We start from the raw sequence: 217255 nt of genomic DNA on the forward strand, positions 1-217255 counted from the left end.
GCCCGATTGGCGACGGTGACCGCGCTCAACGCCTCGAGGACCTGTTGCAGCGCCTGTTGCGGTGGCAGCTCCGCGGCGTCGGCCGGTAACCGGACGGATTCGGCCATCGCCTGGCCGACCCGCAGTGATTCCTCCTGGAACAGCGCGTACTTGCTCGGATAGTGCCGATACAGTGCGGCCGAACTGATCCCCAGGCCGCCGGCAATATCCTCCATGCTCACGCCGTGGTAGCCGAGGGACCCGAAGGCATTGGCCGCCGCGGCGGCGATCTGCGCCCGCCGGTTCTTCGGCCGCCGCCGCACCGGGCGCGCGGGCAGATCACCCGTGTTCTTGCGGGCGTCGGCGCCGTCTCCGGCCAGGTCGGCGCGGCCGCGCACGCGCACCGCGGGCGTGGACGGCCGGGCCCGGCTGTTGTCGACGCTCATCCCGTAATCCTATCGTCGGCCGACCGGCATCCATGTCCCGCACCCCCCGGTCAGGGAGGTATTCCGCCCTGGTCGGGCCGCGCGCACCGCCGGTGGGCGAGTTCGCGACGGGCGGTGACCTGTCGCGAACTCGGTGGTCGTTGCTGCTCGGCTGGGGTTACGGCACGATCACCGCCCGCCCACGCAGGGTTCCGGCGGCGAGCCGGCGGTAGGCCTCCGGCGCATCGTCCAGGGAAAACCGTTCGACGGCGATATCGAGGACACCGTCGTGCGCGAGATCGATGAGCTCGATCAGTTCGGCGCGGGCGCCCCAGTACGGCGCGGTGGCGGTCGCCTCGTACGGGCTGACGCCGAAACCGATCCGCGCGCCCGATTTACCGTCACCGATACCGACGATGGTCACATCGGAATGCACTCCGGCCACCGCCATCGCCGTATCGGTGGTGGGCTGGAAGCCGACGAAATCGAGGACCAGGCTCGCGCCGGCCGCGCCGGTGATCTTGCGGACATTGCCGGCGGCGTTCGCGTCGGAGAGTACGGCCTCATGGGCGCCCACCGACCGCGCGAAATCGAGCTTCTCGTCGTTGACGTCCAGCGCTATCACCCGCGTGGAAGTCAGGTGCCGCAACAGTTGGATGGCGACATGGCCGAGGCCGCCGCTGCCGATCACCACGGTCCACGAGCCCGGGCGCAACTTACCCAGCGAGCGTTTGATGGCGTGGTACGGGGTGAGACCCGCGTCGGTGAGCGGCACGGTGGCCACCGGGTCGAGATCGCCGATCGGCACCAGGTGGCGCGCCGAATCGACGATCAGATATTCGGCGATGGCCCCCGGTGCGCCGAGTCCGGGCGGGAGAATGCGCAGCTCGGCCGCGCGGGAACAGTAGTTCTCCATGCCCTGCGCGCAGAACCAGCAGTTACCGCAGCCCCACGGGCCGTAGACCACGACATTCGTTCCGATATCGATCCCCCGGACCCCCGCGCCGACGGCCGCGACCTCTCCGGCGCCCTCGTGCCCGAGGGTCAGCGGGAGCTCGATACCGAAGTTCTCCGGCGGATTGTTCATGACGAAATCGTCGGAGTGGCATACACCGGCCGCGGTCACCCGGAGCAGTACTTCGCCGGGGCCGGGTTCGGGGGTGGGAATTTCGCGGACCTCCGGTTCCGCACCGACGGCCACATGCTGCAGAGCCTTCATAGCGTGCCTGTCCTCTCCCTGAGCCGAACGACTGTGTGCGTACAGGTGGAGCGGGCCTTGCTTCTGGATCAGCTCGGTTCAGGCTAGTTCGCACACCAACCCGCCCGGTGGATTTTGGGGTCAGCGGCCGCCGGGCGGGCGGATATCGCGGTACCAGTCGAGTAGGGCGGGGTCGTCGACGGCGCTGCGTTCCACTACCCGGGCCGGGTCGGCGCCCTGGAACAGGCGTTTGATCGGTACCTCGAGCTTCTTGCCGGTGCGGGTGTGCGGGACGGCGGGAGCGGCCAGGATCTCGTCGGGGACGTGGCGCGGCGAGACCTCGGTGCGGATCACCTCCTTGATCCGGTCGCGCAGGTCGTCGGTGAGTTCGGCGCCGGGGGCGAGGACGACGAACAGCGGCATCCAGTAGCCGCCGTCGGGCTGTTCGGCGCCGATGACCAGGGCCTCGCTGATCTCGGGTAGCCGTTCGACGGCCTGGTAGATATCGGCGCTGCCCATCCGGATGCCGTGGCGGTTGAGGGTGGAATCGGAGCGGCCGTGCACCACCACGCTGCCGTGGCCGGTGCGGGTGATCCAGTCGCCGTGCCGCCATACGCCGGGGTAGGTGTCGAAGTAGGCGTCGTGGTAGCGCGCGCCGTCGGGGTCGCGCCAGAAGCGGACAGGCATGGACGGCATCGGCGCTGTGACCACCAGTTCGCCGACCTCATCCCGCACCGGCTGCCCGGCCTCGTCGAAGGCGTCCAAGGCGACCCCCAGATACGGCGCCGACAGTTCGCCCGGCCATACCGGGACAGTGCGCACCCCACCCGCGAACGCCGACACCACATCGGTGCCGCCACTGATGGACGCCACGGGAACCCCACCGGTGTTCTCGTGCAACCACAGCGAGGAGGCGGGCGGAAGCGAGGATCCGGTGATGCCGATGAGCCGCAGCGCGGAGAGGTCGTGATCGGTCGCGGGGACCGAACCCGCCTTGATACAGCCCAGGACGTAGCCCGGGCTGGTGCCGAGCACCGTGGTGCGGGTGCGGGCCGCGATCTCCCACAGAGTATCGGGCCGCGGATGGGCGGGACTGCCGTCGTAGCAGACGATGGTGGCGCCGGTGAGCAGGCCGGCGATCTGGAAGTTCCACATCATCCAGCTCGGGCTGGTGTACCAGAGGAAAGTATCGTCGAGTCCGATATCGGATTGCAGGGAAACGGCTTTGAGGTGCTCCAGGACCACGCCGCCGTGACCGTGCACGATTCCTTTGGGTAGCCCGGTGGTGCCCGAGGAGAAGACGATCCACAGGGGATGCGCGAAATCGACCGTTTCGGTTTCCGGGAGGGTGTGCCCGGCCGGGTCCGCGGCCACCGGCCACGGTGTGCTGTCGGGGATCTCGTTCCCCAGCCGGGAGACCACGACGGTGGCACGCAGGGTGTTCAGCCCGGCGCGCAGCGCGGCGATATCGGCGCTCTTGTCGTGTGCTTTTCCGCCGTATCGGTAACCGTCGGCAGTCACCAGAACCGTGGGCTCCAGCTGGCCGAGCCGATCCAGGGCGGCTTTGGCCGAATAGTCCTGACCACAGGCGCTCCATACCGCGCCGACCGCCGCGGTGCCCAGGAAGGCGATCACGGTCTCGGTGATATTCGGCAGATAACCGATCACCCGGTCGCCGGGCCGGACACCCAGTCCACGTAGCGTCCGCGCGAACGCGGCCACGCCGGCGAGCAGTTCGGCCCAGGAGGTTTCGGTGACATCCTCGGTACCCTCTGTGACCTGCACTATCGCCGGACGGTCGGTACGGGCCTGCGCGATCACTCGGTCGACATAGTTCAGGGTGGTCCCGGGAAACCATTGTGCCCCCGGCATATCGGGCCGGGCCAATACCTCACCTGCGACGGGCCCGAGGTCGAAGTAATCCCAGAGCGCCGCCCAGAAATCGGCGATATTGTCCACCGACCAACGCCACAGGGCGTGATAATCCGGTAACTCGGTGCCCGTCCGTGTTTCGACGAAGCGCGCGAAATCCGTGACCCGGGCGTCGGCGATATCACGTGCGCTGGGGACCCACTGTGGTTCCACCGCAGAAACCTCCTGTGTTCATCGGTAATCCTTGCCCAGCCGGGCGCCGCAGGTCGAGTATCGGTGACAGATGTCGATCGTCGCCGGCTTCCGTACCGGGACGGACCGGGACAGTCCGGTGAAAAACCCCGGGCCCGGCCCGATGATTCATCGGGCCGGGGCGCCGGAGGTCCTGTGCGTGGCGGGGCATAGTTGGCTGGTCAGCCGAGATTTCCGGCAGGCCGGTGGACGGCTCGCTGCAGTATCTGCTCGGCGTGGCGGAGTAGCGGAGAATCCACCATTCGGCCCTCGTAGGTGAAGACACCGCGGTGGTTCGGAGCGGCGGCGAGTACGCCCTCGGCCCAGGCGATCTCTTCGGCCGAGGGGGCGTAGGCCGCGCGGATCACCGGGATCTGGGAGGGATGGATGGCGACCTTGATATCGAAACCCACGGCCACCGCGTCTTCGGCTTCGGCGCGCAACCCATCGAGGTCACGGATGTTCAGGTACACCATGTCCAGGGCGAGCCGCCGGTATGCCTTCGCGGCGAGCAGGCCGGTGCTGCGCAGATGCAATGCCACATCCCGGTAGCTGCCGTCCGGGCGCCGGGTGCCGGTACCGCCCAGGGCGGCGACGAGATCCTCGACCCCGCACATCACGCCCAGGATGTTGGGTGCGGCGGCTATCGACTCGATCGCCAGCGCTCCCGCCGGGGATTCGATGAGCGCGAAAACCTCGTACCCGGTGAGACCGGATACCTGTTCGGCGGATTCGGTTTTCGGCAGCATGATCAGCCGGTACTCGGTGCTGCGCAGGGCCTGCAGGTCCAGGTCGTGGTCGGCGGTGCCGGCGGGGTTGACCCGGACCACGGTGGTGGCGGGGTCGAGCGGGGTTTCGGTGAGTGCCGTGCGGGCGGCGGGTTTATCGGCCGGTGCGACACCGTCCTCGAGGTCGAGGATCACCACGTCCGCGGTGTCGGCGGCCTTGCGGTAGCGCTCGGGCCGATCGGCCGGGCAGAACAGCCAGGCCGGTCCGGTCGGTTGCCACTGGTTATCTGGAACTGTCACCGGCTTTTCCTCCTGTATGCCCGGGCGCTACCCGGATACGCCTGCACGTCCCGCACAGTCCGGTGTGGCGCGGAGTTCACGCCTGCTCCGCCGGACGCATTCGGATCATGGCGTGCCGGGTCGCGATACCCACGACGGCGCCGTGCTGGTTGCGCGCCACATGCCGGAACGTAACCACACCCTGGCCCGGCCGGCTCTTCGATTCGCGTTTCTTCAGGACCACGGTTTCGACATAGATGGTGTCGCCGTGGAACAGTGGCGCCGGGAATTTCACATCCTCGAACCCGAGGTTGGCGACCGTGGTGCCCTGGGTGAGGTGCGCTACCGCCAGCCCGACCATGGTGCCCAGGGTGAACAGCGAGTTCACCAGCCGCTCGTGGAACGGTTCCTGGGCGTCGCTGTAGGCCTTGTCGATATGCAAGCCCTGATTGTTCATGGTGAGCGTGCTGAACAGCACGTTGTCGGTTTCGGTCATGGTGCGGCCGGGCCGGTGCTCGTAGAGCACACCGGTTTCCAATTCCTCGAACCACAGACCGGACTGTACGACCCTTTTCAGGCCGGTGGTGTCGTGCTCGACATTCTTGGTGATCTTGTCCTCGCCGCTCACAGCCCGAGCTCCCGTCCGATCAGCATCAGTTGTACTTCCGTGGTGCCCTCGCCGATTTCCAGGATCTTGCTGTCGCGGTAGTGGCGGGCCACCGGGTATTCGTTCATGAACCCGTAGCCGCCGAAGATCTGGGTGGCGTCCCGGGCGTTGTCCATCGCGGCTTCGCTGCCCACCAGTTTGGCGATGGAGGCCTGCTTCTTGAAAGGTTTTCCGGCCAGCATGAGCGCCGCCGCGTCGTAGTAGGCGGTACGGGCGGTATGCGCGCGGGCCTCCATCCGGGCGATTTTGAAGGCGATGGCCTGATTGCTGCCGATCGTCCGGCCGAACGCCTCGCGCTCACCGGCATAGCGCACGCATTCGTCCACACATCCCTGCGCCGCGCCCACCGAGAGCGCGGCGATGGCGATCCGGCCCTCGTCCAGGATGCGCAGGAAGTTGGCGTAGCCGCGGCCGCGTTCGCCGAGCAGGTTCTCCTTGGGCACCCGGACATCGGTGAACGTCAGCGGATGGGTGTCCGAGGCATTCCAGCCGACCTTGTTGTAGGCGGGTTCGGCGGTGAAACCGGGGGTATCGGCGGGCACCAGGAGGGTGGAGATCTCTTTCTTGCCGCCGGTCTGCCCGGTTACGGCGGTCACGGTCACCAGGGCGGTGATATCGGTACCGGAGTTGGTGATGAACTGTTTGTTGCCGTTGATGATCCAGCTGTCACCGTCCTCGACGGCGGTGGTGCGGGTACCGCCGGCATCGCTTCCCGCGCCCGGTTCGGTGAGCCCGAAAGCACCCAGCTTCTCGCCACTGGCGAGCCGGGGCAGCCACTCCTGCTTCTGCTTCTCGTCACCGAACCGGTAGACCGGCATGGCGCCCAGCGAAACCCCGGCCTCCAGGGTGATGGCGACGCTCTGGTCGATCTTGCCGAGTTCTTCGAGAGCCAGGCACAGCGCGAAATAGTCGCCACCCATCCCGCCGTACTCCTCGGGGAACGGCAGGCCGAACAGGCCCATCTTCGCCATCCCCGCAATGACCTCGTACGGGAAACTGTGCTCGGCATCGTGTTTCGCCGCCACGGGCGCGACGACCTGGTTCGCGAAATCCCGGACGGTCAGCGCGAGGTCGCGGTAGTGGTCGGGCAGGGTGCCGGTGGACAGGAAATCGCTCACCTTTGCCTCTTCTCGTTCTCGGAGTGGTACAGGGTCGCCGTGTCATCCGGCGTCCGCCCTGTGGTCGTCGATCCGGTGGGAATCATTTGGGATCGGCACCGATGTTTTCGGCGGAACGCGCGGGCCTGGTTGTCCCGGCGCTCGATGCGGGCCCGGCGACTCCCGTGGAGGGCACGGGGCCCGAGCCGCCGGGCCCCGCGGATCCGATTGCAGCAGCCCCGGCCGCCGACCCCCCTGACAGGGCGTCGTCGGTTGCCGGGGCCGAGCCCGCGGATTCGCCGGTGGCGGCGGTCTCGGCGTGGACCCGGGCGAGAACCTCGTCGAGCCGTACCGAAGCGCCGGCCGTCACCAGGAGCTCGACGGTTCCGGCGAGCGGCGCGGTGAGCGAATGTTCCATTTTCATCGCCTCGACCACCAGGATCGGATCGCCGGCCGCCACTGCCGCACCGGTCTCCGCGGCGACGGCGAGCACGGTTCCGGGCATCGGGCTGCGGATCTCGGCATCGTGCACCGCGGCGGCATCGGCCCGGACCGATTCCTCGGGCAGCTCCCGCACCGCCGCGACGCCGCCCGGACCGGTCACCCAGAGGGTGCCGTCCGACTCCGCAACCCGGTAACCGCGTCGCAGGCCGTCGAGGGTGAGGGTGACGGTGCGCACGGAATCGTCCGAACCCTGCCCGGCTGCCCGCCCCAGTTCCGCCGTCACCGATATCGGTTCGGCGTCCTCGACGCGCAGGTCGGCGGAGTCGGGGGTGCCGGTGAGGTAGACGTGCACCGTCCGGTCGCCACCCGCCAGCCGGACCCGGATCGGTGCGGCCGCGCCGACCCGCCATCCGGTGGGGAAGGACCACGGGTCGGCCGGTCCCTGCGGCCACTGCCGCAGCCAGCGATACACGGCGGCGGCCGCGAAAATATCGTCGGGCACCGGGGCCGGCGTGAAATCACCGGCGCGCCGGTCCAGCAGCGCGGTATCCAGGCGACCCGCCACCACATCGGGGTCGGCCAGCAGGAAACGCAGGAAATCGGTGTTGGTGCGCACTCCGAGCACCGCGGTGTCGGCGAGTGCCCGGTCCAGCGCGGCCAGGGCGGCGGCGCGGTCGGGGCCGTGCGCGATGACCTTCGCGAGCATCGGGTCGTAGTCGCTGCCCACCACCGTGCCCACCGCGAGCCCGGAGTCCACCCGCACACCTGGACCGGCCGGCTCCTGGAGATCGAGAACGGTGCCCCCCGTCGGCAGGAAACCGCGACCCGGATCCTCGGCATACACCCGCGCCTCGACGGCGTGACCCTGCAGCCGGATATCGTCCTGCTGCAGCCGGATCCGCTGCCCGGCGGCGATCCGAACCTGGCATTCCACCAGATCGAAACCGGTGACCATTTCGGTGACCGGATGTTCCACCTGCAGGCGGGTATTCATCTCCATGAAGAAGAACTCGTCCGGGCGGTCGGCGGAAACGATGAATTCCACCGTGCCCGCGCCCACATAGTCCACGCTGCGCGCGGTGGCGCAGGCGGCGGCACCGATCCGGGCACGCGTCTCGGCGTCCAGCAACGGTGAAGGTGCTTCCTCGATCACCTTCTGATGCCGGCGCTGCAGACTGCATTCCCGTTCACCCAGATGCAGCACGGTGCCGTGGGTATCGGCCAGGATCTGCACCTCGATATGCCGCGGGCGGGTGACGAACCGCTCCAGGAACAGGGTGTCGTCGCCGAATGCGGAAGCTGCCTCCCGGCGGGCGCTGACCAGGGCGGCGGGCAGGTCGCCGGGGTCGTCGACGCGCCGCATACCCTTACCGCCGCCGCCCGCGGACGGTTTGACCAGCACCGGATAGCCGATATCGGTCGCGGCGGCGATGAGTTGGTCATCCGTCAGACCTGGTTCGGCGATCCCCGGGACCACCGGCACACCCGAGGCGGATACTGTGGTCTTGGCGGTGATCTTGTCGCCCATGATTTCGATCGCCTTGGCGGGCGGCCCGAGGAAAACGATTCCGGCGGCATCCAGTGCGGCCGCGAAAGTGGCGTTCTCGGAAAGGAATCCGTATCCCGGGTGCACGGCCTTGGCGCCGGTGCGGCGGGCGGCGTCCACGACGCGGTCGATGTTCAGATAGCTGTCGCGGGCGGCGGCGGGTCCCAGCCGGACCGCGATATCCGCGGCCTGAACATGCGCGGCCTGCGCGTCGGCATCGCTGTATACGGCCACCGACCGCAGGCCCATGGCACGCAGGGTGCGGATGACGCGGACGGCGATCTCACCACGATTGGCGACCAATACGGTGTCGAACGGCAGGGGATGGTTGGTGTTCAGCATCGTCATCACATCCTGAAGACGCCGTAGGAGACCGGTTCCAGCGGCGCCTGGGCGCACACCGAGAGAGCCAGTCCGAGCACGGTCCGGGTATCGGCCGGGTCGATGACCCCGTCGTCCCAGAGCCGGGCGGTCGAATAGTAAGGATTGCCCTGCGCCTCGTACTGGCGCCGGATCGGTTCCTTGAACGCCTCCTGATCGGCTTCGCTCCAGGGTTGACCGTTGCCGTCGAGTTGATCGCCGCGCACGGTGGCCAGCACCGAGGCCGCCTGCTCACCGCCCATCACCGAGATCCGGGCGTTCGGCCACATCCACAGGAACCGCGGCGAGTAGGCCCGCCCGCACATCGAATAGTTCCCGGCGCCGTACGAGCCGCCGATCACCACGGTCAGCTTCGGTACGCGCGCACACGCCACCGCGGTGACCATCTTCGCGCCGTGTTTGGCGATACCGGAGGCCTCGTAATCGCGCCCGACCATGAACCCGGTGATGTTCTGCAGGAACAGCAGCGGAATCTTGCGCTTATCGCAGAGTTCGATGAAATGCGCGCCCTTCATGGCGGATTCGCCGAACAGCACACCGTTGTTGGCGACGATACCCACCGGATGTCCGTGGATATGCGCGAAACCGGTGACCAGAGTGGTGCCGTATTCGGCCTTGAACTCATGGAATCCGGTGTCGCCGCCGGGATCGGCGTCGACGAGGCGGTGGATCACCTCACGCACGTCGTACGGGGTGCGCAGATCCACCGGGACCACGTCGTAGAGGTCATCGCCGGGGACGGCGGGTTCGCGGGCGTCGCGTACCTCCCACGCCGGTTCGGGCCGGGGGCCGAGCGTGCCGACGATCCGGCGCACAGTGCGTAGCGCATCCCGGTCGTCGTCGGCCAGATGGTCGGTGACCCCGGAGGTGCGTGAATGCAGGGCGCCGCCGCCGAGTTCCTCGGCCGTCACCACCTCGCCCGTCGCGGCCTTCACCAGCGGCGGGCCGCCGAGGAAGATCGTGCCCTGATCCCGCACGATCACCGCTTCGTCGCTCATCGCCGGCACATAGGCCCCGCCCGCGGTGCACGACCCCATCACCGCCGCGATCTGCGCGATCCCGTGCGCGCTCATAGTGGCCTGGTTGTAGAAGATCCGGCCGAAATGCTCGCGGTCCGGGAACACCTCGTCCTGTTCGGGCAGGTAGGCGCCACCCGAATCGACCAGGTACACGCACGGCAGGTTGTTGTGCAGCGCGACCTCCTGGGCGCGCAGATGCTTCTTCACCGTCACCGGGTAGTAGGTGCCGCCCTTGACCGTGGCGTCGTTGGCGACGATCACGCATTCGCGGCCCGCCACCCGTCCGATACCGGTGATGATCCCCGCACCCGGCGATTCGTCGCCATACATGCCGTTGGCCGCCAGCGGGGAGAGTTCCAGAAACGGGCTGCCCGGGTCCAGCAGTTGATCCACCCGGTCGCGCGGCAGGAGTTTGCCGCGGTCGATATGGCGCTGCCGGGCCTTCTCCGGACCACCGCGGGCGGTCTCGGCGAGGCGGCGGTGCAACTCGTCTACCAGGGCCTGATTGGCGGCCCGGTTATCGGTTGCCGGCCGGGCGGCGGTCGCGGGGCTCGCGGTGCGGGTCATCACATGATCCTGCCCATCTGAGTTAATCGCTGATAACTGGAATTCAGGTTAATCTTGACTAACCGAGTTGTCCAGAGAATGCCGAAGGAGTACGGGTGACCAGCGCCGATTCTGCCACCCCGACCAGTCGGGAGCTGCGCAAACAGCAGCGCCGCGACCAATTACTGGCCGCCGGCGCCCGGCTGATCGCCGAACGCGGCTACCTCGGTATGCGCCTCGACGATCTCGGCGCGGCGGTCGGCATAAGCGGCCCCGCGGTCTACCGGCATTTCCCCAACAAGGAGGCCTTACTGGTCGAACTCCTGGTCGGCATCAGCCGCCGCCTCCTCGACGGCGGCACCGCGGTCGCCGTCGACGCGTCGGGCCCCGCGGAAGCGCTGGCCGGTCTGGTGGACTTCCACCTCGATTTCGCCCTCGGCGACCCCGAACTCATCAGCATCCAGGACCGCGACCTCGACAACGTCCCGCCCCCCGCCCGCCATGAGGTCCGCCGCACCCAGCGTCGCTACGTGGAGATCTGGGTACGAGTGCTCTGCGACCTGACCCCCGAACTCGACGAGGGCACCGCTCGCATCCAGGCCCACGCCGTCTTCGGCCTGCTCAACTCCACCCCGCACAGCGCCGGCCCCGCCCGCGGACGCACCCGGACGGTGCTGCGCTCGATGGCGTTGACGGCGCTGACCGGTCGTTTCACCGAGTGACTCCGGTGGGACTACGCGGCCACCGCCTGAGCGTCCCCTTCGAATTCGTTCTCGACAGGGCCGGCGCGGTCACCGTACCGGTGCCCTTCGGCGTCTGGACCCCAGCGAACCCAGCCCACGCAGCGGCCTCCTCCGCCGTCGGCAACCCTTTGAACGGCGTGCTTGCGCTGTCCGGGCCCGGCGAACCAGCTACGCGGCGATACGGCGCGGTCCGAAAGCGGCGTCGAGACGTCGCACGCGCTGCGCCAGCGTCGGGCTGTACAGGGCGAAGTAGAGCCGCAGGAAACCGGGGATCAAGTGTGCGTTGCGGATTTCGTGGTCCATCATCGAGTCCACGACCGGACGCCCCATCACCTCGGCCACTCTGTGGTCGACGCGATAGATGATCCGCCGGAGCCGCAGCGCAGACATGAGCAGGTAACCGAACACGTAGCACGCGAGTAACACCGGCAGCACCACTGCGCTCGAAGTCCCGCTATAGGCGGCAAGAAAGACCAGCGGATAGCCGATGGCAATGAAGCAGAGCACGTAGATGACAGCAGCCTTGACCGCCCCGGTCCGAAAGAGATTCCCGAGCACGATCACGATCGCGAGTGCGCCGTCCTGCTCGGCGGCAGGAAGGCGGCCGAATCCGGCGCCGACTTTGATTGCCGGCTTCCACGTCCAGGCAGGTACTCGCAGTCCCGAGGTGCTCCACGTCGGCACATTCCCAGCCACGATACGTGGCGCCCGCACACCGAAAGCTGCGGCAAGTTCTGCAGCTCGGGTGCTGATTCGATACCCTGCCCGTGCTGCGCTCGATGGCCCTCGCCGTATCGACCGGCTCACTCCCGGATTGAGCGACGCGGGTGCCGTCGGCCGGTAGACCCTGACCAGGGTGTTGACTTCTCGACGTTCTGAATTGTCCCGCGCCGGTGCATCGTCGGCGTTCGCATGGCCGATGCCGATGTCGGGTGGCCGAGGCTTGGGGGCTTCCTATTCTTCGAGGTATGGTCTCAGCTCCATATAGACTCGGTCCAAGTCATGAAGCCCTCCCGTGCAGCCGTTGTCGATCCAGTCCTGCATGCTCGACCGGAAGCTGAGATCGTCTCCGCCTGGACCGAATAGCTTGCCTACCCTCAGGGCCGCAACTTCCAGATCCCACCCGGAATACTGGATGCAGACACTGCTATCGGGCAACCGACCTACTCGGGTGTGGATGACACCTTCACCCTTGACGGTTAATTCCCTGATCCTTTCGAACCGATAGCCATCTGCAAATAGGATTGCCCAGTCCAGATCGTTTGCGGTTCCGACGGCCGACGCCATCGCGAATCGTCGGCCCGCGACGGGCAGTTCGACTACTGCCAATATACGATCCGGCCCTGTCCATTCTTCGGGGCGCACATTGATCGTGAACACCGCGATCCTCCTGAGTCGACATATCGGTCTTTGCTGGCCTTCTGTTCACCTCAGCGCGTGATCATGGCAGCATCGACCGACAAGTGCGTGACAGCCTTGCTCGCCCGTTCATCGCCGTGCGGCCAGGACTACCTCCAGACGGAAAGGACCTCGTCCGGGCCCCAAATCAGATCCGCCCCCGCGTCGCGGGCATCCGCGGCAATCCCTGACCGGCTGACCACGACCAACCCCGATACGCCCGGCTCGTACCCTGGCACCTCACCGGCGGACTTTCGCAGCGTCACGAGATCACGCCGATCGAAGGATGTACCGAGCCATTTCACCGAGCCGACGAACTCGATCCGATTCGCGACCGGTCCGCGATCGGCGCCTACCAGGTCCACCTCGGGGTCGAAACGTCGATTCCACCAGCCGCCAACAGTCTCCACGGACTGCCACGGCAAGCGGCCGCTGAGCGCGGCAAGTCCCAGCGATTCGCGGATCAGCGGTTCGACAGCCCGCCCCCGCCAGGTGGTCCATCGCCGTTCGATCAGCCGGAACGCGCCTGCGGACCGCCCCCGGCGCGAAAGGTCCTGCGCGGCACGCAATACCGCAAGGTACAGCCGAAGATTGCTGTCGGTGACCCGGTACAAGGCCGGTTTGCCGGGTCGGATCGACAATGGCTCATCGATAGCGAGCACTCGTTTGTCGACGGTCAGTCGCCGTAAAATCGGCGACAGGCTCCCGGAGGCAATCGGGCCGGCGCTGCCACCGGCCGCTGCCGCGATATTGGCGTGGGTTCGGTCACCGCCGCCGACCGACTCCAGCACGCGGCGTGTTTGGTCCGGCGCCGGAAACTCGGCCAGCAGTGCCGACTCCGGCACGCTGAACAGCGGCGCCGCTGGATCTGCACATTCCTCCTCGAGGAACTCCAGCGGGCTACGGCCGCGCGGCCAACTCCGCAGAATTCCCGGCAGTCCGCCGGTGATCAGGTGCGCATCGAGCGCGTCCGCCGCGCCGAGTCCGGTGGCGTCCGCGATCTCCACCGGGTTGAGGGGCCCGAGAACGAAGTTGTCCGCTCTGCCGTAGAACGGGCGATCGTAGGCGGTGAGGCGTTCCATCATGTGCAGGTCGCTGCCCAAGAGCAGCAACAGCACCGGATGTCGCGACAACATCCGGTCCCAAGCGGTTTGCAGGACCCCGTCGAAACTCTGGTCCTGCTCGGTCAGCCAGGGAACCTCGTCGATCACCACCACCGACGGACCATTCGGTAGAGCTCCCGCAATGGCCCGGAATCCGTCCGCCCATGAACCGATCTGTTCGGGCACCAGTTCTGGGTCGGTAATCAGCGAGGATTCGCGCAGTTCGCGCAACAAGCCCGCCAGGGATTCCGCAGGTGCGGCGCCTTTGGTTGCGGTGAAGTAGAGATACGGCACCGCGGACTGGTCGCAGAACTCCTGTACCAGCCTCGACTTGCCCACCTGCCGTCGCCCGCGGATCGCCACTGCGATCCCGGACGCAGACTCGGTGACGCGGCGCAGCCGACTGCCGAGCATATCCAGTTCACGTTGTCGTCCGACGAAACCAGCCACCCGGCCTCCAATGTGTAGAGGTAATCTATGTAGAAGTTATCTACATAGAAGAGTACTACCCATTCGGGCCGCGTAGCGTGCGAGAAGTGAGTTCTTTCGAGCACGCCTCGGTCGGTGGCCGCCCCAGAGCTGGAATATCCGGTGTCGACGCGGCGACGACCGCTGAGATCGACACCCTTTTCCGGCAACTCGAATCGGCGTTGGAGGCGAAGGACGCGGCGGCGTTCGATGGGGTGTTCACCGAAGACGTCGTCTTCATCACGCCGGCGGGCGCGATTTTCCGGGGATGGGATGAGCTACACGGCTACCATCGCGCTCGTCTCGGTGACAGCCCCGACGCGCGGGCCCGTTTCGAACTGCTCGCGCTGCGCCTCCTGACACCTGAGCACGCAATTGTCAACGTCGAGCAAACCCTGCACACCGCAGAGTTCTCGCTCGCCAACCGAGGCACCTGGGTCCTGCTCCGGCGCGACCGGACCTGGTGGGTCTGCTCGGTGCACAACACCAATATCGCGGGATCGATCCAGAGCTGAGCGAACGACCGGATAATCAGGCGTCGGCGCCTCCGTCTGACAGCGGTTGTGGTTCCTCGTTGTCAGAGCCGGACGGTTGTCGTGGTGTCACGGACCGCGTCGGCTCGGTCGATATCGGCCAGGTCGAAACCCTTGGTTTCCCGCGCCACCAACACCGCAACTGCGGTAACCGCGGCGGCCCCTGCCAGGTAGATGGCGATCGGGACCGGGGAGCCGAAAGTGTCCAGGAGTTTGACCGCGATCACCGGAGCCAGCGAACCCGCGACGATCGAGGTGACCTGGTAGCCGAGGGATACGCCGGAATAGCGCATCCGGGTCGGGAACATTTCCGCCATGATCGCCGGCTGGGGTGCGTACATGAAGCCGTGCGCGACGAGGCCGAGGATAATTGCCGCGGTGATGATCCAGCCGTTGCCGGTGTCCATCATCGGGAAGGCGATGAAACCCCACAGGCCCGCCGCGATCGTGCCCGCCAGGTAGACCGGACGCCGGCCGATCCGGTCGGTGAGTGCGCCGATCAGCGGGATCACCGCGAAATGCACGGCGTGGGCAGCCAGCAGCCACCACAGGATGTCGTCGGTCGCCATATCGTGCTGGACCTTCAGATAGGTGATGGTGAAGGTGACGACCAGGTAGTACATGATGTTTTCGCCGAAGCGCAGGCCCATCGCGGTGAGCACGCCGCGCGGATACCGTTTCAGGACCTCGACCGCACTGAAGGACGAGGTCCTCACCTGTTCGGCTTCCTTCCGCGCCGCGGTGAAAATCGGTGCATCGGTGACCTTGGTGCGGATGTAGTAGCCGATCAGGACCACCACCGCGGACAACCAGAACGCTATCCGCCAGCCCCAGGACAGGAAATCGTCCTCGGACAGGACGGTGGTGAGTACCAGCAGGACTACCGTCGCCAGCAGATTGCCGCCGGGTACACCGGACTGCGGCCAGCTCGCCCAGAAACCGCGGCTCTTGTCCGGGCTGTGCTCGGCCACCAGCAGGACGGCGCCACCCCATTCCCCGCCGACCGCGAAACCCTGGAGGAAGCGCAGGACGACCAGGAGGGCGGGCGCCAGGTAGCCGATCTGGCCGTAGGTGGGCAGGCAGCCCATCAAGAAGGTGGCCGCACCCACCAGGATCAGGCTGAATTGCAGTAGTCGCTTCCGGCCGTACTTGTCGCCGAAGTGCCCGAAGACGATGCCGCCGAGCGGCCGGGCCGCGAACCCGACCGCATAAGTAAGGAACGCTTTCAGGATCGCGTCGAGTTCGCTGTCGGATTCCGGGAAGAAGACCTTGCTGAACACCAATGTCGCGGCGGTGCCGTAGAGGAAGAACTCGTACCACTCGACCACGGTCCCGGCCATGGATGCGGCGACCACCCGCCGCAACCCACCCCGTTCCGGTGGTGAGTTCCCGTCGGCCTGTTCCGCACCGTCCGCCACGCTCATCGCCCACTCCTCACGCTGCAGCCCCGACCCACAGGGCTATTCGGAGTATCGCCGGTACGAGGCTGCCGTATCGGCAATTCGGCGCGGTTGGTTCGGTCGCTGTCCGGTCAGTGAGAACGGTTGTCCGCCGCGGCCACCGGCCTGGGTGCGCCGGCCGGCGGTTCGGTGTCCGTCTTATCGTGGCCCCCGGCCGCGGCTGTGCCGGTAGCGCGGTGCGCGTTTACCGCCGCGCGATGATCGGCGCGGGTTCGGACCGGCCGATCCGGGTTCCTGGTCTGCGCCGACTACCGAGCCAGTTGGAGGACCAGAGTCGCGACGACCGGAAGCAGGTACAGCAGCGGGAACACCGAGGTCTTGTACGAGCGTGCGCGCAGCGCCGTCGCGGTGGCGCCGAGGAAGTAGAGGATCAGGCCGACGGCGGCGGCGACGCCGAGCGCCGGGAGCGCGAAGCCGATGAGCAATCCCAGCGCTCCGGCGGTTTTGGCCAGCGCCAGCCAGTTCCACCACGACCGCGGCACACCGTACTGCTCGAGCGGTTCGACGACGAATTGCTGTTTCGAGAACAGCGAGTAGCCCGAGAACCCGACCCATAGGGCGGTCAGCGTTCCGACGAGGTAATAAGCGACGTCCATCTCACACCATCTCTCTGCGGCCGGTGTATCCCGGCGGGTACCTGGTCGACGACGCGGGCAACCCGGGTGTGACATCGCGGTGCCGGCAGCGGCACGCCGCGCCGCGAGACATGCCTCGACAGTGGACGCGGCATCTTAGGCTGGTCCGCATGGCCTCGCTTTCCGATCCCAAGGTGCGTGAATTCCTCAGCTACGGAACCCGTACCGCCAAGGTGGCGTTCACCGCCGGTGACGGGCGTCCAGTGGTGACCCCGGTCTGGTTCCTGCTCGACGGGGACGAAATCGTGTTCAACACCGGCAAGAACACCGCGAAGGGAAAGGCGTTGCAGCGTGACCCGCGGGTCGCGCTGGTGGTGGACCTCGAGGAGCCGCCCTACGCGGCGGTGCAGATCCAGGGCACGGTCACCCTGTCCGAGGACCCGGCCGAATTGTTGCGGACGGCGACAGCGATCGGTGGCCGTTATATGGGTACGGCCCGCGCCGACGAGTTCGGCCGCCGCAACGGTGTGCCCGGTGAACTCCTGGTGCGGGTACAGCCGGTAAAGGTCATCGCCTTCTTCGACGCCGTCGGCTGAGCCGGGCGTCGTCCACCCGAGGCTGTCGCCGGTGATCACGGCGCAGCCCCTGATTGCGACGGTGTACCCGCACGTGCGTCGCGCGGATGCGGCGAACCGTTTCGGCGTTACTCCGGCCATCACACGGACTTCCGGTGCACGGCCGGTGGCAACGGATCCGGCATTGCCGCCGAACCGACCCGAGGCGAGCGCGGCCGGGATTTCGCTGCTGTCCGCCGAGGTGAGCCCCAATGTTCGGGTCGGTGCTCGACCGGTACCGGACCGCGGTGCCCACGGGCAGACCGTCCTACGGGCGACCGAATCCGGCGCCGAACCGGACGCTGCGTCGAACGAGTCCGGGGCGGGCCGCCTCGGAGGCTCGGCGTGCGTGGGCGGGGCTGAGGGGGCAGAGGGCGCCGGACCTATGCTCGTCCCATGACCGTGCACTTCATCGGGGCGGGGCCCGGCGCCGCAGATCTGCTGACCGTGCGTGCGGTGGAGCTGCTGCGGCGGTGCCCGGTATGCCTGTACCCGGGGACCTACCTGGACCCCGAGGTGATCGCGCACTGTGCGCCCGGGACCGCGCTGATCGATACCCAGCGGCTGGACCTCGACGAGATCATCGGGCATCTGGTGCGGGCGACCGCGGCCGGGCTGGATGTGGCTCGGTTGTGCTCCGGTGATACCTCCCTTTACTCCGCGCTCACCGAGCAGACGCGCCGGCTCGACGCCGCGGGGGTGCCGTGGGATATCACCCCGGGAGTTCCCGCGTATGCGGCCGCGGCCGCATTGCTGGGCACGGAGCTGACGGTTCCCGAGGTCGTGCAGTCGGTGGTGCTGACCCGGATGCAGGCCCGTTCGACGGCGATGCCGGATTCCGAGGCGCTGTCCGGTTTCGCCCGGACCGGTGCCACGCTGGCCCTGCATCTGGCTGTCACCCGGACCCGGGAGCTGGCGGCGGAGCTGGCCGAGGACTACGGGCCCGGCTGTCCGGTCGCGGTGGTGTACCGGGCCAGTCAGCCGGAGCAGACCGTGCTGCGCGGCACCCTTGCCGATATCGCCGATCAGGTCGAGGCGGCCGGGCTGCGGCAGGCGGCGGTGATCCTGGTGGGCCGGGCACTGAACCCGGGTGCGGCCTGTGCGCAATCCCACCTTTACGACCCGGCACGTGACCGTGCCCACCTCACCGGATAGTCCCGGATGAGTCCGCGGCGAGTGCCCACTGCGGGGCCTGCCCGAGCACGCCGGCGCCCCTCGCGCGGCCCCGGCCTGCACCTGCGTAACGCGGTTGGTGTGGCGCCGGTACGACGGTAGATTGGATCGGTGGTCAGGAGTCGGCGCGCGGGTGCGGGTACACGGTGTCCCACGGCACCGGAGGTGCTCAGTGGTACCGGGCGTCCGATGTAACGTCCTCGGCCCGATAAACGGATACTTCCGATGGACATTTCTGCCTGATCGAACAAGAAGTGGACCTGGAACAGCGGACATCGCGCAACGGGCGGTGCGCGTCGCGACCAGGTGGTGACGGGAAGCGCACGCGTGCGTTCCGGAAGCGAGGTTACGGTTGGACCGGCTGGACAACGGCGGGAACGGTACGAACAGTGGTTCGGCAACCGCCGACGGGGATCTGTTCCCCCTGTCGCCTGCACAGCTGGGTATCTGGTACGCGCAGCATGTCGACCCACAGGTGCCGGTCAATATCGCCCAGTACGTCGAGCTGCACGGTGAGCTCGACGTCGACACCCTGACCCGGGCCAGTTTGGACGCCTCCCACGAACTGGGGTCGGGCCTGCTTCGTATCGTCGAACGCGACGGGGAACCGCTGCAGTTCGTCGACCACAGCCTCGAGGACGAGGTCCGCTACGTGGACCTGCGTACCGCCGCCGATCCGGTCGCCGCCGCCCGGGAGTGGATGCGCGACGAGTACGGCCGCCCGCTGGATCTGACCACCGACCGCCTCATCCGTGCCGCCGCCCTGCAGCTGGGCGAAAACCACTGGTACTGGTATGTGCGCGCGCACCACATCGTGATTGACGGCTACGGCGCCATGAACATGATGAACCGGATGGCCGAGCTGTACACGGCCTACCGGGCGGGTGTGGAGCCCGCGCCGTCCAAGGCCGCGCAGCTGCGCACCCTGTACGACCAGGAGATCGCCTACCGCGAGAGCAACCGCTTCCGCACCGATAAGGAGTACTGGGCCGAACGGGTCGCGGGACTCGAGGCGGGCACCAGCCTGGCCGGGCGTTCGGCCGCCCCGGCCGCCCGCAACGGTGTGGTCCAGGGGCCGCTCACCGATGACCAGAACGCCGCGCTCGACGAGGCGGTGCGCCGCTACGAATCCTCACCCGCCCAGGAACTGATCGCCGCGTTCGCGGCCTACCTGGCGCAATGGAACGGCGCCGAGGATGTCATCCTCAGCTTGCCGGTGACTGCGCGCACCACCGCTCTCATGCGCCGCTCCGGCGGCGTCTCGTCCAATATCGTCCCGCTGCGGCTGCATATCGGCGCCGAGACCACGATCGCCGATCTGCGCCGCCAGGTGCAGCTCGAGGTGTCCGGGGCGTTGCGGCATCAGCGCTACCGGCACGAGGACATCCGCCGCGACTCCGCCGGCGGTGGCGTGGTGACCACGGAATTCTTCGGGCCGTGGGTCAATATCATGCTGTTCCAGGACGAACTGCGCCTCGGTGACAGCGTCGGCAGCCTGCATGTGCTGTCCACCGGCAGTATCGAGGATCTGGGCGTCAACTTCTATCAGTCGATCGGCGGCACCCGCAGCCATATCGACTTCGAAACCAACCCCAACCTCTACACCGAGGAAGAGGCCGGCCGCCACCACACCCGGTTCCTCGAATTCTTCGAGCGGTTCCTGGCGGCCGAGGCCGACGAGCCGGTGTGGCAGCTCGCGATCACCACCGCCGCCGAACGCACCGCAACCGTCGAGACCTGGAACGATGCGGCGCACGAGGTCCCGGACACCACGCTGCCCGCGCTGCTGGACGCGCAGATCGCGCGTACCCCGGACAACCTCGCGGTCGAATTCGAGGGGACAGGTCTGACCTACGCCGAGTTCGGCGCGCGGGTCAACCGGCTGGCCCGGTACCTCATCGCCGACGGTGTGGGCCCGGAATCGCTGGTCGCGCTCGGGATGCGCCGATCGGTCGAACTGGCCGTGGCGATGCACGCCGTGCTGCGCGCGGGCGGCGCCTATGTCCCGATCGACCCGGACCATCCGGCGGAGCGCACCGCCTACATCCTGGAGAGCGCGGCGCCGGTCTGCGTGCTGACGGTCACCGCGGACCAGGCGGAACTGCCCGAATCGGTGCGGTCGCTGGCCGTCGACACCCTGGATACCGCCGGATTCTCCGACGCACCGCTCACCGATGCCGACCGGCTCGCCCCGCTGCGCCCGGACAACACCGCATACGTCATCTACACCTCGGGTTCGACCGGCCGCCCCAAGGGTGTCGCCGTGAGCCATCACGCCATCGTCAACCAGCAGCTATGGATGCTGGACACCTACGGTTTCACCGCCGACGATGTCTACCTGCAGAAGACCGCCACCACTTTCGACGTCTCGCTGTGGGGTTATTTCCTGCCGTTGATGTCGGGCGCCACCCTGATCGTCGCGACCCCGGACGGCCACCGCGACCCGGCCTATGTCGCCGAAACCATTGCCCGGCACGGGGTGACCGTCACCGATTTCGTCCCGTCCATGCTGACGGTGTTCGCCTCCTACGCCGACCCCGAGCAGATCGCTTCGCTGCGCGCGGTATTCGTGATCGGTGAGGCGTTGCCGCCGGAAACGGTCGCGGCGATGAAGGCGATCTCCGGCGCCGGCCTGCACAACCTGTACGGCCCCACCGAGGCCGCGGTGTCGGTGACCTACTGGGAGGCCACTACCGCAGATACCGTCTCGGTGCCGATCGGTGTGCCCGAGTGGAATGTCGGGGTCCAGGTACTCGACGCGCGCTTGCGGCCGGCGGCCGTCGGCGCACCGGGTGAGCTGTATCTGTCGGGCCGGCAGCTGGCCCGCGGCTATCTGGGCCGTCCGGACCTGAGCGCCGACCGTTTCGTCGCCGACCCGCTGGGTGCGCCGGGGGACCGGATGTACCGCACCGGCGACTTGGTGCGCTGGCGCGCTGACGGGGTCCTCGAATACCTCGGCCGGACCGACTTCCAGGTGAAATTCCGCGGTCAGCGCATCGAACTCGGCGAGATCGAAACCGATCTGCTCGCCCATCCGGCGGTGAGTCAGGCCGTGGTGCTGGTGGTCGATACCGCCACCGGTCAGCAACTGGCCGCCTATGTCGTACCCGCACCCGGGCATACCGTCGAACCGGTCGAACTCACCCGGTTCCTCGGCGAGAAGCTGCCGTCCTATATGGTCCCGGCCGCGATCCTGGTGCTGGACGCGCTCCCGCTCAACACCAGCGGGAAGCTGGATCGCAAGGCGCTACCCGAACCGGTGTTCAGCGCCGATGTGGCCGGTTTCCGCGCCCCGCGCACCCAGACCGAACATGTCGTGGCCGGGATCTTCGCCGATATCCTGGGCCAGCAGGTGGTCGGTGCCGACGACAGCTTCTTCGATCTCGGCGGTAACTCGCTGGTCGCGACCCAGGTCGTCGCGCGGATCAGCGCCGCGTTCGGGATTCGTATCGGGGTGCGGGCGCTGTTCGAAACCCCCACCGTGGCCGGTCTGGCGGCGCGTGTCGAAATCGCCACCTCGGGCGAGTCGCGCGAATCCCGGCCGCCGCTGGTGGCCCGGGCGCTGCCCGATCGGGTGCCGCTGTCGCCGGCGCAGCAGCGGATGTGGTTCATCAACCAGTTCGACCCCGCCGCGCCCACCTACAACCTGCCGTTCGTGATCCGGCTGCGCGGCCACGCCGATGTCGCGGCGCTCACCGCCGCCCTCGACGATGTGATCGAACGGCAGCAGTCGCTGCGGACCATTTTCCCGGAATCCGGGGACGGCGGTTATCAGCTGGTGCTGCCGATGGACGACGTCGATCTGGGGATCCGGGTCGAGCGGATCGACGCCGACCGGCTGCCGGACGCGCTGGCCGAATTCGCCGCCACCGGTTTCGATGTCACCCGGGAACTACCCATCCGGGTGCGGGTCTACGAGGTGGCCGGCGGCCGGTCCAACGGCACGCCCGAACATGCGGTCGCCATTGTGGTGCACCATATTTCGGCCGACGGTTTCTCCTTCGGCCCGCTGTCCCGCGATGTCGCCGCGGCCTACGTAGCGCGCGCGACGGGCGCGGAGCCGTCCTGGGCGCCGCTGCCGGTGCAGTACCGGGATTACAGCGTCTGGCAGCGGGAACTGCTGGGGCGCGAGGACGATCCGGAATCCATGGCGGCCCGGCAGATCGGCTTCTGGCGGGAAACGCTGGCCGGGTTGCCCGACCAGCTGGATCTGCCGATCGATCGGCCGCGCCCGGCGGTGCAGGGTTTCCGTGGTGCGCAACACCATTTCGCCATCGATGCCGAACTGCACGAACGTCTGTCGGATCTGGCCCGGGGCAACGGGTCGACGTTGTTCATGGTGCTGCACGCCGCGCTGGCGGTGCTGCTGTCGCGGCTGTCCGGAACCGGTGATATCGCCGTCGGCACGCCGGTGGCCGGCCGCGGGGAACAGGCGCTCGACGATCTGATCGGTATGTTCGTCAACACCCTGGTGTTGCGTTCGGACGTGGACGGCACCCGTCCGTTCACCGAATTCCTCGACAGCACCCGGGAAGCCGACCTCGCCGCCTTCGCGCACGCCGATGTCCCGTTCGAGCGGCTGGTCGAGGTGCTGAACCCGGCCCGCTCGCAGGCCCGGCAGCCGCTGGTGCAGGTGATGCTGTCGTTCCAGGAGATATCGCACGCCGATCTGGAGATCCCCGGGCTGTCGATCAGCGCCGCGGAGATCGAACTCGCGATCGCCAAATTCGATCTCGTCTGGACCGTTACCGAAAAACGTGGCAGCCGCGGTGAACCGGCGGGTATGGACCTGGTCCTCTCCTACGCCACCGACCTGTTCGACGAGTCCACGGTCCGGTCGTTCGTCACCCGCTGGCAGCGGTTGCTCGACGTGATCGTCGACGATCCGCACACCCGGGTCGGCGCCATCGAACTGCTGCACCCCGACGAGCGCGCCGAACTCACCGCCTGCGCCGGTGGACCGGCCGAACATCCGGATACGCTGGCGGGTCTGCTCGCCGCGGCGGCGGTCACCAATCCCGACGGTATCGCGGTGGTCGCCGACGACGAGTCCTATACCTACGCCGAGCTGGACTCCGCGTCGAACCAGCTGGCGCGGGTGCTCATCGAACGCGGGGCCGGGCCGGAGGTCTCGGTCGCGCTGGCGCTGGGTCGTTCGTGGCGGTACCAGCTGGCGTTGTGGGCGATCGTCAAATCCGGTGCGGTGCTGGTCCCGGTGGATCCGGCCTATCCGGCCGACCGCATCATCCATATGGTCACCGATTCGGGTGCCGCGTTCGGACTCACCGAGGACTACGAACTACCGGAACTGCCGGAATTGTCCGGCGGCTGGATCAGCCTCGACGATCCCGAACTCGCCGCGGAGGTCATGGCGAGTTCGGCGGATGCGATCACCGACGCCGATCGGCGGGCGCCGTTGCGCACCGCGAACACGGCGTACATGATCTACACCTCCGGTTCGACCGGTCTGCCGAAGGGTGTCGCGGTCACCCACGCCGGTGTGCGCAACTTCGCCGCCGAGCAGGTGCAGCGATTCGGACTCGATACGTCCACCCGCGCACTGGCCTTCGCCTCGCCGTCGTTCGACGCCTCGGTGCTGGAACTGCTGCTGGCCGTCGGTGCGGCCGGCACCATGGTCATCGTGCCGCAGATGATGTTCGGCGGCGCGGAACTGGCCGATCTCATCGAGACGACCGGGGTGACGCACGCCTTCCTCACCCCCTCGGTGCTGGCGTCCCTGGATCTCGACGCGATGGACGATGTGCGCGTCGTCATCACCGGCGGTGAAGCGATTCCGGCGGACCTCGCGGGCCGCTGGGCGGCCACCACGGGGCGCCGGCTGTTCAACGCCTACGGCCCGACCGAGGCCACCATCGCCACCAATATCAGCGGCCCGCTGCGCGCCGGCGAACCGGTCACCATCGGCGGCCCGGTACGGGGTATGCGGGCGCTGGTGCTGGACCGCGGGCTGGACCCGGTGCCGGAGGGGGTTATCGGCGAACTGTATCTCGGCGGTATCCAGCTGGCCCGCGGCTACCACGCCCGGCCCGCGCTGACCGCCGGCCGGTTCGTCGCGGACCCGTTCGGTATCGCCGGGGACCGGTTGTACCGGACCGGTGACGTCGTGCGCTGGCGGCGTGACGGTTCCGGGGCGCTGACCGTCGAATATGTGGGCCGCAACGACTTCCAGGTGAAGGTCCGCGGGTTCCGCATCGAACTCGGCGAGATCGATGCCGCGCTGACTTCCCACCGCGCCGTCGACTTCGCCGTGACCATCGGCCACGAGAACGTCTCCGGCGCGATGACACTGGTGTCGTATGTCGTTGCCGCACCGGGTGATTCGATCGACGTGCCCGCGGTGACGGCGCATATCCAGGATCGGCTGCCCGCGTACATGGTGCCGTCCTCGATCATGGTGCTCGACGAGATCCCGCTGACCCCGGCCGGGAAGCTGGATCGCAAGGCGCTGCCGGTCCCGCAGTTCCAGACCCAGGCGTTCCGCGCGCCCGTCACGCCGATCGAGGAGATCGTCGCGGATGTTTTCGCCGAGGTCCTCGGCGTCGACCGGGTCGGTCTCGACGACGATTTCTTCGAACTCGGCGGCAACTCGCTGATCGCGACCCAGGTCGCGGCGCGGCTCGGCGCCGCCCTGGATACCCGGGTGCCGGTGCGCACCCTGTTCGAGGCGTCCACGGTGATGGCGCTCGCGGCGCGGATCGAATCCCATGTCGGTGAAGGTGCGCGGCAGGCGCTGGTCGCCCGCAGCCGTGACGGCGATATCCCGCTGTCGCTGGCCCAGCAGCGGATGTGGTTCCTCAACCGCTACGACACCGAATCGGCGGTCAACAACATCCCGGTCGCCATCCGGATGTCCGGTGAACTCGATGTGGCGGCGTTGCAGGTCGCGATCATCGATGTGATCGACCGGCACGAATCCCTGCGCACCGTGTTCCCGGAAACCGGTCAGACGCCTGTCCAGGTGATTCTGGATGCGGCGCAGGTCGTTCCGGACCTGACGCCGTTCCGGATCCGTGAGGACAAACTGATCGATCACCTGATCGATCTGGCGACGATGGCGTTCGACGTCACCGGCGAAGTGCCGCTGCATGCGCGGCTTTTCGAAATCAGCGATACCGAGTACGTGCTCGGTATGGTGGTGCACCATATCTCCGCCGACGGCTGGTCGATGGGACCGCTGGCGCGGGATGTGATGGTCGCCTACGCGGCCCGCATCAGCTGGGAATCGCCGGCCTGGGTGAATCTTCCGGTGCAGTACGCGGATTACGCGCTCTGGCAGCGCGAAGTACTGGGTTCCGAAGACGATCCGCAATCGCTGATCTCCGATCAGATCCGGTACTGGAAACAGGAACTGGCCGGACTGCCGGACGAACTGGCCCTGCCCGCCGACCGTCCGCGGCCCGCGGTGTCGTCGTATGCGGGCGGTACCCATTCCTTCGTGATCGAGCCGGAGATGCGGCGCCGGATCGCCGACCTCGGCCGCCGGCACAACGCCTCACCGTTCATGGTGGTGCACAGTGTGCTGGCCGCGCTGCTGGCCCGGCTGACCGGCGAATCCGATATCGCCGTCGGTACTCCCGTCGCCGGCCGTGGTGAGGCCGCGCTGGAGAACCTGGTCGGCATGTTCGTCAACACGCTGGTCCTGCGGACTCAGGTCCAGGGCGGGATGAGTTTCGCCGAACTGCTCGCCACGGTCCGCAATACGGACCTGCAGGCGTTCGCGCACGCCGATGTGCCGTTCGAACGGCTCGTAGAGGTCCTCAACCCCACCCGCTCCCAGGCCCGGCACCCGTTCTTCCAGGTGGCGTTGTCGTTCGAGAACCTGCCGGACCGCACCTTCGAACTGCCGGAGCTGCGGGTCGCCCCGGTCGATTTCGAGATCGGGCTGGAGAAGTTCGACCTCTCGCTCAATTTCCGCGGTATGGGCGAGGATACGAATTCCCCGATGCAGGGCGAACTGTCGTTCTCCCGCGACCTGTTCGATCCCGCGACGGCCGCATCGTTCGCCGATCGGTTCATGCGGTTGCTGGACGCGGTCGTGACGACCCCGGGTGTCCCGGTGGGAGATCTGGAGATCCTGGCGCCGGTCGAACGTATGGAGGTGCTGGCCGACTGGAACTCGACCGAGCATGCGCTGCCCGAGCAGTTGCTGCTCGACGGGTTCGAGCGGATGGCGGCGGCGCACCCGGACCGCGTGGCGGTGTCGTTCGAGGGGACAAGTCTGTCCTACGGCGAGTTCTCCGATCGGGTGAACCGGCTGGCGCGGCATTTGATCGCGCAGGGTGTGGGTCCGGAGTCGTTGGTCGGGTTGCTGGTTTCCCGGTCGGTGGATCTTGTGGTCGGCATGTATGCGGTCGTGGCGGCCGGTGGCGCGTATGTGCCGCTGGACCCCGCACACCCGGCCGAGCGGATCGGTTACATCCTCGACACCGCGGAACCGGTGTGCCTGCTTTCCACCACGGCCGACGCGCGGGCGGTGACAGCGGGCTCCGATAGTGGTGTGGCCGACGGTGGCACGCCGGTGGAGATCGCAGGTGTTCCGGTGCTGGCGTTGGACACTCTCGATACCAGTGGTTTCGATGCCGCACCGGTGACGGATGCCGAGCGGCTCGCGCCGGTGCGGCCGTCGAACACTGCCTACGTCATCTTCACCTCCGGTTCCACGGGTCGCCCGAAGGGCGTCGCGGTGCCGCATTCGGCGATCGCGAACCAGGTCGCGTGGATGCTGGCGCAGTATCCGATGAGCGCATCGGATGTGTATCTGCAGAAGACCGCGACTACCTTCGATGTGTCGCTGTGGGGTTACTTCCTCCCGCTGGCCGCGGGTGCTCACCTGGTGGTGGCTACTCCCGATGGTCATCGCGACCCTGAGTATTTGGCGCGGGTGATTGCCGAGCAGCAGGTCACGGTCACGGATTTCGTTCCGTCGATGCTGACCGTGTTCGCCGCGCATACGGCCGCCGGGTCGATTCCGAGTCTCGAGCATGTGTTCGTGATCGGTGAAGCCCTGCCGCCGGAAACCGTGACCGCGATGCACGCGATCTCCGATGCTGCGGTGCATAACCTTTACGGTCCGACCGAGGCCGCGGTGTCGATCACCTATTGGCAGGCCACCGGCGAGGAAACCGCGAGCGTGCCGATCGGTGTGCCGCAGTGGAACAGCCGTGTGTATGTGTTGGATTCGCGGTTGCGTCCGGTGCCCGAGGGTGTCACGGGTGAGTTGTATCTTGCTGGTGATCAGTTGGCTCGCGGGTATGTGACGCGTCCGGATCTGAGTTCCGATCGTTTTGTGGCGAGCCCGTTCGATCCGGGTGCGCGGATGTATCGCACCGGTGATCTCGTGCGGTGGCAGCGCGTCGACGGTGAACCGGTGCTGGAGTATCTGGGTCGTACGGATTTCCAGGTGAAGTTCCGTGGTCAGCGGATCGAGCTGGGGGAGATCGAGTCGGCGGTTCTGGCGCAGCCGCAGATCAGCCAGGCGGTCGTCACGGTCGCCGCCTCGCAGCTGGGCGAGCAGCTGGTCGCCTACGTGGTGCCGGCGCCGGGAGAACGAATCGTCTCCGGGGTCCTGCTGGATACGCTCCGTGAGGTCCTGCCGACCTATATGGTCCCAGCGGCCGTCGTCGAACTCGACGCCTTCCCGTTGAACACTTCCGGCAAGCTGGATCGTAAGGCGTTGCCGGAACCCGAGTTCGAGACGCGTGAGTTCCGTGCGCCGTCGACTCCGATCGAGGAGATCGTCGCCGGCGTGTTCGCCGATGTCCTCGGAGTGCAGCGGGTCGGTGCCGATGACGATTTCTTCGCCCTCGGCGGTAACTCGCTGATCGCGACCCAGGTTGCCGCCCGGGTAGGGCAGGCGCTGGATGCGCAGGTGCCGGTGCGGGTGCTGTTCGAAGCCTCCACGGTGGCCGCGGTGGCCGCGCGGATTCAGGAGCAGGCCGGTACGGGGACCCGTAAGGCGCTCGTGGCGGGGCCGCGGCCGGAGCGGGTGCCGCTGTCGTCGGCGCAGCAGCGGATGTGGTTCCTCAACCGCTTCGACCGGGCCTCGGCCGCGTACAACCTGCCGTTCGCCATCCGTCTCTCGGGTGCGCTCGATGTGGACGCCCTGCGGGAAGCGCTCGCCGATCTCGTACTGCGGCACGAGGTGCTGCGGACCGTGTATCCGGAGACCGAAACCGGTCCGGTGCAGGTGGTGCTGCCGGTGGGGCAGGCGATACCGCAGCTCGAGGTGCGGTCGGTCGCCGATTCGGCGATCGTCACGGCCGTGGCCGAGCTGGCGTCGGCCGGTTTCGATGTGACGGCCGAGGTGCCGCTGCGGGTGGCGCTGTTCGATATCGACGGTGCTGCGGACGAATTCGTCCTGGCCATGGTGGTGCACCATATCGCCGGTGACGGCTCCTCGGTGGGGCCGTTGACCCGCGATGTGATGATCGCCTATTCCGCGCGGACCGCGGGGGAGACGCCGGGCTGGGCCCCGCTTCCGGTGCAGTACGCCGATTACGCGCTCTGGCAGCGTGAACTGCTCGGCGACGAGAACGACCCGGAATCGGTTGCGGCCGAACAGCTCGGATACTGGCAGTCGGCGCTGGCCGGGATCCCGGACCAGCTGGACCTGCCGGCGGATCGTCCGCGCCCGGCGGTGCAGTCCTATCAGGGCGGCCGGGTCGAGGTAGCGATCGACGCCGAAACCCACGCCGGTCTGCAGCAGTTGGCGCAGCAGCGCGGCGCGACCCTGTTCATGGTGGTGCATACGGCCTTCGCGGTGCTGCTGTCGCGGTTGTCGGGTACGGATGACATCACGATCGGTACCCCGGTGGCGGGTCGCGGTGAGCGGGCACTCGACGATCTGATCGGTATGTTCGTGAACACCCTGGTGTTCCGGACCCAGGTGGAACGCGGGGAGGCGTTCACCGATCTGCTGTCCCGTCAGCGGGAAGTCGACCTGCAGGCGTTCGCGCACGCGGATGTGCCGTTCGAGCGTCTGGTGGAGGTGCTCAACCCGGCGCGGTCGCAGGCGCGGCACCCGCTGTTCCAGGTGGGATTCACCTTCCAGAACATGGGGCAGTCGCGGCTGGAGCTGCCGGGTCTGGTGGTTTCCGGTGTCGAGGTGGATACCGAGGTTTCGCAGTTCGATCTGCATGTGCTGGTCGGCGACAGCTACGACGCCGCAGGCGAGCCCGCGGGTGTGACCGGTATCCTGACCTACGCTACCGATCTGTTCGATCACGCCACCGCACAGGGCTTTGTCGACCGGTTCACCCGCCTGCTGGCCGAGGTCCTCGCGAATCCCGCGACCCCGGTCGGGGAGCTGGAGATTCTGGCACCGGCCGAGCGGACACGGGTGCTGGCGGACTGGAACGCGACCGAGCACACGGTGCCGGAAACACTGGCGCTCGACGGGTTCACCCGGGCGGTCGCCGAGTTCCCGGAGCGCGTGGCGGTGACCGCCGATGGTGTCGAGGTCACGTACGCGGAGCTGGACGCACGGGTCAACCGGTTGGCGCGGCGGTTGATCGCGCAGGGGGTGGGCCCGGAATCGCTGGTCGGGCTGCTGGTGTCGCGGTCGCTGGATTTCGTGGTCGGTATGTATGCCGTCCTCGCCGCGGGCGGCGCGTATGTGCCGCTGGATCCGACCCATCCGGGTGAGCGGATCCGGCACATTCTGGACACCGCGGATCCAGAGTGCGTGCTGACGACCGTCGCGGATCTCGACGCGGTCGGGGCGGAAGCGGTTGCGGGTGCACCGGCGCTGACTCTGGACGCACTCGATATCAGTGGTTACGACGCCTCGACTGTCACCGATGCCGACCGGTTGGCGCCGCTGCGGGCCGAAAATGTGGCATACGTGATCTTCACGTCCGGTTCGACCGGCCGGCCGAAGGGTGTGGCGGTATCGCATGCGGCGATCGCCAACCAGATCGCCTGGATCGTCGGCGAATACGGAATTTCCCGTGACGATGTGGTGCTGTTCAAGACCCCCGCGACCTTCGACGTCTCGCTGTGGGAGTTGCTCGCGCCGTTGACTGTCGGTGCCCGGATGCTGGTCGCCGAACCCGACGGCCACCGCGACCCGGTCTATCTCGCCTCCGTGATCGCCGAACAGCGCGTCACGGCGACCTCGTTCGTCCCGTCGATGCTGTCGGTGTTCGCCGAGAGCGCCGCCGCCGATCCGGGTGCGCTGGCCTCGCTGCGGATGCTGTTCGTGGCCGGTGAGGCCTTCACCGGTGATGTGGTCGCGGCCGTGCGCCGGGTGACCGATGTGGCGCTGTACAACCTGTACGGCCCCACGGAGTTCGCGGTGCACGCCACGCACGCCGCGGTGGCCGATCGTGTTTCCGGTGCGGTTCCCATCGGTGGCCCGGTGTGGAACGCGCAGGTGTACGTGCTGGATTCGCGGTTGCGGCCGGTTCCGGCGGGTGTCGCGGGTGAGTTGTATCTGGCGGGCGCGCAGGTGGCCCGCGGCTACGCCGGGCGTCCGGATCTGAGTGCGGACCGGTTCGTCGCCGATCCGTTCGGTACCGGACAGCGCATGTACCGCACCGGCGATGTCGTGCGGTGGACCGGCACCGGCGAGCTCGTCTACGTGGGACGTTCCGATTTCCAGGTGAAGGTGCGCGGTCAGCGCATCGAGCTCGGCGAGATCGAGGCGGCCCTCACCGAACATGCCGCGGTGGCGCGCGCGGTCGTCGTGGCGAAGTCCGATCCGACTATCGGTGACCGGCTCGTGGGCTATGTGGTGCCTGCCCGGGACACGATCCTGGACACCGATGAGCTGCGCACGCAGTTGTCCGACCGGCTCCCTGCCTATATGGTTCCGGCCGCTTTCGTGGCGCTCGACGAGTTCCCGTTGAACGCCTCCGGGAAGCTGGATCGCAAGGCGCTGCCGGAGCCGGTATTCGAGGCCCGGGAGTTCCGCGCGCCGTCGACTCCGATCGAGGAGATCGTGGCCGGGGTCTATGCCGAGGTGCTCGAGATCGACCGGGTCGGCGCGGACGACGATTTCTTCGAACTGGGTGGTAACTCGCTGATCGCGACCCAGGTCGCGGCCCGGCTGGGGGCGGCGCTGGACACCACGGTGCCGGTGCGGGCGCTGTTCGAGGCCTCCACTGTCGCCGGTTTGGCGGTGCGGGTCGAACAGCACGCCGGAACCGGCGGGCGGGCGGCGTTGGCTCCGCAGCCGCGGCCGACGCGGGTCACCGAATCGGGTGAGGTCCAGGACGCGGTGCCGTTGTCGCCGGCGCAACAGCGGATGTGGTTCCTGAACCGCTTCGACGAAAATTCGGCGGCGTATCACATTCCGCTGGCGATCCGGTTGTCCGGTGAACTCGATGTGGACGCCCTGCGGGCGGCCGTCGCGGATCTGGTGGCGCGGCACGAGGTACTGCGCACGGTGTATCCGGAGACCGAATCCGGTCCGGTGCAGGTTGTCCTACCGGTGGGGCAGGCCGTTCCCGAGCTCGCCGTGCGGTCGGTGGCCGCTGGCGATGTCGTTGCGGCCGTGGCGGAACTGGCGTCGGCCGGTTTCGATGTGACCGCCGAGGTGCCGTTGCGGGTGGCGCTGTTCCGGGTCGGGACGGCAGACGCCCCGGAAACGATCGCGACCGACGGGGCCGGCGGCGATACCGCAGGCTCGCCCGGTGAGTTCGTGCTGGCCCTGGTGATGCACCATATTTCCGGTGACGGCTCCTCTGTGGTGCCGATGACGCGCGATCTGATGACCGCGTATGCCGCCCGGATCGCGGGTGAGGCGCCGGGCTGGGCGCCGTTGCGTCTGCAGTACGCCGATTTCAGTATCTGGCAGCGGGAGTTGCTGGGCGCGGAAACCGATCCGGAATCGCTGGCGGCGAAGCAGATCGGGTACTGGGAGTCGGCATTGGCCGGGATCCCGGATCAGCTCGACCTGCCGGCCGATCGTCCGCGTCCGGCGGTGCAGTCCTATAACGGTGGCCGGGTCGCGGTCGAGATCGATGCCGAGATCCATGCCGGTTTGCAGCGGTTGGCGCAGCGCCAGGGCGCGACGCTGTTCATGGTGGCGCATACCGCGTTCGCCGTGCTGCTGTCGCGTCTGTCGGGCACGGACGACATCACGATCGGTACGCCGATCGCGGGTCGTGGTGAGCAGGCGCTGGATGATCTGATCGGTATGTTCGTGAACACCTTGGTGTTCCGGACCCGGTTGGCTCAGGGTGAGGCGTTCACCGATTTGCTGGCGCGGCAGCGTGAGGTGGATCTGCAGGCGTTTGCGCATGCGGATGTGCCGTTCGAGCGTTTGGTGGAGGTGCTGAATCCGGTTCGTTCGACGGCTCGGCATCCGTTGTTCCAGGTCGGTTTCTCGTTCCAGAACCTGGCGCAGTCGAGTCTGGAACTGCCCGGTCTGACGGTGTCGGGTGTCGATATCGATACGGGGATCTCCCAGTTCGACCTGCATCTGATCATCGGTGACGACTACGAAACGTCGGGCGCGCCCGCCGGTATCACCGGCGCGCTCACCTACGCCACCGCGTTGTTCGATCGTGCTACCGCGCAGGGCTTCGTGGACCGGTTCGTGCGCTTGCTGCGTGAACTCGTGGCGGAGCCGTCGGTGGCCGTGGGCGATCTCGATCTGCTGGCTCCCGCAGAGCGGGCTGCGCTGACGGAGCGTAATTCGACTGCCCGGGAACTGGATTCGTCGCAGACGCTGGTGTCACTGCTCGACGATTCCGTCGCGGCGGGTGCGGATTCCGCGGCGTTGGTGGCTGCCGATGGAACCCGGATCGCCTATGCCGAGTTGGGGGCGCGGGTCAACGGTTTGGCTCGGTACCTGATCGGTCAGGGTGTGGGTCCTGAGGTTCGGGTCGCGTTGGCGTTGCGGCGGTCGGTGGATCTCGTGGTCGCGATGTATGCGGTGACGGTGGCCGGTGGCGCCTATGTGCCGGTCGATCCCGATCAGCCTGCTGAGCGCAGTGACTACATTCTGGAGACCGCGGCACCGGTATGTGTGCTGACGAATGCCGAGAGCGGATTCGAGACCGGCAGTGCGCCGGTTGTGGCGCTCGACGATCTGGATCTTGGCGGATTCGATACCGCCGCGGTGCCGGATATCGAGCGAGTATCGCCGTTGCGGGCGTGGAACACGGCGTACGTGATCTTCACGTCGGGTTCGACGGGCCGCCCGAAGGGTGTGGCGGTGCCGCACTCGGCGATCGCGAACCAGCTGCGGTATATCCGCGCCGAATTCGCGATGGACGCCTCGGACGCGATTCTGCTGAAGACCGCGGCCACGTTCGACCTGTCGGTGTGGGAGTTCTGGACCGCGGCGGTGTGTGGTGGCCGGATGGTCATCGCCTCCGCGGACGGCCATCGCGATCCGTCCTACCTCAACGAATTGATGGCCCGCGAAGGTGTGACCACCTTGACGGTGGTTCCGTCGATGCTGGATGCCCTGCTGGTCGGTGACGGGGGTATGTCTCCGTCGTTGCGCCGGGTGCTGGCCATCGGTGAGGCGTTGCCGGCGGCGACCGCGCAGCGGATGCTTGCCGACAATCCGGGTACCGGATTGTTCAACCTCTACGGTCCGACCGAGGCCGCGGTGTCGATCACGACGCATCGGGTGACGGTTGCCGATGAGATTTCCGTGCCGATCGGTGCGCCGCAGTGGAATTCGCGGGTGTACGTACTCGATGGACGGTTGCGTCCGGTTCCGGATGGTGTGTCGGGTGAGTTGTATCTGGCCGGTGTGCAGTTGGCGCACGGGTATTTCGGTCGCGCGGATCTGAGTGCGGATCGGTTCGTGGCCGATCCGTTCACTCCGGGTGAGCGGATGTATCGCACGGGTGACCTGGTCGCCTGGAATCGTGACGGTGGGCTGGAGTATCGGGGTCGTACCGATTTCCAGGTCAAGATTCGTGGTTTCCGTATCGAGCTGGGCGAGATCGAAGCCGCGCTCCTTGCTCTGCCGGAGGTCGCGCAGGCGGCTGTGGTCGCGAAGTCGGACCCGAAGACCGGCGACCGTCTCGTCGGCTACGTTGTTCCGGCAGCCGCCGCTGCCCAGGTGGATGCGGCTCGTATCCAGTCCGAACTGGCGCAGCAGTTGCCTTCGTACATGGTGCCCACGGCGTTCGTGGAGCTCGACGCGCTGCCGTTGAATGTCAACGGCAAGCTGGACCGTAAAGCCCTGCCGGAACCTGAGTTCGAGACGCGGGAGTTCCGGGCGCCGTCCACGCCGATCGAGGAGATCGTGGCGAATACCTTCGCCACGGTACTGGGCGCCGATCGCGTCGGTGCCGATGACGATTTCTTCGCGCTCGGCGGTAACTCGCTGGTCGCGACGCAGGTTGCGGCGCGGTTGAGCAAGGCGCTGGATACGACTGTCCCGGTGCGGGCGTTGTTCGAAGCGCCGACCGTTGCTGGTTTGGCGGTGCGTGTCGAGCAGCATGCCGGTTCGGGTGGCCGGGCGGCGTTGGTGCCGCAGCCGCGGCCGACGCGGGTAACGGAGTCGGGCGAGGTCCAGGACGCGGTGCCGTTGTCGCTGGCGCAGCAGCGCATGTGGTTCCTGAACCGCTTCGACAGTGATACGGCGGCCTACAACATTCCGCTCGCGATCCGGTTGTCCGGTGAACTCGATATCGAGGCCATGCGGGCGGCGGTCGCGGATCTGGTGGCGCGGCACGAGGCGCTGCGCACGGTGTATCCGGATACCGAATCCGGTCCGGTGCAGGTGGTCCTGCCGGTGGGCCGGGCGGTGCCGCAGCTCGAGGTGCGGTCGGTGGCCGCCGGTGATGTCGTTGCGGCCGTTGCGGAATTGGCGTCCACCGGTTTCGACGTGACCGGCGAGGTCCCGCTGCGGGTAGCGCTGTTCCAGGTGGGTGACCCGAACGCGGCCGACGCCGAAACGCCGGCCGGTGAATTCGTGCTGGCGATGGTGGTGCACCACATCTCCGGCGACGGTTCCTCTGTCGCCCCGCTGGCCCGGGACGTGATGACCGCCTATGCCGCAAGGATCGCGGGTGAGGCGCCGGGCTGGGCGCCGTTGCCGGTGCAGTACGCCGATTTCAGTATCTGGCAGCGCAACCTGCTGGGCGACGAATCCGATCCGGAATCGCTGGCGGCGAAGCAGATCGGGTACTGGGAATCGATGCTGGCCGGGATCCCGGATCAGCTCGATCTCCCGGCCGATCGTCCGCGTCCGGCGGTGCAGTCCTACAGCGGTGGCCAGGTCACGGTCGAGATCGATGCCGAGATCCACGCCGGTTTGCTGCGGGTGGCGCAGCAGCAGAATGCCACCTTGTTCATGGTGGCGCATACCGCGTTCGCGGTGCTGCTGTCGCGCCTGTCCGGCGTCGACGACATCACCATCGGTACGCCGATCGCAGGCCGTGGTGAGCAAGCGCTCGAGGACCTGATCGGTATGTTCGTGAACACCTTGGTGTTCCGGACCCGGTTGGCTCAGGGTGAGGCGTTCACCGATTTGCTGGCGCGGCAGCGTGAGGTGGATCTGCAGGCGTTTGCGCATGCGGATGTGCCGTTCGAGCGTTTGGTGGAGGTGCTGAATCCGGTTCGTTCGACGGCTCGGCATCCGCTGTTCCAGGTCGGTTTCTCGTTCCAGAACCTGGCGCAGTCGAGCCTCGAGTTGCCCGGCCTGACGGTTTCCGGTGTCGATATCGACACCGAGATCTCCCAGTTCGACCTGCATCTGATCATCGGCGACGACTACGACAGCACCGGTGCGCCGAGCGGAGTCAGCGGCCATCTCACCTACGCCACCGATCTTTTCGATCGTGCTACCGCGCAGGGCTTCGTGGAGCGATTCGTACGGCTGCTGGGCGAGATCATCGCGGCGCCGCAGTCCGCGGTCGGGGAGCTGGACATTCTGGCTCCCGCGGAGCGCTCGGCGCTGGCGAAACGCAATACGACTGCCCGGGAACAGGACTCCGACGACACCCTGGTATCGCTGCTGGATGCCACGGCGGCCGCCCATCGCGGTGCGGTGGCGCTGGTGGCAGCCGACGGATCGCAGGTGACGTATGCCGAGTTGGGGGCGCGGGTCAACGGTTTGGCCCGGTACCTGATCGGTCAGGGTGTGGGTCCCGAGGTTCGGGTCGGCTTGGCGTTGCGGCGGTCGGTGGATCTCGTGGTCGCGATGTATGCGGTGACGGTGGCCGGTGGCGCCTATGTGCCGATCGATCCCGATCAGCCTGCTGAGCGCAGTGACTACATTCTGGAGACCGCGGCACCGGTATGTGTGCTGACCGACGCCGAAAGCGGATTCGGTACGGGTGTCGCGGGCGCGCCGGTGGTGGACCTGGGCGCCCTCGATCTCTCCGGCTATGCGGATACTCCGGTCACCGATGCGGATCGGGTGTCGCCGTTGCGGTCGTCGAACACGGCGTACGTGATCTTCACCTCCGGTTCGACAGGCCGGCCCAAGGGTGTGGCGGTGCCGCACTCGGCGATCGTGAACCAGTTGCGGTACATCTGGGCCGAATTCGGTTTGGAAGCAACAGATTCTATTCTGCTGAAGACGGCGGCCACGTTCGACTTGTCGGTGTGGGAGTTCTGGACCGCGGCGGTGTGTGGTGGCCGGATGGTCATCGCCTCCCCGGATGGCCATCGCGATCCGTCCTACCTCAACGAATTGATGGCCCGCGAAGGTGTGACCACCTTGACGGTGGTTCCGTCGATGCTGGACGCCCTGCTCGCCGGCGACGAGGGGATATCCCCGTCGTTGCGTCGGGTGCTGGCCATCGGTGAGGCGTTGCCGGCCGCGACCGCGCAGCGGATGCTCGCCGACTATCCGGATCTCGGGTTGTTCAACCTGTACGGTCCGACCGAGGCCGCGGTGTCGATCACGACGCATCGGGTGACCGAGGCCGACCGGGTCGCCATGCCGATCGGCGCGCCGCAGTGGAATTCCCGCGTATATGTGCTGGACGGCCGACTGCAGCCCGTCCCGGATGGTGTATCCGGTGAGCTGTATCTGGCCGGTGTGCAGTTGGCGCACGGATATTTCGGTCGCGTGGATCTGAGCGCGGAGCGATTCGTGGCCGATCCGTTCACTGTGGGCGAGCGGATGTACCGGACCGGCGACCTTGTTGCCTGGAGTAATTCGGGTGAGCTGGAGTATCGGGGCCGCACCGATTTCCAGGTCAAGATTCGTGGTTTCCGTATCGAGCTGGGCGAGATCGAAGCGGCGTTGCTGGCGTTGCCGGAGGTCGCGCAGGCGGCTGTTGTCGCGAAGTCGGACCCGAAGACCGGCGATCGACTGGTCGGTTACCTGGTCCCGTCCGCCGCCGACCTGGATTTCGCACGTATCCAGGACACGCTGGCGCAGCGGCTGCCGTCGTACATGGTGCCGTCGGCGTTCGTGGAGCTCGACGCGCTGCCGTTGAATGTCAACGGCAAGCTGGATCGTAAAGCCTTGCCGGAACCCGAGTTCGAGACGCGGAGGTTCCGTGCGCCGTCCACGCCGATCGAGGAGATCGTGGCGAATATCTTCGCCGAGGTCCTCGGAATCGATCAGGTCGGCGCGGACGACGATTTCTTCGCGCTCGGCGGTAACTCGCTGGTCGGGACCCAGGTTGCGGCGCGGTTGAGCAAGGCGCTGGATACGACTGTCCCGGTGCGGGCATTGTTCGAGGCGTCCACGGTGGCCGGTTTGGCTGTCCGGGTCGAGCAGCATGCCGGTTCGGGTGGCCGGGCGCCGTTGGTGCCGCAGCCGCGGCCGACGCGGGTTACCGACTCGGGTGAGGTTCAGCATGTTGCGCCGTTGTCGCTGGCGCAGCAGCGGATGTGGTTCCTCAACCGTTTCGACGGTGCGTCTGCCGCCTACAACATTCCGATGGCGATCCGGTTGTCCGGCGCACTCGATGTGGACGCCCTGCGCGTAGCCGTCGCGGATCTGGTGGCGCGCCATGAGGTGCTGCGCACCCTGTACCCGGATTCCGCGTCCGGTCCCGTGCAGCTGGTGCTACCGGCGGCCCAGGCGGTCCCGGAGCTCGCGGTGCGGTCGGTCGCCGCCGCGGATATCGGTGCGGCCGTGGCGGAACTGGCTTCTACCGGTTTCGACGTGACCACCGAAGTGCCGCTGCGGGTGGCCCTGTTCCGGTTGGACGATTCGGCCGCCGCGACCGATCCGCAGGACCCCGCGGCCGGTGTCTCCGGCGAATTCGTGCTCGCGCTGGTGGCACACCACATCGCCGCCGACGGCTCGTCGGTCGGTCCGCTGGCCCGCGATGTGATGACCGCCTACGCCGCACGGGCCGCGCAGGAATCCCCGGCGTGGGCCCCGCTGCCGGTGCAGTACGCCGATTTCAGTATCTGGCAGCGCAACCTGCTCGGCGACGAGAACGATCCGGACTCGCTGGCGGCCGAGCAGCTCGGGTACTGGGAGTCGGCGCTGGCCGGGATCCCGGACCAGCTGGATCTGCCGATGGACCGGCCGCGTCCGGCGGTGCAATCGTTCACCGGTGGCCGGGTGGATATCGGTATCGATGCCGAGGTCCATGCCGGATTGCAGCGGGTGGCGCAGCAACAGGGCGCGACCCTGTTCATGGTGGCGCATACGGCATTCGCGCTGCTCCTGTCGCGGCTCTCGGGCACCGACGACATCACCATCGGCACCCCGGTGGCCGGACGCGGTGAGCAGGCGCTCGACGATCTGATCGGTATGTTCGTGAACACCCTGGTGTTCCGGACCCAGGTCGATCGCGGCGAAGCGTTCACCGATCTGCTCGCGCGGCAGCGGCAGCTGGATATCGCCGCATTCGCGAATGCGGACGTGCCGTTCGAACGACTCGTCGAGGTACTGAACCCGGCCCGGTCGACCGCCCGGCACCCGCTGTTCCAGGTGGGATTCACCTTCCAGAATCTGGACCGGTCGAGCCTGGAGTTGCCGGGGCTGACGGTTTCCGGTGTCGATATCGATACCGAGGTCTCCCAGTTCGACCTGAACCTCATCCTGAGCGATTCCTACGACACCGCGGGCGAAGCCGGCGGGGTGGTCGGATACCTGACCTTCGCCACGGATCTGTTCGACCGCGCCACGGTGCAGGGGTTCGCCGACCGGTTCACCCGGTTGCTGAGCCAGATCGTGGCGGATCCCTCGGTTCCCGTGGGCGACCTGGAAATTCTCGCTCCGGTCGAGCGCACCCAGGTGCTGGCGGAGTGGAATGCGACCGAGCATGCGCTGCCGGAGCGGTTGCTGCTGGACGGGTTCGAGCGGATGGCGGCGGCGCATCCGGATCGGGTCGCGGTGTCGTTCGAGGGGACGAGTCTGTCCTACGGCGAGTTCTCCGCTCGGGTGAACCGTTTGGCGCGGTACCTGATCGCGCAAGGTGTGGGTCCGGAATCGCTGGTCGGGCTGCTGGCCTCGCGGTCGCTGGACCTGGTGGTCGGTATGTACGCGGTGGTGGCGGCCGGTGGCGCGTATGTGCCGCTGGATCCGTCGCATCCGGCGGAGCGGATCGGTTACATCCTCGATACCGCGGCACCGGTGTGCCTGTTGTCCACGACGGCCGATGCGCAAGCTGTCGGCATCGGTCCGGCAGACGGCACGGGCACTGCCGGTCGTGACGGTGCCGCAGGCGGTGACCGTGTTGCCGGTGACAGTGTGGGTGTACTCGCGGGTGTGCCGGTGCTGGCGCTGGACACTCTCGATACCGGTGGTTTCGATGCCGCGCCGGTGATCGATGCTGACCGGTCCGCTCCGGTTCGGGCGTCGAATACGGCCTACGTCATCTTCACCTCCGGTTCGACGGGGCGTCCGAAGGGTGTGGCGGTGCCGCATTCGGCGATCGCTAACCAGGTCGGGTGGATGCTGGCGCAGTATCCGCTGGACGCGTCGGATGTGTATTTGCAGAAGACCGCGACGACCTTCGACGTGTCGCTGTGGGGTTACTTCTTGCCGTTGGCTGCGGGTGCTCATTTGGTGGTGGCGACCCCGGACGGTCATCGTGACCCGGAGTATCTGGCCCGGGTGATCGCCGAGCGGCAGGTTACGGTTACCGACTTCGTGCCGTCGATGCTGACGGTGTTCGCCGCGCATACGGCTGCGGGTTCGATTCCGAGTCTCGGGCATGTGTTCGTGATCGGTGAAGCCCTGCCGCCGGAAACGGTGACCGCGATGCATGCGATCTCGGATGCTGCGGTGCACAATCTTTATGGTCCGACCGAGGCTGCTGTTTCGATCACCTATTGGCAGGCCACGGGTGAGGAAACCGCGAGTGTGCCGATCGGTGTGCCGCAGTGGAACAGCCGTGTGTATGTGCTGGATTCGCGGTTGCGGCCGGTACCTGAGGGCGTCACGGGCGAGTTGTACCTTGCTGGTGATCAGCTGGCACGTGGGTATGTGACTCGCCCGGATCTGAGTTCTGACCGGTTTGTCGCGAGCCCGTTCGACGCCGGTCGGCGGATGTATCGCACGGGTGACTTGGTGCGCTGGCAGCGCGCCGATGGTGAACCGGTCCTCGAGTACCTGGGCCGTACGGACTTCCAGGTGAAGTTCCGTGGTCAGCGCATCGAGCTGGGGGAAATCGAGTCGGCGTTCCTGGCGCAGCCGCAGGTCAGCCAGGCCGCGGTGACAGTTGTAGCTTCGCAGCTCGGTGAGCAGCTGGTCTCCTACCTCGTCCCCGCCCCGGGACAGCAGATCGTGCAGACCGCTCTGCGGGACGCCGTGCGTGAGGTCCTGCCCACCTACATGGTCCCGGCGGCTGTCGTCGTCCTCGATGCGTTCCCGCTGAACACTTCCGGCAAGCTCGACCGTAAAGCGTTGCCGGAACCTGAGTTCGAGACGCGTGAGTTCCGCGCCCCGTCGACTCCGATCGAGGAGATCGTGGCCGGCGTGTTCGCCGATGTCCTCGGCGTCGACCGTATCGGCGCGGACGACGATTTCTTCGCGTTGGGTGGTAACTCGCTGGTCGCGACCCAGGTTGCCGCCCGGGTGGGCCAGGCACTGGATGCGCAGGTCCCGGTACGGATGCTGTTCGAGGCGTCGACGGTGTCGGCGCTGGCGGCCGCGGCGGAGACCGCCACCGGTCGCACCGGTCTGCCTGTACTCGCCCCGCGGTCCCGCCCGGACCGGGTGCCGTTGTCGCTGGCGCAGCAGCGCATGTGGTTCCTCAACCGGTTCGACAGCGCCTCGGCCACCTACAACATCCCGTTCGCCGTCCGGCTCGCCGGTGACCTCGATGTGGACGCCCTGCAGGCCGCGCTCGCCGATCTGGTGGACCGGCACGAGGTGCTGCGGACCGTCTACCCCGAGGTGGACGGCGTCGGGCATCAGCAGGTGCTGCGCGCCGACGAGGTGGCGCTGGACCTCGTCGCCGAACCCGTCACCGAAGCGGAACTGCCGGCGCGGATCCTGGCATTGGCCGGTGCGGTCTTCGATGTCACGGCCGCACCGCCGTTCCAGACGACCCTGCTGCGGCTCGATGAGCACAACCATGTGTTCGTCCTCGTCGCGCATCACATCAGCGCCGATGGTTTCTCGCCGCGGCCGCTGCTGCGTGACCTCGTCGTCGCCTACAGCGATCGCAGCCGTGGGGTACCGCCCGATTGGGCGCCGCTGCCGGTCCAGTACGCCGATTACGCGCTCTGGCAGCGCGAGGTGCTGGGGTCGGAGGACGATCCGGGTTCGGTGGCCGCCCAGCAGGTCGAGTACTGGGTCGAGAATCTCCGGGATCTGCCCGATCAGCTGGAACTCCCGGCTGATCGGCCGCGTCCGGAGATCGCCTCGAACTCCGGTGCCGTTCACGATTTCGCCGTGGATCCGGCCCTGCGCACCGAGCTGGAGAATCTGGCCCGTTCGCAGGGGACCACCCTGTTCATGCTGGTGCATGCCGTGCTGGCCGCGTGGTCGAGCCGGATGTCGGCCAGTGGCGATATCGCCATCGGCACCCCGATCGCCGGCCGCGGCGAACAGGCGCTCGACGACCTGGTCGGCATGTTCGTCAACACCCTGGTGTTGCGTACCGAGGTGTCTGCGGCGATGCCGTTCACCGAACTGCTGGCCGACGTCCGCCGTACCGATCTGGCCGCCTTCTCGCATGCCGATATCCCGTTCGAGCGGCTGGTCGACATCCTGAATCCGCGTCGCTCGCAGGCGCATCACCCGCTGTTCCAGGTGGCGCTTGCCTTCGAGGCGGCGTCGGCGGCGGATATGCGCAGCGTCTCCCTGCCGGGGCTCGATCTCGAGGTCGTCGATTTCGATCCCGGTCTGGCGAAGTTCGATCTGCAGCTGAGCGTCGGTACCGACGGTGCCGCGGACGGCAGCCTGCTCATGCAGTGGTCGTATGCCACCGATCTGTTCGATCCGGAGACCGTGACCGGATTCGCCGAGCGGCTGGTGCGGATCCTGCGTGCCGTCGTGGCGAACCCCGATATTGCGATCGGCGATATCGATCTGCTCACCGAATCCGAGCGCACCGATGTCGTGCAGGAATGGACGGGTATCCGGCCCGACGCCGCGCCGGGCGTGTTCAGTGTCGAGGGCCGCGCCGTCGATCAGCCCGCCACAGCCACGCTGGCGAGCCTGTTCGAGGTCGCCGCCGGTGAGCATCCGCAGCGGACGGCGGTGAAGTTCGGTGACGACCGGCTCAGCTACGCCGAACTGGACCGCCGGGCCAACGTGCTGGCCCGCCGCCTGATCGACGAGGGCGCCGGACCGGAGAACCTGGTCGCGGTGGTGTTGCCGCGTTCACTGGATCTGGTCGTCGCACTGCTCGCGGTGATCAAATCGGGTGCCGGTTATGTCCCGGTGGACCCGGATTCCCCGGCGGAACGGCTCGCCTACATCCTGGACGATGCCCGCCCGGCGACCGTGGTGCTGGATTCCACCCTGCGAGTGGACCTTCCGGCCGGCGTATCGCGGGTGGCGGTGGACGGTTACGCGGTGGAAGCCGGCGATATCGAAGACGCCGACGACGGCCCGATCACCGATGCGGACCGCCGCGCGCCGCTGCGGCCGGACAACACCGCCTACGTCATCTACACCTCCGGTTCCACCGGCCGCCCCAAGGGCGTCGCGGTCCCGCACCGCAACGTGGTGCGGCTGTTCGCCAATACCGAGCGCGAATTCGGTTTCGGGCCCGAGGACGTGTGGACGCTGTTCCACTCCTACGCCTTCGACTTCTCGGTCTGGGAACTGTGGGGCCCGCTGCTGTTCGGCGGCACCCTCGTGGTCGTCGACTACTACGTCTCCCGGTCGCCGCAGCAGTTCCTGGAACTGCTGCGCACCGAACGCGTCACCGTGCTGAACCAGACGCCGTCGGCGTTCTATCAGCTGGCCGAAGCGGATCGCACCGCCGCCGACGACCGTCCGCTGGCGCTGCGCTACGTGGTGTTCGGCGGCGAGGCGCTGGAACTGCGCCGCCTCGCCGACTGGGTCGAACGGCACGGGGACGGAACGTCCGGGCGCACCCAGGTGGTCGACGGGCGGGAAACCGCGTCGCCGCTGCTGGTGAACATGTACGGCATCACCGAGACCACGGTGCACGTGTCCTACCGCGCCCTCGACGCCGCCACCATCGCCGGCGCGGCCGGCAGCGTGGTGGGCCGCGCGCTGGGCGGGCTGAAGATCTATGTGCTCGACGAACGCCTGCGGCCGGCGCCGGTGGGCGTATCGGGTGAGCTGTACGTCTCCGGTGTGCAGCTGGCCCGCGGCTACCTCGCCCGCCCCGGGCTGACCGCGGCCCGTTTCGTGGCCGACCCGCTGGGTGCACCCGGAGACCGCCTGTACCGCTCCGGTGACCTCGCCCGCTGGAACCGCTTCGGCGAACTCGAATATCTCGGGCGCGCCGACGATCAGGTGAAGGTGCGCGGTTTCCGGATCGAGCTCGGTGAGATCGAGGCCGCCGTCCTGGCGCAGCCCGGGGTGGCGCAGGCCGCGGTGATCGTCCGCGAGGACAAACCGGGCGATCACCGGATCGTCGGCTATGTGGTGGCCGATACCGGTACCGAGGTCGATACCGAAGCCGTCCGCACGGGCGCGGCGGAACGACTGCCGAGCTATATGGTTCCGTCCGCACTGGTTGTGCTGGAACGGATTCCGCTGACCATCAACGGCAAGCTGGATCGCCGGGCGCTGCCCGCGCCGGTGTTCGAATCGGCGGCCTCGCGCGCGGTGTCGTCCCCGATCGAGGAGATCGTGGCCGGTGTCTTCGCCGAACTGCTGGGCACCGAGGGCATCGGCGCCGATGACGATTTCTTCGCCCTCGGCGGTAACTCGCTGATCGCGACCCAGGTCGCCGCCCGGATCGGCGCCGCGCTCGACACCGAGGTGCCGGTGCGGATGCTGTTCGAGGATTCGACCGTGGCCGCCCTGGCGGCGCGGGTGGAGCAGCAGGCCGGCGCCGGCGGGCGTCCGGTGCTCGCCGCCCGTCCGCGGCCCGAGCGCCCGCCGCTGTCGCAGGCGCAGCAGCGGATGTGGTTCCTCAACCGCTTCCAGCCGGATTCGGCGGTCGACAATATTCCGATCGTCTTCCGGATGCGCGGCACGCTGCATGTGCCGGCCATGATCGAGGCGGTCGGCGATGTGATCGCCCGGCACGAATCCCTGCGTACCGTGTACCCGTCGCAGGATGGGGTCGGCTATCAGCGGGTGCTGCCGCCGGCCGAGGCGATTCCGGAGGTGGAGGTCCGCGAGTTCGCCGCCGCCGGCGCGGCCACGGACGGCCTCGGCGCCGAACTGCTTGCGACGATCACCGAATTCGTCGTCCAGGGTTACGATCTGACCGTTCAGCCGCCGGTGCGGATGCGGATCTACCGCCTGGGCGCCGACGATCATGTGCTGGTCGGGGTCGTGCACCATATCGCGGCCGACGGGTTCTCCCTGCATCCGCTCAGCCGCGACCTGCTGTCGGCGTACGCGGCGCGGACCGCCGGCCGGGTACCCGAATGGGCGCCGATGGCGGTCCAGTACATCGACTACGCGATCTGGCAGCGCGAACTGCTCGGCTCCGAGGAAGATCCCGGCTCGCTGGTATCCCGGCAGCTCGACTTCTGGAAAACCGAGCTGGCCGGGCTGCCCGACGAGCTCCGGTTGTCCACGCGTACCCGTCCCGCCGTGGCCAGCGAACAGGCCGCGACCCACCGGTTCACGGTCCCCGGCGAACTGGTCGACGCGCTCAACGCTCTCGCCAAGGCGCAGGGCACGACCCTGTTCATGGTGGTGCACAGCAGTTTCGCGACCCTGCTCGCCCGGCTCAGCGGAACCAGCGATATCGCCGTCGGTATCCCGATCGCCGGGCGCGGTGAACGGTTGCTCGACGATCTGGTCGGCATGTTCGTCAACACCCTGGTGTTGCGCACCCAGGTCGATCTGGACGCCTCCTTCACCGATCTGCTCGCGCATGTGCGCGATCGGGACCTGCATGCGTTCGCGCACGCCGATGTGCCGTTCGAGCGGCTGGTCGAGGTGCTGAACCCGGTGCGGTCGCAGTCGCGGCAGCCGTTGTTCCAGGTGATGCTGGCCTTCCAGAACCTCGGCTACTCCGAACTGGAACTGCCGGGCCTGACGGTGACCGGGCTGGACGTGGAAACGCCGAGCACGCAATACGATCTGGTGCTCACCCTGGGTGAGGCGGCCGACGACGGTTCGGGTATGGCGGCAGAGCTCATGTACGCGACGGATCTTTTCGACGAAGCGTTCGTCTCCGGGTTCAGCCGGCGATTCCTGCGATTGCTGCGGGCTGTCGGTGCCGCTCCCACGGTTGCCGTGGGCGATATCGAAATCATGGATCCGGCCGAACGGTCGATGATGCTGCAGCGGTGGAACGCCACCGAGTTCCCGGTGGAGACCGCGCTCACCGCGACGCCGGGCAACAGCATCATGACGCTGGTATCGCTGTTCGAGGCGCAGGTCGCCCGGGCCCCCGAGGCCGTGGCGCTCACCTTCGACGGCACAAACCTGACCTACCGCGAGTTCGCGGGCCGGGTGCACCGGCTGGCGCGGTGGCTGCGCGAGGCCGGGGTGGGCACGGAAACCTATGTGGCCCTGGGGATGCGCCGGTCGATCGATCTCCTCGCCGGCATCTACGCGGTAGTGGCCGCGGGCGGCGTGTATGTGCCGCTGGATCCGGACCAGCCACTCGAACGTCTCGAGTACATCATCGATACGGCGCAACCGGTCTGCGTGCTGACTTCCGGTGAAGACCTGGACGCGGCGATTGCCGGCCAGGTGCGGATCGATCGGCTGGACCTGTCCGGTTTCGCGGACACCCCGGTCACCGATGCCGATCGGCTGCGGCCGCTGCGGCCGGACAACACCGCGTACGCGATCTTCACCTCGGGCTCCACCGGCCGTCCGAAGGGTGTGGTGGTATCGCACCGGTCGGTGGTGAACCACCTGGTGACGACCCATGCCCGGCACGGTGTCAGCCCCGACCATGTGCTGCTGCTGCGTACGCTGCCCACCTTCGACGCCTCCGTGATGGAGATCTTCGTCGCGCTGCAGGTCGGCGCCCGCCTGGTCATCGCGCGTCCGGAGGGCCATCGCGACGCCGCATACCTCACCCGGTTGATGGCCGACGAGGGCGTGACGATGGCACAGTTCGTGCCGTCGCTGCTGTCGGTGTTCCTGTCCGAATCCGAGCCCGAATCCTGGGCCGGCGTGCGCGATATCGTCGTCGGCGGTGAACTGCTCTCCGCCGACCTCGCCCGCCGGGTCCGCGAGATCACCGGTGCCCGCCTGCACAACCAGTACGGCCCGACCGAGACCACGGTCGATGTCACCCACTACGAGGTGACCGATACCGAAATCGGTGCGGTTCCGATCGGTGTCCCGGGATTCAACGTCCAGGCCTATGTGCTGGACGAGCGGGTGCGGCCGGTGCCGGAAGGTGTTCCCGGTGAGCTGTACATCGGTGGCGTACAGGTGGCGCGCGGCTATCTGGCCCGCCCGGACCTGACCACTGCCCGTTTCATCGCGAACCCGTTCCGCGCCGGTGAGCGGATGTATCGCACGGGCGATATCGTCCGCTGGTCCACCGACGGAGATCTGGAGTACCTGGGTCGCAGTGACTTCCAGGTGAAGCTGCACGGCCTGCGGATCGAGCCCGGCGAAATCGAACATGCGCTGACCGAGCTGGATTCGGTTGCCCAGGCCGTGGTCGTGATGCGCAGCCATGCGCGCACCGGCGATCATCTGGTGGCGTATGTCGTACCGGTCACCGGCCGGGCGATCGACAGCGACGAACTGCGGGCGCACCTGCGTGACCGGTTGCCGTCGTACATGGTGCCGTCGGCGTTCATGGTGCTGGACGCGTTCCCGCTCAATGCCTCGGGCAAGCTGGATCAGAAAGCGTTGCCGGAACCCACTTTCGAGGCCCGCGTCTTCCGCGCGCCGTCCACCCCGATCGAGGAGATCGTGGCGAATACGTTCGCCGAGGTCCTCGGGGTCGAGCGGGTCGGCGCGGACGACGACTTCTTCGAGCTGGGCGGTAACTCGCTGGTCGCGACCCAGGTCGCGGCGCGTATCGGTACCGCGCTGAACGTGACTGTGCCGGTGCGCGCCCTGTTCGAGGCGCCCACGGTCGCGGCATTGGCGGTCCGGGCCGAACAGGCCGGGGAGTCGGCGCGTCCGGCGCTGGCCGCGGGCCCGCGCCCGGATCGGCTCCCGCTGTCCTACGCGCAGCAGCGAATGTGGTTCCTGAACCAGTACGACACCTCGTCGGTGGCCTACAACCTGCCGCTGGCGATCCGCCTCACCGGTGACCTCGATGTGACGGCGCTGCGTGCGGCGGTGGCCGATGTGGTGTGGCGGCACGAATCGCTGCGTACCCATTACCCGCAGATCGACGGCACGCCGGCGCAGGTGATCGTGCCCGCCGAGCAGGTGGCGCCGGATCTCACCCCGGTCGTGACCACCGCGGCCGAGGCGGTGGCGGCGATCACCGGGTTCGTGGCCACCGGTTTCGATGTGGCCGCGGCGATTCCGCTGCGGATCCGGTTGTTCACGACCGCGCCGGGCGAGCATGTGCTGGTCGTGGTGGTGCACCATATCGCCGCGGACGGTTTCTCGATGGCGCCGCTGGCGCGCGATGTGATGACCGCGTATGCGGCGCGCGTCCAGGACGAGGTGCCGGGCTGGGAAACGCTGCCGGTCCAATACGCCGACTACGCGCTGTGGCAGCGGCAGGTGCTGGGCGCCGAGGACGATGCGGCCTCGCCGATGGCGCGCCAGATCGCATTCTGGCAGCGCACTCTCGCCGATCTGCCCGATGAGCTGGCATTGCCGGCCGACCGGCCGCGCCCGGCGGTGGCCTCGCTGCGCGGTGCGACCGTGCGCGCCGAACTGCCGGCCGAGCTGATCCGGACGCTGGACGAGCTGGCCCGCGCCCGCGGCGCCTCGATGTTCATGGTGCTGCACGCGGCGCTGGCCGCCCTGCTGGCCCGCCTCTCCGGTAGCGACGACATCGCGATCGGTACGCCGATCGCGGGTCGTGGTGAGCAGGCGCTCGACGATCTCGTCGGTATGTTCGTCAACACCCTGGTACTGCGCACCGCGGTCGAATCGGGGGAGACCTTCGCCGACCTGCTGGAGCGGGCCAAGCACGCCGACCTCGACGCGTTCGGCCACGCGGATGTGCCGTTCGAACGCCTGGTGGATCTGCTGGCGCCGGAGCGGTCGCAGGCCCGCAACCCGCTGTTCCAGGTGGCGCTGTCGCTGCAGAACAATGAGCAGCCGGTACTGGATCTGGCCGGGCTCGAGGTCTCCGGGATGGACCTCGCCGACGATGTCGCCCGCTTCGATCTGCAGTTCACGCTGGGCGAGAATCCCTCGGGTGGAATGGTTCTGGACCTGAACTACGCCACCGAACTGTTCGACGAAGCCACCGTCCGCACGATGATCACGCGGTTCCGGCGGTTGCTGTCCACGGTCGCCGCCGATCCGGAGGTGGTGCTGGGCGCGATCGAGATCCTGGACGACACCGAACGGGCCGCCGCCCTGAGCCACACGGGTGGTCCGGCGGTGCCGGCAGGCACGTTGCCGGAGTTGCTGGCCGCTGCCGTGGCGGTCGACCCGGCCGCGCCGGCGGTGGTGTTCGACGGTGCTCAGTTCTCCTATGGGGAGTTCGACGAGCGGTCGAATCGCTTGGCGCACGTGCTGATCGAGCGTTGTCTGGGCGCCGACGACGTGGTGGCCGTGGCAATACCGCGGTCGGCGGATTCGGTGCTCGCCGAATGGGCCGTGACCAAATCCGGTGCGGCCTTCCTGCCGATCGACCCGACATATCCGGAAGACCGGATCACCCATATGCTCACCGATTCCGGTGCGCCCGCGGGTATCACGGTCTCTTCGGTACGCGCCGATCTGCCGGATTCGGTGGACTGGCTGGTACTAGACGAGCTCGCGCTCGATGGCTACCCGGCCGAGCCGATCACCGATGCCGATCGGGTCTGGCCGTTGACTCCGGAAAGCGCTGCGTACGTCATCTACACCTCGGGTTCGACCGGCCTGCCCAAGGGCGTTGTCGTCAGCCATGCGGGTCTGGCGAACTTCAGTGCCGAGCAGGTGGAGCGGTACCGGTTGACTCCGGCGTCGCGGGCGTTGGCGTTCGCGTCGCCGTCGTTCGACGCGTCGATCCTGGAACTGCTGCTGGCCGTCGGCTCGGCCGGTGCGCTGGTTGTCGTGCCGACCGGTACCTACGGTGGTGCGGAGCTGGGCGAGCTGATCTCCCGTGAGGGTGTGACGGTCGGCCTCATCACGCCGTCGGTGCTGGCTTCGCTGGACCCCGCGGATCTCGCGGGTATGGAAGTGATCATTGCCGGTGGTGAGGCTGTTTCGGCGGATCTGGTGGCCAAGTGGTCCATCACCGAGGGCGGGGTGGAACGCCGGTTCCACAATGCCTACGGTCCGACCGAAGCGACCATTGCGACCAATATCAGTGGCCGGTTGCTTCCGGGTGACCCGGTCACCATCGGTGGTCCGGTGCGCGGTATGCGTGCGCTGGTACTGGACAACCGGTTGAATCCGGTGCCGGAAGGTGTCGCGGGTGAGCTATATGTCGGTGGTATCCAGCTGGCGCGTGGTTATCACGCCCGGCCGGGTCTCACCGCGGGCCGCTTCGTCGCCGACCCCCACGGCACGCCGGGTGCGCGTTTGTATCGCACCGGTGACGTGGTGCGCTGGCGGCGTGATGCCGCAGGCGACCCTGCGGTGGAGTACGTGGGCCGTAACGACTTCCAGGTGAAGGTCCGTGGTTTCCGTATCGAGCTCGGCGAGATCGACGCCGCGCTGACGGCGCACGACACCGTGGACTTCGCGGTCACGACCGGCCACGAGAACGCCGCGGGCGTGGTCTCGCTCGTCTCGTATGTGGTTGCCGCAGCCGGTCGTTCGGTCGATACCGACGAGGTCCGTGAATATGCCGGGCAGCGATTGCCGGGTTACATGGTGCCGTCGTCGATCATGGTCCTGGACGCCATCCCGCTGACCCCGGCGGGCAAACTGGATCGCCGGGCCTTGCCGGAACCTGTTGTCGAGGTGCGCGAGTTCCGGGCGCCGTCGACGCCGACCGAGAACGTGGTGGCCGGTGTGCTCGCCGAGGTCCTCGGCGTGGAGCGGGTCGGCGTGGCCGACGACTTCTTCGCGCTCGGCGGTAACTCGCTGCTCGCGACCCAGGCCGTGGCGCGGCTGGGTGCCGCGCTGAACACCCAGGTGCCGGTGCGGACCCTGTTCGAGGCCTCCGCCGTCGGTGCGCTGGCGGCGCGTCTCGAAGAGCAGACCGGTTCGGGTGGCCGTCCGCCGCTGGTACCGCAACCGCGTCCCACCCGGGCGCTGCCGTCCGGTGAGATCGTGACACGGATTCCGCTGTCGCTGGCGCAGCAGCGGATGTGGTTCCTGAACTGGTTCGACGGTGGTGCGGCCGCCTACAACATCCCGATGGTGATCCGGTTGTCCGGGCAGCTGGACGTGGCGGCCCTGCGGCAGGCGGTCACCGATCTGGTCGCGCGGCACGAGGTGCTGCGGACGGTGTACCCGGAAACCGAAGCCGGGCCGGTGCAGGTCGTGCTGCCGGCCACGGGGGCGGTACCGGAGCTGGATATCCGCACGGTGTCCGCGGACGAGGTCGAAACCGTGGTGGCCGAGCTGGCCGGGATGTCGTTCGATGTCGCCGAACAGGTACCGGTTTCGGTGACCCTGTTGCAGATCGACGGCGCGGTGGACGAATACGTACTCGCCGCGGTGGTGCATCACATCTCGGGCGACGGTTCCTCGATGACGCCGCTGACGCGGGACCTGATGACTGCGTACTCGGCGCGGGCGGCCGGCCGGGCGCCGGAGTGGGCGCCGCTGCCGGTCCAGTACGCCGATTTCGCGATCTGGCAGCGGAATCTGCTGGGCGACGGCACGGATCCGTCGTCGCTGGCGCACGAGCAGCTGGCCTACTGGCGGTCCGCGCTGGCGGATCTGCCCGAGCAGCTGGATCTGCCGACCGACCGGCCGCGGCCCGCGGCCCAGTCGTACGACGGCGGCCGGGTCGAGGTGCGGATCGATGCGCAACTGCACCGCGCGCTGGCCGATTTCGCCCGCGAGCAGGGCGCGACCCTGTTCATGGTGGCGCATACCGCGTTCGCGGTGTTGCTCGCCCGGTTGTCGGGTACCGGCGATATCGCGATCGGTACACCGGTCGCCGGCCGCGGTGAGGCCGCCCTCGACGACGTGATCGGCATGTTCGTGAACACCCTCGTGTTCCGGACCGAGGTCGACGGCGGGGAATCGTTCACCGACCTGCTGGTACGCCAGCGCGAGGCCGATATCGCCGCCCTCGCGCACGCCGATGTGCCTTTCGAACAACTGGTGGAAGCGCTGAATCCGGTGCGGTCCACGGCGCGGCACCCGCTGTTCCAGGTGGGCTTCACCTTCCAGAACCTGGCGCAGACCAGCCTGGAACTGGAAGGCCTGTCGGTATCCGGTGTCGAGGCCGGCGCCGAGGCGGCGCTGTACGACCTGAGCATGATTCTCAGCGACACCTACGACGCGACAGGCGCACCGGTCGGTGTCACCGGCTACCTGACCTACGCCACCGCGTTGTTCGACCACGCGACGGTGGCTGGGTTCGTAGACCGGTTCCTGCGGGTGCTCGAAGGGATCGCCGCCGATCCCACGGCTCTGGTCGGTGAGATCGAACTGCTCGATGCGGCCGAACGCCAATTGGTGCTGCACCGGTGGAACGCGACCGAGCAGGCGATCGCACCCGGCTTGCTGCTGGACGGGTTCGACCGGGTTGTATCGGAGAGCCCGGACCGGACCGCCCTGACCTACGAGGGCACCGGTCTGTCCTACGGCGAGTTCGCCGGCCGGGTGCACCGGCTGGCGCGGTGGCTGCGCGAGGCCGGGGTCGGCACGGAAACCTATGTGGCCCTGGGAATGCGCCGGTCGTTCGACCTGCTCACCGCCGCCTACGCCGTGGTGGCGGCCGGCGGTGCGTATGTGCCGCTGGATCCGGATCAGCCCGTGGACCGGCTCGAATACATCGTCGATACCGCGCGTCCGGTCTGTGTGCTGACTTCGGGTGAAGACCTCGAGCCGGCGATCGCCGGGCAGGTGCGGATCGACCGGCTGGACCTGGCCGGTTTCGCGGATACGCCGCTCACCGACGCCGACCGGCTGCGACCGCTGCGCCCGGACAACACCGCGTACGCGATCTTCACCTCGGGCTCCACCGGCCGTCCCAAGGGCGTCCCGGTCTCGCACCGGGCCGTGCTCAACTACCTCGCGACCACCCGCGAACGGCACGGAATCGGCGCCGGCGATGTGCTGCTGCAGCGCACCCTGGCGACCTTCGACCCGTCCGTGGTGGAGTTCTTCCTACCGCTGCAACTGGGCGCCCGCCTGGTCATCGCACATTCGGAAGGGCATCGCGACGCCGCGTACCTCACCCGCCTGATGGCCGGTGAGGGCGTGACAATGGCGCAGTTCGTACCGTCGCTGCTGTCGGTGTTCCTGTCCGAATCCGATCCCGCGGACTGGGCCGGTCTGCGCAGTATCGTCGTCGGCGGTGAACTGCTGTCCGGTGAACTCGCGCAGCAACTGCGCGAACGTACCGGCGCCCGCCTGTTCAACCAGTACGGGCCGACCGAGACCACCATCGACGTCACCGCCCACGAGGTGACGGGCACCGAAACCGGCGCCGTGCCGATCGGTATCCCCGGTCTCAACACCCAGACCTATGTGCTCGACGACCGGTTGCGGCCGGTGCCCGCGGGTGTCCGGGGTGAGCTCTACCTCAGCGGTGCGCAGCTGGCGCACGGCTATCTGGCCCGCCCCGACCTGACCACCACGCGGTTCGTCGCGAACCCGTTCCGTGCCGGTGAGCGGATGTATCGCACGGGCGATGTGGTCTGCTGGACCCCCGACGGCGAGCTGGAGTACCTGGGCCGCAGCGACTTCCAGGTGAAGCTGCACGGCCAGCGGATCGAACCCGGCGAGATCGAGGCCGCGCTCACCGAACACGATTCGGTGGCCCGCGCGCTGGTCATCCTGCGTCATTCGGGCACCGGTGATCAGTTGGTCGCCTACGTGATCCCGGCCGCCGGTGCGACCACCGGCACCGAGGTCCTGCGGACCCATCTGCACGACCGCCTGCCGTCGTTCATGGTGCCGGCGGCGTTCGTGGAACTGGACGCGTTCCCGCTGAACGCCTCGGGCAAACTGGACCGTAAAGCGTTGCCGGAACCGGTGTTCGAGGTCCGCGAATTCCGGGCCGCCGCGACCCCCATCGAGGAGATCGTGGCGGATACCTTCGCCGAGGTCCTCGGGGTCGAGCGGATCGGTGCGGACGACGATTTCTTCGCCCTCGGCGGCGACAGCATCGTCTCCATTCAGCTGGTGTCGCGCGCCAAGGCTCGCGGTGTGGTGTTCACGCCGCGGCAGGTGTTCGAACAGCGCACGGTGGCCGGACTGGCGTCGGTCGCCGAGTTCGCCGCATCCGCCGATCGCGAAGTGCGGACCCTGGCCGAATTGCCCGGCGGTGGCGTCGGCCGGATGCCGCTCACCCCGGTGGTGCGGACCATGGTCGACCGCTTCGGCTCGTTCGGGCGTTTCCACCAGCTGACGCCGCTGAGCCTGCCGGTCGGCGTCCCCCGCGACACCCTTGCCGCGGTGATCGGCCCGGTGCTCGACCGGCACGATATGTTGCGGTCACGCCTGGCGCTCGTGGACGGCGAATGGGTTCTGGAGACCGCCGAGCCCGGTTCGGTCGATGTGGATTCGCTCATCGACCACACCGTGTTCGATGCCGCCGCCACCGATGAACAGATCGCCGCGATCGCCTCCGCCGCCGCCGATGCCGCGCTGGACCGGATGGATCCGGCGAACGGCGTGGTCGTGCGGTTCGCCTGGCTGGAACCGGATACCGCCGATCGGGCGGGATACCTGGTGGTCATCGCCCACCACCTGGTGGTCGACGGTGTGTCGTGGCGCATCCTGCTGCCCGATTTCGTGCTGTCCGCCGGTGCACACAGCGCCGGGCAGGCACCGGAACTGCCGAAGCCGACCACCTCGATGCGGACCTGGGCGCATGCGCTGGAACAGCATGCGCACAGCGCCGAGCGGGAGGCCGAACTCGAGTACTGGCGGACCGTCGCCGGTACCGCCGATCCGCTGCTGACCGAGCGTGCGCTGGACCCGGCGGTCGATACCGCCGCACTGGTCGAAACACATGCGGTGCGCGTGTCTCCCGAGGTCACCCAGGCGCTGCTCACCACCGTGCCGGCACTGTTCCACGGTGGCGTGAACGACGGCCTGCTCACCGCGCTGGTCCTGGCCGCCACCACGTGGCGCGCCCGGCGGGTGCCGGGGGCGGCGATCGACGATCCGCTGTTGATCCGGCTGGAGGGTCACGGTCGTGAGGAAGAGGTCGTGCCGGGTGCCGATCTGTCCCACACTGTCGGCTGGTTCACCTCGGTGTTCCCGGTGCGGTTCGCACCCGCCGGTATCGATATCGAGGACGCCCTGGCCGGCGGACCGTCGCTGGGTGCGGCGCTCAAGGCAGTGAAGGAACAGCTGCTGGCGGTGCCGGACAAGGGCATCGGCTACGGGCTGCTGCGTCACCTGAACCCGCGGACCGCGGGTGAGCTGCCGGCCGAACTGCCGGGCCAGGTGAGCTTCAACTACCTGGGCCGCTCCGCGGGCGCGAGCGAGATCTCCCCGGAGATGCGTGAGTTCGGCTGGTTGCCCGCCGATCTGGCGGTCGACGCGGCCTTCGACGCGGATATGCCCGCTCTGGCGCTGCTGGATATCAACGCCATCGTCGTCGGCGACGAGTTCACCGCGAATATCGGCTACCCGACGACCTTGCTCGGGGCCGACGAGGTCCGCGAATTCGGTGAATTGTGGGCGCAGGCGCTGGAAGCCGTCGCCCGGCACGCGAATTCCGCGGGCGCCGGCGGGCACACCCCCTCCGATTTCGGCATGGTCGCTCTGGCGCAGTCCGATATCGACGGGATCGAACGGCGGTTCCCGATGCCGGTCGCCGATGTGTGGCCGCTGTCGTCGATGCAGGCCGGCATGCTCTTCCACGCCCAGCTCGCCGCCGCATCGGTGGACGTGTACACGGGCCAGGTCGTGCTGACCCTGACCGGCCGGGTGGACGCCGACCGGTTGCGGGCCTCGGCCCAGGCACTGGTCGACCGGTACGAGAACCTGCGGACCGCCTTCGTCACCAACCACGAGGGCAACCCGGTCCAGGTGGTCCTGAAGGATCTGCCGGTCGACTGGACCGAATACGACCGCAGTGCCACCGGCACCGCCGCCGACCTCATCGAGGCGGACCGGATGCGGCGCTTCGATCTCACCGCGCCGCCGCTGCTGCGTTTCACACTGATCAAGACCGGAGCCGACACCTGGCAGTTCGTGGTGTCCAACCACCACATTCTGCTCGACGGCTGGTCGATGCCGCTGCTCATGCGGGATCTGCTGACGCTGTACGCGCTGCATGCCGAAACCACCGGTCTGCCGGCGGTCCGGTCCTACCGGACCTTCCTGGAGTGGGTCGGCCGGCAGGACCGGCAGGTATCGCTGGACGCCTGGCGGTCCGCACTGGCGGAGGTCGGCGAACCGACGCTGCTCGCCCGCTCCGGAACGGGCGGCTCCGCACACGAGATCACCGCGCTCGCGGGTGAATACGTGTTCGAGCTGGATACCGACGCCACCGCCCGGATCACCGCGCTGGCCGCCGAACTCGGCGTCACCGCGAATACGGTGCTGCAGGTGGCGTGGGCGGTACTGCTCGGCCAGCTGACCGGCCGCGACGATGTGCTGTTCGGTGCCACCGTCTCCGGCCGGCCGCCGGAGCTGCCCGGCGTGGAATCGATGGTCGGGTTGTTCATCAACACCATCCCGGTGCGGGTGCGATTCGCGCCCGGTGAATCCGCGCGGACGCTGCTGGCCCGGGTGCAGGCCGAACAGGCCGATCTGCTGGACCACCACCACGTGGGTCTCGCCGATATCCATGCGGCGGCCGGGATGCCGGCACTGTTCGACACCCTGCTGGTGTTCGAGTCGTATCCGGTGGACGCCGAGGGGATTCAGGCACAGGCAGCCGATATCGACGGTATGGCGGTGACCGGTCTCGACGGTGTCGACGCCACGCACTATCCGCTCACCCTGGTCGCGTCGCTGGGCAGCACGCTGCGGGTGCGGGCCGGCTACCGGCAGGACCTGTTCGGTGAGGCCGAGGTCCGGCGGATCGCGGACCGGCTCGTGCGGGTGCTGGGCGGATTCGTCGCGGATCCGGGCGCCGCTGTCGGTGATATCGAACTGCTCGACGCCGCGGAGCGCGAGACGGTACTGCGCCGCTGGAACGCGACCGAGCATCCGCTCGCGCCGGCCTTGCTGCTCGACGGGTTCGCCCGGGCGGTGGCCGAGCATCCGGACCGGGTGGCGGTGACCTTCGAAGGCGCCGAGCTGACCTATGCGGAACTGTCCGCGCGGGTGAACCGGACGGCCCGGGCCCTGGTGGCCGCGGGCGTGGGTCCGGAATCGCTGGTCGGCCTGGTCATGCGGCGGTCGCTGGATCTGGTGGTCGGTATGTACGCGGTCGTCACCGCGGGCGGCGCCTATGTGCCGCTGGATCCGGACCATCCGGCCGAGCGGATCGGGTACGTGCTCGATACCGCGCAGCCGGTATGTGTGCTGACCACGACCGCCGATGCCGGCGCTGTTCCCGAGGGGACAGCTGCGCCGGTGCTGGAGCTCGACGTTCTGGATATCAGCGGATACGACGCGGCACCGCTGACCGATGCGGACCGGCTCGGGACGGTGCGACCCGGTAATACCGCGTACGTCATCTTCACGTCCGGTTCGACGGGCCGGCCGAAGGGCGTGGCGGTATCGCATGCGGCGATCGTCAACCAGGTGGCCTGGATGCTGGCGCAGTACCCGATGGGCGCCCGCGATGTATACCTGCAGAAGACCGCGACCACATTCGACGTATCCCTGTGGGGCTACTTCCTGCCGCCGGCCGCCGGTGCCCGGCTCGTGGTCGCCACCCCCGACGGTCACCGGGACCCGGCGTATCTGGCGCGGGTGATCGCCGAGCAGAACGTGACGGTGACCGATTTCGTCCCGTCGATGCTGACGGTGTTCGCCGCCTACACCCCGGCGGGCTCGATCCCCGGTCTCGAACACGTCTTCGTGATCGGTGAGGCGCTGCCCCCGGAGACGGTCACCGCGATGCACGCAGTCTCGGATGCGGCGCTGCACAACCTGTACGGCCCGACCGAGGCCGCGGTGTCGATCACCTACTGGCAGGCCACCGGCGCCGAAACCGGCAGTGTCCCGATCGGTGTGCCGCAGTGGAACTCGCGGGTGTATGTGCTCGACGGCCGGCTGCGGCCGGTTCCCGAAGGCGTCGTGGGCGAGCTGTATCTCGCGGGCGACCAGCTCGCGCGTGGCTATGTCACACGACCCGATCTCACGTCGGATCGGTTCGTGGCCAGCCCGTTCGACGCCGCTGCGCGGATGTACCGCACCGGCGACCTGGTGCGCTGGCAGCGGGTCGACGGCCGGCCGGTGCTCGAGTACCTCGGCCGCACCGACTTCCAGGTGAAGTTCCGTGGCCAGCGGATCGAACTCGGTGAGATCGAATCCGCTTTCCTGGCGCAGCCGCAGGTGAGCCAGGCCGTGGTCACGGTGGTGGCCTCGCAACTGGGTGAGCAGCTGGTCGCCTATGTGGTGCCCGCGCCGGGTGCGCAGATCGAAACCGCGGAACTGCTCGATGCGGTGCGCGAGACCCTGCCCACCTACATGGTGCCGGCGACCGTCGTGCAGCTGGACGCGTTCCCGTTGAACACATCGGGCAAGCTGGACCGTAAAGCGTTGCCGGAGCCCGAGTTCGAGGCCCGGGAGTTCCGGGCACCGTCGACCCCGATCGAGGAGATCGTGGCCGAGGTCTACGCCGATGTGCTCGGCGCGGAGCGGATCGGCGCCGACGACGATTTCTTCGCCCTCGGCGGCAACTCGCTGATCGCGACCCAGGTCGCCGCCCGCCTCGGCCGCGCGCTGGATGTCGACGTCCCGGTGCGCATCCTGTTCGAGGCGCCCACGGTGGCCGCTCTGGCCGCACGCGCGGAACTGCAGTCCGAGGCCGGTGGGCGGATCGCCCTGGCCCCGCAGCCGCGGCCCACGCAAACCCTGCCCTCGGGCGAGCTCGTGGAGCGGGTGCCGCTGTCGCTGGCGCAGCAGCGGATGTGGTTCCTGAATCGGTTCGATCCGGATTCGTTCGTGGACAACATCCCGATCGCGGTCCGGCTGTCCGGTGATCTCGACACCGCCGCCCTGCAAGCTGCCGTTGCCGACGTGCTGGTGCGGCACGAATCGCTGCGGACCTTCTACCCGGAGGTCGGCGGGACCCCGTACCAGCAGGTGCTGCCCGCGGCCGAGGTGGTGCCCGAGCTGGCGCCGATCGAGGTCACGGCGGGCGATCTGTCCGCCCGGCTCGCCGAACTGGTGCTGGCCGGATTCGATGTCACCACGAGCGTGCCGTTCCGGGCCCGGCTGTTCCGGCTGAATGCGTCCGAGCATGTGCTCGGCTTCGTCGTCCATCACATCTCCGGTGACGGTTTCTCGATGGCGCCGCTGCTGCGCGATGTGGTGACCGCCTATATGGCGCGCACCGCGGGTGAGAACCCCGGCTGGGCACCGCTGGAAGTCCAGTACGCCGATTTCGCGCTCTGGCAGCGAGAGGTACTGGGTGCCGAGGACGATCCCGAATCGGTGATCGCCCAGCAGGTTGGGTACTGGTCGCGCGAGCTGGCCGGGCTACCGGACCAGCTGGACCTACCGGCCGACCGGCCGCGGCCCGCGATCGCCTCGGGCCGGGGCGCCGCCCATACCTTCGAGATCGACGCCGAAACCCACACCGGGCTCACCGAACTGGCACGGACCGAGGGCGCGACCCTGTTCATGGCCGTGCACGCGGCGTTCGCCGTACTGCTGTCGCGACTGTCCGGGGAAACCGATATCGCGATCGGCACTCCGATCGCGGGCCGCGGTGAACGTGCGCTCGACGATCTGATCGGTATGTTCGTCAACACCCTGGTGCTGCGGACACCGGTCGATACCGGCACCGGATTCACCGAACTCCTGGATGCGGTGCGCGGTAGCGATATCGCCGCGTTCGGGCACGCCGATCTGCCGTTCGAGCGTCTGGTGGAAATCCTCAACCCGGTGCGGTCGCAGGCGCGGCATCCGCTGTTCCAGGTGATGCTGTCGCTGCAGAACACCCCGCCGCTGCATACCGAACTGCCCGGCCTCGGCGTCAGCGCGGTCGATATGCCGCTGGAGACCGCGAAATTCGATCTGCAGCTGGATCTGAGCGAACGGCCCGGCGCCGCCGGGATCGACGCGACCTTCACCTACGCGACCGACCTGTTCGATCGCGAAACGGTCGCGCAGTTCGCCCAGCGGTTCGTCCGGTTGCTGAAAGCCGTGGTCAAGACCCCGGAGCGCCCGCTGGGCGATCTCCCGCTGCTGGACGCGCTGGAGGCGTCGACGGTACTGCGCGGTGGGTACGGCCGGGAGGCCGCCGTCGATCCGGCCGCGACGCTGGCCGGCCTGTTCGCCGACCAGGTCGCGCATATGCCGGAAGCGCCCGCGGTGGCATTCGAGGGGACGGGTCTGTCCTATGCCGAGTTCGCCGCACGGGTGAACCGCCTCGCCCGGCACCTGATCGCGCTGGGTGTCGGACCGGATGTGCCGGTGGCGCTCGGGATGCGGCGCTCGCTGGATCTGGTCGTGGCGATGTACGCGGTCGTCACCGCCGGCGGTGCGTATGTGCCGCTGGATCCGGAGCAGCCGGCCGAGCGTACGGATTACATCCTCGCCACAGCGGAACCGCTCTGCGTATTGACCAGTGCGGCCGACGGGTTCACCACAGCGGACCGGCCGGTCGTGGTGGTCGACGAGATCGACCTCGCGGGCTACACCGATACGGCCGTCACCGACGCCGAGCGGATCGCGCCGTTGCGGTCGTCGAATACCGCGTATGTGATCTTCACGTCGGGTTCGACGGGCCGGCCGAAGGGTGTGGCGGTGTCGCATGCGGCGATCGTGAATCGCCTGGTGTGGATGCAGTCCGAGTACGGTTTGCAGTCGTCGGATGTGGTGTTGCAGAAGACGCCGTCGACGTTCGATGTGTCGGTGTGGGAGTTCTTCTGGCCGTTGCAGATCGGTGCCCGGCTGGTGGTCGCGAAGCCGGATGGTCATCGCGACCCCGTATATCTGGCCGCGGTGATCGATGCCGAGCAGGTCACGGTGGCGCACTTCGTGCCGTCGATGCTGACGGTGTTCGTCGCTGCGTTGCCAGGTGAGACCGGTGCGCGGACGTGTGCGTCGCTGCGGCTGGTGTTCTCGTCCGGTGAAGCGTTGCCCGCGAAGCCCGCGCAGCGGTTGCGGGAGCTGACCGGTACCGCGGTGCACAACCTGTACGGCCCGACCGAGGCCGCGGTCGACGTGACCTATCACGAAGTCTCCGACGCGGATACGACGACAGTGCCGATCGGTGCCCCGGTGTTCAACACTCGGGTGTACGTGCTGGACGGCCGGTTGCGGCCGGTGCCGGTGGGTGTCGCGGGTGAGCTCTATCTGTCGGGCGTCCAGCTGGCGCGCGGTTATGTGGCGCGGCCGGACCTGTCGGCGGACCGGTTCGTCGCCGACCCGTTCGAGGTCGCCGAGCGGATGTACCGCACCGGCGACGTGGTGCGCTGGAACTCCAGGGGTGAACTCGAATACCTGGGTCGTTCCGATTTCCAGGTGAAGTTGCGTGGTCTGCGGATCGAACTCGGCGAGATCGAGTCCGCGCTGACCCAGGCCGACGAGGTCGCACAGGCCGTGGTGGTGCTGCGCGGCGATGCCCGGACCGGGGATCAGCTCGTCGGTTACGTGGTGCCGGCCGCCGGCGCCGTGGTCGACACCGATGCGCTGCGTACCGGGCTTTCCGGTCGCCTGCCGTCCTATATGGTCCCCGCCGCATTCGTCGTGCTCGACGCCTTCCCGCTGAACGCCAGCGGCAAGCTCGACCGCCGGGCCCTGCCCGAACCGGTCTTCGCGGCGCGCGCGTTCCGGGCACCGTCCACTCCGATCGAGGAGATCGTGGCGAATACGTTCGCCGAGGTCCTCGGGGTGGAACGTGTCGGCGCGGACGACGATTTCTTCGATCTGGGCGGTAACTCCCTGATCGGTATGCAGGTCGCGGCCCGAATCGGCGCCGCGCTCGGCACCCAGGTGCCGGTGCGGGCACTGTTCGAGGCGCCGGCCGTGGCCGCGCTCGCCGTCCGGGTGGAACAGTCCGGCGCCCGGACCCGGCCGCCGCTGGTGGCCGGGCCGCGCCCGGAACAGGTACCGCTGTCCTATGCCCAGCAGCGGATGTGGTTCCTGAACCAGTACGACACCTCCTCGGCGGCCTACAACCTGCCGATGGCGATCCGCCTCACCGGCGACCTCGACGTGGCGGCATTGCGCGCCGCCATGGGCGATGTGGTGGCCCGGCACGAATCACTGCGGACCCGTTATCCGGAATTGGCCGGCCGGCCGGTGCAGCTGATCCTGCCCGCCGACCAGATGACGGCCGACCTGGATCCGGTACAGGTCCCGGCGGAGGACGTGACCGCGAAGGTCGTCGAGTTCGCGTCGGCCGGTTTCGATGTGGCCGCGGCCGTACCCGTGCGGGTCCGGCTCTTCGCCCTCGCGCCCGGGGAATTCGTGCTGGTCGTGGTGCTGCACCACATTGCCGGTGACGGTTTCTCGCTGGCGCCGCTGGCACGCGATGTGATGACCGCATACGCGGCGCGGGCGCAGGGCGAACTCCCGAACTGGGATCCGCTGCCTGTGCAGTACGCCGACTACACCCTGTGGCAGCGCGAGGTTCTGGGCGCCGAGGACGATCCCGAGACCGCGATGGCACAGCAGATCGCGTTCTGGCAGCAGACTCTTGCGGACCTGCCCGATGAACTCGTCCTGCCCACCGACCGGCCGCGGCCCGCGGTGGCGTCCATGCGCGGCGCGACGGTACGCGGCGAACTGGGTACCGAGCTGGTGCGGAACCTGAACTCCGTGGCCCGCGCCCGCGGTGCGTCGATGTTCATGGTGCTGCACGCCGGTTTGGCGGCATTGCTGGCGCGGCTGTCCGGTAGTGAGGACATTGCGATCGGTACGCCGATCGCGGGTCGTGGTGAGCAGGCGCTCGACGATCTGGTCGGTATGTTCGTCAACACCTTGGTGCTGCGGACCGAGGTCGGTTCGGGTGATTCCTTCGCCGATCTGGTGGACCGGGCCCGCCGGGCGGATCTGGACGCCTTCGGCCACGCCGATGTGCCGTTCGAACGTCTGGTGGATCTGCTGGCGCCGGAGCGGTCGCAGGCCCGCAACCCGCTGTTCCAGGTGGCGCTGTCGTTCCAGAACCAGGAGCAGGCGGTCCTGGATCTGGCCGGGCTGACCGTCGCCGGCGTGGAACTCGCCGACGATGTGGCGCGCTTCGACCTCCAGTTCACCCTGGCCGAAAACGGTTCGGGCGGTATGGAACTGGTGTTGAACTACGCCACCGAACTGTTCGACGAAACCACCGCGCACACCATGATCACGCGGTTCCGGCAGGTACTGGCGGCGGTCGCCGCCGATCCGGATGCGGTACTGGGTGATCTCCAGCTCCTCGACGCGGGCGAACGCCGCGAACTGCTGTCCCGCACGGGCGGCCCGGCGGTACCGGCGCGGACATTGCCGGAGCTGCTGGCCGCTGCCGTGGCTGTCGACCCGGCGGCTCCGGCCGTGGTCTTCGAGGGTGCTCGCTACTCCTACGGGGAGTTCGGCGAGCGGTCGAACCGCTTGGCGCGGGTGCTCATCGGCCGTGGTGCGGGTGCCGAAGACGTCGTGGCAGTAGCAGTGCCGCGGTCGGCGGATTCGGTGCTCGCCGAATGGGCCGTGACCAAATCCGGTGCGGCCTTCCTGCCGATCGACCCGACGTATCCGGAAGACCGGATCACCCATATGCTCACCGATTCCGGTGCGCCCGTGGGCATCACGGTGTCGTCGGTACGCGCCGATCTGCCGGATTCGGTGGACTGGCTGGTCCTCGACGAGCTGGATCTGGATCGGTATTCCGCAGAGCCGGTGACCGACACCGACAGGGTACGGCCGCTGACCACGGAGAACACCGCGTATGTCATCTACACCTCGGGTTCTACGGGTGTGCCCAAGGGTGTTGTCGTCAGCCATGCGGGTCTGGCGAATTTCAGTGCCGAGCAGGTGGAGCGGTACCGGTTGACTCCGGCGTCGCGGGCGTTGGCGTTCGCGTCGCCGTCGTTCGATGCGTCGATTCTGGAGTTGCTGCTGGCCGTGGGTTCGGCGGGTGCGCTGGTTGTGGTGCCGACCGGTACCTACGGTGGCGCGGAGCTGGGCGAGCTGATCTCCCGCGAGGGGGTAACGGTCGGCCTCATCACGCCGTCGGTCCTGGCTTCGCTGGATCCCGCGGACCTCGCGGGCATGGAAGTGATCATCTCCGGTGGTGAAGCCATTTCGGCAGACCTCGTCGCCAAATGGTCGACCGCGCCGGCGGGTGGGGCCGAACGCCGGCTCCACAACGCCTACGGTCCGACCGAGGCCACCGTTGCCACGAATATCAGCGGTGTGCTGCACGCGGGTGACCGTGTGACGATCGGTGGTCCGGTGCGCGGTATGCGGGCGCTGGTCCTCGACGACCGGTTGAATCCGGTGCCCGAGGGTGTCGCCGGTGAGCTTTATGTCGGTGGTGTCCAGCTGGCGCGTGGTTATCATGCGCGGGCGGGCCTGACGGCGCACCGATTCGTCGCCGACCCCCACGGCGAGCCCGGATCCCGCCTGTACCGCACCGGCGACCTGGTGCGCTGGCGCCGCGACGCCGCGGGTGATCCCGCGGTGGAGTACGTGGGCCGTAACGACTTCCAGGTGAAGGTACGCGGTTTCCGTATCGAACTCGGCGAGATCGACGCCGCGCTCACCGCGCACGACACCGTGGACTTCGCGGTCACCACCGGCCACAAGAACACCGCGGGTGCGGTATCTCTCGTGTCGTATGTGGTCCCGGCGCCCGGCGCCACCGTCGATATCGCCGCCGTGACCGGTTACGTCGCCGAGAGCCTGCCCGACTACATGGTGCCGGCATCGATCATGGTCATCGACCGGATCCCGCTCACTCCGGCCGGAAAGCTGGACCGCAAGGCGCTGCCCGAACCGGTGTTCCAGGCACGTACCGCCTTCCGCGGCCCGCGCACACCGGTCGAGCAGATCATCGCCGAGGTCTTCGCCGAGGTGCTCGGCGTGGACCGGGTGGGTGTGGACGATTCGTTCTTCGCCCTCGGCGGCGACAGCATCGTGTCCATCCAGCTGGTGTCGCGCGCCAAGGCCCGTGGCGTGGTGTTCACACCGCGGCATGTCTTCGAACAGCGGACGGTGGCCGGGCTGGCCTCGGTCGCCGAATCCGCGGACGCCGACAGTGTGCTGCAGACGCTGGTCGAAATGCCGGGCGGCGGTATCGGGTCCATGCCGTTGACGCCGATCGTGCGGTTCATGGCCGAACGACCCGGTTCCTTCGGCCGGTTCCACCAGCTCATCACCCTGGACCTCCCGGTCGGCGCCGACCGGGAAACCATCGCCGCCGTGGTGGGCCCGGTCATCGACCGGCACGACATGCTGCGGTCGCGGCTGTACACCGCCGGCGGCGACTGGATCGTGGAAACCGCCGCCCCGGGCGGTGTCGACGTGGACGCGCTCATCGACCACACCGTGTTCGACGGCGCCGCCACCGGTGCCGAACTGTCCGAGATCGCCGCGGCGGCCGTCGATGCGGCATTGGACCGGCTCGATCCCGAGAACGGGATCGTGGTCCGGTTCGTCTGGCTGGAACCCGATACCGCCGACCGGCACGGTCACCTGGTGGTCATCGCGCACCACCTCGCGATCGACGGTGTGTCCTGGCGTGTGCTGGTACCGGATTTCGTGCTGTCCGCCGTCGCCCGCAGCGCGGGCCAGACCCCGGAACTGCCCGCACCGGTGACCTCCATGCGGACCTGGGCGCATGCCCTCGAACGCAATGCGCACAGCGCGGAACGGCTCGCGGAACTCGAGTACTGGCGGACCGTTACCGGTACCGCCGATCCCTTGCTCACCGAGCGTCCGATGGATCCGGCGGTCGATACCGCCGGCGTCGTGGACGTGCACGCGGTGCGGGTATCGCCCGAGGTCACCCAGGCGCTGCTCACCACCGTGCCGGCGCTGTTCCACGGTGGGGTGAACGACGGCCTGCTCACCGCACTCGTCCTGGCGACCGCCGCCTGGCGGGCCCGCCGGGTACCGGGAGCGCCGCTGGACGATCCGCTGCTGATCCGGCTCGAGGGACACGGCCGCGAGGAAGAGATCGTGCCCGGTGCCGATCTGTCCCGCACGGTCGGCTGGTTCACCGCGCTCTTCCCGGTCCGGTTCGAACCGGCCGGGATCGATATCGAGGACGCGCTCAGCGGTGGGACGGGAATGGGCGCCGCGCTCAAACTCGTCAAGGAACAGCTGCTCGCTGTTCCGGACAAGGGTGTCGGCTACGGCCTGCTGCGGTACATGAATTCCGAGACCGCCGCGGACTTCCCGCGGACCATGCCGGGCCAGGTGAACTTCAACTACCTGGGCCGCGTCGGGGCCGGTGAGATCCCCGAGGAGATGCACGGTTTCGGCTGGCTCCCGACGGCCGATCTGGCCGTGGACGTCGGCTACGACCCGGATATGCCGGCCATGGCGCTGCTGGATATCAACGCCATCGTGGTCGGCGATGCCCTGACCGCGCGGATCGGCTACCCGACCACCCAGCTTTCGGCCGATGAAGCCGCCGAATTCGGTGCACTGTGGGTGCAGGCACTGGAAGCGGTGGCCCGCCATGCCGATTCCGCGACCGCGGGTGGCTACACGCCGTCCGACTTCCCGCTCGTCGAGCTGACGCAGCGCGATATCGAGGGCATCGAGCAGCGGTATCCGCTGCCCGTCGCCGATATGTGGCCGCTGACCTCGCTGCAGGCCGGCATGCTGTTCCACGCGCAGATCGCCGCCACCTCGGTGGACGTGTACACCGCGCAGGCGGTGCTCACGCTGACCGGCCGGCTGGACGCCGACCGGCTGCGGTCGGCCGCGCAGGCCCTGGTGGACCGCTACGAGAACCTGCGCACGGTCTTCGTGACCGACCGCGCGGGCAACTCGGTGCAGGTCGTCCTGGACGAGGTGCCGGTCGACTGGAGCGAGCACGACCGCAGCGCCACCGGTACCGCGGACGATCTCGTCGAAGCCGACCGGTTGCGGCGCTTCGACCTCACCGAACCGGGGCTGATCAGGTTCACCCTGATCAAGACCGGGCCGGACGCCTGGCAGTTCGTGGTGTCGAACCATCACGTCGTGCTCGACGGCTGGTCCATGCCGCTGCTCATGCGGGATCTGCTGGCGCTGTACGCGGTACGCGCCGACCGTTCCGCATTGCCGGCGGCCCGCTCCTACCGCCACTTCCTGGACTGGGTCGGCCGGCAGGACCACGACGCCTCGCTGGCGACCTGGCGCGAGGCCCTGGCGGGGGTGAACGAACCGACGCTGCTCACCCGCCCGGATTCCGCGGGCGGCGCGTCCACCCACGAAATCGAGACGCTGTCCGGGGAATACGCCTTCGAACTGGACACCGCCGCCACCGCCCGGATCGTCGCGCTGGCCGCCGAACTCGGTGTCACCGCGAACACCGTGCTGCAGGTAGCGTGGGCGATCCTGCTCGGCCGGATCACCAGCCGCGACGACGTGGTGTTCGGCGCCACCGTCTCCGGGCGCCCGCCGCAGCTGTCCGGCGTGGAGACCATGGTCGGCTTGTTCATCAACACCATCCCGGTGCGGGTGCGTTTCGATCAGTCCGAACCCGCGCGGGCACTGCTCGCCCGGACCCAGGGCGAGCAGGCCGATCTGCTGGACCACCACTACGTGGGCCTGGCCGATATCCAGGCCGCGGCCGGGCAGGCGAACCTGTTCGACACCCTGCTGGTGTTCGAGTCGTATCCGGTGGATGCCGAAGGTATCCAGGAGCAGGCCACCGATATCGACGGGATGGCGGTGACCGGGCTGACCGCGGTCGATGCCACCCACTACCCGCTGAGCCTGATCGCCACGCTGGGCAGCACACTGCGCATCCGCGCCGGTTACCTGCGGGAACTGTTCGACGAGCCCGGTGTGCGCCGGATCGCCGACCAGCTGGTGCGGGTACTCACCGCCCTCACCGCCGCACCGGATCGGCCGCTCGGCGAGATCGATCTGCTCGACGACGCGGAACGGGAACTGGTGCTGCGCGGGTGGAACGACACCGCCCATCCGGTGGATTCCGCCGCGACCCTGGTGTCGATGTTCGACGCGCAGCTCGCCCGGACCCCGGACGCGCCCGCGCTGACCTTCGCCGAGGAGACGCTGTCCTACGCCGAGTTCGCCGCCCGGGTGAACCTGCTGGCACGCTGGCTGATCGACCGCGGGGTGGGCCCGGAATCCTTCGTGGCTCTGGGGATGCGGCGTTCGATCGACCTGGTGGTCGGTATGTACGCCGTCACCGTCGCCGGTGGTGCCTATGTACCGCTGGACCCGGATCATCCGGCCGAACGCACGGAATACATCCTGGCCACCGCGGACCCGGTGTGTGTGCTGACCTCCGCGGACGATCTGCCGATCGATACCGCTCAGGTGCGGATCGACAAGCTGGATCTGTCCGGCTACAGCGATACTCCGATCACCGACGCGGACCGGGTCGCGCCGCTGCGTGCGAGCAATACCGCGTACGTGATCTTCACGTCGGGTTCGACCGGCCGCCCGAAGGGTGTGGCGGTCTCGCATGCGGCGATCGTGAACCGTCTGGTGTGGATGCAGTCCGAATACGGTCTGCAGCCTTCGGATGTGGTGTTGCAGAAGACGCCGTCGACATTCGACGTGTCGGTGTGGGAGTTCTTCTGGGCCTTGCAGATCGGCGCCCGGCTGGTGGTCGCCAAGCCGGACGGTCATCGCGACCCCGCCTACCTGGCCGAGGTGATCGACGCCGAGCAGGTCACAGTCGCCCACTTCGTACCGTCCTTGCTGACCGTGTTCGTGGCTGCGCTGCCCGGTGAAGCGGGCGCGCGGACGTGTGCGTCGCTGCGGCTCGTGTTCTCCTCCGGCGAGGCGCTCCCGGCGAGGCCCGCGCAGCGGTTGCGGGAGCTGACCGGTACCGCGGTGCACAACCTGTACGGCCCGACCGAGGCCGCGGTCGACGTCACCTTCCACGAGGTGACCGACGCCGATACCGCTGTCGTGCCGATCGGTGCCCCGGTGTTCAACACCCAGGTGTACGTGCTGGACGGCCGGTTGCGGCCGGTGCCGGTCGGCGTCGCCGGTGAGCTGTACCTGGCCGGTACCCAGCTGGCGCACGGTTATGTGGCACGCCCGGACCTGAGCGCGGACCGTTTCGTGGCGAATCCGTTCGCTGCCGGTGAGCGGATGTACCGCACCGGCGACGTGGTGCGCTGGAACTCCACCGGTGAGCTCGAATACCTGGGCCGCTCCGATTTCCAGGTGAAACTGCGTGGCCTGCGGATCGAACTCGGCGAGATCGAAACCGCCCTGACCGATATCGACGAGGTCGCACAGGCCGTGGTGGTGCTGCGCAGCGATACCCGGGCCGGGGATCAGCTCGTCGGTTACCTGGTGCCCGCGGCTGGTGCCCCGCTGGATATCGAGGATGTGCGCGAGGATCTGTCCGCGCGCCTGCCGTCGTACATGGTGCCCGCCGCGTTCGTGGTACTCGACGAGCTGCCGCTGAACGCCAGCGGCAAACTCGACCGGCGGGCCCTGCCGGCGCCGGTGTTCGAGGCCCGCGTCTTCCGGGCGCCCTCGACCCCCATCGAGGAGATCGTGGCGAATACGTTCGCCGAGGTCCTCGGCGTGGAACGGGTCGGCGCGGACGACGACTTCTTCGAGCTGGGCGGTAACTCGCTGAGCGCGACCCGGGTGGCGGCCCGGTTGTCGGCGGCGCTGGACACCGATCTCGCTGTGCGGGAACTGTTCGAGGCCTCCACGGTGGCCGCCCTGGCGGCACGCGCCGAAACGCATTCGGGTGCGGGCGGCCGGGTCCCGCTGGTACCGCAGCCGCGGCCGACGCAGACCCTGCCGTCGGGTGAGGTCGTGGAACGGGTGCCGCTCTCGCTGGCGCAGCAGCGGATGTGGTTCCTGAACCGGTTCGATCCCGAATCGGCCGCCGACAACCTGCCGATCGCGGTGCGGTTGTCGGGCCTGCTGGACCGGCAGGCCCTGCAGATCGCCATCGCCGATGTGCTGGCGCGGCACGAATCGCTGCGCACGTACTACCCCGAGGTGGACGGGACCCCGTACCAGCAGGTGGTGCCCACCTCGGCGGTGATCCCGGACCTGACCACGGTGGACGTTTCGGAAACCGACCTGTTCGCGCGGGTCGCCGAATTCGTCGGCACCGGTTTCGATGTCACCGCCGCGGTCCCGTTCCGGGTCCGGCTGTTCGAGGTCGACCCGACCGAGCATGTGCTGGTGGTCGTCGTCCACCACATCTCCTCCGACGGTTTCTCCATGGGACCGCTGGCCCGCGATGTGGTCACCGCCTACAGCGCCCGGATCGAAGGTGGCGAGCCGGGCTGGCGCCCGCTCGAGGTGCAGTACGCCGATTACGCGCTGTGGCAGCGGCAGGTACTGGGGTCGGAGGACGATCCGGAGTCGGTGATCGCCGCGCAGATCGGGTACTGGGCAGGCGAACTGGCCGGTATCCCGGAGCAGCTGGATCTGCCGGCCGACCGGTCGCGGCCCGCCGTGGCCTCCGGCCGGGGCGCGAGCCTGGACTTCGAGATCGACGATGCGGTGCACGCCGAACTGGCCGAACTCGCGCGCAGCCGCGGGGTGACCTTCTTCATGGTCGTGCACGCCGCGTTCGCGGTACTGCTGTCGCGGTTGTCGGGCGAATCCGACATCGTCGTCGGTACCCCGGTCGCCGGGCGTGGTGAACGTGCGCTCGACGAGGTCATCGGCATGTTCGTCAACACCCTCGCCCTGCGGACGCCGATCGATTCCGGCGCCGGCTTCGCCGAACTGCTCGAGCAGGTCCGCGGTAACGATGTGGCCGCGTTCGGGCATGCGGATCTGCCGTTCGAGCGGCTGGTCGAGGTGCTGAACCCGGTCCGGTCGCAGGCGCGTCATCCGCTGTTCCAGGTGATGCTCTCGCTGCAGAACAACAATCCGCAGGTCAGCGGCGAACTGCCGGGGCTGGCGATCAGCGGTATCGCTTCGCCCATCGAGACAGCCAAGTTCGATCTGCATCTGGAACTCGCCGAACGGATCGGCCCCGCCGAGTCCGGCGCGAACACCGCCCGCGGTGTCACCGCCAAGCTCATCTACGCGACGGATCTGTTCGACGAGGCCACGGTGGCCGGGTTCGCCGACCGGTTCACCCGGTTGCTGTCCGCGGTGGTCGCCGATCCGGCGGCACCGGTCGGGGATCTCGAGATCCTGGCCCCGGCGGAGCGGACGCGGGTGCTGTCCGACTGGAACGCCACCGAACACCCGGTGCCCGCGGCGCTGCTGCTCGACGGATTCCACCGGGCGGTCGCCGAGTACCCGGACCGGGTCGCGGTGACCTCCGATGGTGCCGAGGTCACGTACGCGGAGCTGGACGCGCGGGCCAACCGGTTGGCCCGGCATCTGATCGCGCAGGGCGTGGGCCCGGAATCGCTGGTCGGGCTGCTGGTCTCGCGGTCGCTGGATCTGGTGGTGGGCATGTACGCGGTCGCCGCGGCCGGTGGTGCCTATGTGCCCCTGGACCCGGCGCATCCGGCCGAACGGATCCGGCACATCCTGGATACCGCGGCACCGGTATGCGTCCTGTCGACCACCGCCGATGCCGAGACGCTCGACGCGGACGTGCCGGTATTCACCCTGGACACGGTGGATATCAGTGGATACGCCGATACCCCGGTCACCGATGCCGATCGGGTAGCGCCGCTGCGTACGAGCAATACCGCGTACGTGATCTTCACCTCCGGTTCGACCGGCCGGCCCAAGGGTGTGGCGGTATCGCACGGATCGGTCGCCAACCAGATCGCCTGGATCGTGGGCGAATACGGTATCGACCGCGATGATGTGGTGCTGTTCAAGACCCCCGCGACCTTCGACGTCTCGGTATGGGAATTGTTCGCACCGTTGACCGTCGGTGGCCGGATGGTGGTCGCCGAACCCGACGGCCACCGTGATCCGCAGTACCTGGCGTCGGTAATCGCCGAACAGGGTGTGACGGCGACGTCGTTTGTCCCGTCGATGCTGTCGGTGTTCGCCGAGAGCGCCGCCGCTGTCCCGGGTGCGCTGGCCTCGCTGCGGATGCTGTTCGTGGCCGGTGAAGCGTTCACCGGTGATGTGGTCGCGGCGGTGCGCCGGGTCAGTGATGTGGCGCTGTACAACCTCTACGGTCCGACCGAGTTCACCGTGCACGCCACGCACGCCGCGGTCGCCGACGAGGTTTCCGGTGCCGTCCCGATCGGTGGTCCGGTGTGGAACGCGCAGGTGTACGTGCTGGATTCGCGGTTGCGGCCGGTTCCGGTGGGCGTGACCGGCGAGCTCTACCTGGCCGGTGCGCAGCTGGCCCGCGGTTATGTGGGCCGGCCGGATCTGAGTGCGGACCGGTTCGTGGCTGATCCGTTCGGTGCCGGTGAACGGATGTACCGCACCGGTGACGTGGTGCGCTGGACCGACGCCGGTGAACTCGTCTACATGGGCCGCTCGGACTTCCAGGTGAAGGTGCGCGGCCAGCGCATCGAACTCGGCGAGATCGAGGCAGTGCTGACCGATCAGGCCGCGGTGGCGCGGTCGGTGGTCGTGGCGAAGTCCGACCCGAATACCGGCGACCGGCTGGTCGGGTACGTGGTGCCCGTCAAGGACGGCGTGGTCGATACCGACGAGCTGCGCGCCCAGCTGACCGAGCGGCTTCCGGCCTACATGGTTCCGGCCGCGTTCGTGGTGCTCGACGAGCTCCCGCTGAACGCGTCCGGGAAGCTGGATCGCAAGGCGCTGCCGGAGCCGGTGTTCGAGGCCCGGGAATTCCGGTCGGCCTCGACTCCGATCGAGGAGATCGTGGCCGGAATCTTCGCCGACGTGCTCGGGATCGACCGGGTCGGCGCGGACGACGATTTCTTCGAATTGGGCGGTAACTCGCTGATGGCGACTCAGGTCGCGGCCCGGCTCGGTGCGGCGCTCGACACCACGGTGCCGGTGCGCGCGCTGTTCGAGGCCTCCACCGTGTCCGCACTGGCGGTGCGCGTCGAACAGCACGCCGGAACCGGTGGCCGGAAGGCCCTCGAAGCCGGTCCGCGCCCCGAGTGGCTGCCGTTGTCGCTGGCCCAGCACCGGATGTGGCTGATCAACCAGTTCGATCCGAGTTCGGCCGCCTACAACATCCCGCTGGCCATCCGGCTCACCGGCGCACTCGACGTCGCGGCGATGCAGGCCGCGGTGACCGATGTGCTGGAGCGGCACGAATCGCTGCGCACCCGGTACCCGGCCGGCCCCGACGGACTGCCGTACCAGGAGATCCTGCCGGCCGCGCAGGTGCTGCCCGGCGGGCTGAGCGTCGAATCGGCCGACGATCCGGTGGCCCGGATCGGTGCGCTGATGTTGACCGGTTTCGATGCCACGCAGGAAGTTCCGGTGCGGGCGCTACTGCTCGAAACCGGCCCCGGCGACCATGTGCTGGCCTTCGTCGCGCACCACATCACGGCCGACGGCGCGTCCATGGCGCCGCTGGCCCGGGATCTGGTGACGGCCTACCTGGCCCGCGTCGACGGGGACGCACCCGGCTGGTCGCCACTACCGGTGCAGTACGCGGACTTCGCGCTCTGGCAGCGCAGCGTGCTGGGTGACGACTCCGACGGCGGTTCCGTCGCCGCCGAGCAGCTGGCCTACTGGCAGAAACAACTCGACGGGGTCACCCCCGATGTCGAGCTGCCGCTGGACCGGCCGCGGCCGCTGGTGCCGTCGCTGCGCGGCGGGATCACCAGCTTCGGTGTGGACGCCGAAGTGCACCGGCTGCTGGACGAGTCCGCGCGGGCTCGGGGCGTGACGCTGTTCATGGTGCTGCACGCCGCGGTGGCGGTGCTGCTGTCGCGGTTGACCGGCGCAGGTGATGTCGTCGTCGGCACCCCGGTCGCGGGCCGCGGTGAGCGGGCCCTCGACGATCTCGTCGGCATGTTCGTCAATACGCTGGCGCTGCGCACCAGGATCGATCCGGCCATGACGTTCGCCGAACTGCTCGACCATGCGCGCGAAACCGATCTGTCGGCGTTCGCCAACGCCGATATCCCGTTCGAACGAGTGGTGGAGGCGGTGCTGCCAGACCGGGCGACCGCGCAGAACCCGCTGTTCGATGTGGCGCTGTCGTTCCAGAACAACGAACGCGCCGTCGTCGATCTGCCCGGACTGACCGTCCAGGCCCTGGACGAGGGCGCGCTGGCCGCGAAGTTCGACCTGCAGATCGGCGTCGACCCGCAGCGCGCCGCCGACGGCGGCTACGGCGAACTCTGGTCGGTGTTCAACTACGCGGCCGACCTGTTCGACGAATCGACCGTGCAATCCTTCGGCCGCCGGTTCGAACGCATCCTCGCCGCGGTGGCCGCCGATCCGCAGATCCGCGTCGGCGAGATCGATATCCTCGACGCCGCCGAACGGGAGCGGATGGCGGCACCCGCACCGCAGGCGGCCCATACCGCCTCGTCGGGTACCGCGCTGCCGCAGACGCTGCGCGCGTCGGTCGAGGAGGATCCGGACGGCCCCGCCCTGGTGTGGGGTGAGGAAGAGATCACCTACCAGGAACTGGACGCGCGTTCTTCGCGGCTCGCCCGGGTACTGATCGCACGCGGTCACGGGCCGGGAACCGGTGTGGTGGTCCGGCTCGATCGTGGGGTCGAGGCAGCGGTCGCCACCTGGGCGGTGCTCAAGGCCGGGGCCGCGCTGGTGGCCGCCGATGCGGTGGACACCGCCACGGCCGCGGGTCTATCGGTCGGGGCCGGGATCGTGGCCGGCTCCGCACCGGACCTGCCTGCGGTGGACTGGCTGATACCGGACGCTGCGGAGCTCGCCGCCGAGATCAGTGCGCAGTCGCCGCGTCCGGTCACCTACGCCGACCGGGTCCAGCCGTTGCGCGGCAGCGATATGGCGTATGTGGCAGCGGACGGCGTCCGGGTCTCCTACGACGATCTGGCCGCCGTGGTGGCCCGCGTGCACGCCGATACCGAGCTGACCTACGAATCGCGCACCTTCCGGCACGGCAAGGCCGACAGCCTGGCCACCGTGGTCGAGATCGTGGCAGCCGGTGCGGCCGGTGCGTCGGTGGTGCTGATCGCGGAGGTGAGTACCGAGGCACTCGCCGACGAATGGGTCACCCACCTGTGGACCGACCGTGCGAGCCTCGGCGCACTCGATCCGGAGGCCCTGGAAGACCTGTCCGCGCTCGTCCTGGACGAGGGTGGACAGCCGGACGGGCAGTGGTCGGAGATCGAGTACGTACTGGACCTGTCGGCGCTACCGGACTGACGGGTCCTGCCCGGCGCTCCGGCGCATCGTGCCCCCTGCGTCGCGCATCGGGCGTGACCTGCGCTGTGTGTCGGGCGTGGTCGGGATCGTGCGTGGGGCGTGGTCTGCGCTGTGTGTCGGGCGTGGTCGGGATCGTGCGTGGGGCGTGGTCTGCGCTGTGTGTCGGGCGTGGTCGGGATCGTGCGTGGGGCGTGGTCTGCGCTGTGTGTCGGGCGTGGTCGGGATCGTGCGCGGGGTGTGGTCTGGTCGGGTGCGCGGGGTGTGGTCCCGTCGGGTGCGCCGGTCGCGATCCCGTTCGGGGCGCCGGTGGTGATCCCTTTGGGGCGCCGGTGGTAATTCGCTCTGTGTGCCGGGTGTGATCCAGACCGCGCGCCCGGCGTCATCCGCGCCGTACGCGGTGTGATCCGCGCCGTACGCCCGGTGCGCTCGCAGGGTGGCTGTGGCCTGCGACGGTAACGGCGGGGCCACGGCGGACCATGTAATGATGGAAGACTGCGAGTGCCGCGGCGGTCGGTCATGCCCTCATGGCGGTACCGCCGCCGCGTCGGGCGGCGGATCCGCGGCCTCTGGGCGCACGGCGTGCAGCATGGAAACGGCAGGTGAGGTAGGTAGATGGGTTCTGTTGTCGGTGACCAGAGCAGCCATCTCCAGGAAGTGATGCGAGGATGACCCGAACGGCACGCACTAGGCCCACCCGCGCCCGGCGCCCCCGTTTCACCAGCCTGCCCCAGCTCATGGCCACGGCCGTGGAAACCAACCCCACCGGGATCGCCGTCCGCTATGCCGATGCCACCACCACTCTCGGTCAGCTCACCTACGCGGAGCTGGACGAACGCTCCAACCGGCTGGCCCGGCTGCTCATCGCGCGCGGGGTAGGCCCCGAGGATCTGGTCGCGATCGGTATCCCGCGTTCGATCGATTCGGTGGTCGCGGTGTGGGCGGTGGCGAAGACCGGCGCCGGTTACGTGCCGGTGGACGTCAACCACCCCACGGACCGCATCACCCATATGGTGACCGATTCCGGCGTCGTGTTCGGGCTGTCGGTGGCGGAATCGGTGGCCGGGCTACCGCAGCAGGTGGAGTGGCTGGCGGTCGACGGCCCGGATACCGCCGCCGCGCTCGCGCAGTACCCGGCCGAACCGGTGTCCTTCGACGAACGTTTGCGCCAGCTGCGCGCCGAGCATCCGGCCTATGTCATCTACACCTCCGGGTCGACCGGTCTCCCGAAGGGCGTCGTGGTCACCCAGGCGGGACTGGCCGGGTTCTGTGCCGAAGAGTGTGAACGGTTCCTGGTGGACTCCACCGCCGGGTTGACCCACTTCGCCTCGCCGTCCTTCGATATCTCGGTCAACGAAATGTTGATCGCCCTCGGCGCCGCGGCCACCCTGGTGGTGGTCGCGCCCACCGTGTACGGCGGCGACGAACTGGCCGCGCTGGTGCGGCGCGAACCGGTGACGCATCTCATGCTCACCCCGTCCGCGCTGTCGTCGATCGATCCGGCCGGCCTGGACGATGTGCGCGTGGTGATCGTCGGCGGCGAGGCGTGCCCGCCGGAACTGGTCCGGCGGTGGGCCGGGACGCTGGTGGACGGCCGGCCGCGCAAATTCTTCAACGGGTACGGACCTACCGAGACCACCATCCTGGTCAATATCAGCGAACCTCTGAAACCGGGTGAACCGGTCGATATCGGCGCGCCCGTCCGCAATGCCACCGAATACGTACTCGACGACCAGCTACGACCGCTGCCCACCGGGGTCACGGGCGAACTGTATGTCGCCGGTATCCAGCTGGCGCGCGGCTATCACAACCGCCCGGGTCTCACCGCCGAGCGTTTCGTCGCCAACCCGTTCGACGAGGGCGGTACCCGGCTCTACCGCACCGGCGACCTGGTGCGCTGGCGGGCAGACGGCGCGATGGATTATCTGGGCCGCAACGATTTCCAGGTGAAGATCCGCGGTTTCCGCATCGAACTGGGCGAAATCGATGCGGTGCTGGCCGGGCACGAATCGGTGAACTTCGCCGTCACCATCGGGCACGAGCCGCCGAGCGGCGCCACGGTATTGGTCGCGTATGTGCATCCGGCCGACGGGGCCGTGGTCGATACCGGCGAGTTGATCGCCCTGGCCGAGAGCCGTCTGCCCGCGTACATGGTTCCGGCGAGTATCACCGTGCTGGACAAGATCCCGCTGACTCCCATCGGGAAGCTGGATCGCCGGGCACTGCCCGAACCGCATCTGGGCACCACCGAGTACCGCGAACCGGAGACCTGGCTGGAGAAGCAGGTCGCCGCCGTGTTCACCGAACTGCTGCATCCCGCCGACCCGGTCGGTGCCGATGACAACTTCTTCGACCTGGGCGGTAATTCGCTGATCGCGACCCAGGTGGTGGCCCGGCTGAGTGCCGTGGTGGATGCGCGTATCCCGGCCCGGATCATCTTCGAAGCCTCGACCGTGGCCCGCTTTGCCGAACGGCTCGCCGAACTGAGCGGGGAGGGGAGCGAGCGCCGGGCGCTCACCGCCGGGCCGCGTCCGGAGCGGGTGCCGCTGTCGATGGCACAGCAGCGGATGTGGTTCCTGAACCGGTTCGACGAGCAATCCGCGGCCTACAGCATTCCGATCGCGGTACGGCTGTCGGGTGAGCTGAATGTGGCGGCCCTGCGCGCGGCGATCGGCGATCTGGTCGATCGGCACGAGGTGTTGCGGACCTACTACCCGGAGACCGAATCCGGTCCGGTGCAGGTGGTGCTCCCACCCGGCGGGCAGGTCGTCGATGTGGAATCCCGGGTCGTGGCGCCGGATGCCGTCGAGCCCGCGCTGATCGAACTCCTGTCGCTGCCGTTCGATGTCACCGCCGAGGTGCCGTTGCGGGGTGTGCTGTTCGAAATCGACGGTGCGACAGACGAATACGTACTCGCGGTGGTGGTGCACCATATCTCCGGCGACGGCGCCTCGACCGGGCCGCTGACCCGGGATCTGATGACCGCTTATGCCGCCCGTGCCGCGGGCGAGGCGCCGGGCTGGCAGCCGCTGGCCGTGCAGTACGCCGATTTCAGTATCTGGCAGCGGGAACTCCTCGGTGACGAGAACGATCCGGAATCCCTGGCGCACAAGCAGATCGAATACTGGCGGGAATCGCTGGCCGGGCTGCCGGATCAGCTGGAACTGCCGGCGGACCGGCCGCGCCCGGCGGTGCAGTCGTTCGCGGGCGGCCGGATCGAGGTGCAGGTCGGCGCCGAGACCCATGCGGCACTGCTGGATATCGCGCGCGGTGCCAACGCTACCGCCTTCATGGTGATCCATTCCGCGTTCGCCGTACTGCTGTCGCGGCTGTCCGGCACCGACGATATCGCCGTCGGCACGCCGCTGGCGGGCCGCGGCGAGGAAGCGCTCGAGGATCTGATCGGCATGTTCGTGAACACCGTGGTGTTCCGGACACAGCTGGACCAGGGGGAGGCCTTCACCGATCTGCTCGCGCGCCAGCGCGAGATCGATGTCGCCGCGCTGGCCCACGCCGACGTCCCGTTCGAGCGCCTGGTGGAGGTGCTGAACCCGGTCCGTTCGCAGGCGCGGCATCCGCTGTTCCAGGTGGGCCTGTCGTTCCAGAACCTGGCGCAGACCAGTCTGGAGCTGCCCGGGCTGGCGGTTTCGGGGGTGGAGTTCGACTCCGAACTGTCCCAGTTCGACCTGCATCTGATCATCGGCGACCGGTACGACGAGTCGGGTGCGCCGGTGGGGCTGGGCGGTGTCCTGACCTACGCGACGGCGCTGTTCGACCATGCGACCGCGCAGGGATTCGTGGACCGGTTCGTGCGGTTGCTGGATGCGATCGTCGCGGCGCCGCGGACCGCGGTCGGCGAGCTGGACCTGCTGGCCCCCGCCGAGCGTGCCGCCCTGGTGCAGCGCAATACGACTGCCCGGGAACTGGTTCCGTCCGACACCCTGGTCTCGCTCCTGAACACTACGGTCGCGGCGACTCCGGACGCGGTGGCGTTGGTAGCCACCGATGGTTCGCGGATGTCGTATGCCGAACTGGGCGCGTGGGTCAACCGGCTGGCGCGGTATCTGATCGCGCAAGGCGTGGGCCCGCAGGATCGGGTGGTGCTGGGCCTGCGCCGCTCGGTGGATCTGGTCGCCGCGATGTATGCGGTGACGGTGGCCGGTGGCACCTACGTGCCGATCGATCCGGACCAGGCGACCGAACGCACGAACTACATCCTCGAGACCGCGGCACCGGTATGCGTGCTGACGAATGCCGAGAGCGGTTTGGGTGCAGGTGTCGTGGGTGCGCCGGTGGTGGATCTGGGAACCCTCGATCTCTCCGGTCATTCGGACGCTCCGGTCACCGATGTGCACCGGGTGGCGCCGTTGCGCGCGTCGAATACGGCCTATGTGATCTTCACCTCCGGCTCCACCGGCCGGCCCAAGGGCGTGCCGGTACCGCATGCGGCGATCGTGAACCAGTTGCGGTACATCACTGCCGAATTCGGCCTGGACGCATCGGACTCGATCCTGCTCAAGACCGCGTCGACGTTCGATGTGTCGGTGTGGGAGTTCTGGGCCGCTGCCGTGTGTGGCGGCCGGATGGTGATCGCCTCGCCGGACGGTCATCAGGACCCGTCCTACCTCAACAGCCTGATGGCTCGTGAGAACGTGACGACATTGGCGGTGGTGCCGTCGATGCTGGATGCGCTGCTGACCGCCGACGTGGATATGTCTGCGTCGTTGCGGCGGGTGCTGGCCATCGGCGAAGCGCTGCCGGCCCCGACCGCCCAGCGGATGCTCGCCGACTACCCGGACGTCGGGCTCTTCAACCTGTACGGTCCGACCGAGGCCGCGGTATCGATCACCACGCACCGGGTGACCGAGGCCGATGATATTTCCGTGCCGATCGGTGCGCCGCAGTGGAATTCCCGCGTATACGTGCTGGACGGCCGATTGCAGCCGGTCCCGGACCGGGTATCGGGCGAGTTGTATTTGAGCGGTATCCAGCTGGCGAGCGGGTATTTCGGCCGCCCGGATCTGAGTGCGGAGCGGTTCGTGGCCGATCCGTTCACTCCGGGTGAGCGGATGTATCGCACGGGTGACCTGGTCGCCTGGAATCGTGACGGTGGTTTGGAGTATCGGGGTCGTACCGATTTCCAGGTCAAGATTCGTGGTTTCCGGATCGAGCTGGGTGAGATCGAAGCCGCGTTGCTGGCATTGCCGGAAATCGCGCATGCGGCCGTTGTCGCGAAGTCGGATCCGCGGACCGGTGATCGGCTCGTCGGCTATCTCGTCCCCGCCGCGGGTGCACCAGGCGTCGCCGGTCCGGATGCCGTGGGTGAGGACGGTGTCGACTCGGCGCGCGCACAGGACGGATCCGGGACGGCCCTTGACTTCGTCCGTATCCAAACGGAGCTGGCGCAGCGGTTGCCGTCGTATATGGTGCCGTCGGCATTCGTGGAGCTCGACGCGCTGCCGTTGAATGTGAACGGCAAGCTGGACCGTAAGGCGTTGCCGGAGCCGGAGTTCGAGGCGCGGGAGTTCCGGGCGCCGTCGACTCCGATCGAGGAGATCGTGGCGAATGTCTTCGCCGAGGTTCTGGGTGCCGATCGCGTCGGTGCCGATGACGATTTCTTCGCTCTCGGTGGTAATTCGCTGGTCGCGACGCAGGTTGCGGCGCGGTTGAGCAAGGCGCTGGATACGACTGTTCCGGTGCGGGCATTGTTCGAGGCCTCCACGGTGGCCGGTTTGGCTGTCCGTGTCGAGCAGCACGCGGGTTCGGGTGGCCGGGCGGCCTTGGTGCCGCAACAACGTCCGGCCCGGGTCACCGAGTCGGGCGAGGTCCAGGAAGCTGCTCCGTTGTCGCTGGCGCAGCAGCGGATGTGGTTCCTCAACCGTTTCGATCAGCAGTCGGTGGCCTACAACATTCCGCTCGCGATCCGGTTGTCCGGTGAACTCGACGTAGACGCCCTGCGGGTGGCGGTCGCGGATCTGGTGGCGCGCCACGAGGTGCTGCGCACGGTGTATCCGGAGACCGAATCCGGTCCGGTGCAGGTCGTCCTGCCGGTGGGCCGGGCGGTACCGCAGCTCGAGGTGCGGACCGTGGCGGCCGGCGAAATCGTGGCCGCCGTCTCCGAACTGGCATCCTCTGGTTTCGATGTGACCACCGAGGTACCGCTGCGGGTAACGCTTTTCGAGGTGAACTCGGACGCCGATGCCACGGAAGCGGCCGAATTCGTGCTCGCAATGGTGGTGCACCATATCGCCGCCGACGGTTCATCGGTCGGCCCGCTGACCCGCGACCTGATGGCCGCGTATGTGGCCCGCACGGCGGGCGAGACCCCCGGATGGGCACCGCTACCGGTGCAGTACGCCGATTTCAGTATCTGGCAGCGCAACCTGCTGGGCGACGAATCCGATCCGGGATCGCTGGCGGCGAAGCAACTCGGGTACTGGGAGTCGGAGCTGGCCGGGATCCCGGAGCAACTCGACCTGCCGGCCGACCGCCCGCGACCCGCCGTGCAGTCCTATGTGGGCGGTCGGGTCGAGGTGCGGATCGACGCCGACACACACGCCGGGCTGCTGGCCATCGGCCAGCAGCAGAATGCCACCTTGTTCATGGTGGTGCATTCCGCGCTGGCGGTGCTGCTGTCGCGGCTGTCGGGCACCGACGACATCACCGTCGGCACCCCGGTGGCCGGTCGCGGCGAACAGGTTCTGGACGATCTGATCGGTATGTTCGTGAACACCCTGGTGTTCCGGACACGGCTCGACCGCGGCGAAGCATTCACCGATCTGCTCGCGCGGCAGCGCGAAATCGATATCGCCGCCTTCGCGCACGCCGATGTGCCGTTCGAACGCCTGGTCGAGGTGCTCAACCCCGTCCGCTCGCAGGCACGGCATCCGCTGTTCCAGGTCGGGCTGACCTTCCAGAACATGGCGCGGTCCGCCCTCGAACTGCCCGGTCTGACGGTCGCCGGGGTCGATATCGATATCGAGATCTCCCAGTTCGACCTGAATCTGATGGTCGGCGACAGCTACGACACCGCCGGAACCCCGGCGGGTATGGACGGTTACCTGACTTACGCCACGGATCTGTTCGACCGGGCGACAGCGCAGGAGTTCGTGGAGCGGTTCACCCGGCTGCTGGGGGAGATCGTCGCGAATGCGTCGGCGCCGGTGGGGGATCTGGAGATCCTGGCGCCGGTCGAGCGCGGCCGGGTGCTGGCGGAGTGGAATGCGACCGAGCATGCGCTTCCGGAGCGGTTGCTGCTGGACGGGTTCGAGCGGGCGGTTGCCGCGAATCCGGATCGGATGGCGGTGTCGTTCGAGGGGACGAGTCTGTCCTACGGCGAGTTCTCCGCTCGGGTGAATCGTCTGGCGCGGTATCTGGTCGAGCAGGGTGTGGGTCCGGAGTCACTGGTCGGGCTGCTTGCCTCGCGGTCGGTGGACTTGGTCGTGGGCATGTATGCGGTGGTTGCTGCTGGTGGTGCGTATGTGCCGTTGGATCCGTCGCATCCGGCGGAGCGGATCGGTTACATCCTCGATACCGCGAACCCGGTGTGTCTGTTGTCCACCACTGCCGATGCACAGGCTGTCGGCGTCGAGCCGGCAGACTGGGGTACCGATGGCGCGGGCCGTGGCGGTTCAGTTGCCGGTGACAGTGTGGGTGTGCTGGCGGGTGTTCCGGTGCTGGCGTTGGACACTCTCGATACCAGTGGTTTCGGTGCCGCATCGGTGACGGATGTGGATCGGCTTGCGCCGGTGCGGTCGTCGAACACTGCGTATGTGATATTCACGTCGGGTTCGACGGGGCGGCCGAAGGGTGTGGCGGTGCCGCATTCGGCGATCGCGAACCAGGTCGCGTGGATGCTGGCGGAATACCCGATGGATACGGGTGACGTTTATCTGCAGAAGACCGCGACGACGTTCGATGTGTCGCTGTGGGGTTATTTCTTGCCGTTGGCTGCGGGTGCTCACTTGGTGGTGGCTACTCCGGATGGTCATCGTGATCCGGAGTATTTGGCGCGGGTGATTGCTGAGCAGCAGGTGACGGTGACGGACTTCGTGCCGTCGATGTTGACGGTGTTCGCGGCGCATACGGCCGCTGGGGCGATTCCGAGTCTCGAGCATGTGTTCGTGATCGGTGAGGCGTTGCCGCCGGAAACCGTGACCGCGATGCACGCTGTCTCGGATGCGGCGGTGCATAACCTTTATGGTCCGACCGAGGCCGCGGTGTCGATCACTTACTGGCAGGCCACCGGTCAGGAAACCGTGAGCGTGCCTATCGGTGTGCCGCAGTGGAACAGCCGTGTGTATGTGTTGGATTCGCGGTTGCGTCCGGTGCCCGAGGGCGTGACGGGTGAGTTGTATCTGGCCGGCGATCAGCTCGCGCGCGGATACGTGACCCGTCCGGATCTGAGCTCCGACCGTTTCGTGGCGAGTCCATTCGACTTGGGTGCGCGGATGTATCGCACCGGCGACCTGGTGCGCTGGCAGCGCGTCGACGGTGAACCGGTGCTGGAGTATCTGGGTCGTACGGATTTCCAGGTGAAGTTCCGTGGTCAGCGGATCGAGCTGGGTGAGATCGAGTCGGCGTTCTTGGCGCAGCCACAGGTCAGCCAGGCCGCGGTGACGGTTTCCGCTTCTCAGTTGGGGGAGCAGCTGGTTGCGTATGTTGTGCCGGGGCCGGGGCAGGAGATCGTGCAGACGATCCTGCTCGATGCTGTGCGTGAGGTGTTGCCGACCTATATGGTTCCGGCTGCGGTGGTCGTGCTCGATGCGTTCCCGTTGAATACTTCCGGCAAGCTGGATCGTAAGGCGTTGCCGGAGCCGACGTTCGAGACGCGTGAGTTCCGTGCGCCGTCGACTCCGATCGAGGAGATCGTGGCGGGTGTGTTCGCCGACGTCCTCGGCGTGCGCAGGGTCGGCGCGGATGACGACTTCTTCGCCCTCGGCGGTAACTCGCTGATCGCGACCCAGGTCGCCGCCCGGGTAGGGCAGGCACTGGACGCGCAGGTCCCGGTCCGGCTGCTGTTCGAGGCCTCGACGGTGACCTCGCTGGCTGCCCGAATCGAGGAACAGGCCGGGGCCGGCGGACGCACCGCATTGGTCCCGCAGCAGCGGTCGAGCACGACGTTGCCGTCGGGTGAGGTCGTGGCGTCGGCGCCGTTGTCGTCGGCGCAGCAGCGGATGTGGTTCCTCAACCGCTTCGATCAGCAGTCGGTGGCGTACAACCTGCCGATGGCGATCCGGTTGACCGGTGAGCTGGATGTGGCCGCCCTTCGGGCGGCTGTCGGTGATCTGGTCCGCCGGCACGAGGTGCTGCGCACGGTGTACCCCGAGACCGAATCCGGCCCGGTGCAGGTGGTGCTGCCGGCCGGTGACGCCGGGCCGGGCCTGCAGGTGCGGTCGGTGCCGGCCGCCGAGGTCATCGCCGCGGTATCGGAGCTGGCCTCGACCGGTTTCGATGTGACGGCCGAGGTGCCGCTGCGGGTGGCGCTGTTCCGGGTGGACGGACCGGCCGATCCGGCCGGCGTCGAGACGGGCGCCGTGCACGGAGAATTCGTCCTGGCGATGGTGGTGCACCATATCGCCAGTGACGGTTCCTCGGTGGGGCCGCTGACCCGGGACCTGATGATCGCCTACGCGGCGCGCGCCGCCGGGGAGGCGCCCGGCTGGGCGCCGTTGCCGGTGCAGTACGCCGACTACAGCATCTGGCAGCGGACGCTGCTCGGCGACGAATCCGACCCGGAATCGCTGGCGGCGAAGCAGCTCGGATACTGGGAGTCGGCGCTGGCCGGGATCCCGGATCAGCTCGATCTGCCGATGGACCGGCCGCGGCCGGCAGCGCAGTCGTTCGCCGGTGGCCGGGTGGAGATACGCCTGGATTCCGAGCTCCATGCCGGTCTGCTGCGGGTGGCGCAGGAGCAGGGCGCCACCTTGTTCATGGTGGTGCATTCGGCGCTCGCGGTGCTGCTCTCGCGGCTGTCCGGCGCCGACGACATCACCATCGGTACGCCGATCGCGGGTCGCGGTGAACAAGCCCTGGACGATCTGATCGGTATGTTCGTGAACACGCTGGTGTTCCGTACCCAGCTCGATCGCGGCGAAGCGTTCACCGAACTGCTGGCACGGCAGCGCGAGATCGATATCGCCGCCTACGCGCATGCGGATGTGCCGTTCGAGCGTCTGGTGGAGGTGCTGAACCCGGTTCGCTCGACCGCGCGGCATCCGCTGTTCCAGGTGGGGCTCACCTTCCAGAACATGGGGCCGGCCGGTCTGGCCCTGCCGGGCCTGACGGTATCGGCCGTGGACTTCGATACCGAGATGTCGCAGTTCGACCTGAATCTCATCGTCGGCGATTCCTATGACGAAACCGGCGAACCCCTGGGGCTGGACGGCTACCTGAACTACGCCACCGCACTGTTCGATCACGTCACGGTCGAGGGATTCGCCGACCGGCTGACCCGGCTGCTGCGCGGTATCGTCGCGAACCCGGCCGTGCCGGTCGGTGACCTCGAGATCCTCGCCACGGCCGAACGCGCGCGGGTGCTCGAGCAATGGAACGCCACCGGATACCCCTTCACCCCGCGGCTGCTGATGGAAGGCTTCGAGCGCGCGGCCGCCGCTTTCCCGGATCGGGTCGCGGTGACATACGAGGGGACGAGCCTGACCTACAGCGAGTTCTCCGGCCGGGTGAACCGCTTGGCGCGGTTGCTCATTGCGCAGGGCGTCGGTGCGGAATCGCTGGTCGGGTTGCTGGTATCGCGGTCGCTGGACCTGGTGGTCGGTATGTACGCCGTGGTGGCCGCCGGCGGCGCCTACGTGCCGCTGGATCCCGCGCACCCGGCCGAACGGATCGGCTACATCCTCGATACCGCGCAACCGGTCTGCTTGCTGTCGACCACTGCCGATGCGCGAGCCGTCCGCGGCGACGCGGGCACGGCCGGCGGCGCCGGTACGGACGAGATCGCCGGTGTACCGGTGCTCGCCTTGGACACTCTCGATACCAGCGGTTTCGCCGCCGCACCGGTCACCGATGCGGACCGGCATGCGCCGATGCGTCCGTCGAACACCGCGTATGTGCTCTTCACCTCGGGTTCGACGGGCCGCCCGAAGGGTGTGGCGGTACCGCATTCGGCGATCGCCAACCAGGTCGCCTGGATGCTGTCGCAGTACCCGATGGGTTCCGCGGACGTGTATCTGCAGAAGACCGCGACCACTTTCGATGTCTCGCTGTGGGGGTACTTCCTCCCGTTGGCCGCGGGCGCGCATCTGGTGGTGGCGACCCCGGACGGGCACCGCGACCCCGAGTATCTGGCGCAGGTCATCGCCGAGCAACAGGTCACGATCACCGATTTCGTGCCGTCGATGCTGGCGGTGTTCGCCGCGCATACCGCGCCGGGGTCGATCCCGAGCCTGCGGCATCTTTTCGCGGTCGGGGAGGCGTTGCCGCCGGAAACCGTCACCGCGATGCACGCCGTCTCCGACGCCACCGTGCACAACCTCTACGGCCCGACCGAGGCCGCGGTCTCGATCACCTACTGGCAGGCCACCGGCGACGAGACCGGCAGTGTGCCGATCGGTGTGCCGGAGTGGAACTCGCGGGTGTACGTGCTGGATTCGCGGTTGCGGCCGGTGCCCGAGGGGGTCACCGGCGAGCTGTATCTGGCCGGTGACCAGCTCGCCCGTGGATACGTGACCCGCCCGGACCTGAGTTCGGATCGGTTCGTGGCGAGCCCGTTCGACATCGGCCGGCGGATGTACCGCACGGGCGACCTGGTGCGGTGGCAGCGGATCGACGGTCAGCCCGCCCTGGAGTACTTGGGCCGCACCGATTTCCAGGTGAAGTTCCGCGGTCAGCGCATCGAACTCGGCGAGATCGAATCTGCGTTCCTCGCACAGCCCCAGGTCAGCCAGGTGGTGGTGACCGTCGCCGCCTCCCAGCTCGGTGAGCAGCTGGCGGCGTATGTCGTCCCCGCACCCGGGCAGCAGGTCGAATCGGCTGCCCTGCTGGAGGCGGTACGCGAGGTCCTGCCGGCCTACATGGTTCCCGCGGCTGTCGTCGCACTCGACGCGTTCCCGCTCAATACCTCCGGCAAGCTGGATCGCAAGGCGCTGCCGGAACCGGCGTTCGAGACCCGGGAATTCCGTGCCCCGTCGACTCCGATCGAGGAGATCGTCGCCGGCGTCTTCGCCGATGTACTGCATGTGGAACGCGTGGGCGCGGATGACGATTTCTTCGCCCTCGGCGGTAACTCGCTGATCGCGACCCAGGTGGCCGCACGTCTCGGCGCGGCGCTGGATACCACGGTCGCGGTCCGTCTGCTGTTCGAAACGTCCACCGTCACGGCCTTGGCCGCCCGGATCCAGGAACAGACCGGATCCGGTGGCCGCCCGGCGCTCGTGCCGCAGCCGCGTCCGAGCCGGGAACTGCTGTCGGGCGATATCGTGGCAGCCGCCCCGTTGTCCCTGGCGCAGCAGCGGATGTGGTTCCTCAACCGCTTCGACGGGGCGTCGGCCGCGTACAACATTCCGCTGGCGATCCGCTTGTCCGGCGAGCTCGATGTGCCCGCTCTGCGGGCGGCGGTCGCGGATCTCGTAGCGCGGCACGAGGTGCTGCGGACGGTGTACCCGGAAACCGGATCCGGCCCGGTGCAGGTGGTGCTGCCGGTGGGGCAGGCCGCCCCGGGGCTCGAGGTGCGGTCGGTGGCCGCCGATGAGGTCGTTGCGGCCGTTTCGGAATTGGCGGCGACCGGTTTCGATGTGACGGCCGAGGTGCCGTTGCGGGTGGCGCTGCTACAGGTGGCCGGCGCGACCGGTACTTCCGACGAGTTCGTCCTGGTGCTGGTGGTGCACCATATCGCGACCGACGGTTCCTCGATCGCACCGCTGACCCGCGATGTGATGACCGCCTACGCGGCGCGGTCCGCGGGTGAGGCGCCGGGCTGGCAGTCGCTGCCGGTGCAGTACGCCGATTTCAGTATCTGGCAACGGGATCTACTGGGCGACGAGAACGATCCGGACTCGTTGGCGGCGAAGCAGCTGGGGTACTGGGAGTCGGCGCTGGCCGGGATCCCGGAGCAGCTGGACCTGCCGATGGACCGGCCGCGTCCGGCGGTGCAGTCGTTCACCGGTGGACGCGTGCCGGTTCATATCGATGCCGAGATCCATACCGGTCTGCAGCAGTTGGCGCAGCAGCAGGGCGCGACCCTGTTCATGGTGGCGCATACCGCGTTCGCGGTACTGCTGTCGCGACTGTCCGGTGTCGACGACATCACCATCGGCACACCCGTCGCAGGACGTGGTGACCAGGCGCTCGACGATCTGATCGGTATGTTCGTCAACACCTTGGTGTTCCGGACCCGCTTCGACCGCGAGGAAACCTTCACCGATCTGCTGGCACGGCAGCGGCAGGTCGATATCGCGGCATTCGCCAACGCGGACGTGCCGTTCGAACGCCTGGTGGAGGTGCTGAATCCGGCGCGTTCGCAGGCGCGGCATCCACTGTTCCAGGTCGGATTCACCTTCCAGAACCTCGGCCGCACCAGCCTGGAACTTCCCGGGCTGACGGTCTCCGGCGTCGATATCGATACCGAGATCTCCCAGTTCGACCTGAACCTCATCCTCGGCGACGCCTATAACGAAACCGGTGCACCCCAAGGTGTTTCGGGTTACATCACCTATGCGGCGGCCCTGTTCGACCGCGCCACAGTGCAAGGTTTCGTCGACCGGTTCATCCGGTTGCTGGGTGAGATCGTCGCGGATGCCACGGTGCCGGTGGGGGATCTCGAAATCCTCGCCCCCGCCGAGCGCGGCCGGGTCCTGACAGAGTGGAACGCGACCGAGCATGCGCTGCCGGAGCGGTTGCTGCTGGACGGGTTCGAGCGGGCGGTTGCCGCGCACCCGGATCGACCGGCGGTGTCGTTCGAGGGTGCCGGACTGACCTACGCCGAGTTCTCCGCTCGCGTGAACCGTTTGGCCCGGTACCTGATCGCGCAAGGTGTGGGTCCGGAGTCACTGGTCGGGCTGCTTGCCTCGCGGTCGGTGGACTTGGTCGTGGGCATGTATGCGGTGGTCGCTGCTGGTGGTGCGTATGTGCCGTTGGATCCGTCGCATCCGGCGGAGCGGATCGGTTACATCCTCGAGACGGCGGCACCGGTGTGCCTGCTGTCCACGACAGCCGACGCGCAAGCTGTCGGCGCCGGCCCGGCAGCCGGTGCGGGCAGCTCCGGTGTCAGTGGTGACAGCGCTGTCGCCGGTGACAATGTGGGTGCGCTTGCGGGTGTTCCGGTGCTGGCGTTGGACACTCTCGATACCAGTGGTTTCGATGCCGCACCGGTGACGGATGTGGACCGGCTTGCGCCAGTGCGGTCGTCGAACACTGCGTATGTCATCTTCACCTCCGGTTCGACGGGCCGCCCGAAGGGTGTGGCGGTGCCGCATTCGGCGATCGCGAATCAGGTCGCGTGGATGCTGGCGGAATACCCGATGGATACGGGTGACGTTTATCTGCAGAAGACCGCGACGACGTTCGATGTGTCGCTGTGGGGTTATTTCTTGCCGTTGGCTGCGGGTGCTCACTTGGTGGTGGCTACTCCGGATGGTCATCGTGATCCGGAGTATTTGGCGCGGGTGATTGCCGAGCAGCAGGTGACGGTGACGGACTTCGTGCCGTCGATGTTGACGGTCTTCGCCGCGCATACAGCGGCGGGTTCGATTCCGAGTCTCGAGCATGTGTTCGTGATCGGTGAAGCCCTGCCGCCGGAAACCGTCACTGCGATGCACGCCGTCTCGGATGCGGCGGTGCACAACCTTTACGGTCCGACCGAGGCTGCAGTGTCGATCACTTACTGGCAGGCCACCGGTCAGGAAACCGCGAGTGTGCCGATCGGTGTGCCGCAATGGAATTCGCGCGTGTATGTGCTGGATTCGCGGTTGCGGCCGGTGCCCGAGGGTGTCACGGGTGAGTTGTATCTTGCTGGTGATCAGTTGGCTCGCGGGTATGTGACGCGTCCGGATCTGAGTTCCGATCGTTTCGTGGCGAGCCCGTTCGGTCCAGGTGCGCGGATGTATCGCACGGGTGATCTCGTGCGGTGGCAGCGCGTCGATGGTGAACCGGTGCTGGAGTATCTGGGTCGTACGGATTTCCAGGTGAAGTTCCGTGGTCAGCGGATCGAGCTGGGCGAGATCGAATCGGCGTTCCTTGCCCAGCCGCAGATCAGCCAGGCCGCAGTCGTCGTCGCGGCCTCGCAGCTCGGAGAGCAACTCGTTGCCTACCTCGTCCCCACCCCGGGACAGCAGATCGCGCAGACCGCTCTGCTCGACGCTGTGCGTGAGGTCCTGCCGACCTATATGGTCCCAGCGGCCGTCGTCGAGTTGGAAGAGTTCCCGCTGAACACTTCCGGCAAGCTGGACCGTAAGGCATTGCCGGAGCCGACGTTCGAGACGCGTGAGTTCCGTGCGCCGTCGACTCCGATCGAGGAGATCGTGGCGGGTGTGTTCGCCGATGTCCTCGGCGTCGACCGTATCGGTGCGGATGACGATTTCTTCGCCCTCGGCGGTAACTCGCTGATCGCGACCCAGGTCGCCGCCCGGGTCGGCCAGGCACTGGATACGCAGGTTCCGGTCCGGATGCTGTTCGAGGCTTCCACGGTGTCCGCGTTGGCGGCCGCGGCAGAGACTGCCGGCGACCGTGCCGACCGGCCCGTACTCGCCCCGCAGCCGCGGCCCGACCGGGTGCCGTTGTCGCTGGCGCAGCAGCGCATGTGGTTCCTCAACCAGTTCGACCCCGACTCGGCGGCCTACAACATTCCCGTCGCGGTCCGCCTGACCGGCACCCTCGACGTGGCGGCGTTGCGTACGGCCGTCACCGATGTGGTTTCGCGGCACGAAACCCTGCGCACCGTCTACCCGTCCCATGACGGCCGGCCCTACCAGTTGGTGCTGCCGGTCGCCCAGGCCGTACCCGACCTCACGCCGGTCCCGGTGGCGGCCGAGGATCTGCGTACCCGGATCACCGAGGTGATTGCGGGCGGTTTCGAGGTGACCACCGAAATCCCGTTGCGGGCGGCGCTGTTCCATCCGGCCGCCGATGAATACGTGCTGGTTTTCGTGGTGCACCACATCAGCTCCGACGGCTGGTCGATGGGTCCGCTGACCCGCGATGTGATGACCGCCTACGCCGCCCGGTCGGCCGGTGCGGTACCCGAATGGGCGCCGTTGCCGGTCCAGTACGCGGACTACAGCATCTGGCAGCGCGAGGTTCTCGGCTCGGAGGACGATCCGGAGAGCCTGGTCAGCGAGCAGGCGCGGTACTGGCGCCGGGCGCTGGCCGGTTTGCCGGACGAACTGAATCTGCCCGGTGACCGCCCGCGGCCCAGCGTGCAATCGTTCGCCGGTGGCACCGTGCCCTTCCGGATCGATTCCCGGCTGCATCAGGGTGTGACCAGGCTGGCCGCCGAACACAACAGCACGGTGTTCATGGTCGTGCACGCGGCGCTGGCGTTGTTGCTGGCCCGGTTGTCCGGCACCGACGATGTGGCCGTCGGCACCCCGATCGCGGGTCGCGGTGAGGCCGAACTCGACGATGTGGTCGGCATGTTCGTCAACACCCTGGTGCTGCGGTCGCATGTGCGGGGTGAGCTGAGTTTCTCCGAATTCCTCACGGCGACGAAGGATGCCGATCTCCAGGCGTTCGCACACGCCGATGTGCCGTTCGAACGCCTGGTGGAACTCGTGGAGGTCGAGCGGTCTACGGCCCGGCACCCGCTGTTCCAGGTCGCGCTGTCGTTCGACAATCTGCCGGCCGCCGGATTCGAACTGCCCGGGTTGCGGATCGCCGGTGTCGAATTCGATGCCGACACCGCGAAATTCGATCTTTCGCTGCGTGTTGTGGAAACCGAAGCGGGGATGGCGGCGGAATTCACCTACGCCCGCGACCTCTTCGACGAAGAGACCGTCGGAGTTTTTGCCCGCCGCTTCGTGCATCTGCTGGACGCACTCGTCCGGACGCCCGACGCACCGATCGGCGATCTGCCGGTGATCGACGATTCCGAATACCGCCTGCTCACCCATATCCATGGCGACGAGGTGATGGCGACCGGGCTGCTGCCGGAGATCCTGCACCACGGTGTCCGGATGAATCCCGACGGTGTGGCGGTCCGGTACCGCGGCCGGTCGGTGACCTACCGGGAGTTGGACGCGGAATCCTCGCGCCTGGCCCGTGTGCTGATCGATCGCGGTGTCGGACCGGAAAGTATTGTGGCCCTGGCATTCCCGCGCTCGTACGAGATCGTGCTGGCGTTCTGGGCGGTGACCAAGGCCGGTGGCGCGCACCTGCCGGTGGATCCGAACTACCCGGCGGACCGGATGCGGCACATGCTCTCCGATTCCGGTGCCGTACTGGGCTTGACCAGCAGTGAGTTCGTCGACCGCCTGCCCGGTGATACGCCCTGGCTGCGGTTCGACGATCCGGCCGTGCAGGCGGAGATCGCGGCGAAACCGGACCACCGGGTCACCGATGCCGAGCGACTCGCGCCGCTGATGATGTGGCATCCGGCCTATGTCATCTACACCTCCGGCTCCACCGGCCTGCCGAAGGGCGTCGTGGTGACGCATGCGGGTATCGGCGGTCTCGCCGATGTGGCCGCCGATCTGTACCGGCTCGATTCGCGGCACCGGTTCCTGCACATCTGCTCACCGAGTTTCGACCCGTCGGTCCTGGAATGGGTGTGCACGGGTTATGTCGGCGCCACCCTGGTGGTGGTGCCCGGTGAGATCATCGGCGGACCCGACCTGGCCGAACTGCTGCGGTCGGAGGAAGTGACCCATATGGTCATCACTCCGGCGGTGCTCGGCACCATGGACCCGGCGAATCTGGATGCGCTGCAGGTGGTATCCGTCGGCGGTGATGTGACCACACCGGAACTGCTGGCCAAATGGGAGCCGGGGCACCGGTACTTCAACGGCTACGGTCCTACCGAGACCACGATCATCTCCTCGTACGCGCGGCTGTTCCCGGGCGAACACGTCACCATCGGTGACCCGGTGCACGGGATCTCGGCCCTGGTCCTGGACTCGCGGCTGAACCCGGTACCGCCGGGTGTGGCGGGTGAGCTGTATCTGTCCGGTGGTGCGCTGGCCCGCGGCTACCACAACCGGGCCGGCCTGACCGCCGACCGTTTCGTGGCCAACCCGTTCAGTTTCGAGGGGACGCGGATGTATCGCACCGGCGATGTCGTCCGGTGGTACGCGGCGCCCGGTGAGCGGGCCGGTAACGAGGCCCTGCCCACGGTGCGCTGGGAACTGGACTACGTCGGCCGGTCCGACTTCCAGGTGAAGATCCGCGGTTTCCGCGTCGAACTGGGTGAGATCGATACCGCCCTGGCCGCGCACCCGGATATCGACTACGCGGTGACCCTCGGCCGGGAAACCGCCGCGGGCGCGACGATTCTGGTGTCGTATGTGCTCCCGGTCCGCGGCCACAGCGTGGATACCGGTGCGGTGACCGAATTCGTCTCCGCCGGACTGCCCGCACATATGGTGCCGTCGGCGATCGTGGTCCTCGACGAGATACCGCTCACGCCCGTGGGCAAACTGGACCGTAAGGCACTCCCGGAACCGGTGCTGGAGGCACAGACCTACCGGGCCCCGGTGGGCGAGGCCGAAACCGTGATCGCCGAGGTGTTCGCCGATGTGCTCGGTGTCGAGCGGATCGGTGTCGACGATTCGTTCTTCGCCCTCGGTGGCGACAGTATTCTCTCGATCCAGCTGGTCTCCCGGGCCAAGGCCCGCGGTGTGGCGTTCAGCCCGCGCGATGTGTTCGAGCGGCGGACCGTGGCCGGGCTCGCCGAGATCGCCACGGTCGGTGCCGCGGCCGAACAGCGGCTGGCGGAACTGCCCGGCGGTGGGGTCGGCACCATGCCGGTGCTGCCGGTCATGTCCCAGATCCTGCACGACGGTGCGCCGTATCAGCGGTTCACTCAGCCGATGATGCTGCGCCTACCGGTCGATATCGATCGCGAGACCCTGGTCGCGACTCTGTCCGCGGTATTCGATCACCACGATGCGCTGCGTTCCCGGCTGGTGCGGCCGGCGGCGGGTGCGCCCGAGTTCGAGGTCCTGGCCCCCGGCGCGATCGCTGTCGACGAGCTGGTGCACCGGGTCGAGGTCGACGACGAGATCGGCGAAACCGAACTCGCCCGCCTCGCCTCCGCCGAATTCGATGCCGCGCTGGGCCGACTGGATCCGGACCGGGCCGTGATGGCGCAGTTCGTCTGGTTCGCCTTCCGCGGTGACCGACGCGATGTACTGCTGTTCGTGGCGCACCATTTCGTGATCGACGGTGTGTCGTGGCGGATGGTCATACCGGACCTGGCACTGGCCTGGTCGCAGCTCGCGGCCGGGCAGGCGGTGACCCTGCCGCCGGTCGGTACCTCGCTGCGCCGCTGGGCGCACGGGCTGGCCGAGGCCGCCGGCGATCCGGCACGCCGCGCCGAATTGCCGTATTGGCAGAAGACCGCCGCCACCCCGGACCCGCTGCTCGGCACCCGGGCGTTCGATCCGGCGATCGATACCAACGCGACCGTCGAACGGTTCGAGGTATCGCTACCCACCGAGGTCACCGAGGCGGTGCTGACCACCGCCGGCGCCCGCTACCACGGCGGCCCCAACGATGCTCTGCTGGCGGCGCTCGCGCTGGCCGTGGCACGCCTGCGCGGCGACGATCCGTCGGCGGCGGTACTGGTGAAACTGGAAGGCCACGGCCGCGAAGAGACCGTGGTGCCGGGCGCCGATCTGTCCCGCACCGTCGGCTGGTTCACGGCGGTGCATCCGGTGCGGCTGGAGTTGCCGGGTATCGATCCGGACGAAGCTTTCGCGGGCGGCGCGGCCATGGGCGCGCTGGTGAAATCGGTGAAGGAACAGCTGCTCGCGGTGCCGGAGAAGGGACTCGGCTACGGCCTGCTGCGCTACCTGAATCCCGAAACCGGTGACGCTTTGCCCGAACGGGTGCCGGGACAGATCAGCTTCAACTACCTGGGCCGTGTTTCCGCCGGTGAGATCCCCGCCGAAATGGCCGAACTCGGCTGGCTGCCGACGGCCGATCTGGGCCCGGTGGATGCGGACGCTGATCGCGATATGCCCGCCAACGCGGTGCTCGATATCAACGCCATCGTCAATTCCGGCGCCGACGGCCCGGTATTGAGCGCGTCCTTCGCCTACCCGAGCGGACTGCTCACCGAGGCGCGGGCGCGGGAATTCGCCGACCTGTGGGTGGCCGCGCTCACCGCGCTCGCCGACCATGTCCGCGGGCCGGACGCGGGTGGTTTCACGCCGTCCGATATGTCGCTGGTGCGGGTGGCGCAAGGCGATATCGAACGGTGGGAGGGCAACTACCCGGCGCTGTCGGAAGTGTGGCCGCTGTCGCCGCTGCAGGCCGGGCTGCTGTTCCACGCCCAGTTCGTGCGGGACGGGCACGATGTCTACACCATGCAGGCGTCGGTCGCCCTGGCCGGCATCGTGGACCCGGCGCGCCTGCGCCGCGCCGCCGAGGCGATGATCGGCCGGTTCCCGAATCTGCGGACCGCGTTCGTCGCCGATTCCGACGGCCAATGGGTGCAGCTCGTGCTGGACTCCGTGCCGGTGCCGTGGCGCGATATCGACCTGCGTGAGCTACCGGAACCGGAACGTGCCGAAGCGCTGGATCGGTTGCTGGCCGCGGACCAGGCCGATCACTTCGATATGTCGGCCCCGCCGCTGATCCGGTTCCATCTCGTCCGGCTGGCCGAGGACGAATGGCAGCTGGCGATCACCACCCACCACATCCTGCTCGACGGCTGGTCCATGCCGCTGCTCATGCGGGAACTGCTGGTGCTGTATGCGGTGCGCGGCGATACCGCCGCGCTGCCCCGGGTGATCTCCTACCGGAACTTCCTGTCCTGGCTGGCCGGCCGCGACCGCGAAGAGTCCGCCCAGGCGTGGCGCGAAGCGCTGGACGGATTCACTGAGCCCGCGCTGCTGGCTCCGGAGCCGGTGGCCGGCGAAACCTACGAGATGGGCACCTTCGTCGCCGAGATCGACCCGGACCGCACCCGGCAACTCGCGGCGCGCACCGCCGAGCTCGGGGTCACGATGAACACCCTGCTGCAGGCGGCCTGGGGTGTGCTGCTGGGCTGGATCACCGGCCGAGACGATGTGGTGTTCGGCGCCACGGTGTCCGGCCGCCCGGCCGAACTTCCCGGCGTCGAATCCATGGTCGGCCTGTTCATCAACACCCTGCCGGTGCGGGTACAGGTCGATCACCGGGCGGCCACCGACGATCTGCTCACCGGACTGCAGCGTGAACAAGCCGCCCTGCTGGAACATCACTACCTCGGCTTGACCGATATCCAGCGGGCCGCCGGTGCCCAGGTGCAGTTCGACAGCCTGTTCGTGTTCGAGTCCTTTCCCACCGATGCCGCTGCCGTCGCCGCCACCGGCGATATCGACGGTATGACCATCGCCGGTGTGCGCACGCGCGACAACAGCCACTATCCACTGACCCTGGTGGTGACGGCCGACGGCACCGTCCGGATCATGCTGAAATACCTGACCAGCCGGTTCGACGCCGCCGCTGTCGAAACGCTCGCCGCGCGACTGCTGCGGGTGATCGACCATCTGGTCGACGCACCGGAACAGCCGGTGGGCGATGCGCAGTTCCTCAGCTCCGCCGAACGCACGGAACTGGGGTCGCGGTCGGGTGGTCCGGCGGTACCGGCACAGACCTTGCCGGAGTTGCTGGCCGCCGCCGTGGCCGTCGACCCGTCGGCGCCGGCAGTGGTGTTCGACGGCCGCCGGTACACCTATGGAGAGTTCGACGAGCAGTCGAACCGCCTGGCGCGGGCGCTGATGGTGCTGGGCCTGGGCGCCGAGGACGTGGTGGCCGTGGCGGTGCCGCGGTCGGCGGATTCGGTGCTCGCCGAATGGGCCGTGACCAAATCCGGTGCGGCCTTCCTGCCGATCGACCCGACATATCCAGCGGACCGGATCGCGCATATGCTCACCGATTCCGGTGCGCCCGTGGGTATCACGGTGTCCTCGGCGCGGGCCGATCTGCCGGATACGGTGGAATGGCTGGTACTCGACGAATTCGAGATCTACGGGTACTCCGCCACCCCGATCACCGATGCGGAACGAGTGCGGCCGGTGACTCCGGCCAACGCCGCCTACGTCATCTACACCTCCGGTTCTACGGGTGTGCCCAAGGGCGTGGTGGTGTCGCACGCCGGTCTGGCCAATTTCAGTGCCGAGCAGGTGGAGCGGTACCGGTTGACTCCGGCGTCGCGGGCGTTGGCGTTCGCGTCGCCGTCGTTCGATGCGTCGATTCTGGAGTTGCTGCTGGCCGTGGGTTCGGCGGGTGCGCTGGTTGTGGTGCCGACCGGTACCTACGGTGGCGCGGAGCTGGGTGAGCTGATCTCCCGTGAGGGGGTGACGGTCGGTTTGATCACGCCGTCGGTGCTGGCTTCGCTGGATCCCGCGGATCTCGCGGGTATGCAGGTCATCATTGCCGGTGGTGAGGCTGTTTCGGCGGATCTGGTGGCCAAGTGGTCCAGCACCGAGGGTGGGGTGGAACGCCGGTTCCACAATGCCTACGGTCCGACCGAAGCGACCATTGCGACCAATATCAGTGGCCGGTTGCTTCCGGGGGATCCGGTCACCATCGGTGGTCCGGTGCGGGGTATGCGTGCCCTGGTGCTCGACGACCGGTTGAATCCGGTGCCCGAAGGTGTGGCCGGGGAGTTGTATGTCGGTGGTATCCAGCTGGCGCGCGGCTACCACGCGCGGGCGGGTTTGACCGCCGAGCGTTTCGTCGCGGACCCGTACGGTGAGCCCGGATCCCGCCTGTATCGCACCGGTGACGTGGTGCGGTGGCGTCGCGACGCTGCCGGTGATCCTGCGGTGGAGTACGTGGGCCGTAACGACTTCCAGGTGAAGGTCCGCGGTTTCCGTATCGAGCTCGGCGAGATCGACGCCGCGCTCACCTCGTTCGAACCGGTCGACTTCGCGGTCACACTCGGCCACGAGAACGCCGCGGGCGTGGTCTCGTTGGTGTCGTATGTGGTGGCTGTACCGGGTCATTCGATCGACGTGGCCGAATTGCGCGACTACGCCGGGCAGCGGTTGCCGTCGCATATGGTGCCGTCGTCGATCATGGTGCTCGACGAGATCCCGCTGACACCGGCCGGCAAACTGGACCGCCGCGCCCTGCCCGAACCGGTATTCGCCGGCGAGGCAGATTTCCGCGCTCCCCGCAGTCCGCTGGAGCATACGGTCGCGGCGGTCTTCGCCGAGGTCCTCGGCATGGAACGAGTCGGTGTCGACGATTCGTTCTTCGCACTCGGCGGTAACTCGCTGCTCGCGACCAAGGTCGCGGCCCGGCTCGGCGGCGAGACCGGTATCGATATCAGCGTGCAGTGGTTGTTCACCGATGCGACCGTCGGCGGTCTCGCCGCCCGGCTCGCCGAACCCGCCGAAGCCGAAGCGCTGGCCGAAGCGGCCCTGCAGGTGGTCCTGCCCATCCGGGAAACCGGTTCCGCGACCCCGATTCTCGCCATCCACGCCAGGGACGGACTGGCCTGGAGCTTCACCGGGCTCGCCCGGCTGTTGCCGGCGGATCAGCCGATCTACGGTCTCCAGTCGCCGGCATACTCCGATGCCGGCTACGACCCGGCCTCGCTGACCGAGATCGCGGACCGCTACCTGGCCGAGATCCGGCGCATCCAGCCCAGCGGCCCCTACCGTCTCCTGGGCTGGTCGCTCGGCGGCGTCCTGGCCCACGCCGTCGCCACCGCATTGCAGGCGGCCGGTGAACACGTCGAAATGCTGGCGATGCTGGACAGCCATCCCGGCGTCGACCCGGGTGTATTCGAGACGATCCTGCGCGCCGCGCTGCTGGAACAGGGCATCCGCACCGAGGACACCGACCGCAGCGTCGGCGAACTCGGCGACGCGGAACTGGCCCGCCTGCACGAACTGATCCCCCCGGAGCTGCTGCGGCTCCCGGTGGACCGGCTCCGCACGGTGTACCGGACCGCGGCCCGCTCCGCGGAACTGATCGCCGGCCACGATCCCGGCGTCTACCGCGGCGTCGTCGACTTCTTCCGCGCCGACGTACCCACCCCCGGTGCGCAGCAGCAAGGCCCCCGTGCCGACGACTGGCGGCCGTACGTTTCGGGCGAGATCGCCGAATACGCGGTCCCGGCGACACACGAGGAGATGACAACCGCCGAAGCTCTCGGCGTCATCGCCCCACACCTGCTGGGCCGGCTCGGTATCACGCCCGGAGAGGACCGAACCACGTGATAGCACCCACGTGCCGAGCGTGAGCCCGAGTTACCGGGCAGGCGGCCGACTGTGCCGCCTGCCCGGACCGGTCCTGTTCGCCCATACGCTCGGATCCGAGCAGGGCTACGAACAGACCCACCGGGTCTGCGCGGGCGATACCGCGATCCTGCACGGTCCGTTCGATATCACCCTGGCCCCGGTGGACCTACTTCCCTGAGTGCACTGCAGGTCATCCGGGACAATTCAGCGCGAGGCGCGGGTCAGACGGATAGATGCGGTCAGGGCGCGATGGTCCGCGCCGGGAACATCGAGGGTTTCGACCGCGACCGCACGACCTCCGGCGATGAGTATGTGGTCGATGCCCACCAGTGGCGGCCATCGCTTGTCGGTGGGATAGGTGACCAGATGACCGGCCCCTGCCTGGACGACGGCGTCGTCGAAACGTCCGGACAGCATGGCCCGGAACTGGGCGTGATCGTATGTCGCGTTGAAATCGCCGCCGACGATCGCTGGGCGACCTGCGGGAGCATTCTCCAGAATCGCCTGCAGGCGGGACAATTCGTCCGCCCATACATCGATGTCGTACACCGGGGGAACCGGGTGGAAGGCGAATACCGAAACCGGCCCCGCGTCCGGGATCGTGGCGGTCGCCGAGAGCTGGTTCAGCACATATCCGTCGTACTCGACGGTGTCCGACAGCGGGTACCGGCTCCAGATCCCGGTCCCGGCCGCGGTCCGGGCGGGCGAGAGATACCGATAGGGCAGCAAACGGTCGAGACCCGCCCCGCCGAGCGCGCCGATCGCCGCCGGGGTGAGTTCGTTGACGGTGAGCAACTCGATATCGCGCTCCCGCACCTGGTCGACCAATGCTTGCGGGTCCGCTCCGTCGAACAGGAGATTGGCCTGCATCACCCGGACCAGCCGCCCGTCCTCGTCGGCGGCACGACCGTAATACAACGGAACCTGGGTCCATGCGGCCACCACTACGACGACGAGCGCGACCCCTGCACCACTCCAGCGCCGCAACCCCAGAAAAGCCATCACCCCGACAACCGCCAAGCACATGAGGTACGGCGCAAGCGATGCCGCCAGAACAGGTATGCGCGCCGATAACCGGCTGAAATGCAGTATCACCCCGGCGGCTCCGGCAGCGGTCGCGAGCCATGGGATCGAGTCCACGCACACCCGGACGAATTTCGACAGCACGCTCGACAGACAACCACAGTCCTGCGCCCGATATCTGTGCCGCTGGTGGCGGACTCCGGCTCCGGAGCCGGTCCAGCGGCAACGCGTCCATCCAGCGTGTGCCGGTCGTCGATGTTCGCGCGACCGGTTTCGCCCGGCTGGGGATCCGTCGGTACCGGGTCGGCGGTCATCTGATTCCACGCTCTGCGCACAATGATCGACTGACGCGACCGATATCGCACGGCCGGGTGACCTGTTGTTTCGGCGTGCCGCCCGGTGAATACGCAGATCAGGCCGATCATGGCCGCATGGCATCTCGACGGATCAGCGGTTCGGCGCATCTGTGGCGTAACGCGGGGACCGTGCTGTGTGGTCTGCTGTTCTACTACTTCGTTCCGGTGGGGTTCGATTTCCCCGGCTACTGGCCCACGCGGGTGGTGACCCTGGTCGCGTTCGTCGTCGGTGTGGCCGGGCTGGCGTGGCTTGCCTACCACCGGATCGGGCAGTTCCTGGCGGCGAGCCGCGATACCGCCCATCGGGTCGACGGCCTGCTGTATCTGGTCTGTCTTGTGGTGTTGTTCTTCGCGCTCTTCTACTACGTGCTCGAAATGCGTGATCCCGGTCAGTTCACCGATCTGCGCACCCGCAGCGATGCGCTCTACTACACCGTCGCGACCCTGGGGACCGTAGGTTTCGGCGATATCCACGCCGCGGGCCAGGCGGCGCGGATCGCCACCACGGTGCAGATGGCGTTCGACCTGGTGGTGGTCGGCACGCTGATCACGGTGACGAGTACCGGTATCACCCGGCGTTTGGACGCCGCGAATGTCAGTGGGCCCCGGTAGCCTGGTCGCGTGCCCGAACTACCGGAAGTGGAGGCGCTGGCGCAGTTCCTGCGGGAACACGCGGTCGGTGCGGTGGTGGGGCGGATCGATGTGGCGGCGTACAGCGCCATCAAAACCTTCGATCCGCCGGTGACGGCGCTGTCCGGGCGCGATGTCACGGGAGCCGGGCGGTGGGGGAAGTTCCTCGGCATGGAGTGCGGTGGGTTGTGGTTGATCACCCACCTGTCCCGGGCGGGATGGCTGCGCTGGACCGATAATCCGAGCGCGAGCCCGCCGAAACCCGGTCGCGGGCCGTTGGCATTGCGGGTGCATTTCTTCACCCCGGAGGGGGCCACCCCTGCTTTCGACCTCACCGAGGCCGGAACCAGGAAACGGCTGGCGGTCTATATCGTGCACGATCCGGCGGAGGTACCCGGTATCGCCCGGCTCGGGCCCGATGCGCTCGCCGTCACCGAACCGGAGTTCGCCGCGATCCTCGGGGCGGTCTCGGGCCGGATCAAGAATGTGCTGGTCGACCAGACCGTGCTCGCCGGGATCGGCAACGCCTACTCCGACGAAATACTGCACACCGCGCGAATCTCCCCGTTCGCCACCGCGAAGACGATGCCGGCCGCCAAGATGTCCGCGCTCTACGACGCCCTGCGTACCGTGCTCACGGATGCGGTCGCCCGGTCGGTGGGGCAGGACGCCGCGCGGCTGAAGGGGGAGAAGCGTTCGGGTATGCGGGTGCACGGCCGCACCGGTATGCCCTGCCCGGTATGCGGGGATACGGTCCGTGAGGTCGCGTTCACGGATCGGTCGTTCCAGTACTGTCCGACCTGCCAGACCGGTGGGAAGATTCTCGCCGATCGCCGGATGTCGCGGCTGCTGAAGTAGCACCGATCCGCGACCTGTACGAACACAGCCGGTGTCGGCCCTCGACGACGTGGCCGACACCGTACATCGAAACCCGCTCGCCCGGATTCCCGGGCCGGATCCGCTCCCTCGCCGGGGTCTGTCCTACGAGCCGGCGTCGCCGGTGGTTTTCGCGGCGCCATCGGTTTCGGCGGTGCCGGGCCCGGCTTCGTCGGTCGGGTTCTCGGCGCCGTCGGTTCCGGTGGTGCGCCGCCCGGTTTCGCCGGTGGGGTTCTCGGCGCCGTCGGTTCCGGTGGTGCGTGGCTCCGTTTCGCGGGTGGGGTTGTCGGCGCTGTCGGTTCCGGTGGTGCGTGGCTCCGTTTCGCGGGTGGGGTTGTCGGCGCTGTCGGTGTCGGCGACCCCGGGCCCGGCGTCGGTGGGCGGCTCGACGCTGCCGGCCAGCTTCTCGACAACTGTGGCCGCAACTTCGGTGGGGGCTCCCGCAGCGTTCTCGGAGGTGATCTTCCCCAGCAGCGTGCCGTCGTCGCCTTCCTCGCTCGCCGGAGCCGGGGCACTTTCGGTGGCACCGCCGGCCGGCGCGGTGGTATCGCCGGAAGGTACTGCGGCGAGGCCGGCGCCCGGAACTGCCGGGGCAGCTGCGCCCGCCGGTACCAGTTGGGGTGCACGGACTCCGGCCCAGAGCTCGCGCTGGGCGCTGTCGGGATCGTTTTCCACCCGGCCCGGGTCGTCGATGATCAGCGTGCTGCGTTCCGTTTCGGTGTAGCGCGGCCACACCGGCAGCGGCTCGCCCGTGCGGGCGAAGTTCAACCAGTTGTCCTGGACCTGGCGGGTCACCGCGAGCAGGCCGCGCCGGCTGCCGCCGATGGTCAGGGCCCGGCTCCACGGTTCGTAGACGGCACCGAAGGTGGGCAGCAGATCGGTCGCGTGCGTCGCGCCCAGTTTGTACAGCTGCAGCAGCCGGGGCGCGAAATCGTAGCGGTAGGCGTAGGTGGGGCTGTGCCGGCTGTGTCCCTCCATCACCTCCAGCGAGGGCCGCCAGAAGAAATAGTCGCCGCCCGCGCGGATGGCCGCCGCTTCACCGGGGAAACCGGGATAGGTGTAGAACACCTGCGGATAGCGCTCCGGACCGGCAACCGAGAGGGCACGTTTCAGCCGCTCGGGCCGGGTGGGCAGCGAATCGGTGAACCGGTTGAACAGGGCACCTTCTTTACGGCAGGTGCCGATGATCAGCGGAACCCGGTGGGTGAGTCCCTCGGCGAACGCATCGATGGGGGTGCGCGGCAGCAGATCCCCGTCGGCTACCGGCGCCGCCGGGAAGAAACCCGGGCATTCGGCCATCGCCGCGTTGGATGCCCGGTTGAAGGCGCGCCGGATATCGTGCGGATCCATTTCGCGCAGCAGCCGGTTCGCGTCCGCCGGGGCGACCTCGAGTTCGGCCAGGACCCGGTGGGCGAATTCACTCGCCTCGGCCGTCGTCAAACCCCAGTCCGCGGGTGCGCTCTGGGCGATACCGCGGTGGAACAGCCCGGCAGCCGACGGGGTGGCCATCAGGCTCAGCACGGCGTGCGCGCCCGCCGATTCACCGAAGATCGTCACATTGCCGGGGTCGCCCCCGAATTCGGCGATATTGGTCTGCCCCCAGCGCAGCGCGGCGATCTGGTCGCGCAGGCCGAGGTTCGATTCGTAAGGGCTGCCGGGGGTGGAGAATTCGGAGAAATCGGCGTACCCGAATGCGCCGAGCCGGTAGTTGATCGATACCACGACCACATCGCCGTCGGCTGCCAGCTGTACCCCGCCGTAGAGGCGCAGCGCGGAGGTGCCGAACAGGTTGCCGCCGCCGTGGATGAACACCATCACCGGCCGCGGCCGCACAGCGGCAGAAACGGGAGCCACGACATTGAGTGTCAGTGAATCCTCGCTCATCTCCTGCAACTTGCGCGGCCCGATCCGGACACCGAAGCTGGGCTGGATCCCCGCCGCCCGGAAGTAGGTGGCTTCGCGGATATCGGTCCACGGCTGTACCGGTTGCGGAGCGCGGAACCGCAGGTCGCCGACGGGTGGCGCGGCGTAGGGCAGCGATCGCCAGTACCGGACGCGGCGGCCCCGCCCACCTCGGACGATGCCGTCGGCGGTGGTGACCTGTTCGGTGACGTGCCCGTCGGATACCGGCGAATGCCCTCCGCCGATACGCTCCGCTGCCGGCTCCGGGACTGACTCGCTCATGTGGCCGATGGTAACGACGACCGGTCGGTCTCCAACAGTCGTAGCCAGAATTCGCTCACCGCGGGGAACGCCGGCACCGCGTGCCACAGCGCCTCGAGTGGAACCCGCCCGGCGACCGCGATCGTCGCGGCATGCAACTGTTCCCCGATATCGGGACCCACGAAGGTGGCGCCGAGCAGAGTATCGGTGGTGTTGTCGACAACCAGCGCGGCGTGGCCGCTGTAGTCGTCGCGGGTCAGCGCCGAACCAGCGACCTCGATATCCAGTTCCACCGTGCGGATATCGTGACCCGCCCGGCGGGCGGCATCGCCAGTGAGGCCGACGGCCGCGACTTCGGGATCGGTGAAAACGACCTGGGGGACAGCGTGTTTATCCGCGCTGGCGCGGTAGCGGGGATCCGTCAGCGGCCGGCCCTCCGCCCGGGCCGCGATCACATCGCCGCACACCCGCGCCTGGTACTTGCCCATATGGGTGAGCGCGGCACGGTGGTTGATATCGCCGACGGCATACAGCCATTCACCGGATACTCCGGTGACGGTCAGCTGATCGTCCACCTCGACATAGCCCGGCTCCAGCCCGACCGTGTCCAGCCCGAGGTCGTCGCTGTTCGGGGTGCGCCCGGTGGCCACCACGATCTCGTCGGCGAGCACGGTGGACTCACCGTCGCGCCCCTCGGCGTGCACCGTGACCGGCCCGCCGTGGATCCTGCCTTCCCCGTGGTCCGCCGCCGCCGGGCGCCGGACCCGCTGCGGGCTGGTTCCGAACCGGATATCCACGCCGCGGGCCGTGAGCGCCTCGGCGACGCGTTCCCCGGCGAACTGTTCGACACCGGTGAGCAGCCGGTTTCCGCGAACCAGGACGGTGACCTCGGCGCCGAGCGCCGACAACCAGGTCGTCGCCTCACAGGCCACCACGCCGCCGCCGATCACCACGACCCGCTTCGGGATCTCGCGCAGGTTGGTCACATCGCGTGAGGTCCAGGGCAGGGCCTCACGCAGGCCGGGGATATCGGGTATCGCGGCCCGGCTGCCGGTGGCGAGCACCACGGCCTGGCGGGCGTGGAGTTCGTGTTCGCCGATCCGGATCCTGCGAGCGCCGGCGAGCCGGCCGGCGCCGCGGATCACGTCGATACCCTGCTGCGCGGCCCAGTCGAGCTGGCCCGAATCGTCGTGGTCGCCGTCGCGGGCGTGGACGAATTCGTCGCGTCGGCGCAGTACCGCACCGACATCGGGCCCGTCGGCCTCGACCCCGGGCAGGCCGCGCGCGGAACTGAGCACATGCCCCGGCCGCAGCAGCGCCTTACTGGGGATACAGGCCCAGTACGAGCATTCGCCGCCGACCCGTTCGCGTTCCACGATGGCCGCGGTGCGGTCGCTGCCCGCGATCGCGTAGGCGGCGGCATTCTCACCGGCCGGTCCACCGCCCACGACGATGACATCGTATTCCTTTGCCGCGGAACCTATTCCGGTCATCGCGGCCGCCTACTGCAGGTATCCCTCGACCTGTCCCGGCGGTCGTGGCTGGGCCTCGTCGGGGGATTCGTCGCGATCGATACGGGCCCGCCGCTGCCGGAGCAGATCCCAGCACTGATCGAGCATGACCTCCACCTCGGCCAGCCGGCGCCGCTCCACATCGGGATCGAGCTCCCCGCGCGAGGCCCGCGACCGCAGGTCGTGCTCGTGGTCGACCAGTTCCTTGATCCGCCCGAGTATGTCCTGTTCGGTCATGCCGACCATGCTACGACCCGCAGGCCGATTACCAGCTCATTCAGCGGGCCGCAGCAGATAGATATCCATGATCCAGCCCTTGTGCGCCCGCAGCTGCGCGCGCCGGCGCACGATTTCCGCGCCGATCTCGCCGACCCGGCCGTGGAACAGCGTTTCGTCCGGCATTCCGAGGTAGGCGCCCCACCAGATGTCGGTGTCGCCGGGTACGGAGGTGAACGCACAGTCGGCGTCGAGCATGACCACCGTCGACCCGCTGCCCAGCCCCTCGTCGCGCAACCGGCGCCCGGTGGTGATGTGCACCGGTTCCCCGATCCGGTGCAGGACGATCCGATGCCGGGCCGCGAGGGCGTGCACGCTGGTCACGCCAGGAATCACGGTGTAGTCGAAGGCCAGAGTGCCGCGCGTGAGCACCCGCTCCACCATGCGCAGGGTGCTGTCGTAGAGCGCCGGATCGCCCCACACCAGGATGGCCCCCACACCCTCGGTTCCCGCGAACGCCTCCTCCAGCAGCAGTGAACGGCGTTCGTGCCAGTCGAGCACTGTCGCGTTGTAGTCGGCCGGTGTGCGGTCGCGAGGTGGGTCGGGGATCTCGACGATCCGATGGGGACGGGCGGCGTGCTCGTCGAGGATCGCGGTGCGCACATCCACGAGCTGCTGCTTCTCCGCGCCCTTGCCCATGACGAAGAAGACATCGACCTCCCGCAGCGCCTTGACGGCTTGCATCGTCACCTGGTCGGGGTCACCGGCGCCGATACCGATCACATACAGCTTCCGCATGGGGGTCAGCTTGGCAGGCCCGAGGCGGCGGCGGTCGTGGGGGAGGTCGGCAGTCGCCCCAGGCGCGGGGACCGATCGTGTGGCGGCCGGTTCGACGAATGGTGTCGTCTACGTGCGCAGCCCGGGTGGTGCACCGGCCATCCGGATCTGCGGCGGGTGCGCTGACCTGGGAGCACCGACCGGGCGGGCACTGTGGGCCGTTGCGCGGGCGCGCGCCTGCGGGGAGTTAAGCTCGGCCCGTGGCGAGCGCAACGAACAGTACGGCGGGCGAGGGCGGCGATCCCGGTGCGAGCGCGGCGAGCGCGGCGAGCACCCGAGACGCTGAACGCGTTCCGGACACCCAGTACGAGGACTTGCTACGCCGGGTACTGGATACCGGTACCGCCAAGGCGGATCGCACCGGCACCGGTACCCGCAGCGTGTTCGGGCATCAGCTCCGGTACGACCTCTCCACCGGCTTCCCGCTGATCACCACTAAAAAAGTCCACCTCAAATCGATCGTGTACGAGCTGTTGTGGTTCCTGCGCGGCGATTCGAATGTGCAGTGGCTGCAGGAGCACGGGGTCAGCATCTGGGACGAATGGGCCGGCGCCGACGGCGAGCTGGGGCCGGTCTACGGCGTGCAGTGGCGGTCCTGGCCCGCGCCCGACGGCCGCCATATCGACCAGATCGCGCAGGTACTGCACACCCTGCGGACCGACCCGGATTCGCGGCGCATGCTCGTCTCGGCCTGGAATGTGGCCGAACTCGACCGGATGGCATTGGCACCCTGTCATGCCCTGTTCCAGTTCTACGTCGCCGACGGCCGGTTGTCCTGCCAGCTGTACCAGCGCAGCGCCGACCTGTTCCTCGGGGTGCCGTTCAATATCGCCGGCTACGCCCTGCTCACGGTGATGGTGGCCCAGCAGAGCGGCCTCGAACCCGGCGATTTCATCTGGACCGGCGGTGACTGCCATATCTACGACAATCACCGCGACCAGGTCGCCGAACAGCTGACCCGCAGCCCCTACCCCTTCCCTGAGCTCGACCTCACCCCGGCCGCATCGCTGTTCGACTACCGGTACGAGGACGTTCGGATACTGGACTACCGGCATCACCCCGCGATCAAGGCCCCGGTGGCGGTATGACCGCACCGGAACGCATCATCGGCCTGATCTGGGCGCAGACGCCCGACGGAGTGATCGGTGTGGACAACACCATTCCGTGGCGGGTGCCCGAAGATATGGCGCTCTTCCGGCAGACGACCACCGGTCACCCGGTGGTGATGGGCCGGCGGACCTGGGAATCGCTACCGGAGCGTTTCCGCCCGCTGCCCGGCCGCCGCAATATCGTGGTGACCCGGCAGGCGGATTGGTCGGCCGCGGGTGCCGATACCGCCGGTTCCGTTCCGGCCGCACTCGACCTGGCCGCCCCCGCGACCACCTGGGTGATGGGCGGCGGCGAGGTCTATCGTGCGGCGTTGCCGTATGCGACCGAACTCCTGATCACCGAGGTGGACACCCAGGTGCACGGGGACGCCTTCGCTCCCGAACTCGGGCCCGAATGGCATTCCGACGATCCGCAGGATTGGCGGGAATCGTCCGGCGGCCTCCACTACCGCACCCGCCGCTTCACCCGCTGATCGGCGGAACTGCCCCAGCGTGCTGCCGGGTGGCACGGGCGAATGCCAGGAGCACGTTGCACGGGGGCAAGCCGGTGTACCGGGCACGTTGCGGGCCGGGCCCGGAAGTGTGCCGCCCGGCGGCAAAAGGAGCACAGCTCGGAGAAACGCGGGAATGCCGCGTCCCGGTCGGGCATACTCGGCGATACGACCCCGTGATCATCAGCCCGGTCGCGGGTACGCGGAGGCGAAAGGCGGTTCATGGACAAGAAATCGCTGACAGCGGTGGCCCGGCAGCAGCTCAAGATGGCGGCGACCACCACCAGTGGCCGCAGTTCGCGGACGATCTACGGCGGGCATGCCAATTCGTTGCGGCAGACGGTCGTCGGTTTGTGCGCCGGACAGAGTCTGGCCGAACACGACAACCAGGGCGAGGCCACCCTGCTGGTGCTCTCCGGCACCCTCACCCTGAACAGTGGCGACAACGAGTGGAAAGGGTCGTCCGGCGATCTGCTGGTGGTGCCCAAGGCGCGGCACAGTGTGCTTGCGATCGACGATGTGGCCTTCCTGCTGACTGTGGCCAAGTAGCCACCGGGAATGTGCGGGGCCGGGTCGGCTCGCCGGTAATGTGATCGCCTATGGGGCAGCCGCAGCCGATACTCGAACCACTCACCCCGGCCGCGCATTTCCTCGTCGCCACCATCGAACCCGGTGGTGAGGCGGCGGCGCGGGATCTGCTGGCCGAACTGCCGGGTCTGCGGCGGGCGATCGGCTTCCGGCTCCCGGGCGCCGGGCTGGGGTGCATCACCGGTATCGGATCGGCGGCATGGGACCGGCTCTTCGGCGGCCCCCGCCCGGCCGAACTGCACGAATTCCCCGGATACGACGGCCCGCTGCACCACGCCCCCGCGACTCCGGGCGATCTGCTGTTCCATATCCGCGCCCAAGCGCACGACGCCTGTTTCGAATTGGCGATGGCCATCGGCGACCGGTTGGCCGGGGTGGGCACGGTCGTCGACGAAACCGTCGGCTTCCGGTATTTCGAACAGCGCGATCTGCTGGGGTTCGTCGACGGCACCGAGAACCCTGAGGGTGCGTTCCCGGATTCACCGGCCGGTGCGGCCGCCTTGATCGGCACCGGCGATCCGGACTTCACCGGCGGCAGCTATGTGATCGTGCAGAAGTATCTGCATGATCTGCCGGCCTGGCGGGCCCTGCCGGTCCAGGAGCAGGAGCGGGTCATCGGCCGGACCAAACTCGAGGATTTCGAACTGGACGAGGCGGATAAACCCGCGGATTCGCATATCGCGGTGAACCAGGTGATCGAGCCCGACGGTACCGAGCGGGAGATCCTGCGCGCGAATATGCCCTTCGGCAGTATCCGCGACGGCGAATTCGGCACGTATTTCGTCGGCTATTCGGCCACCCCCCGGACCACCGAGATCATGCTGGAGCGGATGTTCCTCGGCACCGACGAGGCCACCCACGACCGGATCCTGGATTTCTCCACCGCCGTCACCGGCACCCTGTTCTTCGTTCCGCCGCAGGATTTCTTCGACGATCTGCCCGCGCCGCCGGCGGCGGATACCGCGGCGGAGCCGATCGAGGAAACGGCGGACCGGCCGGGTCCGGCGCCGAGCGCGGACGGTTCACTCGGTATCGGCACATTGAAAAGGAGCAGCACCGTATGAACAACCTGCATCGTGAGCTCGCGCCGATCACGGACGCGGCCTGGGCCGTTATCGAAGAGGAGTCCACGCGGACCTTCAAACGGCATAACGCCGGTCGCCGGGTGGTGGACCTGTCCGGTCCGCACGGCACCGACTACTCCGCGCGCGGCCTCGGCCACACCACGCCGATCGCCGCCCCGAAGGACGGGGTCGTGGCTCGGCAGCGGGTGGTCGCTCCGCTGGTGGAGTTGCGGGTGCCGTTCACGCTGTCGCGGGAGGAACTCGACAATGTCGAGCGTGGTGCCCAGGACACCGACCTGGACCCGGTCAAGGACGCCGCCCGCAAGATCGCCTTCGCCGAGGACCGGTCCGTTTTCGAGGGTTACGCCGCCGCCGGGATCACCGGTATCCGGGCCGCCTCGTCGAACCGGGCGATCGCACTACCCGACGACGTGTTCGGGGTACCGGAGGTGATCGCCCTGGCGGTGAGCCAGTTGCGGCTGGCCGGTGTCGACGGACCGTATTCGGTGCTGCTCAGCGCCGATCTGTACACCAAGGTCAGCGAAACCTCCAACCACGGCCATCCGCTGCGCACCCACCTCGAACGCCTCGTACCCGACGGCGAGATCATCTGGGCGCCCGCGATCGACGGAGCCTTCGTGCTCACCACCCGTGGCGGAGATTTCGACCTCACCCTCGGCCAGGACCTGTCCATCGGCTATCTCGGCCACGATGCCGAAACCGTCCAGCTGTATTTCCAGCAGAGCATGACCTTCCAGGTCTATTCCGCCGAGGCCGCTGTCGCCCTGCACTGAGTGGGTCCGGTGAGCGGGTGCCGTGGCACCGGCTCCGGTACCGTGTGGCCGGCAACACGTGTTCTCGGGTGAGTGGAGTCGGTATGCACAGGGTGCACGCGGGTGTGGTGCCCACCGGGCGGGTGCTGGGTTACGGTCTGGCCGGGACGGCGGTCGTGGCGGCCGTGACCGTGCCGACGGTGCTGCTGTTCGGGGCGGGTCGCGTCTTCACCGGACTCGTACTGGGGGCGCTGCTCGCCGTGGCGGCCCTTTTCGCCCTGTTCAAACGGGATACCGTCGTGTTGACCGACGACGCCATCCACCGGCGTACCCCGTGGTCGGCGACCAGTATCGAATGGGACCGGGTGGTCGCCGGGCGGTTCGTTCTGGACGAACGGTCGCGGTGGTCGCTGGCGCTGGATCTGACCGGGGGTGAGGAATTGCACAGTGAATTGATTCTGCTGTCCATTCCGCCGGTGTCCGGCCCGGTATCCGGCGCCTATGACCTGCGGAAACGAGAGCAAATCAACGAGATTCGGAATATCTTGCGGCACAAGAAGATTCCCGTGACCGTCCTGCCCGATATCGCCGGTGCCCTGGAAAAACACTGGCAGATCGCACCGCCGGTCCGCTGAACCCGGGACACGCCCGGGCCACCGGCGCGAATACGCCACCGCATGCGCGAGGTGCCCGAATTGCTGCGATCATGTACTGGGCCGCCGTGAGATAGAGGAGAGGGCTGGTGCGCGTAGTCCGGACAATCGTGGGGGTTCTGACGTTGGTCGCGGCGCTGTGCGCCGGACTGCCGGTCGTCGCCCACGCGGATTCGGCCTGGCACCCCGGACTCCTGCTCTCGGCCGAACCGCTCGGCCGAGAATGGGGCGGACTCGACGACGTCCATCGCATCGGTTACGTCACCACCGGCCCCGGCGGTCGACTCGTCGCCGCGGAAGCCGTGGTGCGGCTCCCGGACGGCCCCGTCCCGGAGGGCGGCCGACGGGTCATCGCCTGGGATCACGGCACCTCCGGTATAGGCAAGCAGTGCGGGCTGACCGGTTCCCCCGAACTGGAGCAGGAGACGGGCCCGGTGGTGCGCCGGTTCAACGACGAGGGGTACGCGGTGGTCGCGCCCGACTACATCGGTTTGAGCCCGGGCTCCTCGGGCCCGCACCCGTACCTGCAGACCGCCACAGCCGCCACGGCCACCATCGATGCGGTCCGCGCCACCCGCAGTGCCTTCGGCGAACTCTCCTCCGACTGGGGGGTCGCGGGATACTCCCAGGGCGGTCACGCCGCGCTCGGCACCGGCCGGTACGCCTCGGAATATGCGCCCGAACTCGATTTCCACGGCACCGTCGCCCTGGCACCGGTCAGCAATATGGAGACCGTGTTCCTCCGCTCCCGGCCGGACCAGCCCGAGATGCCGGGTTTCCCGGGACGCGCCGTCACCATGGTGCTGTCCGGTATGGCCGGTGCGGGGGTGGACATCGACGACTACCTGACCCCGGCCGGGCGGGATTTCGTCGGTGAACTCGGTACCGCGTGCAACTCCGGTACCGCCGAAATGCTGGCCGATGCGGAAATCGGCGATATGTTGCAGCGGCCGCTCAACGATCCCGAATTCGCGCCGGTGATGCGCGACTATATGAGCGTGCCGGTCAGCGGCTACCGGGACCCGATCCTGATCGTCCACGGCGCCTACGACACCGTCGTCCCGCTACCGTTCACCCTCGCCCTCACCGGCCAGTTCCTGATGAACGGAACCCAGCACCAGCTCCGTATCCTCGAGGCCGGTCACGACGTACCCCAGCGGGGCGGGGTGGACTACGCGGTCGACTTCTTCGCCCGCGAGCTGCCGCCGGACTGAGCCGGTCCGTCGTCACGATGCGCCGGCCGGTCCCTGGCTCGGCGGGAGCCCGGTTCAGGGAGTGCGGAGGGCACGTCACCTCGTCCATGAGGTGACCGGTGGTCTCGAGCCGCAGCGGGCATCCGCGGGGCCGGCGCAGAAGGTGGCTAGCCTGAGCTGATGCGCCGGCTGAGCGTTATCGACGGTATTTTCCAGCGAACCCATCAGGGTATGGGCACACCTATCGCGCTCCAGGGGCTGTGGCGGACGGCGGACCCGGTGGATCGCGCCCGGCTCGACCGGTTGCACGACGCCCTGCGCGTGGGCCCGCTCGGCCGCCGGGTCGTGCGGTCCGGAGTCCCCGGTGCCCGGGACCGCTGGCAGACCAGTATTCGCGCCCACCCGCTCGATATGGCGCCGGCACCACTTCGTGCGGAAGAGATCTTGCCCTGGGCAGACGGACGGGGTGCGGATCTGGACCCACGGCACGGCCCCGGCTGGCGCCTGTCGGCAGCGCCGCTCACCGACGGTGGCACGGTCGTCGCCCTCACCTGTTCACACGTTCTCGCCGACGCCCGGGGACTGGTAATCGCCGTCGAGCAGGCGCTCGGTGCACCGGCCGGCAACGGCCCGGACTTCGAATCCGGGCGGGGCTTCGAATCCGGGCGGGGCTTCGAATCCGGGCGGGACTTCGAATCCGGGCGGGTCCTCGCGCCCGGCCCGGACCTCCTACGCGGGTCCGACCTCGACAACCGCCCCGGCGGCAGTGCGCAGCCGGGGGGCGATCCGGAGTCGGACTGGGTCGACGCCGCCGAAACCTGCGCTACGGTCTTCGCCGGTACCGTCCGTGCCGCGCGAACCGTACTCCGGCGGGCGCGGTCCGCGGGGTGTTTCCGACTCTGGTGTCGGTGGCATGAAATACCAGCGATGCGGTTGCGTAAGACGCCGGCAGCGATGCCCGCCGCAAGCCGGTCAGGCAGGAAAATCGGACCCGGAGAGTTGCGCACCGCTGCTGATCCGGCGGGATACGCGCAGTCGGGGTCGCCCGTCGACTCGGCCGGCGGCTCGCCCGGACCCGGGGTGGGGGGTTCTGCTGTGGTCAGCCGCGACGCGGGCGAGACAGGCAACCCCGCCACGGGCCGGGAACCGCCAGGCGACGGTCACGGAGCCGGAGCTGGGGTGCGCGAACCCCGAGATGGTGGTCACGGGACCGGAGCCGGGGTGCGCGGAACCCGAGACGGTGGACACGGAATTCGAGGCGGCGGTCGCGCGCCCGACTCCGATTCCGGTGACCCGGCCGGAACCACCGTCCCGCACGCCGACCTGCCCGTGCCGGCGCTGGTGCTGCGGTGTCCCGGCCGGGAATGGGACAGGATAGCCGCGGCGGGCGGCGGTACGCCGAACAGTTTGTTCATCTGGTTCGTGGCGAACACGCTGTGGGCCACGGGCTTTCCCGATCGGGGGATCGCGGCCAGCCTGCCGGTGGACACCCGCGACGAACCCCGGATCGATAACGATCTCGCGATGACCGAGATCGTCGTCGCCCCCGGTGATGATCCCGGCGAGATCCGCGCGAAGAGTCGCGCCGCCTACGAACGGCGGATTTCGAGCCCCGGCGGACTGCCGGAGGAGTTCCTGCATCTCGTTCCGGATCGGGTGGCGTATCTGCTGTCCCGGGGTGCCGGGGAACGCGACATCCTGTGTTCGAATATCGGCCCGATACCGGCGCCGCTGCACACCCTCGGCCCGCACGACTGCACCGGTGTCGCCGCCCGCGCCATCCATCCGGGGCTCACCTACGCGCGCCGCCCACGGACCCGGTTGTCCGGCTATCTGTGCCGGTTCCGCGGTGACTATCTGCTGACTCTGGCGAGTCTCGATCCCGAGCGGGTATCCGATACCGACCGGCTCCACCGGCTCGCCGTGGATACCGCGCGGCGTATCGGCCTGCCCATGGTGCCGTGGTGATGGACGAACATGGGCCCCCACACGGCCGACGGCGTAAGAGGCGTCCGCGGCCGCGAGCCGAGGTCAGCGGTTATCGCGGTACCAGCGGATGAGACCGTCCGTCGAGGAATCGCCCTGCGGCGCAGGGTCTTCGGCCGAGGTGAGCAGCGGCGCCAGCTCGAGCGCCTGCTGTTTACCGAGTTCCACACCCCACTGGTCGAAACTGTCGATACCCCAGATCACTCCCGCCACGAACACCTGATGTTCGTAGAGCGCGATCAGTTGCCCGAGTACTGCGGGCGTCAACTGCGGCGCCAGGATCGTCGTACTCGGGCGATTCCCGGGCATCACCTTGTGCGGCACCAGTTCCGGGGGTGTGCCTTCCGCAGCGATCTCCTCGGCGGTTTTCCCGAACGCGAGAACCTTGGTCTGCGCGAACAGGTTGCTCATCAGAATGTCGTGCATACTGCCGGTGCCGTCGCGGGTGGGCAGATCGTCGGTCGGCCGAGCGAAGCCGATGAAATCGGCGGGAATGAGCCGGGTCCCCTGATGCAGCAGCTGATAGAACGCGTGCTGGCCGTTGGTACCCGGTTCGCCCCAGAAGATCTCACCGGTGGACGTGGTCACCGGGGTGCCGTCGGCGCGCACCGATTTACCGTTCGACTCCATGGTGAGCTGCTGCAGATAGGCCGGGAAACGGGCCAGATCGTTCGAATACGGGAGTACCGCACGGGATTGGGCGCCGAAGAAATTCGAGTACCACACGCCCAGCAGCGCCAGCAGCATCGGCGCGTTGGTTTCCGGCGGCGCAGTCGCGAAATGGCGGTCCATGGTGTGCATACCGGCCAGGAACTCGGCGAACCGATCCGGGCCCACCGTGACCATCACCGACAACCCGATGGCCGAATCCACCGAATACCGGCCGCCCACCCAATCCCAGAAGCCGAACATATTGGCCGTATCGATCCCGAATTCGGCCACCCGCTCGGCATTCGTGGAAACCGCCACGAAGTGTTTCGCCACCGCGTCCGCACCCAGTGCGCCGGTCAACCAGCGGCGGGCAGCCGTCGCGTTGGTCAGGGTCTCCAAGGTGGAGAAGGTTTTCGAGGCGACGATGAACAGGGTGGTGGCCGGGTCCAGGCCGGCCAGCTTCGCCACCAGATCGGCCGGATCGACATTGGATACGAAACGGGCGTCGATCCCGGCGTCCACATAGTGCCGCAGCGCCTGATGCACCATCACCGGACCGAGATCCGAACCGCCGATACCGATATTGACCACGGTGTGGATCCGCTGCCCGGTGGCGCCGCGCCACTGCCCGGAACGGACGTCGTCGGCGAAAGCGCGCATCCGGTCGAGCACCTCGTGCACCGCGGCACCAGCGTCCTCGCCATCGATGGTCACCGAAGTGCCCGGCGGTAGCCGCAATGCCGTATGCCCGACCGCGCGATCCTCGGAGGTGTTGATATGGCGACCCTGCAGCATCCGGTCCCGCTGCGCTGCCACCCCGGCCTCATCCGCCAAATCGGCCAGCAGGCGCAATGTTTCCCGGGTGATCCGGTGCTTGCTGTAATCGATCAGCAGATCACCGGCGGTCACTCTCAGATCACGGCCACGCGCCGGATCGTCGGCGAACATGTCCCTGAGCCGGAGGGCGGCGATCGCCTCGTGATGATCCTGCAATTTCCGCCATGCCGCCGATGCGGTGATGTCGACGCTCACACCAGCCGAGCGTACAAGCTCTGTCTATGGCGCGCCTTCGGCGCGCGGGGTTTGGCCCCCTTTGGTCCATGCGTTCAGCCCTCGATGCTCGCGCCTGCGGCGCATCGCATCGAGGGCTGAACGCATGGACGGGCCAAACCCTGGAGGGGCCTCGCTGGACTCGGCGCCATGAACATTGGCTTCGCGAGCCGCCATGAACATTGGCTTCGCGAGCCGCCATGAACATTGTCCTCGCGAGCCGCCATGAACATTGTCCTCGCGAGCCGCCATGAACATTGTCCTCGCGAGCCGCCATGAACATTGTCCTCGCGAGCCGCCACTAATACTGTCTTCGCGAGCCGGGGATATTGTGGGGTTCGCGGCCTAGGCTGAGGTTCATGGCTTCAGAAACCGATGTACTCGATTCTGTACCGAAGCAGCTGTGGATCGGCGGCCCCGTCGATGCCACCGGTGGCGGCACGTTCGGCGTGCACAACCCGGCGAACGGGGAAGTGGTTGCCGAGGTCGCGGACGCCACCCCCGAGGACGCCGTGCGGGCGCTGGATGCCGCTGTGGCGGCTCAGGCGGACTGGGCGGCGACTCCGGCGCGGGAGCGAGGCGAAATCCTGCGGGCGGTGTTCGAGCGGATCACCGCGCGGGCGGAGGACTTCGCGTTGCTGATGACTCTGGAGATGGGCAAGGCCCTCCCCGAGAGTCGTAACGAGGTGCGTTACGGCGCCGAGTTCTTCCGCTGGTTCAGTGAGGAGGCGGCGCGGATCAGCGGCCGCTATCTGCATGCCCCGTCGGGGACCGGCCGGATCCTCGTGCACAAACAGCCGGTGGGACCGTGCCTGGCCATCACACCGTGGAATTTCCCGCTCGCGATGGGGACGCGCAAGATCGGCCCGGCCCTCGCCGCGGGCTGCACCATGATCGTGAAACCGGCGTCGGCCACCCCGCTCACCATGCTGTTGCTGGCGAAACTCTGCGCCGAGGCGGGACTGCCCGAGGGCGTGCTGTCGGTGATCACCACCCGCCGCTCGGGTGCCGTGACCCAGCCGCTGCTCGACGACCCCCGGCTGCGCAAACTCACCTTCACCGGCTCCACCGAGGTCGGCCGCTCGCTGGTCGAGAAATCCGCGCACGGTCTGCTGCGCACCTCGATGGAGCTCGGCGGGAACGCGCCGTTCGTGGTGTTCGACGATGCCGATATCGACGCCGCTGTCCAGGGCGCCATGCTGGCGAAACTGCGCAACGGTGGGGAAGCGTGTACGGCGGCGAACCGGTTCCACGTGCAGCGCGGGGTGCTGGCCGAGTTCACCGACAAATTCGCGGCAGCCATGAACGAGCAGGTCAAGATGGGCCCCGGTACCGACCCGGACACCACACTGGGCCCGCTCATCAATTCCGAACAGCTCACCACGGTGTCCGAGCTGGTCGACGACGCGGTATCCGCCGGTGCGACCGTGCGTCTGGGCGGTAAGGCCCCCGGCGGTCCGGGCTGGTTCTACCCGGCGACCATCCTGACCGATATCCCCGATGGCGCGCGGATCCTGCGCGAGGAGGTGTTCGGCCCGGTCGCCCCGATCGTCGCCTTCGATACCGAAGAGGAGGGGCTGGCCGCCGCCAACGACACCGAATTCGGGTTGGTCAGCTACATCTACACGCGGGATCTCGACCGGGCGCTACGGGTCGCGGAAGGTCTGGAGAGCGGCATGGTGGGAGTGAACCGCGGTGTCATCTCGGATCCCGCCGCGCCGTTCGGTGGTGTGAAGGCCTCCGGATTCGGCCGGGAGGGCGGCACCGAGGGGATCGAGGAGTATTTGTCCACGAAGTACATCGCGATGACCTGAGCCGCGATATACGACCGCCCCGGGGCGTCGACACCCGGGGCGGTTCGCGGCAGTGCGGCGGTCTGCGGGCCGCCGCGTGTGGTTTCCGGTGGGCTACCGGCCGAGCCGGCCGCGACCGAGCCGCAGCAGCAGCATCGCCAGCGTATGACCCTCCTGGCCCAGCTCGCTGAAGCGTTCCAGCACCTTCATCTCCCGGCTGTGCACCAGCCGGGTGCCGCCGGAGGCCATCCGGGTGCGGCCGATAACGCGGGAGATCTCGGTCCGGCGTTTGATCGCCGCCAGGATCTCCGCGTCGAGCTGGTCGATTTCCTTACGAAGCTTCTCGATCTCGGCTTCGGTCCGAGGGAGCTCCGATTCCGTGCCGGTCGTCGAATCCGACCCGGTCGCCGTGGCGGGTGTGCTCATCATTCATCTCCTCGTGTCAGAACCTGGATCGCCGTCGCACCGCTTCGCGTTACCGGTCCAGAGTTCCTTCACCGTGAAACAGACCCGATGGGTCTGGTAGTCCCGTTACCCCCTACCTGCCCCTCCCGGCCTCAGGTGCCCGGGCTGTGGTCCCGCTGTGCACCCAGCCGGAGCGGTTGTTTCACAAAAGGGCAAACCATGCTGCCAGTTTGCCACGCCCCGGAAGGTCTGCAAAGTGACGGATACCCCTGCCTGCGTAAGCCCGGGCGCCGCGGAGTTCAGCGAGACCTTGCCTGCGTAAGCCCCGGCGCCGCCGAGTTCAGCGAGACCCTGCCTGCGTAAGCCCGGGCGGCGCGGAGTTCAGCGAGACCCTGCCTGCGTAAGCCTGAGCGCCGCCGAGTTCAGCGAGGCCCTGGGCGGGTTTTGGCCCGTCCATGCGTTCAGCTCGCGAGACAATGCGCCGAAGGCGCGAGTATCGCGAGCTGAACGCATGGACCAATGGGGCCAAAACCCAGCGCGCGCCAGCGCGCAAATAAACACAGCGGTAGCGTGAACAACCGATGGACACTACGGCTGCAACTCGTTCGGATTCGCATTCCCGCCCTCAGCGCTCGGCCGCCGGTCGCTCGGGTTCCGGCGCGGGCGAGCACGGTCCGGACGCGCCGACGCTACCCGGGTTGGAAACGGCGGGCGTCCCGCCGCGTCCGCAGCTGCCCGGCACCCCGGCGAGCGGTGGGCCGCAGGGCGGGCTGGCGGCGCTGCAGCGCCGGGTACAGGCCGAGCAGGCCCAGCAGCGTACCGAGTCGGCGCAGCGGCGCTCCGCGGAGCTGCTGGAAGGGCTCAATCCGCAGCAGCGTGCGGCCGTGCTGCACAGCGGCGGGCCGCTGTTGATCGTGGCCGGGGCGGGGTCGGGTAAGACCGCCGTGCTCACCCGGCGGATCGCGTACCTGCTGGCCGAGCGTGGGGTCACTCCCGGCCAGGTGCTGGCCATCACGTTCACCAACAAGGCCGCGGCGGAGATGCGGGAGCGGGTCATCGAGCTGGTCGGTCCGCGGGCCGCCAGTATGTGGGTGTCGACCTTCCACTCCAGTTGTGTGCGAATTCTGCGCACCCAGTCGGCGCTGCTGCCGGGGATGAATTCGAATTTCTCGATCTACGACGCCGACGATTCGCGCCGGCTGCTCACCATGATCGGCCGGGATCTCGAGCTGGATCCCAAGAAGTTCGCGGCGCGCATGCTGGCTACCGCCATCTCGAACCTGAAGAACGAGCTGATCGGCCCGGAGCAGGCGAGTTCGGATGCCGAATTCGAGGATGCCGAACTGCCGCGGATCGTCGCCCGTGTCTACACCGAGTACCAGCGGCGGCTGCGGGCCGCGAACGCGCTCGATTTCGATGATCTCATCGGCGAGACCGTCGGCCTGCTGCAGAAACATCCGGAGGTCGCCGAGTACTACCGCCGGCGTTTCCGGCATGTGCTGGTCGACGAATACCAGGACACCAACCACGCACAATATGTGCTGGTCCGGGAACTGGTCGGGCACGGCGCGGCCGATCCGGCGGCGGCGACCGAAGCCGCCGATACCGAGGCCGGGGCGGCGGCCGCCGTCGATACCGAGTCTCCGTCTGCGCCGTCTGTGCCGCCCAGCGAACTCTGCGTGGTCGGTGATGCCGACCAGTCCATCTACGCGTTCCGCGGCGCCACCATCCGCAATATCGAGGAATTCGAACGTGATTTCCCCGATGCCGAGACCATCCTGCTGGAGCAGAACTACCGCTCCACCCAGAACATCCTGACCGCCGCCAACGCCGTCATCGCCCGCAACACCAACCGGCGCGATAAGCGATTGTGGACCGATGCCGGTGAAGGCGAGCTGATCACCGGGTACGTCGCCGACAACGAGCACGACGAGGCCGCGTTCGTCGCCCGGGAGATCGACCGCCTGGTGGACGCGGGCGAGGCCGGCTACTCCGATATCGCCGTGTTCTACCGGACCAACAACAACTCCCGTGCGCTGGAGGAGATCTTCATCCGGATGGGGCTGCCGTACAAGGTGGTCGGCGGGGTGCGGTTCTATGAGCGTAAGGAAGTGCGCGATATCGTCGCCTACCTGCGGGTGCTCGAGAATCCCGACGATGCGGTGAGTCTGCGCCGGATTCTCAACACCCCGCGCCGCGGGATCGGTGACCGCGCCGAGGCCTGTGTCGCCGTCCACGCCGAACAGCGCGGTATCGGTTTCGCGGAGGCCCTGCGTGATGCCGCCGCCGGCGAAGTGGCTCTGCTGAATACCCGGGCGCGTAACGCGATCGCCGGTTTCGTCGCACTGCTCGAGCAGATCCGGGCCGCGGGGGAAATGGACGAGCTCGATTTCCCGGATGTCGGGGCGGTGGTCGAGGCCGTTCTGGACCGCACCGGCTACCGGGCGGAACTGGAATCCTCGGACGATCCGCAGGACGGTGCACGTCTGGACAACCTCAACGAACTGGTCAGCGTGGCCCGCGAATTCAGTTCCGAGGCCCGTAATGCCGTGGAAGCCGCTCGCGCCGAGGGTTTCGTACCGGAAGCGGGGGAGGGTGAGCCCGAACCGGGTTCGCTGGCCGCGTTCTTGGAACGGGTCTCCCTGGTGGCCGATGCCGACCAGATTCCCGACGAAGGGTCGGGCATGGTGACCATGATGACCCTGCACACCGCGAAGGGCCTGGAGTTCCCGGTGGTCTTCGTCACCGGGTGGGAGGACGGGCAGTTCCCGCATCTGCGGGCGCTCGGCGACCCGGCCGAATTGGCCGAGGAGCGGCGGCTGGCCTACGTCGGTATCACTCGCGCACGCCGCCGCCTGTATCTGACTCGCGCCGTGGTCCGTTCGGCCTGGGGGCAGCCGGTGTTCAATCCGGAGTCGCGGTTCCTGCAGGAGGTTCCGGACCATCTCATCGACTGGCAGCGGCTCGAGCCGAAACGTTCGTCGGCGCCCACGCAGTACGGCCGGCGCCGGGATGCGGAATCCGCCGGCGACGATTGGACCGGTGGCTGGCCCCGCGGCCGGGAAACGCGCCCCGGTCCGCGCGAGGGCCGGTCGGCGCGGGTCGCCCGCAACAATGTCGGGCTGGTGCTGGCGGTCGGTGATCGGGTCAGCGACGACAAGTACGGGCTGGGCCGGGTGGTCGCGGCCGACGGGGTCGGCGATATGGCCAGTGTGACGATCGATTTCGGCAGCAACGGCAAGATCCGGCTGATCCCGAAGTTCAGTCAAACCCTGACCAAGCTCTAGCCGATCCCCGGGTGCGGCGTTAGGTTTCGGTCATGAAGTCTGTTGCGCAGCATCTGATGTGGTTCCTGCCGATGCTCTGGCTCGGCATGGTGCTGGCGATCTCGTTCCTGGAGACGCCGCTGAAGTTCCGCGCGCCCGGGGTGACCACGGCGCTCGGGCTGGGGATCGGCCGGATCGTTTTCCGGGCGCTGAACACGGTGGAATCGGTGCTGGCGGTACTGCTGTTGGCCGCCGCGGTGGTGCTCGGACCGCCGGGCGCGGTCTGGCTGTGGCTGGGTCTCGCCGTCGGGATCCTGCTGGTCCAGATAGCGGTGGTACGACCACCGCTGTCGCGACGGTCCGACCGGGTGCTCGCGGGAGAGGAACTGCCGCGCTCGACAGCGCACTACTGGTACATCGGCCTGGAAGTGGCCAAGGTGGTCGTCCTGATCGGGCTGGCGATCGTCGCGGCGCCCTGACCGTGGTGCCGGCGAGATCCCCGGACACGGTACTCGAGACATCCCCGGGTGGATCGCCGCGGGGAACGCCGCTCAGTCGCTGTTGTCGGTGAGGCTGATACCACGGGTGGCGAGCCAGGGAATCGGGTCGATCTTATCGCTGCCGTTGAGCCACACCTCGAAATGGACGTGCGGGCCGGTGGAGAAACCACGATTACCCATCGTGGCGATCTGGTCGCCCGCGAGCACGTACTCGCCCACCGACACCGTGGTGGTATCGACATGGCCGTAGACGGTGATGGTTCCATCGGCGTGCAGGACCCGGACCCACATGCCGAAGCCCGCTGCCGGCCCGGCGTCGATGATCTCGCCGTCGGCCACCGCATAGATGGGAGTCCCGATCGGTGCGGCGATATCCACGCCCAGATGCTGCACACCCCAACGGGCACCGAAACCGGAAGTGAAGGATCCCGCGGCCGCGAAATGTGCGAACAGCGGCCGATATTTGGCCTCCTCGGCCGCGGCCAGATCCTTCGCGAACTCCGCGCCGTTGGCCAGCATCTCGCCGAAGCGGCTCGTGTCGACCGAGGCCCCTTCGGTGAGCATCTGTGGTGAATGCGGATCGACGGCAGCCGGTCCTTCGGTGGCCATCGATTGGGCGGCGATTTCGTGCACCGAGCCCGCGGCCTCGTAATCGGTGGCCTGTTCCGCTTTCTGCTGCTCGCCGGGCGCGGCGGTGGCGCACTGCCCGGCCGCGACAACGGCGCCGGCCGCGACCGCGACCACCGCGGCCCGGCCCTTGAGCGCGGACGGCGGGGCGGCGACCCGATGGGCGCCGCGGGAGCGGGCCGGTCGTGATTCGTCGTCGGTCTCGGGCTTCCCCGGACCCTTCGCCAACGCCTCGGCTATCGAGCCGGGACGGTCGTACGGCGCGGGGTCGCCGGGGGCGGGCTCGTCGGCCCAGGTCTGCGCCTCGGTCCAGCTCTGGTGGCTGTTCCAGTTCGGATCGCTGTGCCAGGCGGGTTTATCGCTGTGGTTCCAGCCGTCCTCCCCGTGCCAGTCGCGACCCGACCAGGCGGTCGTCTGCGGCTCCGGCGGCGGTCCGGCCTGCGGCGCCGACCAGGCGGCCCGGTGTTCCCGACGGGTGGGCTCCGGCCCGGACCACGCCGTGTTCTGCGGCTCGGACCACGCCGTGTTCTGCGGATCGGACCACGCAGCGGCCTGCGGATCGGCCCATGTCGCCGATTGCGGCTCGGACCACCCGGTGGTCTGCGGATCGGACGGAACCCGGCCGTTGTAGGCGTCGCTGGATTCGGCCCAGCTCTGGTTGGCCGACCAGAAATCGTCGGCGGCGCTGCGCTGGGAATCGCCGCGCTGGGAGTCCGCGGCAGCGGAGGCTGCGGCGGTGTTCAGCGGACGCCTGCGTGCCCGGCTGTCGCCGGGGGCGCCGAAAGCATTGAACGGCTGGGGGGCTTCGGCGGCCGGTGCACTGTTGCTGCGGGACCGGTGCCGGTGGCCGTTGTGGGCATCCAGGGTGCCGTGGTGGTTCATCAGCGGATCCGCATCCGATCGGCCATCCGAAGGGTTGTCCAGGGAATACGTCCGGCCGAAGCGGAACGCGGTGGGAAGGCTGTCACCGAACGGCTCTGCGACTGCGGAGCGGTGTGCTGCGTCAAGCTGCCGTCCTCTCTTAACCTGCTCACGGGAGCAACATCACGGAGATCTCTACTCGCGCGACAACCGGATGCGCAAGCAACCACGCCTGGCCGACGCTCGTGATCGGGCTGTGACATCGATCGGTTCGACGGTAACGAAACGATTGCGACGCGGCAAGCGGTAGGACGAATCCAAACGTTACTGTGACATTGATCACGTTTCGGCGTTGTGATAGCTCACCATCGGAAACGTTGTGCAGTGATACCGGAACCCTTATCGCGGGGCGTGGCCCGTTGTGTGCCCACGCCGTCCGGGGTTCCACGGAAAAGCTACTCACCGGTAGCCATGGCCTGCGGGTTTGTCCGCCCCGCAGCCGCACCCGTGACCTGTGCCACTTAGGATGAACGTGCCCGATCGGCCGTCCTTATGAGTGGTTAGAGTCCGAACGACCCGCTACCGACGTCGGGCCGCCAACAAAGACGTTGTCATAGCAACGCAGACGAGACGGTGAATACATGGATCTCTTCGAATATCAGGCGAAGGAGCTCTTCGTAAAGCACGGGGTGCCTTCGTCGGAAGGCCGCGTGACCGACACTGCCGAGGACGCCCGCGCGATCGCCGCGGAAATCGGCAAACCGGTGATGATCAAATCCCAGGTGAAGGTCGGCGGCCGCGGTAAGGCCGGTGGCGTGAAGTACGCGGCCACCCCCGAGGACGCGCTGACCCACGCGAACAACATCCTCGGCCTGGACATCAAGGGGCATATCACCAAGAAGATCCTGGTGGCCGAGGCGAAGGATATCGCCGAGGAGTACTACATCTCCTTCCTGCTCGATCGCACCAACCGCACCTACCTGGCCATGTGCTCGGTCGAGGGCGGTATGGAGATCGAAGAGGTCGCCGCAACCAAGCCCGACCGGCTGGCCAAGGTGCCGGTCGACGCGGTCAAGGGTGTCGATCTCGCGTTCGCCCGCTCCATCGCCGAGCAGGGCCACCTGCCCGCCGAGGTGCTGGACGCCGCGGCGGTGACCATTCAGAAGCTGTGGGAGGTCTTCGTCGCCGAAGACGCGACCCTGGTGGAGGTCAACCCGCTGGTGCGCACCCCGCAGGACGAGATCCTGGCGCTCGACGGCAAGGTCACCCTGGACGAGAACGCCGAATTCCGGCACGCCGATCACGCGGAGTTCGCCGACAAGGACGCAACCGATCCGCTGGAGCTCAAGGCCAAGGAGAACGACCTCAACTACGTCAAGCTCGACGGTGCGGTCGGCATCATCGGCAACGGCGCCGGCCTGGTCATGTCCACTCTGGACGTCGTCGCCTATGCGGGTGAGAAGCACAGCGGTGTGAAGCCGGCCAACTTCCTGGATATCGGTGGCGGCGCCTCCGCCGAGGTCATGGCCAACGGCCTGGACGTCATCCTGAACGATTCCCAGGTGAAGAGCGTTTTCGTGAACGTCTTCGGTGGTATCACGGCGTGTGACGCGGTCGCCAACGGCATCGTGAAGGCGCTGGAGATCCTGGGTGACGAGGCGAATAAACCGCTGGTGGTCCGCCTGGACGGTAACCGGGTGGAGGAGGGTCGCAAGATCCTCGCCGAAGCCGCGCACCCGCTGGTGACGCTGGCCCAGACCATGGACGAAGGCGCCGACAAGGCCGCCGAACTCGCGGCCCGCTGAGTCGACCTACCAGGGCACGCCCAGTAAAGGACAAACAGAACTATGTCAATCTTCCTCAACAAGGACTCGAAGGTCATCGTCCAGGGCATCACCGGCGGCGAGGGCACCAAGCACACCGCCCTGATGCTGAAGGCGGGTACCCAGGTCGTCGGCGGTGTGAACGCGCGTAAGGCGGGCACCACCGTCGCGCACACCGACAAGGACGGCAACGCGGTCGAGCTGCCCGTGTTCGCCACCGTGGCCGAGGCCATGGAGAAGACCGGCGCCGATGTGTCCATCGCCTTCGTGCCGCCGAAGTTCTCCAAGGACGCCATCATCGAGGCCATCGACGCGGAGATCCCGCTGCTCGTGGTCATCACCGAGGGCATCCCGGTGCAGGACACCGCCTACGCGTGGGCCTACAACGTCGAGAAGGGCGCCAAGACCCGGATCATCGGCCCGAACTGCCCCGGCATCATCACCCCCGGTGAAGCTCTGGTCGGCATCACCCCGGCCAACATCACCGGCAAGGGCCCGATCGGGCTGGTTTCCAAGTCCGGCACCCTGACCTACCAGATGATGTACGAGCTGCGCGATTTCGGTTTCTCCACCTCCATCGGTATCGGTGGCGACCCGGTCATCGGCACCACCCACATCGACGCCATCGAGGCGTTCGAGAAGGATCCGGAGACCAAGCTGATCGTCATGATCGGCGAGATCGGCGGCGACGCCGAGGAGCGGGCCGCGGCCTACATCCAGGCCAACGTCACCAAACCGGTCGTCGGCTACGTCGCCGGGTTCACCGCGCCCGAGGGCAAGACCATGGGTCACGCGGGCGCCATCGTGTCCGGTTCGTCGGGTACCGCCCAGGCGAAGAAGGATGCGCTGGAAGCCGCGGGTGTGAAGGTCGGCAAGACGCCGTCCGAAACCGCCGCCCTGGCGCGCGAGATCCTGGAGAAGGCTGCGGTCAGCGCCTGATCTGCTCGTCCAGTGAAACTCACGGAGGCCGTCCGCGTTCCGCGGGCGGCCTTCCGTGATCATCGGTGCTTCCTGCGCTGTGTCATGGCGCCGCCTCCGGCAGCGCGGGGTTCGGGGCCCTACGGGTCTCGTTCTTCACTCCGCCGCTCCTCCGCTTCGCTCCCCCGCTCTGTCGCTCCAGAACGAGACGGGCCCCGAACCATGGAGGCTGGGTAGTCGCATGCGGGGAAACGGGGCGGGCAGGGCAGGACTGCTGACATCTCAGCCGGGGGGCACCGCTGGGGTCTGGATCGCCGGTTGTCCACAGCTGAATCCTTCGGTGATGACCGATCTGCGTGTGTGCAGTAGCGTCAGAGGGAATTCAGCTGTCAAATATGTATGACTCGACCTAGGAGACGACGACATGTCATACCCGACCGGGGGCTCCGGGTACAACGCACCCGTTCCGCCCTCCGTACCGCCCAATCCCGGCCAGCCGCAGGCGGCCGGTGGTGCGAATGCCGCTGAGGCCGGCGGGAAAGGCCTGCCGTTCTTCCTGACCATCGGTGCCGCTGCCGTGGGCGTGCTCGCCTTCCTGCTGGGCTTCCTCGCCTATGTAGGCGCGGATACCGATATGGACCTGCCCTCGTCGGCCGATACCAGCCTGAATCTCTGGGAGTACCAGGAAGCCTCGATCGGCGGCCTGCTGCTGATCGCGGGTCTGCTCGCGGGTCTGTCGCTGCTGCCGAAGCAGAACTGGGTCGGGGTTTCCGCGGCCGTCGCGACCGGTACCTTCCTCACCATCCTGTTCCAGCTGTTCACGCTGCCCGAGGGTGCCAAGGCCGAGATCGGGCTGTATCTGATCCTGGTCCTCGCGCTGGTGCAGGCCGGCCTGGCGATCGCCGTGGTGCTGTTCGATGCGGGCATCCTGTCCGCGCCGGCCGCCCGCCCGTCCGCGCCGTCCGGTTTCCCGGCCGGTCAGCAGCAGCAGGGCTACGGCCAGCAGCAGTACCAGGGCCAGCAGGGCTACGGCCAGCAGCCGGGCTACGGCCAGCAGCAGCAGTACAGCAGCGGCCAGCAGCAGCAGCCGGGCTACGGCCAGCCGGGCCAGCAGCAGGGTTACGGTCAGCAGCAGTACGGTCAGCAGCAGTCGCCGTACGCCGGTGGTCAGCAGCAGTCGCCGTACGGGCAGCCGCAGCAGCCGCAGGCGGGTTACGGTCAGCCGCAGCAGCCGGGGCAGCCGGCCCAGCCGTTCGGCGGTGAACAGGGCTCCGACCCGGCCGGTGACGCCACCCGCGCGTTCCGCCAGTCCGACGACCAGAAGTGATCCTCGGCGGTCCCCGGCGCGGCGCGCCTGAAGCGCCCGCGCCGGGGCAGCTGCCACTCTGAAATCCATGAGTGCCCCGCGTACCTCGTCGAACCGACCGTTCCGGGGCGGGCGCCGGGTCTCGGCGTCTCCGGCCGGTGAACCGGGTTCGCTCGCCTTACCACCCGACCGCGCCCGGGTGTTGCTCTACGTCGCATTCCGGCCCGCGGCCTTCGCCCTGGCCGTCATCGTGGTCGCGGTACTCGCGACACTGCTCACCGCCGGCAGCGATCTCACCGGTCTCAGCGGTGCCGTCGCCGCGGGCTGGCTCGCGGTACATCAGGTGCCGTTGACCATCGGCACCACCACCCTGGGCCTGCTCCCCGTGCTGGCCACCGCGCTGGTGATGTGGGCCGCCGCCCGGGAAGCCGTGGCGGCCACCGGTTCCGATCCCACGCGTGCCGAAATCGGCTGGCTGCTCGGGGCCGCGGCCGGTGGGCCCCTGCTCATCACCGCCGTCTGCCTGGCCGTCACCGAAGACGCCTCTGGATCCATCGCGCTGCAACGCCCGAACCCACTGGCCGCCTTCGCCTGGGTGCTGGTCCTACATCTGCTCGCCGCGGGTTGCGGCATCGTATTCCGGTGCCGGGACCGGATTTTCGACCGTGTGCCCTACGACGCGATCGCCGCCGCCTACGTGGCCGGACGCGCAGCCCTGCGACTGCTGGCCTCCTCTGCCGCCATGATCGTCGCCGGGCTCGTACTGCACTGGTCGCAGGTCGGCGATACCTACGGTGGCGCCGAGAACTTCGTGGACGTGCTCGGCCTGACATTGCTCTCGCTGATGTACTTCCCCAACGCGGTGATCGCCGGAGTGGGCGTACTCGTCGGCCCGGGTGTCCAGTTCGGCGATGCCTCCGTCGGCGTGTTCACGGTGGTCGGCGGCCCGGTACCGGCGGTCCCCGTGCTCGCGGCCGTGCCGACCGGCCCGGCGGCACTCTGGTGGGCCGTGCTGCTGCTCGTGCCGGCGGCGATCGGTGTGTACGCCGGGGTGGAATCGGCCCGGGTGAGCTACGACCGGCCGGCCGCACCGTGGGCGTTGCTCGCCGCGGCCGGGATGGGAAGCGCCGCGCTCACCGCCCTGGCCGCGCTGGCCGGAGGTGAACTGGGGAATTTCGGCCGGCTGGGTGTCGAGCTGCCGATTTTCGCGCTCGCGGTATTCGCCTGGCTCGCCATTCCCGGGTACGCCGGTTTGCTCTACGCGCGCACCTTCCTGGTCTCGTTCCCGACCCCCCTGCTGCGCCACCCCGACGCATTGTTCGACCCATCGGACGCGGACGCCGACGACTACGACGACTATTTCCCCGGCCATCCGGAGCAGACCGCCGCCTTACCGGCCGGAAAATTGCCCGAACTGCCCGCGGATACCGCGTCCTCCGCCGACCGCTACGCGGACCTGCTGGAACAACCGCGCGACGAGCCGGTCGGCCCGCAACCGCCGCTGGATGTCGAGGTCGTGGACGGGGAGCCGGCCGAGCCCGGATCGCGGCCGCTGTCGGAATCCGGGGAGTCCGAGACCGAAATCGTCGACGCCGAGGTGGTCGAACCCGACCCGTCCGGCGACGAGACCGGCGACCGCCGCTAGCCGGTCGCCGGCCCGGGCACCGGTCAGCCCACCGCCGCCGGATCGGCCGCGAACCACGTCTACTAGGCTCTATCCGTGCCCGCGGGTCCGGTATCGCCACCGGATGGCGCCCGCCCACCGCCCCTTCGAACTCCAGGAGTAGAGCCCTGACCGCCCCGGAACCCACCGATTCCCTCCCGGCCGGCCTGGTCGTACTCGCCTCGGGAACCGGCTCGCTACTGCGCGCGCTGATCGAGGCGGCCGCAGATACCGCGTATCCGGCGCGGATCCGGGCCGTGGGCGTGGACCGGGAATGCGCCGCCGCCGAGCATGCCGCGGCCGCCGGTATTCCCGTGGTGCGGATCCCGGTCGGCGATTACCCCGACCGGGCCGCCTGGGACCGCGCGCTCACCGATTCGGTCGCCGGATACACGCCCGACCTGGTGGTGTGCGCCGGTTTCATGAAGCTGCTCGGCCCCACCTTCCTGGACCGGTTCGGTGGCCGCATCATCAACACCCACCCGGCGCTGCTGCCCGCGTTCCCCGGCGCGCACGGCGTGCGCGACGCGCTCGCCTACGGGGTCCGGGTGACCGGTAGCACGGTGCATCTGGTGGACGCCGGGGTGGACACCGGACCGATCCTGGCGCAGGAAGCGGTGCCGGTGCATCCCGATGACGACGAGCCCACCCTGCACGAGCGCATAAAAATCGTGGAGCGACGGTTGCTGGTGGATATTGTCGCCGCCGTCGCCACCCGCGGAATTGTCTCCGATGGACGAAAGGCAGTGATCCCAGATGAGCGAGTTCTCCGGTGAGTGAACGCAAAACCATCCGCCGGGCGCTGGTGAGCGTCTACGACAAGACCGGGCTCGTGGAGCTGGCGACCGCGCTGCACGCGGCGGGAGTCGAGCTGGTGTCCACCGGTTCGACCGCCGCCCGGATCGCCGACGCCGGTGTGCCGGTGACGAAGGTCGAGGAGTTGACCGGTTTCCCGGAAACTCTGGACGGCCGGGTAAAAACCCTGCACCCGCGCGTACATGCGGGCATCCTCGCCGATACCCGTAAACCCGAGCATCTCGCGCAGCTCACCGAACTCGGTGTCGAGGCGTTCCAGCTGGTGGTCGTGAACCTGTACCCGTTCAGCGAGACGGTGGCAAGCGGCGCCACCCCCGACGAATGCGTCGAGCAGATCGATATCGGTGGCCCGTCGATGGTGCGTGCCGCGGCGAAGAATCATCCGTCGGTCGCGGTGGTCGTCGACAGCGGTGACTACGACCAGGTGCGCAAGGCGGTGGCCGAGGGCGGGTTCACCCTCGCCGAACGTACCGCGCTGGCGGCCAAGGCCTTCCAGCACACCGCGAGCTACGACATGGCCGTGGCGACCTGGATGGCAGAGGCGCTGACCAGGGATAACTCCGGTGATACGGAGTTCCCGGCGTGGATCGGCGGGAGCTGGCAGCGTTCGGCGGTGCTGCGGTACGGCGAGAACCCGCATCAGGCGGCCGCCCTGTACACCGGCGGTACCGGCGATCACGGTCTGGCGCAGGCACAGCAGTTGCACGGCAAGGAGATGTCGTACAACAACTATGTCGACGCCGACGCCGCCTGGCGCGCCGCGTACGACCACACCGAGCCCGCGGTCGCGATCATCAAACACGCCAATCCCTGCGGTATCGCCGTGGGGGCCGATATCGCCGAGGCGCATCGCAAGGCCCATGCCTGTGATCCGGTCAGCGCCTACGGTGGTGTGATCGCGGCGAACCGCGAAGTCACCGTAGAGATGGCGCAGCAGGTCGCGGAGATCTTCACCGAGGTGATCGTGGCGCCGTCCTACGCCGACGGCGCGGTGGAAGTGTTGCAGCGCAAGAAGAACGTGCGCATCCTGATCTCCGAACCGCCGCGACGTGCGGGTGCGGAACTGCGCCCCATCAGCGGGGGCGCCTTGCTCCAGCAGCGCGATGTACTCGACGCGGCCGGCGACGACCCCGCCGGCTGGACGTTGGCAGCCGGCGATCCGGCGGACGCGGAAACCCTCGCCGACCTGGCATTCGCGTGGCGCGCCTGCCGGGCAGTGAAATCGAACGCAATCCTGCTCGCCCACGACGGCGCCTCGGTCGGCGTGGGAATGGGACAAGTCAACCGGGTCGACGCGGTCGGCCTCGCAGTCCAGCGGGCCGGTGACCGGGCCAAGGGCTCGGTGGCCGCCTCGGATGCGTACTTCCCCTTCCCGGACGGACCGGAGACGCTGATCCAGGCCGGTGTGCGGGCAATCGTGCAACCCGGTGGTTCGGTCCGCGACCAGGAGACCGTGGACGTAGCCCGAGCGGCCGGGGTCACGATGTATTTCACCGGCGCCCGCCACTTCGCCCACTGAGCTGTGTTTATTGGCGCCGCCTTCGGCGGCGCGGGTTTCGGCCCCTTTGGTCCCTGCTGTCAGCACTCGATGCTCGCGGCTGCGCCGCATTGCATCGAGTGCTGACAGCAGGGACGGGCCGAAACCTTTCAGGGCCTCGCTGGACTCGGCGGTGTTGCTGGTTGCGTTCGAGGCGTGGGTTGAAACCTTTCTGGGGCCTCGCTGGACTCGGCGGTGTTGCTGGTTACGGTCGAGGTCGGTGGGGAGACCTCGTGCTGTGCCGCAGGATTCCGCTTTCTGGTAGCAGCACCATTCGTCGCGGTCCGTGGAGTTCTGGTCATCAACGGGTGTGGTGGCCGGGATGGGCGGACAGCAGGGCGCCGGCTCAGGCCGCGCTGAGTACCCGGCGTTCGCCGAGCGGCGCGTCCAACTGGATCTCCAGCGTGCCGAAGACCGCCATCATCACGCACATCTTGTCGGTGGCGTCGGCGCGGGTGCCGTTGCGGAGTTCCACGGTGACGGTGGTTTCGGTTTCGGTGACCGAGGCGTCCACGCCGTAGCACTCAGGGACCCCGGATTCGAAATGTACGGCAATCCGGTCCTCGGCGACGCGGGTCCAAGAAGTGAAGGGAATGGGGTGAGCGCCGACGATGGACGGGTCGGCGGTGAACATCTGCCCGGGGTCGGCGGTGGGGTCCTCGGTCGGTGTGCTGGGCGGGTTCTCCGAGGTGGAGGTCGCCGATGGTTCGGGGGACAGGCCCGGCTCCGCACCGGTCTCGTCGCTACCTCCGCAAGCCGTGACCGACAGCGCGGTGCAGATGGTGAGAATCGCCAGGAACCCGCGCGCTGAGATCATGCGGACGACTCTAGTGGCCGGGGCCTGGTATCGCGGTCCGGTGGCCGGGGCGCCCTGATAGACGAATGCCCGGTACCGATGTGCGGTACCGGGCATCCGGCGTAGGTCTGCGATCAGCGGTTGGTGAAGGGCAGCAGGGCCATTTCGCGGGCGTTCTTCACCGCCACCGCGACCTGCCGCTGCTGCTGCGGGGTCAGTCCGGTGACCCGGCGGCTGCGGATCTTGCCGCGATCGGAGATGAACGTGCGCAGCAGGTTGACGTCCTTGTAGTCGACGGTTTCGATCCCCGCGGCGATGAGTGGATTCTTCTTCGGCCGGCGGGCCTGCTCGGCGCGTGCCTTCTTCGACGGGCCTCGTTTGATTGCCATATGACCGGCTCCTAACTCACGAGATCAGTGGGTTTACCAGCTCGATTTGTGCACACCGGGTAGTTCGCCCCGATGGGCCATCTCGCGTACGCGCACCCGCGAGAGGCCGAACTTCCGGAGGTAACCGCGCGGTCGACCGTCGGCGGTGTCCCGATTGCGCAATCGTACCGGACTGGCGTTACGTGGCAGGCGGCGCAGGGCGGCCTGTGCGGCCAGGCGTTCGTCGTCCGGGGTGCTGGGTTTGCGGATGAGTTCTTTGAGCTCGGCCCGGCGTTCGGCGTACCGCGCGACGACCTCGCGGCGCTGGGCGTTGCGGGCGATCTTGGATTTCTTGGCCATTACCGTTCCTCGCGGAAGTCGACGTGTTTGCGGATCACCGGGTCGTATTTCTTCAGGATCATCCGGTCGGGGTCGTTACGGCGGTTCTTGCGGGTGACATAGGTGTATCCGGTGCCGGCGGTGGAACGCAGTTTGACCAGTGGCCGGAGTTCGGTCGATTTCGATGCCATCGGGTGTCTCCTCAGATCCGTTCGCCACGGGCGCGCAGGCGTGCCACCACGGCCTCGATACCGTCGCGGTCGATGGTCTTGATCCCCTTCGCTGAGACGTTCAGGGTTATCCGGCGGCCTTCGCTGGGCAGATAGTAGGTCTTGCGCTGGATGTTGGGGTCCCAGCGGCGGTTGGTGCGCTTGTGGGAATGCGAGACGGATTTGCCGAACCCGGGTTTGCGGCCGGTGACCTGGCAGTGGGCCGACATAACGGCTCCCTTCGACGGAGAACGATGACGACCGCCGTCGGAGCGATGATGACAATCGTTTTCGACAACGGCGAATCGACACTGTAGCGTGTGTCCGGTCCTAAATGAAAATCATTGCCGAAAGGGTCGTGGTGTCCATCTCCGCACAAGCATCCGCAGGCCACCGCGATCGCCGCACTCCGGTCGTGGTGGTCGCCGGTCTGCACGGTGACCCGGCCGCAACCGCCGGTCTCGTCGCCGGTGCCCTCGGCGCGGCCGACGGCACCGTGGTCGTCCGGCACGATCTCACCGAACTCCGCCAAGGGGTGGTCCGTCGTACCGTGCACGCCGCCGGGAAAACCTCCGAATCGGTGCACGAACTCGCCCACGGCTGTGTGTCGTGCACGCTGAAGGCGGATCTGCTGCCGCTGCTGTGCACCTTGGCCGCGCGCGACTCGGTGGACCGCATCGTGCTCGACCTGGATCCCGCCTTCGAGGCCGAGGCGGTCTGCGCCGGGATCGCCGAGATACCGGTCGCGGGAATCGTCGGCCGGGTGGACGGGCCGGCGGCCCGCGATGTGTATGTGGCCGCGGTGGTGACCGCGATCGATGTGCGCACCTGGCCGGCCGCCGCGACGGGTGACGCGACGCTCGAGGAGCTCGGCTGGGCCTGGGCCGAGGACGACCGTACCGTCGCCCAACTCGCCGTGGGGCAGGTCGATTTCGCCGATGCGCTCGTGGTGGCGGGCGGTGCGGATGTGGACCCGGTGGAACACGCCCGATTGAGCGCCGTACTTTCGCGCCTGGCCCCCTCGGCGCCGGTGCTCTGGCCCGAATCGGCTGCCGCGATCACGCCCGCCGCGATGGACGCGCTGCTGAGCCTTGTTCCGCCGGAATCGCGCCGCGGCCGGAGCTTCGACGCGCACGCCCCGCTGCTGCGCGGCCGGCCACCACTGGGGCCGGAACACGGGGTGGAGTTGGTGGAGTTCGCCGCGCGGCGGCCCTTCCACCCGGAACGGCTGCACGGTGCCCTGGACATGCTCTTCGACGGTGTAGTGACCGCCCGCGGCCGGATCTGGCTGGCCACACAACCGGATGAAGTGGTGTGGCTGGAATCTGCCGGTGGCGGTCTCCGGATCGGTGGGGCGGGGCAGTGGCTGGCGGCTATGCCGGCCGGCGAGCGCGCCACCGTCGATCCGGAACGACTGGCCATGGCCGGGATGCGCTGGGATGAGCGATTCGGCGACCGCGATATCTCGCTGGTGATCCTGGTGCACGACGCCGACCCGAACGAGATCCGGGAGGCGCTGCACTGGGCGCTGGTGGACGATGCCGAACTTTTGCAGGTCGAACGGGCCCCGCAACTGGTTGCCCAGTGGCCGGACCCGTTCGGTGAATGGCATACCGACCCCTGTGCGCCGGACGAGCCCAGCCCCACCGCCGCCGGTGAGGGGCGGGGAACCGAGACGGGCGAACGTGCCCGGAAGGAGAAATGATGAAACCGGGAATCCACCCCGACTACCGGCCGGTCGTCTTCGAGGACGCGAGTACCGGCACACAGTTCCTCACCCGGTCCACGGCCGGCGCGGACCGGTCGATCACCTGGTCGGACGGCAACACCTATCCGCTGCTGGTCGTCGATGTGACCGCGGATTCGCATCCCTTCTGGACCGGGGCGAACCGCCTGCTGGATACCCAGGGCCGGGTGGAGAAATTCGAGCGCAAGTACGGCAAGCGCGGCGCGCGGGCCCGGAAGGAGAGCTGAGATGGCGGTTCCGAAGCGGCGGATGTCGCGGTCGAATACGCGTAGCCGGCGGGCGAATTGGAAGGCGACGGCACCGGACCTGGTTCCGGTGACCGTGGGTGGCGTCGTCCATCGGGTCCCGCGCCGGTTGGTTGCGGCGGTGCGGCGGGGAGTGATCGATCCGGGCGAGCTGAAACGCCGCTGATCTGTCATGCCCCCTAGATATGAATCCGCCTCCGCAACAGGTCTATCCGGCGCTTTCCGGCGGCGAAAAGTGCGGTCCGGGCAATCGTCCGGCTAGCGGTTGAATATGCTCTACCAGCTAATTTCGCTTGCTGGCCGATAGCCGACCGAGGGACTGCTGGATACCGCGATTACGGACCCCGACACCGCGAACAGCGGAAAAACTTGCCGGAGGTGCTGATTCCGGGACCCGTTCCCGTTATCCTCATGCGTGAGGGCGGGTCTCCCAGAAATGGGAGACCCGCTCATCGCCACTTCAGGGGGTCTTCCGCACAGTTTCCGGCAATTCTTTTCGTGCCGGTTCACATTCCGTCGTCAGGGCATGTGCCAGCTCGTCCACCTGCCGGATCAGCGCCAGCGTCAACGCGGCGGGCAGCAGGAGCAGCGATACGGGCCACGGCAGCTGTATCCGATCGGGCTCGCCCGTCCCGTCCACGAGATCGGCGATGGTGGCTTCCATTTCGCTGATTTCGACCCGCAGCTCCGTTACCTCCGCGCGGAGCGCGCGCACCTGTGCCCACAACTCCCGCAGCAGTGTGTCCTGCTCCCCGGCCACGAGTTCTGTCTCCACCGTCGATCAGCGAGCGGGCTCGGGCAGCGGCCGTGCGCGTTGCGCGAGCGCGGCTGCCGCGGACGGCCGCAGTTCGCGACCGGGGCCGTCGGGTCCGGTGCCGTCGCCCGGGTTGCCCCCCGCGTGCCCGTCATCCGGCGTGGTGGCCGAGTTCTCGGGGTTCTTCCGGGCCGGGGCGGGTTGTTCGTCGCGGCGCTCCGGCGCCACCAGAACCGCGGTGATCGGTACGGCCAGCGACAGCAGCCCGATGACCAGCATCGGGAAGGCGTAACCGAACAACTCCATGCCCTGGGCCGGCTGCGCCTCGGGGTCCGGCCGGAATTCCAGGCTCGCGATACCGGTGAAGTAGAACACCGCCACCCCGGCCGCGAACATCACGATCGACCCCACCCGGGCGGCCGGGAAACGGAAACGCTGGAAGAGCCAGACACACAGCGATGAGGCGAGTACCGCGATCACCACCGCGATCACGTACAGCCAGACGGTGATCGACACCGAACCCTGGATAGCGGTCGAGGACAACTGCAACCACAGCATGATCCCGAAGCCGACGCCGATGGCCCCGGCCGCGCTCCCCATCCGCTTCACATCGAATTCGCGACCCGCCAGCAGCAATCCGGTGAATACCGCGGCGATGGCGAAAACCAGGGAAAGCGTGAGCTCGGAGATGTCGTAGCGCAGGACCGTACCGGGAACGGAAACACCCAGCAGGGACACCGTGCTGGCCAGCCATACCCCGACCCCGCCGATCGAGACGGCGGCGGCGGCGATCCAGATCGGCCGGAACCGCACCGAACGGCGGCCGTTGATCGCGCACGCCAATCCGACGAACATGCCGACGGCGGAGACCAGTGCGGTCAGCAGAGTGAGCCAGTAGCCCATGGTGAACAGCTCGACGGTCGCGACCGTCTCCGCGGCCAGCAGGTCAACCATGCCGGGCGACTCCCTCGTACTCCTGTGCCTTCAACCGGTTGATCGCGTACTCGGTGACGGCCGCCAGCGCTTGGCGGACCTCTTTGGCATCGCGGGCATCGATATCGACGATCGGCACCCCCTCGCGGACCGACAGCGCCTCCCGCAGTTCGGCCATGGCGAACCGCGGCGCGTTCGGGAAACGGTTCACCGCGATGAGGAACGGCAGGTTGCGCGCCTCGAAGAAATCGACCGCGGCGAAACTGTCCTCCAGCCGGCGGGTATCGATCAGGACCACCGCGCCGATCGCGCCGCGGATCAGGTCGTCCCACATGAACCAGAATCGGCGCTGGCCCGGCGTACCGAACAGGTACAGCGTCAGGTTGCCGGGCAGGATGATCCGCCCGAAATCCATGGCGACGGTGGTGGTCTGTTTATCCGGGGTATCGTCCAGATTGTCGACGCCGTCGGAGAAGCTGGTGACCATCGCCTCGGTGCGCAGCGGCACGATCTCCGATACTGCGCCGACGAATGTGGTCTTCCCCGCGCCGAAGCCGCCCGCGACCACGATCTTGGTCGACGCGACGCGGGTATCGGATCCCGCCGCGGCACCACCCTCGGTCTTGCTATAGGGCTCGGAGTCCACGCAATGTCCTCTCCATCAGCGACCGGCGCTCGTCGTAGCTCGCCTGCTCGGTCAAAGTCGAATGCACTCGCAGGTTGCCGTCCACGACGAGATCACCGATGACGACGCGGACCATACCGAGCGGGCGATCGAGATGGGCGGCGATTTCGGCGACCGACAGCTGGTGGGTACCGAGCCGAAGGATTTCGGCCCGGATATCACCGGACGGCCAATCGAATTGTGCATGATAGGAGATGGTTTCGATAACCGCCTCCATCGGCAGATCGACCGCCGGTTGGGTGCGGCCCGAGGTCAGGGCATACGGCCGGACCCGTCCGGCCCGCCGCGGGGTACTCGGGGCCGGTTCCGGGCGGAACCGGTAGGCACCGGTGTTGAACTGCGCGGATGCGGGATCGCTCTGCTGGGCTCCCGGCCCGAAATTATGGGCACCGGGCCCGTACTCGGGCCCGCCGGTATTGAAGTTGGGCGTCGGTTGGCCGAATTGGGACATGGTGCTCAGACGGTTGATCGGGCGGTCGCGCTGACCACCGAGCCGACGCGGTCCACAAGGAGTGCCATTTCGTAGCCGATCCGGCCGATATCGTGCTGTTTGTTGGCCAGCACGGCGATATGGGACCCGTTGCCGACACTCATCACCAGCAGGTAGCCGCGCTGCATCTCGACGATCGACTGCATCACCTTGCCGCCGTCGAACAACTGGGCGGCACCGGTGGACAGGCTGGCCAGACCGGCGGTGACCGCGGCCAGCTGTTCGGCCCGGTCGGCCGGCAGATGCGGGCTGACCGCCTGCAGCAGCCCGTCCGCGGAGACCAGGACGGCGTGGGAGACACCCGGGACGTCCCGGGTGAATCTGGCGACCAGCCAGTTCAGGTTCTCATCGGTGTCCGTGCTGCCGTTCGAGGTGGTCATGCAAGCCCTCCGTCATTGTGCTGTGCGTCGACCCGCCCACTGCGGACGCCGCTCAGATGTCTGGTCAGATTGCTCCGGATCTCCTCCGGATTCCGCGGGGCCTCGTCTTCGACGGGGGCGAGCCCGCCGGGCACGAGCTGCGCGCCCGGCCGGCGGATCGGGAGCCCGTTGGCGGTGGTGGAATCCGAACTGGGGCGGGCCGCATCCTCGGCGGCCAGCCAGCCGGCATCGGCCGGCGACGTCCAGTCCTGGCGCGGCTCGTCCTGTGTGGACGCCGGCTCCACCAGCCACTCCGACACCATGCGCTGGTAGATCGGGGTGGGCGTGGCGGCGCCGACGGGCTGTAGCCGGGTGGATGTGGCCGGGCCGGCGGATGCTTCGTCGAGGCGTTGTCCGGCGCGGCCGAACGGATCCTCGCGTTCCATACCCGGGCGGCGGATCGGCAACCCCGAGCGGGAGGTTATCGATACCGGAGCGTCCCGCGCCGGTTCCGGACCGGTGTACGCGGAGTCGACCGGAGCCGGGAACGATTGGGTCTGATGGGTTTCCGACCACAACCCGGTCGGTGTCTCGTCGGGTTCTGGCTCCTCGACAGGGTCGAACGCCGAGAACGTATCCCGCGTGCCGTTCGCGCCGGGCCGGCCGTTACCCGCACCTGTCATCGGCGGGAAATCCGTGGCCGGCCGCCGCTGGGGCAGGCCGGAGGCGGTCGTGCCGAGCCCCGAGGCGCTGTTTGCGGCCCCCGAGGCGGTGGGCACCGGAGTCAGCGGCGGCGCCGGGTCCGGCCGCGACGGCCAGGACTCGCTCTGCGGCAGGCTGGGTACCGGCATCAGCTGTCGCGGCTGGGGCTGCGCCGGCAGCGCGGGGGAAGAGTGCAGCTGCGGCGGTTGCGGTGGCAGCTGGGGTGGGGAGCCGAGGGAGAAATCCGGGGTGAGGGTGGTGGAGTTGTCCGGGCCGGTGTCGGGCGAGACCAGCAGGCCCGGTAGATGCAGGCTGGCGGTGATCCCCGGCTGCTGGGCCATGGTCGAGGTACGGCGCAGGCCGACCGTGATCTGATGGCGTTTGGCCAGCCGGCCGACGACGAACAGGCCCATCCGGCGCGCGGTTTCGACATTGATCTCACCGCCGGAGGCCAGCCGGGCGTTGGCCGCGTGCAGGTCCTCGGTGGCCATTCCCAGACCGCGGTCGGTGATCTCGATCAGGTATCCGCCGTCCACCGCGCGCGAAACCGTCACGGCCACCGGAGTGTTGGGTGGTGAGTAGCGCAGCGCGTTATCGATGACCTCCGCGAGCAGATGTTCGATATCGACAGCCGGCTCACCGGCCACGACCCCGTCGGGGACATGACCGATCTCGACCCGCTGATAGTCCTCGACCTGAGATACCGCACTCCACAGCATATCCGAGAGCGGGACGGGCTCGAGCTGACCGCGGCGCAACGCGGTGCCGGCCAGCACGAGCAGGTTGTCGCCGTTACGTCGCATCCGGGTGGCGAGATGGTCGAGCCGGAACAGGTTCTGCAGCCTTCCGGGATTCTCCTCGTCGTGTTCCAGTTCCTCGATGATCCCGAGCTGCTGTTCGACCAGCGATTGGCTGCGCCGGGACAGGGTTTCGAACATATTGCCGATCTGGACCCGGAGACGGGCCTGGTCGGCGGCGAGGTTGAGCGCCTGCTGGTGCATTTCGTCGACCGCGCGGGCCAGCTGGCCGATCTCCTCGGTGCCCTGGACACCGACCGGTTCGATGTCCGGGGTCTCGGCGCCGCCGCGCACCTGCTCGAGTTCCTCGGGCAGCCGGACATGGGCCACCTCCAGGGCGTCACGACGCAACCGGCGCACCGGTATGACCAGGGTCCGGGCCACGGCCAGCGCCAGGGTCAGGCCGCCGAGCAGCGCCCCGATCAGCAACGCGGTTTCGCGTAGCGCGATGTTCTGGGCGGAGATGGTGGCGTGGTGCAGCGCGCCGGTGATGGTCGCGGACAGCTGTTCTGTCGTGGCGTCATAGCCCTGCAGACTGGCGTCCAGGGAATCGCGCGCGGCCGGATCGTTCAGTGCGCCCTGGGTGCCCTGGCTGAAGATGGCCAGCCGGGTCTGGACCGCGTCCAGCAGCGGCCGGATACCGCCGGCCGTATCCGGCAGGAACTGGCCGTACTGCTGGATCATGGTCAGCTCCGCGCCACCGGAGGTGAGGACGCGGGCGCGCAGCGCCGGGTTGTCCACGGCGCTGGGCGAACTGATCACCAGGCGCTGGGCGGTGAGCGAGCGCCGCGCCGCCTGGACGGCGCTCAGCTGCAGGAAGTAGCGCTGGACGGAGAGGTTGTCGACGGTGGGCGATTGCGCCAGCGCGTTACCGACCCGTACCGAGATCTCGTCGGCCTGGTCGCCGAGCATGGCGGGCGAGCCGTTGCCGATACCGCTGCGCATGGTGGAGCCGAGGGTGAGTGCCGAGGACAGTTCGCGGGAGACCGCCGGTGAGATGGCGTTGCTGTCCATCGCGCGTTCGAGGACCTGGTGGGCCGAATCGAACCGGGAGAGCGCCGCCGTGGTCCGGGACTCGGTATCGGAACCCCGCGCGGTGGCCGTCACCGCCAGGTTTTCGGCCGCGGCGTTGTAATCGACGATCGGCTGGATGACGCGGGACTGTTCGGTCGCGGCTTCGAGCTGCTCCAGGGTGCGCAGCTCGTTGTTGATCCGTAGCACCGCGAACAGGGTGGCCAGGACGACCGGCAACACCAGGACGATACCGACCTTGCGGGTGACCGACCAGTTGGACAGGCTGAATTGCCACGGTCGCGGGGTTTCCATCCGCCTCTGTCGCCTCCGCATCACGATCGACCTCATTTGGTGCGTGGCCGTTTCAGTTATGGTTGAATGTCACACCGAACCGACCAGAGGTCTAGTTTTTCCCGCTCGGAACATACCGTGCATGTTAGCCCTGGGCAATCGGGACGTTCAGCCGGTTATACCGCGAATAAAGCGGATGACGAACGGGTTTCGTGACATATCACAGATCGGTAATGACCGGCCCGGCAATCGGATGTATTCCCAGGTCGGCGCCGCGGCGCGCGAGCCGGCCGGGCCCTCTCAGTAGCCTCTCAGTCGCTGCGGTCAAACTGGTGCAATGCGCATTCTGGTGGTCGACGACGATCGTGCGGTGCGGGAATCGCTGCGCCGTTCACTGACCTTCAACGGCTACACGGTCGATCTGGCGGTAGACGGTATCGACGCCTTGGAGAAGGCGACCGCCGATCGGCCCGACGCCCTGGTGCTCGACGTCATGATGCCCAGACTGGACGGCCTGGAAGTCTGCCGCCGGTTACGCAGTACCGGCGACGACCTGCCGATACTGGTACTCACCGCCCGCGATTCGGTATCCGAACGGGTCGCCGGCCTGGACGCCGGCGCCGACGACTATCTGCCCAAACCGTTCGCGCTCGAAGAACTGCTCGCCCGGCTGCGGGCGCTGCTGCGCCGCCGCACGCCCGATCCCGGGGAGATCTCGGAAACCATGCGGTTCGCCGATCTCTCCCTGGACCCGGTCACCCGGGAGGTCGCGCGCGCAGACCGGTCCATTTCGCTCACCCGTACCGAATTCTCACTGCTGGAAATGCTGATGGCCAATCCGCGCCGGGTACTGACCCGCGGCCGGATCCTCGAGGAGGTATGGGGTTACGACTTCCCGACCTCCGGTAACGCGCTGGAGGTCTATATCGGCTATCTGCGCCGGAAAACCGAGGCAGACGGGGAACCCCGGCTCATCCACACCGTGCGCGGCGTCGGCTACGTGCTGCGCGAAACGCCTCCGTAAGCCCGCGATATGGCACGTACCCCCCGCTCGGCGGCCAAGAAACATACGGTGGCGACGCTCGGCCGGCCCTGGCCGGACGAGCCCCCGCCCATGCGCCCGCCGACCCCGCTGACCCGCACCGTCTCACTGCGGTGGCGGGTCACGCTGCTGGCGGCATCGCTGGTGGCGATCTTCGTGGCGATCACCTCCATCGCGGCCTACGCCATGGTCGCCCGGGCGCTCTACGGTCAGGTCGACGCTCAGCTGCACGCCCGTGCCGCCACCATGATCAGCGGCGATATCGACGATATGGCGTTCCAGTCGCTCGGCCTCGCCACCTTGTTCTCCAACGATATCGGTGTCGCGCTGATCTATCCGGTGCCACCGTCGGAGGTGGAGAAACCGGCGAGCATCCCCGTGTACATGCCGCCGCAGCCCACCACACCGCCCATCGGCACCGAAGAGGTCGCGGTGGCACAGGGCAAACGGGAATCGTCGCTGCGCACCTACAACAGCCAGCGGGTGCTGGCCGAGCGGATGGACTCCGGGGTCACCCTGGTCATCTCGCAGCGGCTCGAACCCACCCGCGAGGTACTGGACCGGCTGGCCTGGCTGCTGTTCGCCGTCGGCGCCTGCGGGGTCGTGCTCGCGGCCGGTGCCGGCACCACCGTCGGCCGCACCGGGTTGCGCCCGATCGCGCGCCTCACCGCCGCGACCGAGCGAATCGCGCGCACCGACGACCTGACCCCCATCCCGGTCACCGGCGACGACGAACTCGCCCGGCTGACCGAGAGTTTCAACACCATGCTGCGGGCGCTCGCCGAATCCCGGGACCGGCAGCGCCGGTTGGTCGCCGACGCCGGTCACGAACTGCGGACCCCGCTGACCTCGTTGCGCACCAATACGGAATTGCTGATCGCCTCGAGTCGCCCCGATGCCCCGGCGATACCCGAGGAAGATATGGCCGAACTGCGTTCGGATGTGGTGGCGCAGATCGAGGAACTGTCGAACCTGGTGGGCGATCTGGTGGACCTGGCCCGCGAGGACGCACCGGAAACGGTGTACGAGCGGGTCGATCTCGGCGAGGTCACCGAACGCGCCCTGGAACGGGTCCGCCGCCGCGGTGCCGTGGCCTTCGACGCCGAACTGCGGCCCTGGTTCGTCTACGGCCACGAAGCCGCCCTGGAACGGGCGATTCTCAATGTGCTCGACAATGCGGCGAAATGGAGCCCACCCGGTGAACTGGTCCGGGTGCGGATGGCCGAAACAGGACGCGGCCTGCTGGAACTATCGGTCGCCGACGCCGGCCCGGGGATACCCCCCGCCGAACGCGAACTGGTCTTCGAGCGCTTCTACCGGACAACGGCGTCCCGGTCCATGCCCGGTTCGGGACTGGGCCTGGCCATTGTGAAACAGGTCGTCACCAAACACGGCGGCACGATCGCCATCGACACCTCCGATCGCGGCGGTGCGATGATCCGGATCGTATTACCCGGTCAGAGCCAGTGACCTGTCTGTCTCCGACCGACCGGATCTCTGCCCCACTCTGGGGCACGCCCCGAAACCCACGCAACCAACCTGGGGCACTCCCCGAACCCCAACGCAACCAACCTGCGACACGCCCCGAACCCCAACGCAACCAACGGCGCAGCCGAGTCTTACGAGGCCCTGAAAGGTTTTGGCCCGTCCCTGCTGTCAGTGCTCGATGCGATGCGGCGCAGCCGCGAGTGTCGAGTGCTGACAGCAGGGACCAAGGTGGGCCAAAACCCGCGCCGACGAAGTCGGCGCAAAAAAATACAGCACTCTCAGATCGTTCTCAGTCGTGTTCGGCACCCTGGACAGGGAATATGAGCAGAATAGAGAGACTATGACCGAGGATTTCACCAATCGGCCGGACCGGCCGGAAGAAGGACCGGTGCCGCCCTCGCATTCGCATCCCCAGCCGGGTGCGGCTCATGACCCCGGCGTCCCCGCGCCGCCGGGGCAGGCCGGCGGCGACCGGTATCCGGGCGGGCAGCCGTTTCCGGGTCCACAGCCCGGCGATACGGCCGCATACCCGGCGATGGGCCACCCGTACGGGGGCCCGCCGCCGCCCGGGGGGCCGCCGCCCGGCGATATCGGGCAGTTCTATGCCGGCCCGCCGCCCGCGCCGCGGAAGAGTTCGCTGCGTACCGGGCTGGTGGCCGGGGGGATCGCGCTGGCACTGGTCAGCGGTGGCGTCGGCGGTGTGGTCGGCGCCCTGGTCACCGATTCCGGTAGCCGGCCGGTAGCGACCAATGCGCTCGATGCGCCGGTGCCCAAGGTCAAGGATGCCGCGAACGCGCCGGCGGGTTCGGTGCAGGCGGTCGCGCAGGAGGTCACTCCGTCCGTAGTGATGATCGAGGTGGCGAGCAACCGCGGGCAGGGTGAGGGCTCCGGGGTCGTGCTGTCCTCGGACGGGCTGATCCTGACCAACAACCACGTCGCGGCCGGCGGTGGCGCCGGGGGCGATATGCGGGTGACCTTCGCCGACGGCAGTACCGCCCCGGCGACCCTGGTCGGTGCCGATCCGGTCTCGGATCTGGCGGTGATCCAGGCGCGCGGGAAAACGGATCTGAAACCGGTCGAGCTGGGTAGTTCGGCCGGTCTGCAGGTCGGGCAGCCGGTGGTGGCCATCGGCTCGCCGCTCGGCCTGGCCGGCACCGTCACCACCGGGATCGTTTCGGCGCTCAACCGCCCGGTCTCCACTACCGGTGAAGGTGGCGGCGACCCCACCGTGCCGAATCCGGTGATCGACGCCATCCAGACCGATGCCGCGATCAACCCCGGTAACTCCGGCGGCGCGCTGGTCGACAGCCAGGGGCGGCTGATCGGTATCAACACCGCGATCGCCAGCCTGGGTTCGTCGGGTGCGGCCGGTCAGCAGAGCGGTTCGATCGGCCTCGGGTTCGCGATTCCGGTGGATCAGGCGCGTCGGGTCGCCGATGAGCTGATCAAGACCGGCCACGCCACGTACGCTCAGATCGGGATGACCGTGCAACGCGACGAATCCATTCACGGAGCGCGGGTTCTCGAGGTCACCCCGAACGGCCCGGCGGCGCAGGCCCGGATTCCGGCGGGCTCGATCGTGACCAGGTTCGACGACCGCACGATCGATTCCGGGGACGCCCTGGTGGCCGCGGTGCGATCGAAACAGCCCGGGGACAAAGTGCAAGTGACGTACACGGATCGGCAGGGCGGTGGTTCGGAGACGGTCGAGGTGACCCTCGCCGCCGCCGCGGTGGAAGGAGCACGGTGATGCAGTTGGTGACCGGGGGCGGCCACGCCGCGACCGATATCGGCGCTACGGTGAGCGGTATGGAAATCGATGCTCCTGTGGCGGGGCGCGCACTGGTGGTGGTCGTCGACGATCGAACGGCGCACGGCGGCGAGGATTCGCTGGGGCCGTTGGTCACCGAACTGCTGACCGAGGCGGGGTTCCTGGTCGATGCGTCCGTTTCGGTGGAGGCCGACGAGGTGGCGATCCGGAACGCCTTGAACACCGCGGTGATCGGCGGTGTGGATATCGTGATCTCGGTCGGTGGTACCGGGATGTCGCCGCGTGATGTCACGCCCGAGGCGACGGCCGAGGTTCTCGACCGGGACCTGCCCGGGATCAGCGAGGCGCTGCGCGCATCCGGCCGGGTGGCGGGGTCGCTGGACGCCGGTCTATCCCGCGGCCTGGCCGGTATTTCGGGTAGCACCCTGGTGGTGAACCTGCCGGGTACACGGGCCGCCGTCCGCGACGGTATGGCCACCCTGGGCCCGTTGGCGAGTCGCGTCATCGGCGAGCTGTCCGGTCTGCTGGAGTGAGCCGGGGCGTGCGGTATGAGTGAGGGTGCGAACCCCGAGGTCCCCCGCCGGGTGCGACGCCGGGCGGGGGATCTCGCACGTGTGGACCGGGTTTTCGGTGAGGTGCTGCCGAGTACCACGCGCGATGAACGGGACGACGGTTCGTCAACGGACCGCGACGGCGACGACTGGTTGCGTTCGCAGGTTCCGCCGCATCACGGGGACGCGGGCTGAGTCGCAAAAGGCTTGGTGCTTAACGCTTTCCGTTCGAATACGGCATGAGTTCGCTATCTCGAGGGGGTAACGGGGTGGGTTTTCGGGCCAATTGTCCAGAACTGGGCTCGAGAGGATTTTGACGACGCGTGTCCGGGTGGCGCGCGTCTTTTCTTTCTTCCATACGCCGGTGGGTCGATCTGTTTACGGATTTTTATCGTTTCGGCGTGGTGGGGCGGCATTTCTGCTACAGGTAGTGACCTGCACGTGCACGCGCCGCTATACGTATATGTGAAATAGATCACATCAACGTATAGCGAAAAGAAGCTTTGTCCAATCTGTTATCGACCGCTTAATCTCGGTGCGTCGACCGCCGCAAAGGCGGTCCGGCGGGCTTGCAATACGGGGTCAGCCGGTCGCTTTCGTGTGCATTGTCTGTTTTTGGGCGTTGCACCGAAATAACAACGGGTCACCTGTAGGTAACAAACGAGCGAAACACTGGTCGGAGCCGGAGAGCGGTGTGTCCGAGCTCGAAGGCCTGCTGTTTGTCCGAATGATGAGGGGAAATATGAGCGAGAACCGCACCGACGGGGTACGTAGTGGCGCCAGGATCGCGGGTATCGGTGCCGCGGCCGCTGTCGCCGTAGGCCTTCTGTCGGTGGGCGCTGCCAACGCCGATACCTTCGTGCCGCTACCGGACGGCCAGAAAGCCGGCCCGGGTGTCACCATCTCCCGCACCGGTGAGCATGCCGTTATTTCGCCCTCCATGGCCGCCAACGGCGCGGGCCGGGTCGTGTGGGTGTCCGGTAACGCGATCGCCGACGTCACGGTGACCCCTGAGGGTGAACCGGGTCCGAACAACGGGCCGACCGGTGAAGACGGCACCAACAATTCGTCCACCCACGGGGCTTCGCAGCTCAACACCGGTTATATCGTCGGCTGCCAGGTCAGCATCGGCGACGAGGCGATCGGCCTGGGCGGATCTCTCGGTTTGAGCCTCGACGGCGGAAACGTCGGCGGTTCGGTCGGATTGGAGGTGGGTCCGGGCGAGGTGAAGTTCGTCCAGATCGACTACAAGGACATCACCAAGCCCGGCAAGTACTCCGTCGAGTACCAGGACGCCGAAATCGAGATCCAGGGTTGCGCGGGTTACGCGCAGGCGCGGTCGTACACGGTGGTCGAGATCATCGGCGACCACTACTCGAAGACGACCCTGTACGGCCAGCCGTTCAGCATCGGCTGAACCGCCCGGTCCGTCCCGTCGTATCGAAACGAACCTCGTCTCGCGTCGATTCGCGAGCTTTCCCCTCGAAGGGTCCAACCATGATCAACCGAAAGAATATGGCGCGCTTGGCCGGTGTCGGTGCCGCCGCCACTCTCGCCATGGGTCTGTTCTCGACCGGAGCGGCCAATGCCGATACGTTCATTCCGCTGCCCGGCGGTGAACTCGTCAAAACGCTGTCCGACGGCACGGTGGTGACCGTGCGCATGGTCGGTGAATCGGCCACCATCAGCCCGTCGATGGGTGCTACCCCGGTGCATCGCAACGCCTGGGTCTCCGGTAGCGCGCAGGTCGAGATCGCCGGCGGCGAAGACGTAGGCGGCAAGATCTACCCCGGTTATGTCGTCGGCTGCCAGGTCAACATCGCCGGCGGCGGTGCCGAGGGCGGCGCCAGTGCCGATGTGGATACGGAAGGAAATGTCAGCCCGAGCGCCGAAACCGGCGCGAACCTGACCGTCGGCCCCGGCCAGGCGAAATCGTTCTACGTCCTCGATATCGAGAAGCCGGACGACTACGGCAGCGAGGATCACGCCACCAACAACAGCTTCGGCGGCAACACGGGTTCGGTGACCTGGTCCGACCAGACCATCGGCCTCAACGGCTGCGGCGGCTACGCGCAGGCGCGGTCGTTCATCAGCGTCGAGGTGGAAACCGAGAACGTGATCAGCTACGTGACCCTGTGGGGTCAGCCGTTCAGCCTCGGCTGACAACCGATCGAACGGTAGTACCGGCACGGAAACAGGCCCGCCGCAGCAGCGGCGGGCCTGTCTCGTGCCCGGCAGGCCGGCTATCCGCTGCCGGGCGGTTTCCCCAGCGCCCGTCACCTTCTGGTTACCTGCGAATCATCCGGATGCCACACCGAATCGGTGGCGCGGTAGCCGAGTGTTCACCGGCTGTGTGGTTTCGGGTTCATCTAGTGGCTACAGCCGTAACCCAAGCTCTATGGAGCCTGTTCTCGGGCCGCCCCGGCGTCGATCGCTGCGAAGCCGGGTGTCGCTGTAAAACCTTGATGAGGGGAAATATGAGCAAGAACCGCACCACCGGTCTGCGCCACGGCGCGCGCGCCCTGGGCGTGGGCGCTGTCGCCGCTGTGGCCATGGGTCTGTTCTCCACCGGTGCCGCCCACGCGGACACCTTCGTTCCGCTGCCGGACGGTGAGAAACTGGGCCCCGGTGTCAAGATCAACCGCACTCACGAGAGCGCGCTCGTCTCGCCGTCGATGGCCGCCAACGGTGCGGGCCGGACCGTGTGGGTCTCGGGCAACGCCACCGCCGACGTCTCGGTCACGCCCGAAGGCGAAGCCGGCCCGAACAATGGCCCGACCAATGAGGACGGCACCAACAACTCCTCCACCCACGGAGCTTCGCAGCTCAACACCGGCTACATCGTCGGCTGCCAGGTGAGCATCGGTGAAGACGCGATCGGTCTGGGCGGATCCCTCGGTCTCACCCTGGACGGCGGCAGCCTCGGCGGCTCGACCAGCGTGGAGCTGGGCCCGGGTGAGGTCAAGTTCGTCCAGATCGACTACAAGGACATCGAGAAGCCCGGCGTCTACTCCGTCGAATACCAGGATGTGGAGATGGAGATCCAGGGCTGCGCCGGCTATGCGCAGGCCCGCGCCTACACCGTGGTCGAGATCATCGGTGACCACTACTCCAAGACCACCCTCTACGGGCAGCCGTTCAGCATCGGCTGACGCGCTGACACCGGTCGAATTCACCCCACCAACTCTCGCTGTAGCGAATTCAACCCCAGAGGGGCAGATACACATGTTCACCCGTAAGAATCTGGCGCGCCTCGCCGGTGTCGGCGCGGCCGCCTCGGTCGCGCTGGGCCTGTTCTCCACCGGCGCCGCCAACGCCGACACCTTCATTCCGCTGCCCGGCGGCGAAATCGTCAAAACCCTCTCCGACGGCACCGTGGTGACGGTCCGCATGGTCGGCGAATCCGCCAACATCAGCCCGTCCATGGGTTCCACCCCGGTGCACCGCAACGCCTGGGTGTCCGGTAGCGCCCAGGTCGAGATCTCCGGCGGCGGTGAGGACGTGGGCGGCAAGATCTACCCCGGCTACGTCGTGGGCTGCCAGGTCAACATCGACGGCGGTGGAGCCGAAGGCGGCGCCGACGCCGAAGTCGATTCCGAAGGCAATGTCACCCCCTCGGGCGAGGTCGGCGGCAACCTGACGCTGGGCCCCGGCCAGGCTGATTCCTTCTACGTGCTCGATATCGAGAAGCCGGACGACTACGGCAACGAGGACCACTCGACCAACAATGGCTTCGATGGCAACAGCGGTTCGGTCACCTGGTCCGATACCACCATCGGCCTGAACGGCTGCGGCGGCTACGCGCAGGCTCGGTCCTTCGTCAAGGTCAAGGTCGAGACCGATAACGTCATGTCCGTCGTGACGCTGTGGGGCCAGCCGTTCAGCCTCGGCTGATAGGCCATGCCTCGTATCCCGGCCAGGGCAGCCCGCACCGGCCGGATCGGCTTCCTGGAGGGCCCCTCGCGCAACTGCGCGGCGGGCCCTTTTCGGGTGTCAATGCCTTTTCGGGGGTCAATGGAAGATCACCGTGAGCGCGCTGTTCAGCGAGGCCGCGGCGACGGCGGCCGCGCGCCGCGAATCGAGGGCCACCAGCACCACCGGCTCGGCGCGGCCCGCGCCCGGTTCGGCAGCGGGCTGCGGAACCAGCACCACCGCGGCATCCTCGGCCAGTATCGCGGCCAGCGCCGGGTCCGTGGTGTCGGCGGCGACGACGTCCACTCGGTCACCGGCGCGCAGGATTTCGGTGATGGCGGAATCGGCGAGCCGTATGGGCACAATCCGGGCATCTCGGGAACCGGTCGCCACCTCGGCCAGGCGCGGACCGACGATCCGGACATCGGTCAGTACCTCGCCGGGACGGAGGGCTGCGGTGAGGACCCCACCTGTCAACGCGGCCGGATCGGTCTCGGCGCCACCGGGCGCTACGCCGGGCGGCAGCCGTGCGAGCCGGAGGTCCGCGGGCGCCAGCACATGGCCGGGAGCGAGATCACGGGCGGCCACCACCACGGAGACACGGGCGCGTTCGGGATCCTCGCGGAGGAAGAGTATTGCGGCCGCTACGACGCACAGACCGGCGAGGATTCGCCGTAACAGCACCACATCCGCCCACGGCGGCCGGTTGTCGAACGCGTCCCGCCAGGTTTCCCCGGATCCGAGGCGACCGCGGGTGCGGGTTGCGGAGGGTGGGCGTAGACGGCTCATAGACCGAGCCTATGGGCGGAAAACCCGCCTCGGCCCGGCCGTGGATTGATTGTGGACAACTTGCGGGCTGTGGATGGATCAGCGCGCGGGCACCGCCCCCGGTGCCGGGTATTCGCTCAGCTGGCGGCGGCGGCCGGTGCCGAGGAAGTGCCGGAGGAACTCGAGGAACCAGAGGAACTCGAGGAACCGGAGGAACCGGAGGAACCGGAGGAGCCGGAGCCGGAATCCGAGGAGCCGGACGAGCTGTCCGATTTCGCCGGATCGCTGGCCGACGATGCCCCGCTGCGACTATCGGTCCGGTAGAAGCCACTGCCCTTGAAGACGATGCCCACCGAATTGAACAGCTTGCGCAGCACCCCGGAGCACTCCGAGCACACCGTGAGCGCGTCATCGGTGAACGACTGGACGATATCGAAGCGGTTGTCGCACTGGGTGCACGCGTATGAATAGGTTGGCACTGGGTCCTCCGCGGTATTCGAGAATTAGCACTCTACAGGCCACAGTGCCAACAGTGCCAATCGCGGATTGATTCCCGCAGGTACGAGGGTGTGCTGAGGGTCTCGGGGGCAATGTGATCTGTCTGGGCCGAGGGCTCGGTGAGCGTGATCTGCACCCCGTGTGTCAGCGGTGTCGCGTCGGATAGCGCGGATGCGTGGATCTAGGCCGGGTCGACCCTGGTCTCGGGGTAGCCGTCTGGTCTCGGGGGGACCATCCGCAAAGGGCGGGGCTGTAATTTTTGAGCCGCTCCGCGGCTCGAGGGTGGGGCCCTTATAGGCCCGGTTCTTCACTCCTGCGCTCCTCCGCTTCGCTCCTCCGCTCCGTCGCTCCAGAACCGGGCGGGCCCCACCCAGGGAGGTTCAGGCGGGGCCTCCTCCGTGGAGGTGGGGCCGTGTGGCGCCGCTGACCTGCTTCTCGGCCGGGCTCGGGTCATGGTCAGCTCTCGGCGCTGCTCCTGATCCTGGGGCGCCGGTGCCGTTCTGTTGGGGGATCGGCCCAGGGAGGGGATCACAGGTGAGGGTTCAGGGGGATCGGCCCAGGGAGAGGATCACAGGTGAGGATCCAGGGGGGTCGGTCCGGCGGTCGGGGTGAGGGCCCAGGGGATGCGGATATCGTGGGGTTCTTCCGGTAGGTGCTCGACTACTTCGTCGTCGCGGACGACCACCATCAGGCGTGCGGTCGGAGTGGCCAGGCCGAGCGTCCGGTCGTAGTATCCGGCGCCCTGGCCGAGTCGTACGCCGCGCCGGTCCACTGCCAGGGCGGGAACCAGGATCAGCTCGGCAGTGGCGACTGCTTCCGGTGACAGCACGGGCCCGTCCGGTTCGAGCAGGCCGTAGCGTGCGGGGCGCAGGGCGTCAGCGCCGGTGTATTCGCCCCAGTACAGCGGACCGGTTTCGCGGGTCACCGGCAGCAGTACCCGGTTCCCGGCCGCCCGCAGTGCCTCGGCGATCGCCACCGATCCGGGTTCCCCACGGACGGGCACATAGGCGCATACCCACCCGGCCGTTTCCAGCCGGCCCGCCGCCGCCGCGAGCGCGGTGGCCTCCGCGGCGCGTACGGAGTCGGGAACCTGCAGGCGCCGGGCACGGATCGTCGCCCGCCAGGCCTGTTTGTCGATCTCCTCGGGCATCCGCACGGCGACAACCCTATGCGCGCAACCGCGCCTGGCGCCGCGCCGCCTGATGCGCCCGGTTCCGAGCCGGCTCATTACGCCCGGTAGCGGCACCGGTTCACCAGAATTCGGCGCCGCCGGCCAGGTCCGGTCTCGCGTGGGCCTCCCCACCCGAGACCGAACGCCCGGCCTTACGCCCGCTGCCGCGCGGACGCACGGGCCGAGCAGCCGAAACCGGGGTGCCGGAGGCGCGCCGATATAGACAGCCGTTTGAACGGAGAGCACCGTGGATAGGGTGTGTATATGACAGCAGAGGCCGCAGTGCAGGGGAACGGGGAAGCGCACCCGTCGAAACCGGAATTCCGGACGGCCGTCGTACCTGCGGCCGGGCTGGGAACCCGATTCCTCCCCGCCACCAAAACCGTTCCCAAGGAACTGCTGCCGGTGGTCGATACCCCGGGCATCGAACTCGTCGCCAGCGAGGCGGCCGGGTCCGGCGCCGAGCGGCTGGTTATCGTGACCTCGCCCGGTAAGGACGGGGTCACCGCGCATTTCGTGGAGGATCTGGTGCTGGAGCACACCCTCGCCGAGCGCGGGAAGTTCCAGCTGCTGGAGAAGGTGCGCAAGGCGCCGGGGCTGCTCGATGTCACCTCCGTCGTGCAGGAGGAACCGCTGGGGCTCGGACATGCGGTGGCCCAGGCCGAAGCGGTGCTGGACCCGGACGAGGAGACCATCGCGGTGCTGTTGCCCGACGATCTGGTCCTGCCGTGCGGGGTGCTGGATGTGATGAACCGGGTCCGGCGTAAACGTGGCGGGTCCGTGCTGTGCGCTATCGACGTCCCCAAGGACCAGGTGAGCGCGTACGGTGTTTTCGATGTGGCGCCGGTGCCCGATGCCGTCAACCCTGACGTGATGCGTGTCAAGGGCATGGTCGAGAAACCGAGCCTGGACGAGGCGCCGTCGACCTACACCGCCGCCGGCCGCTATCTGCTCGACCGCGCGATCTTCGACGCCTTGCGCCGGATCGGCCCGGGCGCCGGTGGGGAACTGCAACTCACCGACGCGATTTCGCTGCTGATCGACGAAGGACATCCGGTGCATGTGGTTGTCCACCGTGGGTCGCGCCACGACCTGGGTAACCCGGGCGGCTATCTTCGTGCTGCGGTGGATTTCGCGCTGGAGCGTGACGAATACGGTCCGGCGCTACGCGAGTGGCTCCAGCACCGGCTGAGTCCGGACTGGGACCCGCAACTCACCGTGGACGAATGAGATCGCCTGCGCCGGCGAGGACATCGGGAAGGGCTGGATGCGCTCTGTCGAGGATCAGCAGATCAAAGTGACGGCCGCGGCCGTCGCGCCGCGACCGGTGCGGGTCGCGATATCCGAGGCCCAGGGGCTGCTGTGCGCCGAGGATGTGGTGACCGAGCGGCCGCTGCCGGGTTTCGACCAGGCCGCGATCGACGGCTACGCCGTGCGCAGTGTGGACGTGGCCTCCGCGGGCGCCGATATCCGCGACGAGGACGGTGAACTGGTCGATCTGACCCTGCCGGTGGTCGGTGAGGTACTCGCCGGTTCGCGCCAGCCCATCCGGCTGCAGCCGCGGCAGACTGTCCGGGTGGCGACCGGGGCGCCGCTGCCCACCCTCGCGGACGCCGTACTGCCGCTGGATTTCACCGACGGCGGCCGGGGACGGCTCAAGGTGTACGAACCGGTGCGGTCCGGCGATTACGTGCGCCGCGCCGGTGACGATGTGCAACCCGGCGATGTGGCTGTCCAGGCCGGCACGATCATCGGGCCCGCCCAGGTGGGGCTGCTGGCCGCGGTGGGGCAGGACAAGGTGCTGGTACATCCGCGGCCGCGGCTCTCGGTGATCTCCATCGGGGAGGAACTGGTCGATATCGACCGGATGCCCGGGCCCGGGCAGGTCTACGACGTGAACTCCTATGCGCTGGCCGCCGCCGCGCGCGATGCGGGCGCGGATGTGAACCGGGTCGGTATCGTCGACGCCGACCCGCGCCGGCTGCGCGATGTGGTCGAGGGTCAGCTGGTGCGTGCCGAGGTCGTGGTGATCGCGGGTGCGGTCGGCGGCTGGGCTTCCGACCAGGTATGTGAGGCGCTGGAAGGTCTCGGCGAACTGGAGATCGCGCGGGTCGCGATGCACCCGGGGTCCGTTCAGGGTTTCGGCCGCCTCGGCCGCGACGAGGTGCCGACCTTTCTGCTGCCGTCGAATCCGGTGGGTGCGCTGGTGGTTTTCGAGGTCATGGTGCGGCCGCTGATCCGGATCGCGCTGGGCCGGCGGCAGCCGATGCGCCGGATCGTGCGTGCCCGCACGATCACCCCGATCCAGTCGATGGCCGGCCGCAAAGGCTATCTGCGGGCTCAGCTGATGCGCGACGAGGCCACCGGTGAGTACCTGGTGCAGCCACTGGGCAACAGCGCGGGCGGCTCGTCGCATCTGCTGGCCGCCATGTCGGAGGCCAACAGCCTGATCGTGGTCGAGCCCGACGACACCGAAATCCGCACCGGTGACAAGGTTCGAGTCGCGTTCCTGGCGCAGCGCGGCTAGAAGTGGAGTCCATGAACGTATTCCGGGCTACGCAGCACCCAGGGTGGCCCGCACATCTGGGCCCGGTGCGGGTGGGGGCCGGTGCGGTCACCTTGCGGCCGGTGCGGTTACGGGATGCCGCGGCGTGGAGCCGGATCCGGTTACGGGATCACGATCATCTGGAACCGTGGGAGCCGACGGGGCGCGGCGCCTGGGAAGCGCGCAATCATGCGTCGAACTGGCCGCCGCTGTGGTCGAGCCTGAAGGCCGAGGCGCGGCGGGGGGCGATGATCCCGCTGGTGATCGAGGTGGACGGTGCGTTCGGCGGCCAGCTCACGGTCGGGAATATCGTGCGCGGCGCACTGCGTTCGGCGTGGATCGGGTACTGGGTCACCCGGGACCTCGGTGGGCGGGGCGTGGCGACCGCGGCCCTGGCACTGGGGCTCGATCACTGTTTCGGCCCGGTCGGGTTGCATCGGGTCGAGGCCACGGTGCGTCCGGAGAATCTGGCCAGTCAGGCCGTGCTGCGCAATGTCGGCTTCCGTGAAGAAGGTTTGCTGCGTAGGTATCTCGATGTGGACGGGGCCTGGCGCGATCATCTGCTGGTCGCCATGACGGCGGAAGAACTGTCCGGCAGGGTGGTCGACCGGCTGGCCCGGGAAGGGCGGTTGACGCTGCGCTGAACCGGCTCCGGGAACCGGCCTGTTCGGTCTCGTGCTGGTGGAAATGTGACTCATGTGGCGTATGTGCACGGCGCGCCTGCCGTGTTGTACCCCTACTCGGAATTAACCTACGGACGTCGGTGGTGCGCCTCGCGCCATCGGCGGGAAGCTCGTACCACGATCTGCGAGACGTGCCCGCGGGGAAGAACTCCGGCGTCGGGACGCACCGGTCATGGCGTGGGCTGCGACGTTGACCATGCGGACGGAGGTGCTGACGACGATGGCGAACTCGATCCTGTGGATCGGCCTGGTCGTAGTGTGGGTCTTCGTCCTGTTCCCTATCCTGGCCGACCGGCATCCGAGAATCCGCCGGACAACGGACACCGCGCTGGCTACGCGGGTACTGCATCGTGGAGATTCCAAAAGGCGCAAGAGAAGTGGGTATGTCCGCAAAAAGCGGTCCGGCCGGTCCTATCGAAAGCGGCACCACGGCAACGATGCGGAGGATCGCATGACCACAACAGCCGAGGAGACCGTCACCGAGGCTGACGAAAAACTACCGCACACCGACCCCGGCGACGAGCCGGCCGATATCGTCGACGATGCCGGCACCCCGGCGGAATCCGAGCATCACCCGGATACCGAAGACGACCGGGAAACGGAGCCCGCCGGCGATACCGCCGCGGAAACCGAACCGCTCGGCGGAGACGTGATGGATACCGCGCCCGCCCGGATTCCGCCGGTCCGCGCCGACAACCGGCGTGCGCCCGCGCCCGAAGAACTCGAGGACGACGGAGATTTCGTGCCCACCCGGCGCGGACGCGGCGGCTACGATCCCGAAGCCGACGCCATCGCGCGCGCCGCGCGCTACACCTTCCGGCAGCGTGCCGTGGTCGCCCTCATTCTCGGTACGGTGCTCTGCGGCGGTCTCGCCGTGGCCATCGGCCCGCTCTTCTGGTGGGGATGCGGCGGTGCGCTGCTGTCGTTGGTCACGTACCTCGGATACCTGCGCAAGCAGGTGCGGATAGAACAGGAGATCCGGCGCCGGCGCAGTGCCCGGCTGGCCGACCGCGCTCGGGACCTCGCCGGTGAGCCCGACGAGACCGAGGAGCTTGCCGCTCCGGCCGCCCGGCCCGGTATGGACCGCGATACCGCCCGCGCCCTGCGCCGGCGCTCCCATCTGCTCGAACCGGATGACGAAGACCCCGCCTTCGAGCATCTGGACGCCTACGACGCCACCATCGCCCGGACGGTGCGTCACCGTGCCAGCGGCGGCGATATCCGGCGCGCCGCGGGGGCGTGAACGGTATCGGGCAACGCCGCCCGGGCTACCGTCGTCGCCGAATAATCGCAGGTCAGCACCTCGATTCGGTGTAATGTAACCCGGTTTGCTAGAGTGGCACAGCGCGGTTCACCGAGCCGCACGGGGCTATAGCGCAGTTGGTAGCGCGTCTCGTTCGCATCGAGAAGGTCGGGAGTTCGATTCTCCCTAGCTCCACAACTAGAAAACCCCCTCTGAGCAGGTAAAAGGCCGGAGGGGGTTTCCCGTTTCAGTGGGCATACACCAGGCCGCTGGGCACAGGTTGGGCGCACTTTCTCGCGCGGCGGGGCCGGCCTGGGTCACCTCGCCACCGGGCCGGGCCCCGATGCAGTGCCGCCCGTGGCGCGAGTCGGCCCGGCCTAGCCTCGCCGGCGGGCCTCGGTTTCGTCGAGCGCGGCGAGGTGGGCACGAACGACCTGTTCGCCCTCGGTCGGGGTCCCGCCCACCGACTCGGTGGCCACGACTGCTTCGGCTTCGGCCTCTTCGGAGGAGAATTTCCCTTCCGCAGTGAAGGCGTACCCCGCGAACTGCGCTCGTAGCCACCGATAGAACTGCTGATCGGTGGCCGGACCGTATTTCTTTTCGAAATACTCGCGCAGGACAGTGAATATGTCCGACTGTGCGCCGGTCAGTATCCGGCGCAGCAGATGCGTCAGTTCGTGCACACCTGTGGTGAAGAACGGACGTTCGGGGTCACCCCGTTTGTCGCCACGTGCGGCCGCGGCCCCCATCTGCGCAGGAGCGGTGACCCACAATTCGTTGAATTCGATGCCCTTCGACGATGTCTGGGCGGATGAGTCCACGGATTGCTGCGCAATAGCGATCTCCGCGACCTCCAGTGTCCGGAAGGCGCTCGTCATATGCCGTATGGAGTCGATGATCTGCTGTACGGTCTCCAGCCCGGCCCCGGGGTTGTCGGCGCCCACCAGCCGGGCTCCGTACTCGGCCCCGAACGTCGCGACCAGCGCCAGTTTCGCCTGTTGCTCCGCCGGGCTCGTCGGGTGGTACTCGGCGATCAGCTGTTGTCGCTGGTGATACTCCGTGGCGGACTGTTCGGCCGCGCTCGTCAACAGCTCGTAGAGGACCTTCTCACCCTGCGTCATGGTCGCAGGGTTGTGCTCCCCGGCCGCGAAGGCACCGGTGATCGCTGACAACGGGTCGAACTCCCCGTCGCGATCGATGCCGTAGGTTCGGAACTGGCTGTCCCGCCATTCGGACATTTCCCGCACGGACGATGCTTGAACATGTTCAGCGAGGGCAAGTTGCGCCGTGTCCTGCGCGCGGAGACCGCCCGCGTTGTTCAGTACATCGCCGAACTCACGCAACAGGAGACCGTATATCGGCCGATCGGCGGGGCCGGCGGTACGCCCGGCCGCCACCATCGACGACCAGGCGCTGCGGAGCACATCGGGGGAGGTGGTGATCGAATCGCTCAGCATGATCGAGCGCGTGTACGGGTAGTTCGCGGTGTCGCCGGCAACGTTGTCGACCTTTGCGAAAATACGCCCGCCGGCTACCGGCCCGATGCCTACCCGGTGCAATTGCACATGCGGGTATTTCGTGAGCAGCTCGTCGATCGCCAACGCGTACTCGCGAGCCGACTCCACCGGTAGACCCGGGAGATCGAACCCGACGACCTCCACGAAATGCCGCCGGTGCAGCTCCGCCGCGACTGCGGCCCCGGTTGCACATTCGGCGAACGACACCGCGTGGGTAGCGGCGGAATCGAGCGCCACCACGAATTCACGCGCAGCGCGGATGATGTCCCGGTTCGCTTCCCGCCGCTGCTGTGGAAAATCCGGGTCCAGGTAGGGCAGCCGCTGCTCCGCGGCGGCGGTGTGCCAATTGCGCTGGAGCCACGCGTTGTGTACTCGGCTGCTCGCGTACTCGAGAAAGTCGTCACCGAAGACATCCACCTCGGCACGCACCCCGTCCAGCACCAGCGGCAATGCGAACTCAGCGTGCAAGATATCCACGGGCCGCGCCCCGCCGGCATCGTCGATCGGGGCACCGGTTTCCTCGGCATCCGCCCGTTCACGCAGCAGGTTCGCCAGGCCGACGATCCGCGCACGCGGTACCTGCGCGATATCACCCAGCACGGGTTCGGCTCCCGTCGCCGATCCGGGGTCCACCGTCCCGCCTGTGTCGTCGGCAATGGCATCGGATTCCGTGCTGCGGGCACCGGGGCCGGCCGCCGGCGGCCCGGCATCGCGGGGGGAGCTCTGCGTTTGCTCGAGGTCGATGGCGACGGGGTCGCTGCCGTTTCGGCCTTCGCGCGCTGGGCCGAGCCCGTCCGGCTGCGGTATCCAAGCGGCGGCCAGGACCAGACCGTCGCGGACCCGCCAGCGGCCGCCGACCGGTTCTGCCGGAAGTCCGAACTCCTGGGCCGTTTCGGCGTCGAGCTGGGCGCGGAAGGTGTGACTGTCGAGGTCGACGGTGACGTGCAGCCGGGAGTCGGTGGGGCCGCTTGTGGCCTGGCCGGTATCGGGATGAGTGAGCAGGGTCTGGTGGACGCCGAACACCGCATCTTTGATCGCGCGCAGTACCCGCAGCAGGTGGACATCCGCCCGCACCATCTCGCTGCCACCTGTTTCCCGGGCCCAGGCGAATTCGTCGGGGGTGACGAATCCGGGCGGGTGTGCGGTGGTCAGGGGGGCGTTCTGTGCGAGACCGAGGCCGACGGCGCGGAATTGCTCGGTGTGGGCGGCAATTGCCGCGGCGTACGTGGCGGGCTGCGGCCCCTGGGCGGGATCATGGGTGATGTCGCCGACCGCATTCGGTGGCCAGGGTAGCGGTTGCGGGTACGGCGGGCGGTGGGTCTGTTCGAAACCCGGAGTTTCCTCTGGCTGGAGCCCGAGACGGTGTAGAGCCATTCGCGCGCACAAGAATTCGGGATCGGGGGAGAACCCGTGCAAGGCCCGCGCACCCAACACCTCGTATACGGCGACGCCCGGAGGCAGGAGTGGCGAGGCCATCGACTCGCCGAACAGGAACCAGGTGGATTTTGTGGTATCGAGCAGGATCACGCCCGTCTCGTAATCCACTTCGGGGGCCGGCGTGTCCGGGGCCGGCGCAGTATGCGGGTTGTTGTCGATGATCTCGACGACCAGCCCGCGTTCGCCATGCGAACCGCCGCCCACCCGGGCGACCACACGGACTTCGCCGGTGCTGGCGACCAGCGCGCTGCGCACCTGTGCTTCGACCGCGGCGGCCGCTCGTGCGGCGCCTTCGGCACTGCGCCATTCGTACCGGGTGGTCAGCCACTGGCTGAACTGTTCGCGTGCCCGCGCGGCCGTGGCGATCTGGTCGGTCGCGGTCTGCGGAATGCCGCCGACTCCGCGCGGCCCCAGTGAGATGTCGAAATCGTGGCCGGGTTGGCCGCCGCGCCGCCGGCCCGGATGCGCCGCTGTGACACCTTCGCCGGGACCCGGTTCGAAGAGACGGTCCACCCAGGTGAAGTCGTCGGGACCGACACGCAGGGTCCAGAACGGGCTGTGCACGATCTCGGTGTCGGCCGGCGCGTATCCGATGAGGCTGATGAGGTTTTCCGGATCGAATTGCAGCAGGGTTACCGCGAAACCGGGCGCGGCGCGCTGCTCGGCGCGGACGAGATCGTCCCAGAGACGCCGCGCGTAATCCAGAAGCTGGCGTTCGGCGGAATCCAGTTCCGCGGAGGGGCGTGCGGAAAGCTCTGCCACGACCCGGCGCAGTATCAGCTCGTTCGCCATACTGGAGTGCTCGCGGGCAACGACGGGCACCCTGCCGTTGCGCTGCACTGCTTCCGGTGCGTCCTGGACGACTGCACGCTGCTGCTCCGGTGACAGCCGCTGCCACCAGTTGTCGATCCGGCGCCGTTTCGCCATTTCGCGATCGGGAGCGGGGGCCGGCCCGAAAATCGACTCGGCGCTCGCCCGCGCTCCCGCGGCGCGATAGGCTGCCTGTGCCGAGCGTTGTTCGGCTTCGGTCGGTCCGGTGAACGGTTCCGGCGCGGTGGGTCTGAGGGTGCGGCCGGTGGCGAAGGTGGCATCGAGGAAGTGGGATACCGCCGTGACGAATTCGGTGACGTTCCGGTTCTCTGTGGCCACGGCGAGCCGGCGTATCTCGTAGAGAAGATCTTCGGTCGGTTCGGTGCCGCGGGCGACCTCTCGCGTCGGTGGCCGCACCGTTTCGTTCGTCGCACGTGTCACCGGATCCGTGGCGGGTGTGCGGTCCTCCGCTGCGGAGATGCGCTGCGCGTCCGGGGAAGCCTGCACCACCCCCAGCAGGTCGGGCAGGTCACTGTCCATCCGCATCAACCGGCCGTTCAGTTCTACGATCCGCAGGGCCTGTCCGCGGTTTTCGCGCGCTTCGTGAAGCTCCCAGGCAAGCGTGATGCGTTCCCGTAACCAATCCCGCAGTTCTGGTGTGCCCATCTCATCGGCGATGCGACGATGCGCTGGTCCGTCGAGTATCCGGACGATCTGCTGGATCGGGTTGATCGCGTTCAACACCGTCGCCGCGGTGATTCTTTCGGGAGGCAGGCCCAGTTGTGCGGCCACTTCTACGGCCTCGGGCAGCCATGCCGAAGCGATGGGCTCGACCGCTGCCGCGTCATGCGGAGCACTGGTGGCGAGGTCGGGGTTCTCCGGTTCATCGGACCCCGGCCTTGCACCGATGCTGTCTGACCGCGGAGATCCTGTGAACTGGTCGGGCAATGACGCGGTGCGTGCGTCGCCGGGCGTGCCGGTCTTCGTTCGGCTCCAGGGTGACTGTGCCGGCGGATCCGGTGATCGTCCCCGGTTCGTCGTCCGCGGCTGGTCCGCGGGATCTCGGCTGGGTCGAGCCCCGATGGGGCTGTCGCCTTGCCCGCCGCGATCCGACGGCTCGGCACGTGCGGTCTCGTCTACCGAGTCTGCGGCGGTCGGCATCACGCCCGGGCTCTCCGCATTCACCGTCTGCCGATTGATTCGGGACCACGGGGAGTGTGAGGGCCGCGCGCCGATGGCGGTTTCGGTGGGCTCGTTCGGGGCTTTCCCCGCTGGGCCTGCTGATTCCGGTGCGCGGGGCGGCGGTGTGGTTTCGCGTTGTGTCCGTTGGAGTGCGGGGACGGCACCGATCACGTTCGCGATGAATGGCACCCGGGCGACCGCCGCCGGTGAATACCGATCCAGGACGACTTCGCGCACCGTCCGTGCGTACCCTTCGGTTTCCGGGTGGTTGCGTTGCTGCAGATAGTGTCCGAAGTCGTAGGTGCCGGCGAGCAACTCAGATGTATTGGACACGAAGTGCCACAGCGTGTCGTCTGCCGGCGCGGATATACCGGTGCGGCGGCGCAGGTGAGTGCGTAGGGCGCGGTCGAGGATATCGGGCGCGGCATCGGGCGGTGCGGCCAGTGCCGCCACGACTACGGAGGTGAACCATCGGGCGACGTGATCTTCCGGCGCCGACGATGTGCCCCGGAACCCGTCGCGCAGTTGTGTGGCGTGACGAAGTTGATAGGGCTCGATCCAATGGTTCAGGAAGCGGTCGTATACCGGCCGGCACGCGATCGCCGGTAGGAGGCTGTCACCGGCGAACCGCGCCCGGAAGTAGGCACGCAGTTCCCGGGCCAGGGCTCGGCAGCCCGGGTAATTCGCCCCGTACACCCCATTGCGTGGGATCGGTTCGAAATGCTCGAACTCCGCCGGTGTCAGGAATTGCCGGGTCAGGTCTCGGTCCACTTGGAGTATCGGTCGCGCTGCGAGCAACGCGAGGTACGTGTACTGCGCCAGCTCGTCCAGCGAGAGCTCGCGCTGGACCTGGCCGATGGCGCTGGAACGTCGCGCGATATCGGGGCCACTCGGTTGTTCCGGCGTACCTTCCTGCATCGTCCGGTACTTGTAGAGGCGCAGCATTTCGTCCGGTGTCAGCGGTCGGCTCTGTTCGACGAACAGCCGTCCCGCACTGGCATTGGGGAGGCCTACTATTATTTCCGCCTCCAGCGCCGCAGCCGAAAAGGCGGCGAGCATGCTCAGGCGGGGGCTGCGTTCCCGGAGCCAGCTCAACTGCCAATCGAAGTAGTCGGCACTGTCGATCCAGTCGCTTCCGTGCTGTTCGCCCTCGGCGATACGCAGCAGGTCGTCGATGTAGGCGAAGCTCGGGCCGAAGCCGCGCAATTCCGCGGCGAGTTCGCGGATTTGCGGTACATAGGGGGTCTCAGCTGCCGATTCACCGGCCGGGCGCGCTCGCTGTGCCTCGACGTCGGAAACCGGTTTATCCGCCGGTTTGCTGCCGATCTGGTCGCCGTCACGCACCACTGAAGTCGTGGCTTCGGTGGCGAGATCGATGAGTTCGGTCACTGTCGGCATGGAGTGGACGCGGCCGTACCAGTTGATCTGGGCGCCGCCGAGAACGGTAAGGACATACCAAGCAGCCGTGTATGTCCGGTCCCTGTCGGGAACAGCGGTGTTCACCTCGTCCACGAGGCCGACGACGTCGGTGAGAAGGCGGACCGTGTCGAGTAGGACGATCCACGGCCGGAGATGAAGGGGGACGTTGTCCATATGGTCGGTGCCGCCCGGCTTGCGCTGCCAGATGATCGCGGCGTCGTAATCGGAGGGGCCGTAGACCATGAGACCCGGGTCGACGATCTTGATGGCGCCGCGGGGGGTTCGGACGAGATTGCCAGTGGTCAGATCCCCGTGCAGAAGCTGGAACCGCTGAGACCTGATATGCGGGACAAATGCTTCCAATCCCGCCGTCAGCTGCTCGGGGAAACTCGAGCTGTCGAACATTGCACGATACAGAGGGATTGTGCGGAGATGTTGATAGCGCTGCTCGTAATAGTCCCTCAGCATCTGGAAGAAGCCCACCGAGTCCTCGGGGTAGTCATCGGGAAGCGGCAGTAACTCCTGTGGCACCGGAACCCGGCGGAGTAGGCGATGAATGGCAACAAGTGCCTCGCCCACGCTCCGGTCGGCAAGAGTGTGCACGGGCTCACCGTGGATGCGGCGCTGGATCTCGAATACCGCACGGCCCTGTTCATCCAGCTCGACGTACAGTACCTGCTGGAACGGAGATTCGATTCCCTCCGGTATCGCCCGGGCAATCGCCTGCAGTGTGCGGTGCTCCAGCGGCCAGAGCGCGAAGTCCACCGCCACATCATTGTGTGCCCGGTAGTTCAGCACCGCGAAGTCGCCGAGGAGATGGACCTCCTTGTATTTGCCCGAGACCCTCTGGCCGTATCGGTGCCCGGCCTCCCGCAGCGCTGCGGCCTCCTCTCGCGACATCCGCACACCTGTGGTACCGCCCAGATCACGGTATGCGTCGACCGGATGAAGGTCCCGCAGAACCGGGTTCCCAGCGAAGAGTTCCTCGGCGGACGGGACATAGAACGTTTCTTCCGGTTCGTCGTTGTCCGCGGAATCCGCTGGTGGGTGTGCTGCCGGCGCGTGGGATAGCCGCCTCTGCTGCTTGGTGGCGGCCTCGACTGTCTCCGGGGATAGTTCGACACCCATTGCCAGCACCGCATCCGGAAACTCGTGGACCATCGCCGACCGCTCGGCCGGGGTCAGCTGGACATTCCACCAGGACCCGAGGTCGACCTCCGGTGGGCGTGCGTCCGGCACGGTGAGCCATTCGGGCCTGGCGTTCGGGGCGAGTTTCTGCAGTGCGGAGGCCCGAAGGCGCTGGGCGGAAGGAGGCTCGGACTGTGGCCTCGCACCGATGCTGCCGTCGGGGGAGGTGCCGGGACGTGCGAATAGCGCCCATACCGACCGGTTGTCGTTGTCGATTTCGACTGTGACTTCGGTGAAGCCGCGGCGGTGTGCCATCTTTCCGGTCCAGGTGCCGAACGCGGCGTCTTGCGACGAATGCCCCTGTAGCAGAAGACTATTGAAGGTATCCAGGTTTCCGTGCAGGACCTCGTTCGGTTCCCACTGGCCTGCTATTAGGCGGACATGGTGACCGATCTCTGCCCACATACCATCGAACATCTGCTGGCCGGACGGTGTGCGCTCGGAGCGCAATACTGTCAATCGCAGGGTCCCGTCGGCCTCGACAGTGGCGCGCAGACCTTGTAACGGCACAACCGGATCCGTGGAGTCGGACACCGGTGGTGTGGAATACCGCGCCAGCGGTGCCTTGGCCAAGGTCTGCCGAATCCGCAGCTGGGTTGCGGTGAACCAAGGCTGCGCTCCCAGCGCGGTCAATTGCGGTTGCAAAGCCAGGAACTTGCCGAGAAACTCCTCGGCTTCCGCCTGCACCATGCTGCCGCCGAGAAATATGACCCGACCGTTCTTGCTGAAACGGAAACGCCTGGCCAGCGGGCCGAGTACCGCTCGAATCCCATCCGGCGCGACCAGGGCGGCGTTTCGGGCAGGAGCGGGTACCTTCCGGCCCCTGTCGGCGGCGTCGAGCTGCTGTGCAAGCACGCGCACCGCCCGCCGAAGCAGCTGCTTGGTCGCACCCACGCTGCACGGCTGGTCGAGTGACGCGGCGATCTGCGGAACCGTCATACGCTGCAGAAACCGGAGTTTCAGTACCTGCCGGTGACGTGGGTTGTCCACCTGCTCCATCGTCGCGGTGAGTGCGTGGATGGCAGCGCGGTCGCCGGTGCTCTCGGCCGCGCGGGCGTGTTGAAATGCCGCAGTCACCTTCAACAATGCCAGCGGGTCTGCCGTGGGCCGCCGAGTACGCGCGGGTCTGTGCTCTGGTTCGGCGTCGGGCGCGGTCTCGATAATCGGTGCGCCCGCTATCGCCAGTGCACCGCGGGTTTCCAGAGTGTGTACGGCGTCCACTCCGATTCCCATGGTTCTGGCGGTGGCCCGGACCGACAGGCCGTTGCGATGCCGCAATACGAGGCAACGCTGCTGATCGGGCAGGCTCCGATCGAGCCGTCGTTCCAGTTCGGCCAGGCCGAGTCCGGCCAGTTGCTGTCCGAGCGGTCCGGACCGCACCTCGTCGGGTAGTGCGGCCCGTATACCTTGGCGGCAGCGGGCGAGCCGCAGGCATTCGTGAATTCTCGCCCCGCCGATGGCCGCGACGATATGCTCATCGGTCGGTGGCCCGGAGGGGAGAATCTGTCCGGCCGTCACCACGATGTCGTCGGCGACCTCGTCGACGAGCCGGTCCTTCTCCGCGGCGGAGAGTGTCAGCTTCCCGTGACCGATATGTTTGTCGACGGCAGTTGTGACCTGCCGTCGGATGCTGTCACCGAAGCGAGTACGCACAGCGCCGGTCGCCGGTGAGGCCGCCTCCGGGCTCATGGATGTGGAAAAGTTGTTCTGTCGCGCCTTGTTGCCCGACCATTGCGCGCGGTCCGGACGATCGTCGAAATCGCCTGCACCGGTGCGTGTGGGTCTGGAGCCGATTCGACCAGTACTCTCATTCCTGGCCACGGTCGGATTTCCCGCACTATTCGCTGCCGTATCAGTGGAAGGAAGATCTACCACCAAGCCGGGGGTGATTTCGGGTGGACTCAGGGTGGTGACGAAATGGTGGATCTCCCATTGCGGGCTACCGACGACGGGACCGTTGATCTCGACATCAGCTGCCCGTCCGGCAACAATCTCGCGATACAGCACCGCGCTGTTGTCGGAGGCGGGATACGTGCCCGCAACCGGCGCACCCATGGCGCCGCCGATCTCCGATAGGAGCCACTGTTTCGCCGCCTCGTCGGCATCGTCGTAGGTCTCTCGGAGGCACTGGTAGCCGTTGCCGAAGCTCACTCGCTCGACCGCGACCCCAGGCGCCCCAGGCAATGGTTCGCTGCGCACCACACCGGAATTCAGCCCCTGGATGACGAGCATCGGAAGCGAGTTCGGCTGGTGTGGTTTGCTCCCGATTGCGTCCTCCGGCCCGCTCGACAAGTCGATTCCTCGGGCCTGCACCTCCGCCACTGCGGCCTCTTTTCCGCTGGTGCGCAGTTTGAGCCCGATACGAATCAGGTACGTAGAAACAGTCCCCGGTGAGATCCCTCGTGCCGCAGCGATCTGCTTGTTCGTCTTCCCCTGTTCGACAAGGCTGAGAATCCCGATCTCGGCTTCGGATAACGAATCGCCGAATGGAAACTCCCGGGCGGCCTCGGTGAGCGAGAGACTCTCGGTACGCAGCGCTTTTCCCACCATGCCCGCACGATCGCGAATTCCCAGCTTGGCGCCCATCTGGTCGAGCCGGCCCTTCACCTGCTGGGGGGAAAGTTCGATAAGTACTGCAATCTCTTTGTTGCTCAGTCCTTCCGCGACCAGGCCGAGTAGCTCCTGCTCCGCCGCAGACAATTCGACGATCGGGCTGCCATCGATTGCGGGAACGAAGCCGGCATGAATTGCCCGTGCCACCATAGCGGCGCGATCACTGATGCCCAGTTTGCCGCCGATGCGAGCGAGATGGGACTTCACCGTGAGCGGTGACAGGTAGAGCTGCGTTGCAATGGCCTTGTTCGACATGCCGTCGGCAACCATCGCGACGACAGAAACTTCTCGCGGGGTCAACATGAGGTTGGACGGTTGCTGAAACGACACCGCGATATGGTCGTCCGACAGCAGGCCCTGTGCTCGAGCTGCCGCCACTATTCCGGCCCGGCCGTGCCTTCCGAGCTTGTCGCCGATCCGTTTGAGATAAAACTTGATTCGGCTCGCCGAACGGTGCAGACGGCTTGCAATGGCGTCGTTGGACAAGCCGGCGGCAACCATGTGGACCAGCCGGAGCTCGTGCTCGGTCAGGCCGTGACTCGCTGCTTCCGGGGCGAGTTGGCCGTGTTCATCGATTGCCGGCACAGCGTCGATCGGGAGATGCGCCTGTGCGGACTCGACGAACGCCGCCACGGCGCTGCGCTCGACCGGCGTGAGGTCTTGTCTCGGCGAGGTCACTACGTCGGTGATGAGCCGGCGCTGCATGGAGGTCAATCCGGACCATGCCCGTATGGCGTGCTGCGCAACATCGAGGATCCACGTCCCGGCGTCCTCCTCCGCGGCGACCGGCCAGCGGCGGGCCTCCGCGATTCGAAAAACCACCTCGTTGATGTACTGCGCCACGGGCCGCAGTCGAGTGACCTCACTGCCGGCCAGTGATCTCGTGTCCGGCCCCAGCAACTCGAACACACGCCGTACTACCCGCTCGCCGTGTTGTTCACGCAGTTCCGAGAATGCTGCGGCAACACCGAGCTGGGCGCGATCCAGCATTGTCGAACCCTGTGAGCGTCGCTCGGCGGAATCTCCGCGGCCGGAAGGGGAGGTATCGGCCTGTGCCGGACTCTTGCCCGGCCATGGTGTGCCGTCCGGTCGATGCTGGGAGGCCGGCGCGTCGTGGCCGTTCGCGTCGCCCGTGGGCTTGGCGCCGATACTGCGGGACCGACTGGATTGTTGCCGCCACGGGGTGGGCGTCGGCGTCGCGGTGTCGTCGCGTTCGCCGGGCATCCGGTCCGGTCGCGCGCCGATCGCATCGGTGGGCCCCTCGATCAGGACGGCGGTGAGATTGTCGTTGGTCTGCTTCGCGGCGATTGCGCCTTGGATGTATGCCTGGGCGGCCCCGAGTAGCGTGCCGGACCCGGTGAAATCCGCGGCGACCTTTTCGGCGATCGATTCGGCGGTGCTGCGGGGATTCGACGGGCTACCGGCGAGATGTTTGATCGGTCCGTCGGTGAACAGGCCCACGATTCCGGGGCCGGTGGGTTCGAATACCTGCGGCTGCGGTGGCTGCCACTCCCGCTGCCAGCCCTTACCGAGACCGGTCAGTGGTTTGTCGGCCTCGGGCCGGCCCATGGCTTCGCGTTCGGTGATGCCGAACATCTCCATGTACTGCCCAACGTAGGTGTCGGGTTCGGTGAGTTCCCGGGACTCGCCGTCGTCCAGACTGATCCACACCGCCCGGGCATCGCCGCGCGAGTCGGTGATGACCTGAGTGGGGGTCACCAGTGCCGCCACGATGGTCGCTTTGGGGGAGTCCACATCACTGGTTTCGGCGAATTCTCTGGTGGCGATCAGATCCAGCACCGCCTGCTGAGCCGCCTCGACCGCTTCGGTGACCACTGTGACCGGATCCCATCCGGCGCCGGCTTCGGCCGCCATCGCTCGTCGCGCCAGCACTTCGGCCGCTGCCTCCGACCCCACCTGTGCGGCGAGTTCACCGCCTTTCGAGTGGGAGACACCATCGGTCACGATCGCGAGGGTCATCCGCTCACCCGAGACGGTCGCGGTCGCGATGGCGAAGGCATCCTGATTACGCTGGTGACGCTGATCTGGCGACTTGCCGCCGATATCGGTGACGCCGGCGGCATGTCCCAGATCCAGCTCCTGGTGGGCGCCACCATCGGTGCTTCGGAGCGTCGCGGCCGGACCGGCGGGGGGCAACTCCTCTTCGTGCACCTCGGCCGGTGCGACCTCGCCGGCCGGCCCGCGAGAATCGGTGGGGATCAGAAGCCGGTCGAGTTCACCGATAAGGGCCAGAGCGGTTCGGTGGCGTTGTTCGACGGCTGCGGCCCGCTGTTCCAGCTCGGTCGATCGGTCTGCGCTACCGGTCGCCTCCTGCATCAGCCAGGTTTGCAGGGGGGAGAGGTCGAGGCGGTCGTGGGGGATGGCATCGATCAGCGATCGGTATTGCTGGGAGCGTTCCTTCGGTGACGTGTGTTCCAGTACGGTGATCAGTGCATCGAGCCAATCGACCTGCTGCACCAGCGACTCGTACCGCCGGGCCGACCGTTCGAATTCGTGTTCATCGGTGTCGTCGACCTCGTCCACATATTGGCCCACGTTCCGCATGTGCTCGAACAATGCGGCGTACACCAGGTGCACCTGACCGATGGCCGGGCCGCCGAGACCGGCGAGAAATCGGACAGCTTCGGCGTGGCGGTCGGTGTCGCGGGCCGCGGCCTCCACCATGGCCACAATCGAACTGACGGTGGAAAGCGCTGACTGCCAACGGGCTTCGGCGTCGACATCGGCCCGGGAGCTCGCCATCGCGGCGGCAGCCTCCTCCATTTCCTCTACCGCGTGCGCGAATTCGGTCAACCGACGGGTCCGCTCGGTCGCGGGCGAATTCTCCTGCTCGGCCGCCTGTAGTTCCGTGAGGCGGGTACGGATACGGGCGACCGGAACCGCGGCGGCCGATGGTTCATTCTTCGGTGACGACGGATCGGCTGCGTTCGCCCAGGGCCGACTGCCGATGCTGTCCGGCGGCGCGCCGGGGCGACCTTCTTCGGTGGTGGTTTCATCGGTGGGCACGGACGGATCGATTGCGGTAAGTGGCCGGTGTATTTCGAACCAGGAGGATTTACCCGAGTTATCGTCGAATGTGGTTATCCCGGCGTCGTCGGCGGCAATCGCCATCATGGGCAAGCCGCGGCCCCGCTCAGCGAATTCGTCCGGCATATCGCCGATCTCGGGTGTATATGCGCTTTCGTCGAGGACTTCGAAGCGAAGTTTGCGTTCTGTCGCGGTGTCGGTCTGGGTGATGACCACTTCGACCTTGCCATCGGTATCGGCGAGGGAGTTCGCGATCAGTTCCGACATGAGGATGACCGCGATGTCGACGCCGTCGGAGTCCAGCCAGCTGAACGATTCGTTCAGCAGTTCCTCGAGGCGGTGACGTTCCGCTGAGACAACGCGGGTGCGCGCCCTTTCACCTTCCCTACCGGAGGGGCCCTGTGCGGTATCGCCGGCCCGGACGGTGTATTGGAGACGGGAATTCGGCGGCGAAGGATCGGCGTTCGACGGCCTGCTGCCGATGCTGTCCGGCAGGGCGCTGGACCCGGTGGTGACGGATTCGCGTATTCGGTCGCGGCTGTGCGTGATTGCGAAATCGGTGCCGGGAGGTGTTCGGTGATACTCGACCGTATGCTCGATCGTGTTCTTGCTGTCGGTGAAGGTGAGGTGGCGGACCGCGACCGTACTCTCGGCGATGATGAGCTGGGTGCCACGTCCGCCTTCGCGGTCCAATGCCTGTTCGCCATCGGTCCAGCGGGGTAGTTTGACGGCGGTGCCGGGGGCGACGTCGTTCGTGACCGTCAGGAACACTTTGCAGTCGGGTCCGGTGCCCGTTACATCGACGTCGAGCCGTCCGTCCGGATCGAGTCCGTACTCATCAGCATAGCGGCGCAGATGTTTCCGGGCGTTGGTTTCCAGTTCGCTGATGGCAAGCTTCACACTGTCGACGATGTCGCCGAGCTCCGGATACTCTGCGCGTAGCCGGGTCTCGACCGCTGTTCTGGTGTCGCCTACCCGGTAGGTGGTCGGTGCGATATCGGGTGCAGTTGCCTCCTCTGGAGTTGGCACGACGATTGTCGGATCGAGGCCTGCTGTGGTCTCGTCCGCATCCCCGTACATCTCCAGCAGGCGCTCGATGTCGAGTTCTTCCGACGAACGCTCGACGAAAGGTTTCGCGGCCCGCTCCACCGGACCCGGAGTGTCTCCCAGCCGCCACTCGACCCGCACATAGCTGTGATCCCCCGTGATATCGACGAGGTCGACGTGCACCGCACCGGCATCGACGTCGACCCGCAGAGATATCTGCCCGTGCCCCCACCGAAGTGACGCACCGACGGCCTCGGCGATTTCCCGCACGTACGCCGGATCCGACCAACCGTCCAGCAACTGGCCGATCTGTCGTTCCACCAGATCGGCCTGCGCCTCGTTACCGGCGGTGAGGTCGTCGAATCGCAGGCCCGGATCGTTCGTGAGCGCCGAGGCGGAGAAATGTTCCTCGGCGGCATCCAGATCGGTGGGGCCGATTCCCAGCTCTCGGCCCAGGAGCCGGAAAGTGCGTCGGCTCGGTGTGCGTTCTCCGCGTTCGATCTGGCCGATGTACTTCTCGGTCAGGCCCGTATCGTCTGCCACATCGGACCGTTGCAGGCGATAGTGATACCTCAGTGCCCTGAACCACAGTCCCTGTTCCCCGGAAGCGTAGGCGGACCGGTCGAGATCGAATCTCGCCTCCGGGTAGAAGCGTCCGGCAGCTCGGCCTGTCACATCGGTCTCGATACTCAGTGCGTCGCACAGCGAAAGGAAGACAACTACTCCGGGGGCTCGTTCACCTGCTTCGATCGAGCGAAGGTGGATGGTGCTGATACCCGCGGCCTCCGCTACCTCCTCGGGTGACATGCCGAGGTCGTAACGGACTGCTCGGAGCCAACGGCCGCGCTCCTCGGGCGCGTACGCAGTCGGGTCAAGGCCGATGCGCACCCCGGGGTAGAACCGGCCGGCGGCCGCATCGATGGCTTCGCGTCCGAGGTCCAACGCCTTACACACGGACAGGAAAACAGCGGCCCCCGGCACGGTCCCGCCCCTACCGATCGAACTCAGATACTCGGCGCTGGTCCCGCTGGCCTCCGCCAACTCCCCCCACGACATGTCCCGGTCGTGAAGCATCGCCGAGAGCCAACGTCCCGGCGTGTCGACGGGGTATGCGGCCGGTGTCAAATCGAAGTCGGCGGCCGGGTACAGATTGCGTGCAGCGTCCATGAGTTCGGTTCTCGGCACACCCAGCGCCCGGCCGATCTTCACGAAGAGTCCGGGTCGCGGCCGCGTGCTTCCCTGTTCGATCCGACTCATGGTGCTGCGATTGACACCCACAGCTCTGGCCAGGTCGGCCGCGGTCATAGCCCTGCCGTCACGCCGGCCTTTGTCGTCACGTCGCGCGGTGATCCACTCGCCCCGCGCACGGTTCAACGCATTCGCGCTGTTCGGCGACGACGAATCGGCTGCGCTGTGCGCCGGCCTACTGCCGATACTGTCCGGCGCGCCACCGGTTCGGTTTTCCGCAGGTCCCGGGATCGAGCCCCCTTCGTCGGCCAGGTCGTCGAACGGCCCGATCTGCGCCGCTGCGGCGAGATCTGCCAAACTTTCGCGAAGCCGGTCGACGACCTGGACAAAGAGTTGCTCCACATCCGCCAGTGACAGGCCGATGCGCTCAGCTACCTCGGACAGGGGCCGTTCCCGCATAAAATGCAGGACGACAAGTTGCCGTGCTCGCACGGGATCGGGAAGATCCTCCAACGCCTGCTGCACTCTGTCCCCGAATACGACACTGTCGAAAGGCACTTGCGCGGTGTCGTCGCCAAGTCGAGAACCGCGGGACTCCGACTCCCGGACGGCATCCGGCTCGTCCAGCGACGAAGGGACACCGGCCACCCGCCGCACCCAGGAGACCTCGCTCTCGGCGATCTCCAACCTTTCGGCCACCGCACTGTCCGGAATGTGTTCCTCGTTGCGAGCCCACGACTGAGTCAACCGAGCCAACTCTGCACGGACCGCCAAAACCAGATTGCGGTCGCGTGGGTTCAAATTGGCGAATCGGATCTCGCGAGTGGCGTGCCAGGCCTCCATGGCGATGAAAGCCCAGGCGTACGGGACGAACGCTCCCCACGGCGCGTGGTTTTTGATCGCTCTCATCAGTCCTAGGGAACAGATCTGAAAAATATCGTCATAGTCTGGTCTGGATCGGTAACCGCCCCGGCCCAGCACAGCCTGCACTATCCACAGGTATCGGCCGACGATCTCATCGATTTGTTCCTCGTCCACGGGCGTGTCGACGAGACGCCAGAACAGCTCGGCCTCCTCCGGCTCGGCCGTCTCCGGGACGTGCTCAAATCGTTTCCGCACGGCCGCGTGCAGCACTTCCGAAGACCACCCGTTGGCTTCGGCTAGCAACCGCAGTGTGCGCATCCTGGGAACATTCGCCCCGGATTCGATGTACTGCACTGCCCTGTGATTCAACCGGCCTGCGTACTGCGGCGTGGTCTTGCCCAGATAGCGACGGTCCGCGATCAGCCATTCGGTGATCGAGTCGGATTCGTCGAGCTGGGGAGCGAATGCAGCGGCCGGGTCGTACCACGCCACACCGCGGCCGCCATAGAAGACCATCAGCAGTCGACGGGCGATTGCGGGCGAGACATTGTGCATGTCGAGGAGGTCTCGCAGGTATCGCGGCCGCGGTATCCGGTCGCCGCTCTGATAGCGCATTATTCGCTGCGTATAGCGGCCACCGGCGAATTCGCTCTGGTTCATGCCCGATTCGCGGCGGTACTCGGTCAGCCATCCGCCGATGTCGGGACGCGGCACCCGGTCGGACACCGCACCGGCCGGCGCGACGCCGAGCCACGCGGCGGGCAGCAGCCGGCGATGCGCTTCCTCGTAGCAGTAGCCGCGCATAATGCGCTGCGCGGCAGCCATGCGCTCGCCCACTGCCGGAAGGCTCAAGCCGAGCTCGTCGCTCACCACCTGCCAAGTCCGGCCGGCGTGGACCCGGTCCAACACTTGCCACAGGTACGGGTGCTCCACTCGCAGGCGGTCGAAATTGTTCGCGAAGCGTGGATCGTGCTCCTGCAGCCACACAGACAGACCCCGATCTTCGTCGGGAATGTCGGCGATGAGCCGGTCGCCGCCCTCGCGTAGCACCGCCGTCTCGACCGCTGCGGCTGCCGTAAGCATTCGGTCGGCGACCACTTTCCGGGACGTCTGCTGCTGCTCCGCTATCGTGGTGTGGCCAAGGCCCTCTCCGTAACACGCGGTGAACACCCGCTGCTGATCGGCGGGCAACGGGTCGACGAATCGGTCCAACGGCCCATAATGGGCCTCGAGCCACTCCATTCGCAGCAACACTTCTTGCGGACGAGCATTCGAATAGAGTTCGACCGCACGAGCGCGGAGATTGCGCGTCCAGTTGAAGACCCGCGTCTTGCTGACGCCCAACGGCGCCACCATGTCGGCAGGTCCGAGCCGTTCGTGTGCCGCGAGCTGGAACACCTGGTGCCAGTGCTGCGCATAACGCCGCGCCAGCAACCGATCGATGCGGTCGAACACCTCCGGGTTTCGCCGCCTCATCTGGTCGAACCGTTCCACACTGGTGGTGGTCGGCGGCGGGGCGGCGGCATCGTCCGCACTCGGTACCCGATCGGCGGCGGGCGCTCCAGTCAGCCAATCTGGCCGCCCACCTGAGTGGATTCGGCCGAAATGCGCGCCGCGCAGCTCGTTGAGCGCGATCTCCACGTAATTGCGAGCGCCGCTGCGGCTCATACCGAGCACTGTCCCGGTTTCGTTCAGCGTCCGGTCGAGCAAGAACCAGTGGAAGTAGGCGATCCACGCCTTTTCCTGTGACGCCGCCAGACCCTTCAGGTCGTTGGAAGTGGCGCTATTGCGCTGAGCCGTCCATTCGGCGAAGCCGTCGTTGTCGAGCGGCACCGGCGACCACGCGGGCCGTAGTTCCTCGATTATCCAACTCTCCACGGCCGTCGCCGCTTCGCGCAGGCGCCCTCGAATGCGAGCCTGACCGCCGCCTTGTGCGGCCGCGGCCGCGTCGATCGACTCCCCGTGCAAGAACACCTGCTCGACCACCCGCCACAGCATCGGCTTCTCGCGGCTGAGCCTGTGCAAATGATCGTCGAACGACGGGTACCGCAATTGCAGCCATGCCAGCAGCTCTACATCCGTCGCAGGACGCGTGTCCGACGCCATCGCCGCGAGGAAGGCGCTGGCCTCCTGCAGCAGATCGTCGACTTCGCCGGGTGTTCGACTCGTCTGACCGGCGATCTGGTCGTAGGTCGCCCGATCGTCGACCAGCATTCCGACGCAGTGCGCCGCCGCGGGGTGGAACCGGGTGAACAGAGCGCGGGCCTGCTGGTAGGCCTGTGCACGTGGGGGTTCCGCGGAATACCAGCGATCGAGGTCGAGCAGGGTCGCTGCCGCGGAGCTGGGCGTGAACCACCCGTCCGACTGCACTGTGACGTCGAACTCAGCTGTGTCGGCCGATTGCGGTGGCCCGTCGCCGGTGTGCGGCGGGGTGGCCGCCCGGTTCTTCCACGGTGAGGTGCTGGGCGGGGCGTTGTTCGCTGTCGGAGTGTTCGGCTGCGCCGGGTTGCCGGATGCCGCCGCGGCGCTCCCCGGCGTCGTATTCGCGGTCGGGCGTGCAGACGCGGAGGTTGGTCCAGGGTTGTCCGTGATGTGGTCAGGACCGTCGTGGGGTCGACTGCCGACCAGCCTGAATTCGTCACGGCGCGTATCGTTCGATACCTCCTCGGCGGCGTCCGGTCGAATCGGTGTCACCGCGCCGAAGCCCGGCTGCCCCACGAACGCCGATTCGATATCGGCCACCTGGTCCGAGGAGGCGTGGGGTCGTTGTTCCGGTGGCAGCGTCTCGGTGTCGGGGGCTTGTGCGCGCGAGCGGGGGGCGAGGTTGCCGTCTCGATCGAACTCGATGGTCTCGAACCGACGCTCGCCCGCAGGCATCCGGTTGATGAATACTTCCTGCTCGCGGCGCCAATCATCGAATCCGACGGCCTTGTTCAGCAAGGTGCGGCGGTTGCGCAGATCCCGTGGTCCGTAGTCGTTGTCGGTGTTGCTGTCGCGCGATGCGGCCAGGTCGACGACGACCAGGTTCGGCTCGGCGACCGAGGTGCTGTCGTTGACCAGCAGCACCATATGGTCGTCGGCTTCGGCGCTGGTGCCGTTGGCTCGGGTGTTTTTCCACTTGTAGACCAGGACCGTGATCCCACCGGGCCGGGACTTCAGCGATTCGGTCACCTCGTCCAGCGATCCGGTCTCCTCCAGCCCGGCGCCGAATATCTTGCGCACCGCTTCGCGGCCGTAACCCTCGAGGCGGGTCGGGGGCAGCTGGAAGCGGCCGGCATTGCCGGGACACAGAACTCGCATCCCCGTCACGGCATTGTTGACACAACTGTTGGGACTGCGCCGATGGAACTGCACGACCGAATCGAGCAGGGCTGAGAGGGCCAAATATTGTGACGCGGCGGCAACGATGTCGTCGGCTGTCCCGTGGTCGACGTCGCTGTTCTGCGTGTCGGACTTCGGAGCGGCGGCCTCCTGACGGTCGTGACCCACCGGCCCGGAATCGGCCGCAGCCGAAACAGTATCGTGGTGTGCATCGGATTCTGCGGTGGTCACGGCGGGCAGGTGATCGCCTACCGCTTCGCCGAGAATGTCGCGGGCGATGGACGGGGTGATTCCGGCGGGGGGATATCCCAGAGCTGCCGCGAGTGCGTCCCGCGCCTCGGTGAGCTCGGGATCGAGTGTGCGCATACCTTCGGCGCCGTCGATATCGGCGATCGGTATACCGAGTTGTTCGGCGAGCCGGCCCCGTAACCGGCCCAAATGGATCAATGCGTCTTCGTCGTCGAACGTTGCCCGGTTCCGCGCCGCCGCGGGGGCGGTCTCGTCGACATGTTGCCCTAATGCCTCGGCTGCTGCCGGCGTGATACCGGCCCGGCGCAGCAGCTCGCGAATCGGGTCGTCGGCACCGTCGCGTTCGAGTGCGGTGATCTGGTGTGCGACGGCCGGGGCTGGGATCCCCAGCAACCCGGCCAAGCGTGCGGTCCGCTCCGCCGCTCCATCCGGTCGTACGAAGTCGACCTCGTCATCACGGCGATACTGCCCGGTGTCGGCCTCAGCGAGGGTGACGGTGGGCATGGCGGTCGAGAAGGCGTGGTGCCGGATGAAATCCGCGGTGGAGTGCTGCAGCGCGCGTTGCTGCAGTTCGGGCACCAGCTCGCGGACGGATTCACGTGCCGCGACCAGCGCGTCATGGGTCTGGAGGGTGGGGGCGGCGGTGTGCGTGGATACAGCCTGCTCATAGTGGATCACCGCCTCACGCACCCCGCTCAGGTGCATGGCATTGCGAATCAGCGCGTCCTGGGGCGACATCACCACCTGCGCGCTGCCGAGCTGACCGTTACGTGCCGTCCGGTTCATGGCCTGCTCATGGATGTAGGACTGCTCCGGCGCCTCGGTCATCCAGACATGCATCCCACCCTGGGTCTTCACCTCATCCGACACCGAGATGTCGACGCCGCGCTGGCCCTGCCGGTTGATCACCAGGATCTTGCCCTGCTCACCGGCCTCGTCGAAAACCTTCTGCAACTGGGCTTCCCAGTCCGCACCCCAGCCGACGATCCGCTTGGCGTCGACCGCTTCGATCGCCTCGCGCGGCACGCCCGCGCGCACCAGCGCCTCCACCTGCCGCTCGACCAGGTCATTGCGGTGACACAGGATCTCCTGGAACCGCCCCGCACCCCCATCCCGCATCTCGTTCGCATATTCGGCGATCGTGCGCAGCTTGGCATGGGTGTTATCGGCCACATCGTGCTGGCCTTCCACCAGCCGATGCGTCTGTGACCGCCCGATCTCGTGCGCCGGCTCCAGGCCGTAGATCTTCTGCAGCACCGGGTTCAGGTCGGTGAGCGTGCCGGACGCACCGGTCACTTCGTCGAAGAAAGATCCTTCTCCGACACGGTAGATCTCGACCGAATCGATGCGTTTGGCGGACTCGGCATCCGCGCGCACCACGATCCGATGCTCCTCGGCCTCCTCCCCCCGGGCCTCGGCCGCGCGAATCTCCTTCGCCTCGACGGCCTGCGCGAGGCTCGCCTTACCCGGTTCCGCACTCCACCGGGATTCGCTCGAGGTTTTCGGGTTCCGTTGCAGCCCGTGCTCGGCCTGATCGATGATGACGATCTTGCCCGCGTCCATTTCGTAGTGGACACCTTTACGGACGAGAAATTCGGCGTTGGCCGCGGTTTCCAGCCGGGCGGCGCCCATTCCCTCCAGCCAGTTCTGGCCGTCCGGCAGCGCCTCGACCTTTTCCCGGCCCGCGGGGGTGAGCTCGGGTTGACCGTCGTACCAGTACATGAACTCCGGTGTGCCGTCGGCCTGCACGCCGATTTCCTCGGCGATTCGCCGTAAACCGAAATCTTCGTGCGACAGCGCCCCGGCCGTCAGCGCTTCGGTGAGGAATTCGTCCGCGCCGAACACCTCACGGGCCGTTTCCTCCGGCGCCGCCTGCTCGGGACCTTCGGACCGGAGGAACTGCCGTTCGCCGCGGTCGACGATGCCGTCCATTTCGTCGATCAGCACATGCCGGGGCGGCTTGACGCCGGCGTTGCACAAATGCCCGACCGTTTCGCCGGTCGCGACCACAATCGCCGGGCGGCCCTCCCTGATCGGTCCGAAGCCGTTCTCCTGATCGGCTCGAAACACGTCGATCCCGAAGTCGGACATCACCTTCTTATTCGTGAAGTCGGTCAGCAACTTCTCGTACGTGACGACTTCGCGATTGGCCAGCCCATCGGTCGTTGTCACGAGCAGAACCGAGCCCTCGTGCACCGCACGTTGTATTGCGGTGGCCATGAATACGAGCGATTTGCCCTCGCCCGGTTTCATTTCCACCGGACGCGATTTCATCGTGTAGACGGCTTCCGCCTGCTCGACCCGCAGCACCATGCCGCCCGGCACCGCGTCACTGATCGTGCCGCGCCGAATGAGTTCCACTGTCGCCAGCATCGACTGGTGCTCATCGCCGGCGTGTAGTCCGGCGCTCAGCACGTCGTCCGGAAGGTTGGACAGGCGTTGACTTTCCGGTACATGCTCGGCCGATGCCTGGTGGAAGTCGATCAGCAGGTCGACCGCCCGGTCGCGGTCGCTGCGCGGCAGGCCGGCGGCTTCTGCGAGACTGTCGTGATCAGCGGTCGGCACACTCTGCTTGTCGTGAACCGATGGGGAACGGTCCTCCACGGCCGGCGTTTCTGTGCCGTCCGCCTCGGTCCGGCCCGCGCTCTCAGGTCTTTCCTGGCCGGATTGCTCGGTGGTCGTATCCCGCTGCGCGGTCGCATTCTCCTCGCCACCCGACGATGCGCGTTCGGCGCGGGCGTCCGGCGATCCCGCGTCGCCCTCGGTGCCCGGACGGGGCCGTGCCGACGGCTCGTTGCCGGCACCGTCTGCGACAGCGGTGTGTTCTCCGGCCCCAGCACCGGCCTTTATGGGAACTTCGCCGACCGGCCGGGCGTCCGTCGGAATCTTCGGCGGCGGCGAGATTTCGCCCGCCGCCACGACCGACCGCGGCGCGGGCTCTCTCCCCGCACTGGCCGACTTGTCCGCCTGCGCCCGATCGACCGAAGCGGGTGCCTCCGAACGCGGCCGAGCCGCGGCGGCGTCGGACGAGACGGCACCGGCAGCGGCCTGCGACCCCGACGCTCGACCGCCGGCTCCCTCGGGCGTTCTGGTGCCGGCACCCTCGGGGGCTCGGCCGCCGGCGCCGTTGGCCGGAGCCGATGCCTGCTGTCCGCTCCGCGATTGTGGCTGCGCGGCCGCTGCCGTCCCCGCGACCTCGGCGGGAGGCCCGCCACGCTCACGTGCGGGATTCGCGGTCTCCGCAGCTGGTTCCCATGTCTGCCGCGCGGTCTCCCACGCCCGTTTCGATTCCGCCGATATCTCGATCGGTGGCCGATGCGCCGCGGTATTCGCCTCGTGCCCTGCCGAGATCGCATCGGGCGGCGTGAACGGCGCGCCCCCGTCGATCGCCGGTGGGCGGGCGCTTTGGGCATATATGCCCCCGGCGAAAGCGCCGTTGAGCAGAGGCCCCACAACCTCCGTGTAGTGCTGCGGCCAACCAGCAACCGAAAACGCCGCACCCATGCCCCCGATCGCCCCCGCCGAACCTTGCACCAATCCCATGGCCACCCGACTGGTCGCGACCTGGGGGAACACCATCGGAGCGAACCGGCCGGCGAGCATGCCGCCGGCCGCTCCGCCCGCGCCGGCCGCGGCGGCGACCTCGATCGACTTCAGATCGATGCCCGTGGGGTTGGAACCGTCCTCCCCGATGATCTCGGCCGCTCGGTCCCCGGTGGCGACCTGTAGCGCCTGCACACCCACTTCGACGCCCACGGGCAGCGCGATCGCCGTGCCCATCCACTTGGCGAACTGCCTCGGCCCCATACCGCTCAGCTGGGCGGCCGCCTTGGCTCCACCTGCCTGAATGGCCCGCTGGAGGTTCGCGCGCATCACGGCGACCTCGGCGCGCCCGCTGACCAGTGTGGACTCGACCGCCGGCGCGGCCGCAACCTGACCGGCCGGCCCCGCCGCCGCGGCGGCGGCCAGCAAACCGTAGACCTTCCATGCCAGGTGGATGCCGAACGTGAACATCACGCACAGCCACTTCTCCGCGTCGTTGGCCGCCGCCTGCGCCTGATCGGCCAGGGCGTTCACATCGTTGCCGAGCTGAGCCGCACCCTTTCGATACGAACCCAGCGTTTCACGCAGCTTCTCTGCCGTCTCGCCCAGCGAATCCTCGTGCGTCAAAAGGCTATCGATATCGGCCGAATGGCCCTCCAGTTCCAGACTGCGGGCACGCAGCTCGTCCGCCATCCGGCGCATCCCGGAGATATCGGCGCCGGGAAGCTCCCCGCCGAACACCACCATCTCGATCGGAGTACGCAGGAACCCGGGCAGAAGTTCGAAGGCGTTGCGCAGTTGTACGACCGGGCTGAACAGCGAACCGTCCATCGCCTCGACCTATAGCCGGGATGCCGCGGCGACCAGCACCGCATGCAGCAGTCGTGCTTGGATACCGGCCTTTTCGCCGTGCTGAACCACCTCGGCGAACGCGACGCCGAGCGCCTCGGCCACATCGAAGTCGCTCGGTTCCGTGGCATTTGCGGATAATTCGGCGCGCCACTCCCGGTAACCGCGCACCAATTCGGACAGCGCAGCGCGCGGGCGTGGCTGGTTGTTCAGGTATTCCGAGATCAGGACGCGTTGCGCACGCCGGTGTGCGACACCACTACCGGCCGCATCGAAAGCCCGGCCGAATGCCCGCAAAGTGGCCGCGTAGATACCCGGCGGTACCGTCTCGCCCGCTCCCTCGATATCGGCATCGGGATCGGGATCGGCATCCTGCGGGTGTGCGGGTGCCTGTGCCGGTTGGGCAGGTTCCTGCGGCTGTTGTGCGGCGTGCCGGTCGAGCGTTATCGAACGGGCGCCGCCCTCGATGTCCGGCGGCGCACCGGCCCACCGCACCGTGCCGAGCTCGTCCGCGAGCTCGGCGACCGCGACGATCTCCAGCACGATCATCGGATAGTCGGTGAGGACCCGGTCCACCGCGGTCACGAACTCCTGTACGGGCGCGAGCTGAAGACCGGGGGCATCGAAACCTGTCACCTCCACGCCGTGCCGCTCGGCCAGCGCGCCTGCCAGCAGTTCGATTGCCGGATCGGATGGCGACCGCTCGCGGCCGCCGCGCCGATCACGTGCGCGGTCATTGTCACCGGCCGGTGTGTTCGGTCGTGGTGGGGGGCCTTGCTGCGGCGACGGCCCGGTGTTCGCCGGCCTTCCAGCGTTTCCGGGGGAGCCCGGCATCCCGGGTTGGCCAGGCGTGCGGGGCGGCGTCTCGGTCCACGGGGCTCCGGTCCGTCCCGCGGGTCCCGCTACGGAGCTGCCGGACGGTACTCCCGACGCCCGGGGCGTATTCCGCGCCGGGGGTGCTACCGGCGGGGGTGATACCGCGGAGGACGGTGGCGGCGCCGCCGATCCGGACCGCCGGCCGGGTGCGCCGGCCGCATTGTTGCCCGCCGGACCGGCTTCGGGCTGGGAACGACTCCACGGCGACTGGGACCGTGGCCCGTTATCTGCAGCAGCTCGACCCGCGGATCCGTCCGGTGCCGGTGGGCTACCGGGCCGGTTGTGCCCGCCGGCCGGGAGTTGGCCGGTGCTCTGTGGCCCGCCGGCGGGATACACCGGTGAATTCTGCTCCGGTGCCACCGCGGCCCGGTCGGATGAGGTCGGCCGGGGTCCATCGACCGGCGATTGCGGGCCGGCCGCACCCTGCGGGGGTGCCCCGACGGGGCCGGCCGGCCCCGGACCCTGATCCTGGGCAGCCCCGGCCACTCGCGCTGCGTCGTTGTCCAGTGCACCGAATTCGTTGGCGGTGCTCATTATTCCGGTCGCGTTACTGCGCATCCCTTCCGCCATGGCCCGCACGGTGGAAACCACTTGTTCGGCGCGCGGCGTGAACTGCTCGGCGAAGGTGCGGCCCATATAGTCGTCGCCGAAGCTGCCTTCCGCCTGCTGCAAGCAGTACTGCAGCCCGGCGTATGTCTGCTGTACCCGATCGGCGATATCGGCCAGCCGCGCCCCGCGCTCACGCAGGTCATCCAAGTCCAGTCGCAGTTCGCCGCTCATCTTCCACCTCGGGCAGCGGACATCGGTCCGCCGGTCCGCAGCCGGAACCGGCGCTCGAAATCGGTGGTGAACGCGGACAGCGGCACCGATGAGCTCGACCGCTCCACGACACCATCGTCTGCGATATAGAAGACCGCCCGGTCGAGCGCGATCTCACCATCCGGCACCGGTGAACGCACCATCCAGCCCACGCTGATCCGCTCGGCCCGCAACGTCGAAAGCGGGAATCCCGTCGTGTCGTAACCCCGGCTGCGGATGTGATCGCGGACGAGGTTCAGTGCCTCCGCCTCCTGGATTCCCACGATGTCACCGGCGACCAGATCGGCGAGCACGAACTGGAACAGGGCACCGTCGACATCGGCGTCGGCGTCCGCACCGACAACTTGCACGATCGCCGCGCGGGTCACCGCCGCGGCCTGCGCGGCCGACACCAGCGGTTCAGCGGCATCCGGCGACGGGCCGTCCAATACGCCCGCTACCACTTTCGCGACCGCATCGGTCGTCCACACGGCGGGCAACGCGGGCGCGCATTCCGCCATCGGAGCGGATTCGCCGCGGTACCACTGTCCCTGATCCCACCAGTAACAAAAGGACAGCATGCCGGTCATCACACGCGGGTTGAGTACCGGATCGACCACCCAATCCGGTGCGCCGGCGAATAATTTCGGCAGCGCACCGGCACCGTTGTAGGCGGCTTCCAGGACCGGCGCATCCCAGACACCGCCCGACAGCACCGCCCGGTCGCCGGGCAGTAACGTCAGCGTCGAACCGCTGTGTCCCGAACTTTCGAAGATGCCGACCGACGGGCCGATCCGCGGGCCTCGTTCCGATCCGGCCGCCACGAAGGCCGCGGCCAGCACTGTCCACCGGGCCCACACCACAGCCAGATCCGGCAACTCGCCGATCACCGGCACCGCCTGCACGCCCGCACTCCGATCCGCGCGCACGCCGTCCGCGGCCGCGCGCGGTGACCTCGACTGGGATTCGCCGCGTCCGATGTAGGCGGCCAGCCACACGGGCAGCCGGCTACGCGGATACCGTTCCAGATCCGCCAGATACGCCTGCGGCGCGAACAACTGCTCACCGGGAAACGGCTCCGCGCCCTGATCGGTGACGACCTCGGCCCCATGCGTATCGACGCGCACCACCAGCCGCCACCACGGCCCGTCGTCGACGACAGCAGACAGGTCCCGGTGTCGGCGCACCAATTCCCACACCGAATCCGACACTTGGCACCGGACCGGGTGGCCGCCGTTATCGGCGAGGAACAGCGCCGATTCGGCGACAACGGTCATCGCGAACGCGGCCTCCAGCCGGCGTTGCCCGTCCGGTGCGAGCTCATGCAGCCCGGCGACGATTCGATCGGTCAGCTCCGCGAGTTCTGGCTTCCCGGAGCCGGTCACAGCACACTCCCACGTCAGCGGATCTCTGTCCTGCAAGCCGGTCTGCGAACCTCGCCCGGAAGAGCGTCGTTCGGCCGTCAGGATCACACTTCGGGTCGTAGATTTTCGCAATCCGGGCGCGGGCGCAACTGTCCCCTCTTGCCAGCCATGGCGAGGCTCCGGCATATGGGTTGCTTTGTGTTGTGGGGCCGCAGGTTACGGTCGGGATGTGATCTGCTCCAAAGAGCGAATGCAATAGTGCGTTTCTCCCGCGCGCAGTGATGTGTATCAACTATTGTCACCGACTGAACAAAACCTATCCGATATGCGGTACGACCGAATCGAGAGCCGATCATGTTTGAACAGAGTGTGATGGTGCCGGGTGACGTTCGAACGGGGCGGCAGGTAATGCCCCCGAGGGGCGGACTGCCGACAGCGACGCAGCTGTTGTGCAGTTTCCAGGGGACCAAATTCGCAGATCACGATCTGCTGAGCTCGGCGCACGCGCTGGCGGCGTTGCATGCGCGGCGGGCAACCATGCGGGACTCGCGGCTGGTGGCCGAGGTGGACAACCGCCGCCGCGAGCTGATGGAGGATATCGATGACTGGATCCGCGAACGCGGATCCCTACCGCGCGACGGCTTGATCCACGCCGAGACACTGGGCGACGTGATCGATCGCATGGCCTGGAGCTGGGTGTATGCCAACGAGGTGATCGAAACCGACGGGGCGCGCGATGAGCATGCGCGTAAACGCTGGCACCGCCTGGCCGAATTGATCGACGGCTACACCGAATTGATCGGCGATATCGTCGGCGGCCGCCGGCGGCTGCCTGCGCGGGTGTGATCGTTCGCGGTGCCCGGTCCACCTGGGCCGGGCACCGCGAGACCGCGCTACGAAATATGCGGTGCCGCACCGGGCGAGCCACCGGAAACCGCGGCTGTTCGCGGAATCGGCCGGTCAGCGGTCCAGTACGGACAGCATTCCCGATACGGCTGCCGGCCAGGTGAACTGTTCGGCGCGCTGCCGGGCTGCGCCGCGACGCTGTGCGGGTGGCCGGGCGAGCACATCGGTGACGGCCCGGGCGAATGCGGCCGGTTCGTCGGCGGCCACCGCGCCGCAATCGGCGGTCACGATATCGGCGAGGGCCGAGGACCGGCTGGCCACCACCGGCGTGCCTGCGGCAAGCGCCTCCAGTGCGGCGAGCCCGAAGGTTTCGTGGGGCCCGGGGGCGAGCGAGATATCCGCGGTGGCCAGCAATCTGGCGACTTCGGCGCGATCGGTGATGAACCCGGTGAAATGAACTGCGGGCAGGCCTCCTGCCACAACCGGCATCGACCGGGCCCGTCGTTCCAGCGCTTCCCGACGTGGACCGTCACCGGCGACCACCAGACGCGCTTCCACTCCGTGGCGGTGTAATTCGGCCACTGCCTCGATACTGCGGTCGACCCGCTTCTCCACCGACAGCCGCCCGCAGTGCACCAGCAGGGGATGGCCGGGCACGCCGAGGTCCGCCCGCAGGCCTCGATCGTGGCGGTGCGGAGTGAACAGGTCCAGATCCACTCCCAGTGGAACCATCTCGACGTTGGGTGCGGCGATCCGCCGGAATTCGGCGCGGGCGAATTCGGTGGTGCACACAACCATGTCGTACTGATCGGCGGTATGCCGGTTGGCGATATCGGCGAGGCGGCGGGCACACCGCTGCGGCATGATCTGCCCCAGCAGCCGATCGAGCCGTTCGTGCGAGATCATCACGCCCGCCACACCGCGGCGCCGGGCCCAGCGTCCGAAGCCGCGCAATGTCAGCCGGTCGGATACTTCCAGGGCGTCGGGCCGCAGGCCGGTGAGCGTATCGGCCACCCGCCGCGGGTCGGCGGCGCGGTAGCCACCGGTCCACGGGATGGGCAGGGCGGGCAGAGTGATGCGCAGGACCCCGCCCGGCAGCACCTCCTCGGCGGGGCGTGGCCCGGGGACGATCAGTACAACTTCGTGTCCGGCGGCCACATACCCTTCGCCCAGGTGGTGCAGTGCGGTCCGCAAACCTCCGGAGCGTGGTCCGTAGAAGTTGGCCAGTTGCACGATGCGCACGTCGCCGATCGTGGCCGGGTCCGGGTGCCCGCCGGAACCGGGCCGTCGAACAGTTGGTTAACACCCGGTGTTATTTGGTCCCGGCAGGCTAGCGGTCGGGCTGGCCGCGGCCGGAGCGCGGGAGATCGAGGTTGAGCGGGATCCGGCCCACGCTGAGATGTTCACCGACCTCGTCGGCGGGCAGCGGCCGGGCGATGAGGAAGCCCTGCGCCCGGTAGCAGCCCAGGCCGACCAGTGTGCGGGCGGCGACCGGCGTTTCCACACCCTCGCCCACCACGCCGAGCCCGAACGACCCGGCCAAGCCGATGATCGATTTCACGATGGCGAGATCGTCGGTGCTGGCGCCGAGCCGCTGGACGAATCCACGGTCGATTTTCACCGCGTCCACGGGGAGCGCTTTCAGATGGGAGAGCGAGGAATAGCCGGTGCCGAAATCGTCGATGGCGATCTGTACGCCCATCCGTTTGAGCCCGCGCAGTGTCACCTGGGTGCGGGCCAGATCCTGCACCACCACGTGTTCGGTGATCTCCAGGCAGATGGAGCTGCCGTCGATGCCGAAATGGCGCAGGATGTCCTCGATGCGCTCGACGAAATCCAAGCTCACCAACTGCACCGGAGATACGTTGATCCGCATGACCATATTGGTCGCCAAACCCTGGCGGCGCCAGCGCGCGAACTGAGCGCAGGCCGTGCGGATAACCCAGCGGCCCAGCTCACCGGCCAGGTTGGTGGCCTCGGCCACGGTGACGAACGCACCGGGCGGTAGCAGCCCGCGGGTGGGATGCAACCAGCGGACCAGGGCCTCCATCGCGACGATACGGCCGGTGCGCAGATCGACTTCGGGCTGATAGTGCAGGATCAGCGAGCCGTCGGAGACGGCGCTGCGCAGATTGAGTTCCACATCATCCTGGAGCTCGAACTGGGCGCGCATCGCGTCGGTGAACAGCGCGACCCCGTTCCCGCCGCCGGATTTGGCGGACAGCAGGGCGTGATCGGCGCGCCGCAGGACATCGGCGACGGTGGTCTCACCGGGGATTCCGACGGCCACGCCGACGCTGGCGCCGCGGCTCACCGATTCCCCGCCAACGGTCACCCGGCGGCTGATGAGTTCCCGGATCCGGGTCGCTTCGTGTTCGGCGGCGACGGTGTCCATGGGTTTGGCCGGCACGATCACGAACTCGTCGCCACCGAGGCGGGCGATCATATCGTTGGGGTCGAGATTGTCCTGGAGTCGCTCGGACAGGGTCCGGATGAACTTGTCACCGGCGGTGTGGCCGAGGAAATCGTTGAGGGCCTTGAGCCGGTCCAGGTCGAGGAAGAAGGCCGCGACGGGCCCGGGACTGCCGGCCCGCAACCGCTGTTCCATATGTTCGAGTAGCGCACGCCGGTTCGACAGCCCGGTCAGGTCGTCGTGCAGGGCGATGAACCGGAGCTGTTCCTCGGCTTCCACCCGCGCCTGCAGTTGGGCGAACAGGGTGGCGATCGCCTTGAGCACATTGAGTTCGCGGTTGCTCCAGTCCCGGTCGCCGACCTTGACGAATCCGAGCAGCCCGGTGGATTTCCCGCGGGAAACCAGCGGGACGGCCGCGGAGCTGATATCGCCGAGCCCGGACGCGGAGTGGATGGTCTGCTGATAGTCGGCGGCGCTGGCCGGAATCAGGAACGGTTCGGTGGCATGCTCGAGTGACCGGAACACCGAGTCGGCCTGGTCGAAATAGACGACCCTGAGCGGATCGGGTTCGGGCACGTCCTGACGCGGCGGCCATTCGGCCACCAGCACCGTGGACCGGTTCTTGGGATCGTTGTGCCGCAGGTAGCTGAAGTCCACATCGAAGTAGTCGATCAGCATGGCCAGCACCTGCTCGGTCGCCGACACCATGGTCGCCGAATCGACGCCCATCAGCTCCGCGGCGACTTCGGTCACCAGCGAGTCGAGTGTCCGCCGAGGCACCTGATCTCCGATCACACTAACCGCGGAGCTCTCCGCCCGGTACCGGGCGACGCTTGCTCCGTACGCTGGCAGCTGCCGCATAACTCAGGCGTAGTACCAGCGCCACGCTTTCTTGTTCCGGCACTTCCAGTATTTCCAGGAAACGACCCTGAAGTGTGGACAGTCTATCCGCGTACGCCGGAGAAAGTGCATCCAGTTCGGTACGGGTTTGCGAAAACAGGAACACCGGCGACATCGGCTGCACCGCCAGACCCGACCGTTGCGCCTGGATCCAGACCCGCCCGACCGCAGCCCCCGCACGGGCGTACTCGGCCAATCCGCCGCCCTCGGCGCCGGGTTCCCGGCGGAAGGTGACGGCGACGACCGCGGAACTGGAACCTACCCGGTCACGGGCGTAATCGCCGAGTGCGGCACCGGCCGACCAGCTGTGCAATTGGGCCATCACGTCGGCGCGTCGCGCGATCTGCATGGCGGCCCGTTCGTCGGGCGCGAGTTCCAGCGAACGGGTATCGATACCGTCGGAGAGGTCGTCCCCGGGCCAGCGCATTTCCGCGAACATCTCGCGGTGCAACTGGGGGGTGAGGTAGCGGACCTGGTCCGAGTCGGCCAAGACCTCGGCCATCGCGCGCAGGGCGGCCGGTGAAGTTGCGGCCCGCAGCTGGGCGTTCTCGGCGGCCGCCGCGGCGGCGAGCCCGGCCAGGACGGATTCCGGGATACGGCCGCCGTGGCCGATCCGGCGGTTGGTCTCCCGGGCGAGCGCGTACGGGTAATCGGCGGCCAGTGCCGGGTCGGTATCGGTGCCGGGCCGGAGCACCGCGGTGAGCGGGGCATCCGGGGTTTCGATGAATTCGTGGGGGCCGAGCCGATCGTGGGCGGCTGCCGCGACACGGGCGTTGTACAACGCGGCGCCCACGGCGACGGCACTGCCGCGATAGCCGGTATCCATGGCGGTGGTGTACTGCGGATCGAGTGTGATCCGGATTTCCTGCTCCGTGGTGTGTAGCGACCACGGCTGGATATTCCCGCCGGACGGCGCCCGCTGCGCGCAATCGAGAATCCGGTCGAGCGGCGCCGCGGGCACGGTGTCGGTGTCGGTATCGGCGGCGGGTTCGTCGAGATCGAGGTCCGGATCGGTGAGGGCGTCGAGGGCCTGTTCGATATCGAGCCGGGTGCGGCCCGACCGCAGCGGCCGGCCCAGGCCGATCCGGCGCACCGCCGTCGCGACACTGGCCGCGCCGAGCACCACATCGCCACCCAGCTGCGGCCAGCTGTTCAACGTCTCGCCCACCTCGACCAGGCTGCCCGCCATCCGGGCGGACAGATCGCGCGCGCCGAGCAACCCCACGACGTAGGGCGCCTTGTCCCTGGTGGACAGTCCGCGCAGCTGGGTGGCCGCGGTATCGCCGAGCAGGCCGTGGAAGGGCTGCCGGCCCGGTTCGAGGTCGAAACGTTCGATATCGAGCAGGCCGCGGTCGCTGGTCTCCATGATCAGCGGCAGCTTCCGGCGCCGGGCCGCTTCGCGGACGAGCAGTTTGATATCCAGGGAATCGCATTCCTCCACAACGATTCCCAGCCCGTCGACGAAATCGTCCACGGTATCGGGATCCAGTCCGCCGCCGCGCACCTCCACCGTCAGATAGGGGTCGAGTTCGGCGATCCGGCGGGCCGTGACGATCGCCTTGTTCACGCCGATATCGAACAGCGTGGCGGGGACCCGGTTGAGGTTCGACAGTTCGAGTTCGTCGAAATCGGCGAGCCGCAGTGCGCCGCACGCCCCCTCCTGGGCCAGCGTGTAGGCGATGGCATGCCCCACGCTCTGCCCGACGACCCCGACCGTGAGGGTGCGCAGCCGCTCCTGTTCGGCGCGGGTGAGTTTGTTGCGATTGCGGTCGAGCCGGATCGCGCGGAAGGTCCGCGGCCCCGGCAGGACCAGTACGCTGCGCCGCCACGGGTAGTACACCCAGCGGTCGTCCGCGGGGCCCTCGGCGGTTTCCGGGGGGTCGTTGAGCCTGCCGAACTCGGTGGCGAGCAAACCGCGCAGATCGTTGATCTCGATATGCGGTGTGCTGCGCAACCCGGCCAGCGCCCGTTCGTCGTCGGGGTCGCCCGGGTCCAGGATCAGCGGCCGGTATTCCACTCCGAGATCTGCTTCACCGACCATGTGACCGGCATTCCTCCCCACCGCGGCGCAGCGGCCGGACCGACCGCGACGACCTCGGTTCAGCTAATCCCATAGCGCGAAGTTCACCACGCATCAACAAATACTGCAACTTGTCAGCAAATACATCATAGGTCCTGGTATCCCACCAGATCGGCACCGTTCGGTAGCGCTCGTCCGGGTAGGGCACGGGCGGGATCGCCTGCGCGACCATGCCGCCGCTCGCGCGGTGCCGTTCGGTGGTGAACGAGGCGACCGTCGCGAAGCCGTAGCGGGCGCCCAGCAGCCGCGGGGCGTGCGCCATGCACCGGGAGATCGCGGCGGTCAGATCGTTGCGGCGGTCGGCGTCGCGGGCGACCCAGACGGCGCGGGATTCGACCACACCGCGTGGAATACGCCGCGCCATCATGAGACTCAGGTCCGTCGCGCCCGGCCGCCCGGCCCACGGCGTGAGCGAGTCGACCTCCGAGACCCACCGGTACGGTCCCTGGACCCGCAGACCGCCGACCACCGCACCGGTGAAATCGGTGGCGGCGAAGAACAGCGCGGTCGACGAACCGTCGGCGACGGCGTCGTATTCCAGGGCCTGTTCGTTGGCGAAATGGCGGTAGGTCCGCTGGGCGCCGGCCAGGTAGCGGTGCCAGAGGTCCGGGGAGCGGTCGGGGGTGGTGGCGCAGATTTCGTAGCCGGAGACGTTGTCGCGAAACCCCGCAGCGCGGCCGTGGTGCGGGTGGTCTTCCTGGCCGACTGCGATCGTTTCGACAGTCATGACAGTTCCTACTCTTTCGCCGTACACCCGGTGGGTGCACGGGATATCTTGTCCAGCAGCTCGTCCGACGCCCCGGCTCGCCGACGTGCCCAGTGCAGTATCCGTCATCGAAACACAATTGACCAGAACTCTGGTTAATCTTCCGAAAACTGACGCGAGATGCGGCTGTTATCGCAGGTCAGGCCAGGTGGTTCGAGAATGACTGGTTACCAGGAGACCGGTTGGTTCGGAGTTAGTTATCACCCGGCAACGGATTGTTCGCCGCCGTTGTCACGTGGCGATCGAAATGAACAGCTCCACCGATTCCGAACCGTGCCAGAGCTCGATCTCCTCGCGGTAGGCGCGAGTTATCTCGGCCGACGCCGTGGCATCGTCGACCTGCGCCCAGACATCCTCGACGGGATCGTGGTAGTCGCCGTTGGGTACGAACCGTGCGTAGACGCCCCGCGGGACACGGACCAGAACATCGCCGACGGCGGAATCACCCGGTTCGGCGTATTCGAAACACACCAGGGCGTTGTAGGTGCCCGTGGGCGTGCGCACGTACACGGTGTACATCGGTCGCTGCGCCTCGGCCGAGCCGGCGAATCCGGCCGCCCGTTCACTGAGCCGGTCCTTGAGGAACTCGATGAGTTCGCTGTTGCTGACCTTGAAGCTGGGGCGCACCTTCGGCACCACCAGGCCGGCGTACACCGACTCGCCGCGCACCACGATCGTGTAGGTCATCGGGCCTCGACCGCCAGGTACAGATCGATCTTGTACGCGTGCGGATAGAACTCGAAATCGCCGGTGAAGGTCCGGTTTATCCGGTTGTGTTCCTCGGCGTAGGCGATCTGGGTCCACAGGCTGGTCATGATCTGCGGGAAGTTGCCCACCGAGGAGAACTTCGCGTAGGTACCGCGCGGCAGGCGCGCCACCATATGGCCGCGGGTGACCGCGTCGAAGGAGTGGCACTCGTAGCCGACGATCTGGGTGTTGTAGGTCCCCAGCTCGGGCGAGTAGTCCGTGTACGCGGTGGCCAGCGGCCCGCCGAGTTCGTGATGCAGCACCGACGACCAGGCGCCCTCGAGATCGCGGTCGCGTAGTTCACCGAGCGCGCGCTTGGGGCTGCGTACCGGAAGCCCGGCCACCCACGTCTCATCCCGCTCGACGATTTCAAACTGCATGGAAGGACTCTTTCGAGATGTCTCCTGGTGGGCAAGCCGACCGGGTGGTCGGCCGGATCCGCCATGCTATCAACCGGTGGCGGTGCGGGCGGCCCGCCCGGCTGCCGGATTTCGGTGGATCGTCGCACTGTGCGGTGTAAACCGGCCATTGTGTACCGAAATTGCAAACCGGACTGTCGCCCGGCAATTGTCGGGTAAATAGCGGGAAGAATTCGAGCAGCCGGGTTTTCCTCGGGCATTCTAGTGGTGTTCTCAACGCTGGCTATGTCACCCGATATTGTTTCGTAATTCACCGCGGTCGGCCCGGTTCGCCACTATCAGTTCAGCTGAGCTTCATTCCACGTAATTACCAATGCCGACATGATCGGCAGAGCAGATCGGCGGGCGCTCCCCGCGAAACCCGGACGCATGACGACCGCGGCGCCCTAGCGGACCGGCTGCAGTGCGCATTCTCGGTGGTCGTGGACTCCCGGCGACATGGGCAGGGCCGCGCCGGCGCCTTCTCGTCCGCGGTCTCCTCCTGGTAGCGATTCTCACCGTTTTCCCCGGCGGGCTGGGCGCGGTCGCGATGGCCCAGGATGGGGCGCGGGTGGGTGCGGCGGCGCCGAGCCGGATGGACGGTGTCGCCTGGATGAATATCCGCGATTCCGCCGGCGTGCAGCTGGCCGATTACGCCTTCGTCGGCGCGCGTGGCGATCTCCTCGATCCCGGTGCAACGATGGTCTGGACGCTGATCGGCCTGGAATTCGTCGGATATATGGTTATCGTGACCACCGCGATCTGGTTCGTCGGTTATGCGCTCAGTTTCGCCTGGCTCGACCTCTTCGCGGACGCATTGCAAGGCGTAGCGGACGCATTCGCGGGCCGGCTCGCCACTCCCGCGGTCCTGATTACGGCAGCGAGTATCGGGGCGTTTCTCGTGGCCTGGTTCACGGTGCGCGGCTTTCACAGCAGGGCTGTAGTCCAGATACTGACGATGCTGGTCGTGGCTGTGCTGGGTCCGCTGTTCCTGGCCGCTCCGCTGGCCGGTGCCCTGGGGTCGGACGGCCTGCCGGCCCGGGGGCGTGACCTGGGTATGGCGGTCGCCGCCGGCCTCAATGGGTCGGACTCGCGGAATCCGGACCTGGTGTTGAGCACTCTGCAAAGGGATATGGCCGATAATTTCGCGCGCCGTCCGGTGCAGGTGTGGAATTTCGGGCATATCGTCGACGACCGGCCGGCCTGCGCCGCAGCGTGGTCGGCGGGGATGACGGCGGGCGATCCCGAGCGGACCCGGCGCGAACTCGGCTCCTGTGGCGATACCGCCGCGGTCACCTCCGCCCATGCGCGGGTGGGCCAGATAGGCACCGGGCTGGTGCTACTGGCCTCGGCAGCCGTGCTGCTGTTGTTCGCGGTGGTGCTCTCCCTTCGGCTGATGCGCGCGGCGCTCGATGCCATCTATCAGGCGTTCATGGCCGTGTTCGGATTCGCCGCCGGTGGTTTCGTCTACGGTCCGACCCAGTCCTTCCTGGTGCGGAACCTGGTGAATTCGGGAATCGCGGCAGCCCGCATGTGCGCATACACCGTTTTCGTCGGTATCTACCTGTTGCTGCTCGGCAATATCTTCCAGCAGGCCCACGGTCGAGTGGTCGCCGTGATCGTGATCGCCGCGGTCGTGGAAATCGTCGCCATATCCCAGATGGGCCGTTTGTCGAAGAGTCTTACGCGTGGTTCGGCGTGGGCTGCCAATCGGTTCGCGCTCGCCGTCCAAGGCGCGCCCGCAGGCTCCGGTGCGACCGCGCTCGGGGTGGGCGGCGCGGGGGGAGGTAAAGCTTCGGCCGGTGGTTCCGGGATGGGAGCGTTTGCTGGCCTGACGGCGCTGAACACCGTCAACGCCTCACCGTTGACTGCCTGGCTGCTCGGTCGCACGGTGAATCCACTGAGTCCGCTGGCCATCGGCAGAATGCGCAACGATCGGGCGAATAGCGCGTCGGCGGCCAGCAGGCTGGAATCGCACCGGTGGCGGGCAATGGGCCGGCAGAACTGGCGCCTGCTGGCACGCCGGGAAGCCGCCGAATGGGGTGGTATCCACACCGAGCTCGGTCTGAACCGGGCGTTGAAGTATCTCGACAACAACCGGGTACCGGCCGAGTCGATGCCGGCGGTGCTGCACGACGCCGGGGCGAGCCACGAGCGCATCCACCGCCATATGCAGGCGCGGCAGACCCGGAACGACACCCGCTCCCGCAACCCGTACGGGTTCCCGCCGTTGCAGAAGGCCGTGGCCGCCGGCAACGCGGTACTCAACCACGTCGGGACGGACGCGGAAATGGCGTTCGCCGCTCAGGCCGTCAGCGATGCCGACAGTCTCGCCCGCCATACCCTGGCCCCCGCCCCGGGAGCGCAGCTCGACCACTCCTTCATCGCCCGCGTCCAGCAGCACTGGGATTCCGACCGGGCCCTGCGGGCGAATATCGATCCGGCCGAATGGAACAGGGCCGGCCGGGATACGCGCACTGCCATCGCCCACCAGTTGGCGACCGAACATCTGGCCACGGCTCGCGCCTACTCCGACGCGCCGACCGCCGCGCATCGCGGCGAACTCGCGGCCTCGCTGAAACGATTGTCCAATCTGGACCACGCGCTGCCCGATTTCGGACCGGACCCGTGGGATCTGTGACCGCGCGGACGGTTGCCGAAGCCGGTGACCCGCCGCTCCGCCGTGCCACCCGCGCCCGGTCTCGGTACGCTGCTGCCGACAGCGCAGTCGTAGATCGGGAGTCGGCATGGGGCGGGTCAACCGCAGGAAATCGGTACAGGGCGCGAAAACGCTGGTCACAGGTGCCGCCAGCGGTATCGGGAAGGCGACCGCGCTGGCGGCCGCGGCCCGCGGTGCGCGCCTGGTGCTCACCGATATCGATGCCGACGGGCTGGCCGCCACGGTCGGCGAGATCGAACGCGCCGGTGGGACCGTGCTCATCTCGCGGGCGCTCGATATCTCCGACTACAACGCCGTCGCGGAGTTCTCCGCCGCCGTGCACGAGGCTTTCGGCAGCCTGGACGTGGTGATGAATGTGGCCGGGACCTCCGTGTGGGGGACCGTCGACAGTCTGGAGATCCGGCATTGGCGCCGGATGGTCGATATCAATCTGCTCGGGCCGATCAATGTCATCGAACGGTTCGTTCCGCCGATGGTGCGGTCCGGGCAGCCGGGTGCGCTGGTGAATGTCTCCTCGGCGGCGGGGTTGCTGGCCCTGCCGTGGCATGCCGCCTACAGCGCGAGCAAATACGGCCTGCGCGGCTTATCGGAGGTGCTGCGGTTCGAACTCGCCGAGCACGGAATCACGGTGCATCTGGTGACGCCGGGCGCGGTGGCGACGCCGCTGGTGCGGACCTTCGACCTGGTCGGCGTGGATAAGGAGAATCCGCGAGTGCAGCGGGTGACCTCGCTGTTCACCCGGCACGCCGTACCACCGGAGAAGGTCGCCGCGGCGATCCTGAAGGGGATCGAGCGCAACCGTTTCCTGGTGTACAGCTCCTTCGATATCCGCTTCGGCTACTGGTGGAAGCGGAAGTTCGCCTTCCCCTACGAACTGCTGATGCGGCAGGCCAACCGGCAGTTCAGCACGCTGAAACAGTCGGTGAATCGGGATCGGACGGTAGCGAGCACACCGAATCCGGATTCTCCGGCAGCACACTGAGCGAATCGCCGGGGTCGTCGCACAGGCCCGGTTCCGGGCAGTTCAGATGCACGTCGAGGACGCGGGCGCCGGGACCTTCGGCGCCGAGCCGGTCGTGTTCGTTGACCAGTTTGCAGCTACCCAGCGACAGGCAGCCGCAGCCGATGCACCCGGTGAGGTTGTCCCGTAGCCGGACCAGCTGGGTTATCCGTTCGTCCAGATCCGCCTGCCAGGCGGTGGACAGGGTTTCCCAATCGCGCCGGGTGGGTGTGCGACCTTCCGGCAAACGGTCCAGCGCATCGCGTATTTCGCTCAGTGGGATGCCGACCCGCTGGGAGATGCGGATGAAGGCCACCCGGCGCAGCGTCTCCCGGGTGTAGCGGCGTTGATTTCCGCTGGTCCGGCGGCTGGAGATAAGTCCTTCGCGTTCGTAGAAGTGCAACGCGGACACCGCTACTCCGCTACGCTCGGAGAGCTGACCCGGGGTCAGCTCTTTGGTTTTCCAATCCGCTGTCGGCATCCGCCCTCCTCCGTCATCCTCAACCATACTTCAGGGTTGCTGGACTTGTGGGCGGAATCCGGGGCAAATATGCCGCGAATGCGGGGCCCGCGCGTATGCCGCCGGCCGCCGCGCGCATTACTGTCGGGACATGGGATCAGATGCCGCATCCGATACCCGGCAACGGGACCCCGGCCACCCGGCCCCCACCTTCGGGGTGACCAGCGAGGTCGGCAACCTGCGCGCGGTACTGCTGCACCGGCCCGGCGACGAACTGCGCCGGCTCACCCCGCGCAACAACGATCAACTGCTCTTCGACGCCATCCCCTGGGTGGAACGCGCCCAGCAGGAACACGACACCTTCGCCGCGGTCCTGCGCGACCGCGGGGTAGAGGTACTGCTGCTCGCCGACCTGCTCGCCGAAACCCTCGCGGTCAGCGGCGCCGCGCGTATCCAGGGCATCTCCGCGGCTGTGCACGCCCGCCGTCTCGGCCATTCGCTCGCCGCCGAACTGGCTGCCCAGCTGCGCGGCGTCCCCGCCCCCGACCTCGCCCGAATCCTGATGGCGGGGATGACCTTCGACGAACTGCCCTTCGCCGCCGACGACACCTCCCTCGTCCGCCGCATGCACCACGGTGGCGATTTCGTCATCGACCCGCTGCCCAATCTCCTTTTCACCCGCGACTCCTCGTTCTGGGTAGGGCCCAAGGTCGCGATCACCGCACTCGCGCTGCCCGCCCGCGCGCGGGAAACCTCGCTGACCGATCTGATCTATGCCTTCCACCCGAGGTTCCTCGGGGTCCGCCGGGCCTACGAATCGCATACCGCGCCCATCGAAGGCGGTGATGTACTGCTGCTGGCGCCCGGGGTCGTGGCCGTGGGTGTCGGCGAGCGCACCACCCCGGCCGGTGCGGAAGCGCTGGCGCGCAGCCTGTTCGACGACGGTCTCGCGCACACCGTGCTGGTGGCGCCGATCGCGCAGAACCGCGCCACCATGCACCTCGACACCGTATGCACCATGGTCGATACGGACGCGGTCGTGATGTATCCGGGCGTGCGCGAAACCCTCACCGCGTACACGATCCGCCGCACCGATACCGACAGCTGCGTGGTCACCGGACCCGACCCGTTCCTGCCCGCCGCCGCCGCGGCGATGGGAATCGGCAAACTCCGCGTCATCGATACCGGAACGGACGGGGTCACCGCCGAACGCGAACAGTGGGACGACGGGAACAACACGCTCGCCCTGGGCCCCGGCGTGGTGGTCGCCTACGAACGCAACGAGATGACCAATGCGCGGCTCGAAGATTCCGGTATCGAGGTGCTGCGCATACCCGGTTCGGAATTGGGCTCGGGCCGCGGCGGCCCACGCTGTCTTTCCTGCCCACTTGCCCGGGATAGCGTATGAAAAGCGGGCTGATGCGGTAAGAACGGACGCATGTTCGAGATCACGGTGTCGCACGATTCGGGCGTCCCACCCTACGAACAGCTACGTCTGGCCGTTATAGCCCGCGTCCGGGCGGGTGAACTCCTAGCGGGGACCAAGATTCCGACGGTGCGTGCGCTCGCGGCGCAACTGGGTCTGGCCCCCAATACCGTGGCCCGGGCCTACCGGGAACTGGAACAGGACGGGGTCCTGGAAACCCGCGGCCGGTTGGGCACCTTCATCGCCTCCTCCGGCGACCCCACCGCCGACGCCGCCGGCCGGGCCGCCGCCGAATACGTGGCGACGATCCGCCGGCTCGGGCTCGACGGTGCCGCCGCCCTCCACTACGTGAAAACCGCCCTGATCGCCTGACACCGGCGCCCGTCTCAGCGCCAGCTGGGTAGCCAGAGGTGGTCCTGCCAGTTGCCGGTGGTGATGGGCAGGGCCGTCAGGATCGGCCACAACCAGATGAAATTCGCGATCACCAGGGCGAGATACAGGCATACCGCGAGCAGTCCCAGACTGCGCCGTTCGCTGGGTTCGGCCGGGAGGAAGGAACCGGTGCCGCCCGGAGGTCGGGCGGCCGCTCGCCGCGCGGTGCCGAGGATATCGCCGAAGACCAAAGCCAGCGCCATCACCAGGAACGGGGCCAGTGCGACCGCGTAGAAGTAGTACATCTGCCGGTCCAGCGTGAGGAACCAGGGCAGCAGCCCCGCGCCGTATCCGGTGAGCACGGCCGCGTAACGCCAGTCGCGGCGCACCACGCAGCGCCACAGCCCCCAGATCAGCACCGGCAGCGCGACCCACCACAGCGCCGGGGTGCCGATCAGCATGACGGCCTTCACGCATTCGCTCTGCCCGCAGCCGGTGACCCCGTCGTCGGCGTAGTAGTAGAGCATCGGGCGTAAGCCCATCGGCCACGTCCACGGTTTGGATTCCCACGGGTGATGGTTGCCCGCCGAGTTGGTGAGCTCGGAATGGAAGCCGAGGGTGCGGGAGTGGAAGTACCACAGGGAACGCAGGGCGTCGGGGAACAGATGCGACCAGAAACCGCCCGTGCCGATACCGTCCTCGGGAGCCGACGGGTTACCGGCCATATAGCGGTAGACCGCCGTTTCCTCCCGGAACCAGGCGGCGTAACTGGCCAGGTAGACACCCAGCGGTATCACGACCAGCGCGTACAGCGCCGGGCCGATATCGCGGATCGCGGTGCCGAACAGCGGTTTACGCACACCGTAGGCGCGGCGCGCGGACAGATCGAACAGCACACTCATCAGGCCGAACGCTGCGATGAAATACAGGCCCGACCATTTGGTCCCGCATGAGAGCCCGAGCAGGATCCCGGCGCCGAACCGCCACCAGCGCACCCCCAGTCGCGGACCCCACGGCGTCTCCGCGATCCGGCCCTCGGCGTCGGCGCGGGCCAGGCGCGCCCGGACCTGGTCGCGGTCGACGATCAGGCAGCCGAAGGCAGCGGTGACGAAGAAGGTGATGAAGATATCGAGCATGCCGATCCGCGACGAGACGAAACTCGCCCCGTCGGCGATCAGCAGGATTCCGGCGAACGCGCCGAGCAGGGTGGACCGTGTCATCCGCCGGACGATCCGGATCACCAGCAGCACCAGCAGGGTGCCGCACAGCGCCGCGGTGAATCGCCATCCCCAGCCGTTGTACCCGAACAACGCTTCACCGAGCGCGATCATCTGCTTACCCACCGGTGGATGCACCACCAGCCCGTAACCGGGGTTGTCCTCGATACCGCCGGTCAGGATCTGCCAGCCCTGCGGCGCGTAGTGCTTCTCGTCGAAAACCGGGGTACCCGCGTCGGTGGGGTAGCTGAGCATGGTGAACCGCGTGACGGCCGCGATCACCGTCAGGAACAGGCTGACCACCCAGCCGCGCACGGTATCGGTGGGACCGAAATCCGGTGCGGGCCGCAGCGGTGCCGGGCTCGACCGGGTACGCGGCGGCCGCCAGGACGCGCTCGGGCGCGAGTCGGTCAGCTGATTCACGGCCCCGAGTCTATGGGTGTGCCCCCGGCGCGACGCCACACGCCCGAACCGGTCGCGGCCGAGTCCCCGGAGAGGCGGACATATCGGTCGACCGGAGCAAATCCGCCCACCTCCGCCGTGCCGTAGGCTGCGCTGCGTTCCGCTGCACTTCGCCCGGGTCATCGCCGCCCGGGTCGTGCTGGGCGGTAGCAGCGGAACCCTTACCACTCACCTGATACGTTCCAGGTAGTTGCGGACCGCCGAAACCGGGCCCGCGGTGGCCCCGGAGACACAAGACTGCCGCACCACCACGGAACAGGGTGCCTGAAGCGGACTGTGCACACGAGATCGCAGCCGCGGCCCACAGCAAGGACCGACGTAACCAACGGTGGAGCCGAGTTCAGCGAGGCCCTGAAAGGTTTCGGCCCGTCCCTGCTTTCCGCACTCGATGCAATGCGGCGCAGCCGCGAGCATCGAGTGCGGAAAGCAGGGACCTCAGGGGCCGAAACCCGCGGCGCCGCAGGCGCCGCCAATAGACAAGGAGTGTGGTGACAACGGGCGGACTGGTTCTGGCGGCGACACCGCTGGGGCAGATCGGGGATGCCTCCGCGCGATTGCGGGAGGCGCTGGGGTCCGCCGATATCGTCGCGGCGGAGGACACCAGGCGGACCCGGTCGCTGGCGGATGCGCTGGGTGTGGAGATCCGGGGCCGGGTGGTCAGTTTCTACGACCATGTGGAGTCGGCGAAGGTTCCCGCGCTGTTGGAGGAGATCGCCGCCGGCCGGACCGTGCTGCTGGTCACCGATGCGGGGATGCCGTCGGTGAGTGATCCCGGGTATCGGCTGGTGGCGGCGTGTGCCGAACGGGATCTGCCGGTGACCTGTCTCCCTGGGCCCTCGGCGGTCACGACGGCGCTGGCGCTCTCCGCGTTGCCGGTGGACCGGTTCTGTTTCGACGGGTTCGCGCCGCGCAAATCGGGGCGGCGTAAGGAGTGGCTGGGCACGCTGGTCTCCGAACGGCGGGCCTGCGTGTTCTTCGAGGCTCCGCACCGATTGGCCGACTGCTTGGCCGACGCCGTCGAGATCCTGGGCGGCGACCGCCGGGCCGCGGTGTGCCGGGAACTCACCAAGACCTACGAAGAGGTGGTACGCGGCACGCTGGCCGAGCTCGCGGAGTGGGCGGCCGGTGGTGTGCGCGGGGAGATCACGGTGGTCCTCGCGGGGGCGAGCGCGACCGTCACCGAACCGGAGGACCTGGTCGCGCAGGTCGAGGAACGCGCCGCCGCGGGACTGCGGCTCAAGGACGCCAGCGCGGAGATCGCGGAGATCGCCGGGGTCTCCCGGCGCGAACTCTACGACGCTGTCCTGGCTGCCCGCCGCGCCGCCGTCGAGTGAAGCGGCGCGGCCACGGTCTCACCCCACTGCCGGCCTCGGAGATCACTCGTCGGTTTTCGGCTCCACGTAGCGCGGGAACACCGGTTCCGGGGCGGGCAGGGCGACACCCGGGACCAGCGGGGTGGCGATATCGGCGAAATCGCGGCCCCGCTGGGCGAGTAGGTCCAGGATCTTGGCCGACGAGCCCGGCATCGCCGGCTGGGCCAGGATCGCCACGATCCGGATCACCTCGAGGGTGACGTAGAGGACCGTCGCCATCCGCGCCAGGTCTTCCTCGGTACCGGATTTGCGCAGCGTCCAGGGCGCCTGGGCGGTGAAGTAGCGGTTGGTTTCGCCGAGGGTCAGCCAGATCTGTTCCAGCGCCAGGTGCATCTGCTGCACGTCGAACTCGGCCCGGCAGCGTTCCAGCAGGCCGTTCGCGCGGTCGAGCAGGGCACGGTCGTCGGCGGTGAACTCACCCGGAGTGGGTACGGCCGCGCCGCAGTTCTTGGCGACCATGGTCAGGCTGCGCTGCACCAGGTTGCCGAATTCGTTGGCCAGATCGGCGTTGATCCGGGAGACGATGGCGTCGTGGCTGTAGCTGCCGTCCTGGCCGTAGGAGATTTCGCGCAGCAGGAAGAAACGCACGGCATCGAGGCCGTAGGTGTCGACGAGTTCCAGGGGGTCGACCACATTGCCGACCGATTTCGACATCTTCTCGCCCTTGTTGTACAGGAACCCGTGCACGTAGACGCGCTTCGGCAGTTCGATACCGGCCGACATCAGGAAGGCGGGCCAGTACACGGTGTGGAAGCGGGTGATGTCCTTGCCGATGATGTGCACATCGGCCGGCCAGAACTTGCCGAAGGCGGCGGAATCGGTTTCCGGGAAGCCGACACCGGTGAGGTAGTTGGTGAGCGCGTCCACCCATACGTACATGACGTGGTCGGGGTGGCCGGGCACCGGAACGCCCCAGTCGAAGGTGGTCCGGGAGATCGACAGATCCTTGAGTCCGGCCTTGACGTAGCTGACGATCTCGTTGCGCCGGGTCGCCGGGGCGATGAATTCCGGATGCTCGTCGTAGAGCGCGAGCAGTTTGTCCTGGTAGGTCGAGAGCCGGAAGAAGAAATTGGATTCCTCGGTCCAGGTCACCGGGGTGTTGGTTTCGGTGGAGATGCGGCTGCCGTCGTCGAGCAGCGTGGTCTCCTCCTCGGTGTAGAACGCCTCGTCGCGCACCGAGTACCAGCCGGAGTAGTTGTCGAGGTAGATATCGCCGTTGTCCAGCATCCGCTGCCAGATCGCGATACTGGCGCGCTGATGGTCGGCGTCGGTGGTGCGGATGAACCGGTCGAAGGAGATATCGAGCGATTTGTCCATTCGCTCGAACACATCGGAGTTACGCGCGGCCAGCTCTTCCACCGGAACGTTCTCCGCGACGGCGGTCTGCTGCATCTTCTGGCCGTGCTCATCGGTGCCGGTCAGGAAGAACACGTCGTACCCGTCGAGCCGCTTGAACCGGGCGAGCGCATCGGTGGAGATGTACTCGTAGGCATGCCCGATATGCGGCGCACCGTTCGGGTACGCGATGGCCGTGGTGATATAGAAGGCGGGGCGGTCGACTGCGCTCATGGTGCCTTGATTCCATCATGCGGACCGGTGTGAACCCGACTCGACTGCGTGTTCATGGCATCAGAGGGTACTGGCCCGCGGTTCGCGAGGTGTCGTCACGTGGAGTGGTGGCGGACTCTACTGTGAGAGCCGTGCTCCTTCGTGAATCCGTGCGAACGTCTCACCCAGTTGTGAACTCGGCCGGCCGGCGACCGGTGGCCCGCCGATGAGCGCCCGGCGTCCCGCCCCGCCGCTGCCCGAGCCGCTGGCGCCGCTGGTGGATGCCCATACCCATCTCGACGCCTGCGGGGCCACCGATGCGGCTTCGGTCGCGGAGATGGTCGATCGGGCGGCCGGGGTGGGGGTGGGCCGGGTGGTGACCGTCGCCGACGATCTGGCCGCGGCACGCTGGGCAGTGGATGCCGCGCATTGGGATGATCGGGTGTATGCGGCGGTCGCCCTGCATCCGACGCGGGCGAATGCGCTCGACGAGGCGGCGCGGGCGGAGCTGGAGAAGCTGGCGGCCGATCCGCGGGTGGTGGCGGTCGGGGAGACCGGGCTCGACTACTACTGGCCGGGCAAACTCGACGGCTGCGCCGATATCGAAACGCAGATCGAGGGTTTCCGCTGGCATATCGATCTGGCCAAACGGATCGGTAAACCGCTGATGATCCACAACCGGGAAGCCGATCACGATCTGCTGACCGTGTTGCTGGACGAAGGCGCCCCGGAGACGGTGATCTTCCACTGTTTCTCCTCGGACGCGAATATGGCGCTGTCCTGTGTGGCCGAGGGCTACATCCTGAGTTTCTCGGGGACCGCGAGTTTCAAGAACGCGCACGAACTGCGCGAGGCGGTGAAGGTGGTGCCGGACGACCAGTTGCTCGTCGAAACCGATGCGCCGTATCTGACTCCGCACCCGTATCGGGGCGCGCCCAACGAGCCGTACTGCCTGCCGTACACCGTGCGGGCGCTGGCGGAATTGCGGGCGCAGGAACCGATGGAATTGGCGGAGATAAGCACGGCGAACGCGCGCCGCGTCTACCGATTCACCGCCTGAAACCGTCCACTGGGAAAAGTGAGTTGCCTCACAGTTTTCCGCGCTGCGTTCCGTCTAGCTGCGTCTCGGCGGATGTATTCGCCTCCGGAGTCGCCGGGCCGATTCGTTGCGGTTGTCGTGACCCTCGACCTTCGTTATCGTCCCGTGACCGTGTCACCCTTTGCGAGGATCAACTCCTCACGCTCGCCCATGCTCTACGTGGCAATCGCTGCTGTACTGCTGACCCTGATGGTCGGCGCCGGTGCGGCCATCGCCACCCACAATTCCCACAGCGACCGGGCGCATTCGGCCCCGCCCGCTCACTCCTACCAACTGCCGCTGCCCCAGCCCGCACTCGTCTAGCCGTATATGCGGGGCTGCCGACCGGCACACCCCGTTAGGTCCACCCCATACCGGACCTCATTCGATGGGTCCACATCCCCGGGTGGGGCCCGCCCGGTTCTGGAGCGACGGAGCGGGGGAGCGAAGCGGAGGAGCGCAGGAGTGAAGAACCGGGCCCCCAAGGGCCCCACCCTCGAGACGCGGAGCGTCTCCAAAATTACAGCCCGCCCCTTCGCGGAGGGTCTCCCGTGGTAGCGGGTTGACCAGGTCCCCAGCCCCGCGCCGCGGAGCGTCCCCAAGATTACAGCCCGCGCTTTCACGGATCGTCCACTCCCCAGCAGGTTCGCCAAGTCTCCGCTCCCGCGCCGCGGCGCGCCTCCGAAATACAGCCGCCCCCTCTGGGCGGTTCCCTCCCGGGTCGGTTCGATCTGGCTTCGACCTGCCCGCCGGAGCCGGCGCCGGAAACCCAGTTGGTAAGTTCGCCCGGTGTCGGATGCCGAGATGATGGCGCGTGGTGAGGTGGCTCTGCTGGGGCCCGCGCAGGTGCGGGAGCTGGCCGAGCGGCTCGGTGTCCGCCCGACCAAACAGCTCGGGCAGAACTTCGTGCACGACGCCAATACGGTCCGGCGGATCGTGACCGCGGCCGGTGTCGGGCGTGCGGATACGGTGCTCGAGGTGGGGCCGGGTCTGGGTTCGCTGACCCTGGCGCTGTTGGATGTGGTGGATTCGGTGCTCGCCGTCGAGATCGACCCCGTGCTGGCGTCGCAATTGCCCGATACGGTGCGGGAACGGGCCGCAACCCTGGCCGGCCGGCTGACCGTGGTGCCCGGTGACGCACTGCGGGTCCGCGCGGATATGTTGCCGGCCGCGCCGACCGCCCTGGTGGCGAATCTTCCCTACAACGTGGCTGTTCCGGTCCTACTGCATCTGCTGGCCGAATTCCCGAGTATTGCTACGGCATTGGTGATGGTGCAGGCCGAGGTCGCGGATCGCCTGGCCGCGCCGCCGGGGAGCCGGGTGTACGGCGTACCGAGTGTGAAGGCCGGTTTCTACGGCACCGTCGCCAAGGCGGGCGCGGTGGGCCGGCAGGTGTTCTGGCCGGTGCCGCAGGTGGAATCGGGGCTGGTACGGGTGGACCGGTTTGCCGAACCGCCCTGGCCGGTGGATGAATCGCATCGGTTGCGGGTGTTCGAGGTGATCGATCTCGCGTTCGCGCAGCGCCGGAAAACGTTGCGGGCCGCGCTCGCGGGCTGGGCGGGGAGCCCGGTGGAGGCGGAGCGAAGGCTGGTCGCCGCGGGTATCGCGCCGACCGCACGCGGGGAAACCCTCGATACCGCAGCCTTCGTCCGCCTCGCCGCGCAGGCCGGCGATCAGCTCGCCAGTTCGTAACCCGCTTCGTCCACCGCGGCCGCGATATCGGTATCGGCGATTGCCGCGGCGGCGTCGACCACGACCCGGCCCGAGGTGAGATCGACGTCCACGCTGGTGACGCCGTCGATTTTGCCGATTTCCGATTTCACCGCCTGGACGCAGTGGCTGCAGGTCATACCGCTGACGGTGTAAGTGCTGGTGGTGGACATGGTGTCTCCTTCGCGCTCGGCCCTCTGTCGGGACGCCACGAAATATACCCCCCGGGGGTAATTGGTGCAAGGGTGATGCGGTCCGGGTCACTGCGCGGTCTTCGGATGGTCCCCGCCCAGTGGCACCTATTAGGCTTGGGCACCGTGCTGTCCGTTGTGCCCAGTCCCGTCACCGTGCGGGCACCCTCGAAGGTCAACCTCCATCTGGGAGTAGGTGACCTGCGCGCCGACGGCTACCACGAGCTCACCACCGTTTTCCAGGCCCTGTCGCTCGCCGACGATCTGGAGATCGCGCCCGCCAACTCGCTCACCCTGCGAGTCACCGGGGAAGGTGCGGCGGAAGTCCCCACCGACCGCACCAATCTCGTCTGGAAGGCGGCGGTCCGGCTCGCCCAGCTGGCGGGCCGCGCGCCGCTGGTGGAAATCACCATCGACAAAGGTATTCCGGTAGCCGGCGGAATGGCCGGCGGCAGCGCCGACGCGGCCGCCACGCTGGTGGGCCTCAACGAACTCTGGGAACTGGGCCTGCATCGGGACGAACTCGCCGCGGTGGCCGCCGAACTGGGCAGCGATGTGCCCTTCGCCCTGCACGGCGGGACCGCACTCGGCACCGGCCGCGGGGAACGGTTGCTTCCGGTGCTCTCGCGCAATTCATTCCACTGGGTGCTGGCCCTGGCGAAGGGCGGGCTGTCCACGCCGGAGGTCTTCACCGAGCTCGATCGGCTCCGCGTCCAGGGTAAACCCCCGCGCCTCGGCGAACCCCAGGCTCTTATGCAGGCCCTGGCCTCCGGAGACGCGCACCAGCTCGCCCCGCTGCTCGGCAACGATCTGCAAGCCGCGGCGGTATCGCTGCGCCCCGACCTGCGCCGCACGCTCCGTGCCGGGGTGGAGGCCGGAGCGCTGGCCGGCCTGGTATCGGGCTCCGGCCCGACCTGCGCCTTCCTCTGCGAAACCACCGAATCTGCCGTCGCCGTGGCAGCCGAACTCTCCGGTGCCGGAGTTGCCCGCAGTGTGCGGACGGCGACCGGCCCGGTGCCGGGAGCACGCATAACCGGCCAGGAAGAACCGCATCACCCGTTCCCGGAACCACCGGCCCCCGGTCCACGCCGGGCGTGATTCGTTCGGCCGGTTCTGTATTCAGCCGACTGCGTGCAGTCACCGATGGACGATTCGAGCCTCGACCGTGGCTTGTGACGGCGACCGGTCCGGTGCTGGGAACCCGGGCGACGAGCCCCGGAAGAACGGCAACACCTGCCGCCGGAGCCGTCGGCGCGACGCAGTCCGCGGGGTGGCTTCGGGCTGAGCCGCTGTCGTGCACGGCGCACGGTGTGCTGCGGCCGGGCGGTGGGTGGCTACCGGACCGGCCGGTTCCGTCGGCCGGGCGGTGCTCGACCCCGGCGGCGGTCGGCCGGTGCGGGCGCCTCGATAGGCTGGTCGGGGTCGCGTATCGGCGTGGCCGGCAGCGGAGGCGGAAGGATTCATGGCCAACCTGATCAATCTCGAACAGGTCAGCAAGAGTTTCGGGATCAAACCACTGCTCGACGGGGTCTCGCTGGGGGTGCATGCGGGCGAGCGGATCGGAGTGGTCGGTCTCAACGGCGGCGGTAAGACCACGCTGCTCGAGGTGCTGACCGGGATCGAGGAGCCCGACGGCGGCCGGGTCAGCCGGCTCGGCGGACTGCGGATGGCCGTGGTCACCCAGCGCGGGGTGCTGCCCGCGGGCGCGACCATCGGTGAGGTGGTGCTGGCCGGTCTGGCGGACGACGCGCCGACCGGGGATATCGCCGAACACGAGTGGGCCGCGGATCCCCGGATCCGCTCGATACTCGACGGTATCGGGATCGCTGGGCTGGGCCTGGACACCACCGTCACGAATCTGTCCGGTGGGGAACGCCGCCGGGTCGCGCTGGCCGCCGCCCTGGTACGCGATCTGGATCTGCTGGTACTCGACGAACCGACCAACCATCTCGATGTTGAGGGCGTGCAGTGGCTGGCCGAACATCTGCTGGCCCGGCGTAGTGCGCTGGTCGTGGTCACCCACGACCGCTGGTTCCTCGATACCGTCGCGACCCGCACCTGGGAAGTGGTCGGTGGTCGCGTGGAAACCTACGAGGGCGGCTACGGCGACTGGATCTTCGCGCGCGCCGAACGCGCCCGCCAGGCCGACGCGACCGAGGCCCGGCGGCGGAACCTGGCGCGCAAGGAACTGGCCTGGTTGCGGCGGGGGCCGCAGGCCCGCACCTCCAAACCGCGCTACCGGGTGGAGGCCGCGGAGGCGCTGATCGCCGATGTCCCGCCGCCGCGCGACAGTGTGTCGCTGGCGTCGTTCGCCAAGAAGCGGCTGGGCCGGGTGGTGGTGGAACTCGAGGACGCGACCCTCACCACGCCGGACGGCCGCGAACTGGTCCAGGAGCTGACCTGGCGGCTGGCTCCCGGCGAACGGGTCGGCCTGGTGGGCGTGAACGGGTCGGGTAAGACCACCCTGCTGCGGGCACTGGCCGGTGATGTCGAACCGGTCGCGGGCAAACGGGTGCAGGGACAGACCGTACGGATCGGCTGGCTGCGGCAGGAACTCGACGACCTCCCCACCGATATGCGGGTGCTCGAGGCGGTCCAGGAGATCGCCATGCGGATCACTCTCGGGGAGGGCAGCAAGGCGCTGGAACTGTCCGCCGGCCAGCTCGCGGAACGACTCGGATTCACCCCGGCGCGGCAGCGCACCCCGGTCCGGGATCTCTCGGGTGGCGAACGCCGCCGGTTGCAGCTCACCCGCATCCTCATGTCGGAGCCGAATGTGCTGCTGCTCGACGAACCCACCAACGACCTCGATATCGACACCCTGCAGCAGTTGGAGGATCTGCTCGACAACTGGGCCGGAACGCTGGTGGTGATCAGCCACGACCGCTACCTGATCGAGCGGATCTGCGATAGCACCTGGGCGCTGTTCGGCGACGGCAAGCTCACCAACCTGCCCGGCGGGATCACCCAGTATCTGGCCCGGCGAGCCGAACTCGAGGCCGGCGACACCGCCCGGCAGGCGGCGTCCGCTTCCGCGAACCGGGCCGAGGCCCCGCAAACCGATTCGGCGGCCTACCGCGCGGCCCGTAAGGAACTCTCCCGCCTGGAACGCGCCATCGACAAACTCGGCGAACGCGAGGCGAAGTTGCACACCGCGCTCGCCGCGGCGGCGACGGAGCCCGAGAAACTGGTCACCCTGGGCGCCGAGCTGAAAGAGGTGCAGGCGGAGAAGGGAACCGCCGAGGAACGCTGGATGGAACTCGCCGACCAGGTCTGAGCGGTCGTCGCCCACCGGCCGGTCGTGCCGGGTGCTCCGTGCCGGCCGCCGCGCCGCGCCAACACTGATCGTCGACGACCCTGCGCCCCGGCAGGGACCGGGCCGGGATCGCTGTCCGCGCTACCACGGGCCCGAGTGGCGCCGCACAGAGCAGTGCGCGCGGTATCTGATCGGTCACGGGTGCCGGACGGGGGCTGCGCCGGTCGGCGGAGTCGCCGACAGTCCGGCGGCCGGAGATCCGGACCGGCCGCGCGCAAGGGTGTTCCGGTTTCGCCGCCCGTCACGGCCCGGCGAGCCCGGGAACGACCTCGAACCCGACGACGAGTCGCGCAAACTGGGCGGCCACAGTCGCCGACCGGCTGGTAAACCGCCGGAGCACGCTGGGCACGGCCCTCATCAGGGGGTGCCGGTGGCGGGATCTTCCTCACCGGCGATGGGCAGGCTGGTCTGCACGAATTCGCCGCCGAAGGTGGTGAGGGCGATGCCCCGGTGCTGGAGTTTGCCCCGGCCGCCGGCCTGTTTCAGCAGGTCGGCCACCGCGGTCTGGGCTTCCAGGAGCTGGTAGCGCTCCGGGGTGCCCACGGGTTCGGGCAGTGTCTCGATCAGGCCCACACGCCGCAGGTTGTTCAGGTAGCGCTGGGCCCGCTCCGGATGCCGGAGCCCGGCGTGCTCACCGATCATGCTCACACCGAGATCGTCCGCCCCGGATCGTGCTTCCCCGGACCGGCGGGCGCGCCGCGACGATCTGCCGCCGCGCACGGTCACGGTCGGCTGTGGTCCTTCGAGGCCCAGCAACCGCAGGATGCGGGCTTCGTCGGAGGTGAGTTCGGCCAGGATCCGGGCGAACGCCGGATGCCCCTCGTCGGGTGCCCGCGTGCTGGCGGCCAGGCGCAGCAGCGCCGCGCCCTGTTCCCGCAGCGATCGTTCGGTCGGGGAGGTGCTGGTGGACGATTCCGTGGCGGTGACTCCGAGCGCCAGGCGCAGCGCCTCCCGGATCTGCCGGGTCGCGTCGGTGCGGATCTCGGCGGGCGGCTGTCCGGCCATACTGCCGCGTACCACCGTCTCGGTGACATCCAGCGCGGTGTGCACACCCCACCGCGCGGTACCGGACACCACCGACGCCGCGACCCGCGCGACCCCGCTCACGGCGCGCACCGCCGCGACGGGTCCGATAGGGCCCGCCGGATCGCGCTGCTCGCCGGGTTGTCCGGGTTCGCCCGGACTGTCCGGCTCGCCGGGTTCCTCGTTCACAGCCATGTGGTCGCTACCCCCGTTCCGAACACCAGGATATGCGCGTATCCCGCGAACAGCCCGAGGACACCGCCGTGTACGAACAGCAGCCATTCGTCCTGTTTGATGGCCGAACGCAACATATCGACGAAATCGTTCGGTGAGAGCTCCGACATCTGCTTGGCGATATAGGCGCCGATCTGCTTGCCCTGGCGTTCGTTGAAATCGGCGTCGGCGAACGCCAGCGGGGCGATGGCCATCGCCTCGGAGGTCAGGGTCTGGGTCAGTGACTGGTAGTCGCGGTTGCCGAGCACCAGTTTCACCGCGCCGCGCGCCGGGCCCAGGGCGCGATCGGCGGCCGGTCGCAGGGTGTCCTCGAGCATCTGCAGGGTGCGATCCGATTTGGGTCCGTTGAGTAGTTCGTCACCGATATTGGCGACCGTCATCACCTGGGTGGAGACGAGTTCGGCGTAACCGTCGGTGATTTCGTTCTGCCGTTTGATCAGCAGGCCTTGCCGCCACGGGCACCACCATTTCGGCTCGGCGGGCGCGAAGATCATATTCAGGCCCACCCAGTTGACCACCCAGCCGATGATCACCCCGCCGATCGGCAGGACCGCCAAGGTCGGCCATCCGGTCGTGTGCAGGATCGCGACCAGCACCACACCCATCGGGGCGCCGAAATACAGACCGAAATTCTGCATGAAACGCAATTCCTTGGCGCCCAGCACCTGAAACAACTGATTGAGCAGCTGGGGGCGGGCCTGGAAGTAACGGATCACCATTTGTTTGACGTCGAGCAGCTGGTCGATGTTCGCGCCCAGTTCATCGGTGAGTTCGCGCAGAATATCCGGTAGTTGCTGGCGGACCCGCGCGTGCACCATCTCCCGCAGCTGGGACGGCAGGTTGTACCAGAGCTGCGGGTGGTCGCGGCGCAGGATGTTCTCGACGATATCGCGGATCTGGGTTTCGGCGGTCAGCGCGAGATGCTCGGCGAGCGCATCCGGTTCCAGTTCGCGATAGAAATCGGCGACACTACCGAGTTTCGAAAGTCCTTTGTCCACGGCGATACTGGCCATTTTGTCGGCCCGTGACGGCACGATGCCCTGCCAGCCGAAGCGGCCGTCGTGGCTCAGCAGCGGCAGGATCTGGATCCGCTTGGGCAGGTACGGGTACAGGTACCGCAGGCCGGGGACCCGGATACCGTGAAAGGCGATCGGCCGGAACAGCATCAGCACGCCGGTCCAGTTGGTGATGTAACCGATGACGCCGGTGAACAGCGGAATGGTCAGTAATTCCAGGAGGATCGTCGGGTGCACCCCGAACACACTCTCCAACACGACACACCCTCCTGCTCCCGGTGATCGCCGCCTCACCGGGACTTCAAATTAGCACCACAGCCGGACCGTAACCGCGCTGCGGCGGCCATCCCACCGGCAGCGCAACCGGCCGCGACACATTAGTGTCTCAGACGTGAGCCGGATCCATGGTCCGGCGCGGGGCTATCACCGTAGATGGGCAATAATCGGTGAGCGGGATTCGTTCATCTGGCGATATCGGAGTAGACGTGGCAGACGACAGGACCGGACAGGAGTTCACCCGGACCGGTTCCCGGCCCGTGCAATGGAGTCCGCCGGCCGGAACCGGCCCGGATCCGGCGCCGAAGACGAGCCCCGACCCGGCCGATGTCGTCCGCCGGCCGCCGTCGAGTGTCGAACGCAGCGCCGATGTCGAGCAGCGGCAGATCAGCAACGAGGCCCGGCTCATCCGCGGCGTTTTCCGAGCGGCCGGGGTCGCGGCGGGCAGTGTGGTGCGCGGTGGGCAGTGGGCGGCGAACACGTCCTTCGAGGTCACCCGGGAGATCACCCAGGCGGCCTTGGACGGGGAATCCTCGGCCGAGATCGCCGAGCGCACCGGTAACGCGCTGCGGTCCATCGCGCGCAGTGCGCTCGGGGTCACCGAGGGGTCGGTGCGCGAAATCGTCAGCTATGTGCCGACCGGGCAGGCCTCCGGTCAGCAGACGGTGGCGGTGGGCTCGTATATGCGGTCGGCCACCGTCGCCGAGCTCCGTAAACGCGGGGATGCGCTGCTGGCCCGTTCGGCCGATGTCTACTTCACCGAAGAGGTGCATCCCGCCTACGACCGGATACTCGACGAACTCGCCCCCGACGAGGCCCGCATCCTGCGCTATATGGCCCTCAACGGCCCGCAGCCGACGGTCGACGTGCGCACCAACCGCCCGCTGGGTATCGGATCCGAGCTGATCTCCGGTGGGCTGACCTCGGTACCGGAGCAGGCCGGTGTGCGCTACATCGACCGGGCCCGGTCGTATCTGATCAATCTCAGCCGCCTGGGTCTGACCCATAATTCCGACGATCCCGTGGTACTGAGCCGCTATATGGTGCTCGAGGTCCAGCCGATCGTGGAGGACGCTTTGAAAAAGGCGGGTCGAGCCCCGAAAATCGTGCGCAAAAGTCTGCGCCTGACGGAGTTCGGTGAGGATTTCTGCCGTACCTGTTTCACCATCGGCAACGGTCAGCGGCCCTGACAACAGCCCTGCCTGCCCGGGTCACGGATCGCCGCGCGCACCCGGCCGGAAACCACCGCTGACCGGCCCGGATTCGACCCCCGTAATAACGCCGACGCTGGATAGCAATCCGATACAGATCTGAATAGCCTCCCAATTTGTCCATTTCAGGTGGGATGGTGGAGATATGGACCAGGGCGAGGAGCGCAACGATCCGGGGCCGCACCCGGGTGGTTTTCCCCGACGGCCGGGCCAGAGCAGTGAAACCATGGCCTTCTCCGGTGCCGCGCTCGCGGCGGCGCTGGGCGCCGGACTGGATATATCACTCCCGCCGCGGCTCGAACCCGAAACGGAAGTGCCGCTGACCATGGGACCCGCGCGACCGAACACCTCACGCCCGACGGCATCCGCCGCATCGGAGGATGTCCTGGAGATCCATCGCCTCAAGTTCCGCTATGTCCGGACGTTGGACAGCAAGCTCTGGGACGACTTCGCCGAGACGATGATCCCGGAAGCGACGGCCACCTACAGCGAATACCTGCAGTTCGAGTCCCGGGAAGCTTATTTGACTTTCCTGCGCAACACCCTGGGCCCGCACGTCATCACCGAGCACCGCTGCGATCACCCGGAGATCGATGTGAACGGCGATCGGGCCACCGGGATCTGGTACCTCTCCGATACGGTGCTGATTCCCGAGAACAATATGCTGCTGCGCGGCGCCGCCTTCTACACCGACGAGTACGTCCGCTGCGACGACGGCCACTGGCGGATCGCGCATACGGGCTACGAACGCACCTACGAGGTGGTGCTCTCGCTCAGCGATCTGCCCAGTCTGCGGCTGACCGCCAACCGGTGGGGGCTGACCCAGCATTCGGACGGTGTCGAATCGGTCGAACGCGACCCACGGGAGACCGCGACGCGCAACGAGGCACCCGAGGAGTCCATCGGCGGCAGCGACCAGGAATACCCGGGCCCTGAGCACCGGGCGGCGGGCTGACCGATCACGCTGCTCGCCGAGTGCTGTCGTGGGAGGCGCTTCCGCGGGGAGCTGGGCAGTTGGCCTGCGGGCCGCACGGTTGCGGAGGCCGGGTTCCGCTGCCGACCGAGTGGTTGTGTTGTGCGGCGAACGGTCGCGTCATCGAGCGGCCGGCGCCGGCTGCCCGGGCCGCCACCCGAGCGGCCCGAACTCGCGGCGGGCCCGGTGTATCGCAGCGGCCGGGCGATTGCGTGGGGGGCCGGGCGGTTGCGGCGGGGGCCGTGTCAGGCTCAGTCGGCGGCGGCGACCAGCGGTTCCAAGGTGAGTTCCGGCATTTCCTTCTGGATGTACTGCAGCCGCCATTTATCGCTGAACACCGCGAGAATCGCTCCGTCGCTGCGCGTGAACACCTCCACCCCGCGCTGGCGGTCCAGTTCGGGGGCCGAAGCGGCATCGGTGCGCCGGGCAATGGTGTACGCGAGATGGTCGAGCTGGGTTTCCACCCCGAATTCGCCCTGCATCCGGGCGGTCACCACCTCGAACTGCATCGGGCCGACCGCGGCGAGAACCGGGGAGGCGTCGCCGCGGGAATCGTTGCGCAGCACCTGCACCACGCCCTCGGAGTCCAGCTGGTCGATCGCTTTCCGGAACTGCTTGTACTTACCGGCGCTGCGCGCCCGCAGGGCGGCGAAATGTTCGGGGGCGAACGACGGAATCGGCGGGAACTCGACCTTCTTGTCGACGAACAGGGTGTGCCCGGGCGCGAGCGCGGTCGCGTTGACCAGGCCCACCACATCACCGGGGTAGGCGGTGTCGACGGTTTCGCGTTCCCGGCCGAAGATGGTCAACGCGTATTTGGTCGCGAACGGCCGGCCGGTCTGCGCGTGGGTGACCACCATGCCGCGTTCGAACTCACCCGACACGATGCGCATGAACGCGAGCCGGTCGCGGTGGGCGGTGTCCATCCCCGCTTGCACCTTGAACACGACGGCACTGAACGGGTCCTGCGGGTTACGCGGGCTGCCGCCGATATCCGCGCGCGAACCCGGTGCGGGCGCCAGCTCGACCAGTGTTTCCAGGATCTGCCGGACACCGAAGTTCAGCATGGCCGAGGCGTAGATCACCGGTGAGGTCTGCCCGGCCAGGAACAACTCTTGGTCGTGGTCCTGCCCGGTGGCCGACAGCAGTTCACTCTCCTCCGCCGCGGTGGTCCACGGCTCGCCCTCTCTGGCTTCGGCCGATTCGGGCGTGAGTGATTCCTCGGGCGCGATGGTCGCACCGCCGGCGGTGCGGGTGAAATGGATGTATTCGGCGGCCGCGCCCTCGGGGCCGCGACGCAGCAGGCCACGGAAATCACCCGCGATACCGACCGGCAAGAACAGCGGGGTCGGGGTCAGGCCGATCCGTTCCTCGATCTCGTCGAGCAGTTCCAGCGGGGCCCGTCCGGGACGATCCCATTTGTTGATGACGGTGATCACCGGGATGCCCCGGTGGCGGCACACCTGGAACAGTTTCAAGGTCTGCGGTTCCAGACCCTTGGCGGCGTCGATCAGCATCACCGCGGCGTCCACTGCCGTCAGCACCCGGTAGGTGTCTTCGGAGAAATCGGAGTGGCCCGGAGTGTCGACGAGGTTGATCACATTGTCGATATCGGAGCCCGCGGCCCGGTAGTTGAACTGCAGCGCGGTGGAGCTCACCGAGATCCCGCGCGCCTTTTCCATCTCCATCCAGTCCGAGACGGTGGATTTGCGGCCCGCCTTACCGTGGATGGCGCCGGCCTCGGAGATCTTGCGGGCATGCAGCGCGAGCGCTTCGGTGAGCGTCGATTTACCCGCATCGGGATGCGAGATCACGGCGAAGGTGCGGCGCCGCGACACCTCGCCGGCCAATCCGCGCGCGGCGGGCGCGGCGCCCTCGGTGGAGGCGGTCAACGGAGGAAACCTTTCGGCGGGAGTTCGGGAACAACCGTTCAGGCTACGTGACCGCCGTACCGGGACCGGCGCCCGGCCGCGCTCCGGGGCCGCTCGCCTGCTGCACCGGAACCGCGAGGGTTCGACACCGCTCCCAGGACAATCTGGCGAGCGCGCACCCGGCGCCGGCTCGGCACCACCTATCCGAGGTTCGACTATCCGAGGCTCGGTCTCGAACCGCGGGGTTCGATCCGAACCTCACGCAAGCACTGCGCGGTGCCGAGTCTTACGAGGCCCTGCAAGGTTTTGGCCCGCGTGGTCGTTCAGCCCTCGATGCGATGCGGCGCAGCCG

General features: G+C 67.8%; 105 protein-coding genes, 1 tRNA gene and 1 pseudogene (1 of these 107 cut by a window edge). 56 read left to right on the forward strand and 51 right to left on the reverse strand.

From position 1 onward, the window contains the following. The 8 genes from ACFWPH_RS15985 to ACFWPH_RS16020 form a co-directional block, all read right to left on the reverse strand. On the reverse strand, window positions 1-425 hold the 5' portion of the coding sequence (locus ACFWPH_RS15985; protein WP_378751563.1) for a TetR/AcrR family transcriptional regulator. It extends 880 nt beyond the left edge of the window; only the first 425 of its 1305 coding nucleotides appear in the window; it begins with the start codon at window positions 423-425; its stop codon lies off the left edge, out of view. Window positions 426-582: 157 nt separating this feature from the next. After that, window positions 583-1623: an NAD(P)-dependent alcohol dehydrogenase gene (locus ACFWPH_RS15990; RefSeq protein WP_378751565.1), complete on the reverse strand. Its 1041-nt coding sequence runs from the start codon at window positions 1621-1623 to the stop codon at window positions 583-585. Window positions 1624-1743: 120 nt separating this feature from the next. Continuing rightward, a complete protein-coding gene (locus ACFWPH_RS15995; RefSeq protein ID WP_378751567.1) occupies window positions 1744-3687 on the reverse strand; it encodes an acetoacetate--CoA ligase in 1944 nt (647 codons plus the stop codon). Between the two features lie 200 nt (window positions 3688-3887). Beyond that, the gene (locus ACFWPH_RS16000) at window positions 3888-4733 is read right to left on the reverse strand and encodes an HpcH/HpaI aldolase/citrate lyase family protein (protein WP_378751569.1); all 846 of its coding nucleotides are present in this window, start codon (window positions 4731-4733) and stop codon (window positions 3888-3890) included. Between the two features lie 76 nt (window positions 4734-4809). Beyond that, window positions 4810-5289, reverse strand: coding sequence for a MaoC family dehydratase (locus ACFWPH_RS16005; RefSeq protein WP_378751781.1), 480 nt, complete (start codon window positions 5287-5289; stop codon window positions 4810-4812). A gap of 47 nt (window positions 5290-5336) precedes the next feature. Next, a complete protein-coding gene (locus ACFWPH_RS16010; RefSeq protein WP_378751571.1) occupies window positions 5337-6497 on the reverse strand; it encodes an acyl-CoA dehydrogenase family protein in 1161 nt (386 codons plus the stop codon). A gap of 82 nt (window positions 6498-6579) precedes the next feature. Then, entirely contained in the window at window positions 6580-8808 is a 2229-nt protein-coding gene (locus ACFWPH_RS16015; protein WP_378751783.1) for a biotin carboxylase N-terminal domain-containing protein, read from the reverse strand. A 5-nt stretch (window positions 8809-8813) separates the two neighbouring features. Beyond that, window positions 8814-10433 carry a carboxyl transferase domain-containing protein gene (locus ACFWPH_RS16020; protein WP_378751573.1) on the reverse strand — a complete coding sequence of 540 codons (1620 nt, stop codon included), beginning with the start codon at window positions 10431-10433 and terminating at the stop codon, window positions 8814-8816. Window positions 10434-10528: 95 nt separating this feature from the next. Between ACFWPH_RS16020 and ACFWPH_RS16025 the strand changes: the two genes are divergently transcribed. Continuing rightward, window positions 10529-11134 carry a TetR/AcrR family transcriptional regulator gene (locus ACFWPH_RS16025; protein WP_378751575.1) on the forward strand — a complete coding sequence of 202 codons (606 nt, stop codon included), beginning with the start codon at window positions 10529-10531 and terminating at the stop codon, window positions 11132-11134. A 189-nt stretch (window positions 11135-11323) separates the two neighbouring features. On the opposite strand, the gene ACFWPH_RS16030 is transcribed toward ACFWPH_RS16025, so the two are convergent. From ACFWPH_RS16030 to ACFWPH_RS16040, 3 genes are all read right to left on the reverse strand, one after another. Further along, window positions 11324-11839, reverse strand: coding sequence for a hypothetical protein (locus ACFWPH_RS16030; RefSeq protein WP_378751577.1), 516 nt, complete (start codon window positions 11837-11839; stop codon window positions 11324-11326). A gap of 270 nt (window positions 11840-12109) precedes the next feature. Next, window positions 12110-12535 (reverse strand): hypothetical protein, encoded by a 426-nt coding sequence (locus tag ACFWPH_RS16035; protein ID WP_378751579.1) that lies wholly within the window; start codon window positions 12533-12535, stop codon window positions 12110-12112. Window positions 12536-12663: 128 nt separating this feature from the next. Further along, the gene (locus ACFWPH_RS16040; RefSeq protein ID WP_378751581.1) at window positions 12664-14106 is read right to left on the reverse strand and encodes an ATP-binding protein; all 1443 of its coding nucleotides are present in this window, start codon (window positions 14104-14106) and stop codon (window positions 12664-12666) included. 86 nt (window positions 14107-14192) lie between these two features. Here ACFWPH_RS16040 and ACFWPH_RS16045 point away from each other — a divergent pair, with 86 nt between their 5' ends. Further along, the gene (locus tag ACFWPH_RS16045; protein ID WP_378751583.1) at window positions 14193-14639 is read left to right on the forward strand and encodes a YybH family protein; all 447 of its coding nucleotides are present in this window, start codon (window positions 14193-14195) and stop codon (window positions 14637-14639) included. Between the two features lie 62 nt (window positions 14640-14701). On the opposite strand, the gene ACFWPH_RS16050 is transcribed toward ACFWPH_RS16045, so the two are convergent. Together ACFWPH_RS16050 and ACFWPH_RS16055 are read right to left on the reverse strand one after the other, a co-directional pair. After that, window positions 14702-16081, reverse strand: coding sequence for an MFS transporter (locus ACFWPH_RS16050; RefSeq protein ID WP_378751585.1), 1380 nt, complete (start codon window positions 16079-16081; stop codon window positions 14702-14704). Between the two features lie 284 nt (window positions 16082-16365). After that, complete coding sequence (locus ACFWPH_RS16055; protein ID WP_378751587.1) at window positions 16366-16713, reverse strand: DoxX family protein; 348 nt, start codon at window positions 16711-16713, stop codon at window positions 16366-16368. A gap of 149 nt (window positions 16714-16862) precedes the next feature. Between ACFWPH_RS16055 and ACFWPH_RS16060 the strand changes: the two genes are divergently transcribed. The 5 genes and pseudogenes from ACFWPH_RS16060 (at window position 16863) to ACFWPH_RS16080 (ending at window position 100095) form a co-directional block, all read left to right on the forward strand. Beyond that, window positions 16863-17288 carry a PPOX class F420-dependent oxidoreductase gene (locus ACFWPH_RS16060; protein WP_378751589.1) on the forward strand — a complete coding sequence of 142 codons (426 nt, stop codon included), beginning with the start codon at window positions 16863-16865 and terminating at the stop codon, window positions 17286-17288. A 414-nt stretch (window positions 17289-17702) separates the two neighbouring features. Continuing rightward, window positions 17703-18461 carry a precorrin-4 C(11)-methyltransferase gene (gene cobM / locus ACFWPH_RS16065; protein ID WP_378751591.1) on the forward strand — a complete coding sequence of 253 codons (759 nt, stop codon included), beginning with the start codon at window positions 17703-17705 and terminating at the stop codon, window positions 18459-18461. A 370-nt stretch (window positions 18462-18831) separates the two neighbouring features. Beyond that, window positions 18832-75570 carry a non-ribosomal peptide synthase/polyketide synthase gene (locus tag ACFWPH_RS16070; RefSeq protein ID WP_378751594.1) on the forward strand — a complete coding sequence of 18913 codons (56739 nt, stop codon included), beginning with the start codon at window positions 18832-18834 and terminating at the stop codon, window positions 75568-75570. Between the two features lie 665 nt (window positions 75571-76235). Next, a pseudogene (locus tag ACFWPH_RS16075) lies at window positions 76236-99896 on the forward strand (non-ribosomal peptide synthase/polyketide synthase); the annotation flags it as partial. A gap of 19 nt (window positions 99897-99915) precedes the next feature. Next, a complete protein-coding gene (locus ACFWPH_RS16080; protein ID WP_378751596.1) occupies window positions 99916-100095 on the forward strand; it encodes a hypothetical protein in 180 nt (59 codons plus the stop codon). A gap of 26 nt (window positions 100096-100121) precedes the next feature. On the opposite strand, the gene ACFWPH_RS16085 is transcribed toward ACFWPH_RS16080, so the two are convergent. Then, window positions 100122-101084, reverse strand: a complete 963-nt coding sequence (locus tag ACFWPH_RS16085; protein WP_378751598.1) for an endonuclease/exonuclease/phosphatase family protein — start codon at window positions 101082-101084, stop codon at window positions 100122-100124. 287 nt (window positions 101085-101371) lie between these two features. On the opposite strand from ACFWPH_RS16085, the gene ACFWPH_RS16090 reads away from it, so the two are divergent. Together ACFWPH_RS16090 and ACFWPH_RS16095 are read left to right on the forward strand one after the other, a co-directional pair. Beyond that, the gene (locus ACFWPH_RS16090; RefSeq protein ID WP_378751600.1) at window positions 101372-101908 is read left to right on the forward strand and encodes an ion channel; all 537 of its coding nucleotides are present in this window, start codon (window positions 101372-101374) and stop codon (window positions 101906-101908) included. A 9-nt stretch (window positions 101909-101917) separates the two neighbouring features. Next, entirely contained in the window at window positions 101918-102784 is an 867-nt protein-coding gene (locus tag ACFWPH_RS16095; protein ID WP_378751602.1) for an Fpg/Nei family DNA glycosylase, read from the forward strand. 123 nt (window positions 102785-102907) lie between these two features. Here ACFWPH_RS16095 and ACFWPH_RS16100 read toward each other — a convergent pair whose 3' ends face one another. Genes ACFWPH_RS16100 through cobF form a run of 4 tightly spaced genes read right to left on the reverse strand, consistent with a single transcriptional unit; the run spans window position 102908 to window position 107490 of the window. Continuing rightward, on the reverse strand, window positions 102908-104986 hold the full coding sequence (locus ACFWPH_RS16100) for a carboxylesterase family protein (RefSeq protein ID WP_378751604.1): 2079 nt from the start codon (window positions 104984-104986) through the stop codon (window positions 102908-102910). Next, window positions 104983-106458: a dihydrolipoyl dehydrogenase family protein gene (locus ACFWPH_RS16105; RefSeq protein WP_378751606.1), complete on the reverse strand. Its 1476-nt coding sequence runs from the start codon at window positions 106456-106458 to the stop codon at window positions 104983-104985. Before ACFWPH_RS16105 ends, ACFWPH_RS16100 begins: the two co-directional genes overlap by 4 nt. Window positions 106459-106467: 9 nt before the next feature. After that, entirely contained in the window at window positions 106468-106713 is a 246-nt protein-coding gene (locus ACFWPH_RS16110; RefSeq protein ID WP_062973709.1) for a DUF2630 family protein, read from the reverse strand. A 36-nt stretch (window positions 106714-106749) separates the two neighbouring features. Further along, window positions 106750-107490, reverse strand: a complete 741-nt coding sequence (gene cobF, locus ACFWPH_RS16115) for a precorrin-6A synthase (deacetylating) (RefSeq protein WP_378751608.1) — start codon at window positions 107488-107490, stop codon at window positions 106750-106752. A gap of 353 nt (window positions 107491-107843) precedes the next feature. Between cobF and ACFWPH_RS16120 the strand changes: the two genes are divergently transcribed. From ACFWPH_RS16120 to ACFWPH_RS16155, 8 genes are all read left to right on the forward strand, one after another. Further along, a complete protein-coding gene (locus tag ACFWPH_RS16120; protein WP_378751785.1) occupies window positions 107844-108617 on the forward strand; it encodes a thymidylate synthase in 774 nt (257 codons plus the stop codon). Next, window positions 108614-109111 carry a dihydrofolate reductase gene (locus ACFWPH_RS16125; protein ID WP_378751610.1) on the forward strand — a complete coding sequence of 166 codons (498 nt, stop codon included), beginning with the start codon at window positions 108614-108616 and terminating at the stop codon, window positions 109109-109111. The genes ACFWPH_RS16120 and ACFWPH_RS16125 overlap by 4 nt, the downstream gene beginning before the upstream one ends. A 240-nt stretch (window positions 109112-109351) precedes the next feature. Next, complete coding sequence (locus tag ACFWPH_RS16130) at window positions 109352-109678, forward strand: cupin domain-containing protein (protein ID WP_280415705.1); 327 nt, start codon at window positions 109352-109354, stop codon at window positions 109676-109678. 50 nt (window positions 109679-109728) lie between these two features. Further along, window positions 109729-110781, forward strand: coding sequence for a Dyp-type peroxidase (locus ACFWPH_RS16135; protein ID WP_378751613.1), 1053 nt, complete (start codon window positions 109729-109731; stop codon window positions 110779-110781). After that, entirely contained in the window at window positions 110778-111575 is a 798-nt protein-coding gene (locus ACFWPH_RS16140; protein ID WP_378751615.1) for a family 1 encapsulin nanocompartment shell protein, read from the forward strand. Before ACFWPH_RS16135 ends, ACFWPH_RS16140 begins: the two co-directional genes overlap by 4 nt. Window positions 111576-111658: 83 nt before the next feature. After that, window positions 111659-112189 (forward strand): hypothetical protein, encoded by a 531-nt coding sequence (locus tag ACFWPH_RS16145; RefSeq protein WP_378751617.1) that lies wholly within the window; start codon window positions 111659-111661, stop codon window positions 112187-112189. A gap of 107 nt (window positions 112190-112296) precedes the next feature. Further along, window positions 112297-113421 (forward strand): lipase family protein, encoded by a 1125-nt coding sequence (locus tag ACFWPH_RS16150; RefSeq protein ID WP_378751619.1) that lies wholly within the window; start codon window positions 112297-112299, stop codon window positions 113419-113421. A gap of 159 nt (window positions 113422-113580) precedes the next feature. Then, complete coding sequence (locus ACFWPH_RS16155; RefSeq protein ID WP_378751621.1) at window positions 113581-115368, forward strand: hypothetical protein; 1788 nt, start codon at window positions 113581-113583, stop codon at window positions 115366-115368. A gap of 63 nt (window positions 115369-115431) precedes the next feature. On the opposite strand, the gene pgi is transcribed toward ACFWPH_RS16155, so the two are convergent. Next, window positions 115432-117069: a glucose-6-phosphate isomerase gene (gene pgi, locus ACFWPH_RS16160; protein WP_378751623.1), complete on the reverse strand. Its 1638-nt coding sequence runs from the start codon at window positions 117067-117069 to the stop codon at window positions 115432-115434. 377 nt (window positions 117070-117446) lie between these two features. Between pgi and ACFWPH_RS16165 the strand changes: the two genes are divergently transcribed. Continuing rightward, on the forward strand, window positions 117447-118901 hold the full coding sequence (locus ACFWPH_RS16165) for an NAD-dependent succinate-semialdehyde dehydrogenase (protein WP_378751625.1): 1455 nt from the start codon (window positions 117447-117449) through the stop codon (window positions 118899-118901). Window positions 118902-118994: 93 nt separating this feature from the next. Here the strand turns inward: ACFWPH_RS16165 and ACFWPH_RS16170 are convergent, their stop codons facing one another. Next, the gene (locus tag ACFWPH_RS16170) at window positions 118995-119306 is read right to left on the reverse strand and encodes a chorismate mutase (protein ID WP_062973841.1); all 312 of its coding nucleotides are present in this window, start codon (window positions 119304-119306) and stop codon (window positions 118995-118997) included. A 560-nt stretch (window positions 119307-119866) separates the two neighbouring features. On the opposite strand from ACFWPH_RS16170, the gene pcrA reads away from it, so the two are divergent. Both pcrA and ACFWPH_RS16180 read left to right on the forward strand, forming a co-directional pair. Further along, the gene (pcrA, locus tag ACFWPH_RS16175; RefSeq protein WP_378751627.1) at window positions 119867-122572 is read left to right on the forward strand and encodes a DNA helicase PcrA; all 2706 of its coding nucleotides are present in this window, start codon (window positions 119867-119869) and stop codon (window positions 122570-122572) included. Between the two features lie 32 nt (window positions 122573-122604). Beyond that, on the forward strand, window positions 122605-123030 hold the full coding sequence (locus tag ACFWPH_RS16180) for a hypothetical protein (protein ID WP_378751629.1): 426 nt from the start codon (window positions 122605-122607) through the stop codon (window positions 123028-123030). 72 nt (window positions 123031-123102) lie between these two features. Here the strand turns inward: ACFWPH_RS16180 and ACFWPH_RS16185 are convergent, their stop codons facing one another. After that, the gene (locus ACFWPH_RS16185) at window positions 123103-124560 is read right to left on the reverse strand and encodes a peptidoglycan DD-metalloendopeptidase family protein (protein ID WP_378751631.1); all 1458 of its coding nucleotides are present in this window, start codon (window positions 124558-124560) and stop codon (window positions 123103-123105) included. A 620-nt stretch (window positions 124561-125180) separates the two neighbouring features. Here ACFWPH_RS16185 and sucC point away from each other — a divergent pair. From sucC to purH, 6 genes are all read left to right on the forward strand, one after another. Beyond that, entirely contained in the window at window positions 125181-126344 is a 1164-nt protein-coding gene (gene sucC / locus ACFWPH_RS16190; protein WP_033243526.1) for an ADP-forming succinate--CoA ligase subunit beta, read from the forward strand. A 42-nt stretch (window positions 126345-126386) separates the two neighbouring features. Further along, window positions 126387-127301: a succinate--CoA ligase subunit alpha gene (gene sucD, locus ACFWPH_RS16195; protein ID WP_280413892.1), complete on the forward strand. Its 915-nt coding sequence runs from the start codon at window positions 126387-126389 to the stop codon at window positions 127299-127301. 403 nt (window positions 127302-127704) lie between these two features. After that, complete coding sequence (locus tag ACFWPH_RS16200; protein WP_378751634.1) at window positions 127705-128607, forward strand: DUF5336 domain-containing protein; 903 nt, start codon at window positions 127705-127707, stop codon at window positions 128605-128607. 67 nt (window positions 128608-128674) lie between these two features. Then, on the forward strand, window positions 128675-130231 hold the full coding sequence (locus ACFWPH_RS16205) for a DUF6350 family protein (RefSeq protein ID WP_378751636.1): 1557 nt from the start codon (window positions 128675-128677) through the stop codon (window positions 130229-130231). Window positions 130232-130377: 146 nt separating this feature from the next. Continuing rightward, window positions 130378-131025, forward strand: a complete 648-nt coding sequence (gene purN, locus ACFWPH_RS16210; protein ID WP_378751787.1) for a phosphoribosylglycinamide formyltransferase — start codon at window positions 130378-130380, stop codon at window positions 131023-131025. Continuing rightward, window positions 131022-132584 carry a bifunctional phosphoribosylaminoimidazolecarboxamide formyltransferase/IMP cyclohydrolase gene (purH, locus tag ACFWPH_RS16215; protein ID WP_378751638.1) on the forward strand — a complete coding sequence of 521 codons (1563 nt, stop codon included), beginning with the start codon at window positions 131022-131024 and terminating at the stop codon, window positions 132582-132584. Before purN ends, purH begins: the two co-directional genes overlap by 4 nt. Window positions 132585-132948: 364 nt before the next feature. Here the strand turns inward: purH and ACFWPH_RS16220 are convergent, their stop codons facing one another. From ACFWPH_RS16220 to rpmB, 5 genes are all read right to left on the reverse strand, one after another. After that, a complete protein-coding gene (locus tag ACFWPH_RS16220) occupies window positions 132949-133419 on the reverse strand; it encodes a hypothetical protein (RefSeq protein WP_378751640.1) in 471 nt (156 codons plus the stop codon). Between the two features lie 113 nt (window positions 133420-133532). Beyond that, complete coding sequence (gene rpsR / locus ACFWPH_RS16225; RefSeq protein WP_062973672.1) at window positions 133533-133787, reverse strand: 30S ribosomal protein S18; 255 nt, start codon at window positions 133785-133787, stop codon at window positions 133533-133535. A 33-nt stretch (window positions 133788-133820) separates the two neighbouring features. Next, on the reverse strand, window positions 133821-134126 hold the full coding sequence (gene rpsN / locus ACFWPH_RS16230) for a 30S ribosomal protein S14 (RefSeq protein WP_378751642.1): 306 nt from the start codon (window positions 134124-134126) through the stop codon (window positions 133821-133823). Next, window positions 134126-134296: a 50S ribosomal protein L33 gene (rpmG, locus tag ACFWPH_RS16235; RefSeq protein ID WP_068042800.1), complete on the reverse strand. Its 171-nt coding sequence runs from the start codon at window positions 134294-134296 to the stop codon at window positions 134126-134128. The genes rpsN and rpmG overlap by 1 nt, the downstream gene beginning before the upstream one ends. 11 nt (window positions 134297-134307) lie before the next feature. Further along, entirely contained in the window at window positions 134308-134544 is a 237-nt protein-coding gene (gene rpmB, locus ACFWPH_RS16240; protein WP_378751645.1) for a 50S ribosomal protein L28, read from the reverse strand. A gap of 104 nt (window positions 134545-134648) precedes the next feature. Here rpmB and mrf point away from each other — a divergent pair, with 104 nt between their 5' ends. Genes mrf through rpmF form a run of 3 tightly spaced genes read left to right on the forward strand, consistent with a single transcriptional unit; the run spans window position 134649 to window position 136472 of the window. Continuing rightward, window positions 134649-136019 (forward strand): ribosome hibernation factor-recruiting GTPase MRF, encoded by a 1371-nt coding sequence (gene mrf / locus ACFWPH_RS16245; RefSeq protein ID WP_378751647.1) that lies wholly within the window; start codon window positions 134649-134651, stop codon window positions 136017-136019. Further along, the gene (locus ACFWPH_RS16250) at window positions 136019-136288 is read left to right on the forward strand and encodes a type B 50S ribosomal protein L31 (RefSeq protein ID WP_378751789.1); all 270 of its coding nucleotides are present in this window, start codon (window positions 136019-136021) and stop codon (window positions 136286-136288) included. The genes mrf and ACFWPH_RS16250 overlap by 1 nt, the downstream gene beginning before the upstream one ends. A gap of 1 nt (window position 136289) precedes the next feature. After that, the gene (gene rpmF, locus ACFWPH_RS16255) at window positions 136290-136472 is read left to right on the forward strand and encodes a 50S ribosomal protein L32 (protein ID WP_378751649.1); all 183 of its coding nucleotides are present in this window, start codon (window positions 136290-136292) and stop codon (window positions 136470-136472) included. A 294-nt stretch (window positions 136473-136766) separates the two neighbouring features. On the opposite strand, the gene ACFWPH_RS16260 is transcribed toward rpmF, so the two are convergent. The 6 genes from ACFWPH_RS16260 to ACFWPH_RS16285 form a co-directional block, all read right to left on the reverse strand. Continuing rightward, on the reverse strand, window positions 136767-137081 hold the full coding sequence (locus tag ACFWPH_RS16260; RefSeq protein WP_378751651.1) for a hypothetical protein: 315 nt from the start codon (window positions 137079-137081) through the stop codon (window positions 136767-136769). Between the two features lie 6 nt (window positions 137082-137087). Beyond that, window positions 137088-138014: an MHYT domain-containing protein gene (locus tag ACFWPH_RS16265; protein ID WP_378751653.1), complete on the reverse strand. Its 927-nt coding sequence runs from the start codon at window positions 138012-138014 to the stop codon at window positions 137088-137090. Beyond that, window positions 138007-138639: an ATP/GTP-binding protein gene (locus tag ACFWPH_RS16270; protein ID WP_280413778.1), complete on the reverse strand. Its 633-nt coding sequence runs from the start codon at window positions 138637-138639 to the stop codon at window positions 138007-138009. The genes ACFWPH_RS16265 and ACFWPH_RS16270 overlap by 8 nt, the downstream gene beginning before the upstream one ends. Further along, entirely contained in the window at window positions 138620-138934 is a 315-nt protein-coding gene (locus tag ACFWPH_RS16275) for a DUF742 domain-containing protein (protein ID WP_051157956.1), read from the reverse strand. Before ACFWPH_RS16275 ends, ACFWPH_RS16270 begins: the two co-directional genes overlap by 20 nt. 200 nt (window positions 138935-139134) lie before the next feature. Then, window positions 139135-139548: a roadblock/LC7 domain-containing protein gene (locus ACFWPH_RS16280; RefSeq protein ID WP_033243512.1), complete on the reverse strand. Its 414-nt coding sequence runs from the start codon at window positions 139546-139548 to the stop codon at window positions 139135-139137. Continuing rightward, the gene (locus ACFWPH_RS16285; protein WP_378751656.1) at window positions 139545-142352 is read right to left on the reverse strand and encodes an ATP-binding protein; all 2808 of its coding nucleotides are present in this window, start codon (window positions 142350-142352) and stop codon (window positions 139545-139547) included. The genes ACFWPH_RS16280 and ACFWPH_RS16285 overlap by 4 nt, the downstream gene beginning before the upstream one ends. A 316-nt stretch (window positions 142353-142668) precedes the next feature. On the opposite strand from ACFWPH_RS16285, the gene ACFWPH_RS16290 reads away from it, so the two are divergent. The 9 genes from ACFWPH_RS16290 (at window position 142669) to ACFWPH_RS16330 (ending at window position 151077) form a co-directional block, all read left to right on the forward strand. Then, window positions 142669-143355 (forward strand): response regulator transcription factor, encoded by a 687-nt coding sequence (locus ACFWPH_RS16290; RefSeq protein WP_033243510.1) that lies wholly within the window; start codon window positions 142669-142671, stop codon window positions 143353-143355. Window positions 143356-143364: 9 nt separating this feature from the next. Continuing rightward, entirely contained in the window at window positions 143365-144843 is a 1479-nt protein-coding gene (locus tag ACFWPH_RS16295) for an ATP-binding protein (protein WP_378751658.1), read from the forward strand. Window positions 144844-145201: 358 nt separating this feature from the next. After that, entirely contained in the window at window positions 145202-146611 is a 1410-nt protein-coding gene (locus ACFWPH_RS16300; RefSeq protein WP_378751660.1) for a S1C family serine protease, read from the forward strand. Beyond that, complete coding sequence (locus tag ACFWPH_RS16305; protein WP_062973648.1) at window positions 146611-147165, forward strand: molybdenum cofactor biosynthesis protein B; 555 nt, start codon at window positions 146611-146613, stop codon at window positions 147163-147165. Before ACFWPH_RS16300 ends, ACFWPH_RS16305 begins: the two co-directional genes overlap by 1 nt. A 15-nt stretch (window positions 147166-147180) precedes the next feature. Then, window positions 147181-147378, forward strand: coding sequence for a hypothetical protein (locus ACFWPH_RS16310; RefSeq protein WP_378751663.1), 198 nt, complete (start codon window positions 147181-147183; stop codon window positions 147376-147378). 547 nt (window positions 147379-147925) lie between these two features. Then, complete coding sequence (locus ACFWPH_RS16315; RefSeq protein WP_378751665.1) at window positions 147926-148600, forward strand: MspA family porin; 675 nt, start codon at window positions 147926-147928, stop codon at window positions 148598-148600. An 80-nt stretch (window positions 148601-148680) separates the two neighbouring features. Beyond that, window positions 148681-149346: an MspA family porin gene (locus ACFWPH_RS16320; RefSeq protein ID WP_378751667.1), complete on the forward strand. Its 666-nt coding sequence runs from the start codon at window positions 148681-148683 to the stop codon at window positions 149344-149346. Window positions 149347-149660: 314 nt separating this feature from the next. Further along, a complete protein-coding gene (locus tag ACFWPH_RS16325; RefSeq protein ID WP_280419139.1) occupies window positions 149661-150335 on the forward strand; it encodes an MspA family porin in 675 nt (224 codons plus the stop codon). A 73-nt stretch (window positions 150336-150408) separates the two neighbouring features. After that, a complete protein-coding gene (locus tag ACFWPH_RS16330; protein ID WP_378751669.1) occupies window positions 150409-151077 on the forward strand; it encodes an MspA family porin in 669 nt (222 codons plus the stop codon). A 117-nt stretch (window positions 151078-151194) separates the two neighbouring features. On the opposite strand, the gene ACFWPH_RS16335 is transcribed toward ACFWPH_RS16330, so the two are convergent. The 3 genes from ACFWPH_RS16335 to ACFWPH_RS16345 form a co-directional block, all read right to left on the reverse strand. Continuing rightward, window positions 151195-151884: an SAF domain-containing protein gene (locus ACFWPH_RS16335; RefSeq protein ID WP_378751671.1), complete on the reverse strand. Its 690-nt coding sequence runs from the start codon at window positions 151882-151884 to the stop codon at window positions 151195-151197. 116 nt (window positions 151885-152000) lie between these two features. Beyond that, window positions 152001-152342 (reverse strand): FmdB family zinc ribbon protein, encoded by a 342-nt coding sequence (locus ACFWPH_RS16340; RefSeq protein ID WP_378751673.1) that lies wholly within the window; start codon window positions 152340-152342, stop codon window positions 152001-152003. A 587-nt stretch (window positions 152343-152929) separates the two neighbouring features. Continuing rightward, window positions 152930-153511: a 5-formyltetrahydrofolate cyclo-ligase gene (locus ACFWPH_RS16345; protein ID WP_378751791.1), complete on the reverse strand. Its 582-nt coding sequence runs from the start codon at window positions 153509-153511 to the stop codon at window positions 152930-152932. Window positions 153512-153796: 285 nt separating this feature from the next. On the opposite strand from ACFWPH_RS16345, the gene ACFWPH_RS16350 reads away from it, so the two are divergent. The 5 genes from ACFWPH_RS16350 (at window position 153797) to ACFWPH_RS16370 (ending at window position 158198) form a co-directional block, all read left to right on the forward strand. Further along, the gene (locus ACFWPH_RS16350; RefSeq protein ID WP_378751675.1) at window positions 153797-154762 is read left to right on the forward strand and encodes a UTP--glucose-1-phosphate uridylyltransferase; all 966 of its coding nucleotides are present in this window, start codon (window positions 153797-153799) and stop codon (window positions 154760-154762) included. A 37-nt stretch (window positions 154763-154799) separates the two neighbouring features. Beyond that, a complete protein-coding gene (glp, locus tag ACFWPH_RS16355) occupies window positions 154800-156059 on the forward strand; it encodes a gephyrin-like molybdotransferase Glp (RefSeq protein ID WP_280419144.1) in 1260 nt (419 codons plus the stop codon). Window positions 156060-156070: 11 nt separating this feature from the next. Continuing rightward, on the forward strand, window positions 156071-156721 hold the full coding sequence (locus ACFWPH_RS16360) for a GNAT family protein (RefSeq protein ID WP_280419145.1): 651 nt from the start codon (window positions 156071-156073) through the stop codon (window positions 156719-156721). Window positions 156722-156980: 259 nt separating this feature from the next. After that, window positions 156981-158003: a gephyrin-like molybdotransferase receptor GlpR gene (glpR, locus tag ACFWPH_RS16365; RefSeq protein WP_378751793.1), complete on the forward strand. Its 1023-nt coding sequence runs from the start codon at window positions 156981-156983 to the stop codon at window positions 158001-158003. A 122-nt stretch (window positions 158004-158125) separates the two neighbouring features. Continuing rightward, window positions 158126-158198 (forward strand) — tRNA-Ala (locus tag ACFWPH_RS16370). 182 nt (window positions 158199-158380) lie between these two features. On the opposite strand, the gene ACFWPH_RS16375 is transcribed toward ACFWPH_RS16370, so the two are convergent. Genes ACFWPH_RS16375 through ACFWPH_RS16385 form a run of 3 tightly spaced genes read right to left on the reverse strand, consistent with a single transcriptional unit; the run spans window position 158381 to window position 185337 of the window. Then, window positions 158381-182260, reverse strand: coding sequence for a sigma-70 family RNA polymerase sigma factor (locus ACFWPH_RS16375; protein WP_378751678.1), 23880 nt, complete (start codon window positions 182258-182260; stop codon window positions 158381-158383). A gap of 9 nt (window positions 182261-182269) precedes the next feature. Then, window positions 182270-183934, reverse strand: coding sequence for a hypothetical protein (locus ACFWPH_RS16380; RefSeq protein ID WP_378751680.1), 1665 nt, complete (start codon window positions 183932-183934; stop codon window positions 182270-182272). Next, a complete protein-coding gene (locus tag ACFWPH_RS16385) occupies window positions 183931-185337 on the reverse strand; it encodes a hypothetical protein (RefSeq protein ID WP_378751682.1) in 1407 nt (468 codons plus the stop codon). Before ACFWPH_RS16385 ends, ACFWPH_RS16380 begins: the two co-directional genes overlap by 4 nt. 387 nt (window positions 185338-185724) lie before the next feature. Here ACFWPH_RS16385 and ACFWPH_RS16390 point away from each other — a divergent pair, with 387 nt between their 5' ends. Next, entirely contained in the window at window positions 185725-186162 is a 438-nt protein-coding gene (locus ACFWPH_RS16390; RefSeq protein ID WP_378751684.1) for a DUF4254 domain-containing protein, read from the forward strand. A 114-nt stretch (window positions 186163-186276) separates the two neighbouring features. Here the strand turns inward: ACFWPH_RS16390 and ACFWPH_RS16395 are convergent, their stop codons facing one another. The 6 genes from ACFWPH_RS16395 to ACFWPH_RS16420 all read right to left on the reverse strand — a co-directional run bounded on the left by ACFWPH_RS16395 (window position 186277) and on the right by ACFWPH_RS16420 (window position 193448). Next, entirely contained in the window at window positions 186277-187404 is a 1128-nt protein-coding gene (locus ACFWPH_RS16395; protein WP_378751686.1) for a glycosyltransferase, read from the reverse strand. An 88-nt stretch (window positions 187405-187492) separates the two neighbouring features. Then, the gene (locus tag ACFWPH_RS16400; RefSeq protein ID WP_378751688.1) at window positions 187493-189328 is read right to left on the reverse strand and encodes an EAL domain-containing protein; all 1836 of its coding nucleotides are present in this window, start codon (window positions 189326-189328) and stop codon (window positions 187493-187495) included. A gap of 43 nt (window positions 189329-189371) precedes the next feature. Next, window positions 189372-191516 (reverse strand): Rv1355c family protein, encoded by a 2145-nt coding sequence (locus ACFWPH_RS16405; protein WP_378751690.1) that lies wholly within the window; start codon window positions 191514-191516, stop codon window positions 189372-189374. Next, a complete protein-coding gene (locus ACFWPH_RS16410; protein WP_378751692.1) occupies window positions 191506-192282 on the reverse strand; it encodes a hypothetical protein in 777 nt (258 codons plus the stop codon). Before ACFWPH_RS16410 ends, ACFWPH_RS16405 begins: the two co-directional genes overlap by 11 nt. Window positions 192283-192552: 270 nt before the next feature. Further along, a complete protein-coding gene (locus ACFWPH_RS16415) occupies window positions 192553-193008 on the reverse strand; it encodes an effector binding domain-containing protein (RefSeq protein ID WP_378751694.1) in 456 nt (151 codons plus the stop codon). Next, window positions 193005-193448 (reverse strand): GyrI-like domain-containing protein, encoded by a 444-nt coding sequence (locus ACFWPH_RS16420; RefSeq protein ID WP_378751696.1) that lies wholly within the window; start codon window positions 193446-193448, stop codon window positions 193005-193007. The genes ACFWPH_RS16415 and ACFWPH_RS16420 overlap by 4 nt, the downstream gene beginning before the upstream one ends. Before the next feature lie 442 nt (window positions 193449-193890). On the opposite strand from ACFWPH_RS16420, the gene ACFWPH_RS16425 reads away from it, so the two are divergent. Next, complete coding sequence (locus ACFWPH_RS16425) at window positions 193891-196107, forward strand: hypothetical protein (RefSeq protein WP_378751698.1); 2217 nt, start codon at window positions 193891-193893, stop codon at window positions 196105-196107. Window positions 196108-196213: 106 nt separating this feature from the next. Then, window positions 196214-197128 (forward strand): SDR family oxidoreductase, encoded by a 915-nt coding sequence (locus ACFWPH_RS16430; protein WP_378751700.1) that lies wholly within the window; start codon window positions 196214-196216, stop codon window positions 197126-197128. Here the strand turns inward: ACFWPH_RS16430 and soxR are convergent. Continuing rightward, on the reverse strand, window positions 197049-197627 hold the full coding sequence (gene soxR, locus ACFWPH_RS16435; RefSeq protein WP_378751702.1) for a redox-sensitive transcriptional activator SoxR: 579 nt from the start codon (window positions 197625-197627) through the stop codon (window positions 197049-197051). The genes ACFWPH_RS16430 and soxR overlap by 80 nt on opposite strands. Before the next feature lie 130 nt (window positions 197628-197757). Between soxR and arcA the strand changes: the two genes are divergently transcribed. Continuing rightward, complete coding sequence (arcA, locus tag ACFWPH_RS16440) at window positions 197758-199014, forward strand: arginine deiminase (RefSeq protein ID WP_378751704.1); 1257 nt, start codon at window positions 197758-197760, stop codon at window positions 199012-199014. A 30-nt stretch (window positions 199015-199044) separates the two neighbouring features. Further along, window positions 199045-199404, forward strand: coding sequence for a GntR family transcriptional regulator (locus tag ACFWPH_RS16445; protein WP_280418730.1), 360 nt, complete (start codon window positions 199045-199047; stop codon window positions 199402-199404). Window positions 199405-199418: 14 nt separating this feature from the next. Here the strand turns inward: ACFWPH_RS16445 and ACFWPH_RS16450 are convergent, their stop codons facing one another. After that, entirely contained in the window at window positions 199419-201044 is a 1626-nt protein-coding gene (locus ACFWPH_RS16450; RefSeq protein WP_378751706.1) for a dolichyl-phosphate-mannose--protein mannosyltransferase, read from the reverse strand. Window positions 201045-201571: 527 nt separating this feature from the next. On the opposite strand from ACFWPH_RS16450, the gene rsmI reads away from it, so the two are divergent. Next, on the forward strand, window positions 201572-202417 hold the full coding sequence (rsmI, locus tag ACFWPH_RS16455) for a 16S rRNA (cytidine(1402)-2'-O)-methyltransferase (protein WP_378751708.1): 846 nt from the start codon (window positions 201572-201574) through the stop codon (window positions 202415-202417). Window positions 202418-202459: 42 nt separating this feature from the next. Here rsmI and metG read toward each other — a convergent pair whose 3' ends face one another. Next, window positions 202460-204025 carry a methionine--tRNA ligase gene (metG, locus tag ACFWPH_RS16460; RefSeq protein ID WP_378751710.1) on the reverse strand — a complete coding sequence of 522 codons (1566 nt, stop codon included), beginning with the start codon at window positions 204023-204025 and terminating at the stop codon, window positions 202460-202462. 205 nt (window positions 204026-204230) lie between these two features. On the opposite strand from metG, the gene ACFWPH_RS16465 reads away from it, so the two are divergent. The 3 genes from ACFWPH_RS16465 (at window position 204231) to rsmA (ending at window position 206774) form a co-directional block, all read left to right on the forward strand. Further along, the gene (locus tag ACFWPH_RS16465; protein ID WP_378751712.1) at window positions 204231-205064 is read left to right on the forward strand and encodes a TatD family hydrolase; all 834 of its coding nucleotides are present in this window, start codon (window positions 204231-204233) and stop codon (window positions 205062-205064) included. Window positions 205065-205253: 189 nt separating this feature from the next. Beyond that, on the forward strand, window positions 205254-205406 hold the full coding sequence (locus ACFWPH_RS16470) for a hypothetical protein (RefSeq protein WP_378751714.1): 153 nt from the start codon (window positions 205254-205256) through the stop codon (window positions 205404-205406). A gap of 480 nt (window positions 205407-205886) precedes the next feature. After that, complete coding sequence (rsmA, locus tag ACFWPH_RS16475) at window positions 205887-206774, forward strand: 16S rRNA (adenine(1518)-N(6)/adenine(1519)-N(6))-dimethyltransferase RsmA (RefSeq protein ID WP_378751795.1); 888 nt, start codon at window positions 205887-205889, stop codon at window positions 206772-206774. Here the strand turns inward: rsmA and ACFWPH_RS16480 are convergent. Beyond that, window positions 206756-206965, reverse strand: coding sequence for a heavy-metal-associated domain-containing protein (locus ACFWPH_RS16480; RefSeq protein ID WP_378751716.1), 210 nt, complete (start codon window positions 206963-206965; stop codon window positions 206756-206758). The genes rsmA and ACFWPH_RS16480 overlap by 19 nt on opposite strands. Before the next feature lie 144 nt (window positions 206966-207109). On the opposite strand from ACFWPH_RS16480, the gene ACFWPH_RS16485 reads away from it, so the two are divergent. Together ACFWPH_RS16485 and ACFWPH_RS16490 are read left to right on the forward strand one after the other, a co-directional pair. Continuing rightward, complete coding sequence (locus tag ACFWPH_RS16485) at window positions 207110-208081, forward strand: 4-(cytidine 5'-diphospho)-2-C-methyl-D-erythritol kinase (protein WP_378751718.1); 972 nt, start codon at window positions 207110-207112, stop codon at window positions 208079-208081. A 364-nt stretch (window positions 208082-208445) separates the two neighbouring features. Continuing rightward, window positions 208446-210260 carry an ABC-F family ATP-binding cassette domain-containing protein gene (locus ACFWPH_RS16490; protein ID WP_378751720.1) on the forward strand — a complete coding sequence of 605 codons (1815 nt, stop codon included), beginning with the start codon at window positions 208446-208448 and terminating at the stop codon, window positions 210258-210260. 396 nt (window positions 210261-210656) lie between these two features. On the opposite strand, the gene ACFWPH_RS16495 is transcribed toward ACFWPH_RS16490, so the two are convergent. Both ACFWPH_RS16495 and ACFWPH_RS16500 read right to left on the reverse strand, forming a co-directional pair. After that, window positions 210657-211517 carry an Abi-alpha family protein gene (locus ACFWPH_RS16495; RefSeq protein ID WP_378751722.1) on the reverse strand — a complete coding sequence of 287 codons (861 nt, stop codon included), beginning with the start codon at window positions 211515-211517 and terminating at the stop codon, window positions 210657-210659. Beyond that, complete coding sequence (locus ACFWPH_RS16500; RefSeq protein ID WP_378751724.1) at window positions 211508-212830, reverse strand: hypothetical protein; 1323 nt, start codon at window positions 212828-212830, stop codon at window positions 211508-211510. The genes ACFWPH_RS16495 and ACFWPH_RS16500 overlap by 10 nt, the downstream gene beginning before the upstream one ends. A 227-nt stretch (window positions 212831-213057) precedes the next feature. Between ACFWPH_RS16500 and ACFWPH_RS16505 the strand changes: the two genes are divergently transcribed. Both ACFWPH_RS16505 and ACFWPH_RS16510 read left to right on the forward strand, forming a co-directional pair. Next, window positions 213058-214038 (forward strand): Abi-alpha family protein, encoded by a 981-nt coding sequence (locus ACFWPH_RS16505; RefSeq protein ID WP_280414452.1) that lies wholly within the window; start codon window positions 213058-213060, stop codon window positions 214036-214038. A 346-nt stretch (window positions 214039-214384) separates the two neighbouring features. Continuing rightward, complete coding sequence (locus ACFWPH_RS16510) at window positions 214385-215014, forward strand: nuclear transport factor 2 family protein (RefSeq protein WP_378751797.1); 630 nt, start codon at window positions 214385-214387, stop codon at window positions 215012-215014. Between the two features lie 269 nt (window positions 215015-215283). Here ACFWPH_RS16510 and ACFWPH_RS16515 read toward each other — a convergent pair whose 3' ends face one another. Then, window positions 215284-216924, reverse strand: a complete 1641-nt coding sequence (locus tag ACFWPH_RS16515; protein WP_378751726.1) for a peptide chain release factor 3 — start codon at window positions 216922-216924, stop codon at window positions 215284-215286. Between the last annotated feature and the right edge of the window lie 331 nt (window positions 216925-217255).

Origin of the sequence: Nocardia sp. NPDC058499 (genome assembly GCF_042719915.1) — a bacterium.
GTDB lineage: Bacteria > Actinomycetota > Actinomycetes > Mycobacteriales > Mycobacteriaceae > Nocardia.

Coding starts and splice junctions, on each gene's coding strand:
- ACFWPH_RS15990 (WP_378751565.1), bottom strand. CDS start 1,623: ATGAAGGCTCTGCAGCATGTGGCCGTCGGTGCGGAACCGGAGGTCCGC.
- ACFWPH_RS16015 (WP_378751783.1), bottom strand. CDS start 8,808: ATGCTGAACACCAACCATCCCCTGCCGTTCGACACCGTATTGGTCGCC.
- ACFWPH_RS16020 (WP_378751573.1), bottom strand. CDS start 10,433: ATGACCCGCACCGCGAGCCCCGCGACCGCCGCCCGGCCGGCAACCGAT.
- ACFWPH_RS16050 (WP_378751585.1), bottom strand. CDS start 16,081: ATGAGCGTGGCGGACGGTGCGGAACAGGCCGACGGGAACTCACCACCG.
- ACFWPH_RS16055 (WP_378751587.1), bottom strand. CDS start 16,713: ATGGACGTCGCTTATTACCTCGTCGGAACGCTGACCGCCCTATGGGTC.
- ACFWPH_RS16060 (WP_378751589.1), top strand. CDS start 16,863: ATGGCCTCGCTTTCCGATCCCAAGGTGCGTGAATTCCTCAGCTACGGA.
- cobM (WP_378751591.1), top strand. CDS start 17,703: ATGACCGTGCACTTCATCGGGGCGGGGCCCGGCGCCGCAGATCTGCTG.
- ACFWPH_RS16090 (WP_378751600.1), top strand. CDS start 101,372: ATGGCATCTCGACGGATCAGCGGTTCGGCGCATCTGTGGCGTAACGCG.
- ACFWPH_RS16100 (WP_378751604.1), bottom strand. CDS start 104,986: ATGAGCGAGTCAGTCCCGGAGCCGGCAGCGGAGCGTATCGGCGGAGGG.
- ACFWPH_RS16105 (WP_378751606.1), bottom strand. CDS start 106,458: ATGACCGGAATAGGTTCCGCGGCAAAGGAATACGATGTCATCGTCGTG.
- ACFWPH_RS16110 (WP_062973709.1), bottom strand. CDS start 106,713: ATGACCGAACAGGACATACTCGGGCGGATCAAGGAACTGGTCGACCAC.
- cobF (WP_378751608.1), bottom strand. CDS start 107,490: ATGCGGAAGCTGTATGTGATCGGTATCGGCGCCGGTGACCCCGACCAG.
- ACFWPH_RS16125 (WP_378751610.1), top strand. CDS start 108,614: ATGACCGCACCGGAACGCATCATCGGCCTGATCTGGGCGCAGACGCCC.
- ACFWPH_RS16130 (WP_280415705.1), top strand. CDS start 109,352: ATGGACAAGAAATCGCTGACAGCGGTGGCCCGGCAGCAGCTCAAGATG.
- ACFWPH_RS16135 (WP_378751613.1), top strand. CDS start 109,729: ATGGGGCAGCCGCAGCCGATACTCGAACCACTCACCCCGGCCGCGCAT.
- ACFWPH_RS16140 (WP_378751615.1), top strand. CDS start 110,778: ATGAACAACCTGCATCGTGAGCTCGCGCCGATCACGGACGCGGCCTGG.
- ACFWPH_RS16145 (WP_378751617.1), top strand. CDS start 111,659: ATGCACAGGGTGCACGCGGGTGTGGTGCCCACCGGGCGGGTGCTGGGT.
- ACFWPH_RS16155 (WP_378751621.1), top strand. CDS start 113,581: ATGCGCCGGCTGAGCGTTATCGACGGTATTTTCCAGCGAACCCATCAG.
- ACFWPH_RS16165 (WP_378751625.1), top strand. CDS start 117,447: ATGGCTTCAGAAACCGATGTACTCGATTCTGTACCGAAGCAGCTGTGG.
- ACFWPH_RS16170 (WP_062973841.1), bottom strand. CDS start 119,306: ATGAGCACACCCGCCACGGCGACCGGGTCGGATTCGACGACCGGCACG.
- pcrA (WP_378751627.1), top strand. CDS start 119,867: ATGGACACTACGGCTGCAACTCGTTCGGATTCGCATTCCCGCCCTCAG.
- ACFWPH_RS16180 (WP_378751629.1), top strand. CDS start 122,605: ATGAAGTCTGTTGCGCAGCATCTGATGTGGTTCCTGCCGATGCTCTGG.
- ACFWPH_RS16185 (WP_378751631.1), bottom strand. CDS start 124,560: ATGAACCACCACGGCACCCTGGATGCCCACAACGGCCACCGGCACCGG.
- sucC (WP_033243526.1), top strand. CDS start 125,181: ATGGATCTCTTCGAATATCAGGCGAAGGAGCTCTTCGTAAAGCACGGG.
- sucD (WP_280413892.1), top strand. CDS start 126,387: ATGTCAATCTTCCTCAACAAGGACTCGAAGGTCATCGTCCAGGGCATC.
- ACFWPH_RS16200 (WP_378751634.1), top strand. CDS start 127,705: ATGTCATACCCGACCGGGGGCTCCGGGTACAACGCACCCGTTCCGCCC.
- ACFWPH_RS16205 (WP_378751636.1), top strand. CDS start 128,675: ATGAGTGCCCCGCGTACCTCGTCGAACCGACCGTTCCGGGGCGGGCGC.
- ACFWPH_RS16220 (WP_378751640.1), bottom strand. CDS start 133,419: ATGATCTCAGCGCGCGGGTTCCTGGCGATTCTCACCATCTGCACCGCG.
- rpsR (WP_062973672.1), bottom strand. CDS start 133,787: ATGGCAATCAAACGAGGCCCGTCGAAGAAGGCACGCGCCGAGCAGGCC.
- rpsN (WP_378751642.1), bottom strand. CDS start 134,126: ATGGCCAAGAAATCCAAGATCGCCCGCAACGCCCAGCGCCGCGAGGTC.
- rpmG (WP_068042800.1), bottom strand. CDS start 134,296: ATGGCATCGAAATCGACCGAACTCCGGCCACTGGTCAAACTGCGTTCC.
- rpmB (WP_378751645.1), bottom strand. CDS start 134,544: ATGTCGGCCCACTGCCAGGTCACCGGCCGCAAACCCGGGTTCGGCAAA.
- mrf (WP_378751647.1), top strand. CDS start 134,649: ATGAAAATCATTGCCGAAAGGGTCGTGGTGTCCATCTCCGCACAAGCA.
- ACFWPH_RS16250 (WP_378751789.1), top strand. CDS start 136,019: ATGAAACCGGGAATCCACCCCGACTACCGGCCGGTCGTCTTCGAGGAC.
- rpmF (WP_378751649.1), top strand. CDS start 136,290: ATGGCGGTTCCGAAGCGGCGGATGTCGCGGTCGAATACGCGTAGCCGG.
- ACFWPH_RS16265 (WP_378751653.1), bottom strand. CDS start 138,014: ATGGTTGACCTGCTGGCCGCGGAGACGGTCGCGACCGTCGAGCTGTTC.
- ACFWPH_RS16280 (WP_033243512.1), bottom strand. CDS start 139,548: ATGACCACCTCGAACGGCAGCACGGACACCGATGAGAACCTGAACTGG.
- ACFWPH_RS16285 (WP_378751656.1), bottom strand. CDS start 142,352: ATGGAAACCCCGCGACCGTGGCAATTCAGCCTGTCCAACTGGTCGGTC.
- ACFWPH_RS16290 (WP_033243510.1), top strand. CDS start 142,669: ATGCGCATTCTGGTGGTCGACGACGATCGTGCGGTGCGGGAATCGCTG.
- ACFWPH_RS16295 (WP_378751658.1), top strand. CDS start 143,365: ATGGCACGTACCCCCCGCTCGGCGGCCAAGAAACATACGGTGGCGACG.
- ACFWPH_RS16300 (WP_378751660.1), top strand. CDS start 145,202: ATGACCGAGGATTTCACCAATCGGCCGGACCGGCCGGAAGAAGGACCG.
- ACFWPH_RS16305 (WP_062973648.1), top strand. CDS start 146,611: ATGCAGTTGGTGACCGGGGGCGGCCACGCCGCGACCGATATCGGCGCT.
- ACFWPH_RS16310 (WP_378751663.1), top strand. CDS start 147,181: ATGAGTGAGGGTGCGAACCCCGAGGTCCCCCGCCGGGTGCGACGCCGG.
- ACFWPH_RS16315 (WP_378751665.1), top strand. CDS start 147,926: ATGAGCGAGAACCGCACCGACGGGGTACGTAGTGGCGCCAGGATCGCG.
- ACFWPH_RS16320 (WP_378751667.1), top strand. CDS start 148,681: ATGATCAACCGAAAGAATATGGCGCGCTTGGCCGGTGTCGGTGCCGCC.
- ACFWPH_RS16325 (WP_280419139.1), top strand. CDS start 149,661: ATGAGCAAGAACCGCACCACCGGTCTGCGCCACGGCGCGCGCGCCCTG.
- ACFWPH_RS16330 (WP_378751669.1), top strand. CDS start 150,409: ATGTTCACCCGTAAGAATCTGGCGCGCCTCGCCGGTGTCGGCGCGGCC.
- ACFWPH_RS16335 (WP_378751671.1), bottom strand. CDS start 151,884: ATGAGCCGTCTACGCCCACCCTCCGCAACCCGCACCCGCGGTCGCCTC.
- ACFWPH_RS16345 (WP_378751791.1), bottom strand. CDS start 153,511: ATGCCCGAGGAGATCGACAAACAGGCCTGGCGGGCGACGATCCGTGCC.
- ACFWPH_RS16350 (WP_378751675.1), top strand. CDS start 153,797: ATGACAGCAGAGGCCGCAGTGCAGGGGAACGGGGAAGCGCACCCGTCG.
- glp (WP_280419144.1), top strand. CDS start 154,800: ATGCGCTCTGTCGAGGATCAGCAGATCAAAGTGACGGCCGCGGCCGTC.
- ACFWPH_RS16360 (WP_280419145.1), top strand. CDS start 156,071: ATGAACGTATTCCGGGCTACGCAGCACCCAGGGTGGCCCGCACATCTG.
- glpR (WP_378751793.1), top strand. CDS start 156,981: ATGGCGAACTCGATCCTGTGGATCGGCCTGGTCGTAGTGTGGGTCTTC.
- ACFWPH_RS16375 (WP_378751678.1), bottom strand. CDS start 182,260: ATGGACGGTTCGCTGTTCAGCCCGGTCGTACAACTGCGCAACGCCTTC.
- ACFWPH_RS16380 (WP_378751680.1), bottom strand. CDS start 183,934: ATGAGCGGCGAACTGCGACTGGACTTGGATGACCTGCGTGAGCGCGGG.
- ACFWPH_RS16390 (WP_378751684.1), top strand. CDS start 185,725: ATGCCCCCGAGGGGCGGACTGCCGACAGCGACGCAGCTGTTGTGCAGT.
- ACFWPH_RS16405 (WP_378751690.1), bottom strand. CDS start 191,516: ATGGTCGGTGAAGCAGATCTCGGAGTGGAATACCGGCCGCTGATCCTG.
- ACFWPH_RS16410 (WP_378751692.1), bottom strand. CDS start 192,282: ATGACTGTCGAAACGATCGCAGTCGGCCAGGAAGACCACCCGCACCAC.
- ACFWPH_RS16415 (WP_378751694.1), bottom strand. CDS start 193,008: ATGACCTACACGATCGTGGTGCGCGGCGAGTCGGTGTACGCCGGCCTG.
- ACFWPH_RS16420 (WP_378751696.1), bottom strand. CDS start 193,448: ATGCAGTTTGAAATCGTCGAGCGGGATGAGACGTGGGTGGCCGGGCTT.
- ACFWPH_RS16430 (WP_378751700.1), top strand. CDS start 196,214: ATGGGGCGGGTCAACCGCAGGAAATCGGTACAGGGCGCGAAAACGCTG.
- soxR (WP_378751702.1), bottom strand. CDS start 197,627: ATGCCGACAGCGGATTGGAAAACCAAAGAGCTGACCCCGGGTCAGCTC.
- arcA (WP_378751704.1), top strand. CDS start 197,758: ATGGGATCAGATGCCGCATCCGATACCCGGCAACGGGACCCCGGCCAC.
- ACFWPH_RS16445 (WP_280418730.1), top strand. CDS start 199,045: ATGTTCGAGATCACGGTGTCGCACGATTCGGGCGTCCCACCCTACGAA.
- metG (WP_378751710.1), bottom strand. CDS start 204,025: ATGAGCGCAGTCGACCGCCCCGCCTTCTATATCACCACGGCCATCGCG.
- ACFWPH_RS16465 (WP_378751712.1), top strand. CDS start 204,231: ATGAGCGCCCGGCGTCCCGCCCCGCCGCTGCCCGAGCCGCTGGCGCCG.
- ACFWPH_RS16470 (WP_378751714.1), top strand. CDS start 205,254: ATGCTCTACGTGGCAATCGCTGCTGTACTGCTGACCCTGATGGTCGGC.
- rsmA (WP_378751795.1), top strand. CDS start 205,887: ATGATGGCGCGTGGTGAGGTGGCTCTGCTGGGGCCCGCGCAGGTGCGG.
- ACFWPH_RS16480 (WP_378751716.1), bottom strand. CDS start 206,965: ATGTCCACCACCAGCACTTACACCGTCAGCGGTATGACCTGCAGCCAC.
- ACFWPH_RS16490 (WP_378751720.1), top strand. CDS start 208,446: ATGGCCAACCTGATCAATCTCGAACAGGTCAGCAAGAGTTTCGGGATC.
- ACFWPH_RS16495 (WP_378751722.1), bottom strand. CDS start 211,517: ATGGCTGTGAACGAGGAACCCGGCGAGCCGGACAGTCCGGGCGAACCC.
- ACFWPH_RS16510 (WP_378751797.1), top strand. CDS start 214,385: ATGGGACCCGCGCGACCGAACACCTCACGCCCGACGGCATCCGCCGCA.